General features: G+C 59.1%; 199 protein-coding genes, 8 tRNA genes, 7 pseudogenes and 1 riboswitch (2 of these 215 only partly in view). Of the genes and pseudogenes, 130 read left to right on the forward strand and 84 right to left on the reverse strand.

Annotated features, from left to right (window positions below; genetic code table 11):
* On the reverse strand, positions 1–329 hold the 5' portion of the coding sequence (locus tag QMK51_RS07010) for a MurR/RpiR family transcriptional regulator (protein WP_258622787.1). Its footprint begins 532 nt before the window's first position; 329 of the gene's 861 nt are visible here — the first part of the coding sequence; its start codon is at positions 327–329; its stop codon lies off the left edge, out of view.
* 227 nt (positions 330–556) lie between these two features.
* Between QMK51_RS07010 and zwf the strand changes: the two genes are divergently transcribed.
* From zwf to QMK51_RS07030, 4 genes are all read left to right on the forward strand, one after another.
* The gene (gene zwf, locus QMK51_RS07015) at positions 557–2,026 is read left to right on the forward strand and encodes a glucose-6-phosphate dehydrogenase (protein WP_258699431.1); all 1,470 of its coding nucleotides are present in this window, start codon (positions 557–559) and stop codon (positions 2,024–2,026) included.
* Entirely contained in the window at positions 2,013–2,726 is a 714-nt protein-coding gene (gene pgl / locus QMK51_RS07020) for a 6-phosphogluconolactonase (RefSeq protein ID WP_320393553.1), read from the forward strand. Before zwf ends, pgl begins: the two co-directional genes overlap by 14 nt.
* Positions 2,727–2,743: 17 nt before the next feature.
* Entirely contained in the window at positions 2,744–3,409 is a 666-nt protein-coding gene (locus tag QMK51_RS07025; RefSeq protein WP_258699433.1) for a bifunctional 4-hydroxy-2-oxoglutarate aldolase/2-dehydro-3-deoxy-phosphogluconate aldolase, read from the forward strand.
* Between the two features lie 266 nt (positions 3,410–3,675).
* Positions 3,676–4,401, forward strand: coding sequence for an intradiol ring-cleavage dioxygenase (locus tag QMK51_RS07030; protein ID WP_320393554.1), 726 nt, complete (start codon positions 3,676–3,678; stop codon positions 4,399–4,401).
* 2 nt (positions 4,402–4,403) lie between these two features.
* On the opposite strand, the pseudogene QMK51_RS28915 reads toward QMK51_RS07030, so the two are convergent.
* The 3 genes and pseudogenes from QMK51_RS28915 to QMK51_RS07040 form a co-directional block, all read right to left on the reverse strand.
* A pseudogene (locus QMK51_RS28915) lies at positions 4,404–4,625 on the reverse strand (class V aminotransferase); the annotation flags it as partial.
* A complete protein-coding gene (locus QMK51_RS28920) occupies positions 4,615–4,746 on the reverse strand; it encodes a hypothetical protein (protein WP_413817551.1) in 132 nt (43 codons plus the stop codon). The pseudogene QMK51_RS28915 and the gene QMK51_RS28920, both read right to left, overlap by 11 nt.
* A 63-nt stretch (positions 4,747–4,809) precedes the next feature.
* On the reverse strand, positions 4,810–5,046 hold the full coding sequence (locus QMK51_RS07040; protein ID WP_026346079.1) for a DUF3820 family protein: 237 nt from the start codon (positions 5,044–5,046) through the stop codon (positions 4,810–4,812).
* A gap of 203 nt (positions 5,047–5,249) precedes the next feature.
* On the opposite strand from QMK51_RS07040, the gene QMK51_RS07045 reads away from it, so the two are divergent.
* Positions 5,250–5,717 carry a PA2169 family four-helix-bundle protein gene (locus QMK51_RS07045; protein WP_320393555.1) on the forward strand — a complete coding sequence of 156 codons (468 nt, stop codon included), beginning with the start codon at positions 5,250–5,252 and terminating at the stop codon, positions 5,715–5,717.
* A 172-nt stretch (positions 5,718–5,889) separates the two neighbouring features.
* On the opposite strand, the gene QMK51_RS07050 is transcribed toward QMK51_RS07045, so the two are convergent.
* Entirely contained in the window at positions 5,890–6,360 is a 471-nt protein-coding gene (locus tag QMK51_RS07050) for a MaoC family dehydratase (protein ID WP_071553717.1), read from the reverse strand.
* Positions 6,361–6,403: 43 nt separating this feature from the next.
* Positions 6,404–7,348, reverse strand: coding sequence for an alpha/beta hydrolase (locus QMK51_RS07055; RefSeq protein WP_320393556.1), 945 nt, complete (start codon positions 7,346–7,348; stop codon positions 6,404–6,406).
* Between the two features lie 244 nt (positions 7,349–7,592).
* Here QMK51_RS07055 and fadD2 point away from each other — a divergent pair, with 244 nt between their 5' ends.
* Positions 7,593–9,281: a long-chain-fatty-acid--CoA ligase FadD2 gene (gene fadD2 / locus QMK51_RS07060; RefSeq protein ID WP_258699437.1), complete on the forward strand. Its 1,689-nt coding sequence runs from the start codon at positions 7,593–7,595 to the stop codon at positions 9,279–9,281.
* A gap of 356 nt (positions 9,282–9,637) precedes the next feature.
* A complete protein-coding gene (fadD1, locus tag QMK51_RS07065; protein WP_320393557.1) occupies positions 9,638–11,338 on the forward strand; it encodes a long-chain-fatty-acid--CoA ligase FadD1 in 1,701 nt (566 codons plus the stop codon).
* Positions 11,339–11,502: 164 nt separating this feature from the next.
* Here the strand turns inward: fadD1 and QMK51_RS07070 are convergent, their stop codons facing one another.
* The gene (locus QMK51_RS07070; protein WP_018926454.1) at positions 11,503–11,880 is read right to left on the reverse strand and encodes a hypothetical protein; all 378 of its coding nucleotides are present in this window, start codon (positions 11,878–11,880) and stop codon (positions 11,503–11,505) included.
* Positions 11,881–12,081: 201 nt separating this feature from the next.
* On the opposite strand from QMK51_RS07070, the gene QMK51_RS07075 reads away from it, so the two are divergent.
* From QMK51_RS07075 to def, 3 genes are all read left to right on the forward strand, one after another.
* On the forward strand, positions 12,082–12,273 hold the full coding sequence (locus QMK51_RS07075; protein ID WP_320393558.1) for a CsbD family protein: 192 nt from the start codon (positions 12,082–12,084) through the stop codon (positions 12,271–12,273).
* Positions 12,274–12,443: 170 nt separating this feature from the next.
* A complete protein-coding gene (locus tag QMK51_RS07080; protein ID WP_258699439.1) occupies positions 12,444–13,388 on the forward strand; it encodes a YihY/virulence factor BrkB family protein in 945 nt (314 codons plus the stop codon).
* The gene (gene def, locus QMK51_RS07085; protein WP_320393559.1) at positions 13,385–13,924 is read left to right on the forward strand and encodes a peptide deformylase; all 540 of its coding nucleotides are present in this window, start codon (positions 13,385–13,387) and stop codon (positions 13,922–13,924) included. Before QMK51_RS07080 ends, def begins: the two co-directional genes overlap by 4 nt.
* A gap of 138 nt (positions 13,925–14,062) precedes the next feature.
* On the opposite strand, the gene QMK51_RS07090 is transcribed toward def, so the two are convergent.
* Both QMK51_RS07090 and gstA read right to left on the reverse strand, forming a co-directional pair.
* On the reverse strand, positions 14,063–14,479 hold the full coding sequence (locus tag QMK51_RS07090; RefSeq protein ID WP_320393560.1) for a GNAT family N-acetyltransferase: 417 nt from the start codon (positions 14,477–14,479) through the stop codon (positions 14,063–14,065).
* 477 nt (positions 14,480–14,956) lie between these two features.
* A complete protein-coding gene (gene gstA / locus QMK51_RS07095) occupies positions 14,957–15,559 on the reverse strand; it encodes a glutathione transferase GstA (protein ID WP_320393561.1) in 603 nt (200 codons plus the stop codon).
* Between the two features lie 99 nt (positions 15,560–15,658).
* On the opposite strand from gstA, the gene QMK51_RS07100 reads away from it, so the two are divergent.
* A complete protein-coding gene (locus QMK51_RS07100; RefSeq protein WP_320393562.1) occupies positions 15,659–16,546 on the forward strand; it encodes a LysR family transcriptional regulator in 888 nt (295 codons plus the stop codon).
* 180 nt (positions 16,547–16,726) lie between these two features.
* Here QMK51_RS07100 and QMK51_RS07105 read toward each other — a convergent pair whose 3' ends face one another.
* The gene (locus QMK51_RS07105; RefSeq protein WP_320393563.1) at positions 16,727–17,359 is read right to left on the reverse strand and encodes a glutathione S-transferase; all 633 of its coding nucleotides are present in this window, start codon (positions 17,357–17,359) and stop codon (positions 16,727–16,729) included.
* A gap of 64 nt (positions 17,360–17,423) precedes the next feature.
* On the reverse strand, positions 17,424–18,455 hold the full coding sequence (locus QMK51_RS07110; protein WP_258699445.1) for a LacI family DNA-binding transcriptional regulator: 1,032 nt from the start codon (positions 18,453–18,455) through the stop codon (positions 17,424–17,426).
* Positions 18,456–18,670: 215 nt separating this feature from the next.
* Here QMK51_RS07110 and QMK51_RS07115 point away from each other — a divergent pair, with 215 nt between their 5' ends.
* Together QMK51_RS07115 and QMK51_RS07120 are read left to right on the forward strand one after the other, a co-directional pair.
* Positions 18,671–19,204, forward strand: a complete 534-nt coding sequence (locus QMK51_RS07115; protein WP_320393564.1) for a gluconokinase — start codon at positions 18,671–18,673, stop codon at positions 19,202–19,204.
* Positions 19,205–19,285: 81 nt separating this feature from the next.
* A complete protein-coding gene (locus QMK51_RS07120; RefSeq protein WP_320393565.1) occupies positions 19,286–20,638 on the forward strand; it encodes a GntP family permease in 1,353 nt (450 codons plus the stop codon).
* A gap of 118 nt (positions 20,639–20,756) precedes the next feature.
* Here the strand turns inward: QMK51_RS07120 and alaC are convergent, their stop codons facing one another.
* Positions 20,757–21,974, reverse strand: coding sequence for an alanine transaminase (gene alaC, locus QMK51_RS07125; RefSeq protein ID WP_320393566.1), 1,218 nt, complete (start codon positions 21,972–21,974; stop codon positions 20,757–20,759).
* Between the two features lie 138 nt (positions 21,975–22,112).
* On the opposite strand from alaC, the gene QMK51_RS07130 reads away from it, so the two are divergent.
* The 3 genes from QMK51_RS07130 (at position 22,113) to QMK51_RS07140 (ending at position 23,923) form a co-directional block, all read left to right on the forward strand.
* Positions 22,113–22,775, forward strand: a complete 663-nt coding sequence (locus QMK51_RS07130; RefSeq protein WP_320393567.1) for a LysE family translocator — start codon at positions 22,113–22,115, stop codon at positions 22,773–22,775.
* A gap of 69 nt (positions 22,776–22,844) precedes the next feature.
* On the forward strand, positions 22,845–23,333 hold the full coding sequence (locus tag QMK51_RS07135) for a GyrI-like domain-containing protein (protein WP_258699450.1): 489 nt from the start codon (positions 22,845–22,847) through the stop codon (positions 23,331–23,333).
* 101 nt (positions 23,334–23,434) lie between these two features.
* Complete coding sequence (locus tag QMK51_RS07140) at positions 23,435–23,923, forward strand: N-acetyltransferase (protein ID WP_320393568.1); 489 nt, start codon at positions 23,435–23,437, stop codon at positions 23,921–23,923.
* Between the two features lie 24 nt (positions 23,924–23,947).
* Here the strand turns inward: QMK51_RS07140 and QMK51_RS07145 are convergent, their stop codons facing one another.
* Positions 23,948–24,553 (reverse strand): pyridoxamine 5'-phosphate oxidase family protein, encoded by a 606-nt coding sequence (locus QMK51_RS07145; protein WP_320393569.1) that lies wholly within the window; start codon positions 24,551–24,553, stop codon positions 23,948–23,950.
* Between the two features lie 18 nt (positions 24,554–24,571).
* Entirely contained in the window at positions 24,572–25,057 is a 486-nt protein-coding gene (locus tag QMK51_RS07150; RefSeq protein ID WP_320393570.1) for a GNAT family N-acetyltransferase, read from the reverse strand.
* A 140-nt stretch (positions 25,058–25,197) separates the two neighbouring features.
* Between QMK51_RS07150 and QMK51_RS07155 the strand changes: the two genes are divergently transcribed.
* The 3 genes from QMK51_RS07155 (at position 25,198) to QMK51_RS07165 (ending at position 27,378) form a co-directional block, all read left to right on the forward strand.
* Positions 25,198–25,623 carry a YybH family protein gene (locus QMK51_RS07155; RefSeq protein ID WP_258699453.1) on the forward strand — a complete coding sequence of 142 codons (426 nt, stop codon included), beginning with the start codon at positions 25,198–25,200 and terminating at the stop codon, positions 25,621–25,623.
* A gap of 98 nt (positions 25,624–25,721) precedes the next feature.
* Entirely contained in the window at positions 25,722–26,066 is a 345-nt protein-coding gene (locus tag QMK51_RS07160; RefSeq protein ID WP_258699454.1) for a YciI family protein, read from the forward strand.
* Positions 26,067–26,142: 76 nt separating this feature from the next.
* Positions 26,143–27,378: an RNA polymerase sigma factor gene (locus QMK51_RS07165; RefSeq protein ID WP_320393571.1), complete on the forward strand. Its 1,236-nt coding sequence runs from the start codon at positions 26,143–26,145 to the stop codon at positions 27,376–27,378.
* A gap of 134 nt (positions 27,379–27,512) precedes the next feature.
* On the opposite strand, the gene QMK51_RS07170 is transcribed toward QMK51_RS07165, so the two are convergent.
* A complete protein-coding gene (locus tag QMK51_RS07170; RefSeq protein ID WP_320393572.1) occupies positions 27,513–28,367 on the reverse strand; it encodes a LysR family transcriptional regulator in 855 nt (284 codons plus the stop codon).
* Between the two features lie 89 nt (positions 28,368–28,456).
* Between QMK51_RS07170 and QMK51_RS07175 the strand changes: the two genes are divergently transcribed.
* Complete coding sequence (locus QMK51_RS07175; protein WP_320393573.1) at positions 28,457–28,894, forward strand: multidrug/biocide efflux PACE transporter; 438 nt, start codon at positions 28,457–28,459, stop codon at positions 28,892–28,894.
* 204 nt (positions 28,895–29,098) lie between these two features.
* Here QMK51_RS07175 and QMK51_RS07180 read toward each other — a convergent pair whose 3' ends face one another.
* The 3 genes from QMK51_RS07180 to QMK51_RS07190 all read right to left on the reverse strand — a co-directional run bounded on the left by QMK51_RS07180 (position 29,099) and on the right by QMK51_RS07190 (position 31,866).
* Positions 29,099–29,821 (reverse strand): TylF/MycF family methyltransferase, encoded by a 723-nt coding sequence (locus QMK51_RS07180; protein ID WP_258699458.1) that lies wholly within the window; start codon positions 29,819–29,821, stop codon positions 29,099–29,101.
* On the reverse strand, positions 29,818–30,684 hold the full coding sequence (locus tag QMK51_RS07185) for a hypothetical protein (protein WP_258699459.1): 867 nt from the start codon (positions 30,682–30,684) through the stop codon (positions 29,818–29,820). The genes QMK51_RS07180 and QMK51_RS07185 overlap by 4 nt, the downstream gene beginning before the upstream one ends.
* Positions 30,685–30,843: 159 nt before the next feature.
* Entirely contained in the window at positions 30,844–31,866 is a 1,023-nt protein-coding gene (locus QMK51_RS07190; RefSeq protein ID WP_320393574.1) for a transporter, read from the reverse strand.
* 853 nt (positions 31,867–32,719) lie between these two features.
* Between QMK51_RS07190 and QMK51_RS28925 the strand changes: the two are divergent.
* The 3 genes and pseudogenes from QMK51_RS28925 to QMK51_RS07200 form a co-directional block, all read left to right on the forward strand.
* Positions 32,720–32,878: pseudogene (locus tag QMK51_RS28925) on the forward strand (HAMP domain-containing protein); the annotation flags it as partial.
* Between the two features lie 171 nt (positions 32,879–33,049).
* Positions 33,050–33,763, forward strand: coding sequence for a methyl-accepting chemotaxis protein (locus QMK51_RS28930; protein WP_408980619.1), 714 nt, complete (start codon positions 33,050–33,052; stop codon positions 33,761–33,763).
* Positions 33,764–33,874: 111 nt separating this feature from the next.
* Complete coding sequence (locus QMK51_RS07200) at positions 33,875–34,318, forward strand: hypothetical protein (RefSeq protein WP_320393575.1); 444 nt, start codon at positions 33,875–33,877, stop codon at positions 34,316–34,318.
* 107 nt (positions 34,319–34,425) lie between these two features.
* Here the strand turns inward: QMK51_RS07200 and QMK51_RS07205 are convergent, their stop codons facing one another.
* Together QMK51_RS07205 and QMK51_RS07210 are read right to left on the reverse strand one after the other, a co-directional pair.
* Complete coding sequence (locus QMK51_RS07205; RefSeq protein WP_258699463.1) at positions 34,426–34,731, reverse strand: PepSY domain-containing protein; 306 nt, start codon at positions 34,729–34,731, stop codon at positions 34,426–34,428.
* Between the two features lie 100 nt (positions 34,732–34,831).
* On the reverse strand, positions 34,832–35,959 hold the full coding sequence (locus QMK51_RS07210; protein ID WP_320393576.1) for a glycerophosphodiester phosphodiesterase: 1,128 nt from the start codon (positions 35,957–35,959) through the stop codon (positions 34,832–34,834).
* A gap of 235 nt (positions 35,960–36,194) precedes the next feature.
* Here QMK51_RS07210 and QMK51_RS07215 point away from each other — a divergent pair, with 235 nt between their 5' ends.
* Positions 36,195–36,521, forward strand: coding sequence for a DUF2025 family protein (locus QMK51_RS07215; protein WP_320393577.1), 327 nt, complete (start codon positions 36,195–36,197; stop codon positions 36,519–36,521).
* A 153-nt stretch (positions 36,522–36,674) separates the two neighbouring features.
* On the opposite strand, the pseudogene QMK51_RS07220 reads toward QMK51_RS07215, so the two are convergent.
* Both QMK51_RS07220 and QMK51_RS07225 read right to left on the reverse strand, forming a co-directional pair.
* Positions 36,675–36,830 (reverse strand): annotated as a pseudogene (locus QMK51_RS07220) (antibiotic biosynthesis monooxygenase family protein); the annotation flags it as partial.
* Positions 36,827–37,534, reverse strand: a complete 708-nt coding sequence (locus tag QMK51_RS07225; RefSeq protein WP_320393578.1) for a CTP synthase — start codon at positions 37,532–37,534, stop codon at positions 36,827–36,829. The gene QMK51_RS07225 and the pseudogene QMK51_RS07220, both read right to left, overlap by 4 nt.
* A gap of 15 nt (positions 37,535–37,549) precedes the next feature.
* Here QMK51_RS07225 and QMK51_RS07230 point away from each other — a divergent pair, with 15 nt between their 5' ends.
* Positions 37,550–38,491, forward strand: coding sequence for a LysR family transcriptional regulator (locus tag QMK51_RS07230; RefSeq protein WP_320393579.1), 942 nt, complete (start codon positions 37,550–37,552; stop codon positions 38,489–38,491).
* Between the two features lie 6 nt (positions 38,492–38,497).
* Here the strand turns inward: QMK51_RS07230 and QMK51_RS07235 are convergent, their stop codons facing one another.
* Positions 38,498–39,043, reverse strand: coding sequence for a DUF1003 domain-containing protein (locus QMK51_RS07235; RefSeq protein ID WP_320393580.1), 546 nt, complete (start codon positions 39,041–39,043; stop codon positions 38,498–38,500).
* A 140-nt stretch (positions 39,044–39,183) separates the two neighbouring features.
* The gene (locus QMK51_RS07240) at positions 39,184–39,792 is read right to left on the reverse strand and encodes a TetR/AcrR family transcriptional regulator (protein ID WP_320393581.1); all 609 of its coding nucleotides are present in this window, start codon (positions 39,790–39,792) and stop codon (positions 39,184–39,186) included.
* 215 nt (positions 39,793–40,007) lie between these two features.
* Here QMK51_RS07240 and QMK51_RS07245 point away from each other — a divergent pair, with 215 nt between their 5' ends.
* Positions 40,008–41,066 carry an MBL fold metallo-hydrolase gene (locus QMK51_RS07245; protein WP_258699471.1) on the forward strand — a complete coding sequence of 353 codons (1,059 nt, stop codon included), beginning with the start codon at positions 40,008–40,010 and terminating at the stop codon, positions 41,064–41,066.
* A 44-nt stretch (positions 41,067–41,110) separates the two neighbouring features.
* Here QMK51_RS07245 and QMK51_RS07250 read toward each other — a convergent pair whose 3' ends face one another.
* On the reverse strand, positions 41,111–41,305 hold the full coding sequence (locus QMK51_RS07250; RefSeq protein ID WP_258699472.1) for an XRE family transcriptional regulator: 195 nt from the start codon (positions 41,303–41,305) through the stop codon (positions 41,111–41,113).
* Positions 41,306–41,316: 11 nt separating this feature from the next.
* The gene (locus tag QMK51_RS07255) at positions 41,317–41,634 is read right to left on the reverse strand and encodes a helix-turn-helix transcriptional regulator (RefSeq protein WP_320393582.1); all 318 of its coding nucleotides are present in this window, start codon (positions 41,632–41,634) and stop codon (positions 41,317–41,319) included.
* Positions 41,635–41,912: 278 nt separating this feature from the next.
* Here QMK51_RS07255 and bglX point away from each other — a divergent pair, with 278 nt between their 5' ends.
* A complete protein-coding gene (bglX, locus tag QMK51_RS07260) occupies positions 41,913–44,195 on the forward strand; it encodes a beta-glucosidase BglX (protein WP_320393583.1) in 2,283 nt (760 codons plus the stop codon).
* Positions 44,196–44,415: 220 nt separating this feature from the next.
* Here the strand turns inward: bglX and QMK51_RS07265 are convergent.
* Positions 44,416–44,829: pseudogene (locus tag QMK51_RS07265) on the reverse strand (helix-turn-helix domain-containing protein); the annotation flags it as partial.
* 5 nt (positions 44,830–44,834) lie between these two features.
* On the opposite strand from QMK51_RS07265, the pseudogene QMK51_RS07270 reads away from it, so the two are divergent.
* The 6 genes and pseudogenes from QMK51_RS07270 to QMK51_RS07295 form a co-directional block, all read left to right on the forward strand.
* Positions 44,835–44,957: pseudogene (locus QMK51_RS07270) on the forward strand (sulfite exporter TauE/SafE family protein); the annotation flags it as partial.
* A gap of 71 nt (positions 44,958–45,028) precedes the next feature.
* Positions 45,029–45,391, forward strand: a complete 363-nt coding sequence (locus tag QMK51_RS07275) for a hypothetical protein (protein WP_258699474.1) — start codon at positions 45,029–45,031, stop codon at positions 45,389–45,391.
* 32 nt (positions 45,392–45,423) lie between these two features.
* Positions 45,424–46,113 carry a DUF6933 domain-containing protein gene (locus QMK51_RS07280; protein ID WP_258699475.1) on the forward strand — a complete coding sequence of 230 codons (690 nt, stop codon included), beginning with the start codon at positions 45,424–45,426 and terminating at the stop codon, positions 46,111–46,113.
* A gap of 89 nt (positions 46,114–46,202) precedes the next feature.
* Positions 46,203–47,387 (forward strand): hypothetical protein, encoded by a 1,185-nt coding sequence (locus QMK51_RS07285; protein ID WP_320393584.1) that lies wholly within the window; start codon positions 46,203–46,205, stop codon positions 47,385–47,387.
* 99 nt (positions 47,388–47,486) lie between these two features.
* Complete coding sequence (locus QMK51_RS07290; RefSeq protein WP_320393585.1) at positions 47,487–48,647, forward strand: hypothetical protein; 1,161 nt, start codon at positions 47,487–47,489, stop codon at positions 48,645–48,647.
* Between the two features lie 78 nt (positions 48,648–48,725).
* Positions 48,726–49,907, forward strand: a complete 1,182-nt coding sequence (locus QMK51_RS07295) for a hypothetical protein (protein WP_320393586.1) — start codon at positions 48,726–48,728, stop codon at positions 49,905–49,907.
* A gap of 164 nt (positions 49,908–50,071) precedes the next feature.
* Here the strand turns inward: QMK51_RS07295 and QMK51_RS07300 are convergent, their stop codons facing one another.
* From QMK51_RS07300 to QMK51_RS07320, 5 genes are all read right to left on the reverse strand, one after another.
* Complete coding sequence (locus tag QMK51_RS07300; RefSeq protein WP_320393587.1) at positions 50,072–51,025, reverse strand: diguanylate cyclase; 954 nt, start codon at positions 51,023–51,025, stop codon at positions 50,072–50,074.
* A gap of 3 nt (positions 51,026–51,028) precedes the next feature.
* Entirely contained in the window at positions 51,029–52,042 is a 1,014-nt protein-coding gene (locus QMK51_RS07305) for a response regulator (RefSeq protein ID WP_320393588.1), read from the reverse strand.
* A 97-nt stretch (positions 52,043–52,139) separates the two neighbouring features.
* Entirely contained in the window at positions 52,140–53,129 is a 990-nt protein-coding gene (locus QMK51_RS07310) for a hypothetical protein (protein ID WP_320393589.1), read from the reverse strand.
* Between the two features lie 336 nt (positions 53,130–53,465).
* Positions 53,466–54,179, reverse strand: coding sequence for an HNH endonuclease signature motif containing protein (locus tag QMK51_RS07315; RefSeq protein WP_320393590.1), 714 nt, complete (start codon positions 54,177–54,179; stop codon positions 53,466–53,468).
* 120 nt (positions 54,180–54,299) lie between these two features.
* Positions 54,300–54,833, reverse strand: coding sequence for a Bro-N domain-containing protein (locus QMK51_RS07320; RefSeq protein WP_320393591.1), 534 nt, complete (start codon positions 54,831–54,833; stop codon positions 54,300–54,302).
* A 453-nt stretch (positions 54,834–55,286) separates the two neighbouring features.
* On the opposite strand from QMK51_RS07320, the gene QMK51_RS07325 reads away from it, so the two are divergent.
* Genes QMK51_RS07325 through QMK51_RS07335 form a run of 3 tightly spaced genes read left to right on the forward strand, consistent with a single transcriptional unit; the run spans position 55,287 to position 58,088 of the window.
* Positions 55,287–56,123, forward strand: a complete 837-nt coding sequence (locus QMK51_RS07325) for a sce7726 family protein (RefSeq protein WP_320393592.1) — start codon at positions 55,287–55,289, stop codon at positions 56,121–56,123.
* A gap of 11 nt (positions 56,124–56,134) precedes the next feature.
* A complete protein-coding gene (locus tag QMK51_RS07330) occupies positions 56,135–57,049 on the forward strand; it encodes a sce7725 family protein (RefSeq protein ID WP_320393593.1) in 915 nt (304 codons plus the stop codon).
* A 1-nt stretch (position 57,050) separates the two neighbouring features.
* A complete protein-coding gene (locus QMK51_RS07335; protein ID WP_320393594.1) occupies positions 57,051–58,088 on the forward strand; it encodes an RES family NAD+ phosphorylase in 1,038 nt (345 codons plus the stop codon).
* A gap of 165 nt (positions 58,089–58,253) precedes the next feature.
* Here the strand turns inward: QMK51_RS07335 and QMK51_RS07340 are convergent, their stop codons facing one another.
* From QMK51_RS07340 to QMK51_RS07350, 3 genes are all read right to left on the reverse strand, one after another.
* Positions 58,254–59,504 (reverse strand): ribonucleotide-diphosphate reductase subunit beta, encoded by a 1,251-nt coding sequence (locus QMK51_RS07340; protein WP_258616658.1) that lies wholly within the window; start codon positions 59,502–59,504, stop codon positions 58,254–58,256.
* A 657-nt stretch (positions 59,505–60,161) separates the two neighbouring features.
* Positions 60,162–60,434 (reverse strand): hypothetical protein, encoded by a 273-nt coding sequence (locus tag QMK51_RS07345; RefSeq protein WP_258699487.1) that lies wholly within the window; start codon positions 60,432–60,434, stop codon positions 60,162–60,164.
* Between the two features lie 185 nt (positions 60,435–60,619).
* Positions 60,620–60,883, reverse strand: coding sequence for a DUF2790 domain-containing protein (locus QMK51_RS07350; RefSeq protein WP_320393595.1), 264 nt, complete (start codon positions 60,881–60,883; stop codon positions 60,620–60,622).
* Positions 60,884–61,288: 405 nt separating this feature from the next.
* On the opposite strand from QMK51_RS07350, the gene acs reads away from it, so the two are divergent.
* Positions 61,289–63,244, forward strand: coding sequence for an acetate--CoA ligase (acs, locus tag QMK51_RS07355; protein WP_320393596.1), 1,956 nt, complete (start codon positions 61,289–61,291; stop codon positions 63,242–63,244).
* Between the two features lie 360 nt (positions 63,245–63,604).
* On the opposite strand, the gene QMK51_RS07360 is transcribed toward acs, so the two are convergent.
* On the reverse strand, positions 63,605–63,880 hold the full coding sequence (locus QMK51_RS07360) for a hypothetical protein (protein WP_320393597.1): 276 nt from the start codon (positions 63,878–63,880) through the stop codon (positions 63,605–63,607).
* Between the two features lie 36 nt (positions 63,881–63,916).
* Here QMK51_RS07360 and QMK51_RS07365 point away from each other — a divergent pair, with 36 nt between their 5' ends.
* The 6 genes from QMK51_RS07365 to QMK51_RS07390 all read left to right on the forward strand — a co-directional run bounded on the left by QMK51_RS07365 (position 63,917) and on the right by QMK51_RS07390 (position 69,210).
* The gene (locus QMK51_RS07365) at positions 63,917–64,690 is read left to right on the forward strand and encodes an ABC transporter substrate-binding protein (RefSeq protein WP_320393598.1); all 774 of its coding nucleotides are present in this window, start codon (positions 63,917–63,919) and stop codon (positions 64,688–64,690) included.
* 90 nt (positions 64,691–64,780) lie between these two features.
* Positions 64,781–65,470, forward strand: a complete 690-nt coding sequence (locus QMK51_RS07370) for an ABC transporter permease (RefSeq protein WP_320393599.1) — start codon at positions 64,781–64,783, stop codon at positions 65,468–65,470.
* Positions 65,467–66,165 carry an ABC transporter permease gene (locus QMK51_RS07375; RefSeq protein ID WP_258699492.1) on the forward strand — a complete coding sequence of 233 codons (699 nt, stop codon included), beginning with the start codon at positions 65,467–65,469 and terminating at the stop codon, positions 66,163–66,165. Before QMK51_RS07370 ends, QMK51_RS07375 begins: the two co-directional genes overlap by 4 nt.
* Position 66,166: 1 nt before the next feature.
* Positions 66,167–67,279, forward strand: coding sequence for a M14 family metallopeptidase (locus QMK51_RS07380; RefSeq protein WP_320393600.1), 1,113 nt, complete (start codon positions 66,167–66,169; stop codon positions 67,277–67,279).
* 27 nt (positions 67,280–67,306) lie between these two features.
* Complete coding sequence (locus tag QMK51_RS07385) at positions 67,307–68,071, forward strand: ABC transporter ATP-binding protein (RefSeq protein WP_046042317.1); 765 nt, start codon at positions 67,307–67,309, stop codon at positions 68,069–68,071.
* Between the two features lie 158 nt (positions 68,072–68,229).
* Positions 68,230–69,210, forward strand: a complete 981-nt coding sequence (locus QMK51_RS07390) for a GlxA family transcriptional regulator (RefSeq protein ID WP_258699494.1) — start codon at positions 68,230–68,232, stop codon at positions 69,208–69,210.
* Here the strand turns inward: QMK51_RS07390 and QMK51_RS07395 are convergent.
* Entirely contained in the window at positions 69,207–76,964 is a 7,758-nt protein-coding gene (locus QMK51_RS07395; RefSeq protein ID WP_320393601.1) for a dermonecrotic toxin domain-containing protein, read from the reverse strand. The two genes, QMK51_RS07390 and QMK51_RS07395, sit on opposite strands and share 4 nt — an antisense overlap.
* A gap of 306 nt (positions 76,965–77,270) precedes the next feature.
* Between QMK51_RS07395 and QMK51_RS07400 the strand changes: the two genes are divergently transcribed.
* From QMK51_RS07400 to astE, 7 genes are all read left to right on the forward strand, one after another.
* On the forward strand, positions 77,271–78,491 hold the full coding sequence (locus tag QMK51_RS07400) for an aspartate aminotransferase family protein (RefSeq protein WP_320393602.1): 1,221 nt from the start codon (positions 77,271–77,273) through the stop codon (positions 78,489–78,491).
* Positions 78,492–78,693: 202 nt separating this feature from the next.
* Positions 78,694–79,713 carry an arginine/ornithine succinyltransferase subunit alpha gene (aruF, locus tag QMK51_RS07405; protein WP_258699497.1) on the forward strand — a complete coding sequence of 340 codons (1,020 nt, stop codon included), beginning with the start codon at positions 78,694–78,696 and terminating at the stop codon, positions 79,711–79,713.
* Positions 79,714–79,794: 81 nt separating this feature from the next.
* Complete coding sequence (gene astA, locus QMK51_RS07410; protein ID WP_320393603.1) at positions 79,795–80,820, forward strand: arginine N-succinyltransferase; 1,026 nt, start codon at positions 79,795–79,797, stop codon at positions 80,818–80,820.
* The gene (gene astD, locus QMK51_RS07415) at positions 80,817–82,286 is read left to right on the forward strand and encodes a succinylglutamate-semialdehyde dehydrogenase (protein WP_320394488.1); all 1,470 of its coding nucleotides are present in this window, start codon (positions 80,817–80,819) and stop codon (positions 82,284–82,286) included. Before astA ends, astD begins: the two co-directional genes overlap by 4 nt.
* A gap of 139 nt (positions 82,287–82,425) precedes the next feature.
* On the forward strand, positions 82,426–83,772 hold the full coding sequence (gene astB / locus QMK51_RS07420) for an N-succinylarginine dihydrolase (RefSeq protein WP_258699499.1): 1,347 nt from the start codon (positions 82,426–82,428) through the stop codon (positions 83,770–83,772).
* 72 nt (positions 83,773–83,844) lie between these two features.
* A complete protein-coding gene (locus QMK51_RS07425; protein ID WP_258699500.1) occupies positions 83,845–84,135 on the forward strand; it encodes a topoisomerase II in 291 nt (96 codons plus the stop codon).
* Positions 84,136–84,147: 12 nt separating this feature from the next.
* Positions 84,148–85,158, forward strand: coding sequence for a succinylglutamate desuccinylase (gene astE / locus QMK51_RS07430; protein ID WP_320393604.1), 1,011 nt, complete (start codon positions 84,148–84,150; stop codon positions 85,156–85,158).
* Between the two features lie 128 nt (positions 85,159–85,286).
* Here astE and QMK51_RS07435 read toward each other — a convergent pair whose 3' ends face one another.
* Positions 85,287–85,796, reverse strand: coding sequence for a 6,7-dimethyl-8-ribityllumazine synthase (locus QMK51_RS07435; protein WP_320393605.1), 510 nt, complete (start codon positions 85,794–85,796; stop codon positions 85,287–85,289).
* A 115-nt stretch (positions 85,797–85,911) separates the two neighbouring features.
* Positions 85,912–86,082, reverse strand: a riboswitch (FMN riboswitch).
* 299 nt (positions 86,083–86,381) lie between these two features.
* On the opposite strand from QMK51_RS07435, the gene ltaE reads away from it, so the two are divergent.
* The 7 genes from ltaE (at position 86,382) to QMK51_RS07470 (ending at position 92,354) form a co-directional block, all read left to right on the forward strand.
* Positions 86,382–87,386: a low-specificity L-threonine aldolase gene (gene ltaE, locus QMK51_RS07440; RefSeq protein WP_320393606.1), complete on the forward strand. Its 1,005-nt coding sequence runs from the start codon at positions 86,382–86,384 to the stop codon at positions 87,384–87,386.
* 146 nt (positions 87,387–87,532) lie between these two features.
* Positions 87,533–90,163, forward strand: a complete 2,631-nt coding sequence (gene alaS / locus QMK51_RS07445) for an alanine--tRNA ligase (RefSeq protein ID WP_320393607.1) — start codon at positions 87,533–87,535, stop codon at positions 90,161–90,163.
* Positions 90,164–90,253: 90 nt separating this feature from the next.
* Positions 90,254–91,495, forward strand: coding sequence for an aspartate kinase (locus tag QMK51_RS07450; RefSeq protein WP_105346344.1), 1,242 nt, complete (start codon positions 90,254–90,256; stop codon positions 91,493–91,495).
* Positions 91,496–91,680: 185 nt separating this feature from the next.
* Positions 91,681–91,869 (forward strand): carbon storage regulator CsrA, encoded by a 189-nt coding sequence (gene csrA / locus QMK51_RS07455; RefSeq protein ID WP_002554426.1) that lies wholly within the window; start codon positions 91,681–91,683, stop codon positions 91,867–91,869.
* A gap of 62 nt (positions 91,870–91,931) precedes the next feature.
* A tRNA-Ser gene (locus QMK51_RS07460) sits at positions 91,932–92,022 on the forward strand.
* Between the two features lie 107 nt (positions 92,023–92,129).
* Positions 92,130–92,206: transfer RNA gene (locus QMK51_RS07465), tRNA-Arg, on the forward strand.
* A gap of 71 nt (positions 92,207–92,277) precedes the next feature.
* A tRNA-Arg gene (locus QMK51_RS07470) sits at positions 92,278–92,354 on the forward strand.
* A 19-nt stretch (positions 92,355–92,373) separates the two neighbouring features.
* Here the strand turns inward: QMK51_RS07470 and QMK51_RS07475 are convergent.
* Positions 92,374–92,892 carry a cell envelope protein SmpA gene (locus QMK51_RS07475; RefSeq protein ID WP_320393608.1) on the reverse strand — a complete coding sequence of 173 codons (519 nt, stop codon included), beginning with the start codon at positions 92,890–92,892 and terminating at the stop codon, positions 92,374–92,376.
* Positions 92,893–93,213: 321 nt separating this feature from the next.
* Here QMK51_RS07475 and mgtE point away from each other — a divergent pair, with 321 nt between their 5' ends.
* Entirely contained in the window at positions 93,214–94,656 is a 1,443-nt protein-coding gene (gene mgtE, locus QMK51_RS07480; protein ID WP_258699506.1) for a magnesium transporter, read from the forward strand.
* 172 nt (positions 94,657–94,828) lie between these two features.
* On the opposite strand, the gene QMK51_RS07485 is transcribed toward mgtE, so the two are convergent.
* Complete coding sequence (locus tag QMK51_RS07485; RefSeq protein ID WP_018926380.1) at positions 94,829–95,155, reverse strand: Arc family DNA-binding protein; 327 nt, start codon at positions 95,153–95,155, stop codon at positions 94,829–94,831.
* Between the two features lie 386 nt (positions 95,156–95,541).
* Here QMK51_RS07485 and phnN point away from each other — a divergent pair, with 386 nt between their 5' ends.
* On the forward strand, positions 95,542–96,114 hold the full coding sequence (gene phnN / locus QMK51_RS07490) for a phosphonate metabolism protein/1,5-bisphosphokinase (PRPP-forming) PhnN (protein WP_320393609.1): 573 nt from the start codon (positions 95,542–95,544) through the stop codon (positions 96,112–96,114).
* Here phnN and QMK51_RS07495 read toward each other — a convergent pair.
* Together QMK51_RS07495 and QMK51_RS07500 are read right to left on the reverse strand one after the other, a co-directional pair.
* Positions 96,089–96,268 (reverse strand): PA3371 family protein, encoded by a 180-nt coding sequence (locus tag QMK51_RS07495; RefSeq protein ID WP_258699507.1) that lies wholly within the window; start codon positions 96,266–96,268, stop codon positions 96,089–96,091. The two genes, phnN and QMK51_RS07495, sit on opposite strands and share 26 nt — an antisense overlap.
* Before the next feature lie 22 nt (positions 96,269–96,290).
* The gene (locus QMK51_RS07500; RefSeq protein WP_258699508.1) at positions 96,291–96,524 is read right to left on the reverse strand and encodes a hypothetical protein; all 234 of its coding nucleotides are present in this window, start codon (positions 96,522–96,524) and stop codon (positions 96,291–96,293) included.
* 277 nt (positions 96,525–96,801) lie between these two features.
* Between QMK51_RS07500 and QMK51_RS07505 the strand changes: the two genes are divergently transcribed.
* The 5 genes from QMK51_RS07505 to QMK51_RS07525 all read left to right on the forward strand — a co-directional run bounded on the left by QMK51_RS07505 (position 96,802) and on the right by QMK51_RS07525 (position 100,844).
* Positions 96,802–96,878 (forward strand) — tRNA-Arg (locus QMK51_RS07505).
* Positions 96,879–97,160: 282 nt separating this feature from the next.
* Positions 97,161–98,380, forward strand: a protein-coding gene (locus tag QMK51_RS07510) for an IS3 family transposase (protein WP_413817514.1) whose coding sequence is annotated in 2 segments (ribosomal slippage) — positions 97,161–97,500 and positions 97,500–98,380 — 1,221 coding nt in all. Because the reading frame shifts where the segments join, the coding sequence is not laid out codon by codon here.
* Positions 98,381–98,444: 64 nt separating this feature from the next.
* Positions 98,445–99,698, forward strand: coding sequence for an RHS repeat-associated core domain-containing protein (locus QMK51_RS07515; protein WP_320393611.1), 1,254 nt, complete (start codon positions 98,445–98,447; stop codon positions 99,696–99,698).
* A gap of 16 nt (positions 99,699–99,714) precedes the next feature.
* Positions 99,715–100,329 (forward strand): Imm43 family immunity protein, encoded by a 615-nt coding sequence (locus tag QMK51_RS07520; RefSeq protein WP_320393612.1) that lies wholly within the window; start codon positions 99,715–99,717, stop codon positions 100,327–100,329.
* 32 nt (positions 100,330–100,361) lie between these two features.
* Positions 100,362–100,844 (forward strand): DUF4265 domain-containing protein, encoded by a 483-nt coding sequence (locus QMK51_RS07525; protein ID WP_320393613.1) that lies wholly within the window; start codon positions 100,362–100,364, stop codon positions 100,842–100,844.
* A gap of 297 nt (positions 100,845–101,141) precedes the next feature.
* Here the strand turns inward: QMK51_RS07525 and QMK51_RS07530 are convergent, their stop codons facing one another.
* The gene (locus tag QMK51_RS07530) at positions 101,142–102,509 is read right to left on the reverse strand and encodes a lysozyme inhibitor LprI family protein (protein ID WP_320393614.1); all 1,368 of its coding nucleotides are present in this window, start codon (positions 102,507–102,509) and stop codon (positions 101,142–101,144) included.
* A 188-nt stretch (positions 102,510–102,697) separates the two neighbouring features.
* Entirely contained in the window at positions 102,698–120,550 is a 17,853-nt protein-coding gene (locus tag QMK51_RS07535; protein WP_320393615.1) for a VCBS domain-containing protein, read from the reverse strand.
* 940 nt (positions 120,551–121,490) lie between these two features.
* On the opposite strand from QMK51_RS07535, the gene QMK51_RS07540 reads away from it, so the two are divergent.
* The 4 genes from QMK51_RS07540 (at position 121,491) to QMK51_RS07555 (ending at position 126,838) form a co-directional block, all read left to right on the forward strand.
* Positions 121,491–123,095 carry a response regulator gene (locus QMK51_RS07540; protein ID WP_320393616.1) on the forward strand — a complete coding sequence of 535 codons (1,605 nt, stop codon included), beginning with the start codon at positions 121,491–121,493 and terminating at the stop codon, positions 123,093–123,095.
* A complete protein-coding gene (locus QMK51_RS07545; RefSeq protein ID WP_320393617.1) occupies positions 123,092–123,784 on the forward strand; it encodes a HAMP domain-containing sensor histidine kinase in 693 nt (230 codons plus the stop codon). The genes QMK51_RS07540 and QMK51_RS07545 overlap by 4 nt, the downstream gene beginning before the upstream one ends.
* A 361-nt stretch (positions 123,785–124,145) precedes the next feature.
* Entirely contained in the window at positions 124,146–125,387 is a 1,242-nt protein-coding gene (locus tag QMK51_RS07550; RefSeq protein ID WP_320394489.1) for a glutamine synthetase family protein, read from the forward strand.
* A 71-nt stretch (positions 125,388–125,458) separates the two neighbouring features.
* Positions 125,459–126,838, forward strand: a complete 1,380-nt coding sequence (locus tag QMK51_RS07555) for an MFS transporter (protein ID WP_320393618.1) — start codon at positions 125,459–125,461, stop codon at positions 126,836–126,838.
* Between the two features lie 207 nt (positions 126,839–127,045).
* Here the strand turns inward: QMK51_RS07555 and QMK51_RS07560 are convergent, their stop codons facing one another.
* The 4 genes from QMK51_RS07560 to flgA form a co-directional block, all read right to left on the reverse strand.
* The gene (locus QMK51_RS07560) at positions 127,046–127,792 is read right to left on the reverse strand and encodes a flagellar brake protein (protein WP_320393619.1); all 747 of its coding nucleotides are present in this window, start codon (positions 127,790–127,792) and stop codon (positions 127,046–127,048) included.
* A gap of 88 nt (positions 127,793–127,880) precedes the next feature.
* Positions 127,881–128,348, reverse strand: coding sequence for a flagellar protein FlgN (locus tag QMK51_RS07565; protein WP_320393620.1), 468 nt, complete (start codon positions 128,346–128,348; stop codon positions 127,881–127,883).
* Positions 128,349–128,396: 48 nt separating this feature from the next.
* Positions 128,397–128,723 (reverse strand): flagellar biosynthesis anti-sigma factor FlgM, encoded by a 327-nt coding sequence (flgM, locus tag QMK51_RS07570; RefSeq protein WP_258699515.1) that lies wholly within the window; start codon positions 128,721–128,723, stop codon positions 128,397–128,399.
* 178 nt (positions 128,724–128,901) lie between these two features.
* Complete coding sequence (gene flgA, locus QMK51_RS07575) at positions 128,902–129,663, reverse strand: flagellar basal body P-ring formation chaperone FlgA (RefSeq protein ID WP_320394490.1); 762 nt, start codon at positions 129,661–129,663, stop codon at positions 128,902–128,904.
* A gap of 81 nt (positions 129,664–129,744) precedes the next feature.
* On the opposite strand from flgA, the gene QMK51_RS07580 reads away from it, so the two are divergent.
* The 6 genes from QMK51_RS07580 to flgE all read left to right on the forward strand — a co-directional run bounded on the left by QMK51_RS07580 (position 129,745) and on the right by flgE (position 134,823).
* On the forward strand, positions 129,745–130,677 hold the full coding sequence (locus QMK51_RS07580) for a chemotaxis protein CheV (RefSeq protein WP_258699517.1): 933 nt from the start codon (positions 129,745–129,747) through the stop codon (positions 130,675–130,677).
* A gap of 46 nt (positions 130,678–130,723) precedes the next feature.
* Positions 130,724–131,551 (forward strand): protein-glutamate O-methyltransferase CheR, encoded by an 828-nt coding sequence (gene cheR / locus QMK51_RS07585; protein ID WP_320393621.1) that lies wholly within the window; start codon positions 130,724–130,726, stop codon positions 131,549–131,551.
* A gap of 367 nt (positions 131,552–131,918) precedes the next feature.
* On the forward strand, positions 131,919–132,326 hold the full coding sequence (gene flgB, locus QMK51_RS07590; RefSeq protein ID WP_007899124.1) for a flagellar basal body rod protein FlgB: 408 nt from the start codon (positions 131,919–131,921) through the stop codon (positions 132,324–132,326).
* Between the two features lie 3 nt (positions 132,327–132,329).
* On the forward strand, positions 132,330–132,773 hold the full coding sequence (flgC, locus tag QMK51_RS07595; protein WP_096509466.1) for a flagellar basal body rod protein FlgC: 444 nt from the start codon (positions 132,330–132,332) through the stop codon (positions 132,771–132,773).
* 15 nt (positions 132,774–132,788) lie between these two features.
* Positions 132,789–133,478: a flagellar hook assembly protein FlgD gene (gene flgD, locus QMK51_RS07600; RefSeq protein WP_320393622.1), complete on the forward strand. Its 690-nt coding sequence runs from the start codon at positions 132,789–132,791 to the stop codon at positions 133,476–133,478.
* Positions 133,479–133,509: 31 nt separating this feature from the next.
* Positions 133,510–134,823 (forward strand): flagellar hook protein FlgE, encoded by a 1,314-nt coding sequence (gene flgE, locus QMK51_RS07605; protein WP_320393623.1) that lies wholly within the window; start codon positions 133,510–133,512, stop codon positions 134,821–134,823.
* Positions 134,824–135,216: 393 nt separating this feature from the next.
* Here flgE and QMK51_RS07610 read toward each other — a convergent pair whose 3' ends face one another.
* Positions 135,217–138,111 carry a ribonucleoside-diphosphate reductase subunit alpha gene (locus QMK51_RS07610; protein ID WP_320393624.1) on the reverse strand — a complete coding sequence of 965 codons (2,895 nt, stop codon included), beginning with the start codon at positions 138,109–138,111 and terminating at the stop codon, positions 135,217–135,219.
* Between the two features lie 738 nt (positions 138,112–138,849).
* On the opposite strand from QMK51_RS07610, the gene QMK51_RS07615 reads away from it, so the two are divergent.
* Together QMK51_RS07615 and QMK51_RS07620 are read left to right on the forward strand one after the other, a co-directional pair.
* On the forward strand, positions 138,850–139,572 hold the full coding sequence (locus QMK51_RS07615) for a winged helix-turn-helix domain-containing protein (RefSeq protein ID WP_320393625.1): 723 nt from the start codon (positions 138,850–138,852) through the stop codon (positions 139,570–139,572).
* A complete protein-coding gene (locus QMK51_RS07620; RefSeq protein WP_320393626.1) occupies positions 139,569–141,179 on the forward strand; it encodes an ATP-binding protein in 1,611 nt (536 codons plus the stop codon). Before QMK51_RS07615 ends, QMK51_RS07620 begins: the two co-directional genes overlap by 4 nt.
* 145 nt (positions 141,180–141,324) lie before the next feature.
* Here QMK51_RS07620 and QMK51_RS07625 read toward each other — a convergent pair whose 3' ends face one another.
* Positions 141,325–142,050, reverse strand: a complete 726-nt coding sequence (locus QMK51_RS07625) for a 4'-phosphopantetheinyl transferase family protein (RefSeq protein ID WP_320393627.1) — start codon at positions 142,048–142,050, stop codon at positions 141,325–141,327.
* A 162-nt stretch (positions 142,051–142,212) separates the two neighbouring features.
* Complete coding sequence (locus tag QMK51_RS07630) at positions 142,213–143,004, reverse strand: dienelactone hydrolase family protein (RefSeq protein ID WP_320393628.1); 792 nt, start codon at positions 143,002–143,004, stop codon at positions 142,213–142,215.
* Positions 143,005–143,151: 147 nt separating this feature from the next.
* Between QMK51_RS07630 and QMK51_RS07635 the strand changes: the two genes are divergently transcribed.
* From QMK51_RS07635 to QMK51_RS07650, 4 genes are all read left to right on the forward strand, one after another.
* A complete protein-coding gene (locus tag QMK51_RS07635) occupies positions 143,152–143,754 on the forward strand; it encodes a hypothetical protein (RefSeq protein WP_320393629.1) in 603 nt (200 codons plus the stop codon).
* Positions 143,755–143,985: 231 nt separating this feature from the next.
* Entirely contained in the window at positions 143,986–144,663 is a 678-nt protein-coding gene (locus tag QMK51_RS07640; RefSeq protein WP_017340190.1) for a response regulator, read from the forward strand.
* Positions 144,660–146,006 (forward strand): ATP-binding protein, encoded by a 1,347-nt coding sequence (locus QMK51_RS07645; RefSeq protein WP_320393630.1) that lies wholly within the window; start codon positions 144,660–144,662, stop codon positions 146,004–146,006. Before QMK51_RS07640 ends, QMK51_RS07645 begins: the two co-directional genes overlap by 4 nt.
* Positions 146,007–146,492: 486 nt before the next feature.
* Positions 146,493–146,852, forward strand: coding sequence for a DUF6124 family protein (locus QMK51_RS07650; RefSeq protein ID WP_320393631.1), 360 nt, complete (start codon positions 146,493–146,495; stop codon positions 146,850–146,852).
* A 132-nt stretch (positions 146,853–146,984) separates the two neighbouring features.
* Here the strand turns inward: QMK51_RS07650 and QMK51_RS07655 are convergent, their stop codons facing one another.
* Entirely contained in the window at positions 146,985–147,998 is a 1,014-nt protein-coding gene (locus tag QMK51_RS07655) for an AraC family transcriptional regulator (protein ID WP_320393632.1), read from the reverse strand.
* 339 nt (positions 147,999–148,337) lie between these two features.
* Between QMK51_RS07655 and QMK51_RS07660 the strand changes: the two genes are divergently transcribed.
* Complete coding sequence (locus tag QMK51_RS07660) at positions 148,338–149,672, forward strand: dicarboxylate/amino acid:cation symporter (protein WP_320393633.1); 1,335 nt, start codon at positions 148,338–148,340, stop codon at positions 149,670–149,672.
* A gap of 143 nt (positions 149,673–149,815) precedes the next feature.
* Positions 149,816–150,997: a CaiB/BaiF CoA-transferase family protein gene (locus tag QMK51_RS07665; RefSeq protein ID WP_320393634.1), complete on the forward strand. Its 1,182-nt coding sequence runs from the start codon at positions 149,816–149,818 to the stop codon at positions 150,995–150,997.
* Positions 150,998–151,135: 138 nt separating this feature from the next.
* Here QMK51_RS07665 and QMK51_RS07670 read toward each other — a convergent pair whose 3' ends face one another.
* The gene (locus QMK51_RS07670; RefSeq protein WP_007937535.1) at positions 151,136–151,630 is read right to left on the reverse strand and encodes a SprT family zinc-dependent metalloprotease; all 495 of its coding nucleotides are present in this window, start codon (positions 151,628–151,630) and stop codon (positions 151,136–151,138) included.
* A gap of 158 nt (positions 151,631–151,788) precedes the next feature.
* A complete protein-coding gene (locus tag QMK51_RS07675; RefSeq protein WP_320393635.1) occupies positions 151,789–152,391 on the reverse strand; it encodes a Yip1 family protein in 603 nt (200 codons plus the stop codon).
* 329 nt (positions 152,392–152,720) lie between these two features.
* On the opposite strand from QMK51_RS07675, the gene ttcA reads away from it, so the two are divergent.
* Together ttcA and QMK51_RS07685 are read left to right on the forward strand one after the other, a co-directional pair.
* Positions 152,721–153,545, forward strand: a complete 825-nt coding sequence (gene ttcA, locus QMK51_RS07680) for a tRNA 2-thiocytidine(32) synthetase TtcA (RefSeq protein WP_258699532.1) — start codon at positions 152,721–152,723, stop codon at positions 153,543–153,545.
* Between the two features lie 131 nt (positions 153,546–153,676).
* A complete protein-coding gene (locus QMK51_RS07685; RefSeq protein ID WP_320393636.1) occupies positions 153,677–154,351 on the forward strand; it encodes a DNA-3-methyladenine glycosylase I in 675 nt (224 codons plus the stop codon).
* 99 nt (positions 154,352–154,450) lie between these two features.
* On the opposite strand, the gene QMK51_RS07690 is transcribed toward QMK51_RS07685, so the two are convergent.
* From QMK51_RS07690 to arsC, 3 genes are read right to left on the reverse strand one after another with little or no spacing between them, the layout of a single operon-like run.
* A complete protein-coding gene (locus tag QMK51_RS07690) occupies positions 154,451–154,876 on the reverse strand; it encodes a DUF2069 domain-containing protein (protein ID WP_320393637.1) in 426 nt (141 codons plus the stop codon).
* Positions 154,869–155,474, reverse strand: coding sequence for an NAD(P)H:quinone oxidoreductase (gene wrbA, locus QMK51_RS07695; RefSeq protein WP_258699535.1), 606 nt, complete (start codon positions 155,472–155,474; stop codon positions 154,869–154,871). The genes QMK51_RS07690 and wrbA overlap by 8 nt, the downstream gene beginning before the upstream one ends.
* Positions 155,471–155,824 (reverse strand): arsenate reductase (glutaredoxin), encoded by a 354-nt coding sequence (gene arsC / locus QMK51_RS07700; protein WP_320393638.1) that lies wholly within the window; start codon positions 155,822–155,824, stop codon positions 155,471–155,473. Before arsC ends, wrbA begins: the two co-directional genes overlap by 4 nt.
* A gap of 114 nt (positions 155,825–155,938) precedes the next feature.
* Here arsC and QMK51_RS07705 point away from each other — a divergent pair, with 114 nt between their 5' ends.
* The gene (locus QMK51_RS07705; RefSeq protein ID WP_320393639.1) at positions 155,939–156,406 is read left to right on the forward strand and encodes a TlpA disulfide reductase family protein; all 468 of its coding nucleotides are present in this window, start codon (positions 155,939–155,941) and stop codon (positions 156,404–156,406) included.
* A 174-nt stretch (positions 156,407–156,580) separates the two neighbouring features.
* Here QMK51_RS07705 and QMK51_RS07710 read toward each other — a convergent pair whose 3' ends face one another.
* Entirely contained in the window at positions 156,581–156,985 is a 405-nt protein-coding gene (locus tag QMK51_RS07710) for an META domain-containing protein (protein ID WP_258699538.1), read from the reverse strand.
* Positions 156,985–157,419, reverse strand: coding sequence for a hypothetical protein (locus tag QMK51_RS07715; protein ID WP_258699539.1), 435 nt, complete (start codon positions 157,417–157,419; stop codon positions 156,985–156,987). The genes QMK51_RS07710 and QMK51_RS07715 overlap by 1 nt, the downstream gene beginning before the upstream one ends.
* 134 nt (positions 157,420–157,553) lie before the next feature.
* Between QMK51_RS07715 and QMK51_RS07720 the strand changes: the two genes are divergently transcribed.
* Positions 157,554–157,949, forward strand: coding sequence for a hypothetical protein (locus QMK51_RS07720; protein WP_258699540.1), 396 nt, complete (start codon positions 157,554–157,556; stop codon positions 157,947–157,949).
* Between the two features lie 5 nt (positions 157,950–157,954).
* Here QMK51_RS07720 and QMK51_RS07725 read toward each other — a convergent pair whose 3' ends face one another.
* Together QMK51_RS07725 and QMK51_RS07730 are read right to left on the reverse strand one after the other, a co-directional pair.
* Positions 157,955–158,944, reverse strand: coding sequence for a 2-hydroxyacid dehydrogenase (locus QMK51_RS07725; protein ID WP_258699541.1), 990 nt, complete (start codon positions 158,942–158,944; stop codon positions 157,955–157,957).
* A gap of 97 nt (positions 158,945–159,041) precedes the next feature.
* Positions 159,042–161,792: a response regulator gene (locus QMK51_RS07730; protein ID WP_320393640.1), complete on the reverse strand. Its 2,751-nt coding sequence runs from the start codon at positions 161,790–161,792 to the stop codon at positions 159,042–159,044.
* Between the two features lie 217 nt (positions 161,793–162,009).
* Between QMK51_RS07730 and QMK51_RS07735 the strand changes: the two genes are divergently transcribed.
* The 7 genes from QMK51_RS07735 (at position 162,010) to QMK51_RS07765 (ending at position 170,461) form a co-directional block, all read left to right on the forward strand.
* Complete coding sequence (locus QMK51_RS07735) at positions 162,010–162,732, forward strand: response regulator transcription factor (protein WP_258699543.1); 723 nt, start codon at positions 162,010–162,012, stop codon at positions 162,730–162,732.
* On the forward strand, positions 162,719–164,260 hold the full coding sequence (locus tag QMK51_RS07740; RefSeq protein WP_320393641.1) for a sensor histidine kinase: 1,542 nt from the start codon (positions 162,719–162,721) through the stop codon (positions 164,258–164,260). The genes QMK51_RS07735 and QMK51_RS07740 overlap by 14 nt, the downstream gene beginning before the upstream one ends.
* 34 nt (positions 164,261–164,294) lie before the next feature.
* Positions 164,295–165,197 (forward strand): cysteine synthase CysM, encoded by a 903-nt coding sequence (cysM, locus tag QMK51_RS07745; protein ID WP_320393642.1) that lies wholly within the window; start codon positions 164,295–164,297, stop codon positions 165,195–165,197.
* Positions 165,197–166,549, forward strand: a complete 1,353-nt coding sequence (rlmD, locus tag QMK51_RS07750; protein ID WP_320393643.1) for a 23S rRNA (uracil(1939)-C(5))-methyltransferase RlmD — start codon at positions 165,197–165,199, stop codon at positions 166,547–166,549. The genes cysM and rlmD overlap by 1 nt, the downstream gene beginning before the upstream one ends.
* 128 nt (positions 166,550–166,677) lie before the next feature.
* Entirely contained in the window at positions 166,678–168,921 is a 2,244-nt protein-coding gene (gene relA / locus QMK51_RS07755; protein ID WP_258699547.1) for a GTP diphosphokinase, read from the forward strand.
* A 138-nt stretch (positions 168,922–169,059) separates the two neighbouring features.
* Positions 169,060–169,893: a nucleoside triphosphate pyrophosphohydrolase gene (gene mazG / locus QMK51_RS07760; protein ID WP_258699548.1), complete on the forward strand. Its 834-nt coding sequence runs from the start codon at positions 169,060–169,062 to the stop codon at positions 169,891–169,893.
* Positions 169,894–169,918: 25 nt separating this feature from the next.
* A complete protein-coding gene (locus QMK51_RS07765) occupies positions 169,919–170,461 on the forward strand; it encodes a DUF2058 domain-containing protein (RefSeq protein ID WP_258699549.1) in 543 nt (180 codons plus the stop codon).
* A gap of 66 nt (positions 170,462–170,527) precedes the next feature.
* Here the strand turns inward: QMK51_RS07765 and QMK51_RS07770 are convergent, their stop codons facing one another.
* From QMK51_RS07770 to QMK51_RS07795, 6 genes are all read right to left on the reverse strand, one after another.
* Positions 170,528–170,716: a hypothetical protein gene (locus QMK51_RS07770; RefSeq protein WP_320393644.1), complete on the reverse strand. Its 189-nt coding sequence runs from the start codon at positions 170,714–170,716 to the stop codon at positions 170,528–170,530.
* 341 nt (positions 170,717–171,057) lie between these two features.
* On the reverse strand, positions 171,058–172,278 hold the full coding sequence (gene fabB / locus QMK51_RS07775; RefSeq protein WP_320393645.1) for a beta-ketoacyl-ACP synthase I: 1,221 nt from the start codon (positions 172,276–172,278) through the stop codon (positions 171,058–171,060).
* An 11-nt stretch (positions 172,279–172,289) separates the two neighbouring features.
* The gene (fabA, locus tag QMK51_RS07780) at positions 172,290–172,805 is read right to left on the reverse strand and encodes a 3-hydroxyacyl-[acyl-carrier-protein] dehydratase FabA (RefSeq protein WP_003179264.1); all 516 of its coding nucleotides are present in this window, start codon (positions 172,803–172,805) and stop codon (positions 172,290–172,292) included.
* Between the two features lie 248 nt (positions 172,806–173,053).
* On the reverse strand, positions 173,054–174,955 hold the full coding sequence (locus tag QMK51_RS07785) for an ATP-binding protein (protein ID WP_258699551.1): 1,902 nt from the start codon (positions 174,953–174,955) through the stop codon (positions 173,054–173,056).
* Positions 174,952–175,884 carry an ABC transporter substrate-binding protein gene (locus QMK51_RS07790; RefSeq protein ID WP_320393646.1) on the reverse strand — a complete coding sequence of 311 codons (933 nt, stop codon included), beginning with the start codon at positions 175,882–175,884 and terminating at the stop codon, positions 174,952–174,954. The genes QMK51_RS07785 and QMK51_RS07790 overlap by 4 nt, the downstream gene beginning before the upstream one ends.
* Position 175,885: 1 nt before the next feature.
* Entirely contained in the window at positions 175,886–178,009 is a 2,124-nt protein-coding gene (locus QMK51_RS07795; protein WP_320393647.1) for a TonB-dependent receptor plug domain-containing protein, read from the reverse strand.
* A gap of 196 nt (positions 178,010–178,205) precedes the next feature.
* On the opposite strand from QMK51_RS07795, the gene QMK51_RS07800 reads away from it, so the two are divergent.
* From QMK51_RS07800 to QMK51_RS07820, 5 genes and pseudogenes are all read left to right on the forward strand, one after another.
* The gene (locus QMK51_RS07800; protein WP_258699554.1) at positions 178,206–179,231 is read left to right on the forward strand and encodes an NAD(P)H-dependent glycerol-3-phosphate dehydrogenase; all 1,026 of its coding nucleotides are present in this window, start codon (positions 178,206–178,208) and stop codon (positions 179,229–179,231) included.
* A 35-nt stretch (positions 179,232–179,266) separates the two neighbouring features.
* Complete coding sequence (locus QMK51_RS07805) at positions 179,267–179,614, forward strand: DUF4389 domain-containing protein (RefSeq protein ID WP_305422748.1); 348 nt, start codon at positions 179,267–179,269, stop codon at positions 179,612–179,614.
* The gene (sixA, locus tag QMK51_RS07810; RefSeq protein WP_320393648.1) at positions 179,611–180,063 is read left to right on the forward strand and encodes a phosphohistidine phosphatase SixA; all 453 of its coding nucleotides are present in this window, start codon (positions 179,611–179,613) and stop codon (positions 180,061–180,063) included. The genes QMK51_RS07805 and sixA overlap by 4 nt, the downstream gene beginning before the upstream one ends.
* A 45-nt stretch (positions 180,064–180,108) precedes the next feature.
* Positions 180,109–180,591, forward strand: a pseudogene (locus QMK51_RS07815) (AMP-binding protein); the annotation flags it as partial.
* A 32-nt stretch (positions 180,592–180,623) separates the two neighbouring features.
* A complete protein-coding gene (locus QMK51_RS07820) occupies positions 180,624–181,067 on the forward strand; it encodes a hotdog fold thioesterase (RefSeq protein ID WP_320393649.1) in 444 nt (147 codons plus the stop codon).
* Between the two features lie 20 nt (positions 181,068–181,087).
* Here the strand turns inward: QMK51_RS07820 and QMK51_RS07825 are convergent, their stop codons facing one another.
* On the reverse strand, positions 181,088–183,973 hold the full coding sequence (locus QMK51_RS07825; RefSeq protein WP_320393650.1) for an RHS repeat-associated core domain-containing protein: 2,886 nt from the start codon (positions 183,971–183,973) through the stop codon (positions 181,088–181,090).
* Between the two features lie 188 nt (positions 183,974–184,161).
* Here QMK51_RS07825 and QMK51_RS07830 point away from each other — a divergent pair, with 188 nt between their 5' ends.
* The 5 genes from QMK51_RS07830 (at position 184,162) to QMK51_RS07850 (ending at position 188,481) form a co-directional block, all read left to right on the forward strand.
* Positions 184,162–184,968: an alpha/beta fold hydrolase gene (locus QMK51_RS07830; RefSeq protein WP_258699559.1), complete on the forward strand. Its 807-nt coding sequence runs from the start codon at positions 184,162–184,164 to the stop codon at positions 184,966–184,968.
* Positions 184,965–185,819, forward strand: coding sequence for an alpha/beta hydrolase (locus tag QMK51_RS07835; RefSeq protein WP_320393651.1), 855 nt, complete (start codon positions 184,965–184,967; stop codon positions 185,817–185,819). The genes QMK51_RS07830 and QMK51_RS07835 overlap by 4 nt, the downstream gene beginning before the upstream one ends.
* A gap of 50 nt (positions 185,820–185,869) precedes the next feature.
* On the forward strand, positions 185,870–186,529 hold the full coding sequence (locus QMK51_RS07840) for a glutathione S-transferase family protein (protein ID WP_320393652.1): 660 nt from the start codon (positions 185,870–185,872) through the stop codon (positions 186,527–186,529).
* An 8-nt stretch (positions 186,530–186,537) separates the two neighbouring features.
* Positions 186,538–187,344, forward strand: coding sequence for a DUF4892 domain-containing protein (locus QMK51_RS07845; protein WP_320393653.1), 807 nt, complete (start codon positions 186,538–186,540; stop codon positions 187,342–187,344).
* Positions 187,345–187,425: 81 nt separating this feature from the next.
* A complete protein-coding gene (locus tag QMK51_RS07850; RefSeq protein ID WP_320393654.1) occupies positions 187,426–188,481 on the forward strand; it encodes an AI-2E family transporter in 1,056 nt (351 codons plus the stop codon).
* A 152-nt stretch (positions 188,482–188,633) separates the two neighbouring features.
* Here the strand turns inward: QMK51_RS07850 and xopAW are convergent, their stop codons facing one another.
* The 3 genes from xopAW to QMK51_RS07865 form a co-directional block, all read right to left on the reverse strand.
* Positions 188,634–189,485 (reverse strand): XopAW family type III secretion system calcium-binding effector, encoded by an 852-nt coding sequence (gene xopAW, locus QMK51_RS07855; RefSeq protein WP_320393655.1) that lies wholly within the window; start codon positions 189,483–189,485, stop codon positions 188,634–188,636.
* Between the two features lie 240 nt (positions 189,486–189,725).
* Positions 189,726–190,787 (reverse strand): HAMP domain-containing sensor histidine kinase, encoded by a 1,062-nt coding sequence (locus QMK51_RS07860; protein ID WP_320393656.1) that lies wholly within the window; start codon positions 190,785–190,787, stop codon positions 189,726–189,728.
* The gene (locus QMK51_RS07865; RefSeq protein WP_320393657.1) at positions 190,787–191,545 is read right to left on the reverse strand and encodes a response regulator transcription factor; all 759 of its coding nucleotides are present in this window, start codon (positions 191,543–191,545) and stop codon (positions 190,787–190,789) included. The genes QMK51_RS07860 and QMK51_RS07865 overlap by 1 nt, the downstream gene beginning before the upstream one ends.
* A 292-nt stretch (positions 191,546–191,837) precedes the next feature.
* On the opposite strand from QMK51_RS07865, the gene pyrF reads away from it, so the two are divergent.
* Positions 191,838–192,536, forward strand: a complete 699-nt coding sequence (pyrF, locus tag QMK51_RS07870; RefSeq protein WP_320393658.1) for an orotidine-5'-phosphate decarboxylase — start codon at positions 191,838–191,840, stop codon at positions 192,534–192,536.
* A gap of 137 nt (positions 192,537–192,673) precedes the next feature.
* Here the strand turns inward: pyrF and QMK51_RS07875 are convergent, their stop codons facing one another.
* Complete coding sequence (locus QMK51_RS07875; RefSeq protein WP_258699568.1) at positions 192,674–193,678, reverse strand: NADP-dependent oxidoreductase; 1,005 nt, start codon at positions 193,676–193,678, stop codon at positions 192,674–192,676.
* A gap of 236 nt (positions 193,679–193,914) precedes the next feature.
* Between QMK51_RS07875 and QMK51_RS07880 the strand changes: the two genes are divergently transcribed.
* The 4 genes and pseudogenes from QMK51_RS07880 (at position 193,915) to QMK51_RS28940 (ending at position 198,390) form a co-directional block, all read left to right on the forward strand.
* Entirely contained in the window at positions 193,915–194,676 is a 762-nt protein-coding gene (locus QMK51_RS07880; protein WP_320393659.1) for an SDR family oxidoreductase, read from the forward strand.
* Between the two features lie 249 nt (positions 194,677–194,925).
* Positions 194,926–196,317 (forward strand): PLP-dependent aminotransferase family protein, encoded by a 1,392-nt coding sequence (locus QMK51_RS07890; protein ID WP_320393660.1) that lies wholly within the window; start codon positions 194,926–194,928, stop codon positions 196,315–196,317.
* A gap of 264 nt (positions 196,318–196,581) precedes the next feature.
* Positions 196,582–197,481, forward strand: a pseudogene (locus QMK51_RS28935) (HAMP domain-containing protein); the annotation flags it as partial.
* A gap of 204 nt (positions 197,482–197,685) precedes the next feature.
* Positions 197,686–198,390 carry a methyl-accepting chemotaxis protein gene (locus QMK51_RS28940; protein ID WP_413817532.1) on the forward strand — a complete coding sequence of 235 codons (705 nt, stop codon included), beginning with the start codon at positions 197,686–197,688 and terminating at the stop codon, positions 198,388–198,390.
* A gap of 271 nt (positions 198,391–198,661) precedes the next feature.
* Here the strand turns inward: QMK51_RS28940 and QMK51_RS07900 are convergent, their stop codons facing one another.
* The gene (locus QMK51_RS07900; protein WP_258699570.1) at positions 198,662–199,420 is read right to left on the reverse strand and encodes a hypothetical protein; all 759 of its coding nucleotides are present in this window, start codon (positions 199,418–199,420) and stop codon (positions 198,662–198,664) included.
* Positions 199,421–199,813: 393 nt separating this feature from the next.
* Here QMK51_RS07900 and QMK51_RS07905 point away from each other — a divergent pair.
* From QMK51_RS07905 to QMK51_RS07920, 4 genes are all read left to right on the forward strand, one after another.
* Positions 199,814–199,889 (forward strand) — tRNA-Glu (locus QMK51_RS07905).
* Between the two features lie 2 nt (positions 199,890–199,891).
* Positions 199,892–199,967, forward strand: a tRNA-Gly gene (locus tag QMK51_RS07910).
* Between the two features lie 104 nt (positions 199,968–200,071).
* Positions 200,072–200,147, forward strand: a tRNA-Glu gene (locus tag QMK51_RS07915).
* Positions 200,148–200,150: 3 nt separating this feature from the next.
* Positions 200,151–200,226: transfer RNA gene (locus QMK51_RS07920), tRNA-Gly, on the forward strand.
* A 57-nt stretch (positions 200,227–200,283) separates the two neighbouring features.
* Here the strand turns inward: QMK51_RS07920 and QMK51_RS07925 are convergent.
* A complete protein-coding gene (locus QMK51_RS07925) occupies positions 200,284–201,150 on the reverse strand; it encodes a response regulator transcription factor (protein ID WP_320393662.1) in 867 nt (288 codons plus the stop codon).
* A gap of 411 nt (positions 201,151–201,561) precedes the next feature.
* Between QMK51_RS07925 and QMK51_RS07930 the strand changes: the two genes are divergently transcribed.
* The 12 genes from QMK51_RS07930 to QMK51_RS07985 all read left to right on the forward strand — a co-directional run bounded on the left by QMK51_RS07930 (position 201,562) and on the right by QMK51_RS07985 (position 211,865).
* Positions 201,562–201,756: a Flp family type IVb pilin gene (locus QMK51_RS07930; protein ID WP_320393663.1), complete on the forward strand. Its 195-nt coding sequence runs from the start codon at positions 201,562–201,564 to the stop codon at positions 201,754–201,756.
* A 157-nt stretch (positions 201,757–201,913) separates the two neighbouring features.
* Positions 201,914–202,108, forward strand: coding sequence for a Flp family type IVb pilin (locus QMK51_RS07935; RefSeq protein WP_320393664.1), 195 nt, complete (start codon positions 201,914–201,916; stop codon positions 202,106–202,108).
* A gap of 28 nt (positions 202,109–202,136) precedes the next feature.
* On the forward strand, positions 202,137–202,667 hold the full coding sequence (locus tag QMK51_RS07940) for a prepilin peptidase (RefSeq protein WP_320393665.1): 531 nt from the start codon (positions 202,137–202,139) through the stop codon (positions 202,665–202,667).
* A 2-nt stretch (positions 202,668–202,669) separates the two neighbouring features.
* The gene (locus QMK51_RS07945; RefSeq protein WP_320393666.1) at positions 202,670–204,004 is read left to right on the forward strand and encodes an AAA family ATPase; all 1,335 of its coding nucleotides are present in this window, start codon (positions 202,670–202,672) and stop codon (positions 204,002–204,004) included.
* Positions 204,005–204,019: 15 nt separating this feature from the next.
* Positions 204,020–204,826 carry a Flp pilus assembly protein CpaB gene (gene cpaB / locus QMK51_RS07950; protein WP_320393667.1) on the forward strand — a complete coding sequence of 269 codons (807 nt, stop codon included), beginning with the start codon at positions 204,020–204,022 and terminating at the stop codon, positions 204,824–204,826.
* Between the two features lie 75 nt (positions 204,827–204,901).
* On the forward strand, positions 204,902–206,248 hold the full coding sequence (locus QMK51_RS07955; protein WP_320393668.1) for a TadE/TadG family type IV pilus assembly protein: 1,347 nt from the start codon (positions 204,902–204,904) through the stop codon (positions 206,246–206,248).
* A gap of 8 nt (positions 206,249–206,256) precedes the next feature.
* Positions 206,257–206,739 (forward strand): TadE/TadG family type IV pilus assembly protein, encoded by a 483-nt coding sequence (locus QMK51_RS07960; RefSeq protein WP_320393669.1) that lies wholly within the window; start codon positions 206,257–206,259, stop codon positions 206,737–206,739.
* Positions 206,739–207,233, forward strand: a complete 495-nt coding sequence (locus tag QMK51_RS07965; RefSeq protein ID WP_320393670.1) for a TadE/TadG family type IV pilus assembly protein — start codon at positions 206,739–206,741, stop codon at positions 207,231–207,233. The genes QMK51_RS07960 and QMK51_RS07965 overlap by 1 nt, the downstream gene beginning before the upstream one ends.
* Positions 207,227–208,447: an AAA family ATPase gene (locus tag QMK51_RS07970; protein ID WP_320393671.1), complete on the forward strand. Its 1,221-nt coding sequence runs from the start codon at positions 207,227–207,229 to the stop codon at positions 208,445–208,447. Before QMK51_RS07965 ends, QMK51_RS07970 begins: the two co-directional genes overlap by 7 nt.
* Positions 208,448–208,450: 3 nt before the next feature.
* Positions 208,451–209,884: a CpaF family protein gene (locus QMK51_RS07975; protein WP_320393672.1), complete on the forward strand. Its 1,434-nt coding sequence runs from the start codon at positions 208,451–208,453 to the stop codon at positions 209,882–209,884.
* A complete protein-coding gene (locus QMK51_RS07980; protein WP_320393673.1) occupies positions 209,881–210,867 on the forward strand; it encodes a type II secretion system F family protein in 987 nt (328 codons plus the stop codon). Before QMK51_RS07975 ends, QMK51_RS07980 begins: the two co-directional genes overlap by 4 nt.
* A gap of 29 nt (positions 210,868–210,896) precedes the next feature.
* Positions 210,897–211,865, forward strand: a complete 969-nt coding sequence (locus tag QMK51_RS07985; protein ID WP_320393674.1) for a type II secretion system F family protein — start codon at positions 210,897–210,899, stop codon at positions 211,863–211,865.
* A 389-nt stretch (positions 211,866–212,254) separates the two neighbouring features.
* Here the strand turns inward: QMK51_RS07985 and QMK51_RS07990 are convergent, their stop codons facing one another.
* From QMK51_RS07990 to QMK51_RS08000, 3 genes are all read right to left on the reverse strand, one after another.
* Complete coding sequence (locus tag QMK51_RS07990; RefSeq protein ID WP_320393675.1) at positions 212,255–212,524, reverse strand: DUF3613 domain-containing protein; 270 nt, start codon at positions 212,522–212,524, stop codon at positions 212,255–212,257.
* An 18-nt stretch (positions 212,525–212,542) separates the two neighbouring features.
* Positions 212,543–213,259, reverse strand: coding sequence for a tetratricopeptide repeat protein (locus QMK51_RS07995; RefSeq protein ID WP_320393676.1), 717 nt, complete (start codon positions 213,257–213,259; stop codon positions 212,543–212,545).
* A gap of 122 nt (positions 213,260–213,381) precedes the next feature.
* Entirely contained in the window at positions 213,382–214,611 is a 1,230-nt protein-coding gene (locus QMK51_RS08000; protein WP_320393677.1) for a type II and III secretion system protein family protein, read from the reverse strand.
* Between the two features lie 792 nt (positions 214,612–215,403).
* On the opposite strand from QMK51_RS08000, the gene QMK51_RS08005 reads away from it, so the two are divergent.
* On the forward strand, positions 215,404–216,843 hold the full coding sequence (locus QMK51_RS08005) for an MATE family efflux transporter (protein ID WP_320393678.1): 1,440 nt from the start codon (positions 215,404–215,406) through the stop codon (positions 216,841–216,843).
* 75 nt (positions 216,844–216,918) lie between these two features.
* On the opposite strand, the gene QMK51_RS08010 is transcribed toward QMK51_RS08005, so the two are convergent.
* Both QMK51_RS08010 and QMK51_RS08015 read right to left on the reverse strand, forming a co-directional pair.
* Positions 216,919–217,722: a putative hydro-lyase gene (locus QMK51_RS08010; RefSeq protein ID WP_320393679.1), complete on the reverse strand. Its 804-nt coding sequence runs from the start codon at positions 217,720–217,722 to the stop codon at positions 216,919–216,921.
* Positions 217,723–217,813: 91 nt separating this feature from the next.
* Positions 217,814–218,761 (reverse strand): LysR family transcriptional regulator, encoded by a 948-nt coding sequence (locus QMK51_RS08015; protein ID WP_258699587.1) that lies wholly within the window; start codon positions 218,759–218,761, stop codon positions 217,814–217,816.
* 283 nt (positions 218,762–219,044) lie between these two features.
* Here QMK51_RS08015 and QMK51_RS08020 point away from each other — a divergent pair, with 283 nt between their 5' ends.
* The gene (locus QMK51_RS08020) at positions 219,045–220,328 is read left to right on the forward strand and encodes an MFS transporter (protein ID WP_320393680.1); all 1,284 of its coding nucleotides are present in this window, start codon (positions 219,045–219,047) and stop codon (positions 220,326–220,328) included.
* Positions 220,329–220,451: 123 nt separating this feature from the next.
* The gene (locus QMK51_RS08025; RefSeq protein WP_320393681.1) at positions 220,452–221,693 is read left to right on the forward strand and encodes an OprD family porin; all 1,242 of its coding nucleotides are present in this window, start codon (positions 220,452–220,454) and stop codon (positions 221,691–221,693) included.
* 67 nt (positions 221,694–221,760) lie between these two features.
* Here the strand turns inward: QMK51_RS08025 and QMK51_RS08030 are convergent, their stop codons facing one another.
* From QMK51_RS08030 to QMK51_RS08040, 3 genes are all read right to left on the reverse strand, one after another.
* Positions 221,761–222,399 carry a LysE family translocator gene (locus tag QMK51_RS08030; protein ID WP_258699590.1) on the reverse strand — a complete coding sequence of 213 codons (639 nt, stop codon included), beginning with the start codon at positions 222,397–222,399 and terminating at the stop codon, positions 221,761–221,763.
* Position 222,400: 1 nt separating this feature from the next.
* Positions 222,401–223,171 carry a 2OG-Fe(II) oxygenase gene (locus tag QMK51_RS08035; RefSeq protein ID WP_320393682.1) on the reverse strand — a complete coding sequence of 257 codons (771 nt, stop codon included), beginning with the start codon at positions 223,169–223,171 and terminating at the stop codon, positions 222,401–222,403.
* A 92-nt stretch (positions 223,172–223,263) separates the two neighbouring features.
* Positions 223,264–223,890 (reverse strand): alanyl-tRNA editing protein, encoded by a 627-nt coding sequence (locus QMK51_RS08040; protein WP_258699592.1) that lies wholly within the window; start codon positions 223,888–223,890, stop codon positions 223,264–223,266.
* 90 nt (positions 223,891–223,980) lie between these two features.
* Between QMK51_RS08040 and QMK51_RS08045 the strand changes: the two genes are divergently transcribed.
* The gene (locus tag QMK51_RS08045; protein WP_258699593.1) at positions 223,981–224,979 is read left to right on the forward strand and encodes a LysR family transcriptional regulator; all 999 of its coding nucleotides are present in this window, start codon (positions 223,981–223,983) and stop codon (positions 224,977–224,979) included.
* A 169-nt stretch (positions 224,980–225,148) separates the two neighbouring features.
* Here QMK51_RS08045 and QMK51_RS08050 read toward each other — a convergent pair whose 3' ends face one another.
* Positions 225,149–225,556, reverse strand: coding sequence for a PA2817 family protein (locus tag QMK51_RS08050; RefSeq protein ID WP_320393683.1), 408 nt, complete (start codon positions 225,554–225,556; stop codon positions 225,149–225,151).
* 100 nt (positions 225,557–225,656) lie between these two features.
* On the reverse strand, positions 225,657–228,113 hold the full coding sequence (locus QMK51_RS08055) for an acyl-CoA dehydrogenase (RefSeq protein WP_320393684.1): 2,457 nt from the start codon (positions 228,111–228,113) through the stop codon (positions 225,657–225,659).
* A gap of 248 nt (positions 228,114–228,361) precedes the next feature.
* Between QMK51_RS08055 and QMK51_RS08060 the strand changes: the two genes are divergently transcribed.
* Both QMK51_RS08060 and QMK51_RS08065 read left to right on the forward strand, forming a co-directional pair.
* Positions 228,362–229,021 (forward strand): transglutaminase family protein, encoded by a 660-nt coding sequence (locus tag QMK51_RS08060; RefSeq protein ID WP_320393685.1) that lies wholly within the window; start codon positions 228,362–228,364, stop codon positions 229,019–229,021.
* Between the two features lie 43 nt (positions 229,022–229,064).
* Positions 229,065–229,140 carry the beginning of a glutathione S-transferase gene (locus tag QMK51_RS08065; RefSeq protein ID WP_320393686.1) on the forward strand. It continues 548 nt past the right edge of the window, so only the first 76 of its 624 coding nucleotides appear in the window; its start codon is at positions 229,065–229,067; the stop codon falls past the right edge of the window.

The following is a 229,140-nucleotide window of genomic DNA, read 5'->3' on the forward strand; positions in this document are numbered from 1 at the left end:
GCGCTGTCCAGGGACGCGATTGCGCTGCCAAAGATTTTCTGGGTGTAGGCTTCCGGATTGTCGTCGGCTTCCACCGCACGGCTGACATACGCCGCGCCACTGGCCAGGCTCTGTGCCAGTTGCAGTTTCAGTTCCGGGTAGCCGCTGACACCGAACGAGCGGCAGAAACGGTTGACCGTCGGCTCGCTGACCTTTGAAGCCTGGGCGAGGGCGGCGATGCTGAACCGGGTGGCTTGCTGCGGGTTGAGCAGGATCACTTCGGCGACTTTGCGTTCTGCCTTGTTCAGGTCTTCAAGGCGATTCTGGATCTGTTCCAGTAAATTTCGCACGCGGTCCATATGGGGTTCCTAGATTCACCTGCGCAAACAAGCGCTCGGCTATGCAAATTGGGCCTTTGATACGGCCTGTAACGGTGGCCTATCCTACTGATGGCTCCGACCGACCACCACTCGGAATCTATATTTTGCGAAAATGTTGTGGTTATTACTACATTTTCCCTTGAGTGATGCCTTGAAAAAAGGTATTTGTAGCTTAACTTGATAAAAGAACAAACATCATGCCTTCGATTACGGTTGAACCGTGCACCTTTGCCTTGTTCGGCGCTCTCGGCGATCTTGCCCTGCGCAAGCTGTTTCCTGCCCTTTATCAACTCGATGGCGCCGGCCTGCTTCATGAGGATACGCGCATTATCGCGCTGGCCCGTGAACCCGGCAGCGAGCAACAGCATCTGGCATTCATTGCCACCGAGCTGCGCCGCTACGTAGGCGCCAAAGAGCTGGATGAAGCTGTACTCGAGCGCTTCCTGGCCCGTTTGAGCTACTTGCACGTCGACTTCCTCAAGGCTGACGATTACGTCGCCCTGGCCGAGCAGGCCGGCAGCGCCCAGCGGATGATTGCCTACTTCGCCACGCCGGCGGCGGTTTACGGCGCCATTTGCGAGAACCTGTCGAAGGTCGGCCTGACCGAAAACACCCGCGTGGTGCTGGAAAAGCCCATCGGCTCGGACCTGGAGTCCTCGCGCAAGGTCAACGACGCCGTGGCGCAGTTCTTCCCGGAGAACCGCACCTACCGCATCGACCACTACCTGGGCAAAGAGACCGTACAAAACCTGATCGCCCTGCGTTTCGCCAACAGCCTGTTCGAAACCCAGTGGAACCAGAATTACATCTCCCACGTGGAAATCACCGTGGCCGAGCAGGTCGGGATCGAAGGCCGCTGGGGTTACTTCGACAAGGCCGGCCAGCTGCGGGACATGATCCAGAATCACCTGCTGCAACTGCTCTGCCTGATCGCCATGGACCCGCCGGCCGACCTGTCCGCCGACAGCATCCGCGACGAGAAAGTCAAAGTGCTCAAGGCGCTGGCGCCGATCAGCCCGGAAGGCCTGACCACTCAGGTGGTGCGCGGCCAGTACATCGCCGGCCACAGCGAAGGAAAATCGGTGCCGGGGTATCTGGAGGAGCCTAATTCCAACACCCAGAGCGACACCGAGACCTTCGTCGCCCTGCGTGCCGACATTCGCAACTGGCGCTGGGCCGGCGTGCCGTTTTACCTGCGCACCGGCAAACGCATGCCGCAGAAGCTGTCGCAGATCGTCATCCACTTCAAGGAGCCGTCGCACTACATCTTCGCTCCCGAACAGCGCTTGCAGATCAGCAACAAACTGATCATCCGCCTGCAACCGGATGAAGGCATTTCCTTGCGCGTGATGACCAAAGAACAAGGCCTGGACAAGGGCATGCAGCTGCGCAGCGGTCCGTTGCAGCTGAATTTTTCCGACACCTGGCGTAGCGCGCGGATTCCCGATGCCTACGAGCGGTTGTTGCTGGAAGTGATGCGTGGCAATCAGAACCTGTTTGTCCGTAAAGATGAAATCGAAGCCGCGTGGAAGTGGTGTGACCAGTTGATCGCCGGGTGGAAAAAATCCGGTGATGCGCCCAAGCCGTACGCGGCCGGGTCCTGGGGGCCGATGAGCTCCATTGCACTGATCACGCGGGACGGGAGGTCGTGGTATGGCGATATCTGAATTGAAACTGCCTCAGGGCGTCAGCGCCCATGAGTTCAAAAGCCCGGTGCTGTTGGCCGAAGGCCTGGCATTGACGGTAGCCAGACAACTGAGCGACGCGATCGCTGCACAGGGCGCCGCGACGCTGGTGGTGTCCGGTGGACGCAGCCCGGTGGCGTTTTTCCAGCATCTGGCCAAGCAGGCGCTGGACTGGTCGAAGGTGGTGGTCAGCCTGGCTGACGAGCGCTGGGTGCCGGTAGAGCATGCCGACAGCAATGCCGGCCTGCTCAAGCGTTACCTGTTGCAAGGCCCGGCGGCCAAGGCCCAGTTCCTGAGCCTCTACAGTGCCACCGCCAACCTGGAGCAGGCCGCCGAGCAGGCTGATCGCTTGCTCGCCGAATTGCCGCCGATCGACGTGCTGGTGCTGGGCATGGGCGATGACGGTCACACCGCGTCGCTGTTCCCCAACAGCCCGAACCTGGCCGATGCCTTGAAAATCGACGGCAGCCGTCGCTGCTGGCCGATGCTGGCGCCGACCGTGCCGCATCAGCGCCTGACCATGAGTCGTGCGCTGCTGGCTTCGGCCAAGCACACCGTTCTATCGATTTCCGGTCAGTCCAAACTGATCACCCTGAGTGCCGCACTGGCCGGTGACGATGTCGCCGCCATGCCGATTCGGGCGTTTCTGCAACCTACGTTAGAGATTTACTGGTGCCCATGAACCAAGGATCAGCCGCTATGACAAACACATCCCCGACCGTTTCCATGGCGGACAAAGTTGCCCTGATCGACAGCCTCTGCGCCAGGGCGCGGATCCTGCCGGTGATCACCATCGCTCGTGAACAGGACGTGCTGCCGTTGGCCGACGCCCTGGCGGCCGGTGGCCTGACGGCGCTGGAAGTGACCCTGCGTTCGCAGTTCGGCCTCAAGGCGATCCAGATCCTGCGCGCGCAGCGTCCAGAGCTGGTGACCGGCGCCGGCACCGTGCTCGATCGCAGCATGTTGGTCGCTGCCGAAGCGGCCGGTTCGCAGTTCATCGTGACGCCGGGCATCACCCGTGATCTGCTCGAAGCCAGTGTCGACAGCCCGATCCCGCTGTTGCCGGGCATCAGCAATGCCTCCGGCATCATGGAAGGCTATAGCCTGGGTTATCGCCGCTTCAAGCTGTTCCCGGCGGAAGTCAGCGGCGGCGTCGCGGCTATCAAGGCCCTGGGCGGCCCGTTCGGCGAAGTTAAATTCTGCCCGACCGGCGGCGTCAGCCCGGCCAACATCAAGAGCTACATGGCGTTGAAAAACGTGATGTGCGTGGGCGGTAGCTGGATGCTTGACCCCGAGTGGATCAAGAACGGCGACTGGGCCCGCATCCAGGAGTGCACCGCCGAGGCGTTGGCTCTGCTGGACTGATTGAACGGATTTACCAAACACTTCGTTGTGTGTTCTACGGCTTTACGGTGCGCTTGGTCGGTGCACCGTTTTTTTTTGCCTGAAATAAAACCCCTGTGGGAGTGGGCTTGCTCGCGAAGGGGCCGTCACATTCAATGCAGATGTTGACTGTCAGACCGCTTTCGCGAGCAAACCCGCTTCCACAGGACATCATGCGATACATAGTTACCGCATCTCGCCGCACGTCCAGCGTTAACCTGCGTTCATCTTATGGAAGAGAGAACGTCATGGACGACAACACCGCGATTTCATCCCCTTCACCGGTTTATCAACTGTCACCCGAACAGGTCGCCGGTCCGTATTTTCGAAATCCAAAACTGATCAGACGAAACATCAGCGAAGGCATGGATGGCATTCCCTTGGTGTTGCGGCTGACGATCGTCGATGCCATGACCGGTCAACCGGTCACGGGGGCCGTGGTCGATATCTGGCATTGCAACGCACGCGGGGCGTATTCGGGCTGGAGCAAGGTCAACCCGGATAAGGAAGTCGATGTGGGTGATATCGGGTCGATCCCGCGCACCGACGACGATACCTATCTGCGCGGTGGGCAATTCTCGGACAAAAAGGGCATCGTGCGGTTTACCACGATTTATCCGGGGTTCTATGCCAGCCGCGCTCTGCACATTCACGTCGCGGTACGAATCACTGCCGGCAACAACTATCTGGAAGAGCGGCATGTCGCCTGGGTCGGCCAGCTGTACTTTCCCGAGGTGGTGTCGAGGTCGGTCCTCAATGCCAGAGAGTACAGCGGCCGCGTGGTATCACCGCTGAGCAACGATGAAGATTTTCACTATAGACACCATGGCGGCGAAGCCTCGACCCTGAATATTCACACCATAGGTCGAGACTCGAAGGAAGATGGCTTTTTCGGGCACATCACCATCGGTGTCGACACGTTTGCGCTGTCATCGCAGATCAAACCCGAGGACTTCGACAAGTACACCGTGTGACGTCAGCGCAATTCGCTCAGCGCCCGGGCCAGCACATCCATGTCGGCTGCTGTGGTGGTGAGCCCCGGTGTAATGCGAATGCACGGGCCACTCGCCGCGCCGCTGCGCGCCACGGTAAACAGGTTGTAGTCGTTGAACAGGCGCTCGACCATCGCCTGTTGGTCGGCATGCCGGGTAAAGCGCATCGAGGTGATGCCGCAATACAGGCGTGGGTCATCCGGGGTCCAGCTGCGTGCGAATCTCGACGCTTTCGCCCTGTTCGAAGCGCTGGCGCACATGCACCGAGTTGCCGCGGTTGATGAGTTCGATGTTGCGCTGATACTCCTTGACCACAGTGCGTGACATGCGCCCGAAGTAACCGTTCTCCAGGTTCAGGGGGCCGGGTTCGACAGCGTAGCGATCGGCGGGTCAGTGACGAGGGGCGGGTTTGCCGTGTTTGACACGCAGCGGTTCGAGCAGCTCCGACAAGCCGTTGTGGTCGATTTCCTGCATCAAGGCCAGCAAACCGCCCAGTTCACCGTGAGGGAAACCTTCGCGGGCGAACCAGTTCAGGTACTGGCCGGGCAGGTCAGCGATGATGCGACCCTTGTATTTGCCGAAGGGCATTTCACGGGTAATCAACAGTTCGAGCTTTTCGGGATTCATCATCAGTCGTCTTGATTCAAACAGTCTGGAAAATACAGGCATTCTGCATGCAGGCCAAATGACAGATCATGCAAAAGAAGCGGATACAGATTTCGCCTTTAAAGCTAATTTATTGAAATATAAGTAAAAAATAATCAATTCAAAGCTGGCATGGCGGGTGCAACACCTTATTGCATCTTTCATCAACCGTAAGGAATTGAAAAATGACCGACATCAACAAAGAAGCGATCTCTGTACTCAACGACCTGATTGAAACCAGCAAAGACGGTCAGGAAGGGTTCAAGACTTGCGCTGAAGATATCAAGCATCCAGAACTCAAAACCCTGTTCGTTCAGCGCTCTAGCGACTGCGCCACTGCCGCTGCCGAGTTACAGGCTATGGTGCGTTCCCTGGGCGGTGATCCGGAAACCTCCACCAGTGTCAGTGGCGATCTGCACCGTCGCTGGGTCGACGTGAAGGCGATGTTCACCGGCAAGGATGAAGAAGCAGTGCTGAACGAAGCCGAACGCGGTGAAGACCATGCGCTGAAGGCTTACAAAAAAGCGCTGGAGAAAATCAACAAGGACAACCTGGTGGGCATTCGTGACATCGTTGAACGCCAGTACCACGGCGTGCAACGCAACCACGATCAGGTGAAAGCCCTGCGCAACCAGGCTCGCGCACGCTCGTAAGTTCGACCTGTGGCGAGGGAGCTTGCTCCCGTTGGGGGGCGCAGCGCCCCCTAAATCAAACACCGCGTTGGATCTGATCAAGCGCGGTGACAGGTTTACGACTGCTGCGCAGCCGAACGGGAGCAAGCTCCCTCGCCACAGGCAAGGCCTCTCATCACAAGGGAGCGATGAATCAGCCGATGCTGATCGCCGGCAACGTCGGCAACGTCACGGTCTGTTGCTTGCGCGGCGCCAGAATCTCCGCCTCGCCATCCACCACCAACTCATCGCGCTGGTTGAACACCCGAGTGGCGATACGCACACGAAACTTCGGCAGTTTCTCGAGGATCTCCAGGCGTACGGTCAGCGTGTCGCCAATCTTTACCGGTTTCTGGAAGCTCATCTGCTGACCGATATAAATAGTCCCTGGCCCAGGCAACTCGCAAGCCACCGCCGCGCTGATCAACGCGCCGCTGAACATGCCGTGGGCGATACGCTCCTTGAACATGGAGGCAGCGGCGAATTCGGCGTCCAGGTGCACCGGGTTATGGTCACCGGACATCGCGGCGAACAACTGAATGTCGCGCTCTTCGACGGTTTTGCTGTAGCTGGCGGTCTGGCCGACTTCGAGGGCTTCGTAAGGGGTGTTGGTAACCTGGGTCATCTGTCTCGATTCCTGTGACGAATTAAATAAATCCACAAAAAAACTATTCGGCTCTGGGTGGCCGGCGGTTGCTCAAGGCTTGGGCGATCCAGTTCAGCACATCGGCAGTCACTTCGTCGCGGTTGCTCTCGTTGAACAGTTCATGCCGGGCCTGCGGGTAAATAGTCAGCTGCAGGCTCTGGCAGCCAGCGTCGCGCAGGGCGTGGGCCAGATCTATCAGACGTTTGCCTTCGCTCACCGGATCACATTCGCCACCGATCACCAGCAGCGGCAGGCCCGGATCGATCTGGGCGAGATTGGACGCTTTGCTGATTTGCTGCAAGCCGCCGAGCAAATCGATCCACAGTTGATTGGTGCAGCGAAAGCCGCAGAGCGGGTCGCTGGCGTACTTGTCGACTTCCGCCGGGTCGCGGCTCAGCCAGTCGAACGAGGTGCGCGCCGGTTTGAACTTCTTGTTGAACGAACCGAACGACAGCCATTCGATCAGCGCACTGCGACCCTTGGGGCCCTGACGCAGGCGTTCGAGGCGAGCAATCTGCCGCGCTGCACGATAGAGTGCCACGGGCTGGAAGTTCGAACCGCTGAGAATGGCCCCGTGCAGGCTGGCGCTGTGGTGCAGCAAGTAAGCCTGGGTGATGTAGCTGCCCATGCTGTGGCCCAACAGTACGATCGGAATGCCGGGATGCTGTTGGCCGATGTGTTGGTTAAGGCTGGCCAGGTCGCCGACCACTTTGCACCAGCCATCGTCGTCGTCGAAATGCCCCAGAGTGCCGTTTTCGGCGGTTTTGCCATGTCCACGCAAGTCCGGTGCGTAAACGCCGTAGTCCTGTTCGCAGAACTTTTCTGCCAGACGAGCGTAGCGACCGCTGTGTTCCGCCATGCCGTGGGCCAGCAGGATCACGGCCTTCAACGGTGCAGCCGGCAGCCACTGGTTGATGAAGAGGCGGCTGTGGTCACTCGCGGTCAGCCAGAAAGTGTCGTGGATCATGGCGATTCCTTTGCATTGGGCTGCATGGGGTTGCAGGGTGGGAAACAGCCTCGTTGCATTGTATAGCGCATCCGTCGCCTACCGTCTGATCAGGCCACGCCGGGGCAGCGAGATTCACGGGATCAATGACGACTGTGCGCATATTTGCCTGATTCACCATAGCTGCTAGTGTCCGGGAAGCTCCGTTTTTCAGCAGTGACGGAAAAGCGGCCCCGGATAGATTCAGGTAAAGAGGACAAGAACAATGCAACCTGATTTCTGGAATGACAAGCGCCCGGCCGGCGTGCCCCTGGATATCGACCTTGGGGCCTATAAGTCGGTAATCGAGGTGTTCGAGCGTTCCTGCAAGAAATTTGCTGACCGCCCGGCATTCAGCAACATGGGCGTGACCTTGACCTACGCCGAATTGGAACGCTACAGCGCAGCGTTTGCCGGTTACCTGCAAGCCCACACCGACCTCGCGCCGGGGGATCGCATCGCGGTGCAGATGCCCAACGTGTTGCATTATCCGATTGCCGTGTTCGGCGCCTTGCGCGCCGGGCTGATCGTGGTCAACACCAACCCGCTGTACACCGCGCGTGAGATGCGACATCAGTTCAAGGACTCCGGTGCCCGGGCGCTGGTTTACCTGAACGTGTTCGGACAGAAGGTCCAGGAAGTGCTGCCCGACACCGACATCCAGTACCTGATCGAAGCGAAAATGGGCGACCTGATGCCCACCGCCAAGGGCTGGCTGGTCAATACCGTGGTCGCCAAGGTCAAGAAAATGGTCCCGGACTATTCCTTGCCGCAGGCCATCTCCTTCAAGAGCGCGCTACGTCTGGGCCGGGGTCTGGGGATCAAACCGCTGAGCATCGGCCTCGACGACATCGCCGTGCTGCAATACACCGGCGGCACCACCGGGCTGGCCAAAGGCGCGATGCTGACCCACGGCAACCTGGTGGCGAACATGCAGCAGGCGCGGGCATGCCTCAGTCAGCTGGGTGCCGACGGTCAGCCGCTGCTGCGCGAAGGCCAGGAAGTGATGATCGCGCCGCTGCCGCTGTACCACATCTATGCATTCACGGCGAACTGCATGTGCATGATGGTGACTGGCAACCACAACGTGCTGATCACCAATCCACGGGACATCAAGGGCTTCATCAAGGAACTGAAGAACTGGCGGTTCTCGGCGCTGCTGGGGCTCAACACGCTGTTCGTCGCACTGATGGACCATCCCGACTTCAAGACCCTGGATTGCTCCAGTCTCAAAGTCACCAACTCCGGCGGCACGGCATTGGTCAAGGCCACCGCCGAGCGTTGGGAACAGCTCACCGGTTGCCGCATCACTGAAGGTTACGGCCTGACCGAGACCTCGCCAGTGGCCTGCACCAACCCTTACGGCGACAGATCGCGCATCGGCACGGTCGGCCTGCCAGTGCCGGGCACCACGCTCAAGGTCATCAACGATGAAGGCGTCGAGCAGCCGCTGGGCGAGCGCGGCGAACTGTGTATCAAGGGCCCGCAGATCATGAAGGGCTACTGGCAGAAACCCGAAGCCACCGCCGAAGTGCTGGATGCCGACGGCTGGTTCAAGTCGGGCGACATTGGGGTGATCGACCCGGACGGATTCGTGCGCATCGTCGATCGCAAGAAAGACATGATCATCGTCTCGGGCTTCAACGTGTACCCGAACGAGATCGAAGACGTGGTGATGGCCCACCCGAAAGTCGCCAGCTGCGCGGTGATCGGCGTGCCGGATGAGCGGTCGGGGGAGGCGGTGAAGTTGTTTGTGGTGGCCCGTGAAGCCGGGGTGAGCCTTGAGGAGTTGAAGGCGTACTGCAAGGAAAACTTCACGGCGTACAAAGTGCCCAAGCACATCGTGTTGCGTGAATCGTTACCGATGACGCCGGTGGGCAAGATTTTGCGGCGGGAGTTGCGGGATATCGCGTAAACGGTCGTAGACCGAGGTGGCGCCAAAAGATCGCAGCCTTCGGCAGCTCCTACGGGGATCGCATTCCTCTGTAGGCACTGCCGAAGGCTGCGATCTTTTGCTTTGAAGGCCCGTATTACGAGGCTTTTAAGGCTGTATAGGTTTTTTGCTCTAAAATGACTGCTTGTTTGTCTTGAGTCATTAAAGTGACTGTGGGGGCCGTTTTAGGCTCTAGTCGGCCCTTGGCAAAGCTGCTACTCTCGGCGCGCTTTGTGACTTCTCGGCCTATGTTAAAAGCCAGACTCACTAAAAACACACACCAATAATAATCGCATCAAATGCGGTGAAGAATTCGCGTTGCTGAGGAGTGGGCTTCCATGATCGAAGACTTTTGGAAGGATAAGTACCCAGCTGGAATTGCTGCCGAGATCAATCCAGACGAGTATCCGAATATTCAGGCAGTGTTGAAGCAATCCTGCCAACGCTTCGCTGACAAACCGGCATTCAGCAACCTGGGCAAGACAATCACCTACGGTGAACTGTACGAATTGTCCGGTGCCTTTGCTGCTTACCTGCAACAGCATACCGATTTGCAACCCGGCGATCGAATCGCCGTGCAACTGCCCAACGTATTGCAATACCCGGTCGCCGTCTTCGGTGCTATCCGCGCCGGGCTGATCGTGGTCAACACCAACCCGCTGTACACCGCGCGGGAAATGGAACACCAATTCAACGACTCCGGTGCCAAAGCCCTGGTCTGCCTGGCCAATATGGCGCACCTGGCACAGACCGTCGTGCCGAAGACTGGCGTCAAGCATGTGATCGTCACTGAAGTGGCCGACCTCTTGCCGCCGCTCAAGCGTCTGCTGGTCAATAGCGTCATCAAGTACGTGAAGAAGATGGTTCCGGCGTATCACTTGCCCAAGGCCATCAAATTCAACGACGTGCTGCGCAAGGGCCATGGCCAGCCAGTGGCTGAAGCCAACCCGGCCAGCAGCGACGTTGCCGTGCTGCAATACACCGGGGGCACCACCGGCGTGGCCAAGGGCGCGATGCTGACCCACCGCAACCTGGTGGCGAACATGCTGCAGTGCAAGGCGCTGATGGGCTCCAACCTCAATGAAGGTTGCGAGATCCTGATCACGCCGCTGCCGCTGTACCACATCTATGCCTTCACCTTTCATTGCATGTCGATGATGCTGATCGGCAACCACAACATCCTGATCAGCAACCCGCGCGACCTGACGGCGATGGTCAAGGAACTGTCGAAGTGGAAGTTCAGCGGTTTCGTCGGCCTGAACACGCTGTTCGTCGCGTTGTGCAACAACGAAGCGTTCCGCAAACTGGACTTCTCGAGCCTGAAAATCACCCTGTCCGGCGGCATGGCCTTGCAACTGGCCGCGGCCGAACGCTGGAAAGCGGTCACCGGTTGCCCGATCTGCGAAGGTTACGGCATGACAGAAACCAGCCCGGTGGCCACGGTGAACCCGAGCCAGAACATTCAGATCGGCACCATCGGTATTCCGGTGCCGTCGACTCTGTGCAAAGTCATCGACGATGCAGGCGTTGAACAGCCGTTGGGCGCCATCGGTGAATTGTGTGTGAAAGGTCCGCAAGTGATGAAGGGCTACTGGCAGCGTCAGGAAGCCACCGATGAAATACTCGACAGCGAAGGCTGGTTGAAGACCGGTGACATCGCACTGATCCAGCCGGACGGTTACATGCGCATTGTCGATCGCAAGAAAGACATGATCCTGGTCTCCGGTTTCAACGTGTATCCCAATGAGCTGGAAGACGTGCTGGCGACCCTGCCGGGCGTGTTGCAATGCGCGGCCATCGGCGTGCCGGACGAGAAGTCGGGGGAGGCGATCAAGATCTTCATCGTCGCCAAACCGGGCGTGACCCTGACCAAGGAACAGGTGATGGAGCACATGCGCGCCAATGTCACCGGCTACAAGGTGCCTAAAGCCGTGGAGTTCCGCGACGCACTGCCGACCACCAATGTCGGCAAGATCCTGCGCCGCGAACTGCGCGACGAAGAGCTGAAGAAACTGGGCGTGAAGAAAGTAGGCGCCTGATCAAACAAAAGCCCCGCAGATGCGGGGCTTCTTGTTTCTGGCCAGGGCATTTTCAGCGCCTGTCAGGCCGCCTTCGCGAGCAGGCTCGCTCCCACATGTGATCGCATTCTTTCTGAAGGAACTCGGTTAAATGTGGGAGCGAGCCTGCTCGCGATGCTTTTGGGTTACTGACGGAACTGCGCGAAATTGACGTTGGTGCCCGCCGGGCGCATGTCTTGCAGGTACGAGTCCTTGTCGGCACTCAGTTCCAGGCTCAGGGCCGCTTTGCGTTTGCCCTGGTTGCGCACCACCAGGCCTTCGAGCTTCTCGCGCAGGAACACCGTCGGCACTTTCAGGTGCAGCAGTTCGTCGGTATCCGGGGTGTGCATCAGCAAGTGAATCCATTCGTACTGACCAATGGCCAGCCGCGCGACCGGGATATCGAACCAGAAAATGTTGCGGTTACGGTTCAATTCGGTGAAATGGCAGTTGTTGACGCCAAGCACAGCACCGCCAAGTTCCTGGTTTCTGCGGGCAATGGCCTGCTTTTTATCGAGTTTCATAACGTTCCTACGGGATTGGATCTTCAGCGCCATGGCCTGAATACGTTGCGCATTCTCGGGGCAAAGCCTGCAAACATAAAGCCTAACCTGCCTGGAGCGATGAAATGTTCTGTTGGGAAATAAATGAAACTCCGTGCAAAGGCTTTCGGTCCACCGTTATGTAACGACTTTCCCCGTTGAAATGTTCACAGGAGAAATACCATGAGCAGCACTGGCGATAAAGTTAAAGGCATGGCAAACGAAGCGGCCGGCAACGTCAAGCAAGGCGTTGGCAAGGCCACCGGTAACGACAGGCTGCGCGCCGAAGGCGTCGTGCAGGAAAAGAAAGGCGAAGCCCAGCAAGCGATCGGCAAAGCCAAGGATGCTCTCAAAAAAAGTATCGACAAGGCATAATCCGACCTTTGACGAGTAACAGAAACGGCCATCCGCGGATGGCCGTTTTTGTGTCAGCTTGAACTTGAGCAATGAAATTGTTTCAAAGTCGCCAAGTAGGCTACTTTGTTGTAGAAAACGGCCCCTGAGTCGCCATGACTTCAACCTTTTTGCGGCGAAAGGAGACGCTAATGTTTTTTCCGACCATGAAAGGTTTGCCCTTGCATCGCGTGATGATGCGCACGGTCACCGAGTTCGTCGCCGACGAGATGTCGACCTATGCCTCGGCGCTGGCCTATCAAATGCTGTTCTCGCTGTTCCCTTTCATCCTGTTCCTGATCGCCCTGATCGGTTTTCTGCATTTGCCGGACTTCTTCTCCTGGCTGCGCCTGCAATCGGAACTGGTCCTGCCGCCCCAGGCGCTGGAGCAGGTGAACCCGGTGATCGACCAGCTCCAGCAATCCAAGGGCGGTTTGCTCTCGGTGGGTATCGTGATCGCCCTGTGGACCGCGTCCGCCGGTGTGCGGCTGATGATGAGCGCGATGAACGCCGCGTACGACGTGGTCGAAGGTCGCCCGGTCTGGAAGCGTTTTCCACTGTCGATTTTCTACACCATCGGCATCGCCGGCATGCTGCTGGCCGCCGCTGCGCTGATGGTGCTCGGGCCGCAGGTGATGGCCTGGATCGCTTCGCAAGTGGGCCTCGAAGATTTCATCGTGACCGTCTGGACCATTGTGCGCTGGCCGGTGATCGTGATTCTGTTGATGATGGCCGTGGCACTGATTTACTACGTCATGCCCGACGTCAAACAAGAGTTTCGCTTCATCACCCCGGGTTCGGTGCTGGCCGTGGTGGTGTGGATCGTCGCCTCGCTGGGCTTCGGTCTTTACGTCAAAACCTTCGCCAACTACAACGCCATGTATGGCAGTATCGGCGCGATCATCGTGTTGCTGCTGTACTTCTATATTTCCGCCGCGGTGCTGTTGCTCGGCGCGGAAATGAACGCGGTGATCGAGCACATGTCGTCCGAAGGCAAGAAGCCTGGCGAAATAGTGCCCGAAGAACCCAAACACCACGTTTCGGGACTGGGACGGGATCACTCGCTCAAGCCGACCACCGACGAAGTCATCAAATGATCCGTGAAATTCTGAAAATGGGTGATGAACGCCTGCTGCGCATTGCCCCGCCGGTGCCGGCGCAAATGTTCGACAGCCCCGAGTTGTGGCACCTGATCGACGACATGTTCCAGACCATGGAAAGTGTCGGCGGAGTCGGCCTGGCCGCGCCGCAGATCGGTGTCGACCTGCAACTGGTGATCTTCGGTTTCGAGCACAGCGAGCGCTATCCGGACGCCGAAGCAGTGCCGCAGACGATTCTGATCAATCCACTGATCACGCCCTTGAACCCGACCCTCGAAGAGGGATTCGAAGGGTGCCTGTCGGTGCCGGGCCTGCGCGGCGCGGTGGATCGTTATCAGCAGATTCGTTATGAAGGCTTCGATCCCAAGGGCGAGCCAATCGTGCGCATTGCCTCGGGGTTCCATGCGCGGGTGGTGCAGCATGAATGCGATCACCTGATCGGCCGGTTATACCCGTCGCGCATCAGTGATTTCAGCAAGTTCGGGTTCACCGAGGTGATGTTTCCGGACCTGGACCCAGCGGCGGACGACTGACCCCGTCCTTCGAATCCACCGCAAAACCAATGTGGGAGCGAGCCTGCTCGCGATGAGGCCCTGACAGTCAATATTGATGGTGACTGTCACACCGCTATCGCGAGCAGGCTCGCTCCCACATTTAATCTTCACAGGTCTCTAGTGCTTCGGTTCCAAACCCATCGCAATCATCGGTTTACTGCGCGCATATCGGCTCAACCGTTCGGCCATGGCGTAGGGCAGGGGCGGGTCGAAAGTAAAACCTCGACGCTCATAAAAATCACGCAAATCCGGATGGCAGAACAGCCAAACCGGCTCTTCGACGTGCTTGACCGCATGGGCGATCAACGCCGCGGCGACGCCTTGCTCGCGACAGCTGGGGGCGACGAACAACCCGGTCAGCCAATGCCCACCGGCCACCGGCCGCAAACATAACGCGGCAATGATCTCTTCGCGTTTTGCGACCCATAGCCGTGCGTCGCGGACCGCTTTCATCGACGATTGGTGGGCGCGGTAAAACTTGTTCATCAACGGCCATAACGGCTCGTCGAGCAAGGTGTACTGGGTGTTGGGCATGGGCTCGGACTGTCGGTACGCAAAGCGGGCTATTATAAAAGAACGCCAGCGCGGGGATAGGTGTATACCTGATCTCACATCCCGTATGAGTGGAGTACGTATCATGGCCAAAGGCATGGATTCAAAGAAAGCGGCGAAAAAGAAACCGGCGAAAACCGCCATTGAGAAACGTGCGGACAAGAAGGCCAAGAAGGTGGATGTGTTCGGCCACTGATCCCGCGTCAACGGAGCCCGAGTTCTCGGGCTCCTGTTTTTTACGTCTATCGAAATAACCAAACAATCCGCAAGAAATCCCTGCGCCATTGCACAGAGGGGGACTGGTTCCTGTTCTGAGCAAAGCCATGCCCCATTACTTCGATGCTGCCCACCGTGAAGAAATCGCAACTTTGCGCCAACGCCTGACAGCCCGCGGCATCCGTTTCATTGATTGCCAATGAACCCTGTGGGAGCGGGCTTGCTCGCGAATGATCTCAAGCCTTACACCAATTCCGCAGCCAACGCCGCTTTCACGCTTGGCCGCGAATCAACCCTGGCCTGAAACCGCGCTAACGCCGGCCACTGATTCAAGTCGATGCCAAACAGCTGCGTCCAGCGCAACACCGTAAACAGATACACATCGACAATGCTGAATCCGTTGGCCATCAAATAATCCTGCCCCTCCAGCGTCTGGCACAGCACGGCAAAACGCTTGAACAGCTTCTCTTTGATGAGCACTTTTACCTCATCCGGAAACTGTGAATTGAACAGCCAACCCAGCCCGCCATGAATCTCGGTCGAAACGAAATTCAGCCATTCCTGCAAACGCACCCGCTCGAACGTTCCATTCGCCGGTGCCAGGTTCGCCTCGGGCCGCAGATCCGCCAGGTATTGCAAGATCGCCGGGCCTTCGGTCAGCACATCACCGTTATCCAGTTGCAACGCCGCGACGTAGCCTTTGGGGTTAATGGCGAGGAAGTCATCACCGGTGACGGTTTTCTTGGTGCTGTTGTCGACGCGGACCAACTCGAACGGCAGCTCCAGTTCGCGCAGCACAATGTGCGGCGCCAATGAACAGGCTTGTGGGGCGTAATACAACTTCATGGGCAGGGCTCTGGTTGCGGATTTGCGCCAGTGTCATAGTGCGCGGCACACTCGGTAAAATTAATCTTTCAGAAAACTGCCATTAGGAAAGCTACTGCCATGATGAACCTGATGCACTGGCGAATGGTGGTGGCGGTGGCCGATACCGGCAACATTACCCGGGCCGCCGAGCGGGTTGGCATGACCCAGTCCGGTGCCAGTCAGGCGCTGGCACTGATCGAAGAAAACCTGGGTGTTCAGCTGTTCAGCCGGGAAAACCGCCAGACCTTGCCGACCGCCATCGGCTTGCCTGTGATCGAACAGGCGCGAACCATGCTTGGCGCCCTGGAAAACATTCGCAGCACCGTCGAGGCCGCTAGAGGCATCCAGCGCGGGACGATTCGTCTGGCCAGTTTCCCTATGGTGCTGGCGACCTTCCTGCCGCCGCTGTTGCGCCAGTTCAATCGGCTTTACCCCGGTGTACATGTGGTGGCGCTGGAGGTCAGCGACGATGAAGTGGAAACGTTGCTCGGTGCCGGGTTGGTGGATGTCGGCGTAGTGTTGAACCCGGCGCCAGCGCGCAATGCCGGTCGCTTGGGGCGTGATGCCTGGGTGGCGGTTCTGCCCGGTGGCCATCCCTTGGCGCGCCGCTCGAATGAAGAGGGCCTCTCGCTGGCGGAACTGGCGGAGCAACCGTTCGTGCTGGCCACGGGCGGGTGTTCGACCAATGCCCGCAGCCTGGCTGCCGATGCCGGGTTGCATCTGCTGGATGTGCGGGCCGAGGTGCGTGAGTGGAGCAGTGCGTTCACCCTGGTGCGGGAAAACATCGGCGTGACCCTGGTACCGGAAATGACCCTGCCGGCTAATCGCCAGGGCCTGCGGATAGTGCCGGTGACACCGCGCATCGATCGCGAGTTTGCCTTGGTGGTCGCGCCCGACAAAGCACCTTCGGCAGCGGTGCTGGCGCTGTTGGGGATGCTTGCGGAACATCCGCTATCGCCTGACTAGTCATGGGGGAGTACCGGTCAGTCAAGTGCGATCTATGTGGGAGCGGGCTTGCTCGCGAAGGGGCCACGTCAATCAACATTGATGTCGCCTGATACACCGCTTCCGCGAGCAAGCCCGCTCCCACAGGTTCTGTGCCTCACTTAATTGATTGGCATTACCGGGTAAATCGTTCAGGTGCAATCAAGGCACGCCATTACAGCCGTGTGCCATGAACCCCGGCCGCAGCGCCAGTCGTTGGCAATAGGCCTCGACGGCGGGATAGTCCGGGCGCTCCATCGGGGTCATCCGCCAGCGGTTGACCGACAAGCCGATAAGGATATCGGCCAGGGTGAAGCGTGGGCCGGCGACATACGCGCCGGTCGCCGCGAGTTGCTGTTCGAGGATGCCCATTTTCGCGTTCCAGCCGCGAACGCCATCCGCGATCCGCTGTGCGTCCTGAAAGTTCGGCAATTGCCGGACCAGCGCAAAAAAGGCGTAGCCCCAAGACGGATTGAGTTCGGTGGCTTGCCAGTCCATCCACTGCTCCACGCGAGCGCGCGCCGCCGGCTCGATGGGCAACAGGTCGGTGTTTTGGTATTTGCCGGCCAGATAGCGACAGATGGTATTGGATTCCCACAGCACGCCGGCTTCGTCGATGAGTACCGGCACCTGTGCGTTGGGGTTGAGCTGGAGAAATTCCGGACTCCGGGTCGATGCAAAACCGCTGCCCCAGTCCTCCCGTTCGTAGGAAACACCCAGCTCGTCGCACGCCCACAGGACTTTTCTGACGTTGATTGAAGAGGCCCTACCCAAAATCTTCAGCGTATGTCCCATTGAGCTTCTCCGTTTGCTGTTCCAGGTGCCGGGAATCTAGCACGAGCAACGGGACAATCGTGTATCAGGTGCTCTCGCGCACCTTCAACTCAAACCCCATGTCCTGCACCGGTTTGGCCACCGAATTGCCCGCTAATAAGGTCAGCATCAACTCCGCCGAGCGACGGCCAATGGCTTCTCTCGGAGTGCTGATGCTGCTCAGGCGCGGGACCATGTGGGCCGAGGCTGGCAGATCGTTGAAGCCGAGGATAGCCACTTGTTCGGGGATCTTGATGCCGCAGCGCAGGGCTTCGAGCAGTGCGCCGTGGGCCAGGTCGTCGTTGCCGAAGAAGATCGCGTCGACCTGCGGATGACTGGCCATCAATTGCAAAAACAGCTCGCCCCCCAAGCCGACGGAGGAGGGGCGTGGCGTCAGCACTTCCAGGGCCGGATCATACAAACCGGCCTTTTGCAGCGCGTGGCGGAAACCTTCACCCCGCAGCAGCGTGCGCTGGTCCAGCTGCGCACCGATGTAGGCCAGGCGTTTGCGACCGCGGGAAAGCAAATGTTCGGCCGCCGTTTCGCCGGCGGCGACTTGCGAAAAGCCGACGCAATTGAGCCCGGCCGCGCTGTCCAGTTCCATCATGTAGACGCAGGGAATGTTGCTGGCCTCGATCATCCGCCGCGAACTTTCGGTGCGATCGAAACCGGTCAGCAGCAAGCCGCGAGGCTGATAAGCCATGTAATTGCGCAGCAGGTTTTCTTCTTCGTCACGGGAGTAGTGGAAGTTACCGATCAGCACTTCGAAGCCCTTCGGTCGCAAAACCTGATGAATGGCTTCCAGCGTGTCGATGAACAGCAGGTTGGACAACGACGGCACCAAAACCACTACTGAATGGCTCTGGGCCGAGGCCAGGGCGCGGGCGGCGGGGTTGACCACGTAGTTCAGGTCGAGGGCGGCCTTCTGGACTTTTTCCACCAGTTCGGTGGCCACCGTACTGACGCCGCGCAGGGCGCGGGACGCGGTAATCGGGCTGACACCGGCCAGGCGCGCGACTTCGTTGAGGGTAGGGCGGCCAGTGGTGCGAGTATTTTTATCGTTTTTAGGGGTCATCATCGGACGGCTTGCCAAACAAAATTCAAGGTACTAAGGTAGCGCTGTCTCGACGCAGCTGCAAATGCGTGAGCGGGGTTTGCCTGATCCTCGCTTTTCGGCATCGAGAACGAACATGCTGCAACCCACAAAAATGACAAGAAGGCGTCGGCAACTTCTGCTTTTGCACTAGCGTTTTATGTAGCAAAGGTAGCGCTGTCTGCGCGCAGAGGTGTTACATGAATCATCCCATCACCGCCCTGGTCATCATGGGCGTTGCCGGTTGCGGCAAGACGTGCGTCAGCCAGGCCCTGTGCCAGCTCAGCGGCGCGACCGCCATTGAAGGCGACACTTTCCACCCTGCCGCCAATATCGAAAAGATGAGCGCGGGTATCCCCCTGAACGATGAAGACCGTGCCGGCTGGCTCGACAGCCTGTGCGATGAACTGCGCCGCGTCGACGCCCAAGGCGAGCGCCCGGTGCTGACGTGCTCGGCCCTCAAACACAGTTACCGCGAACGCTTGCGCAGTGCCTTGCCGGGCCTGGGCTTCGTTTTCCTTGAGCTGACCCCCGAAGTCGCCACTGATCGTGTGTCTCATCGGCCGGGCCACTTTATGCCGTCGACCTTGATCGACAGCCAGTTCGCCACACTTGAATCGCCCGTTGGTGAGCCCCTGACCCTGGCTCTGGATGCTTCGAGCCACAGCGTCGATGAGTTGGCGAAGCAGGCGCATGCCTGGTGGCTCGATCATGGCTTGAAACTCGCCAGTTGAGTTTTGCTCCAAGAGATAGCGCTGTCCTGACGGCTTCTGAATAACCGCTTTAATAACAACAACAACCAGGAGACACCCCTAATGTTTGGCATGTCCCACGAGACGTTTCTGCTGCTAGACGCAGTGGTCACGGTGATCGGACTTATCGTCCTGATCACCAAGTTCAAGTTGCACCCATTCCTCGCACTGATCATCGCCGCCGCTTTCCTCGGGCTGACGTCCGGCATGCCGATCGGCACCATCATCAAGGCGTTCCAGGACGGCTTCGGTGGCGTGCTTGGTTTCGTAGGCATCATCCTGGCGCTGGGCACCATGCTCGGCAAAATGATGGCCGAATCAGGCGGTGCGGATCAGATTGCGCAGACGCTGATTCGCGCCTTCGGCAAGGACAAGGTGCAGTGGGCGATGATGTTCGCCGCGTTCCTGGTCGGCATTCCGCTGTTCTTCGAAATCGGCTTCGTACTGCTGATTCCGCTGGTGTTCATCGTGGCCCGTCGCACTGGCGTGTCGATCATCAAGATCGGTATCCCGCTGCTGGCTGGTTTGTCCGCGGTACACGGCCTGGTGCCGCCGCACCCGGGTCCGCTGCTGGCCATCGGTGTGTTCGGTGCCGACATCGGTAAAACCATTCTGTACGGTCTGATCGTTGCGTTGCCGACCGCTATTATCGCCGGTCCGATCTACGGCACGTTCATTGCCAAGCACATTCCCGGTCATCCGAACCAGGAGCTGGTGGATCAACTGGCGCGCGATGAGGGTTCAGCCGATCTGCCGAGCTTCGGCATCACCCTGATCACTGTGCTGTCACCCGTGTTCCTGATGCTGCTCAAGACCTTTGCCGATGTAGTGCTGCCAGACGGCAACTTCTTCCGCACCTTCATGGACCTGATCGGTCACCCGATTTCGGCGTTGCTGCTGGCATTGCTGCTGTCGCTGTATACCTTCGGCTACAAGCAGGGCATCGGTTCCAGCCAAATGATGAAATGGCTGGATGCAAGCCTTGCACCGACCGCCGCGATCATTCTGATCATCGGTGCCGGTGGTGGCTTCAAGCAGATGCTGGTGACCAGCGGTGTGGGTGACGTAATCGGCCACATGGCGGTGAACGCACAGATCTCGCCGATCCTGCTGGCCTGGCTGGTGGCGGCGGTGATTCGTATCGCGACGGGTTCAGCGACCGTGGCGACCATTACTGGCGCGGGCATTGTGGTGCCGGTAGTGGGGATGATCCCGGGTGTGAACCGTGAGCTGCTGGTGCTGGCGACCGGTGCCGGTTCGTTGATCCTGTCCCACGTCAACGACGCAGGTTTCTGGCTGGTGAAGCAGTACTTCAACATGACCGTGGCGGAAACCTTCAAGACCTGGACCGCGATGGAAACCATTCTGTCCGTGGTGGGACTGGGCTTCATCCTGCTGTTGTCGCTGTTCGTCTAAACACACCGCAAAACCAAATGTGGGAGCGAGCCTGCTCGCGATGGCGGACTTACATTCAACATCTTCGTTGAATGTTAAGCCCTCATCGCGAGCAGGCTCGCTCCCACAGTGCTTTGTGTTAGCTGTTGGTTTTCTGAACCAACCCATCCGCCCGGAACATCCCGCGAATCCCGCGCACGGCCTGACGAATCCGATCCTGGTTTTCGATCAGCGCGAAGCGCACATGATCATCCCCATATTCGCCAAATCCCACACCCGGTGAGACACAGACCTTGGCCTCGGCCAGCAGCTTCTTGGCGAATTCCAGCGAGCCCATGTGTGCATAAGCCTCGGGAATCTTGGCCCAGACGTACATCGACGCTTTCGGGTTTTCGACCATCCAGCCCAGTTCATGCAGGCCTTTGACCAGCACGTTGCGACGCTGCCGATACTGCTCGGCGATGTCTTTGACGCACTGCTGATCGCCTTCCAGCGCCGCGATGGCCGCGACCTGCAGCGGGGTGAAGGTGCCATAGTCGTGGTAGCTCTTGATCCGCGCCAGGGCGCTGACCAGTTCCGGGTTGCCGACCATGAAACCGATGCGCCAGCCCGCCATGTTGTAGCTCTTGGACAGGGTGAAAAACTCCACCGCAATGTCCTTGGCGCCGGGCACCTGCATGATCGACGGGGCTTTCCAGCCGTCGTAGACGATGTCGGCGTAGGCCAGGTCGTGCACCACCAAAACGTCGTACTGTTTGGCGAGGGCGATCACCCGCTCGAAGAAGTCCAGCTCCACGCACTGGGCGGTGGGGTTGGACGGGAAGCCGAGGATCATCATTTTCGGTTTCGGGATCGAGCCGCGAATCGCCCGTTCCAGCTCGGCGAAAAAGTCCACGCCAGGGATCAGCGGCACCGACCGCACCTGGGCACCGGCAATCACCGCACCGTAGATGTGAATCGGGTAGCTCGGGTTTGGCACCAGCACGGTGTCGCCCTGATCGAGGGTGGCCAGCATCAAATGCGCCAGGCCTTCCTTGGAACCGATGGTGACGATGGCTTCGCTTTCCGGGTCGATGTCGACCTCGTAGCGATCCTTATACCAGTTGGAAATCGCGCGGCGCAGGCGCGGAATCCCTTTGGACGTGGAGTAGCCGTGGGTGTCTTCGCGCTGGGCGACGGTGACCAGTTTTTCGACAATGTGCGGCGGCGTGGCGCCGTCGGGGTTGCCCATGCTCAAGTCGATGATGTCTTCGCCACGACGACGGGCGGCCATCTTCAGCTCGGCAGTGATGTTGAAAACGTAAGGGGGGAGTCGATCGATGCGCGCAAAGCGGCGCGGGGAACCTTGTTCGGCCATTGTTGCCTCGGATAACGTAAGCGCCCGGAACCGTCCGAGCGACGCTGGCCACTGCGGTGGCCTGTGGCGGAATGTAAGGGCAGTCGTGGCAAACTGTCTAGCCTGCGCATCAATAAATTTTTCCCAAGGAAATGGTCGATGGAATTTACCAGTGGCTTCCTGCTGAGCCTTTCGCTGTGCCTGGACATCGGCGTGGCCAATATCGCGATGATCACGCTGGCGATGCAGCGCGGCTATTTTCAAGGCTTTGCCCTGGGGCTGGGGACTTGTGTCGGCGACCTGATTTACGCGGTGCTGGCACTGGCCGGCATGACCGTATTGCTGCAGTACGAAACCGTGCGTTGGGTGTTGTGGATCGGTGGGTCGGCGTTGCTACTGTACTTCGCGGCGAAAATGATTCATTCGGCGATCTATCACAATGCTGTGTTGGCCGAGACCGCCGAAGTTGGCCACAACTCCCATCGCAAGGAGTTCTTGCGGGGGATTTTCCTCGCCATGTCGTCGCCCAGTGCGATTCTCTGGTTCGCGGCGGTGGGTGGCACCCTGATTGCCCGTTCCGGTGGTGGGGGCACTCTCAGCTCGGTGTTGTTTCTAGGTGGATTTCTCTGTGCGGGGATTCTCTGGTGCGTCACGCTGTGCTTCGCGGCGAGCCATGGCGGCAAGTTGCTCGGTGACAAACTGTTGCGTTATTCCTATATGGCATCGGCCGCGATCTTCTGCTATTTCGCGGTCTACGTGATTCTATCGGGCTACAACGAGTTTTTCGGTGCGCCCGCCGCCGGGCAGCTTCCGGGGCTCTGACTGGGCGAATCGGGTTTGGCCTCTATACTCCCAGCCGAACCCACCTTTTTCGTTCCCAGGAGTCGAGTCATGGATGAGCAAACACGCGATGATCAGGCTGAGCCACGCTTCGAACACGGGCACTTCATGCTCATAGCGGGGCTTGGCGGACGACTTACCCAAGCGACGGCCAAAAAACAGATTCCCAAGCTGTGGGATCAATTCGTCCCCCACATTGGCAATGTACCCGGGCAAATTGACGAAGTGACCTACGGCGTTTGCTGCAACTCAGACGACAAGGGCGGTTTCGAATACATCGCCGGCGTCGAGATCAGCAAGCTCGACGACCTGCCCGAGAAATACCGTTGGGTCGAGATTCAGCCCCAGTATTACGCGGTGTTCAAGCACAAGGGCTCGCTGGATACGCTGCCGCAAACCTTTCAGTACATCCGGGAAACCTGGTTGCCGAAGTCCGGTCGCGAGGCGGCGGATGCCCCGGAGTTCGAACGTTACAGCGACGATTTCAACCCCAAGCTCAATACCGGCGTGCTGGAAATCTGGCTGCCGATCAAAGCGTAACGAAGGGGGCGAGGGGCGGATCGGCGGTCCGCCTTTCTGATCGATATGAACACCTTGTTAATTTATGATCCCAGCCTTTCTCCCGCCGATTCCGAGTTGCCATGAACACCGTCATCCGCCACGTCACCGCCGCTGACCTGGACCGCTGCTACGCCATCGAAACCGTTGCCTACGAAGGCGACGAAGCCGCCACCCGCGAGAAAATCGCCACCCGCATCGCCACCTGGCCCGAGGGCTTCATCGTGACTGAAGTGGATGGGGTGGTAGCCGGCTTCATCAATTCCGGTGCGGCGTTTGAGGTGGAGATGTCGGACGAGGCGTTCAAGGAACTGATCGGCCACGACCCGGCCGGCCCGCACGTGGTGATCATGTCGGTGGTGGTGCATCCGGACTACCAAGGGCAGGGCCTGGCGAAACGCTTGATGAGTGAGTTCATCCAGCACATGCGCGCACTGAACAAGGCCAGCATCCACCTGATGTGCAAAGAGCGGCACATTGCGCTGTATGCCGGTTTTGGTTTTGCCTACATCAAGCCTTCGGCGTCTGACCATGGCGGGATGGCGTGGCATGAGATGGTGTTGACGCTGTAGATCCAGTGTGGGAGCGGCGTTGTGTCAGTAGAGGCTATCGCGCACTCTGGTCGGCGCTTCCCGGTCATAGGTTTCGGCATCGAACTGTCCGTCGTTCAGCCGTTTGTGAAATGCGCCCGCCGTCGGCAGGGCAGAGCGGTCGAGGTAGCGCTCGGGGTTCCACAGATCCGAACGCACGATCGCTTTCGAGCAATGGAAGTACGCCGCTTCCACCGTCACCAGCATTACCGTGCGCGCCGGTTTGCCGTTGACTGCAAAACTCTCCAGCAACGCGGGTTCGGCGCTGATCTGCGCCGTGCCATTGACCCGCAATGTCTCGCCTATCCCCGGAATGATGAACAGCAGCGATACTCGCGAATCGAGCACGACATTGCGCAGGGTGTCGATGCGGTTGTTGCCCGGGCGATCCGGGATGGCCAGCGTGCGTTCATCGATGATCCGCACAAAACCCGGTGTATCGCCGCGCGGCGAGCCGTCCATGCCATCGGGGCCGACCGAGCTGATAATCACCAGCGGCGAGGCGCGGACCATCGCCTGATAATCCTCGTTCAGAAACGGGATCTGCTTGCGCACGGCGCGGTCATGGGGCAGGCCGTAGATCGCTTCCAGCGCTTCGATTGAATTCAACATCGTTCATCCCTCTACGAATCAGAAAACCAGCCCCATCCGCCGTTCGTAACCGATCCGGCCCTTGTACGCTTCGCCGCTGTCGACAAAGCCATATTTGGCATACAGCGCGATGGCCGACTCATTGTCCGCATCCACCGACAACTCCAGCCCTTTGATTTCCGGCCAGGCCTGGCGCGCAACCTCGGGCAAGGCTTGTAGGCAGGCTTTGCCATAACCTTTGCCCTGGGCGCGGCGATCGACTTGCAGGGCGTGCAGGGTGGCGCTGTGTTCATCGGCCCAGGCCGGCAGCACCGGCGGGCGCTTGAGCAGCAGGAAGGCCACTGGAATCTCTTCGACCAGCAGGGCAAAGCCTTTGACGCCAGGGCCCGGTTTGGACAGCAAGGTGTGCAATGCACCGTGGATGTCACCGGAGAATCTGATTTGTTCGGCGTGGATTTCGATGGCCTCGACCTGTTGGCGCTGCAGGGCGTTCAGGCTTTCGTAAGGCACGAGTCGGGCTGTCACTGGAGTGTCCTTTTTCCAACGGAAATGAGCCTCGGATTCTAGCGAGTTTGCCGCCATGGATTATTTTTATTTCGGTTGTCGATTTGGCTTTTCGCCAGTCGACTAAAGGTGTCTTCAACAAAAAAACACGGAGAACCCTCATGAATGCTCAGACACAAATCCATAACCTGATCGAGAACTATCGCCAGGCGGTCATCGCCAAGGACGTGGAAAAGGTCATGGCCCTGTACGCCGACGACATCGTCTCCTTCGATGCCGTCAAAGCCCTGCAATTCAAGGGCAAGGCGGCCTACCGTGCGCATTGGCAGGAATGCATGGAGATGTGCCCCGGCCCGCACATTTTCGAGTTCCACGAGATCGACATCGTGCCGTCGCAGGAGATCGCTTTCGCTCACTGGCTGGCGCATTGCGGCGGCACCAATGAAAAGGGTGAAACCCAAGCCTGCTGGATGCGCGTCACCGCGTGCTACCGGCAGGAAGCGGGGCTTTGGCAGATCGTCCACGAACACTGGTCGGCACCGTTCGACATGACGAATGGCGCGGCGCTGTTCAACCTGCAACCCTGATGGCCGGGCTGTTTATCGGAAAGCAGCGCCAAGGCGCCAATCGACAGCCATAGTTGATCAGTTCGGTCACGGCAGAGCCGCCTGAAATGGAGAGCCCCATGAAGTATTTATGCCTGGTCTACAGCAACGAGCACGAATTGCACTCACTGCCCGAAAGCCCCAACGACACCGAGTGCATGGCCTACGCCGAATCGATCCAGGGCAGCGGCCGGATGATCGCCGCCGAAGCGCTGGAGTCGGTGCAGACCGCGACCACCGTGCGCATGCGCAACGGCAAAATGTCGATCACCGACGGCCCGTTCGCTGAAACCAAGGAGCAGTTGGCCGGCTTCTACCTGATCGATGCCAAGGACCTCAACGAAGCCCTCCAGATCGCCGGCAACATTCCGGCGGCCCGGGTCGGTTGTGTCGAGGTGCGGCCCGTTCGCCAGTTGAATCCCTGAATAACCCTCACCACGGGAGTTCTTTTATGAGTGTGCAATCCGTCCAGCGAAAAATGGCCCCAGGCATGCCGGACTGATGCCGGGCGAATCGGTACGGGCGCAAGTCGAGCAGGTCTACCGCGACGAGTCGCGGCGGATTCTGGCGACGCTGATCCGTCTGCTCGGCGACTTCGACCTCGCCGAAGAGGCGCTGCACGAGGCGTTCTTCGTTGCGGTCGAACGCTGGCAGCGCGACGGTGTGCCGGACAATCCGCGCACCTGGCTGGTGTCCACCGGGCGCTTCAAGGCCATCGATGTATTGCGCCGGCGCGCGCGTTTTAATGCGTCCCGGCCGATGTTGATCGCTCAACTGGAGGCGCTGGAGCAGGCCGACTGGAGTGATGAAGACGTGGAAGACGATCGCCTGCGCCTGATCTTCACCTGTTGTCACCCGGCACTGGCGGCAGACGCTCAAGTGCCGTTGACCTTGCGCGAAGTCTGCGACCTGACCACCGAAGAAATCGCCCGGGCCTTTCTCTCGGCACCGGCCACCATCGCCCAGCGCATCGTGCGGGCCAAGGCCAAGATCCGTGACGCGAAAATTCCTTATCAAGTGCCCACCCTGACGGAACTGCCCGAGCGTCTCGACAGCGTACTGCGGGTGATTTACCTGGTGTTCAACGAAGGATACTCGGCGTCCATCGGCAGCGAACTGACCCGCGAAGACTTGACGCGTGAGGCGATTCGCCTCGGTCGGTTGTTGATGGACCTGTTGCCCGAACCGGAGGTGATGGGGCTTTTGGCGCTGATGCTGTTGCATGAGTCCCGGCGCCCGGCCAGGACCTCATCGAGCGGTGAACTGATTGTGCTGGATGAACAGGATCGCTCGCTGTGGGACGCCGAGCTGATTGCCGAAGGCTGCGCCCTGATTGAGCGGGCGCTGACGACGCGGCGCTTCGGGCCCTATTGCCTGCAAGCGGCGATTGCGGCAGTGCATGCCGAAGCGCCCACGGCGGCGGAGACGGACTGGCCGCAGATTGTCGGTCTGTATGACGTGCTGCTGCGGGCGGTGCCGTCACCGGTGATCGAATTGAACCGTGCGGCGGCGCTGGCCAAACGCGATGGACCACAGGCCGGGCTGACGTTGATCGAAGGGATTCTGGATCGTGGTGAGTTGCTGGATTACCACCTGGCGCACTCGGCGCGGGCAGAGTTTTACCGGCAGTTGGGGAGGGTGGAAGAGGCGCGTGCGGCGTATGAGCGGGCGCTGGAATTGACACAGCAGGTGCCGGAGCGGCGGTTTATCGAGGGACGGCTCCGGGCGTTGGGATGATCATGGGTGTGCGACGTGGCGGCTGGCCTCTTCGCGGGCAAGCCCGCTCCCACATTTGATCGTCGGTGTATAGAAAATAGGTGCCCGACATGGAACCCATGTGGAGGCGGGCTTGCTCGCGAATGGCAGCACCGCTATTCCAGCATCTTGCTCAATAACCAACTCCCCGCCGGCCCTGGTGGATGCAGTCGCGACCACAGCGCATCGACGTACACCGGTTTCGGCCAACCACGCACCTTCAGCTCTACCAACGAACCGGCCCCGAACCGCCCCACCAGCCACCGTGGCAACGGTGCCCAGCCAAACCCGCCCTGAGCCATTTCCAGCAGCATCAAGTAACTCGGCGCCGACCAGACACGCCCCTTCGCTCGGCTTTCATACGGATTGACGATCGTTGCCAGACGCAGTTCTCGGTGCTGCTGCAGCACGTCCTGATCGACTGCGCTCAGCTTCGCCAACGGGTGCGTAGGGGACACGAACAGGGCGATTTCCGTGCGCTCGTCCACCGTCGAACTGACCAGATCCGGTGGGTAGCTGTCCTGCATCTCGGCGAAGGCGACGTGCGCTCGACCGCGTTGCACCAGGGCCACCAGGTCATCGCATTCGGCGATCAGGCATTCAAGTTCCAGGTCTGGGTAACGCTGCTCGAAAGCACTGAGCGCCGCTTCGAAACGGTCGGACTGATAGGTGTCGGAAATCGCCACGGTCAGCTTCGGTTCGACCCCTTGGGACAGTTGGCTGGCTGTCATTTCCAGACGGCTGGTGGCGGCCAGAATCTCCTCGGCCCGTTGCAACATGACATGCCCGGCGGGGGTCAGGCTTGGCTTGCGGCTGCTGCGGTCGAAGAGGGCAAGGTTCAGGTCGATTTCAAGGCTCGCCACTGCGGCGCTGATGGTCGACTGACTGCGGCCGAGCTTGCGCGCCGCGGCGGAAAACGAGCCTTGAGTCGCGGCTTGGACAAACGCCAGCAGCACTTCGTGGGAGGCCATGAACTATCGCCTTGATCGATGGTTATTGGTTATGAAGTATCGGTTCGATGGTGGACCATGGCAACCACAGTCACTCAGGGAGTCTGGCCATGAACGCCAAAAAATCCATCACTGAACGCATTTTCCAGGCCATCGGTTTCGAACTGCTGGCTGTTTTGATCTGTACCCCGTTGCTGGCCTGGGTCATGGACAAACCCATGGTGGAAATGGGCGTGGCGACCGTGGCCATCGCAGCGCTTGCCCTGGCCTGGAACGTGGTCTTCAACGGTCTGTTCGACCGCTTGCTCAAGCGCTTTGCCATTGTGCGCAACGCTTGGGTGCGCGTGATGCATGCGCTGTTGTTCGAAGGCGGGCTGGTCGCGTTCGGCGTGCCGTTGATTGCCTGGTGGCTGAAGATCAGCCTGTGGCAAGCGTTCCTGCTGGACATCGGCGTACTGTTGTTCTTCCTGCCGTACACCTACGTGTACCACTGGGGCTATGACGTGGTGCGTGAGCGGCTGTTGGTGCGCAGGGCTTGCGAAGGGTAAAAGCAAAGATCGCAGCCTTCGGCAGCTCCAGGATCGGATACAACCATTATTTTGGATGTACCCGATCCTGCAGGAGCTGCCGAAGGCTGCGATCTTTTGATCTTTGTTTACTACCGCAGGTGATCCGATCAATGATCTGAACATGTGCGGGCTATTTTTCAGCTTCTAAACCTGCTCCAGCCATAGGAAGGTGCAGGTTTTTCATTAGACGTGGAAGTAGCCCACGCACGAATCGAACGGTAGGCGCTTGAGTTCGATCTTGTTCAGGTCGAGCACTTCGCGCAAGGCTTTGGTTTCGCCCGGGAAGTTGCGGTAAGCGACTTCGTCGAGCACCACGATCGCGCCTTTTGGCATGTACGGCAGGAAGGTTTCCAGAGCGACTTTGGTCGATTCATACAGGTCGGTGTCGAGGATCAGCATCGCCACCACCAAGTCCGGACGGGTCTGGACCCACTCCGGCACAGTCTTGACGATGTCGCCTTTGACCAGCTCGCAACGCGGGATACGGTTGACCGGGCGCAGCAGGTCGTTGGCGTCGATCATGTCCTGGATCAGCGACTGGTCGGTGTCGGAGAACATGGTTTCGTTGACGTCCGACGGGTCTTCTTTCTTGTCGATACTCTGGAAGCCTTCGAAGGTGTCGAAGCCGATGATCGAACGGTTGATCGCGTAGGGCTCCAGAATCATCGACAGGTGCATGTAGAGCATCAGCGAATTGCCCTTGTATACGCCGCACTCAATGATCGCGCCCGGGATTTCGGCGACTTTCTTGAACAGCTCCATGCGCGACAGGGCAGCGGTCACGCCGATACGGTTGGCGAAGACAAATGGCGCGTCGGCCACATACTCGGCGTCAACCCGTTTCAAGACATTGGCACGGGTTTCGTTGTACTGGGCCTCGGCGGGCGTGATGCGACGCTTGGTCATTGCTGGATTCCTTGGAAATTCGAAAAGTCGTGAGCGTGGAAATAATCTTTGAACCCTGCACCGACGTCCGGGCAGGCGCTGTCGACGTTGATCGCGCCGCGCTTGTGCTTGAGGTCGTCAAGGTGCATCAGGCGAAAGTCCACGCTGAAGCGGGTCTGTTGCGTGTAGTTGGGAACGGTACCGTGCAGGTGCGAACCGGAAAAAATCAGCATGTCGCCTGTGTTGCCGGCCACGCGGATTTCCGATGAAGTATTGATCTCCTCCAGTGGAACCGGGTGTACCCGTACTTCTTCCTTGAGGTTTTCCTTGGCCCGATGACGCTGGTTGCTGATCCAGTCGGACAGGCTCCAGTCCTTTGAAGTGTTCTTCACCGGCACATCGAAATAACCGCCATTGATCATCATGGTCTGGTCAGGGCTGATGGTATGCACCGGCATCCAGGTGTTGATCTGACAGTCGACGCTGCCGTACCAAGTGTCGCGATGGGGTTTGTAGGCATAGCTGACACCAGCGTGCAGGTAGTCGTAGTTGGGCACTACGCGGATCCGTGGCACGTCGAAAATATACTCGCGAGGGTCGACACCGATTTCATCGATGAAGCCCAGGATCAAGTCCTTGGCTCGCTGGCTGTTGGTGAACTGGCCCTTGAGGCGAGTCACCAGAACCACGAATTCTTCCACCGGCATCAACGTGTGCAGTGCCTGGTGGTTGGTCTCGCCGTCGAAGGCGGCGGTGATGCTTTCCTGGGCGAACGCACACAATTCTTTGGCAGTGCGCAGCTGAGTGTTCAGGAAGATGTCGCCTGCGTAGATGGCTTCTTTGAAGTCAGCTTTCTTCTGAAGCTGATTGATATACAGATTCACGGTTCCCCTCCTGAATACATCGAGTCTCTTAAGAGTCGGCAACACGGTAGCAAACTGAAGTGCTATTCGGCGGGAGGTGAATCAATAAACGATTAATCCCATGAATTTGCGACGAAATGCTTAAAGGCAGGAGCTGCCGCAGGCTGCGATCTTTCGATCTTAATAATCCCGTCGCTTGCGAAACGCCCAGCGCCCGGCAATCAGGGTAAACGTCGCGACCAGCGCCACCAGAATCCAGAACCCCTCCGGATCACCGGCAAGCGGCACGCCGCCGACGTTCATGCCGAAGAAACCGGCGATGATGTTGATCGGCAGCGCCAGCACCGTGACCACGGTCAGGGTGAACAGCGTGCGGTTGCTCTGTTCGTTGAGGTTGGCGGCGATTTCTTCCTGCAACAGCTTGATCCGCTCTCCGAGGGCTGTGAGGTCGTTGATGATCAGCGCGAACTCCTCGGTGGACTTGCGCAGCTCCTTGACGTCCTCCTTCTGCAACCATTGCGGCGGGCGATTGAGCAGGCGTAGCAGCGAGCCTGGCTCCAGCGCCAACAACCGTTGCAGGCGCACCAGCACCCGGCGGTTGGCGCCCAGTTCGGCGCGGTTGGTGGACAGGCGCGAAGACAGCAATTCATCTTCGATCTGATCGACACTGAGGCTGGTCTTGCGCACGATCTGGGTCAGCACTTCGCCCTGATCGCGCAGCAGGTGCACCAGCAACTCCAGCGGTGAGCGAAAGCATTCACCGGCCTTCACCGAAGAGCGCAGCTTGTCCACCGAGTGCAGCGGTTGCAGGCGCGCGCTGATGATCAGCCGACTGCGGGCGCAGACCCACAGCGTCGAAACATCCGAGGAGACCATGCTGCTGAGGTTGAACACCACGTCGTTGACCACCGCCAGCAACGCCGAATCGACATGCTCGATGCGCGTCGAACGGGAGCCTTCGTGCAAGGCTTCGAAAAACTCGTCGGGTAATTCCAGATGGCTTTTCATCCAGCGCTCGCACGCGGCATGGGCCAGGTTCAGGTGCAGCCAGAGAAACTCGTCATTGTCCCCTGGTTGTTGCAGGCAGCGCAGCGCCTTGGCCGAATCGATCTCTCGACCGCGCTCGCCAGGGCGAAAACTGAAACCGTAAAGCAGGCCGAACAGGTCGGAATCGCGATGGCGTTGGTCGATGCTGTGGTTCATGAGGTCTCGCTGTGAGGGGGCGCCTGTCACAGGTTTCACAGGTTCACTTGAGCCCCATCATCGCAACGTATTTTGAAGGTTTTGTGACAGTTCAATGGCGCCGGAAATCCGCCTCGTGCCGGTGGTCGGAAACATTAAAGAATGGGGCTGGCGCGCCGATGTTGCTGATGTCGATCTTGATTCTGGTCGTGAGCCAGCGTCGCTGACAGGGATGTCCGGACATCTTGCTCGCCACTTGAGCGTGCCTTATCCCTGCCATGAGATATCCCCGATGCTTTTGCAAAAATCCCTGAGAGCGCAAATCCTCGCCCTGTTGAGCGGCAGCCTGTTGGCGATGTTGCTGATCGCTTTGGCCTGCTTTCACTTCCTGTCCAATGGCGTTCAGAACTACGCGAATCTGATCGAAGGTCCGTTGCGCACCTCGCAATTGATCGATGAAGCCAACCTGCAATTCAAGGTGCAGGTGCAGGAGTGGAAAAACGTCCTGCTGCGCGGCAAGGACCCGGCGAACCTGGACAAATACTGGAAGCAATTCGAGGATGGCCAGCGCAACGTGCAGGGCATCCTGGGGGAATTGGCCGGGCAGAAAGGCATCGAGCCGCAACTCAAGACCCGTATCGAACGTTTGCGTGAAGAGCATCGTGTTTTAGGTGCGGCCTATCAGAAGGGCCGTGATGCCTACGTGGCGGCCGGTGCCGACCCAGCGGCCGGCGACAACGCGGTCAAGGGCGTGGACCGTGCCGCCAGCGAACAGATGAATGAACTGGTCGGCGAACTGCGCAAGCAGGGCACCGAGCAATCGAAGCTGATCAGTGCCAGCGCTGATCGCACCGTGTTGTTGGGGCTCGCGGTGATGTTGGTGTCGGGTCTGCTGATTGGCCTGTTGAGCCTGTGGCTGGTCAACCGCAACCTGGTGGAGCCGATTCGTAAACTGATCGACTACGTGGCACAACTCAGCCAGGGGCGGTTCGCCGAGCGCGTGGCCAGCACCCGTCAGGACGAGTTGGGCAACCTGGCCAAGGCCGCCAACACCTTGCGCGACTTCCTCGCTGAAACCTTCACTCGGTTGCAGCGCAGTGCGACGGATCTGAACAGCGCCAGCGGTGAGTTGAGCTCGATTGCCGGCCTTATGGCCAGCGGCACCAACGAGCAGTTCAATCGCACCGATCAGGTGGCCACGGCGATGAACGAAATGTCCGCCACTGCACAAGAAGTCGCGCGCCACGCAGGCGATGCGGCACGTGCGGCCGACGATGCCGACCAGTCTGCCCAACAGGGCGGAAAAGTCATGCAGGGCACCATTCGCACCATCACCCAAATGCGTGGCGAAATCGCCAACACCGCCACCGTCATCCGTCGTCTGGAAGAAGACAGCGGGCGCATCGGCAAGGTGCTGGAAGTGATTCGCGGCATCGCCGAGCAAACCAACCTGCTGGCGCTCAACGCGGCGATCGAAGCGGCCCGTGCCGGTGAAGCCGGGCGCGGTTTTGCGGTGGTCGCCGATGAAGTACGCAGCCTGGCCCAGCGCACGGCAGCGTCGATCATCGAGATCAACCAGATCATTCAAACCGTGCAAACCGGGGCGGTAGACGCGGCTCAGGCGATCGAAAGCGGCCAGTCGCGCAGTGAAGAAAGCGTCGAACAAGTGACCCAGGCCGGCGCCATGCTCGAGCGGATCACCCATGCCGTGGAAGCCATTCGTGACATGAACCGCCAGATCGCCACCGCTGCTGAAGAGCAGACTTCAGTGGCCGAAGACATCTCGCGCAACCTCACTGAAATCACCAGCATTGCCAGCACCAACCTGGACAACGTGCAGCGTACCGAAGCGGCCAGCCACAACCTGCACGGGTTGTCGGGGCAGTTGAATGAAGTGACGGCACGGTTGAGCGCCTAGTGCAATGGGCTGTGTACCGATTCGGTTACTGAATCGGTACACAGTCGCTCTCAAGTTCGTGCTGCGCCCGTCGATGACGGTGTTACCCAAACTCCACATTGGATAACTCCCATGGTCAGCATCAGTTCTGTTTCGATCAATCAGACCGTCTCGACGTCTTCAAGCCAAGTCTCGATCAGCGGCAGTACCGAAGACACCTCCGTCACCACAACCGCCACAACCGCCAGCGACTCCAGCGACTCCACGAAGGTTGCCGCTGGCGGTGCGCCTGCCTCAAGCGGCAGCAGTTCCAGCAGCACCGAATCCGATACAGTGAAAGAGCTGCGCAAGCAGATCGCCGAGTTGCAAAAGCAATTGCAGGAAGAACAGCAGCAACTGCAAGCAGCCCAGGCCAAGCAGGAAAGCGCCGAAGCCAAAGCTGCAACCGTTGCGGCGGCTCAGTCGCAGATTGCGGCCACTTCGGCTTCGTTGCAGACGGAGACGGCGGCGTTGCTGCAAGCGTTGCAGGATGAGGGGGGCAGTACGTCGGGTTCGTTGGTCAGCACCACTGCTTAAGTCCGTGGGGCAAGCTGAAGGTAAACGTCGTGACCTGTCGCTCGGTCGACTTGCCTGATGCAAAAAAGCCGCACGATCCGAAAATCGTGCGGCTTTTTGTTGTTGAATCACGTGTCTTGCTTGTTGCTCAGAACCTTGCCGGTAGTGGCGTCGAAGTCCACGTCCCACTCTGTGCCGTCGGCCAAACGCAGTTCGACTTCATATTCGTAACCGTTGAAGTGGTTATCCAGGTCGGTATCGGTAATCGTGGCGCCCGGGTGCAACTTCAGTGCGGCCTGGTTCATTTCTTCCAGTGGTTTGATCTTGCCACTCTTGACCAGCTCGGGGATCTGGTCGACACGAACGTCAGCCTGGGCCAGGCCAGCGGCGAGAGTCAGGGCAGCAGCGGTGAACAGGGCAGTTAAGGTTTTCATGAAGTTCTTTCCTTGGGTGAACTGTTTAAGTGGGATCAACTTAAACAGCGCAACTTAATTCACCCTTAATCCCCCGCGAAGCAGACGCCACGGTCTCGAATCAATAACCGTTGTTCTGCAACAACTGCGCAACGCTCGCCGCCGCCGGACGCTTATAGAACTTCAGCAGTTCGCTGGCGCGGTTGGTGAAGATGCCATCGACGCCGGCATCCGCCACTTTCTGATAATCCACGGCATCGTCGATGGTGTAGACGTGCACCAGCAAGCCCTGATCGTGGGTGTACTGGTTCATCCACGGTTTCACCAGGTCCGAATAGCTCTGATCGCCACCCTTGGTCAGCGCGGCCGAAGGACCGGTACCGATAGCGCCCTGGGCCTTGGCGTACTCGACCCATTGCTGGAATTCGGCTTTGTCTTTCGGTTCCTGTCTGGCGTAGTAAGTCGCTTTGTCCTTGTCACCGGACTCGGCGAACGTCACTTTGGATTTCGGCTCGATGCTGCCTTCGCCTACCCACAGCAGCAGGATTTTCGGCACTTTCGGCATTTCCTTCTCGAGCAGTTCGAGGCTGCTCTTCTCGAAGGTCTGCAGCACCACCTTGCCTTTACCCTGGCCAACCGCCAGATCGCTCTTCGCCAGTTTCGAACCGGTCGGGCTCAGCCAGCCGCGATCCTGGAGTTTGTCCTTGAGGTCGCGCTCGATGCCGGGAAACTGCTTCGGCTCTTTGGTTTCGATGTACAGGCCAGGCTTGTGCAGGGGATTGCCTTGGGCGATGTCGATGATTTCGTCCAGGGTCAGGATCTTCAGACCCGCGTAGCTCGGACGCGCGCGATCCGGGTAAGCGGCGTTGAACCAGCTGCCGGCATCCAGGGTTTTGAGTTCGGCGAGGGTGAATTCGTTGGCCGGGCTGTCCTTGCGTTCAGGGAACTTGGTGGCGACGTCGGTGGTGCGTTGCAGGTTGTTGTCGTGCAGGGCAAATAGCACGCCATCCTTGCTGCGTTGCAGGTCCATTTCCAGGTAATCGGCGCCCAGGTCGCGGGCCAGTTTGTAGGCCGCGGCAGTGGATTCCGGTGCATCGAAGGATGCGCCGCGGTGGGCGATCACCGCCGGGTGCGGAATGCCCTGGCGGGTCGCCAGTGCGGTGGGGCTTGGCTCGCTGGCGGCCTGTGCCTGGCCGAGGCCGAGCATCAGGCTCAGCAACAGGGCGCTTTGGGTGAAGGTAACAGGCATGGTCGAAGTCCTTTTGCGATAGGTTTTCAAAGACGTATCTTTTAGCAACTGAGCGCCGCTCGCGCTATCGTCAGACCGACATAAACGTGTTTAAAGGAGATGTTTTCAACGCTTTTGTGCGCTCCTTTGCAGTACTCTTGAGCGAGGCGTTTCCCCGGCAGAGGGAAGCCCGTTCGCTTGCCCTGCGTGTAAACCATCGAGCACCGGTCCTTTGTGGCCTTTTGTGAGGTTTACCATGCGCATCACTTCCGAACTCATCTGCCAGGCCGCCGACCAACTCAAAGGCTTTGTCGGCCTCAATCGCAAGACCGGCCGCTACATCGTGCGCTTCAGCGAAGACGCCTTCGGCATGGATGTGGCCGACGACGGCATCATCCCCGCCCGTGAGTTCGTCTGGGCCCCCGGCCCCGCGCAGACCATGACGCTCAAGCGCGAGCTGATCCAGCTGCTGCTGGACCAAAACATCGACGACCGGATCAACATCACTGAGCCGTTGCGGGTGTACATGAACCGGCGGGAAGTACCGGAAATCTCGGCGGTGAGGTGTCTGGTGCAGAGCTGAATATTGCGCTGACTTGGCTGGCCCTATCGCGAGCAGGCTCGCTCCCACATTAGTTATGGGTCGATCACAAGACCAATGTGGGAGCGAGCCTGCTCGCGATGGCGGTTTAAAGAACGCCGCAGTAATCACTGCTCGAACAGATACGCCCGCTCACGCACCCCGGGCCGATTCCACGCCAAGGAAGCCGGGTTGTTCGCGGGCCAGTTCCACCATGCGTTCGGCGGCCTGTTCATAACCGTGATCGCCGTCGGTGCGCAGCGAGGTGAAAATCACCGCGTAGTAAGGCGTTTCAGGTGTCTGGGCGATCAAGGTTTTTGCCTCGCACAGGCTTCAATCAACGCCCTGACCAACGGCGGCAGCAAGCCCTTGAGCGCGGCGCGTTCCGGCTGGAACAGTGTCGCGACAAAGAACGGATGATCTTTTAGCTCCACCGCCCGCAGGTCCCCCGCCGAATCGTGGCCAACCGCGTGTAGCTGTTGCTTCAATAGCTCCCGTTCAAACTCAGGATTCACACCATAACGGCAGCGATATCCCTCACGGATCTCAGTATTTTCGTACGCCTTGGCGATCAACGAACCTTCAACCAAATGAATGCTGTCGACGGCCTCCACCAGCGCGCAGGTCAGCGGCGTGAGTAACGCCCGCGTCGCCTCGGGCGATGTCTCGCCGTGTTCGGCATCTTTCCAGCCCAGAACGTTACGGGCGAATTCGAGTACCGCGTGCTGAAAACCGCCACACGTGCCGAGGAACGGTCGCCGCTGTTCCCGGGCAAAACGGATCGCCCGTAACGCGCCATCCATGTCGCGATAAGGGCTGGCGGGTACGCACCAGAAACCATCGAAGTCACTCAGAGGCGTCTCGGCGTTGATGCAGTCGGTGGCCACCCATTGGACCTGTATGTTCCTGCCTGAGTGTTCGGCGGCCATGCCGAGGGCGACGGGGATGGCTTGATGGGCGGTGACTTGAGGGTCGTGATCGCCGATCAGGGCGATGCGAATGGCGCTGGTTTCCATGAGTGATCTCGACGCTTGTTGATTCCTGGTGCCCACTATAGATTGGCGTTCACGCAATCAATATTGGCGTTATCCCAAGTGATCAATGCATCGATGCACTATCGGCTGGACTACCCGGATCTGTCCCTGATTCTCGCTTTGGTGCGCGGCGGCTCTCTGGCCCGGGCCTCGGCGTTGTTGAAGGTCGATGTCTCGACGGTGTTTCGCGCCGTCCGCCGACTGGAAGCCGCGCTGGGCCAGCAACTGTTCGACAAGAGCCGCGCCGGATACTTGCCCACCACGCTGGCGCAGACTTTGGCCGAGCAGGCTGAGCGTGCCGAACAAGCGCTGGAGGCGGCGCGCATTGGCGTGGAGCAGGGCGGTGAGGTCATCAGTGGCACCGTGCGCCTGACCTGCACCGATTCGGTCCTGCAAAGTCTGCTGTTGCCGGCGCTGGCGCGGTTCATGCCGTCTTACCCGGTGCTGACCCTTGAACTCTGCACCTCCAACGACTTTGCCAACCTCAGCCGCCGCGATGCCGACATCGCCTTGCGGCTGACCCGTACGCCGCCCGAGCATTTGGTTGGCCGGCGTCTGGCGGACATTTCCTACCGGGTTTGTGCCAGTTCGGCCTATCTGCAATCGGTCGATTCCCACGATCTGGCCTCATTGACCTGGATCGCCCCGGACGACTTTCTGCCCGATCACCCCACTGTTGCGTGGCGGCGTCAGCAATTGCCTGGCGTAACACCCGGTTACCGCTGCAACAGCATGTTGTCGGTGACCGAGTTGGTGCGGGCCGGGCTGGGCGTCGCGGCGTTACCGGACTTTCTGATCGGTGACGGACTGCAACCGTTGACCGAGCCTTTGCACGGTTATGACACCGCGCTGTGGTTGCTGACCCGCCCGGACTGCCGCGCGTTGCGCTCGGTGGTGACGTTGTTCGATGAATTGGGGCAGGCGCTGAAGTTGCCTTGAGTCGGATCACGCCTTCGGTGGCTCGTTGCCTACGAAGTGTTGATGTATTTGCGACGTCAGGCTTTCGACACGCTCGGTCAGGGTCTTGGTGATTTCGGTGAGCCGGGTGTTTTGTTCCAGCAACTCCATCAGTTGCGCAGTGGTTTGCGCAGCCTGGGCCTGACGTTCACTGTTGGCGATGGCCAGGGCTTCACGATGTCGCGCATCGGCATCTGACTGGGCTTTGTCCCGCGCCGCCTGACGCGTCTGGGCCAGCAAAATCAGTGGTGCGGCATAGGCCGCTTGCAGGCTGAACGCCAGGTTTAGCAGGATGAAGGGGTACATATCGAAATCGGTCACGCCGGACAGGTTCAGGCAAATCCAGACCACCACAATCAGGGTTTGAGCACCGAGAAAAGTCGGTGTGCCGAAGAACCGCGCGAACGCCTCGGCGCGCAGGGCAAAGCGGTCGGTACCGAAAGTAGGTGCCAGGTGAGCGTGAGGGCGATGGAAGCGCAGGTGATCGACGGGGCCGGTAGGTTCGATTTCGGTTTCGCGGGTCGGGGTGCTCATGATGCTCTCTGTATCGTGCTGGGACTGAGGCTCACTATAGTCGCCAGCGCCAGTTTCATTCTGAAACACATTGCGGTGTTCTATTCAGAGCGACCGATCAGCGATAACGCGGCGGACATTGTCATTTTTTACAGCTCGTTTCAGCGCTCATAACAGGCCAGGAACATGTCCAGCGCCGACTCCACCACGGTGTGCTGCATCTCGGGCGACAGGCCTGGCTGGCCCATGGAGATCTGTGGCCAGAACGCAAAGGACTTGAGCAATCCCTGGACCTGTTGCGCGGCGAACTCAGGCGCGGCCGGTTTCAATCGACCATCGGCCTGGGCGGCGCGAATCCACACGGTCAGGTTTTCTTCGCGCTCACCCATTCGGGCGACCATGTTTTGCGCACGCTCGGGAGAATGGATGGTGGCGGCGATCGCCACCCGCGCCAGGTCGAGAAAATTCTCATCGGCCAGCATCTGCAGTTTCGTCTGCAACATCAGACGCAACTGATCGCGCAAGGGCAGGTCAGGGCGGTAGGCCGTTTCCTGTACGGCCGTCACCCGCGCCCATAATTGATTGAGGATTTCGGCAAACAACTCTTCCTTGCTCGGGAAGTGGTTGTACACCGTGCGCTTCGACACGCCAGCGGTGGCGGCGATCTTGTCCATGCTGGTGATGTCGAAACCGTTGGCACGGAATTCGGCAATCGCCGCCTGGATGATGGCTTCGCGTTTACGGTCGGTGAGGCGCTGTGGAGCTGTCATAAATACGCTTCGGCAGGAAGAAGTGGAGAATTACACTTGGTAGTTTACTTGTGATCGGCTTTGATGCAACCTAGAAACTACACTGTGCAGTGTAATGTTTTGTTAATCCTGCACAGTGAAATATAGAATCTCCGGCTGATGCGTGCGTGCCTTGGCCATTAATCGTCCCAAGCGGAAAATCGCCAATCGTGCGGTTTTTCTGGAGTCATTCAGTCATGACCACCTCAACTTCCCCAACGGATAATGCCTCAACGCCTGAAGCGTCTCGACAGGCTCAAGGGCAGTACCGAAACCATGTGCCCGTGCAGCGCGAAGGCTTTCGCAAAACCTTGCGCATCCTGTGGAACTTCATCTTCCACAAACCGCATGACACCCGGCCGTCGGCCCCCGTCCCGGTGCAAACCCTGACCCAGGCAGCGTTGATCGCCGCGCCCAACCACAGCGTCTATCGTCTCGGCCACTCCACGGTACTGCTCAAGCTGCGGGACAAATTCTGGATCACCGATCCGGTCTTCGCCGAACGTGCCTCGCCAGTGCAATGGGCCGGCCCCAAGCGTTTCCACCAACCACCGATCAGCCTCGAAGACCTGCCGCCGATTGAAGCGGTGATCCTGTCCCACGATCACTACGACCACCTCGATTATCAGGCCGTACTCAAACTGGCGGACAAGACCCGTTACTTCCTCACACCGCTGGGCGTGGGCGACACCCTGATCAAGTGGGGCGTCGACGCCAGCAAAGTGCGACAGCTGGATTGGTGGCAGGGCACCGAGGTCGATGGCCTTCAATTCGTCGCCACACCTTCGCAACACTTTTCCGGGCGTGGCCTGTTTGACGGCAACAGCACCCTTTGGGCGTCGTGGGTGATGATCGACGGCGACACGCGAATCTTCTTCAGCGGCGACAGCGGCTACTTCGACGGCTTTAAACGCATCGGCGAACAGCATGGCCCGTTCGACCTGACGCTCATGGAAACCGGCGCCTACAACGTCGAGTGGCCACACGTGCACATGCAGCCCGAGCAAACCCTGCAAGCGCACATCGACCTTAAAGGGCGCTGGTTGCTGCCGATCCACAACGGCACCTTCGACCTGTCGATGCACGCCTGGTACGAACCCTTCGACCGTATTCTGGCGTTGGCCTGGGAGCGGAACGTGTCGATCACCACGCCGCGGATGGGCGAGGCGTTCAATGTGATGTACCCGCAACGTGGTCACACTTGGTGGCTGGGATTGGAAGGTGCAAGCGATCAGGCAACAGTGCAGAACGCTTGATGTTGTGCTGCCGGGGCGCCTGCCGTGCAAGCGCCCCGGTTTTTTTATCTGCGTTCGTCCAGTAACAGGTTTGTATATTCCGAGATTTTTGCCACGGTCAGATCGCAACATTCTCCACGGAGTATTTCGTTCAGTTCCTCCTCAGACAATCCGAGCCGATGGGCAGCCTCAGCCTGACTCAACCGACCGGTTTCGAGGAGCATGCCTATCTTCATAACGTATTCGGCTTTGGCCCGCATCTGCTGAAACCTCACTCAACCATCGCATAATCCGCCCGCCCCACCGGGGCCGGTGTCGACCCTTTCACGTTCATCCCTCTCCCCGGTGCAAACCCCGGGAAAAACGCCAAACCTTGCGATTCAAACCGATACGCCAACGCCAGCCGGGTGACATCCAGCACATCACGCTCCGCCTCGAATCGCTGAATGGCATCAATGGAAACCCCGGATTCCTCAGACAACTCTTCCACACTCCAGCCCAGCATCGCTCGGGCCTGGGCGCAGTGGGCGGGGGTGAACTGGAAGAGGGCGATACGTTCCAGGGTGATTTTCATCGCAAGAGAGGCCATGGTGTTCTCCGGGTTCGAAAGTGGCGATTCGATAAGGTACTGTGTTTTTGTACAGTTGTTTTGAGTCCGGATCAAACTCATTTTTTTGATCGATTCTCTTTTTATGCTCAGGCAGGGGCGCTGGAGCGACTACGCTACTTCTATGCGGGCTCCTGAACGCCCAGTGGGTTTTCAATACCGTCAGCAGCAATGATTGAACGTCAGCCTTCTGATCTTCAATGCAGGAAAGGTGGCGTTTCAAAAGCAGTGCGCCACAGCGTTATGCGGGGAAGGGAATCATGAAAAGACTACGTCTGCTATGTGCCCTGATCAGTTTTACAAGTCTGCCCGTCCTGGCCGATATGGCATCGCCAAACAAAGATGCCTTTGTCACCAACCTCATCAATCAGATGACCCTCGACGAAAAAATCGGCCAGCTGCGGCTGATCGCTATCGATGAAAAAATGACCCCCGAAAAGATTTGCCAGGAGATCACAGCCGGGCGAATCGGGGGGACGTATGGCTCTGTAAGCCGTTACATCAACCGCCCCATGCAGGACGCGGCTCAACAAAGCCGTTTGAAAATACCGATGTTTTTCGGCTGGGACGTGATACACGGTCATCGAACCATTTTTCCCATCGGCCTGGCCCTGGCCTCCAGCTGGGATATGGACGCCATCGAGTTGAGCGGTCGAACGGCGGCGAAAGAAGCCAGCGCTGACGGTATCGATCTGACCTTTGCACCGATGATAGATGTCGCCCGTGATCCTCGCTGGGGACGTACATCCGAAGGCTTCGGTGAAGACACCTATCTGGTTTCGCGCATTGCCAAAGTGATGGTTCAGGCCTACCAGGGCCAAAGCCTGAATGCACCCGACAGCATCATGGCCAGCGCCAAACACTTCGCGTTGTATGGTGCTGTCGAGGGTGGACGCGACTACAACAGCGTCGACATGGGCCTGGCCAGGATGTACCAGGACTACCTGCCACCTTATCGCTCAGCGATCGAGGGTGGCGCGGGAGCGGTGATGGCGGCGCTTAACTCTATAAATGGTGTGCCGGCAGCGGCCAATGCATGGTTGATGCAAGACCTGCTTCGCAAAGCATGGGGCTTCAAGGGGCTGGTCATCAGCGACCATAACGGGGTCACCGATCTGGTTCAGCATGGTGTTGCGAGGGATCATCGCGAAGCGGCCAGGCTCGCCATCAGGGCCGGCATTGATATGAGCATGAACGACTCCTCCTATGGTCCGGAGCTACCCGGGCTGCTTGAGTCTGGCGCTGTTTCCCAGAGCAATATCGATGACGCGGTGCGGGAAGTCCTGGGTGCCAAGTACGACATGGGGCTGTTCGAAGACCCTTATCGGCGCATCGGCATTGCCAGTGAAGACCCCGCGGATACCAACGACGAAAACCGTCTGCACAGAGCGCAGGCCCGTGAAGTGGCACGCAAGACGTTGGTGCTGCTGAAGAATGAAAACGGGCTCTTGCCGCTAAAAAAAGAGGCGGCGATTGCGCTCATCGGCCCGTTGGCAAAAAGTGCCGTCGACATCATGGGCAGTTGGTCTGCAAGCGGCGTGGCCTCGCAATCGGTGACGATCTACGACGGGCTGAAAAACGCTATGGATAAGGGCTCGCTGATCTATGCCCGAGGCGCCAATCTCACGGAGGATCCTGAGGTTGTTGATTATCTGGGAGTGTTCGAAGTCAAGAACGACGCTCGCCCGGCAGCAGAAATGATTGACGAAGCGGTCAAGGCCGCAGAACAAGCCGATGTTGTGATTGCAGTGGTGGGCGAGCCCCGCAGCATGTCCCATGAAGCAGCCAGTCGAACCAGCCTCGATCTGCCAGGGCGGCAGAGTGAATTGATCACCGCCCTGAAAGCCACCGGCAAGCCGCTGGTCCTGGTATTGATGAACGGTCGGCCACTGTCCATCGGCAAGGAACAGAAACAGGCCGACGCGATTCTGGAAACCTGGTACAGCGGCTCCGAGGGGGGCAACGCCGTTGCCGATGTCTTGTTCGGCGACTACAACCCGTCGGGCAAGTTACCCATCACCTTTCCACGCTCCGTGGGGCAGATCCCGAGTTACTACAGCCACTTGAACACCGGTCGCCCCTACCTGCCAGGTGCGCCTCGCAACTACACGTCTCAATATTTCGATCAATCCTATGGTCCGCTGTATCCCTTCGGCTATGGGCTGAGTTATACAGATTTCAGCCTGACCGACATGGCCCTGTCTTCGACCACACTGAACAAGACCGAGAACCTCGTCGCCAGCGTCATGGTGAAAAATACCGGCCAGCGCGACGGCGAAACAGTGGTTCAGCTGTATATCCGCGATGTCGTCGGCTCCGTCAGCCGCCCGGTCAAAGAACTGAAGAACTTTCAAAAAATCATGCTCAAGGCCGGAGAGGAGAAAGCGGTCCATTTCAGCATTGATGAGAACGACTTGAAGTTCTTCAACGCCCAGCTGGAATACACCGCCGAGCCGGGCGAGTTCCGGGTGCAAATCGGTCTGGATTCCCAGGATGTGAAGGAGCAGAGTTTTGAGTTGCTGTCAGAACAAGGCAGTGGCTAAGGCCGCTCAGTCAAGACAATGAAGTGCCAAGCGCAGAACCTGTGGCGAGGGGGCAAGCCCAAATGCCTATCAGCTAAGGTGCACAACTTGTGGGAGCGAGCCTGCTCGCGATGACGGCGGTACATTCAGCATCCATGTTGGCTGACCCGCCGCTATCGCAAGCAGGCTCGCTCCCACATGGATTGCGTTTAACTGACTGGCATCAGCAGCCGCGACCTCTCTATTTCGCCCCCTCCAACCAAACGGACGGTGCCTGCCCCAGCACACGACGAAACATCGTCGAGAACGCCGCCGGGCTGTCGTAGCCAAAATCCAAAGCAATCCGCGTCACCGGCGTACCCACCGCCAGCCGTGCCAACACCAGCACCACACAAGCCCGCTGCCGCCATTGGCTGAAACTCAGGCCGGTCTGTTGACGGAACAGACGATTGAACGTACGCAGGCTGATATGCAACCGATCAACCCATTGTTGCGGCGATTGATGAGTGTTCGGTTGCTGGAGAAACGCCTGACACAACCCGAGCAGTCGCGAATCCATGGGCAACGGAATGTACAACGGCAAGTGAGCGCTGCGGGCCAGTTCATGCAGCAGCAAGTCGATCAACGCACCGTCGCGCCCGGCCTCGTCGTATTCCTGCGCTTGGGTCGCTGGTGGGGATTCGGCTGGCTACGCCGTGGATCGGGCGGATACCGGATCGGGTGCATGCGTGGGTTTATATTGGTTTGCTGGTGGTGGTGATGCTGAGTATGTGCGCCAAGTAAGGTTGGAATCTGTGGGCTTATTCGCAAGAATAGGCCTTTGCATTATTCAACATTTCACGCAGGAGAACGTCATGCCGATCCTCGAAAGCGACTGGAAGAAATTCAAGGAATTGCGCGAGATTGCGCTCGATCGTTTCTGCCTGGGTGTGCTCGCCGATGCCGAAACCATCGCCCAGCACAGTGCGCTGTCGCCTCACGCCCGGTACAGAATGCTCTACCGTCTCACCCGTGATCGGGACAAAGATATCGTTCATACCTTCGACCTCTGTAGCCGTTCCAGTGCGCTCATGGCTTTGAGAATGATGGTCATGCATGATCTGTTGACCGACGCGGAATTATCTATCCTCAGCGAAGAAACGCGTGAAAAAATTTCCGGTGTTATTCGTCAGCCTTACGAGCTTGAGTGGGTTGAAGAGATCGTGCGACCAGACTGAGCGACATAACCCTATTAATCAAAGGATCAGGGATGTTGATCTTCAACTGCACCGAAGCAGCCAGCACCTTCTTCAGCCGCGTCCACAAGGGCAAGAAAATGACTCCCGTGGAGAAACCGCCATCGTTCGTTATCGAGGACGATGAGCAGGGTGACTCAGCCGAACAGTGGCTGGTCCACGCCATCACCGTTCAACGCAAGCACGTGTTGTTCGTCATCCATGTGGAAACCCGTTATTGCATGATTTTCGCGGACGCGAAAAAGGCTGACGTGGAAGGTTTTGTTCAACGGTTTGCCGAGCGATGGATCAATGGCCTGATACGCCATGCGGGGCAGAACGATATCCTGCAGTGGGTTAACGATGAGCCGATGATGGAGCGTTTCCAGGAAAACTGCGGCCAGTACACGTTTTACAAACGCGGTCATCGCGGTGCGCAAAAACACATCAACGAGATCGCCTGGATTTTTGAGGATTGCGCCGCCGAATGGGGATCTCTGCCTTCGGACGAATACTCGGCTGGCCGTTTCGATGGTGATATGAACTACACCCTGAGAGGCGGTAAAGGGCACAAGGACTATTACTTTCCGGATGAGGAAATGATGGTCCATTGGTTACGCCAGTACTGCGGCCTCGACGAGTCAGGCATACAGGCTGCGCGTGATCGGCGCAAAGAAGTGAGACGGGAAACTCGAGAACTGATGCATCAGTTTGATCAGGGTTGATTGGACCATATCGATTCTTGGACGCTGCTTCGCCATAATCCGTGCCACGATTTCACGAGTAGACGCTCGCTTCTTTCAAGGATGTTTTGATGTTCAAAGGATTGTTACGCCTGGCGCCAGTCGCCACGCTGTTACTCATGCTGTGTTCCACTGCTCATGCCGAGGACGGGAGACGAGTGTTCACCGGCACCCTGGGCAAGATGCCGATCGTGCTGGAACTCAACACCAACCAGCCGGACGAAGTCACCGGCCGCTACTTCTATGAGAAATACCATCGCGACCTGGAGCTGAGCGGCTCGCTGCAAGAAAAGACCCTGACGCTAACCGAAGGCAACAATCGCTACAGCGAAGACAAACCCCAGCCAACCCTGAAGTTGCAAGAAACGGCCAACGGCTGGCAAGGCGAATGGAAAGGCCCCAAGGGCAAAGTTCTGCAAATGCAATTGACCGAGGCCAAGATCCCGGCACCGGCTGCAGACGTCTTGCCCTTCATCGCCGCGCTGCCGAAAAGCGACCCTTACGAATATCTGCGCTTGCGAGGCTTGAAACTCAAACCGGGCAAGAAAGAGTCTTTCATGGGCTACGACCTGCAATGGTGGACGGAGCCCGCGTCCGGTCTCTCCATGTTCAGCATCGAGTCCGGCTACCCGAAAGCTGACCAGCAGCGGATCAATCAGCAATTGTTGGAGCGGCTCTGGAGCGAAGTCATCAACTACCACGGCTGCTTGCTGGGAGGTGGGGAGTTTGCCGAGTTCGACCAAGGTGTCGCCCCCCAATTCCTATCGCCCGATGTGGTCAGCCTGAACATCTCCACCGGCTACAGCTGCGGCGGCGCTCACCCGGATTTTGGCAATTCGCCGATTAACCTCGACGTTCACACCGGTCATAGCCTGTCGCTGGAAGACGTGCTGTGGATTGGCCAAGGCAAGCCGCTGCTGCATGCCGACCGCTACGGCGCTGGCGATACATCCTTGACCGAGGAAGAGAGCAACGCACGATTCACCTATCAGCGCGAAGTGTTCGTACCATGGCTGATCAAGCAATTCAGCGCGCTGTACCCCGATGAAATGCAGAAGCCGGCGGACGAGGAAGGCTGCGACTACACCGACGAAAGCGTTTGGGGTTATTCCAACTGGCACTTCACCGTAAAAGGCCTGTACCTGGGACCGTACTTCGCCCGCATACAACGCAATTGCGATGATCCGGGCTGGTCAGTGCTGCCGTACGCCGTGGTCAAGCAACATCCCGGCGGCGTGGCTGTGCAACTTCCCTGAGGTTGGGTTACATAAGTATTGCGGACTTGGTGCGTATGGCTTCAAGCAGCACCTGGTCATCCCCCACGAGCATGTGCTCGTTTATACAAGGATGATGTTATGTTCAAAGGACTGTTTCGTCTGAGCGGCGTTATCGCGCTGGCGTGCACAACTTTTTCTACCGCGCTGTGGGCTGAAAACGGTACTCAGGTCTACACCGGAACCGTGGGCAAATCGCCGATTGTGCTGGAGGTGAACGCCAACGGCGGTGAGGGGCGGTACTTTTATCAGAAGTACCGCAAGGACTTGGTGCTCACCGGCAAAAAAGAAGGCGAAATCCTGGTCCTTGACGAAGGAAACCAGAAGTATGGTGAGGATACAGCCCTCCCGCAAATTCGCTTGCAACCCAAGCCCAACGGCTGGTCCGGCGAATGGACCAGCCCTCAGGGCAAAGTCCTCAAGGTCGAGTTGCAGCAAGCCACTCTCCCGCCAGTGTCCGCCGACACCTTGCCCTATCTCGCAGCACTCCATGAAAACTCGCCTTACGAATATTTGCGGCTTCAAGGCATGAAGCTCAAACCAGGAAAGACTGAAACGTTCAACGGCTACTCACTGCAATGGTGGAGCGAGCCGCAAACAAAGACGACGCTGTTTGAAGTCGTTTCGGGCTACGCCACTGAAGAGCGTCAGCGCATCAATCAACAGTTGATGGGGCGCTTGTGGCAGGAAGTGGTGGGTTATTACGGATGTCTCGCTGGCGGTGGCGTGAACTTCTACTACCAAACGATCAAACCGGTGTTGATGACGCCTTCGGTCATCAGCGTGAACATTGGTACTGAGTACAACTGTGGCGGCGCTTACCCGGATCAGAACGATGTACCGCTTAACCTCGATGCCAAGACCGGCAAGCCCTTGGTGCTTGAGGATATTCTTTGGATAGGGGAGGGCAACCCCCTGCATTACGAAGAACTCTATGGAGAAAGCGACCAATCACCTGACACGTTCACCGCGTTTTCTGCGTACCGTTCCAACGAGCTCGCGCCATGGCTGGTGGCGCAGCTCAGTAAGCTTTATCCAGATCAAATGACCAGTGATGAGGATTGTGCCTACAGTGACGAAGACCGGTGGCGTTACCTGTCTTGGTACTTCACTGAAAACGGTATCAAGCTAGAGCCATCATTTGCTCATGTAGACGCTTCATGTGGGCATGTTGAATGGAGCGTCCTGCCTTACAACCTCATCAAACAACACCCCGGCGGCGTAGCGCTGCAACTGCCTTGAGGCTGGGTTACGTATGGCTTTCAAGCCGCACCTGGCTATCTCCCGCGAGCACGCGTTCATTTATACAAGGATGATTTGATGTTCAAGGGGCTGTGGCGTTTGATCGGCATTGTTGTGCTGGTGTGCTCAACCTTTTCTACTGCGCAGGGGGCCGACGGTGGCAAGCAGGTTTACATCGGAACATTAGGCCAATCGCCGATAGTGTTGGAGATGAACACCCATAACCCTGATGGCGTGAGTGGGCGTTACTTCTACCAAAAATACCGCAAGGACTTAATGCTCAGTGGCAGTAAGGACGGCGAGACGCTGGTAGTCGATGAGGGTAACGATAGCGATCATGAGGACACGCCGCGCCCGAAAATTCGTCTTCGGCCCACGCCCAATGGCTTGTCTGGGGAATGGACCAGCCCCCAAGGCAAAGCCCTGAAGATAGAATTACTGCAAGCAAAACTACCACCGGTTCCTGCTGGTACTTTGCCTTATCTCGCTATGCTTCATGACGTGACGCCTTATGAGTACTTGCGCCTGCAAGGTATGAAACTCAAACAAGGCAAGACCGAAACCTTCATGGGCTACACACTGCAATGGTGGAGCGAGCCGCAATCCAGGATGTCGATGTTTGAAGTGGTCTCGGGTTACACCGCCGAAGAGCAGCAACGCATCAATCAGCAGTTGATGGGGCGTTTGTGGCAGCAAGTCGTCATCTTCCATGATTGCCTCACCCAGGTCGGCATGAACACCTATAGCCAAACGGCCGATCCGTTGTGGATGTCACCCTCGGTGATCAGCGTGAACATCAGGGCCGAGTCCAACTGTGGCGGGTCTTATTCCGATGAGGACGACATGCCATTCAATCTCGAAACCAAGACCGGCAAGACCCTGGCGCTGGAAGATGTGCTTTGGATAGGACGGGGCGAGCCGAAGCATTACGAACTAAGCGAGCTCGACGACAAGGCGTCCTATGATGCTTATCTCGCCTATTCCGAATACCGCACCAAAGAATTGGCACCGTGGCTGGTGGGTCAATTGCGTACGCTCTATCCCGAGCAAGTCACCAGCTCGACTGATCGAAATGATGATTGCGTCTACGGTGAAGAGCAGTCGTGGATCTTCCCTTCCTGGTATTTCACCGACAAAGGCATCAAGTTGCTGCCTGCATTTGCCCACAACCAAGCCATGTGCCGAAACGTGGAATGGAGCATCCTGCCGTACAACCTGATCAAACAACACGCTGGGCATGTGGCATTGAAGTTGCCCTGACGCTGAATTACTTATCCGCCAACCCCGGCGCTTCCCGAATAATGAAGTGATCCAGGTTCTCAATATTGGCACTGAACACCCCGAACGTCTGTTCGGGGTTTTTCATGCTCGGCACCTGCTTCAACGCTCTTGTCCGCCGCCACCGTTGGGTTGGGCTGCTTTATTTACTCATACACCGTCACCCGATTGCGCCCGACCTTCTTCGACGCATACAGCGCGTGGTCCGCCCAGGTGATCAGGTCGGTGTAGTTGGTCGAGGGCTGACTCAGATCGGCCACCCCCAGGCTGATGGTGAAACGGATGCTCTGGCCGTTGTGCAGCACTTCCAGCCCTTCGATTGCCTTACGCAGACGCTCGGCGATATCCCGTGCACCGCTCTTGTCGGTGTCTGAAAGCACCACGGCGAACTCTTCACCGCCATAACGCCCGGCCACATCGGTGTCGCGCACATGCTCACGGACCAGCCTGGCGACTTGCTCGATGACCTTGTCGCCCGCCTGGTGACCATAGGTGTCGTTGACCCGCTTGAAGTGGTCGATATCGAACATCACCAGGCTGATGGCATTGCCATAGCGCTGGTGCCGGGCATAGGCGACTTTCAGGTTTTCTTCCCAATGACCACGGTTGTACAGCCCCGTCAGCCGATCGGTACTGGAGAGTTGTTGCAGTTGCGCATTGGCGGCCTGGAGCTGATGCCGGTTGGCGGCGACGTCGGTGACGTCATAGATCACCAGGCAGATATGGTTAATTTTGCTGTCGGTGGAGCGCAGCGGGAACAACGTGGTGTTCTGGTACATGAACGCTTCCTGGCCGGTGATCGGCTGGTAGTTCTTGAACCGCACCAAATACGGGCGCTGCTCCCAGACAGTGAACGCTGGTGTGCCCAGGGTCACGACGCTTTCCACCTTGCGGCGGAACCATTGGCGGTCGATTTCGGGAAACAGACTGAAGAAATACTGATTGTGAGCATCCTTGGGCTGTACCCCGGAGCGGTTCTCCATGAAGGCGTTCCAGACCTGCACGCAGTAGTCGCGGTCGAGCACCACCACACCGACGTCGATGCTCTGGACGATCGCCAGCAACCAGTGAAACTCGTTCAGATCGATAGGATCGTTCATGGCTCAATTCATCAAGTAGGCGAGTTTGTGGGTCAACCGCTCGATTGAGTCTTCCGTGAACAGCAACAATAGGTCGAAACGAATGTCTTGCCCTTCCAGGCTGTAGCTGATTTCCACCGCCAGGGTCTTTTTCCAGCGCTTGTGATTGACCCGGATCAGCTCATCGATGGCCGCGTGCTGGCCGAGGACCTGCGGGTGACCTTGGGAAAACGCCACATCGATCTGTTCGGCAATGCTGCTCAGGCAAGCACCGATCAGAACGCTGGAGAGGTCCAGCAGCATTTCCAGGTCTGAATAGTCGGCGCTCTGGCGTTGCATCAATTGCGCGATGTCAGCGATTTCCGAGTCGTGAAACATCAGCAGGGCTTCGCCGGCAATGCCACTGCCGATAAAACCCTGGCAGATGGCCGTGAGTTGCTTGCGACTGCTGGCATCGGTCAGCGCCATGTGCAACTCGCCGACCTCGAGGATGTTCACGTTCGGTACCGGCAACTGCACAAAGACGCCCAACACCTTGGCGATCAGGGCGGCCGCCCGGCCGATGGCAACGTTGACCGTTTCGCGGAACACATCGTGAAAACTGATGACGGTGTTCGCCGCCGGACGACTCCCCAGCAACGCCTGGCCGGGCTCCATCAGTAGCCCTAGCTGACTGAGTGTCTGGCGCAGCTCGTGTTCGTCGAAAGGCTTTTTAAGGAACGCCAGCGCACCCAGCTCACGCACGCGACGCACCGCTTCTTCCTGAACGTCACCAGAGATCACGATGACGTGCGCCTTCAATCCTTCGGCGCGCAAGGCGCTCAACACCTGATAACCATCCATCTTCGGCATGGTCAGGTCGAGCAGCACCACCTGCCCCAACCCCCGGCGTATGGCCTCCATTGCCTGGTGACCATTACCGGCCTCGGTGACCGACACCGGCCAATCCGCCGGCAGTGCCCGTAATACTTGCTTACGAGCCATGCTGGAGTCGTCACAGACCAGTAGGGGAATCACTGACACAGATAAGCCACTCATCAGGGAAAATACTAGCGGCATCATGTCACAAGCTTACAAAGGCCACCTAACAAACGAGGTCTTACTAAGGACGACGTCCGGCAGGGTGAGCGAATGACTATTTACTCGCCAACCCCGGCGCTTCACGAATGATGAAGTGGTCCAGGTTCTCGATATTGGCACTGAACACGCCGAACGTCTCTTCGGGGTTTTTCTTGCTCGGCACCTGCTTCAACTCCGGCGTCACGCCATAAAAGAAGCAGTACAACTCGGCATCACTGTCGACGGCGTGCTTGATCTCGTCCAGAAACGCCTTGCGCTTGCGGTAGTTGTCGATCAGCTTCTTGCTCAAGTAAACGTTGACCGAATAGGGCTTCTTCTTCGCCTCGCCCGGTTGCTTGACCCAGACCTTTTGTTCGAAATCGATGCGAAAGCTCTGGGTGTAATCCTTGATCTCCTTGATTTTGCCCCAGTAAATCAGCCCCTTGTTGTCCTGCAGGTATTCGATCTTCTTGAAGAACGATCCATAAGGCGCCGTGTGCTCGCCAATCTTCAGCGGCATACGCTTGAGCAGATCCTTGTCCTCGAAGTTCGACACAAAACACTCCACCGGATGGGCGAAGACACTGGTCTTGTCCGGCGCCGACTCCCGGCTCGGATGCTCGACGTTACTGGCCGCTGAAGTGGGTGTTGGGTCATCCCGCATGACATCCGCCGCCACCGCTGGGTTGGACGGCTTGCGCACATACTCACGCCGAGTCAGCAACAACTCCGACGGGAAATGCTCCTCCCGACTGTCATCCGATTCCGCCCCGTCCGCCTCCAGGCCCGACGCCGGCGTCTTCAGGCTGACATAAGGACAACCCTCGACATGCCGGGTGCTGGGGATGTTCTTGAAGTGCGGCGTGCGTACGTAGTTCACATTCTTGGCGTTGAACGTTCCCAACACGTTGGCGGCATCGAATGCCAAACGGCAGGCATTGTTGGGGCACTGGAAGTGCTCCTTGGCGGAATCGAAGTTCATCGTCTCGTCGAAATTCAAATCGCGCACGTCATAGATCGACAGCTTTTCGTCGAGGCTGAGGCAGTAGGCGAGGTCGAATTTCATGGTGGGCTCGGGTCCTTGAGTGGGGAAGGGTATTAATAGCGGGAGGCGGGGCGGGTTGCACTGACTGTTTTCAACACACCGCAAATTCTGTGACAACAAACCAAACCTGTGGGAGCGAGCCTGCTCGCGAATTTCGGCAGCAACTGGGCCGATCTATCGAGCGCTAACTCTGCAGCAACGCAACACACTGTGGCGAGGAAGCTTGCTTCCGCTGGGCTGCGCAGCAGACCCAAATCGGTAAACGCGGTGCATCAGGCAGATCGAGTTGTCTGCATAGCGACTGCTTCGCAGCCGAACGGGAGCAAGCTCCCTCGCCACGAATTGCATTCAGCTCAATTACTCACGTCTCAGCCGTGCGACGTTGTCATAAAGCCAAGCAGTAAACTCATCCCTATCGCTTGAGTAGTGACAACGTCTATGACAATTAGGGCATAACGCCACGGCGTTCTTCGGACGATCCGAGCCTTTCTTGGCCAAATGCTTAACATGATGGACTTCAAGGTAAGGCAATCCGTCAGAGCGCAGAAAAGGAGCTTTTTGCTTGCATCCTTCGCAGCGGCCTTCGGATTGTTTCAATATCCAATCGGAGATCTTCTTCGCCCGTGCATACCTAATCGTTGCGGTGCTGATATGTATGGGATTCAGAATTCCTTCCGGCACGTCGTCAGCATGGGGTGGGGCAGCCTCTAACAGCCTATAAGTAACCTGCTGGTTCGCTGGCTCGGGTGTAAGACGGAAGCGGTCGATATTTTTCTCGGCAAGTATTTTTCGAACCCGGCTGCTGATTCCGGTGCCGACGTTCTTTGCAGGTACATAGCCAACAATGTGTCTCAGACCCATTTGCGCCATTACGGCCGAAATGTTTTGCATGCGGTACTCAACCGATGAAGCACTGCGCTTGCTCAACGGTCCTTCGCGCAAAAGACGATTCTCGTCAGCCTTTTTTATCGGTTGATTGCTCAATTCGAGACTCAGCATCTTTAGGTAAGCATCAACCGAAGCCTCAAGCTCCTGATCATCCCAGCCAGTTCTTTCTTTTGGAGTGCCCATACAATCGCCGAGGGTTGGAAACCCTCGGACGATACTGAGTGGCCATTACACCTGTCTACGAAAATTCCTACAGAAAAGACCGACGTATCGCTCAAGCGATCCTACAGAGACATCACCGCACTAACCCACCGAATGCTTCGACGATTGAAACACCTCCACCACCTTCCGCCACCAAGGCTTAACCACCGGCACCCGCCGCCGCGTGCGATTGAGCAACAGATAAGGCATGTCCCGCAGCCGAATCCAGCCTTCATCCTGCCAATGCAACAGACTCAATGACATCTCCGGCCAATCCAACAAACTCAACATCGGCCGATCCGTGTTCTTCGACTGCCCCGCATCACGCAGAGCTGGCACCACTTGATGAGTCAACCACTCACGCAATAACCGATTCCCTGGCGCGTAGTGATAGACCAGCAATGCATAAACACCGGACTCGCTGAGCATCAACCGCTTCTCCGGTTGGCCGTGATACTCAATCAACAGCGTATGCCGCTGATCCTCGTCGAGCTTGCTGACGACACGATCATTCAGATGGAAGCCCATCAAGCGACCCAAATCGCGGGCGCAGAACCATGGCTGGTTTTCCAGAAGGAGGGCGTGAAGATGGAGGTTTTGGCGGGTGAAGACTGTGGGGATGTAAGGATCAGACATGGCGAGCCTCCAGGAATGGAAGCGCGTGGGCAATGAAGCAGCTAAAGCAGATTACCTTCGGAGAGAAGGAGAGATTTTTAGGCATATCCTTTACCTCTGTGTGATGTCAGCTTTCTTAGGGCTGGGTGCCGGGAGTTAAGAAACCCCACACAGAGGGCCGGACATATTCCCCTTTCGGGTCTTGTATTCGCCCACTCCCGGCATAACAGAGATTTTCTGATGCCCACGGGGAAACCGTAGGCACAAAAAAGCCGCTTCTGTCGGGTGCGGTCAGTCCGCTGTGTGAGGTGTTTCTTAGGCACCGGCTTGAGAGGGTATGGTTTGAACGGGAGATGGTCAAGGCAGACTTCTTTGATTATTGTGTTTCTAAATCGAGCTTGGTGCGAGGCTCTCTGCTAGCATGACTTCTGAATGCTAGCGTTAGCAGTAGAAAAGTAGGTAGTAGATATAGCAATGAGAAATTACCGGGAATTGAGTAGGATTTTTTCCACTAATTGTGTGGAAGGTCTTGCGGGCGGAAACGTTGAGCATGTTCTTGATGTTTCGCGCTCTTATATGGATTCCTTACCTCGGATTTTTACTCCTGCCGATGTTTATGAAGTCTGTTACAAAGATCTCAGCAGGAACTATAGATTTGAGTATTTTTTTAAGAATGTTGTTGCGAATAAAATTGCTCTTGGGCGGCATAAGCTTTCAACCGCCACTCTAATATCTGAGTTTAGAGTAGGGAATAATAAAGCTGATTGTGTGGTTTTGAATGGTAATAGCACCTGTTATGAGATAAAAACCGATCTTGATAATTTTTCAAGATTGAATGATCAATTGAATGCATATGAGAAAATCTTTGATAAGACGTTTGTGGTAGTGGCAGAAACTCATAGAGAGTATGCGCTAAAAAATATCAATGATAGCGTTGGATTGATTGTTCTTACTGGCAGAGACACTTTGTCAGAGGTCCGGAGTGCGAGGCTCGTTAGGAGCAAAATAGACCCAAAGGTTTTAATTCGCTCCTTACGCCAACCTGAATACTTTTCAATGGCTTGTCAGATTGAAGAAGCACCGCGAGGGCTTTCAAATACTGAAATTTTCAGTTGGTGTGAATCGGTTTTTTTGAAAGCCGATGCGGATTTGTTGCGAACAATTTTTTGTAAGACTCTAAAGGATACACGGCGATCAAGTCGGGAGTTTTCGCTTGCGTTACCACGAACGTTGCTAATGGCCAGCCTTAGCGTAAAGCTTTCAAATGCTAAGAAAAACAATCTAATGAGGGTGCTTAACTCTCCAATTTAAAGGGATGTTTGATGTATTTTCCTATATTAAAGGGTAAGCAAAATGAATTGATAGCATTGCGTGAGCTGTCAGAGATCATCGATGCTCAATATATAAAGCCAGTCGTTGAGCCTGTAAGGGAAAATATATCTCCCTTAAAAAGAACTATAAAGCAGCTGGCGGATAATGGGATAATACCACTTGTGGTAATAAATCCGTCTCTAGGTGATTATGCCGGTGGCGAGGACTTAATAAGTCAATTTTTACAGGAGGAAGAGGGGGCTTATTTACCTTGTGTCAAGATCAAGAGTCCTCAGGATTCTGCCGCGATAGGGCTTTTTCAATCTTTTCGTGGTCGGGCGGCAGCCTATATTGAAAGTAGCGTCGATAGAGCAATGGTAGATGTAATCAATGAGTCGGTGTACACGCTGGTAAATCCAGTTAGAGTCAGTTCGGCGGCGTTTGCACAGCTCAGAAATAAGGTTGTGTATGGAGATTTCTTTAAAAAGGAAGTTAAGAACTCTGATTATGCTGAAGACTCTTTGTTTTCAGGGCTGCACACCGAGTACCGAGAGTTTGATAATGTTGTCGGATTTGGTGATTTCACTATCTTAAGTGAGGATTACTCTGAGTCAGGCGGGCCTGCATATGTAGTGGCTGTGCATCTGTCATACATAAATCGAGAAGAATACGACGCTATGCATGTTCGGCATTTTTCTTCTTATGATGACCGTACCCCTACAAACCCAGGCGGCAAGTTTATGGATGCTCTGAATAAGCTTGTTCAGTATGTTACTGTCAATCCTAATAAGTTTACTCGGACAACCGGTCTGGGTGAGTTTTTTACTCTTCATGCTTCAAGGCACTATCCTGGTCTTGGGCATGTGAAAAAAATCTCGATAAAACATCATATTGAAACAACGTGTCACTACATTCAGGGGCATTGAAATGGCTAAGTGCTGTATTCATTGCTTTACTGATTCGGTTTTGATTGAGGCGGCATCAAAAGGGGTTGTTGGAAATTGTTCATACTGTGGTGCGACTAGGGTCCCTACAATTAGCTCTGATACATTGTTTTCTACGGTTGAGCTAATATTGTACAGTCTAGAGGTTTCGGCTGTAGGTGAGGATTTAGTTACGCTGCTGCATAAGCAGTTTGGTTTGCTTAGTCCTGCGGTAGTAAGGGATGCTGGAAGGTTGGCGCGTGAGATATTTGGTGATGATATTGCTGGTTTAAGATATGCGTTTAAGTTTGATGTGTCCTTATATTCTAGCCAGTGGTTGAGTTTCAAGGAAGAGTTAAAACATAAGAATAGATTTTTTCCGCGTAGTGCATTGATTTCTCAAGTTCTGAGTCCTTCTGCAAGTAACTCAAGTTTTGAAGTTTTTTTGGCTCTTTTGGAGCAGCTGAAGGCGCCTTTTGATGGTGGCGGAGTCTTGTTCAGGGCCCGAATATCTGAAAGTCCTTTAACTGCTGCGCAGATGGGGACACCGCCTCCGATGATAGCTTCTGGAGGACGTGCTAACCCGATAGGAATACCATACTTATATCTTGCGGAGAATGTAGAGACTTGTGTTGCTGAAGTTAGACCGAGTAATGCAAGTGCAATTTATGTGTCGGAATTTGTGGCGATTGCCGATTTGAATTTGCTAAGTTTGACTGATCCTAGGTGTGACTCTTCAGTGCTGAAGTTCGAAGAGCAGCAAATGCAAGATGTTCTTTGCTTTCTAGATCTGCTAGAGCGCTTTTCACTTGAGCTGTCTAAGCCAGTTTTGCCTGACAAATCTCATATTGAATATATACCTACGCAGTATATGTGTGAGTTTGTCAAGTCGGTGGCTAATTATGATGGGATTGTTTTTAATAGCTCTTTTGGACAAGGTCGGAATTACGTTATATTTAATAGTGAGGTGTTTCAGGCTAGAGAGCCATATCGCGGTCAAGTAGTGAGGACTCGACATGATTTTTTGGCTGATCCGGTTTGATAGCTAAGTTTTGAGTTTTGATGATTTTTTGCTTAGCGATAAATGCGTTTTTTTGTTGTTTTATGGTCCCGCACATAAGCTATTTTCTATCCCATTTAATGGGAATAAAAAGCCCCGAACAAGTTCGGGGCTTTTCCATATGGGAAGTTGTAGTCAACGATTAAATCAATCCCAGCTCAACGCCCCACCAGTCTGATACTCAATAACTCTCGTCTCAAAGAAATTCTTCTCTTTCTTCAAGTCCATAATTTCACTCATCCAAGGGAACGGGTTAGTCGTCCCTGGATACTCTTCTTTCAAACCAATCTGCGACAAACGACGGTTAGCAATAAACTTGAGGTAATCCTCCATCATCGCCGCATTCATGCCCAACACCCCACGAGGCATGGTGTCACGAGCGTATTCAATCTCCAGCTGAGTCCCCTGCAGAATCATCTGCGAAGCCTCTTCCTTCATCTCGGCATCCCACAAATGCGGGTTTTCGATTTTGATCTGGTTGATCACGTCGATGCCGAAGTTCAGGTGCATGGATTCGTCGCGCAGGATGTACTGGAACTGCTCGGCGACGCCGGTCATTTTGTTGCGGCGGCCCATGGAGAGGATTTGGGTGAAGCCGCAGTAGAAGAAGATGCCTTCCAGAACGCAGTAGTAGGCGATCAGGTTGCGGAGCAGTTCTTTGTCGGTTTCGACGGTGCCGGTTTCGAACTTCGGATCGGAGATCGAACGGGTGTATTTCAGGCCCCAGGTGGCTTTTTTCGCGACCGATGGGATCTCGTGGTACATGTTGAAGATTTCGCCTTCATCCATGGCCAACGATTCGATGCAGTACTGGTAGGCGTGGGTGTGGATCGCCTCTTCGAAGGCCTGGCGCAGGATGTACTGGCGGCATTCCGGGTTGGTGATCAGGCGGTACACGGCCAGGACCAGGTTGTTGGCAACCAGGGAGTCGGCGGTGGAGAAGAAGCCGAGGTTGCGCATCACGATGCGGCGCTCGTCGTCGGTCAGGCCTTCCGGGTCTTTCCAGAGGGCGATGTCGGCGGTCATGTTGACTTCTTGCGGCATCCAGTGGTTTGCGCAACCGTCCAGGTACTTCTGCCAGGCCCAGTCGTATTTGAATGGCACGAGCTGGTTGAGGTCGGCGCGGCAGTTGATCATGCGCTTTTCATCGACAGCTACACGGGCAGAGGCGCCTTCCAGTTCGGCGAGGCCTTCGGCGACGTCGAGGGAGTCCAGGGCAGCCTTGGCGCGGGCGATCGCGGCGGAGTCCGTCGCGGTCACGGCGCGGGCCTCTTGAGCGGCGGCACCACCGGCGCTGTCGAGGCGGTCCATGTTGGCTTCAGAAGCGTGGCCGGCATTGGCGCCTTTTACAGCGACTTCGCCGTCATCTTCTTTGTCGAATTCGTCCCAGCTCAGCATGACGTGTCGTCTCCTGCGTGAGGGCCAGATTGCCCGTGTGAAAACTGATAGGTTGGTTTTTCACACAGCCTTTTCTGGCCGCGTTGGATCTAAAGGAAATCGTTTGTTGCAGCAGTACAACGCAGGCAATAAACAGAATTTTGTACGGGTGTTCCGAAGCCACTGATGGGCGCAGAGAACGTGAGCCGCTCTGCGTGGGCTTCAGACTGGCTTTTCACCCCTGTAAGGGAATATTGCAGGCCCGTTTAAGTGCGCATTATAAGGAAATTTTCAGCCCCGTGGTGCGGCGAAATGGCACCTGGAGCGGTTGGCGAGGGGCGTTTTCAGGTTGGAGCGAGGGTTTACAGGGCTTTGGCGGAGGAAGTTTTTTTTTCGCCTGTTTTGGCTGGTTTTTGACGGTGAGGCCGGGGTGTTCGCGCCGTTACGGGCAGCTGTTGCGGCGCAAGCCAGGTGGGGCGGGGCTTGCAGGGCAATAGGCGGGGTTTTGTGGATGATATTGTGTGCAATTCTGAGCTGCAAAGGGTCTTGAAAAGCGTTGCTCAAAAAACAACCAGAAAACCATGTTTTTCACTACATGTTGTGGTTTTGGTCGATTTTTAACCACTCCAGACACAACTAAGCCCGACCGAAGTCGGGCTGTGAGGTCGCGCTGGGTGTTCAGCTGAAACGAGCGGCCCCCACGCGGTCGGAACCATCGGCAGCAACCTTGGCGGCGCCGGTGTGATCGGAGCCGTCAGCAGCGACTTTGGCAGCGCCGGTACGATCGAAACCGTCAGCCGCGAAAGAGGCAGAGCCGGTGTGGTCGTAACCGTCAGAAGCGACAGCCGCGTCGTTGAAAGCAGCCGAGCCTGTGCGGTCGTAGCCATCGGCGGCGAAGGTGTTGGCGGCCAGGACGGAAAGGGTCAGGGCGAGGATCAGTTTGGTTTTCATGGTAGTGGCTCCAGGTTCGTTGGCGTGGTGTGCCTTGGGTGTGGAATTCATACTACGCCAGATAATTAGATTAAAAATCGCAAATAAATGCTTAAAACAATCGCCTTTATCGATACAAGGCTCGGCGCTTCATCTGTCTCAAAAAACGGATGGGTCGAGCCTCGGGAGATAAAAGTGGGGGCGGATCAGCCGTTGGAGCAGCCGGTACCCATGACGCTGTAGCGCAGAATGTGCCGCTGGCCTTTGGAGTCGTCGTATTCCATTTTGGCCGGAACCACTTCGCAGACATTCGGGATTTCGCTCATCGAGATCACTTTGGCGATGTCCAGGTGGGTGGAGTAGGTGTATTCCTCGACGACGGGTTGTTGCTGTGCGACATCAGTCGGGACCTCGTCCGCCATGGCGGTTGCGCACAGACTGCTGAGGGCCAGAACTAACAAAGCTTTCATTTCAAATTTACCTTTCTGAGGTCGAATGGGGTCACGCAATCTTTTTGGGATTGCGTGTGGAGCTTTAATAAAGAGTCTTGGATTAACGGCCTTCGTGGGGGCTGCAACTGGGTTAATCACGTTGCCTTGTTGGCGAGGCTGATTTTAGGCCTGAGGGTGGCGGGCATATAGCCGTGCTTTTGATAAACACTTTTGGCAGATTTGGTAACAATCCTCCGTAAAGATCAAAAGATCGCAGGCTTCGCTAGCGCCTACGGGGACCCGGAATAGCCGGGTTTGAGCGCCTTGTCGCGATATAGCTACATTCTGTAGGGGCTTGTTACTACCATCGTCGAATGGTTCTATAGGCGCCGCCCGGCTACAACTGGGCCATACAAAAACAACTATTCCACCGAGGTAAGAAAGATGAGTGCGGCTTCTTTGTATCCCGTTCGTCCCGAGGTAGCAGCCAATACGCTGACTGACGAGGCCACTTACAAGGCCATGTACCAGCAGTCGGTCGTCAACCCGGACGGCTTCTGGCGTGAACAAGCCAAGCGACTCGACTGGATCAAGCCTTTCACCACGGTGAAGCAGACGTCCTTCGACGATCACCATGTCGACATCAAGTGGTTCGCCGACGGCACGCTGAACGTTTCCTACAACTGCCTCGACCGTCATCTGGCCGAGCGCGGCGATCAAATCGCGATCATTTGGGAAGGGGATGACCCCGCCGAAAGCCGCAACATCACCTACCGCGAGTTGCATGAAGAAGTCTGCAAGTTCGCCAACGCCTTGCGCGGCCAGGATGTACACCGCGGCGATGTGGTGACGATCTATATGCCGATGATCCCCGAAGCCGTGGTCGCCATGCTGGCCTGCACCCGGATCGGCGCGATTCACTCGGTGGTGTTCGGTGGTTTCTCGCCGGAAGCTTTGGCTGGCCGCATCATCGACTGCAAATCCAAAGTGGTGATCACTGCCGACGAAGGTGTTCGTGCCGGCAAGAAGATCCCGCTCAAGTCCAACGTCGACGACGCGCTGACCAACCCGGAAACCAGCAGCATTCAGAAAGTCATCGTGTGCAAGCGCACCGGTGGCAACATCAAGTGGAACCAGCATCGCGACATCTGGTACGAAGACCTGATGAAAGTGGCGGGCAGCGTGTGCGCGCCGAAAGAAATGGGCGCCGAAGAAGCGCTGTTCATCCTTTATACCTCCGGCTCCACCGGCAAGCCGAAGGGTGTGCAGCACACCACCGGCGGTTACTTGCTGTATGCGGCGATGACCCACGAGCGCGTGTTCGACTACCGCCCGGGCGAGATCTACTGGTGCACCGCCGACGTCGGTTGGGTCACCGGCCACACCTACATCGTCTACGGCCCGCTGGCCAATGGCGCGACCACGCTGCTGTTCGAAGGCGTGCCGAACTACCCGGACATCACCCGGGTGGCGAAGATCGTCGACAAGCACAAGGTCAACATCCTCTACACCGCGCCGACCGCGATCCGCGCGATGATGGCGTCGGGCACGGCCGCTGTCGAAGGCGCCGATGGCAGCAGTCTGCGTCTGTTGGGCTCGGTCGGTGAGCCGATTAACCCGGAAGCGTGGGACTGGTACTACAAGAATGTCGGCCATTCCCGTTGCCCGATCGTGGATACCTGGTGGCAGACCGAAACAGGCGGCAACATGATGAGCCCGCTGCCGGGCGCTCACGGTCTGAAGCCTGGCTCTGCGGCACGGCCGTTTTTCGGCGTGGTGCCGGCGCTGGTGGACAACCTGGGCAACATCATCGAAGGCGTTGCCGAGGGCAATCTGGTGATTCTCGACTCGTGGCCAGGCCAGGCGCGCACGCTGTATGGCGACCATGACCGCTTCGTCGACACCTACTTCAAGACCTTCCGTGGCATGTATTTCACCGGTGACGGTGCGCGTCGTGACGCAGACGGTTACTACTGGATCACCGGTCGCGTGGATGACGTGCTCAACGTTTCCGGGCATCGCATGGGCACCGCCGAGATCGAAAGCGCGATGGTCGCTCACCCGAAAGTCGCTGAGGCGGCGGTGGTGGGTGTGCCGCACGACATTAAAGGGCAGGGCATTTATGTCTACGTCACGTTGATCGCTGGCGAAGAGCCGAGCGAGCAACTGCGCCTGGAGCTGAAGAACTGGGTGCGTAAAGAGATCGGCCCGATTGCCTCGCCGGATGTCATCCAGTGGGCGCCGGGCCTGCCGAAAACCCGTTCGGGCAAAATCATGCGCCGCATTCTGCGCAAGATTGCCACGGCGGAATACGACGGGTTGGGGGATATTTCGACCCTGGCGGATCCGGGTGTGGTGCAGCATTTGATTGATACGCACAAGACCATGAACGTCGCGTAAGCGCCGATTCCTGAGTCATCGAAGCCCCACCAGGTGTTGAGCCTGGTGGGGTTTTTTATGCTTTGGGTTTTTGTGTTGGCCGTTCTGGCCTCATCGCGAGCAAGCTCGCTCCCACATTTGGAATGCGTTCCCCTGTGGGAGCGAGCCTGCTCGCGAAGGCGATCTGACAGGCAACACATAAACAACTACCAATAATTATCGGCTTCCCCCGTCGGCGCTTTCCCAATGTTACCCATCACCCTTCAAGTAACTGAATGTGTAACCGCGCGCCCGACAACGAGGCATTGAGAAACGCTAAGCCCTGTTTCAGGGCCTCTCAACCCTGCCTGAAAAATAAGACACCACGCTGCGCTTGCTGGATTAGAAGGGTTTGCCAATAATGGGCCCGCAATTTGCAATATAGATCGGTTCAAAATCTTTTGCTCTTGCATGAAATTGCAAGACTGTCAACGCGCTCAAGCGGCTTTCTCGGTGCATCTGTAATTTGTTGTCGCATTGAAGAAATATCGGCTTCGGGCCTGTCGTTAGAATGCCGATCACTCGCTCGTCGTTGTCTGCGTTGAAATCCATCGCAGTCATCCCAGGACGCAGCACCGCTTTCTGTTTAACCCATTCGCATATTGGGCTGTCGCTCACTCTGCCGTTTTTGCCCTTTACCGATGGAGTCCCAAGATGAAGAAACTCGTGCTGCTTGGCGCCCTGGCACTGTCCGTGCTGTCCCTGCCGACATTCGCCGATGAAAAACCTCTGAAAATCGGTATCGAGGCGGCTTACCCTCCGTTCGCCTCCAAAGCACCGGACGGCAGCATCGTGGGTTTCGACTACGACATCGGCAACGCCCTGTGTGAAGAGATGAAGGTCAAGTGCCAGTGGGTCGAGCAAGAGTTCGACGGCCTGATCCCGGCACTCAAGGTGCGCAAGATCGACGCGATTCTGTCGTCCATGTCGATCACTGAAGACCGCAAGAAGTCCGTGGACTTCACCAACAAGTACTACAACACCCCGGCGCGGCTGGTCATGAAGGCCGGCACTCAGGTCAGCGAAAGCCTGGCTGAGCTGAAGGGCAAGAACATCGGCGTGCAACGTGGTTCGATCCACGAGCGCTTCGCCCGCGAAGTCCTGGCCCCACTGGGTGCCGAGATCAAGCCTTACGGTTCGCAGAACGAAATCTACCTCGACGTGGCCGCCGGTCGCCTCGACGGCACCGTGGCAGACGCGACCCTGCTGGATGATGGCTTCCTGAAAACCGACGCCGGCAAAGGCTTCGCCTTCGTTGGCCCGGCGTTCACCGACGAGAAGTACTTCGGCGACGGCATCGGTATCGCCGTACGCAAAGGCGACGCCTTGAAAGACAAGATCAACACCGCGATCACTGCCATTCGCGCGAACGGCAAGTACAAGCAAATCCAGGACAAGTACTTCGCCTTCGATATCTACGGCAAGTAACCGTCCCCGCAACAAGTCCGAAATGGCGCAAGCAACAGGATCTCTGAGGTTTGCGCCATTTTTTCATCCCAACTTTCGAGGACCTGAATCATGTTGAAAGGCTACGGGGCTGTCATCCTCGATGGCGCATGGCTGACGCTTCAGCTCGCCTTGTCGTCCATGGCCCTGGCCATCGTTCTGGGGCTGATCGGCGTTGCGCTACGTCTGTCGCCGGCGCGCTGGCTGGCCTGGCTGGGCGATCTGTATTCCACGGTGATCCGCGGTATTCCCGATCTGGTGCTGATCCTGCTGATTTTCTATGGCGGCCAGGACCTGCTCAACCGCGTCGCGCCGATGCTCGGTTATGACGACTACATCGACCTGAACCCGCTGGCCGCCGGTATCGGCACCCTGGGCTTCATCTTCGGTGCGTACCTGTCCGAAACCTTTCGTGGTGCGTTCATGGCGATTCCCAAAGGCCAGGCAGAAGCCGGCATGGCGTACGGCATGAGCAGTTTCCAGGTGTTTTTCCGGGTGTTGGTACCGCAGATGATTCGCCTGGCAATTCCGGGCTTCACCAACAACTGGCTGGTATTGACCAAGGCGACCGCGCTGATTTCGGTGGTCGGTCTGCAAGACATGATGTTCAAGGCCAAGCAGGCGGCAGACGCTACCCGCGAGCCTTTCACCTTCTTCCTCGCAGTGGCGGCGATGTACCTGGTGATCACCAGTGTCTCGTTGCTGGCATTGCGTCACCTTGAGAAGCGCTACTCGGTAGGCGTAAGGGCGGCTGATCTATGATCTTCGACTACAACGTCATTTGGGAGGCCTTGCCGCTGTACTTCGGCGGCCTGGTGACCACCCTCAAACTGCTCGCACTGTCGCTGTTTTTCGGTCTGCTGGCGGCGTTGCCGCTGGGGCTGATGCGCGTCTCCAAGCAGCCGATCGTCAACATGAGTGCCTGGCTGTTCACCTACGTGATCCGCGGCACGCCGATGCTGGTGCAGCTGTTTTTGATCTACTACGGTCTGGCGCAATTCGAAGCTGTGCGGGAGAGCTTCCTCTGGCCGTGGCTGTCCAGCGCCACGTTCTGTGCGTGCCTGGCCTTCGCGATCAACACCAGCGCCTACACCGCCGAAATCATCGCCGGCAGCCTGCGCGCCACGCCGAACGGCGAGATCGAAGCAGCCAAGGCCATGGGCATGTCGCGCATCAAGATGTATAAGCGGATCCTGCTGCCATCGGCCCTGCGCCGGGCACTGCCGCAGTACAGCAACGAAGTGATCATGATGCTGCAGACCACCAGTCTGGCGTCCATCGTGACCCTGATCGACATCACCGGTGCCGCGCGCACGGTCAACGCTCAGTTCTACTTGCCGTTCGAGGCCTACATCACCGCCGGCGTGTTCTACCTGTGCCTGACGTTCATTCTGGTGCGCCTGTTCAAAATGGCCGAACACCGTTGGCTGGGCTATCTGGCCCCGCGGAAGCACTGACATGGAACGCATCGATCATGCATTGCCGTGGAGCCACCTGGGCAGCGAACGCCGGATTTCGGTGTTCCGCTTCGGTGCTGGCGAGCGCAAGGCCTACATTCAGGCCAGCCTGCACGCCGATGAACTGCCGGGGATGCGCACGGCTTGGGAGCTGAAAAAGCGCCTGACCGAACTCGAAGCCCAAGGCTTGCTGAACGGTGTGATCGAATTGGTGCCAGTAGCCAATCCACTGGGCCTCGGCCAACTGCTTCAAGGGAACCATCAGGGTCGTTTCGAGGCCGGCAGCGGCAAGAACTTCAACCGGGATTTCGTCGAGTTGAGCGAGCCCGTGGCCGCCGAACTCGATGGGCATCTGGGTGATGATCCGCATGCCAATATTCGACTCATCCGTCAGGCTATGAGCGATCACCTGGCGGCTTTGCCAGAGGCGAGCAGCCAGTTGCAAGGCATGCAGCGCATCTTGCTCAGCCATGCCTGCACCGCCGATGTGGTGCTGGATTTGCACTGCGATTGCGAAGCGGCGCTGCACATGTATGCCTTGCCGCAACACTGGCCGCATTGGCGTTCGTTAGCCGCCCACTTGAACGTCAAGGTCGGGCTGCTGGCGGAAGATTCCGGCGGCAGCTCCTTTGACGAAGCGTGTTCGCTGCCATGGCTGCGTCTGTCGCGGCTGTTCCCGGATGCCCAGATTCCATTGGCATGCCTGGCGACTACCATTGAATTGGGTGGTCAGTCGGATACCGGTCGCCCAGAGGCGGTGGCTCACGCCGAAGGCATTCTGGCGTTCCTTGCCGAGCAGGGTTTGATCGGCGGCGAATGGCCAAAGCCTGTGCAAGAGGCTTGCGAAGGCATGCCGTTCGAAGGCACCGAATTGCTGTTCGCGCCGCATCCTGGTGTGGTGAGTTTTCTGCGTAAACCCGGTGAATGGATCGAAACCGGCGACGAAATTTTTGAAGTGATCGATCCGTTATCGGATCGGGTCAGCACGGTGTGTGCTGGTACGTCCGGGGTGCTGTTTGCCATTGAACGGCTGCGTTATGCCCAACCCGGTTTCTGGCTGGCCAAGGTGGCGGGGCGCGAAGCGCTGCGTCACGGGCGCTTGCTCAACGACTGACTGACTGTTTTTGTGAGAACCGACCGCATGTACAAACTTGAAGTCCAAGACCTGCATAAACGCTATGGCAGTCACGAAGTGCTCAAGGGCGTGTCCCTGAAGGCGGCGGCTGGCGATGTGATCAGCATCATCGGCTCCAGTGGCTCCGGCAAAAGTACCTTCCTGCGCTGCATCAACCTGCTCGAGCAGCCGCACGCGGGCAAGATTCTGCTCAACAACGAAGAGCTGAAACTGGTTGCCAACAAGGACGGCGCGCTCAAGGCCGCCGACCCGAAGCAGCTGCAACGCATGCGTTCGCGCCTGTCGATGGTGTTCCAGCATTTCAACCTGTGGTCGCACATGACTGCGCTGGAAAACATCATGGAAGCGCCGGTCCACGTGCTCGGCATGTCCAAGGCCGAAGCCCGCGAGAAGGCCGAGCACTACCTGAACAAGGTCGGTGTTGCTCATCGTAAAGACGCCTACCCTGGACACATGTCCGGTGGCGAGCAACAGCGTGTGGCGATTGCCCGTGCGCTGGCGATGGAGCCTGAGGTGATGCTGTTCGACGAACCGACCTCGGCCCTCGATCCGGAGCTGGTCGGTGACGTGCTGAAAGTCATGCAGGCCCTGGCGCAGGAAGGCCGGACCATGGTGGTGGTAACGCACGAAATGGGCTTTGCCCGTGAAGTGTCGAACCAACTGGTTTTTCTGCACAAAGGCGTCGTCGAAGAAAGCGGCAACCCGCGTGAAGTGCTGGTGAACCCGCAATCCGAACGTTTGCAACAATTCCTCTCCGGCAGCTTGAAGTAATCAGGACTGCCGTTGTGCACAGGGATAGTGCATGCTTCGCCATTTAGAGGCTGGCTCCGATCCCACATTTGATCTCTGCCGGTGTCGAGATTTGCGTTCATTTACGGGCTAGCATTGGCCCATGCCTTCATCACTGTTTTCGTTTCGGATTGCCCGCCATGACTGCCCATCGAATTGGTTTCCTGATTTGGCCCAGCACTAAAGCTCTGACGCTTGCGCTGGCCGAGGAGGCCTTGCGTGTTGCCCAGCGTGTGCACCCGGACGTTGTTTACGAACTGTCGTTTTTGCAGGCCGAACCGCCAACCGACGGCGCCTGGCAATTGCCGGGTGAGCCCTGGGCCGGCAAGCTCGAAAACTTCCAGAAACTGTTCCTGCTCGCCGATGAGCCGCCGACCTCACTCGCACCGGCGCTCAGCAGTGCACTGAAACAACTGGTGCGAGCCGGTTGTGTGATCGGCGGTTTGTCGGCCGGTGTTTACCCGTTGGCGCAACTCGGTTTGCTCGACGGTTATCGCGCTGCCGTGCATTGGCGCTGGCAGGACGATTTCGCCGAGCGTTTCCCGAAAGTCATCGCCACCAGCCATCTGTTCGACTGGGATCGCGATCGCTTGAGCGCCTGTGGTGGCTTGTCGGTACTGGACTTGTTGCTGGCGGTGCTGGCCCGTGATCACGGCGCCGAACTGGCCGGTGCGGTGTCGGAAGAACTGGTGGTCGAACGCATTCGTGAAGGCGGCGAACGCCAGCGGATTCCGTTGCAGAACCGCTTGGGCTCCAGCCATCCGAAGCTCACCCAGGCGGTGTTGCTGATGGAAGCCAACATCGAAGAGCCGCTGACCACCGACGAAATCGCCCAGCATGTGTGCGTATCGCGTCGGCAGCTGGAGCGGATCTTCAAGCAGTACCTCAACCGCGTGCCGAGCCAGTATTACCTGGAGCTGCGCCTGAACAAGGCCCGGCAGATGTTGATGCAAACCAGCAAGTCGATCATCCAGATCGGCCTGTCCTGTGGCTTCTCTTCGGGGCCGCATTTCTCCAGCGCCTACCGCAACTTCTTCGGTGCCACGCCGCGGGAAGATCGCAACCAGCGGCGCAGCAGCAGTCCGTTCGAATTGTCGTCGGTGCCGCCCGAGCGCGGCTAGACGTATTGCGACCTTGGCGGTGGCGACGGCTCATTGCCTATGGAAATGGATGAGACTTCGGATTCCTCTTGCAGCCTTCGCTGTTCGCTCTGTGCGTTTTCCCTGGCAAGACGTTGACTCGTCACGCGCTGTTCGGCGGTGTCGGAGAGTGAGTTGTCACTGAAGTCGAATTCGGTTGTGCCGGTGCCCAGCAGCTCGATCGGCACCTCGACAATGGCGTTCCCGGAGAGGTCAACGGTTTCAAGCTGGCGGCAGTCGAACAAACCCGTCGGTACTTCACTGATGCCCGTGTGGCTCAAGTCCAGCCAGGACAATGCGGCCATCTGACCCACATCGGGTGTGCGGCTCAGCGGGTTGCTCCGCAGAACCAGTCTGTTGAGGTTCTTCAGGGCGGCCAGTCCCTCCACCGTTTGTTGAGTCAGGCTGATATGGCAGTTGGGCAGGCTGAGTCTCTTGAGTTTGTCCATGGCCAGCACTGCTTGGGGGATGTCGTCCAGACGATAGCCCTGGATGGCAAGCACCTGCAGATTGGCAAAACGCTCGAGAAATTGACCGACACGCGGGGGCGTGGCGTTGCTGCTGGTCAGGTTCAGTGTCTGTATATGGCCGAAGTCAGCCGATAACGTCGGCAATGCACCCGTGATGGGCAGATCGCAAGTGAACTCGAATTCGCTCTGACCCTCTACGGCTATCCGGCGCCAGCAATATTCCAGAAGTTCTTTGAATTGTTCCCTGCGCTCTTGCTCCAGATGCAGGGAATCGGCGTCCAGTGGTGCGGGGGCGTTGCTGTTGATCGGAGCTTCTTTTGTCCATGCTTCGAGATCACGAATCAAGGTCGCGAGCTCAGTCTGTCGACGCACGAGTTCAACTCGACCATCGGCCAGTGTCCCGGGCAAGCCATAGACAATATCGTTGATGTGCGTGTCGCTTGATTGCGGATAAAGCGTACGGGCCAGTTGACTGTCTTCGGGGCTGACCGAAACACCGAAATCTACGCCGCTCGCCTGGCGGTGGGTTTTGATCCGCTCCCGTGTGGTTGATGTCAGCGGGTTGTGGTCGAGGTCAACGCCGGTGCTGAGATCGGGGGGAAGTTGGAAAAGTTCTTCCGGCAGTACGCTGATACGGTTTTCACTGAACAGTGCAATTTTCAGATCGGGCAGTTCGTGCAAACCGGCTGGAAGATGATCGATCCCCGTTCTGGACAGGTCGATGAAGTCCAGTGCTTTCAGCGCTGTAATGTCCGGGACGCTGCCCAACGGGTTGTTGTACATATCCAGCCCGCTCAGTCGGGGCAGAGAGGACAGGGCAGCTTGTCCCGCTTCATCGAACAGGATGCCGCAGCTGCTGAGCACCAGTGTTTTGAGTCTGGTCATTCGGGAAACGGACGGAGGAAATTTGCCGAGGGCAAAGCGGCGCATTTCCAAGGCCTCCAGTCCGGTAAAACAATTCAGGAAGCCCTCGACGCTCGTGAGGAAATCGTTACCCTGCAGCGCCAACCGGGTGACATGACTGAAGTCAGCGGTCAGCGTTGGCAGCTCACCGATGATGGTCAGATCAATGCCTAGAGAATTGACTCTGAGTTCTGTCTTGCCGGTTTGTCTGCTGCGCCAGAACTGTTTCAGAGTGCGGCTGAAGGCTCTGCGGTTGAACCGCTGCGCAGCCCGGTCAACCGCATTCATGTTCAGTCCTGTCGTGCCGGTCGGCACGCGCTCTGACCAGGCGGCGAGGTCGCTGACCATTTGTGTGATTTCTGTTTCCCAGCGCGCCAACTGAGCGCTGCCGTCTGCCAGCGTTCCTGGCAATCGATAGATCACATGGGTGGCATCTTCGATGTTCAGCTCCGGAAACAGTGTCTGCGCTTTGGTGATGTCGGCCCTGTCGGGCAGTACGCCGAAATCATTTCCAATGCTGGCGTAGTGCACCTTGATGCGATCACGAGCACTCGGGGACAAAGGGTTGTTCGCCAGATCAATGCCATCGGCCAGATCGATATCCACTGCAAAGAAATCTTCTGGCAGATCAGTGATGGCGTTGCCAGTGAGCTGTGCGCTTCTGAGGTTGGGATGCGTGGCAAGGCCATTGGGCAGGCTGGCGATGCCGGTGTTGTACAGGCGGATATCGTTCAGCGTTGGCATGGGTGTCAGATCGGGAATCAGCCCCAGTGGGTTGTTGCTCAGGTCCAGATGCTCAAGATCAGGGAGTGAATGCAGCAGGGTCTGGCCCTCGGCGGTGAGGGTGATGGCGCATCTACCCAGTGTCAGTTCCTTGAGTTCGGTCAGGCGCGCAAGGTTGGCGGGCACTTGGCCCAAGGCGAAGTCATGCATCTCCAGGACATGTAGCCGGGAAAACAATTCGATGAACGGGGCGATGTCACCAATCGCTGAGTTGCCGATGAGGTGCAGCCTTGAAACATGGCTGAAGTCCGCCGTCAGCCGTGGCATGTCCCCCACAAAGTTCAGGTTTGCAATGAAGTGATCATCGCGCATGCCGGACGTGCTCGATCGGCGTTGCCAGAAGCTCTGTAATTGCCGGGCAAATTCAGATCGGTCCTTGTTGTACATCGTGACGGCATCGCTCGCCTCGCCGGTCAGCGGGTCTTGATGCGGTACCTGAACTGCCCAGGTCTGCAGATCTTGCTTGAGTCTGTCGAGTTCCACTTTCCAGGCCTCAAGCTGTACCCGACCGTCCGCCAGGGTGCCGGGCAAGTCGTAAATGAGTTCGCTGGCCTCGACGGTATCCAGGCTAGGGAACAGTTCTCTGGCCAGGGCGATGTCCGCAGGGTCTGCCAGCACGTCGAAATCCTGCCCGGTTCTGCGGTAGTAGCTTTTAATCCGGTTGCGAGCGTCAGCTGAGAGACCCTGGTTGTCAGCCAGATCAATGCCGTCACTGCGCTCGGCCGGCAGATCAAAAAGCGCATCGGGCAGCTCGACGATGTTGTTTTCACTCAACAGCGCGGTTCCCGGATCGGGGCTCTCGGTGATTCCGGGGGGCAGTTCGCGAAGGCCAGTGGCAGACAGATCGAGGTATTTGAGCGAGGGCAGCAGATTCAGATCAAAAAATGATCCGAGAGGGTTGCCGCGCAATTCGAGTGTTTGCAGCTGCGGCATGGCGCAGAGCGCGGCCTGGTTTTCCGGGGTCATCATGACTCCGCAGTTCTTGAGTCGCAGTGTGAGCAGTTTCGTCGTGTTTATCGATGACAGCGTTGCAGGTTCCAGATCAAAAAAACTCAGCTCCAACAGGGTCAGGTCCTGAAACTGCTGCAGGAAGGGCAAGAGCGCCGAAACATGACGGTTGCCATCAAGGGCGATTTCTCGAACATGGCTGAAATCTGCACGCAGCAACGGCATGTCGCCGATGAACCCCACGGAGGCTTGCAGGCGGTTGCTTTGCAGTGTTGGGGGTAACGGCGGTCTTTGACGCCACAACTGTTCCACTTTGTTGCTGAAGGCTTGCCGGACAAGGCGTTCGTTCTCCTGCTCGTTGACAGTCAACAGCTCACCCGTCTCCGGGGAGCGCTCGGGGATGTTGTCGCTCCATTGTGCAAGGTCGTCATGGAGCCGACGGACTTCGGCTTCCCAAGCGGCGAGTTGGGCGCGGCCTTCGACCAGTGTTCCGGGCAGTTGATAAAGCAGATCAGTGGCTTGCTCGCTGTTGAGGCCTGGAAAGAGCTTGCTCGCCCGATTCATGTCCGCCGCTTCCGGCAGAACGCCAAAGTGCTTTCCGCTTCGCTTGTAGTAGACCTTCACCCGCTCCCGGCTGGTTGAGGAAAGGGGATTGTCGGCAAAACTGAAACCGTCACTGAGCGCAGGAGCCAGATCGAAAAACACCTCGGGAATGTCAATGATCTGATTGCCGGAGAATCGGCTCATGACCAGTTGTGGATGATCCAGCAGACCACCTGGCAGCATCGAGATGCCCGTATTGTCGAGATTGATGTAGCGCAACGAGGGCATTGCGTGAACATCGGGCGCCACCTCGAGGCGGTTGCCTTGCAGGTCCAGGAGCATGAGTTCGGACAAGGGCGCAAACATCGACCGGTTGTTGGCAGGCAGAACGAGACCGCAGTCGCGCATGACCAGATTTTGCAGCAGGGGCATTGAGGTAATGGCTGGCGGCAGGCTCGACAAGTTGAGGTTTTGCACGTCCAGGGATCGCAGTTGCGGGAACTGCTGCAAGAATCCATCGATGGCACCGGTATGAGGGCCGCCGTTGATGCCAAGTGAGGCGACGTGACTGAAGTCGGCATCCGGCACGGGCAGGTCACCGATGATCGGCTGTCTTACCTGAAGGGTGTAACCGGCGGAGCTGCGTATTTCCCTGCGCCAGCAGCGTTCGAGGTTTTTTCTGAGTGTTGCGCGGCTTTGCTTTGCCGCGCGAAGTTCAATGGCCGTCAAGGGCAATCCGCTAGCGGGATCGTTTGTGGGAACCTGGGTTTCCCAGAGACGCAGGTTATCCGTGAGGCGGGTGAGTTCGCTCCTCAGGCGCGCCAGTTCGTTTCTCATCGCCGCCGGGTCATTGCCAAATCTCACCGTAAAATCCCGGGCTTCCTGGGCGTTGTAGCCTCGATAGATCAATCGAACAGCATCCAGCGGCGCAGGAAGGGCAGTGGCAGGCGCATTTGTCTCGGGCAAACCGCTGGCCGGCCGGCCTCTGTGCGCCACCAGACGCAGGGTGTCTATCTGTGGGGCCGGAGTGGAGGGCAGCGCAATCACCACACGTAGCTCATCTCGAGCCAGCGGTCGGGCGCGGATCGCGGTTTTCAGTTGTTCTGCCTGACCGATCTGCAGATTCAAGGCCTGGCGTTCGGCATCCGGCAGGGCGTACAGAATGCTGGAGTAAAAATCAGTAGCCGAATGCAGTTCCTGACCGCGCTCATCAAACGGCCGGTAGCGACCATCGCTCTGCCTGACCAGAACCTTTTGCGCTGGCGCATCGGCGCGACCCGTGCTGTCGAGCATTCTGCCTTCGTAACGCCCGTCGCGAATTTCCAGGTGCACGTCGCCAGTCCAGCCTGGCACGTACCTGAGGCTGTGCAGGGCCAGTGTGTCGGTGTCCGGATTGTTCACCGAGTCCAGTTCCAGTCCTTCAAAAGCACGCGTGACCCGCACTTCTTCCCTGGCGAACTGAACGAGGGCCTGCTGACGCACCGGTAACTGCCCTTCGCTGATTTGCAGCAGCTCATCGCCGGTGGCGTTGTTGAGCAGTTCTTGAGTGACAGGTGTGGGCAATGACGGTTCGTGCTGTGCAATGCGGGTGATCAACGGGTCGCTGGCGCGGGGAATGGCCCGGTAGTGTGATTCAAACAGCGTGCCGCGCTGATTCTTGGCGTGTTGCAGCAGTTGCTGGCGCAAGTTGCGGGAGCGCACGTCCAATGGCAGGTCCGGACCCGCGAATGCTTCGCCCAGCAGCGCTTTGGCGTCCTGTTCGTTGAGTGCCTGCAGCAGCGTCTTGAGGAGGTCGACTTCGAGCAAATTGTCCAAATGAATATCGGTGACAGGCAGGGTTTCGCTGGCTGAAGACTGCCAGCTGACTTCGCCTCGTTGATCCTGCAGGCGTAGCCGTTTGCCGGCCGGCCAGCGCCCTTGCTCGGTAAGCAATTGCAACTGAATCATCGGGTCGGCGGCGCAATACTGTTCGGGCGACTCGCTGCCCAGTTGTTCGATGAACAGCTGCAAATCCTGGTCGATTTTGAAGCGCACGATACTGTCGGCCAGCAATGGCGGCAGCGGTTCCTGGTCGGCATGCATCTGGCGTAAGGCATTGTCGTCGTAGCCGCTGATTTGAAGGAGGCGCTCGCGCTGTGCCGGCGTGAACGATTCGACCGAGTGGCCAATCCGTCGCAGCGTCGTGGGTGTATCCCATTCCAGCGGCTGTTCGAGTTCGCTGTGCCAGGCGCCATCGCCGTTGTGTCGCAGCACCGGTGTGTAGGCGTCCGGTCGGGTTGGGTGATCAATGGTGTACTGGCCCGGAGTCCGGCTTTCGCTCACCGCGAAATGCGCGTCATCGAGGCGCAGCAGTTTTTTCCCCTGATGCTGGTGCAAGCCCAGTTCGTTCGGTTTGGACTGTGCGTCAGGTACACTGTTCTGCTCGTATCGGGTCAGATCCGCTTGCCAATAGCGGGTCTGGCCGTCGGGCATGCGCACGGGATTGAAGCGTTCGATAAAGGCGACGATTTCCTTGGGCAGGACTTTGCGGAACTCACCGACGACGATGGCGCCGCCAACGGCAAACCCTCCCAGTTGAATCAGTGAGTCGACGGTGCCGATCAGGTGTTGTATCGCCTCAGCGGTCTGCCCCAATGTCCAGTCGACGATGCCTTCGAACACTTCGTCGAGAAACTGATAGGCCATGTATGCCATTACCATTTCGCCGAGAACCGGGACGAAGGGCGCAATGACGAAGGCGGCGGTCTGTACGATCGTCGAGGCGATACCGACAAAGGAATCCCACAACGCCCAGCGCACCCTCGAATCGACTGTGGCGGTCGCGACGGCGATAACCCGGGCGTCATTCAGGATTTTGTTCAGCTTGCCCTGATAGAGGTGTTCCCACAGTTCACTGCGGATCGGTGTCGAGGCCAGTTGCAGGTCTGGCCGCTCGAATGGCTCTTCTCGCCATGGCGGTTGCGCGCTGCCTGTCACAGGCGCGTGCCAAGCCACGCGACTCAGGCGACTGTTCAGGCTGGAGAAGAAAAACCCGCGCTGCTCGTGATTGATGAAACGGCTGAAGAATTTCTGGTATTCGCCGGAACGCAATTGGCGGGTCAGTTCGACTTCCAGTTCGGTGGACGAGGCGTATTCCTTGATCGGATGCAGCGGGTCGTCCGGTACATAGGCCACCACCCGGGCGGCGGTTCGCGGTTCATCCGCAGGCGGGGCGAAGACAATGATGTCGGTGAGGGGCGCGGACATCATCGTCAGGCTGTGGCACAGCAGTGGCTGGCCGTTGATCCGTAAATGCTGCATGCCTACGGCCAGTGCGGAGATCGTGCGGAAATAACCCTCACTGATATCGCCGCTCATGCGGGCAAGCTGCAGGGCGGCTTTCAGCGCAGCCTGCTGGCCTTTGTCGATCTTTTGCCGCAACTGCGCAGCCTTCGCCGGATCGGTAAAGCCGAGATGGTCTTTCAGATACGTCGTGTACTGCGCGCCGATATCCAGCTCTCGGCACAGCTGGGCAAATGCCGCGATGCTCAGCTTTTCCTTGATCGGCGGCAGTGTGTCGAACTGCCCGTTTGCCGAAGGTTGGGTGATGAAAGTCGAAGCGGCATCATAGGCATCGTCTTCGGTTTCCTTTTGCTCGAAGTTATGCAGCGCCGCCTCCAGCAAAGACACCGTCCAGGTGCGGGCGCCAGTCTTGATCGCAAACAGTGGGGTAGTGGTGGGCAGGTACAGGCGCAGGAACGTGGTCCTGACGTCCAGATCCAGATCGAAGCGGGTTTTCAGCGCGGCCTTCAGCAGGGGCTCGGCAAAGGCGCTGGCATCCTTGAAGTGCTCGAGTTGCCGGTCGACATCGTTTTGGGCATTCCAATGTGCGACGTTGAGGGTTTTCAGCAACTGATGCTGGCCCGCCGGCACGGACTGGAGCGTCAGCGGCAGCAAGGGCTGAGTGGCCTTCAACGCCTGGCGTCTGGCTGATGTGGCGTTGCCCAGCCACTGGGGCAGACTGGCTTGCAGATGCAAGTAGTGATCGTCGGGGCGCTGGCTGAGCGCGTCGGCAGTGATGGCAGGTTGCTGTTCTTCGTTGGGGTGCATCGGGCCAATCCTTGGGCGTCTGGAAAGTGCCCAGCAAATCAGAACGATGGGATGCAGGTGCGGTACATATTTATACCAGTGACGCCGACTTGAATTGATATCCTCTTGGGCCTGCCGCAAATCGGCGGCGGCAGTTTAAACTGCGCCTTTGCGACCCTATTTGTCGCATTGCCGTAAACCCGGGCAAAACCTGTGTTTGCGCTATAAGAAGTTGTCGCTTGGCGGCAAGGCCGGGCTGAAAACTGTCCTTACAATCCCCTCATCGCTCGCCAGTTTCAGGCGAGTGTTCCTCATCAGGAGACTCCGATGTCCGTTGAGCACGCTGCGGTAGAACGCGCCGATTTTGACCAGGTAATGGTTCCCAACTACGCGCCAGCCGCCTTCATTCCTGTGCGTGGCGCCGGTTCCCGTGTCTGGGACCAGTCTGGCCGCGAGCTGATCGACTTCGCCGGCGGGATTGCCGTTAACGTATTGGGCCATGCGCACCCGGCGTTGGTTGCTGCATTGACCGAGCAGGCGAACAAGCTGTGGCACGTATCCAACGTGTTCACCAATGAGCCGGCCTTGCGCCTGGCCCATAAGCTGGTCGACGCCACGTTTGCCGAGCGTGTGTTCTTCTGCAACTCCGGCGCCGAAGCCAACGAGGCCGCCTTCAAGCTGGCCCGTCGCGTGGCCCATGACCGTTTCGGTACCGAGAAGTACGAAATCGTCGCTGCGCTCAACAGCTTCCACGGCCGTACCCTGTTCACCGTGAACGTCGGTGGCCAGTCGAAGTACTCCGACGGCTTCGGTCCGAAAATCACCGGCATCACCCACGTGCCTTACAACGATCTGGCCGCGCTGAAAGCCGCTGTTTCCGACAAGACCTGCGCGGTGGTGCTGGAGCCGATCCAGGGTGAAGGCGGCGTACTGCCGGCCGAGCTGTCCTACCTGCAAGGTGCTCGTGAGCTGTGCGACGCGCACAATGCATTGCTGGTCTTCGACGAAGTCCAGACCGGTATGGGCCGTAGCGGCGAGCTGTTCGCCTACATGCATTACGGCGTGACCCCGGACATCCTGACCAGCGCCAAGAGCCTGGGCGGCGGTTTCCCGATCGCAGCGATGCTGACCACCGAAGACCTGGCCAAACACCTGGTCGTTGGCACCCACGGCACCACGTACGGTGGCAACCCGCTGGCGTGTGCTGTCGCTGAGGCAGTAATCGACGTGATCAACACGCCTGAAGTGCTGAACGGCGTCAAAGCCAAGCACGACAAGTTCAAGACCCGTCTTGAGCAGATCGGCGAGAAATACGGCCTCTTCACTCAGGTCCGTGGCCTGGGCCTGTTGCTCGGTTGCGTGCTGAGCGATGCCTGGAAGGGCAAGGCCAAGGACATCTTCAACGCCGCCGAGCGTGAAGGCCTGATGATTCTGCAAGCAGGCCCGGACGTGATTCGTTTCGCCCCAAGCCTGGTGGTTGAAGACGTCGATATCGATGCCGGTCTGGACCGTTTCGAACGCGCCGCGGCCAAGCTGACGCAAGCCTGATAGTCCCTTCGACGCCTGGACTGTTCAGGCGTCGAATCAATTTTTTTGTGCTGGGCACAATACGTGTGGGAGCGGGCTTGCCCGCGATGAGGGCCTGACAGCCGACTTCATTGTTATCTGACAGGACGCTATCGCGGGCAAGCCCGCTCCCACATGAGCCGGGCATTTTTCTGATGAATTTTTTCGAGAAAGGAGTGACACCATGCTGGTGATGCGCCCCGCGCAAATGGCTGATCTGGGCGAGGTACAGCGTCTGGCTGCGGACAGCCCGATTGGTGTCACTTCCTTGCCGGATGACGTTGAACGCCTGAGCGACAAGATCGCAGCAAGCGAAGCCTCGTTCGCCGCCGAAGTGAGCTTCAACGGTGAAGAGAGCTATTTCTTCGTGCTCGAAGATACCGCCACCGGCAAGCTGGTCGGTTGTTCGGCCATCGTTGCCTCGGCCGGTTATTCCGAGCCGTTCTACAGCTTCCGTAATGAAACCTTCGTGCACGCTTCCCGCGAGCTGAAGATTCACAACAAGATTCACGTGCTCTCCCAGTGCCACGACCTGACCGGCAACAGCTTGCTGACCAGCTTCTACGTGCAGCGCGAGTTGGTGGGATCGCCTTGGGCTGAACTCAATTCCCGTGGCCGTCTGCTGTTCGTGGCCAGCCACCCGGAGCGCTTTGCCGATTCCGTGGTGACCGAGATCGTCGGCTACAGCGACGAAAATGGCGACTCGCCGTTCTGGGACGCCATCGGTCGCAACTTCTTCGACCTCAACTATGCCGCTGCCGAGCGTCTGTGCGGTCTGAAGAGCCGGACCTTCCTGGCCGAGCTGATGCCGCATTACCCGATCTACGTGCCGCTGCTGCCGGACTCCGCTCAAGAGGCGATGGGCCAGGTGCACCCACGGGCGCAAATCACGTTCGACATCCTGATGCGCGAAGGCTTCGAGACCGATCACTACATCGACATTTTCGACGGTGGCCCGACCCTGCATGCCCGTGTCTCGGGGATCCGTTCGATCGCCCAGAGCCGTGTGGTCCCGGTGAAGATCGGTGAGCCGGTCAAAGGCGCCGGTCGTCAGTACCTGGTGGCCAACGCCCAGTTGCAGGATTACCGCGCCGTTTTGCTCGAGCTCGATTACGCGCCGGGCAAACCCGTGACCCTGGATCTGGAAGCAGCCGAAGCCCTGGGCGTCGGTGAAGGTGCCAGCGTGCGCCTGGTGGCGGTTTAACGCCTGCTTTAATCCTGGAGAGCATCCTGGAAAGCAGCGAAGTTTCACGGGTGGCGTCTGCGGCCCGTTTGAGGAGATAGCATGATCGTTCGTCCCGTACGCAGCAGCGACTTACCCGCTCTGATCGACCTGGCCCGCAGCACCGGCACCGGCCTGACTACCTTGCCGGCCAACGAAGAACGTCTGGCCCATCGGGTCGGCTGGGCCGAGAAAACCTTCCGCGGCGACGCCGGGCGGGGCGATGCGGACTACCTGTTCGTGCTCGAAGATGACAATGGCCGAGTGGTGGGCATTTCCGCCATTGCTGGCGCCGTCGGTCTGCGTGAGCCCTGGTACAACTTCCGGGTGGGCCTGACAGTCAGCGCCTCGCAAGAGCTGAACATCTACCGCGAAATTCCGACGCTGTTCCTGGCCAATGACCTGACCGGCAACTCTGAATTGTGCTCGTTGTTCCTGCACGCCGATTACCGCAGTGGCCTCAATGGCCGCATGCTGGCCAAGGCGCGTCTGCTGTTCATCGCCGAATTCCCGCAACTGTTCGGCAACAAGATCATCGCCGAGATGCGCGGCATGTCCGACGCAGCAGGGCGTTCGCCGTTCTGGGAAAGCCTGGGCCGGCACTTCTTCAAGATGGAATTCAGCCAGGCCGATTACCTCACTGGCGTAGGCAACAAGGCATTCATCGCCGAACTGATGCCGAAATTCCCGTTGTACACCTGCTTCCTGTCGGAAGATGCGCGCAACGTGATCGGCCAGGTTCATCCGGACACCGAGCCGGCCCTGGCGATGCTCAAGAGCGAAGGCTTCAGTTACCAAGGCTACGTCGACATTTTCGACGCAGGTCCCGCGGTGGAGTGCGAAACCACCAAGATCCGCGCGGTGCGCGACAGCCAGGCGCTGGTGCTGGCCATCGGCACTCCGGGTGATGACGCCACGCCGTTCCTGATTCATAACCGCAAGCGAGAAGACTGCCGGATCACTGCCGCGCCAGCACGCTTCGCTGCCGGTACTTTGGTGGTTGATCCGCTGACCGCCAAACGTCTTCAACTCAACGCTGGCGATCAAGTGCGCGCCGTTCCGTTGTCTGTAGCTCGGGAGTCGAAATAATGAATTCGCTATACATCGCCGGTGAATGGCTGGCCGGCCAGGGTGAAAACTTTCAATCGGTAAACCCGGTAACCCAGCAAGTGCTGTGGGCCGGCGAGGGCGCCACTACCGCTCAGGTCGAGTCGGCTGTGCAAGCCGCGCGTCAGGCGTTCCCGGGCTGGGCCCGTCGTACCCTGGAAGAGCGCATCAGCGTGCTGGAAGCCTTTGCCGCCGCACTGAAGAATCACGCTGACGAACTGGCTCGTACCATCGGTGAAGAAACCGGCAAACCCCTGTGGGAAGCGGCGACCGAAGTCACCAGCATGATCAACAAGATCGCGATCTCGGTGCAGAGCTACCGCGAACGGACTGGCGAGAAGAGCGGCCCGCTGGGCGACGCCACCGCTGTATTGCGTCACAAACCGCACGGCGTGGTGGCGGTGTTCGGTCCTTACAACTTCCCCGGTCACTTGCCGAACGGTCACATTGTGCCGGCGCTGCTGGCTGGCAACAGTGTGCTGTTCAAGCCAAGCGAACTGACCCCGAAAGTCGCCGAGCTGACGGTCAAGTGCTGGATCGAAGCCGGTCTGCCGGCTGGCGTGCTGAACCTGCTGCAAGGCGCTCGCGAAACCGGTATCGCCCTGGCGGCGAACCCGGGCATTGACGGTCTGTTCTTCACCGGTTCCAGCCGTACCGGCAATCACCTGCACAAGCAGTTTTCCGGCCGTCCAGACAAGATTCTCGCGCTGGAAATGGGTGGTAACAACCCGCTGGTGGTGGATCAGGTTGCGGATATCGATGCTGCCGTTTACACCATCATTCAGTCGGCATTCATTTCTGCCGGCCAGCGTTGCACCTGCGCTCGTCGCTTGCTGGTACCGCAAGGCGCCTGGGGCGATACGCTGCTGGCGCGTCTGGTGGCGGTCAGCTCGACCCTTTCAGTCGGTGCGTTCGACCAGCAACCGGCGCCGTTCATGGGCTCGGTGATTTCCCTCGGCGCCGCGAAAGCCCTGATGGAAGCGCAAGAACATCTGCTGGCCAACGGCGCAGTGGCGCTGTTGGAAATGACTCAGCCTCAGGCTCAGGCTGCCTTGCTGACCCCTGGCATTCTGGACGTGACAGCGGTTGCCGATCGTCCCGACGAAGAGCTGTTCGGTCCGCTGCTGCAAGTGATCCGCTACGCTGATTTTGAAGCGGCGATCGCTGAAGCCAACGACACCGCCTATGGCCTGGCGGCCGGTCTGCTGTCGGATTCCGAAGCGCGTTATCAGCAGTTCTGGCTGGAAAGCCGGGCCGGTATCGTCAACTGGAACAAGCAGTTGACTGGTGCGGCGAGCAGCGCGCCATTCGGCGGCGTCGGCGCCTCGGGCAACCACCGCGCCAGCGCCTACTACGCCGCAGATTACTGCGCGTACCCGGTGGCCTCGCTGGAAACCCCGAACCTGACCTTGCCGACGGCGCTGACCCCAGGCGTGCGGATGTCGTAAGGCCCAATCGCGAGCAGGCTCGCTCCCACAAAGATTGCGCAAAACCTGTGGGAGCGAGCCTGCTCGCGATGGCCGCGACTCGGTCTAAAAGAACAGTTACCAGAAGCCTAAAAAAACAGATTCTCGTGGAGCCTCGCTGATGAAATCCTATGAAGTCAATTTTGACGGTCTAGTGGGGCCGACCCATAACTACGGCGGCCTGTCCTACGGCAACGTCGCGTCCCAGAGCAACAGCCAGCAATCTTCCAATCCGAAGGAAGCCGCGTTGCAAGGCCTGGCGAAGATGAAAGCGCTGATGGAAATGGGCTTTCAGCAAGGCGTGCTGGCACCACAGGAACGTCCGGATGTCGGGGCGCTGCGCCGCCTGGGTTTCAGCGGCACCGATGCGCAAGTCATCGAGCAAGCCGCCAAAGATGCGATGCCACTGCTGGTCGCCAGTTGCTCGGCGTCGAGCATGTGGGTGGCCAACGCCGCCACTGTCAGCCCGAGCGCCGACACCGCGGATGGCCGTGTGCATTTCACCGCCGCCAACCTCAACTGCAAATACCACCGCAGCATCGAACACCCGACCACCAGTCGCGTGCTGGGCGCGATGTTCGCTGACCAGAAACACTTCGCTCACCACGCCGCGTTGCCGGCCGTGGCGCAGTTCGGCGACGAAGGCGCTGCCAACCACACCCGTTTCTGCCGTGACTACGGTGAGGCCGGCGTCGAGTTTTTCGTGTTCGGTCGCAGCGCGTTCGACACCCGTTATCCGGCACCGCAGAAGTACCCGGCGCGCCAGACCCTCGAAGCGTCCCAGGCTGTCGCGCGTCTGCACGGCCTGAGTGATGACGGCGTGGTCTACGCCCAGCAGAATCCTTCGGTGATCGATCAGGGCGTGTTTCACAACGACGTGATCGCAGTGGGCAACGGCGAGGTGCTGTTCTATCACGAGGACGCCTTCCTCGACACCGACCAGATGCTCGCTGAGCTACAAGGCAAACTCGCAAAAGTCGGTGGGAAATTTCAGTCGATCTGCGTACCGCGTTCCGCGGTCACCGTGGAAGACGCCGTTCGTTCCTACCTGTTCAATAGCCAGCTGCTGTCGCGTCCTGACGGCTCCATGTTGTTGATCGTGCCGGAAGAATGCCGTGGCAACGAACGTGTCTGGCAGTACCTGCAAGGCCTGACCAGCTCTGGCGGTCTGATCCGTGAAGTGAAAGTTTTCGATCTCAAGCAGAGCATGCAGAACGGCGGCGGCCCGGCTTGCCTGCGGCTGCGCGTCGCACTCAACGAAACCGAACTGGCGGCCGTCAACCAAGGGGTTATCATGACGGCACCGTTGTACGGCACGTTGACCGAATGGGTCGACAAGCACTACCGCGACCGCATGACCGAAAACGATCTGGCGGACCCGCAATTGCTGCTTGAGTGCCGGACGGCACTGGATGAACTGACGCAAATCCTTAAACTGGGCGCGGTTTATCCATTCCAGATCAATTGATAGCCGGCGCGCTTTAGCTTTTTATATGAACGGCAAGCGCGCCGCTTAATCTCCAGACGAGAGCGTAAATACATGAGCGATACCCTGCAGCTGATCCTTGAAGACACCGACGGCACGCAACTGGAAACGTCCTGCACCCGCGTCGCGGTCATGTGGCAAGGCAAAGAGCTGTGGATTCAGCAGGACGGCCGCGGCCAGTTGCTGATCGGCGTGGACGTCGAAGAAGGTGATGCTGAATACGCCAACCTGCTGTTGCGCCCGTTGGCGACTAATCTGGTAAGTCTGCAACTGGAGATGGAACCGGCCGACCTCAGTGATGATGAGGACCACGTGCACGGCCCGGATTGCAATCACGACCACTAAGGAAACCGCTCTATGCTCGCCCTCGGCAAACTGCTTGAACTGACCCTCGCCGGCCGCGAACCGGCGGAGAAGACTCAACTGACTGTCGAAGGCGTGCGGATGCGCTGGTTGAGCGAAGGTGCGCTGGAAGTCCGGCCACCTGAAGCTCGCGACAACGGCCTGGACCTGCTGCTTTCGGCCGGCATCCATGGCAACGAAACAGCGCCGATCGAGCTGCTCGATCGCCTGTTGCATGACATCGCCCGCGGTGACTTGAAGCCGCGCGCACGTATTCTGTTCCTGTTCGGCAACCCCGAGGCCATCCGCCGCGGTGAGCGTTTCATCGAGCAGGACGTCAATCGGCTGTTCAACGGCCGTCACGAACAAAGCAGCGGTTCCGAGGCATTGCGCGCTTGTGAGCTAGAGCGGCTGGCGGCGACTTTCTTCAGCCTGCCGGACCGCAGTCGACTGCACTACGACCTGCACACGGCGATTCGCGGCTCGAAGATTGAGCAATTCGCGTTGTACCCCTGGAAAGAAGATCGACAGCATTCCCGTCAGGAACTGGCTCGCCTGCGCGCCGCGGGCATGGAAGCGGTGCTGCTGCAAAACAAGCCGTCCATCGTGTTCAGCTCGTATACCTATGACAAGCTCGGTGCCGAGTCCTTCACCCTCGAACTGGGCAAGGCAAGACCGTTCGGACAGAACGATGGGGTCAACGTCAGCCTGCTTGAAGCCCGCCTGAAGCAGATCATCGAAGGCACCGAGCCGCCAATGACCGATGAAGGGCTGGAAGGTTTGCAGCTGTTCAGCGTCGCGCGGGAAGTCATCAAGCACAGCGATAGCTTTCGCCTGAACCTGCCGGCGGATATCGAAAACTTTTCGGAGTTGAAGGTGGGGTATGTGCTGGCCGAGGACATCGCCAACACCCGCTGGGTCATCGAAGAGAAGGGCGCCCGGATCATCTTCCCGAACCCCAAGGTCAAGAACGGCCTGCGCGCCGGCATCCTGATCGTGCCGACCACCGACGAAAACCTGGCCTGACCCAATCTCGGGCTGAACATAAAACCCATGTGGGAGCGAGCCTGCTCGCGATAGCGGTGTATCAGTCAATACAGTCGTCGACTGACGGTCCGCCATCGCGAGCAGGCTCGCTCCCACAGGTTCAGTGTTTAGACGGCTACTGCGCGGGGCTCACTGCGACGCAAAGCACGCATCTTGTGCAGCGTATCGGAACACGTCCTCGCCGCTTCCTGACCTTTATGCACGAAATGCTCGAAGAAGAACTTCTGATGCTCTTCGCCGGCATGGAAGTGGTGCGGGGTCAAAACCACCGAGAACACCGGCACTTCGGTTTCCAGCTGAACCTGCATCAGGCCACTGATCACCGACTGGGCGACGAACTCATGACGGTAGATGCCGCCGTCGACCACCAGGCCCGCCGCGACGATGCCGGCATAACGACCGGACTTGGCCAGCAGTTTGGCGTGCAGCGGAATTTCAAAGGCGCCGCCGACTTCGAAGAAATCGATCTCCGACTCCTGATAACCCTGGGCAATCATTTCGGTGACGAAGCCTTTACGGCTCTGGTCGACGATTTCCTTGTGCCAGCAGGCCTGGATGAACGCGACGCGCTCGCCCTGATGGTTTTTGCTTTTGCTATCGATTGCGGTGGCTTGCATGTTCTGACTCCTGTTTGTGTGAAAAACAGGGCGTTATGAATCGAATGGGATTTAAGGGTACGCAGGCACAGGTGCCTGCGGACGGCGCTTTGGTATAGAGCCCAGGCGGCGTCAATCCCGTTCTCTCTTCATCCGGACTATGACCGTCGGCCCCGGGATCACACCGGGTCTGCTGACCTTGCCGCCATCACAGCCATTGCCGTGCCTGACGCCAAGCGCTCGCGGGCTATGCGCATTGCGCGCAATTACCGCCGGTGGGGAATTACACCCCGCCCTGAGAACGTTTTGCCGCCCGTTTGTTTGGCGGCGAAGCGTTTTTAACACATATTTACGGGGCGTGCATGCCAATACCCGTCAATCAAAATGCAGAACCTGTGGGAGCGGGCTTGCCCGCGATAGCGAACTGTCAGTCGATAACCAAGGTGACTGACACAACGCTATCGCGGGCAAGCCCACTCCCACATGGATTGCGCTTTTTCGAAGACGTAAAGCGTCTTTTCCTCGCTCAAGGCTTGATTATTTGTCGGCATGACCGCAGTAATTCCATCCTGAAAGGGATTTTCCCTGCTAACCGAGGCCAGATTCATGAGCGTTATCGATCTTCGCAGCGACACCGTCACCCAACCGACCGCAGGGATGCTCGACGCGATGGCCAATGCGGTCACCGGTGACGACGTTTATGGCGAAGATCCGACGGTCAACCATCTGGAAGCCGAACTGGCAAGACGATTGGGTTTTGCCGCGGCGTTGTTTGTCCCGACGGGCACCATGAGCAACCTTCTGGGCTTGATGGCTCATTGCGAGCGAGGCGACGAGTACATTGTCGGCCAGCAGGCCCATACCTATAAGTACGAAGGTGGCGGCGCGGCAGTGCTCGGTTCGATCCAGCCGCAGCCACTGGAAGTACAAGCCGACGGTTCGCTGGACCTGGCGCAGGTCGCCGCCGCGATCAAACCGGATGATTTCCACTTCGCCCGCACCCGCTTGCTGGCACTGGAAAACACTATGCAGGGCAAGGTGCTGCCGTTGGAGTATCTGGCCCAGGCTCGCCGCTTCACTCGTGAGCATGGCCTGGCGCTGCATCTGGATGGCGCGCGGCTCTACAACGCGGCGGTCAAGCTGGGTGTCGATGCCCGGGAGATCACTCAGCATTTCGATTCGGTGTCGGTTTGTCTGTCCAAGGGCCTGGGTGCGCCGGTAGGTTCGGTGCTATGCGGCTCGGTCGAGTTGATCGCCAAGGCGCGACGTCTGCGCAAGATGGTCGGCGGCGGCATGCGTCAGGCCGGGATTCTCGCGGCGGCGGGGCTGTATGCGCTGGATAATAATGTTCAGCGCCTGGCGGATGACCATGCCAATGCGCAGTATCTGGCCGAGGGACTACGGGCGGCGGGCTATGAAGTCGAGCCGGTGCAGACCAACATGGTTTACGTGACAATGGGCGACAAGGCCGAAGCGATCAAGGCCTTCGCCGCGACACGCGGGATCAAACTCAGAGCTGCCGGTCGTCTGCGAATGGTCACGCACATGGACGTCAGCCGTGCGCAAATCGAGCAGGTCGTCGCTACATTCGTCGACTTTTCCCGCAACTGATCGCGTTAGCGGTCCAATTGACTGTTTCTATCGTATAAACACGCTGTACCCCGCGCGCAGGGCCGATATAATGCGGCCCTTTGCCGTCGCTTCGTCTGTTGACGTTTCGCACAGGCCTTTGGCCGCAGCCTCCGTGGAAGAACCTAATGAAAAGCGCAGAAATCCGTGAAGCCTTCCTTCGCTTCTTCGAAGAGCAAGGCCACACCCGTGTAGCCTCCAGCTCTTTGATTCCGGGCAACGACCCAACCCTGCTGTTCACTAACGCGGGGATGAACCAGTTCAAGGACTGCTTCCTGGGCCAGGAAAAGCGCGCGTACACCCGCGCCGTCAGCAGTCAGAAATGCGTGCGCGCCGGCGGCAAGCACAACGACCTGGAAAACGTCGGCTATACCGCCCGTCACCACACCTTCTTCGAAATGCTGGGTAACTTCAGCTTCGGTGATTATTTCAAGCGTGACGCCATCACCTACGCCTGGAACTTCCTGACCTGCGAGAAGTGGCTGAACCTGCCGAAAGAAAAGCTCTGGGTCACCGTCTACGCCAGCGATGACGAGGCGTACGACATCTGGACCAAGGAGATCGGCGTTCCGGCCGAGCGCATGGTTCGCATCGGCGACAACAAGGGGGCGCCGTACGCTTCCGACAACTTCTGGACCATGGGCGATACCGGCCCGTGCGGTCCTTGCACCGAGATTTTCTACGATCACGGCGCCGACATCTGGGGTGGCCCGCCGGGCTCGCCGGAAGAAGACGGCGACCGTTACATCGAGATCTGGAACAACGTGTTCATGCAGTTCAACCGCACCGCCGATGGCGTGTTGCACCCGTTGCCTGCGCCGTCGGTGGACACCGGCATGGGCCTGGAGCGGATCAGTGCCGTGTTGCAGCACGTTCACTCGAACTATGAAATCGACCTGTTCCAGAGCCTGCTGAGTGCATCGGCCAAGGCCATCGGTTGCACCAACGACGCTCAGGCATCCCTGAAAGTCGTGGCCGACCACATCCGCTCCTGCGGCTTCCTGATTGCCGACGGCGTGCTGCCGTCCAACGAAGGCCGCGGTTATGTGCTGCGCCGGATCATTCGCCGCGCTTGTCGTCACGGCAACAAACTGGGTGCCAAGGGCAGCTTCTTCTACCAGATCGTTGCGGCGTTGGTCGCCGAGATGGGCGAAGCGTTCCCTGAGCTGAAATCCCAGCAGGCGCACATCGAACGCGTGCTGAAAGCCGAAGAAGAGCAGTTCGCCAAAACCCTGGAACAGGGCCTGAAGATCCTCGAGCAGGATCTGGCCGAACTCAAAGGCGACGTGGTACCGGGCGACGTGGTGTTCAAGCTTTACGACACTTACGGCTTCCCGATGGACCTGACCGGCGACATCGCGCGTGAGCGCAGCCTGACCATCGACGAAGCAGGCTTTGAGCGCGAAATGGAAGCCCAGCGCGTCCGTGCCCGCTCCGCCAGCTCCTTTGGCATGGACTACAACAGCCTGGTCAAGGTTGATGTGGCCACCGAGTTCACCGGTTACACCGCTCACAGTGGTTCTGCCAAAATCGTTGCTCTCTATAAAGACGGGCAATCGGTTGACGTATTGAGCGAAGGCGAAGAGGGTGTGGTCGTTCTCGATCAGACGCCGTTCTATGCGGAATCCGGTGGTCAGATTGGTGATTGCGGCTTCCTGCAGGCTGGCGCTGCGCGTTTCGACGTGCGCGACACCACCAAGACCGGCGGTGCGTTCCTGCACCACGGTGTGCTGGATTCGGGCAGCCTGATCGTGGGCACTCCGGTCGAGACTCATGTGGATGCCGAAGTGCGTCACGCGACTTCGCTGAACCACTCGGCGACTCACTTGCTGCACGCCGCATTGCGCCAGGTGCTGGGCGAGCATGTTCAGCAGAAAGGTTCGTTGGTCGACAGTCAGCGTCTACGCTTTGACTTCAGCCACTTTGAAGCGATCAAGCCTGAACAACTGAAAGCGCTGGAAGAAATCGTCAACGCCGAGATTCGCAAGAACTCCGAAGTTGAAACCGAAGAAACCGATATCGATACCGCCAAGCAAAAAGGCGCCATGGCGCTGTTCGGCGAGAAGTACGGCGATAGCGTGCGCGTACTGAGCATGGGTGACTTCTCTGTCGAGCTGTGCGGTGGTATCCATGCCAATCGCACCGGCGACATCGGCTTGCTGAAAATCATCAGCGAAGGCGGTGTGGCCTCCGGTGTGCGTCGTATCGAGGCAGTTACGGGGCAAGAAGCTCTGCGTTACGTAAATGACCTGGAAGCATCCAGAGACATGCTGGCTGATATCGTTGGAGCCAAAGGCCGTGACCAGACCACTCTACGTAAAATCGTAGAGGGGCTGATGGCTGAAACCCGAGATCTCAAAAAAGAGCTTGAGGTTTACAAGGCTAAGGATGCCTCGTCAAAGGCGGGCGATCTGGCCAACCATTTTGTTCTTATCAAGAACGTGAAAGTGCTGGCCGTGCGTCTGGACGGTCAGGACGGCAAGGCGCTGCTGGCGCTGGTCGATCAACTGAAAAACAAACTCGGCCGCGCAGTGATCCTGCTCGGCAGTGTCCATGAGGAAAAGGTCGTACTGGTTGCAGGCGTGACCAAAGACCTGACTGGCCAACTCAAAGCCGGTGATTTGATGAAGCAGGCTGCTGCGGCAGTGGGCGGGAAGGGCGGCGGTCGTCCAGATATGGCGCAGGGCGGTGGTACTGACGCTGGCGCACTGGATGCTGCATTGGCCCTGACTGTTCCATTTGTAGAGCAGGGTTTATAAGGCAGTGTGTATGGCCCGCGGTCTAGTGGCGGGCCAGAACGCTGTTTGAGTGATTATTGGGCGCCCTTCATGGGCAGAGGCGGCTTTGAAATGGCTTTGATCGTACAGAAATTTGGAGGCACCTCAGTCGGCACTGTCGAGAGAATCGAGCAGGTCGCCGACAAGGTTAAGAAATTCCGCGATGCGGGCGATGACCTGGTGGTTGTGCTGTCTGCAATGAGCGGCGAAACCAACCGTCTGATCGATCTGGCCAAGCAAATCAGTGGCGACGGTCAGCCGGTTCCTCGCGAACTGGATGTGATCGTTTCCACCGGTGAGCAGGTGACGATTGCACTGTTGGCCATGGCGCTGATCAAGCGCGGCGTGCCAGCGGTGTCGTACACCGGTAATCAGGTACGGATTCTGACGGATAGCGCGCACAATAAAGCGCGTATCTTGCAGATTGATGACCAGAAGATTCGCGGTGACCTGAAGGCCGGTCGTGTGGTGGTTGTCGCCGGATTCCAGGGCGTCGACGAGCACGGCAATATCACCACGCTCGGTCGTGGCGGTTCCGACACCACTGGCGTGGCGCTGGCGGCGGCACTGAAGGCTGACGAGTGCCAGATCTACACTGACGTCGACGGCGTCTACACCACCGACCCGCGTGTGGTGTCCGTGGCTCAGCGTCTGGACAAGATCACCTTTGAAGAGATGCTGGAAATGGCCAGCCTCGGTTCCAAGGTATTGCAGATCCGTGCGGTCGAGTTCGCCGGCAAGTACAACGTTCCGCTGCGCGTACTGCACAGCTTCAAGGAGGGTCCGGGCACCCTCATTACTATTGATGAAGAGGAAACCATGGAACAGCCGATCATTTCCGGCATCGCTTTCAACCGCGATGAAGCCAAGCTGACCATCCGTGGCGTGCCAGACACCCCGGGCGTGGCGTTCAAGATTCTCGGCCCGATCAGTGCCGCGAACATCGAAGTCGACATGATCGTGCAGAACGTCGCGCACGATAACACCACCGACTTCACCTTCACCGTGCACCGTAACGACTACCAGGCGGCGCAAACCGTACTGGAAAACACCGCTCGCGAGATCGGTGCCCGTGAAGTCGTGGGCGACACCAAGATTGCCAAGGTCTCGATCGTCGGCGTCGGCATGCGCTCCCACGCGGGCGTGGCTAGCCGTATGTTCGAATCCCTGGCGAAAGAAAGCATCAACATCCAGATGATCTCGACCTCGGAAATCAAGGTGTCCGTGGTGATCGAAGAGAAGTACCTGGAACTGGCTGTGCGCGCGCTGCACACAGCTTTCGAACTGGACGCGCCGGCCCGACAGGGCGAGTGATGCGTTCCCCGAAGGGCGCGGTCTGACCGCGCCCTTCGTTTTTTGAATGGTGCGTACCAAAGCTGTTCTTTTGCTCGCGCTAGTCAATACTCAGGCATGTAGGGCTACGATCGTTCCGGTTGTAGGTCGAATGCCTTTTTTTTGCAGACTGTTGTCCCTGAAATGAAATGCGTGAGGAGAAAGGTATGCTGATTCTGACTCGTCGGTGCGCAGAAAGCCTGATTATTGGTGATGGCGAAATCACCGTGACCGTGCTCGGCGTTAAAGGAAATCAAGTGCGTATTGGTGTCAATGCCCCGAAAGAGGTTGCTGTGCACCGTGAAGAAATTTACCTGCGTATAAAGAAAGAGAAGGACGAAGAACCAAGCCATTAATTTTTATCGTTTTTTATGTTTGCAAACGGGGAAAAGGTTGGTTAAGATACGCCCCGTGTTGCGGAGAGCTGGCCGAGTGGCCGAAGGCGCTCCCCTGCTAAGGGAGTACACCTCAAAAGGGTGTCGGGGGTTCGAATCCCCCGTTCTCCGCCATTATTTGCTTAGTACGTTGTAATCTGGCTTTTTCGGTAAGTTGTTGAAAATACTAGAAAAAGTGCTTTACAAAAAGATTTAACGGCCTATAATGCGCGGCAACAAATGCACTCGTAGCTCAGCTGGATAGAGTACTCGGCTACGAACCGAGCGGTCACAGGTTCGAATCCTGTCGAGTGCACCACTTAAGAGTTGTTTGCAGTAATGTGAATAACTTGGCTCCAACCAGTTGTGATCTGGTATAAAAACACAAATGCACTCGTAGCTCAGCTGGATAGAGTACTCGGCTACGAACCGAGCGGTCACAGGTTCGAATCCTGTCGAGTGCACCAAACACCAAAAAGCCCGCGTTTAACGCGGGCTTTTTGCCGTCTGCGATTTGGCTTTTCCTTTGGTACAACCCTTCTCATCGAACTCGACGTGAGCACTGCGTCCTCGCTTGTTGTCGTAGCGGTAGCTCATGGTGGAATTGCGGGTGCTGATCTTGTCTGGCTTGCCGAGAGCGCTTTCGACGTCCTGCTGGCTCATGCCGGCGACGACCCGCTGATTGATGATCGCTATGCGGCGCTCCTTCGCGCTGAGCAGATTTCCACATTTGCCCTCGGGCTGACCAACGACAGTCGGCGCTCTTCTTTGGATTTTCATACCTGATGTTTCGCGAAACTCGGCTTCTGGCATCAGGGCTGTCGTGCTCCCGGGTATGAAGGTGTGAACGTCCTGAAGTGAAAGGTTTTCTCCGGCCGTACAGCTCAAGGTCGTGAAGGTGATGCGCCCATCAGGGGCTTCACACCGGTGAACGGTCGTAGCAAGCGCCCGGGGCGGCAGGCAGAGCAGGGCGGCAAGCAAAAAATAATGTGCATTCCATGGCATTCGGCGTCCTCCTTGACGGTCCTTATCAAGGGTAGCCGTTACATTTTTCGATGATGGTGTGTTTTCTTTTCAGGATAAGTCGTCGCAGTTCCATGGATCAGCACCGCGCTCAGGTTTGTCTCGCAAGCGCTTGTTTCAGCCGCGATTTTTTAACGTTTAAAACCATCAGGCGGTGTTATCATTGCGCCCGTCAGCCCCGCCGGGGCTTGTGGAATACCTCCATGGACTTACCCAGTAGTTACTCAGTACCCCGTTTTTACAATCATGAATTGACTGATTGATCCTTCCGGCGTGCCCCGCTGCTGGGAGTGGAGTTCGCCTATGTCTGAAGCTGAAGTAAAGAAAACGCAGGAAAGCTTGCAGGACCGTCTCGCTCAAGTCGTTGAGCTGCTGCAACGCCAGCGGGTGGTCGAAGACCTGACTCATCGCCAGGAAGGTCCGCATCACGACCGGGTCGAGAACCTGGTTCACCGGCAAAACCTCGTCGAGTTGCAACGCAAGCTCGATGATCTGCACTCCGCCGACGTTGCCTACATCCTTGAAGCCTTGCCGCTGGACGATCGTCTGACCGTCTGGCAATTGGTCAAGGCCGATCGCGACGGCGACATTCTGCTTGAAGTATCCGATTCGGTTCGTGAAACCCTGATCGCCGACATGGACGATCACGAGCTCCTGGCTGCGGCCAAGGACATGGATGCCGACGAACTGGCTGACCTGGCCTCCGAGCTGCCGCGAGACGTCGTCCACGAGCTGATGGAAACCCTCGATGGCCAACAGCGTGAGCGCGTCCGCTCCGCGTTGTCCTATGACGAGGAGCAGGTCGGTGCGCTGATGGACTTCGAGATGGTGACCATCCGTGAGGATGTCAGTCTCGAAGTGGTTTTGCGTTACCTGCGTCGCCTCAAGGAGCTACCGGGTCACACCGACAAACTGTTCGTGGTCGATTACGACGGCGTGCTCAAGGGCGTGTTGCCGATCAAGCGTCTGCTGGTCAACGACCCGGAAAAACAGGTGTCGGAAGTCATGGCCAGCGACCCGGTGAGTTTTCATCCGGACGAAGACGCCTACGAGGCCGCTCAGGCGTTCGAGCGTTACGACTTGATCTCGGCGCCGGTGGTCGATAAGAACGGCAAGCTGATCGGTCGTCTGACCATCGATGAAATGGTCGACCTGATTCGTGAAGAGAGCGAAAACGAAGTTCTCAACATGGCGGGTCTGCGCGAAGAGGAAGATATTTTCGCGTCAGTCTGGAAATCCCTGCGCAACCGTTGGGCCTGGCTGGCGGTGAACCTGATTACCGCGTTCGTTGCATCCCGGGTGATCGGTCTGTTCGAAGGCTCCATTGAAAAACTGGTAGCACTCGCGGCATTGATGCCGATCGTGGCGGGTATCGGCGGCAACTCGGGTAACCAGACGATCACCATGATCGTTCGCGCCATGGCGCTGGATCAGGTCAGCACCGGCAATACGTCGCGGCTGATGCGCAAGGAGTTGGCGGTCGGCTTGATCAATGGCCTGGTCTGGGGTGGGGTGATTGGTGTGGTGTCCTATCTGCTTTATGGCAGTTGGTCCCTGGGCGTGGTAATGACTGCCGCCATGACGCTTAACCTGTTGCTTGCGGCATTAATGGGGGTTTTGATTCCGATGACCCTGGCGCGGCTTGGGCGCGACCCGGCAATGGGCGCCAGCGTGATGATCACTGCCATGACTGACAGTGGTGGCTTTTTCATCTTCCTCGGGTTGGCGACAATTTTCCTGCTCTGACGTCCTGCTTTAAAGGAACCCGCTCAATTGGCAAATGCCAGTCAGTCTAAGTCCTGCGCAAGACACAAGCGGGCTTAACTGACAGGCATTAGCCCAATCGGCGGGTTTTTTTTGCCCGAATTTCAGGCAAAAAAAAGCCAGCAATTATGCTGGCTTGAGCTTTCGGGATGAATCAGGAAACGTCTGCGGCCATTTCGGCGTCATGGGCGATCAGCGAAACCAAAGCGTTTTGCTGGCGATGGGAGAGTTGGCGGAAGCGTTGCAGCAGTTCACGTTCGTGCAATGACAGCTCGGGGCTGTCCAGGCGCATGCTCAATTCTTCGCCCAACGCGCCTTCCTGAATAAGACTCTGTTCAAGGCGCGCGATGATTTCGGAATTCATGCTGCGATGATGATTGCGAGCCACCTCGGCAATGCGTTCACGCATTCCGTCTGGCAGACGTACGACGAACTTGTCAGCCGTACGGCTGGAATAAATTGCCTGTTTCAATGGGCGCATAAATTTAACCGGTTAGTTCAGGGGAGCGGTTCTCGGGATTGGCCGCAGGATGTCAGATAGGACAAGCGCTCCGACCAAATGTTCAACCTGAATTGATAGAGGCGCGCATCATGCCTCAAATTAGCCAGATCATTGGCGTCAATTCTGTGACAAATATTGATCCGGGTAAAGGCTTAATGCCAGCACCTATTATCAGAAATGCAGACTGGTTTGAAAACAATCCATGAGTCCGTATCGCTGACCGCGTCCTCTTGCCCGACAGATGATGCCCGAAGACCCCTGAAGGTGCATGCTATGCGGATTCGATCCTTGTTCCTTGCCTTATACAGGATAGTGGCAAATGGCCGATTTACTAGGGCAGACGGATGGTATGGAATGATTTCAGGATGGATGGCAGGCTGATTTACTTGATGGGGCCTTCCGGATCCGGCAAGGACAGCCTTATCGAAACCGCTCGTGAGCCCTTGCGGGCCTGCAATTGCGAGGTGGTGCGCCGGGTTATTACGCGCTCGGCTGAGTCCGTGGGTGAAGACGCCATCGAGGTATCCCGCAAAGAGTTCGAACGACTCAGAAGCCAAGGGGATTTTGCGCTGTCGTGGCAAGCCAATGGGCTGGATTACGGTATTCCTGTGCGCATAGACCAATGGCTCAAGGACGGGCGAGATGTGTTGATCAACGGTTCGCGCGGACACCTTGCAGATGCGCAGCAGCGCTATCCCACGCTATTTCCGGTGCTGTTGACGGTCAAGGATGAAGTCCTGCGAGAGCGCCTGCTACGGCGGGGGCGTGAGAGCCCGGCAGAAATTGAAGCAAGACTGCGCCGCAATGCGCTGTTCACGGCTGGCGATTCAATCGGTGATACGCGGATACATCGACTGGATAACTCCGGCGACCTTGCTGTCACCGTCGCCAATCTTCTGAAGCTGCTGAGCCTCAGCGCAAAACCGGATCGAACTTGATCTTGCGCCCGGCGATCAGCGCCAGCACGAACAGCGTACCAAACATGCCGCAGGCAATCAGGGGCAGGGTGACGACCGTGTCCTGGAACAATGACAGATGAAGAATGCCACTCAGTAAAGCGAGGACGAAAAATCCTGCGGCTGATTTGGACATGCTGTGCTCCTGATGGGGTGATTCAAAATACCAAGCGTTCGAAAGACTGTGTGCGCAGCTGAATACGCTCCTGGCTCACCTCTTGGCTGACAACATCGGGCTGATCGCTCATGACCGCCAATTGAGGCGCTTTTTGCAGCTGCAGGTAATGGGGTATGCGTTGGGCAACCGTCGCCGCATCGTTTTCGGGGAAGAATTGAAAACCCAACAGAACCACCAGGGCGACTGCATTCGCGACTAAAAGAGCGCTGTTCATGGGGCTGATCTTCCTCGTTCATTGAGAACAGTCGAAGCAGCCCGCATGCCAAAAGTTTAGCGGCTATTAAATCCTTTAAAAACAAAGAATTAAGATATTTTCACAAAATACCGTCGTTGCATTTTTACGGCGATGCAATTTGCACGGTAAACAAAGCCACGCTACCGTGAGGCGTCTGCCTACACTTAAAAAGCCCTACGGATGACATGACAAACGCGGGCCTGCCCGTTAACATGCACGCCGTCCATCGCTGCGCATTCCTTTGCCGGCGACGTGTGTCTCAGTAGCTCAATTGGATAGAGCATCCCCCTCCTAAGGGGAAGGTTGGCAGTTCGAACCTGCCCTGGGACACCAATATAATCAGGGAGTTAGCGTAATTTTTCGCTGGCTTTCTCGATCCTACCTCTTTGCTAGTCCCCACTTTGGTCCCCACTTTTCCAGGTGTTCAAGCCTTTAACTGTCAGCTTTCAATGGGGCGGTCTAGCTTTTACCCATTTTCAGAACCTGTCTATATAGCGATGCAGGTAGAAAGCTAAGTGCGCAAAAAGTTGCGCAGTACTGCGCAATGAACGAGCCCCATGAAAGACAGGACACCGTTTCCCCCTTACGATAAGGGATAGGCAAACGGTTATGTTTATGACTAACAGCAACGATAAGAGTGGGGAGCTTTTGGGCCAGGAGCGGCGGCGCCGCTGGAGCCCAGAGCAAAAACTGGCCATGGTTCGCGAGAGTCTTGAGCCAGGGCAAAGCGTTTCGGTGGTGGCTCGGCGTAACGGCATCAATGCCAACCAGTTGTTCCTGTGGCGCAAGCTTTACCAGGACGGCAGCCTGTCGGCGGTCAGTGCTGGCGAAGCCGTGGTGCCTGCTTCCGAGCTGAGCGATGCGCTCAAGCAAATCCGTGAGCTGCAACGGATGCTGGGCAAGAAAACGATGGAAGCAGAAATCCTCAAAGAGGCCGTGGAGATCGCCCGGTCGCGAAAGTGGATTGCGCACTCACCCTTGTTGCCGGGGGACGACCAGTGAAGCTGGTCAGCGAATGTCTCGGTGTGGCGCGCTCGCAATTAACGGTTCGAATCAAGCAATCGGTATCGCCCAAAGTACGGCGAAGCAGGACTGTGGACGATGCTGCGCTGGTGGTCGAAATCCAGCAGCAGGTTAGCGAGCTGCCCAGCTATGGCTACCGTCGGGTCTGGGGATTATTGCGTCGCGCCCGTGAAACCCAGTTGCTGCCGGCGATCAACGTGAAGCGGGTTTACCGGGTCATGCGTGATCACAACTTACTGCTGGAGCGGCGCATCAAACAGCCCGGCGTGCCGCGTCGGCACGAAGGCCGTATTGCGGTGCAAACCAGTGATACACGTTGGTGCTCGGACGGCTTTGAGTTCCGCTGCGAGGACGGCGCCAAACTGAGCGTGACCTTCGCCCTGGATTGCTGTGATCGCGAAGCCATCGGCTGGGTCGCGAGCCCGACCGGGTACAGCGGCGATGACATCCGCGACTTGATGCTGGAAAGCGTGGAGAAGCGTTTTGGTGACCAACTGCCGACCACGCCGGTGCAATGGCTCAGCGACAACGGCTCGGCGTACACGGCCGAACAGACACGCCTGTTTGCTCGACAGATCGGCTTGCAACCGGTGCCCCCCCCAGTACGCAGCCCGCAGAGCAACGGCATGGCCGAGAGCTTCGTGAAGACGATCAAGCGTGATTACGTGGCGCACATGCCCAAGCCGGATCGAGAAACGGCGTTGCGTAACCTGGCCATTGCCTTCGAGCATTACAACGAGCAGCATCCGCACAGCGCCTTGAACTATCGTTCACCGAGGGAGTTCAGGCGCTTGGCGGCAGCATCAATTTAACGGGGAGTTGGTGTCCGGTTTGGTAGGGGCAAGTCCAATCCGCAGGCCCCTGGATCAGGAACCCGTGCGCAGCAAACTTCTCGATAACTTGTTGCGTAAGTACGCAGGCACGCACTATGACTACGACAAGCGCGGAAATCAGGTCAAGCGTTGGAGTAATGGCAGTGTGTGCGAGATGCGATGGGATCTGTTCGATCGCCTGGTGCATTTCGAAGATGACCGTCTGGCAGTGGATTATGCCTACGACCCACTCGGTCGCCGCCTGCACAAAAACTCCCGAGCGCACTATAAGCATCGTCCAGAGGCCGGATCTCTGTGGAATCGCAATGAACATGCACGCAAACAACGTGAGTATGGTTGCGGCTTCACGATGTTCGGTTGGGACGGTGACAATCTGGCGTGGGAGAGCAGTCCCGCTCAGCTGGATGGTGATACCGGACGCACTGTTCATTACGTATTTGAGCCCGGTACATTCAATCCAGTGGTACAGGCGCTAAGTCACCAGCCCATTCGTTTAGTACCTCAACCCATTTATGGTGATGTTTACACACCGGACGAGGATCCGCTGTGGAATCACGCGCCTGTTCCTCAACCGTTTGATGCGATTGCGTGGTATCAGTGCGATCACCTCGGCACGCCACAAGAACTTACCGACCAGCAGGGTGAAATGGCATGGAGCGCGCAGTACAGGGTGTGGGGACAAGCGATTGAACAACGCTCATCCTCGGCCCAGCGACAAGGGTTGAATAACCCGATCCGCTTCCAGGGCCAGTATCACGATCATGAGACTGGACTGCATTACAACCGCCATCGGTACTACGACCCTGGCGTCGGTCGCTTTGTGTCTCGCGATCCAATCGGATACGCCGGCGGTATCAACTTCTATCAGTATGTGATCAGCCCGACCCAGTGGATCGATCCGAATGGGCTGTGCAGTAGCACGCTCAATCGGGCATTGGGTGGCAAAGCTCATGACAAAATGCAGGCGCATCACCTCATCCCTGAGGAAGTGTGGGGACGGCAAGCCAGTTTCTTCTCGGATATCGGGATGGGCGGAGAACGGGATAAAAAGGAAAACGGCCTGTTGATGCCTGACAGTGCGGATCAGGCGAAGAAAACCAAGCGCGTTTTTTACCACTGTGGATCGCATGGTAAGGTCTATAGCCCGATGGTTAACAACATGGTAACGACCGTCAGGAGCAAATATGAGGCTGGTGTCATCGACGAAGCGCAGGCGCGAGCTCAGATATCCGCGATACAGACAAGATTAAGAACAAGTCTTTCGGTACCCGGCACAACACAACGCCGACTTAGATAAGCAGGGAGAAGTGTTTATGGAATATTACGTACTTTCTCAAAAGGAAGAACCTGGTTGCCCGGCTGGCTTCTTGCAGGCAGATCTTTACGATAAATTTTACTCAGATACCAAAGGTGTAGAGTATGGATTTTTTCCGTGGTATGCGGAGAAGATCCATTACAAAACGCACACGCCCTACCCTGAAGGGATGGTGCTTATCTCTAAAGATAAGCTCTATGACTTTGATATAAGAAGTGTCGCTCGATTTTACATAGTCAGTGATGATTTCATGTCTATTTGCAGCGATCTTGACGTAAGTGTTACTGACGCTGTGCCCATTCAGGTGGTTTCCAAAGGTGGGGAAACTATTTCATCCAAAAGCTACAATGCCGTACTTTTTGAAGAGCTGGATGCGCGCTCGGAGACCGACCCTGCTTCTACTTTCATAGAAGAGGATGGGTTGATTTTTAGGTTCAAGAAATTGGTATTACCTCCCGAATTCAAGCGTGACTTGTTCAAATTCAAGGGGTTGATTTCAGGAAGTAATACGCTTATTTGCTCAGGCGCATTCAAAGAGCTTGCGAAAGGGATCAAAGGGGTGGAATTTACTCCTTTGGAAAGCGTGCTCTGGTCGGCTATCAGGCCAATTTGACGAATTTGAAAGGCACGAACCTGGAGTTCCGAATGGACGAGAAGGTCATCCCTGTTCTGATTCAGGTATTTGCAGGCGACAGCGATGGTTCTGTATTCGAGGAACTTCCGGCTCGTCAGGTGGGGGCGGTAACCTATGAACTGCTGTCCTCACCTGGCCTGGCGCTGAATATGGCCCGTGGAGATGTCATCTCTATCGAAAACAGAAACACCCATGCGGTGGTTATTGAGCGAGGTGGCAACTTCTGCATCCATATCTATGCCGACTATATCCCTGCTGAGGATATCGCCGGGCTTGAGAGCTATGTCGGTTGTGAGTTGGGTGGAACGCTGGATGGTGTGTTCAAGGGCAATCTCTCGCTCGCCGTTCCTGCGAGTAATGGGATGGACAAGATCAACGCGTTTTTTAATCGGTTCTGCGATAGAACCGGGATTCAATGGTACTACGCGAACATCTATCAAAATCTGGATGACGATGATGACGAGGCGCTTTTGAATTGGTGGCTCGAAGACTGAAGCAACTGAACCATCAATCGAATTGGTATCCAGGGAGCTGTTCTGAACGAAGGTGATTTGGTTTTTCCGGATGCGATGGAAAAGATCATCTGTGAAAAATATGGGATGCCTGTGCTTCCCCCAGAGAAAATAGGCGCCATTGCGGTACAGACGCTTGGTCAAGCTCCAATCTACGGCAGCAGAGTCGAGCTGCCGGAAGGGGGAAATGTCAGCTGGTTCAGACACCACATATTTGAAAGCCCCACACAGAGTGATCTGGTGGGGCTTTTTTGTGGCTGTCCATCGGTGGATAACTGACTAAAAGTTTTCAGCCCCACCTTCGGCCTTGCCAATCGATGTGCTCACTTGTGCGATATGTCGACGTCCGTTGACCGAATAACTGCGTTCCTGGTCTTCAGATCCCGGTTTGCGCAACGTCAGTAGTGCAAACAGTCCGTCCTTGTCGCCGTAGCTCCCGTACCAATTGATCAGTCTTGCGATGAAGCACTCATTCCCGATGACCACCGGCATATCGGCGACGGGTTCGACCGCGTAGTAACTCGCCCCGAAGCTGTAATAGTCATCACTGTCTTGTACTGAAGAGGGGATGGGGCAGATCGGGGTTTTCTGCCGGGCAGTCTCCAAAGCTTCACCTGCATTCACTTTGATCAAGGCTTTCGCGAGTACCTTTTGCAGGGCAGGCTCCAGTTCGAAAGCGGTGGTGCCGTCCTCCAGATATTGAGTGTGGGGCACTGTCAGTTGATAGCCGTAGCGAACGGTCAGTGTAGGCACTTTGTTATTGATCTTCAGGGGATTGAGAAGAAAGACCTGGTCAACGCCGTAGCTACCGTTTCGGTAGGCGACGTACATTTTTCCGCGAGCCTTGATCCAGTTCACGGATTGGTTGGCGCCGCGTTCATTGGTATAGAAAAGTGGGCCGGATTCATGGGCAGGCCCCGATGTCCTGCTGATGAACCGGCCTTCACTGCGACGGTAGGTTTGCGTGTAACTGAACATCCCGGTGCCGCCGGAATAGGTTTCAACGATGAGGTCACGCTGTCCGTCGCCATCCATATCCATCAGCGTGTATGAGGTGTGCCCGGATTCAGCGGCGTCGTCGATGCCGGACGCTTTCAGCGCCTTCCACTCGTCCTCCGTAACATCTTGGGGAATACTCTTGGGAAAGAGGGATTGCTCATCTTCACCCGGGTCGCCAGGGAATGACGTTGTGCTGCTGTCGAACGCCATAGAGTTGAGTGCCCGCTCCAGCGCAAACTCCGGATTATCCTTGCTCAGGTCCTGGATGCGTTGTTGCAAATCCTCCATCACCTGTTTGTCGACGTCGTCGGGTTGATAGGCAACGAAGTCGACCCATTGCACGTGCAATGCCTGTAAGCGTTCGCGATAGTGTTGGTCCAGGCAGGCGACGTCTTCGACGCATTCATTGCGCACTTTCAACCACTGGCGCTGAGATCTCTTCAGTTCAACCTGCGCCTGCGAAGCGGCGCTCATCAGCGTTCGATAGGTCGAACCCATTTGCGTATCCAGCTCATACAGCCCTTTGTTTGCGCAAATTGTATTTTCGACAGCGTTTGCCGCTTTTGTGCAGTCCATTCCGGTCGCCAGTGCGTGCTGGAAAAACAGCAGTGCGCAGGCAGATACGATGTAGCGTCCTTTGATGTACACGATGAAATCCTTTTCCAGGGTAGTGCACATTAAACTACGCAGCCCAGAGGTTCATCTAACGCGTTGCTTCCGCCGGTGAATCAACCAGTCAGGGAGCATGCAGCGTGAGCGAAGGAGTTGAGTAGCCAGATAATGGTTCGACCTGCCCTGGTCTCCACAATCATCAACTGCTCAACTCCAGCCCAATATCACGCCGTCAGCGTATGGTCGGCATCCCCGAACCAGGTGCGCACCAGATCGGGCCCAGGCGTACCTGTGTGGTCAAGCACCGCCACATCGACGAAGTTCTTGCCATTGTTTGCACCATCGGTATCCACCTTCACGGTGAGGTCGCTGCCGGTCTGCACCACTTGGACAAAGTCCGACACCTGACTGGTGCCACTGACAAAGTTGGCCTTGAGCAGTGCGGAGAGGTCGATTGTGTCCCCTTCGGCGAAGTTGTAGTCGAGGATATGGTCGCCGCCTTCATTCACGTTGAGGTAGGCGAACACATCGGCTCCCGCGCCACCGCTGAGGGTGTCTTCGCCGCCACGACCCACGATGATGTCGTTGCCGTCGCCGCCACTGATCGTGTCCGCGAGCATGCTGCCCACCAGCGTGCCGCTGGATTCACCGTGGTAACTGACCTGGGTGCCGGCCTGGCCGTCGTCGGTGACCTGGAAGTCTTCCACCGTGTAGTGCCCCAGCAGGTTAACCTCGGCTCGATGCGCACCGTCGTCCACTGTCAGCAGGCCGCCGGCGCCAGAGGCGTTGGCGTTGTAGCTGAGTTGGGTGTTGGCGCCGAAAGCGAGATCGCCGAACATCAGCAAGTCATTGCTTTCCAGACCGAGGATGCCGACCAGCGAGCCCGCCGTTTCGGCCTGTGCGATCACCAGCGTGCCCGCGCCTTCGCCGTGGAAGGCAACAGACCCGTGTGCGGCACCGGAGAAGGTCAGGGTCGCGTCGCCGTCGATGGTGGCGCTGCCGTCACCGGTCACGTCTGCCAGCAGGCGCAGGTCGCCACCGTTGGCCCACAGGTGGCCGGTGTTTTCGACCGTACTGGCAACCGTCATGCCGCCTGGGCCTGTGGACTCCAGCACACCGCTGTTGGTGATGGTGTGGGTGCCGGTGTCGAGCACCAGGCTGTTCAGCCCGCTGGCCATGATCAGCCCCGCATTGATCAGCACCATCTGCCCGGCGCCCAACTGGCCGGCGCCGGAAATGCGGTTGTCGATGTTGGTCAGCACGGTGTCGGCACTGCCGCCGAAAATCACGTTTTGTGAGTTGTCGGATAGCAGCACCTGGCCGCCACCGCTCAAGGTCGCGCCACGGAACAGAATCTCAAGGCTGGTCGTGCTGCCGGCGGAGCCGAGCTCGATGGTGCCGCTGTTATGGATGCTGCCACCGAACGGCATGATCGCGCCGTCGGCAATGGTGAGGGTGCCGGCGTTGTTGGTGAGCGGGTCCACATCGAACTGGAAGTTCGCTTCGCTCAAGTCCGCCGCATCGACACCTTTGAGGGTGACCGTCTGGCCGGAGCTTATGCTGACCAGTGCATTGCCATTGGCGTCGTTAGTGATACTCAAGTCAGCAAAACCGGTGACGCCGGTGAAGCCGATCAGGTCGATCTTGTCCGCTGCGGCATCGAAGTTATAGATCTGGTTGTTACCGATCGGCTGGGCGAAGACGAAGGTGTCGGCACCGGACGAGCCGGTCAGGTTGTCGTTGAGGGACAAGGCGAAGATTGGTGAGCCTGGGGCGTAGGCCTCTACGTTGTTCGAGACGATGGCGCTTCCTGTCGTCCCGTCTGTATTGGTCCAGGTCTCCGTTACGAGCAACACCATGGCGCCGACGTAGCTTGCCGTCGTAGTGACGGTGAGTACCGAGGGATCGATAGTGGTGACCGACCAGCTGCCGTCGCCGAGATGCGTGGCGCCGTTCACTATCCAGTCCGCTGGAACTCCGGTGATCGTTACCGTGACAGGAAGACTGTGATCCGCCAACGGGTTGGCCAGAGCCAAGTTGATCGGCTCGCCGGCGATGCCTGCCGGGTGGGTGACCGACCATATAACGTTGGTCGTGCTGAACGCGCTGGTACCCCCGCCTGAGCCAGGGTCGACCTTCGTCGCAAACGTGCCCGACGTCTGATCCCACGCCTTGTAGGTTAGATCACCCGCGTTTCCGTTACCGGTCATGCGTACTAAGTCGCCGCTACGCAGCAGCAGCGCCGAGCTCGTACTCACCGTGCCGACATCTGTCCACGTCGATCCACTGTCTGTTGAGTACTGCCACTTGCCATTAGAGCCATTTGTGCGGGTCGCAGCGGTGATCGCGATGCCCTTCAGTGCGCCACTGTCCACATCCGTGGAACTCAGGAACGAACTCACCAACACCCCGCTGCTGACGTTGACCGACGTCGGAACTGTCCCGGACAGTACCGGCGCGTCATTGACCGCGGTGATGTTGATGTTGATCGTGTCGCTGTCGCTCAGCGCACCACCAGTGCCCGTGTTGCCACCGTCATTGGTCAGCATGGTCAGGGTGACCGTACCGTTGGCATTGGCAACCGGGGTGTAGGTCGGCTGGTTGGCGACCGTGGCCAGGTAAGTGTTGATGTTGGCAAGGGTACCCGTGAGCACGATGCTGCCGGTGCCCGAGCCGCTGACCGTGACACTCCCTGCTGTCGCGGCCGTTAAGGCGCCGCTGCCGACCGTGAGCGTGACCGAGATGCTGCCAGTGCCTGCGTCGACGTCGGCCACCGACAGACCGCTGAGCTTGAATGCGGTGTCTTCATTCGTCGTGTAGCTTGCCGGCAGCGTGTTCACCGGTGTGTCGTTGAGCGCGGTGATGTTGATGTTGATCGTGTCGCTGTCGCTCAGTGCTCCACCAGTGCCCGTGTTGCCACCGTCATTGGTCAACATGGTCAGGGTGACCGTACCGTTGGCATTGGCAACCGGGGTGTAGGTCGGCTGGTTGGCGACCGTGGCCAGGTAAGTGTTGATGTTGGCGAGGGTACCCGTGAGCACGATGCTGCCGGTGCCCGAGCCGCTGACCGTGACACTGCCTGCTGTCGCGGCTGTTAAGGAGCCGCTGCCGACCGTGAGCGTGACCGAGATGCTGCCAGCGCCTGCGTCGACGTCAGCCACCGACAGACCGCTGAGCTTGAATGCGGTGTCTTCATTCGTCGTGTAGCTTGCCGGCAGCGTGTTCACCGGTGTGTCGTTGAGCGCGGTAATGTTGATGTTGATCGTGTCGCTGTCGCTCAGCGCACCACCAGTGCCCGTGTTGCCACCGTCATTGGTCAGCATGGTCAGGGTGACCGTACCGTTGGCATTGGCAACCGGGGTGTAGGTCGGCTGGTTGGCGACCGTGGCCAGGTAAGTGTTGATGTTGGCAAGGGTACCCGTGAGCACGATGCTGTTGGTGCCCGAGCCGCTGACCGTGACACTGCCCGCTGTCGCGGCCGTTAAGGCGCCGCTGCCGACCGTGAGCGTGACCGAGATGCTGCCAGTGCCTGCGTCGACGTCAGCCACCGACAGACCGCTGAGCTTGAATGCGGTGTCTTCATTCGTCGTGTAGCTTGCCGGCAGCGCGTTCACCGGTGTGTCGTTGAGCGCGGTGATGTTGATGTTGATCGTGTCGCTGTCGCTCAGTGCTCCACCAGTGCCCGTGTTGCCACCGTCATTGGTCAGCATGGTCAGGGTGACCGTACCGTTGGCATTGGTAGCCGGGGTGTAGGTCGGCTGGTTGGCGACCGTGGCCAGGTAAGTGTTGATGTTGGCGAGGGTACCCGTGAGCACGATGCTGCCGGTGCCCGAGCCGCTGACCGTGACACTGCCTGCTGTAGCGGCCGTTAAGGCGCCGCTGCCGACCGTGAGCGTGACCGAGATGCTGCCAGTGCCTGCGTCGACGTCAGCCACCGACAGACCGCTGAGCTTGAATGCGGTGTCTTCATTCGTCGTGTAGCTTGCCGGCAACGTGTTCACCGGTGTGTCGTTGAGCGCGGTGATGCCGATGGTGACGCTGTGCGAGATACTGCTGTCGATGCCGTCGCTGACCAGAACGTTCACCGTCCGATCAGAAGTGGTCGGCGTATCGCTGGAGTTGTTGTAGAGGATACCGTCCAGAATCGTCTGGTAGGTGGCCTTGGTGGCCGAACCGGTGATCGACAGTACGCCGGTGCCGGTGGTGTAGCTGACTGTCAGGCCGGCCGCTGCCGTAGTGGCGCTCGCGTTAAGCGATAGCGACTCGGTGGCGTTGCCGTCGGGGCGCACCGTCAGCGTCGCTGTCATCGAGGTCAGGTTGGCCGAGTCGATGTCGGTGATGGTCGCCGACGGGGCGATCAGCACGGAGGTCTGTTCGGTGAAGGCCGCGGTTGCGTCGTTGCCGGCGCCTCCACCGTTCAGGTCGGTTACCGGTGCATCATTAGTGCCGTTGATGGTGACGCTGACCGAGGTCTCGGTGCCATCAGCACTGAGCACCGCGAAGGTGTCGGTCAGGCTGTCACCGACATTGAGTGCGTCGAAGGCTGAATTGGCGGTATAGCTCCAGTTACCCGTGGTATCGATGGCGAAGATCCCGTTTGCGTTGGTGGTGCCAGACTGCGCCTGGAAGCTTTCCGGGCTGTCGATATCGCTGACGGTCAGGCTGCCACCGGTGGTCAGCGGAGCATTGGTTTCGGTCAGCGTGACGCTGGCCGAGGATAGCACTGCGGCGTCGTTGCTGCCGGTGACGGTGACGGTGACCAGTTGGGTGTCGACGCCGCCCAAGCCATCGCTGACCTGCACGCTGAACACCTCGTCATGACTCTCGCCGGCCTTCAGCGACTGCACCGCACTGGCGATGCCATCGGTGCCGTTGGCCAGGGTGTAGGTCCACTGGCCGCTGCCGTCCACGGCGATTGAGCCGTAGCTGCCGGTTGGCGAACCATTGATGGACCAGCTGGCGGTGGCATCGTGATCGATGTCGGCCGAACTGAACTGGCCACTGACGCTGAGGGTGGTGTCTTCCTGCACCGCGCCGACATCATTGCCCGACACGAAGCTGAGCACCGGTGCATCGTTGCTGCCGCTGACGGTGACAGTCACCAGTTGGGTATCGACGCCACCGAGGCCATCGCTGACCTGCACGCTGAACACCTCGTCGTGACTCTCGCCGGCCTTCAGCGACTGCACCGCACTGGCGATACCATCGCTGCCGTTAGCCAGGGTGTAGGTCCACTGGCCGCTGCTGTCGACGGTGATCGAGCCGTAGGTTCCAGTTGGCGAGCCATTGATGGTCCAGGTCGCAGTGGCATCGTGATCGATATCGGCCGAGCTGAACTGGCCGCTGACGCTGAGCGTGCTGTCTTCCTGCACCGCACCGGCATCGTTGCCCGCTGCGAAGCTGAGCACCGGCGCGTCGTTGCTGCCGCTGACGGTGACGGTCACCAGTTGGGTATCCACGCCGCCGAGGCCATCGCTGACCTGCACGCTGAACACCTCGTCATGACTCTCGCCGGCCTTCAGCGACTGCACCGCACTGGCGATGCCATCGCTGCCGTTGGCCAAGGTGTAGGTCCATTGGCCGCTGCTGTCGACGGCGATCGAGCCGTAGGTTCCAGTTGGCGAGCCATTGATGGACCAGCTGGCGGTGGCATCGTGATCGATGTCGGCCGAACTGAACTGGCCACTGACGCTGAGGCTGGTGTCTTCCTGCACCGCGCCCACATCATTGCCACTCGTGAAACTGAGCACCGGTGCGTCGTTGCTGCCGCTGACGGTGACGGTCACCAGTTGGGTATCCACGCCGCCGAGGCCATCGCTGACCTGCACGCTGAACACCTCGTCATGACTCTCGCCGGCCTTCAGTGACTGCACCGCACTGGCGATGCCATCGCTGCCGTTGGCCAAGGTGTAGGTCCATTGGCCGCTGCTGTCGACGGCGATCGAGCCATAGCTGCCGGTATTGGACCCGGCAATGCTCCAGCTGGCGGTGGCCGCATGATCGATATCGGCCGAGCTGAACTGGCCGCTGACGCTGAGCGTGCTGTCTTCCTGCACCGCGCCGACATCATTACCCGACGCGAAACTGAGCACCGGCGCGTCGTTGCTGCCGGTGACGGTGACGGTGACCAGTTGGGTGTCGACGCCGCCCAAGCCATCGCTGACCTGCACGCTGAACACCTCGTCATGACTCTCGCCGGCCTTCAGCGACTGCACGGCACTGGCGATGCCATCGGTGCCGTTGGCCAGGGTGTAGGTCCATTGGCCGCTGCTGTCCACGGCGATCGAGCCGTAGGTTCCAGTTGGCGAGCCATTGATGGACCAGCTGGCGGTGGCATCGTGATCGATGTCGGCCGAACTGAACTGACCGCTGACGCTGAGCGTGCTGTCTTCCTGCACCGCGCCCACATCATTGCCGGTGGCGAAGCTGAGCACCGGCGCGTCGTTGCTGCCGGTGACGGTGATGGTCACGAGTTGGGTGTCCATGCCGCCGAGGCCATCGCTGACCTGCACGCTGAACACCTCATCGTGACTTTCGCCCGCCTTCAGCGACTGCACGGCACTGGCAATACCATCGCTGCCGTTGGCCAAGGTGTAGGTCCATTGGCCGCTGCTGTCGACGGCGATCGAGCCGTAACTGCCGGTATTGGACCCGGCAATGCTCCAGGTGGCGGTGGCATCGTGGTCGATATCGGTCGAACTGAACTGGCCGCTGACGCTGAGGCTGGTGTCTTCCTGCACCGCGCCGACATCATTGCCGGTCGCGAAGCTGAGCACCGGTGCATCGTTGCTGCCGGTGACGGTGACGGTCACCAGTTGGGTGTCGACGCCGCCGAGGCCATCGCTGACCTGCACGCTGAATACTTCATCATGACTTTCGCCGGCCTTCAGTGATTGCACGGCACTGGCGATGCCATCGCTGCCGTTGGCCAAGGTGTAGGTCCACTGGCCAGTGCTGTCGACGGTGATCGAGCCGTAACTGCCGGTATTGGACCCGGCAATGCTCCAAGTGGCGGTGGCATCGTGGTCGATATCGGTCGAACTGAACTGGCCGCTGACGCTGAGCGTGCTGTCTTCCTGCACCGCGCCGACATCATTACCCGACACGAAGCTGAGCACCGGTGCATCGTTGCTGCCGGTGACGGTGACGGTCACCAGTTGGGTGTCGACGCCGCCGAGGCCATCGCTGACCTGCACGCTGAATACTTCATCATGACTTTCGCCGGCCTTCAGTGATTGCACGGCACTGGCGATGCCATCGCTGCCGTTGGCCAAGGTGTAGGTCCACTGGCCAGTGCTGTCGACGGTGATCGAGCCGTAACTGCCGGTATTGGACCCGGCAATGCTCCAAGTGGCGGTGGCATCGTGGTCGATATCGGTCGAACTGAACTGGCCGCTGACGCTGAGCGTGCTGTCTTCCTGCACCGCGCCGACATCATTACCCGACACGAAGCTGAGCACCGGTGCATCGTTGCTGCCGGTGACGGTGACGGTCACCAGTTGGGTGTCGACGCCGCCGAGGCCATCGCTGACCTGCACGCTGAATACTTCATCATGACTTTCGCCGGCCTTCAGTGATTGCACGGCACTGGCAACGCCATCGGTGCCATTGGCCAAGGTGTAGGTCCACTGGCCAGCGCTGTCGACGGCGATCGAGCCGTAGGTTCCAGTTGGCGAACCATTGATGGACCAGCTGGCGGTGGCAGCATGATCGATGTCGGCTGAACTGAACTGGCCACTGACGCTGAGCGTGGTGTCTTCCTGCACGTTGCCAGCATCGTTGCCGGTGGCGAAGCTGAGCACCGGCGCGTCGTTGCTACCAGTTATGGTGATGGTGACAGTCTGCGTCGCCGAAGCAGCGTTAGCCGCGCCACTGTCGTCAGTAGCAACCACCGTGTACGAGAAGGTGATGGTTTCGCCCGCACCGAGGAAGTCGAGGTTCTGGCTGCTGCTGTAGTCCCAGCTGTCTTGATCGACCGAGAAGCCGGCGGCCAGTGCCGAAGCCACACCCGCATTGAGCGTGCCGCCACTCCAGGTGATGTCACCGTTGGCGGTGTGCGACACGGTCACCACGTCGGTGCTGTCCAGATCGGCAAAGCTCAGGACGCCGCTGTCGCTCAGCATCACCGCGCCATCGCCCTCGTTCATCGCCCCGGTAGAGTCGGCGATCGTCAGCGTTGGTTGGTCGTTGGTGCCGGTGAGGGTGATGGTCACGGTCTGAGTCGCCGAAGCAGCATTAGCCGCGCCGCTGTCGTCGGTGGCGACCACCGTGTACGAGAAAGTGATGGTTTCACCGGCGCCGAGGAAGTCGAGGTTCTGGCTGGTGCTGTAATTCCAGCTGTCCTGATCAACCGAGAAGCCGGCCACCAGTGCTGAAGCCACGCCCAAATTGAGCGTACCGCCGCTCCAGGCGATGTCGTTGTTGGCGGTCTGCGACACGGTCACCGCGTTGGTGTTGTCCACATCGGCAAAGCTCAGGGCGCCGCTGTCGCTCAATGTGGCGGTGCCATCGCCTTCATTCATCGCGCCGGTGGTGTCGGCAATGGTCAGGGTTGGCTGGTCGTTGCTGCCGGTGACGGTGACGGTGACCAGTTGGGTATCGACGCCGCCGAGGCCATCGCTGACCTGGATTGTGAACACTTCGTCATGACTCTCGCCGGCCTTCAGTGATTGCACGGCACTGGCAACGCCATCGGTGCCATTGGCCAGGGTGTAGGTCCACTGGCCGCTGATGTCGACGGCGATCGAGCCATAGGTTCCAGTTGGCGAACCATTGATGGTCCAGCTGGCGGTGGCATCGTGATCGATGTCGGCCGAGCTGAACTGGCCGCTGACGCTGAGGGTGGTGTCTTCCTGCACCGCGCCGACATCATTGCCGGTGGCGAAACTGAGCACCGGTGCGTCGTTGCTGCCGCTGACGGTGACGGTCACCAGTTGGGTGTCGACGCCGCCGAGGCCATCGCTGACCTGCACGCTGAATACTTCATCATGACTTTCGCCGGCCTTCAGTGATTGCACGGCACTGGCAACGCCATCGCTGCCATTGGCCAAGGTGTAGGTCCATTGGCCGCTGCTGTCCACGGCGATTGAGCCGTAGCTGCCAGTTGCCGAGCCATTGATGGACCAGGTGGCCGTGGCATCATGATCGATATCGGCTGAACTGAACTGGCCACTGACGCTGAGCGTGGTGTCTTCCTGCACGTTGCCGGCCTCGTTGCCCGACACGAAGCTGAGCATCGGTGCATCGTTGCTGCCGCTGACGGTGACCGTCACCAGTTGGGTGTCGACGCCGCCGAGGCCGTCGCTGACCTGCACGCTGAACACTTCGTCGTGACTTTCGCCGGCCTTCAGTGATTGCACGGCACTGGCGACGCCATCGCTGCCGTTGGCCAAGGTGTAGGTCCATTGGCCGCTACTGTCGACGGCGATCGAGCCATAAGTGCCGGTATTGGACCCGGCAATGCTCCAGCTGGCGGTGGCATCGTGATCGATGTCGGCCGAACTGAACTGGCCGCTGACGCTGAGCGTGCTGTCTTCCTGCACCGCACCGGCATCGTTGCCCGCTGCGAAGCTGAGCACCGGCGCATCGTTGCTGCCGGTGACGGTGACGGTCACCAGTTGAGTGTCGACGCCGCCGAGGCCATCGCTGACCTGCACGCTGAACACCTCGTTGTGACTTTCGCCGGCCTTCAGTGATTGCACGGCACTGGCGACGCCATCGCTGCCGTTGGCCAGGGTGTAGGTCCATTGGCCGCTACTGTCGACGGTGATCGAGCCATAGCTGCCGGTATTGGACCCGGCAATGCTCCAAGTGGCGGTGGCATCGTGGTCGATATCGGTCGAACTGAACTGGCCGCTGACGCTGAGCGTGCTGTCTTCCTGCACCGCGCCGACATCATTGCCGGTGGCGAAACTGAGCACCGGTGCGTCGTTGCTGCCGCTGACGGTGACGGTCACCAGTTGGGTGTCGACGCCGCCGAGGCCATCGCTGACCTGCACGCTGAATACTTCATCATGACTTTCGCCGGCCTTCAGTGATTGCACGGCACTGGCAACGCCATCGCTGCCATTGGCCAAGGTGTAGGTCCATTGGCCGCTGCTGTCCACGGCGATTGAGCCGTAGCTGCCAGTTGCCGAGCCATTGATGGACCAGGTGGCCGTGGCATCATGATCGATATCGGCTGAACTGAACTGGCCACTGACGCTGAGCGTGGTGTCTTCCTGCACGTTGCCGGCCTCGTTGCCCGACACGAAGCTGAGCATCGGTGCATCGTTGCTGCCGCTGACGGTGACCGTCACCAGTTGGGTGTCGACGCCGCCGAGGCCGTCGCTGACCTGCACGCTGAACACTTCGTCGTGACTTTCGCCGGCCTTCAGTGATTGCACGGCACTGGCGACGCCATCGCTGCCGTTGGCCAAGGTGTAGGTCCATTGGCCGCTACTGTCGACGGCGATCGAGCCATAAGTGCCGGTATTGGACCCGGCAATGCTCCAGCTGGCGGTGGCATCGTGATCGATGTCGGCCGAGTTGAACTGGCCGCTGATGCTGAGGCTGGTGTCTTCCTGCACGTTGCCGGCATCGTTGCCGGTGGCGAAACTGAGCACCGGTGCGTCGTTGCTGCCGGTGACGGTGACGGTTACCAGCTGGGTATCCACACCGCCGAGACCATCGCTGACCTGCACGCTGAACACTTCGTCGTGACTTTCGCCGGCCTTCAGTGACTGCACGGCACTGGCGATGCCATCGCTGCCATTGGCCAAGGTGTAGGTCCATTGGCCGCTGCTGTCGACGGCGATCGAACCGTAGCTGCCGGTTGGCGAGCCATTGATGGACCAGGTGGCCGTGGCATCATGATCGATATCGGCTGAACTGAACTGGCCACTGACGCTGAGGGTGGTGTCTTCCTGCACGTTGCCGGCCTCGTTGCCCGACACGAAGCTGAGCATCGGTGCATCGTTGCTGCCGCTGACGGTGACCGTCACCAGCTGGGTATCCACACCGCCGAGACCATCGCTGACCTGCACGCTGAACACTTCGTCGTGACTTTCGCCGGCCTTCAGTGATTGCACGGCACTGGCGACGCCATCGCTGCCGTTGGCCAGGGTGTAGGTCCATTGGCCGCTACTGTCGACGGTGATCGAGCCATAGCTGCCGGTACTGGTTCCGGCAATGCTCCAGGTGGCGGTGGCATCGTGATCGATGTCGGCCGAACTGAACTGGCCGCTGACGCTGAGCGTGCTGTCTTCCTGCACCGCGCCGGCCTCGTTGCCCGACACGAAGCTGAGCACCGGCGCGTCGTTGCTGCCGGTGACGGTGACCGTCACCAGCTGGGTGTCGACGCCGCCGAGGCCATCGCTGACCTGCACGCTGAACACTTCATCATGACTTTCGCCCGCCTTCAGTGATTGCACGGCACTGGCGATGCCATCGCTGCCATTGGCCAAGGTGTAGGTCCATTGGCCGCTGCTGTCGACGGCGATCGAACCGTAGCTGCCGGTTGGCGAGCCATTGATGCTCCAGGTGGCGGTGGCATCGTGGTCGATGTCGGCCGAGCTGAACTGGCCACTGACGCTGAGCGTGCTGTCTTCCTGCACCGCGCCCACATCATTACCCGACGCGAAGCTGAGCACCGGGGCGTCGTTGCTGCCGCTGACGGTGACGGTCACCAGCTGGGTATCCACACCGCCGAGACCATCGCTGACCTGGACGCTGAACACCTCGTCGTGACTCTCGCCGGCCTTCAGCGACTGCACGACACTGGCGATGCCATCGCTGCCGTTGGCCAGGGTGTAGGTCCACTGGCCAGTGCTGTCCACGGCGATCGAACCGTAGCTGCCGGTATTTGACCCGGCAATGCTCCAGGTCGCCGTGGCATCGTGATCGATATCGGCCGAACTGAACTGGCCGCTGACGCTGAAGGTGGTGTCTTCCTGCACCGCGCCGCCATCATTGCCCGGCGCAAAACTGAGCACCGGTGCATCGTTGCTGCCGCTGACGGTGACGGTCACCAGTTGGGTATCCACACCGCCGAGGCCATCGCTGACCTGCACGCTGAACACTTCATCATGACTTTCGCCCGCCTTCAGTGATTGCACGGCACTGGCGATGCCATCGCTGCCATTGGCCAGGGTGTAGGTCCATTGACCGCTGCTGTCCACGGCGATCGAGCCGTAGGTTCCAGTTGGCGAGCCATTGATGGTCCAGGTCGCAGTGGCATCGTGATCGACATCGGCCGAGCTGAACTGGCCGCTGACGCTGAGGGTGCTGTCTTCCTGCACCGCGCCGGCATCGTTGCCGGTGGCGAAGCTGAGCACGGGCGCATCATTGCTGCCGGTAATGGTAATGCTGACAGTCTGCGTCGCCGAAGCAGCGTTAGCCGCGCCGCTGTCGTCGGTGGCAACCACCGTGTACGAGAAGGTGATGGTTTCACCCGTGCCGAGGAAGTCGAGGTTCTGGCTGGTGCTGTAATCCCAGCTGTCCTGATCGACCGAAAAACCGGCGGCCAGTGCCGAAGCCACGCCCGCATTGAGCGTGCCACCGCTCCAGGTGATGTCGTTGTTGGCGGTGTGCGACACGGTCACCACGTCGGTGCTGTCCAGATCGGTAAAGCTCAGAGCACCGCTGTCGCTCAGAGTGGCCGCGCCGTTGCCTTCGCTCATCGTCCCGGTGGTGTCGGCAATTGTTAGCGTCGGCCGGTCGTTGGTGCCAGTGAGGGTGATGGTGATGGTCTGCGCCGCCGAAGCAGCGTTTTCCGCGCCACTGTCGTCAGTGGCGACCACTGCGTACGAGAAGGTGATGGTTTCACCCGCGCCGAGGAAGTCGAGGTTTTGGCTGCTGCTGTAGTCCCAGCTGTCCTGATCGACCGAGAAGCCGGCGACCAGTGTCGAAGCCACGGCGGCATTGAGCGTGCCACCGCTCCAGGCGATGTCACCGTTGGCGGTCTGCGATACGGTCACCGTGTCGGTGTTGTCCACATCGGCGAAGCTCAGAGCACCGCTGTCGCTCAGTGCGGCCGCGCCATCACCTTCGTTCATCGCCCCGGTGGTGTCGGCAATCGCCAACGTTGGCTGATCGTTGCTGCCGGTGACGGTGACGATCACCAGTTGGGTGTCGACACTGCCCAGGCCGTCGCTGACCTGTACGCTGAACACTTCGTCATGACTCTCGCCGGCCTTCAGTGATTGCACGGCACTGGCGATACCATCGCTGCCGTTGGCCAGGGTGTAGGTCCACTGGCCAGTGCTGTCGACGGCGATTGAGCCGTAGCTGCCAGTTGCCGAGCCATTGATGCTCCAGGTCGCGGTGGCATCGTGATCGATGTCGGCCGAGCTGAATTGGCCGCTGACGCTGAGGGTGATGTCTTCCTGCACCGCGCCCACATCATTGCCGGTGGCGAAACTGAGCACCGGCGCGTCGTTGCTGCCGGTAACGGTAACGGTCACCAGCTGGGTGTCGACGCCGCCCAGGCCATCGCTGACCTGGACGCTGAACACCTCGTCGTGACTCTCGCCGGCCTTCAGCGACTGCACGGCACTGGCGACGCCATCGCTGCCGTTGGCCAAGGTGTAGGTCCATTGACCGCTGCTGTCCACGGCGATCGAACCATAGCTGCCGGTATTGGTTCCGGCGATGCTCCAGGTGGCCGTGGCATCGTGATCGATGTCGGCCGAACTGAACTGGCCACTGACGCTGAGGCTGAGGCTGCTGTCTTCCTGCACTGCACCGGTATCGTTGCCGGTGGCGAAGCTGAGCACGGGGGCGTCGTTGCTGCCGCTGACGGTGATGGTGACCAGCTGGGTATCCACGCCGCCGAGGCCATCGCTGACCTGCACGCTGAACACTTCGTCATGACTCTCGCCGGCCTTCAGTGATTGCACTGCACTGGCGACACCATCGCTGCCATTGGCCAGGGTGTAGGTCCACTGACCTGTGCCGTCCACGGCGATCGAACCATAGGTGCCGGTATTGGTTCCGGCAATGCTCCAGCTGGCCGTGGCATCGTGATCGATGTCGGCCGAGCTGAACTGGCCACTGACGCTGAGGCTGCTGTCTTCCTGCACTGCACCGGTATCGTTGCCGGTGGCGAAGCTGAGCACGGGGGCGTCGTTGCTGCCGCTGACGGTGATGGTGACCAGCTGGGTATCCACGCCGCCGAGGCCATCGCTGACCTGCACGCTGAACACTTCGTCATGACTCTCGCCGGCCTTCAGTGATTGCACTGCACTGGCGATACCATCGCTGCCGTTGGCCAAGGTGTAGGTCCATTGGCCGCTGCTGTCGACGGCGATCGAGCCATAGCTGCCGGTATTGGACCCGGCAATGCTCCAGGTCGCCGTGGCCGCGTGATCGATATCGGCCGAACTGAACTGGCCGCTGACGCTGAGCGTGGTGTCTTCTTGCACCGCGCCGGCCTCGTTGCCCGACACGAAGCTGAGCACCGGTGCATCGTTGCTGCCGCTGACGGTGACGGTGACCAGCTGGGTATCCACACCGCCGAGGCCATCGCTGACCTGCACGCTGAACACCTCGTCGTGACTTTCGCCGGCCTTCAGTGATTGCACGGCACTGGCGACACCATCGCTGCCGTTGGCCAGGGTGTAGGTCCATTGGCCGCTGCTGTCGACGGCGATCGAGCCGTAGGTTCCAGTTGGCGAGCCATTGATGCTCCAGGTCGCGGTGGCATCGTGATCGATGTCGGCCGAACTGAACTGGCCGCTGACGCTGAGCGTGGTGTCTTCTTGCACCGCGCCGGCCTCGTTGCCCGACACGAAGCTGAGCACCGGCGCGTCGTTGCTACCGGTGACGGTGACGGTGACCAGCTGGGTATCCACACCTCCGAGGCCATCGCTGACCTGCACGCTGAACACCTCGTCGTGACTCTCGCCAGCTTTCAGCGATTGCACGGCACTGGCGACACCATCGCTGCCATTGGCCAGGGTGTAAGTCCACTGGCCGCTGCTGTCCACGGCGATCGAACCGTAGCTGCCGGTATTGGACCCGGCAATACTCCAGCTGGCCGTGGCCGCGTGATCGATGTCGGCCGAACTGAACTGGCCACTGACGCTGAGCGTGCTGTCCTCCTGCACCGCACCCACATCATTGCCGGTCACAAAACTGAGCACCGGCGCGTCGTTGCTGCCGGTGACGGTAACGGTGACCTGCTGGGTGTCGACGCCGCCGAGGCCATCGCTGACCTGCACGCTGAACACTTCATTGTGACTCTCGCCGGCCTTCAGCGATTGCACCGCACTGGCGACGCCATCGCTGCCATTGGCCAGGGTGTAGGTCCACTGGCCGCTGCTGTCGACGGCGATCGAGCCATAGGTTCCAGTTGGCGAACCATTGATGGTCCAGCTGGTGGTGGCCGCGTGATCGATGTCGGCCGAACTGAACTGGCCACTGACGCTGAGGCCGGTGTCTTCCTGCACGTTGCCGGCATCGTTGCCGGTGGCGAAGCTGAGCACCGGCGCGTCGTTGCTGCCGATAATGGTGATGCTGACAGTCTGAGTCGCCGAGGCGGCGTTAGCCGCGCCGCTGTCGTCGGTGGCGACTACGGCGTAGGAGAAGGTGATGGTTTCACCCGCGCCGAGGAAATCGAGGTTCTGGCTGCTGCTGTAGTCCCAGCTGTCCTGATCGACCGAGAAACCGGCCACCAGTGCCGAGGCCATGCCCGCATTGAGCGTGCCGCCGCTCCAGGCGATGTCGTTGTTGGCGGTCTGCGACACGGTCACCGTGTCGGTGCTGTCCAGATCGGTAAAACTCAGGGCGCCGCTGTCGCTCAGCGTGGCCGTGCCGTTGCCTTCGTTCATCGCCCCGGTGCTGTCGGCAATCGTCAGCGTCGGCCGGTCGTTGGTACCGGTAATGGTGATGGTCACGGTCTGCACCGCGCCGTCGCCGATCGCCACGTTATAGGTCTGGATGCGGGTCTGGCCTTCGCCGAGGAACTGCAGGGCGGTGTTGTTTACCGCGAAGTTCCAGCCCAGTGAGCCGCTGCCCGTGCCGGTGCTGTCGCTCAGCGGGTTGGTGGTGAAGCTGCCCAGGTAGCCGGAAGCGCCCGGCGTGACGCTGACGCTGTGGGTGTCAATCAGGTCGACATCGGTGAAGGTGATGCTGCCGCTGGCCGCGTAGTCGCCGCTGTCTTCCTTGGCATCGCCGGCCTGTACGCCGCTGGTGATCTGCACCTGGTCGTTGGTACCGGTAATGGTGATGGTCACGGTCTGCACCGTGCCGTCGCCGATCGCCACGTTATAGGTCTGGATGCGGGTCTGGCCTTCGCCGAGGAACTGCAGTGCGGTGTTGTTTACCGCGAAGTTCCAGCCCAGTGAACCGCTGCCCGTGCCGGTGCTGTCGCTCAGTGGGTTGGTGGTGAAGCTGCCCAGGTAGCCGGAAGCGCCCGGCGTGACGGTGACGCTGTGAGTGTCGATCAGGTCGGCGTCGGTGAAGGTGATGCTGCCATTGGCCGCGTAGTCGCCGCTGTCTTCCTTGGCATCGCCGGCCTGTACGCCGCTGGTGATCTGCACCTGGTCGTTGGTGCCGGTAATGGTGATGGTCACGGTCTGCACCGTGCCGTCGCCGATCGCCACGTTATAGGTCTGGATGCGGGTCTGGCCTTCGCCGAGGAACTGCAGGGCGGTGTTGTTTACCGCGAAGTTCCAGCCCAGTGAGCCGCTGCCCGTGCCGGTGCTGTCGCTCAGTGGGTTGGTGGTGAAGCTGCCCAGGTAGCCGGAAGCGCCCGGTGTGACGCTGACGCTGTGGGTGTCAATCAGGTCGACATCGGTGAAGGTGATGCTGCCGCTGGCCGCGTAGTGGCCGCTGTCTTCCTCGACATTGCCGGCCTGTACGCCGCTGGTGATCTGTACCTGGTCGTTGGTACCGGTGATAGTAATGGTCACGGTCTGTACCGTGCCGTCGCCGATCGCCACGTTATAGGTCTGGGTGAGGGTCTGGCCTTCGCCCAGGAACTGCAGGGCGGCGTTATCTACCGCGAAGTGCCAGCCCAGCGAACCGCTGCCGGTTCCGGTGCTGTCGTGCAGTGGATCTGTAGTGAAGCTGCCCAGGTAGCCGGAAGCGCCCGGCGTGACGGTGACGCTGTGGGTGTCGATCAGGTCGGCGTCGGTGAAGGTGATGCTGCCATTGGCAGCGTAGTCGCCACTGTCTTCCTTGGCATCGCCGGCTTGCACGCCGCTGGTGATGTGCACCTGGTCGTTGGTACCGGTGATGGTGATGGTCACACTCTTCGTTGTCGACGAGCCATGCCCATCATTGACGGTGACCACATAGGTTTCGGTAGCCGTCTGGCCCTGGGCCAGGTACTGGGCTGCCGCATTATTCACGGTGTAAGTCCAGTTAACGGTGCCGTTGGCCGCATTGGCCGCTTGGGCCACAGCGGCAAGGGCGAAGTTGCCCAGCGCTGTGGTATTGCCTCCCGCCGCCACGAATGAGGCGGTATGCGTGTCGCTCAGATCGACATCGCTAAACGCAATCGTGCCCGTCGTGCTCAGCGAGTCGGTTGTGCTCGGCGTCGTGGTCGCATCTTCGGTTACGGTGCCGGCCTGTGCGCCGAGACTCATTGTCACGCTGTCATTCACACCTGCGAATTGCACCTGCGCAGTGGCCCAGCTGAGGGTGCCATTGCCGAGACGAATCGCATACGTAAAGCTGTCCGTCAGGGACCCTCCAGCCGCAAGCGCCTGAAGTTGGGCCTTGAAAGTCGTCGACAACGTAGCGGCGTCGTAGCCGACCTTGCCATCCGACGTAATCCAGATTTTTGCCCCATTGAGGCTGGTGTCGGTACTCGTCGCCTCAATTCTGCTCGTGTCCTGGACCAGCAGATCGGCCGGAGCATAAACCTTGGTGGCGGTAGAAAGACTGGTCGCATTATCGAGTGACCAGAGTGTCTTTGCGTTGCCACCGAGGTCATTGGACATGACGTCCAGGTACACCACCCCCAGCAGGTCTTCAGTGATGGTCGCGGTGCCCGTGCCAATGACACCGGTAGTGAAAATGTCGTCCTGCGCCTGCGGTGTGTTGGAAAACGAAGTAACGGTGCCGCCGCTGGTCGTTGTGGTGGTAGCCATGTCTTTCTCCCGAGAACGTTTTTTATTTTTAGAGTCCAGGTACTGCTAACGGGACGAAGTCCCCTGCTTGTGCCGCTCAGATTGTTCAGGAGCGGTGCGAGGCGGGGGGTGGACATCGTCGGCCGGCTGGGCCGGACGGAATAGGCGCTGCCGGCAGAGGGGCGCTGGTATCGCGCGGGTGAAAAAGTTCGCCGCACTTGAGGAGCGAATCGCAGGAGCTGTTGGGCGACCGTGGGCCCAAGCCTGGGGTTGCCTTGCGCATGGCGCGCAATAATCTGAGAGTACCCATATGGCAGGGACCCCTGAAGTGATAGCTGGGTGAGGCCGTGTTTTGGTGCAGCACTGACTCAGGGATACGGCCTTATCTGATATCAGTTTGATGTGTGTTTAGTTGTGGGGTCAGGCTTTGTAAAGGTGTTAACTGAAGGTAACAGGACGAAGTGCCAATATTCCGACAGGTGGGTGTTTTGGTGTCAATATTATGTCGATTTGTTTTTGGCGAAGGGGGCATGGGCACTCAGCACTGGCGGGGCTTGAATGAGCTGAAACCCAAGCGGGGCATGGGTTGGCCGAGTTGCGGGGCTCTTGGAAATCATCAGATTTCAGCGCTCAGCTGTTAAAAGACTTCGCCAGAGCGTTCTTTCTGGTGGGTTTTTTTCATGCCCGAACCACCCGACGACTGCATGGGAAGCCTGTGATGACAGCCAAATACGCGATTACACGCCCGCCGCTTCAAGGGAACGCGACTACTGGCCGATAACCCGAGCGGTCGTTGTGATTTTCGTCACTGGCGGCTGGCAATCGTCATCACGGGTTTGTGCGAAATTGCTTGATAGCCGATGGCCTCCCGCTATCATCTGCGCGCCAAAAGGACCGCGAAGCTGAGCTCGCCCGTGTCGTGCCTTTGGATTGTTCTTCTTAATTTGTCTGGAAATCTTCGATGCTGTCGTATCACCAAAAAAGCTTTCTGATCGTCGATGATTTCTCGGATTTCCGCAGTTCCGTCAGGTCCATGCTGCGGGAGCTGGGCGTCAAGGACGTCGACACCGCCGATACCGGCGAACAGGCGCTGCGCATGTGCTCGCAGAAGTCCTATGACTTCATCCTGCAGGATTTCCACCTGGGCGATGGCAAGAAGAACGGTCAGCAGGTGCTCGAAGACCTGATGATCGAGAAGCTGATCAGCCATGAAAGTGTGTTTGTCATGGTCACGGCAGAAACCAGCCAGGCCATGGTGCTCAGCGCGTTGGAGCACGAACCCGACGCATACCTGACCAAGCCGTTCAACCGTTCGGGCCTGGCCCAGCGCCTGGAACGACTGGAACAGCGCAAGACCTTGCTCAAACCGATCCTGCAAGCCCTTGACCGGGGCAAGCCGGTTGAAGTGCTCAATGCCTGTATTGCCCTGTGCAAACAGGACATTCGTTATTCGCCGTTGTGCCTGCGTTACCGCGCCGATGCGTTGCGCGACTTGAACCAGAACGAAGCGCTGGAGCGCTTGTACGACAGCATTCTGGCGGATCGTCCTTTGCCGTGGGCGTTTGCCGGGCTGGGCCAGTTGCTGTTCAAGCGCGGCCAGGTCAGCCAGGCCAAAGGCATCTACGAAAAAGCCTTGAAAGTCTTCCCGATGATGCCGGCCCTCTACGACGGCATGGCCGACGTGCTGGTCGCCGAAGGCGACACCAAAGCGGCGCAGAAAGTGTTGGAGGAGGCTATTCGCCTGTCGCCGCTGGCGGTGCGCCGGCAAGCGTTGCTGGGCAAACTGGCAATGACCAACGAAGATTTCGACACCGCCTCCAAAGCCTATCGCCAAGCCGTGAACCAAGGGGCGCAGTCACGTTTCAAGGACGCGGAAAGCAACCTCGGCCTGGCCCATGCCTTGATCAGCAAGGGCGCGGAAAAGGGCCTGGACACCCGGACCCGCCTTGAAATCAATACGACGCTGAGTGCGGTGGCGAAGGAGAACCCCTCCGACCCCGGCTTGCAGATTCGTGCGCGCCTGATGAAGGCCACCAGCCTGCTGCTCAACGATGCCGAAACCGCCGAGAAGCTCACCGAGCAAGCGATGATGCGCCTCGATGGCATGGAGCAATTCATGAGTGCCGAAGCGGCGCTGCTGGTGGCCAAGCAGCTGCAAATGCTGGGGCAGGCGAGTGCCGGCGCCTCGATGCTGAAAAACTGCGCGGAAATCTACGGCGACGATCCGACTGTGATGAAGGGCATCGCCAAGCTGACCGACGACCCGACCATCCTCAATTCCGGTAATGCGGCTGCCGACCTCAACCGCCAGGGCGTGCGGGTGTACAAGACCGGCAACCTGGTGGAAGCCCGGGATGTGTTCCGCAAAGCCCTGGCGTTGCAGCCGAAGAACATCAGTATTGCCCTGAACATGGCGCAGTCGCTGCTGCATGGCACCGACACCAGCGTGCCGTCGGCGGAGCTGGAAGAATGCCGGGCATGCCTGAAAACGGTCGGCCTGATGCCCGATACCGACGCGCGTTATCCGCGCTACGAGAAACTGAAAATCAAGGCGTTCGGCGAATGATCGACAGCGAACCGTCACTCGACTTCTCCACGGTGATTGCCTCCACCGTGCATGATATGAAGAACTCTCTGGCCATGCTGATGCAGGCTCACAGCCAATGGCTGGCGCGTTTGCCCGACCCTGAGCGGCATACGCCGGAGCAGGGCGTCATCGAGTTCGAGTTCGCCCACCTCAATGACATGTTGGTGCAGTTGCTGGGGCTGTACAAACTCGGCGTCAACCAGATGCCGTTGCAGCCGGCCTACCATGAGCTGGATGATTTCATCGAGGCGCAACTGGCGGCTCATCAAGAAGTGTTCGCCAGCCGCGGCATTATCGCGACCTATGAAGTAGACCCGTTGAGCCCGCTGGGTTTCTTCGATCGGGAGCTGATTGCCTCGGTGCTCGCCAACAGCATCAACAACGCCATTCGTTACGCCCGGCATGCCTTGTTGATCACCGTCAGCGATGAGGCGGGGCAACTGGTGCTGACCATCAACGACGATGGCGAGGGTTATCCACCCGAGATGATCGAGCGTCAGGCCGATTATGTGCAGGGCATCAACCACAGCAGTGGCAGCACAGGCCTGGGCCTGTACTTTGCCGGGCGGATTGCCGCCCTGCACCAGCGCAATGGCGTGGGCGGACGCACCGAAATCAGCAACGGTGGCCCATTGGGCGGCGGTGTGTTCAGCCTCTATCTCCCCTGAATCCCTGCGTACGCCGTCCCTGACTAGGAATACGCCCCGTAGGAGCTGCCGAAGGCTGCGATCTTTTGACTTTGCTTTTTAAAGGCAAGATCAAAAGATCGCAGCCTTCGGCAGCTCCTACGGGGGCCGTGTTGTCAGAGCAGATCGAGTTCCCACGGGAGCGCGGTTTTTTGTTGGATGCTGCTTGATATTCCGAACAGCCGGAGCCTATTTTGTACGGGTCGCCGTTCGCGGCTCGTACAACAACAAGGATTGCGTCATGACAACCGATGGCCATCGTTCACTCGCGCAGCGATTGACGGGCATTGATGAGATTGAATGTGTCACGCCGGACCTGAACGGCGTACCACGCGGCAAGGTAATGACCGCCGAAGGTTTCCTCGAAGGGCGGCGTTTGCAGATGGCGCGGGGAGTGCTGTTGCAATGCATCATGGGTGGCTATCCGCCGGCGCGCTTTTACGGCAGTGATGATGGCGACCTGGCGCTGGTGCCTGATCCCTCACAGATCCACCGCTTGCCCTGGAGCCAGCAACCTCGGGCGCTGGCCATTTGCGATGCGCAGGAGCTGACCGGCGAGAGTTCGCGCCTGTCGACCCGCGGCCAACTCAAGGCTGTGATCGCTCGCTACGCTGCCCTGGGGCTGGCGCCGGTGGTGGCGACCGAGCTGGAATTCTTCGTCTTCGCGCCCAATCCCGATCCGACGCAACCCTTTCAGCCGCCGGTAGGCCTGGACGGTCGTCGCGAGGACGGTCATTCGGCGTTCAGCATCAGCTCCAATAACGGCTTGCGGCCATTCTTCACAGAAGTCTACGCAGGCATGGCGGCGCTGGGATTGCCGCGTGATACCTTCATGCACGAGATGGGCGTCAGCCAGTTCGAGATCAACCTGCTGCACGGCGATCCGTTGCTGCTGGCCGACCAGACGTTGCTGTTCAAGCATCTGCTCAAAGAAGTGGCGCTCAAGCATGGCCTGACCGTGGTCTGCATGGCCAAGCCGTTGGCGCACACGCCGGGCAGTTCGATGCATATCCATCAGAGCATCGTTGAGATCGGCACCGGGCGTAACGTGTTCAGTGACAAGGCTGGCGAGCCGACCGCGACCTTCCGTCATTTCATCGGTGGCCAGCAGGCCGGCCTGGCGGATTTCACCGCGCTGTTTGCGCCGAACGTGAACTCTTATCAGCGCCTGTGCCATCCTTTTGCATCGCCGAATAATGCTTGCTGGTCCCACGACAATCGCGCCGCCGGACTGCGCATTCCGGCCAGCTCACCGGTCGCTCGTCGGGTCGAGAATCGCTTGCCGGGGGCCGATGCCAATCCGTATCTGGCGATCGCCGCGAGCCTGGCGTCGGGGCTGTATGGCATCGAGAACAAACTGGAGCCGGGCGAGGCAGTTCAGGGCGAATTCGTGGTGCCGGATAATCTTTCGCTGCCGTGTACCTTGCATGCCGCTCTTGAACGTCTGAAGCGTAGCCAATTGGCAAAGGAACTGTTCGGCAAGGAGTTCATCGAAGGCTACATCGCTTCGAAGACCATGGAATTGACCAGCTTCCTTGATGAAATTACTCCCTGGGAACGGCGTGTTCTAGCAGCCCAGGCCTGACGATCTGTCGCCATCGGGCTATCGTTTGTCGATAGCCCGATACTCACTGCAAGGAGCCGCTCGGAACGCCGATGCGCCAAATCCTGAAATCCTTTCGAGGGCTTTATTTCGCTTCGCTGATGATGTTGATCGGCTCGGGCCTGTTGAGTACTTACCTTGCACTGCGCCTGGCGGCCGATAAAGTCGACAGCCTGTGGGTCGGCGCGTTGATGGCGGCCAACTATTTCGGCCTGGTGCTGGGCGGCAAGATCGGCCATCGGCTGATTGCCCGGGTCGGGCATATTCGGGCCTATTCGGCCTGCGCCGGGATTGTCGGCGCGGCAGTGCTGGGCCATGGCCTGGTGGACTGGTTGCCTGCGTGGCTGTTTCTGCGGGTGATCGTTGGCCTGGGCATGATGTGCCAGTACATGGTGATCGAAAGCTGGCTCAATGAGCAGGCAGAAGCCAATAAACGTGGAGTGGTGTTCAGCGGTTACATGATCGCCTCGTATCTGGGGCTGGTGTTGGGTCAGTTGATTCTGGTCATGCACCCGGGGCTGGGCCTGGAACTGCTGATGCTGGTCGCACTGTGTTTCGCCCTGTGCCTGGTGCCGGTGGCCCTGACGCGGCGGATCCACCCGGCGCCTTTGCACCCGGCGCCGATGGAACCACGGTTCTTCATCAAGCGCGTGCCGCAGTCGCTGAGCACGGTGTTGGGGTCGGGACTGATCGTCGGTTCGTTCTACGGCCTGGCACCGCTGTATGCCTCGCAACAAGGATTGTCCACCGAGCAGGTCGGTCTGTTCATGGGTAGCTGCATTTTTGCGGGCCTGGTGGTGCAGTGGCCGTTGGGTTGGCTGTCGGACCGCTATGACCGGGCGCTGTTGATTCGCAGTTTTGCGTTCACCCTGGCACTGGCTGCATTGCCGCTGGCGATCATGCAGCAGGTGCCGCTGGAGGTGCTGTTTGTCGCCGGGTTCCTCTGTTCGTTGGTGCAGTTCTGCCTGTACCCGTTGGCGGTGGCGTTCTCCAACGACCATGTCGAGGGTGATCGTCGGGTGTCGCTGACGGCGATGCTGCTGGTGACCTACGGTGTCGGCGCGAGTATCGGGCCGCTGGTGGCCGGGGTGCTGATGAAGTTGTTTGGCAGTCACATGCTCTATGCCTTCTTCAGCTTCTTCGCGTTGGTGCTGGTGTGGCGAATCCGTCCGAAAGCGGTCACCAACCTGCATCAGGTGGACGATGCGCCGCTGCATCACGTGGCCATGCCGGACAGCATGTCGAGTTCGCCACTGGTGGCGTGCCTTGACCCACGAGTCGATGAACAGGTGGTGCAGGATCAGATGCAAAACCCGGTCAACCCTGAACCTGATTTCGAACCGGATGCCGAGCCCTCAGAAGCTGAAACCGATACGGAATCAGAAGACCCTGACACCGGGCGCGAGCAAAGCTTTACCGAAGCGAGGCCTTGATCAGGGCATAAAAATGCCCCTGATCTCACGAGCGAAGGCGCTTTTTTATGGCCGGACACTGATCTCCCTGTAGGCGCTGCCGCAGGCTGCGATCTTTTAAGATCAAAAGATCGCAGGCTTCGCCAGCTCCTACAAAAGCAGTTTGCAGTACCCAAAAAAAACGGGCAGTCACCGCAAGGGACTGCCCGTTTTTTTGGGAATGGCGTATCAGAAGTCGTCTTTGTCGAAGCGTCGCGCTTCGCGCTGAAGCTGATAGACGAACCGCTCGACTTGCCGCTGCACCAGGCCGCTCATGTTGTGAAAACGCACGCCGGCAAAGGTGGTGTTGATCTTTTCTTCGAAGTGCAGGTAACGCAACTCGACCGGTGCCGTCATGCTGCCGAAGGGCAGGGCGGCGATGAAGCGGTCGTAGACCTGGCCCAGTTGCAGCCTGGCGGTGATGTCGCCTTCGAAGCGCAATTTGCAGCCAGTGGCTGAAATGTCCAGCAGCTTGCCGCCGATGGGCGACTTGAGTTTGTCACCCCCCAGTTCGACATTCACCAGTTGTGCCAGCTTCAATGCGGCGCGGAAAGCATTGCGGCGCTGGTGGTAAACCACCTCATCGGGCAGTGCGCCACGGTAGCAGCGGCCATCGCCAGATTCGTCGATCGTCAGCGGGCCATTGCTTTCCCAAGCGATGCGCACACCTTCGTGGAAGCCTTCGACCTTGAACGGTTCGCCGGCCAGCAGAAAGCGTTCGCCGTCGCGGGGGATCATTTCGTCCAGGGCGATCATGTTGCTGTCACGGTCAACGTCCACCAGATAGCTCTGGAAGCGCTGGCTGCGCTCGTGGAACGTGATGATCAGCGGGTCATGGCTGTCTTGCAGCTGGCGCAGGTTGCCGGAGATTTCCAGGGGCGTAGTGAGCACCTTGGGTGGCTGCGGAGCATCTTCCGCGCTTAAGGCATTGGACACGGGGTATCAATCTCCAGGCAAATATGACTACTAGCTGGCATTCTGCCAGCATGTTTCGCGTCTTGATAGGGCGTGCTCACTGAAAGGCTCAAGCCTGACTGAGCGGGCGTGGCTTGGCGAGCTTGGAGGTTGATCCGCGGGCATCGTAGAGCGCTGGCGGCTCGCCGCCGGTGAGGATTTTCAACTGGTTGGCCGTGGCGGCCTGCTGCACCAGAATCGACTGGCCATTGTTGGCATTGGCGGCCTGGCACTGGGCCAGGAGGTCGGTCAGCACGTCGCTCTGTCCCAGCAACCGTTCGCCAATGCTCGACTGGCTGGCGAGTTGCTCCAGGCCCTGGCGGTTGGTTGGCAAGTTGAGGCTGGCGAGGATTTCACTGCGCTTGCGGCCATGCTGTTCGAGCAGAATGATCAATGCCTGTTTATGCGCCAGAATGTCTTCGAGCAGTGGCATGTCGCGACCGTGCAAGGCGAGGGACTCGGTTTGCAGGAGCTCCAGCAGTTGTTGTGCCGGGGCAAAGTCGTCGATGATCAATTGCAGTAAATGAGTGTCGTGCATGGCTGGCCTTGGGTTTTAAGCGTCCAAAAGCCTGGCGCGGGCCGTGGCCTAGCGCTGGGCTTCGAAGTTGAGCAGTTTGCTGGCTACACGGTTGCTGTCGACTTTATAGCTGCCATCGGCAATCGCTGCTTTCAACTCGGCCACGCGGGCGTTGTCGACGGCAGGCTGATCGCGCAGCTTGTCAGTGACCTTCTGCAACTGTTGAGCCTCATCACTGAGGTGTACCGATTCCCCGCTTTTGGTGGTACTGGCCTGTTCGGCCGGGGTATTCAGCGGCGTGGATTGGCCGGCTTCGACGGTTTCCTTCGCGGTGCTGGTACGCGTACTGCCCGTAAGTGACGAGGAGCTGTTTAAACGACTGAAATCGATGACCATGATAAAAAACCTCTGGGAATTTGGACGCTTGCCATGTTTTCGGCGATTCCCCGAAAAACTTTAGGCCCATTTATCAATGAGCTTGCATGCGCCAGCGCGCGTCCTGCATGCGGCACAGTTTAGGCAACAGCTATGGTCAGCGCCACATCTTCACGAACAGAGAGCCCTGCATGGTCGCTCACATAGAAACCTCTACCTGACCGGGCGCGGTGACTTGCGCCTTGATGACCCGCTGGGAGTTAAGGTTCTTCACGCGAATCTGTTCGCGCAGACCGCCGTTGGACAGCGCTTCACCCGGCATGCGCACACTGAGCGTACCACTGCGGGCAGTAATCACCACCTGGTCGCCCTTGCGAATCACTTCCGCCTGTTCGAGGTGCACCAGGGTAATGATCTGATCGGCGACCATTGGTCGGGTAAGTCTTTGTCCGATCGCCTCATCGACAGAGGTCAGAAAACCCTGGTTTATCAGGCTGATATCGCGCTCGCGCAGGGTCACGTCCTGAGGTTCGATAATCCCTGTGCGCTTGAGCGGACGAGTGGTGGTCACGATGTCGCGAAACAGCTTTACTTGAGCGGGCACGAAGACTGTCCAGGGCGAGGCGCCCTCGCAGCGAACCTTGACCGTGACCCGGCCCAGAGGCCTTGCCGGGCTCTCGAGGGTGGCTGTCAATTCCCTGTCGCACATGGGCATGCGCAGGCGCGGATCGAGCTGGTTGACCTGGATTTCGTAGCGGCCTTGCGTTTGACTGGTAGCCAGATAGTCCTCTACGGTGAATTCAAGAAAGCCCTGAGTGACGCCGATAAGCATGTCAGGCAAGGTAACCGTATCAGCAAGGGCAGGGCTGCCAGCGTTGAACAGGCAGACGGCCGACATCGCACAGAGCAATCTGCGGCAGGTTGATGTCAGGCGTCGGAAAAATGTCGGTTCTGTGTTCATAAAAGTTAAAAAGCAAGCGCCGTGCCGTTTAGTGATGAATGTGCGTCGCAACACACTTAGCGTTGGTGTAGGAGTCTGGGCATGGCTGGTGTAATGGATTCGGTGAACCAGCGCACGCAACTGGTAGGGCAGAATCGCCTTGAGCTGTTGTTGTTCCGTCTCGACGGCCAGCAGCTGTATGGGATCAACGTATTCAAGGTTCGTGAGGTGCTGCAATGCCCCAAGCTGACCCTGATGCCCAAGTCCAGTCCTGTCGTGTGCGGTGTGGCGAATATTCGGGGGGCGACCATTCCGATTCTGGATCTGGCGATGGCGACCGGTTCCGGTCGGTTGCTGGATCAAAGCAATCCCTTCGTGATCATCACGGAGTACAACACCAAGACCCAGGGTTTCCTGGTTCGATCGGTGGAGCGCATCGTCAACATGAACTGGGAGGAGATTCATCCGCCACCCAAGGGTACGGGACGCGATCACTACCTGACCGCTGTGACTCGGGTCGACAATCAGTTAGTCGAAATCATCGACGTCGAGAAGGTGCTGGCGGAAGTGGCGCCGACACCGGAATCGATTTCGATGGGCGTGGTGGATGTCGAGACTCAGCACAAGGCATTGTCCTTGCGGGTGTTGACGGTCGATGACTCGTCGGTGGCGCGCAAGCAGGTATCCCGTTGCCTGCAAACGATCGGCGTCGAAGTGGTGGCGTTGAACGACGGTCGGCAAGCGCTGGATTACCTGCGCAAACTGGCTGACGAGGGCAAGAAGCCGGAAGACGAGTTCCTGATGATGATTTCCGACATCGAGATGCCGGAAATGGACGGGTACACCCTGACAGCCGAGATCCGCGCCGACCCGCGCATGCAGAAGCTTCATATCATCCTGCACACTTCGTTGTCGGGTGTGTTCAATCAGGCGATGGTCAAGAAAGTCGGTGCCGATGACTTCCTGGCCAAGTTCCGTCCTGATGACTTGGCATCCCGGGTGGTCGACCGGATCAAAGCAGCAGATATCAGCTAGGGGCGCTTTGCCCCTGGCGGTCAACACGATTTAAGAGGCCGCATCATTGTCTACGGGTAATTTGGATTTCGAACAGTTCCGGGTCTTCCTGGAAAAAGCCTGTGGCATTTTGCTTGGTGAAAACAAGCAATACCTGGTCTCGAGCCGTCTCAACAAACTGATGGAACAGCAGGGCATCAAATCGCTGAGTGAGCTGGTTCAGCGCATCCAGACCCAACCGCGCAGCGGTTTGCGCGAGATGGTGGTGGATGCCATGACCACCAACGAAACCCTGTGGTTTCGTGACACCTATCCGTTTGAAGTCTTGAAGAACAAGGTATTGCCTGAAGCGATCAAGGCAAGCCCCGGTCAACGCCTGAGGATCTGGTCGGCGGCGTGTTCGTCGGGTCAGGAACCGTATTCGCTGTCGATGTCCATCGATGAGTTCGAGCGAGTCAACATGGGCCAGTTGAAGATGGGCGTGCAGATCGTTGCCACGGATCTGTCCGGCACCATGCTGACCAACTGCAAGACCGGCGAGTACGACAGCCTGGCCATCGGCCGCGGCCTGTCGCCCGAGCGCCTTCAGCGTTACTTCGACCCCAAAGGGCCGGGGCGCTGGGTTATCAAGGCGCCGATAAAGAGTCGGGTGGAGTTTCGCTCGTTCAACCTGCTGGACAGCTACGCGAGCCTGGGCAAGTTCGACATCGTGTTCTGCCGCAACGTGCTGATCTACTTCTCCGCCGAGGTGAAGAAAGACATCCTGTTGCGCATTCACAGCACGCTCAAGCCCGGCGGTTATCTGTTCCTTGGCGCGTCCGAAGCGCTGAACGGTTTGCCGGATCATTACCAGATGGTCCAGTGCAGCCCGGGGATCATTTACAAGGCGAAGTGATTCGTTGACGGCATAAAGAAACGGGAGTCCTCAGGGGCTCCCGTTTTTTTATGCCTGATGATTTTCCAAGTCCACCATCATCCCCCTGTGGGAGCGAGCCTGCTCGCGATAGCGGAGTGACAGGCAACAAAGATGTTGACTGACATTACGCTATCGCGAGCAGGCTCGCTCCCACAGGGTCAGGTGGTGTTCTTTCGATCGTGAGAAGCGGCAGAAAAGCGGCAGGCGGCGGAAATCGGTTGCCGCTTTTCTGGCATTGCCGCCTTGCCTTTACCCGCAAAGCCCCGGTTTACGGGGATATTTGAATTGGCACGCCGCTTGCTATGTCCATCGTACGAAAAATCAGGTCACCCGAAGGTTTCCCGACATGAGCATCAGCTTCGATAAAGCGCTCGGTATCCACGAACAAGCCCTGGGCTTTCGCGCTCAGCGCGCCGAAGTCCTGGCCAACAACATCGCCAACGCCGACACCCCGAACTACAAGGCTCGGGATCTGGACTTCTCGAAAGTGCTCGCCGAGCAAAATGAGAAAACCAAAAACGGCAAGTTCGCCTTGAACATGACCAACAGCCGTCATATCGAAGCTGAAGGTCTGGGCAATGGCGACGAGTCGCTGATGTATCGCACGCCGATGCAGCCGTCGATCGACCAGAACACCGTGGACGCTCAACTGGAACAATCGAACTACGCGGAAAACGCGGTCAACTTCCAGGCCAGCTTCACCCTGCTCAACAGTAAATTCAAAGGGCTGGTGTCAGCCCTGCGCGGAGAGTAATCCATGTCTCTATCCAGTGTTTTCAACATTGCCGGTAGCGGCATGAGTGCCCAGACCACTCGCTTGAACACCGTCGCCAGTAACATCGCCAACGCCGAGACCGTTTCGTCGAGCATCGACCAGACCTACCGCGCCCGTCACCCGGTGTTCGCCACCATGTTCCAGGGCGGTCAGAGCGGCGGCAGTGATTCGCTGTTCCAGAACCAGGAGGCGGCCGGTCAAGGCGTGCAAGTGCTGGGCGTGGTCGAAGACCAGAGCAACCTTGAAGCGCGCTATGAGCCGAACCATCCGGCCGCTGATGCCAAGGGCTACGTCTACTACCCGAACGTCAACGTCGTCGAAGAAATGGCCGACATGATTTCCGCGAGCCGTTCGTTCCAGACCAACGCCGAAATGATGAACACCGCCAAAACCATGATGCAGAAGGTCCTGACCCTCGGTCAGTGATAAGGGGCGATTCACATGAGCGTTATCAGCGATGTTCTGGCCAACTCTTCGGTCACGACCACGACCACCAAAGACAGCCTGACCTCGGCCGCTACCGGCGGGCAGAAACTGGGCAAAGACGCGTTCCTGCAACTGCTGGTTACCCAGCTGAAAAACCAGAACCCGCTCGATCCTCAGGACAACAGCGAGTTCGTGGCACAGCTGGCGCAGTTCAGTAGCCTGGAAGGTATTACCACGCTGAACGACACGGTTACCGGCCTTGCCAGCAGCTATAACTCGTCGCAAGCCTTGCAGGCTTCTTCGCTGGTGGGCCGTTCGGTTATCGCGCAGACCGACAAAACGATGGTTGACACCTCCAAGAGCCTCAACGGTACCGTCGTGATGCCGACATCGGTTGCTGCTGCCACCGTCAAGATCAGCAACTCGGAAGGCAAAACCATCCGCACCCTCGACCTGGGCAGTCAAAGTGCCGGCAACGCCAGTTTCATCTGGGACGGAAAGGACGAGGCGGGCGCGGTGGCACCGGCGGGTACTTACACCTTCGGCGCGACGACCACTATCGACGGCACGAATACCTCACTGATTACTTACCTGCCGGCAACGGTCAACAGCGTGACCATCAGCCAGACCGGCGGTGAGTTGATGCTGAACCTGGCAGGCATGGGCAGCGTTGCCCTGTCCAAAGTACAAACCATTGGTATATAGAGCCGACTAACACGGCACAAAGGAGTGGAATATGTCTTTCAATATCGGCCTTAGCGGTCTCTATGCAGCCAACAAACAACTGGACGTGACCGGCAACAACATCGCCAACGTCGCGACCACCGGTTTTAAATCGTCCCGTGCAGAATTCGAAGACGTGTACTCGGCCACTCGCCTGGGTACCGGCAGCAAGACCGTCGGCAACGGCGTGCGTCTGGCCAACGTTTCCCAGCAGTTCAGCCAGGGTGATGTGAACAACACCGGCAACGTGCTGGACATGGGCATCCAGGGCAACGGCTTCTTCATCCTCAGCGACAACGGTTCCCTGAGCTACACCCGTGCCGGTGCGTTCAAGACCGATGCTGAAAACTATGTGGTTGATAACAACGGCAACCGTCTGCAGGGTTATGGCGTCGATGCCAACGGCAAGATTATTAATGGCGTGTTGACTGACTTGAAGATTGATACCTCGAGTCTGAAACCGAACCCGACGACCAAGGTCGATCAGACAATGAACCTGAACTCGGCTGAAACAACACCGACTGTAGCCACGTTCAGCCCGACCGATACCAACAGCTATAACAAGACCATTTCCACCAAGGTCTATGATAGCCAGGGTAACGAGCACACCATGGATCAGTACTACGTGAAAACGGGTACCAACGCTTGGCGCATTTACACTTACATGGATGGCCGTACCCCATCGGACCCGGCCAACAACACCCTGACTCCGGCGGTGGCGGATATCACCTTCAACTCTGACGGCAGTATCAACACGCTGGCCGCAGTTTCCGGTTGGACCATAAGTGGCAAAACCTTGACCATGAGTAACTGGGTTCCAGGTGCTGTGACCAACGCCGCAACGACTCCTGTGACCTGGGGGCCGAACGGTTCCGTCGATGCCACTAGCGGTATAGCGTTCAACATGGCGTTGACCACCTCTTACAACTCGCCAACCGCTCGTACCGCCCAATTCCAGGACGGCTACGCCACCGGCCAGATCTCCAGCCTGACCATCGACGCCAGCGGCGTCATGACCGCCAACTTCAGCAACCAGCAAACCAAGGCCATCGGCCAGGTGGCGGTCGCCAGCTTCGCCAACGAGCAAGGCCTGCAGCCAATTGGCGGCACACGCTGGAAAGAAACCTTCGCTTCCGGCGTGGCCGGTGTCGATGCGCCAAAGACCGGTACCCTGGGTTCGGTCGTGTCCAACTCCCTGGAAGAGTCCAACGTCAACCTGACCAACGAACTGGTTGATTTGATCAAGGCGCAGAGCAACTACCAGGCGAACGCCAAGACCATCTCCACCCAGAGCACCATCATGCAGACCATCATTCAGATGACTTGATGCGGGTCAGTGGGTAGCGCTTAACAAGGAGCCCCTCGCGAGAGGGGCTTTTTTGTGGGTGCGCCAGGCATGGCGCGTTGCGCGCAAGCGCAACCAGCTTGGCTGTGGTGGCCACGCTGTATGTGAGAGGGCGGCGGATGTGAATCCGCCTCCTGCTCGAGCCGGGATTTGTCTCAGGCACTGACATCGTGGTTGTCTATATTGGCCTCATCGCGAGCAGGCTCGCTCCCACATTGGATCTATGCAACACCACAAATCCCTGTGGGAGCGAGCCTGCTCGCGATGGCGTCAGCCGGGCCACCACGTTCCTCAAGGCAAAAGAAAACCCCCGATCAGTCCAGAGAACTCATCGGGGGTTTCGAACAGGCGCCTTTCAGCGCCTGCCAGCTCAGCTTATTGGCAAGCTTCGCAATCCGGCTCGTCGATGGCGCACGCCTTCGGCACTGGAGCAGGGCCGGCAGGCGCTGCCAGGACCGAGTCGTCACCGTGGTTGCCGCCGCTGGAAACAGCGTTCAGCTTACCGGTGTTGATGGTCGACTTCTCGGTGCTGGTCGCGGCCAGGGCACGGAGGTAGTAAGTGGTTTTCAGGCCACGGTACCAAGCCATGCGGTAGGTCACGTCCAGCTTCTTGCCCGAAGCGCCGGCGATGTACAGGTTCAGGGACTGAGCCTGGTCGATCCACTTCTGACGACGGCTGGCGGCGTCGACGATCCACTTGGTGTCCACTTCGAACGCAGTCGCGTAGAGCTCTTTGAGTTCTTGCGGGATGCGCTCGATCTGCTGCACCGAACCGTCGTAGTACTTCAGGTCGTTGATCATGACCGCGTCCCACAGACCGCGAGCCTTCAGGTCGCGAACCAGGTACGGGTTGATCACGGTGAACTCGCCCGACAGGTTCGATTTCACATAGAGGTTCTGGTAGGTCGGTTCGATCGACTGCGAGACGCCCGTGATGTTGGCGATGGTCGCGGTCGGTGCGATGGCCATGATGTTGGAGTTACGAATGCCTTTCTGCACACGGGCACGAACCGGTGCCCAGTCCAGGGTTTCGTTCAGGTCAACATCGATGTACTTCTGGCCACGCTGTTCGATCAGGATCTGTTGCGAATCCAGCGGCAGGATGCCTTTGGACCACAGCGAACCCTGGAACGTCTCGTAGGCGCCGCGCTCGTCGGCCAGGTCGCAAGAAGCCTGGATCGCGTAGTAGCTGACCGCTTCCATGGACTTGTCGGCGAACTCGACGGCAGCATCGGAACCGTAAGGGATGTGCTGCAGGTACAAAGCGTCCTGGAAGCCCATGATGCCCAGACCGACCGGACGGTGCTTGAAGTTGGAGTTCTTCGCTTGCGGCACCGAGTAGTAGTTGATGTCGATCACGTTATCGAGCATGCGCACGGCGGTGTTCACGGTGCGTTGCAGCTTGGCGGTGTCCAGCTTGCCGTTGGTGATGTGGTTCGGCAGGTTGATCGAGCCCAGGTTGCAAACGGCGATCTCGTCCTTGTTGGTGTTCAAGGTGATCTCGGTGCACAGGTTCGAGCTGTGAACCACGCCCACGTGCTGCTGCGGGCTGCGCAGGTTGCACGGGTCTTTGAAGGTCAGCCATGGGTGGCCGGTTTCAAACAGCATGGACAGCATTTTGCGCCACAGGTCTTTGGCCTGGATGGTCTTGAACAGCTTGATCTTGCCTGGGTACTCGGACAGGGCTTCGTAGTACTCGTAACGCTCTTCGAAGGCCTTGCCGGTCAGGTCGTGCAGGTCCGGCACTTCGGACGGCGAGAACAGGGTCCACTTGCCGTCATCGAAGACGCGCTTCATGAACAGGTCAGGGATCCAGTTGGCGGTGTTCATGTCGTGGGTACGACGGCGATCATCACCGGTGTTCTTGCGCAGTTCGATGAACTCTTCGATGTCCATGTGCCAGGTTTCCAGGTAGGCACAGACAGCGCCTTTGCGCTTGCCACCCTGGTTAACGGCGACGGCGGTGTCGTTCACTACTTTCAGGAACGGCACAACGCCCTGGGATTTGCCGTTGGTGCCCTTGATGTACGAGCCCAGCGCACGAACCGGCGTCCAGTCGTTGCCCAGGCCGCCCGCGAATTTGGACAGCATGGCGTTGTCGTGGATCGCGTGGTAGATGCCCGAAAGGTCATCCGGCACGGTGGTCAGGTAGCAGCTCGACAGCTGTGGACGCAGGGTGCCGGCGTTGAACAGGGTCGGAGTCGAAGACATGTAGTCGAAGGACGACAACAGGTTGTAGAACTCGATCGCACGATCTTCTTTGTTCTTCTCTTCGATCGCCAGGCCCATGGCCACGCGCATGAAGAAAATCTGTGGCAGTTCGAAGCGGATACCGTCCTTGTGGATGAAGTAACGGTCGTACAGGGTTTGCAGGCCCAGGTAGGTGAATTGCTGATCGCGCTCGTGGTTGATCGCCTTGCCGAGTTTTTCCAGGTCGAAGGACGCCAGAATCGGGTTCAGCAATTCGAATTCGATACCTTTGGCGATGTACGCCGGCAGCGCCTTGGCGTACAGGTCGACCATTTCGTGGTGGGTCGCGCTCTCGGCGACGCCCAGGAAGTTCAGGCCTTCGGCACGCAGGGTGTCCATCAAAAGGCGGGCGGTCACGAACGAGTAGTTCGGCTCACGCTCGACCAGCGTACGGGCGGTCATCACCAGGGCGGTGTTGACGTCGGTCAGGGCCACGCCGTCGTACAGGTTTTTCAGGGTTTCGCGCTGGATCAGGTCGCCGTCGACTTCTTCCAGGCCTTCGCACGCTTCGGTGACGATGGTGTTCAGGCGGCCCATGTCCAGAGGCGCCAGGCTGCCATCGGCGCGGGTGATGCGGATCGACGGGTGCGCTTGTACCGGCTCTTCGGTGGTGCTGCGTACGGCGCGTTCCTTGGAACGGGCGTCACGATAGATCACATAGTCGCGGGCTACTTTTTGCTCGCCGGCACGCATCAGGGCCAGTTCGACCTGGTCCTGGATTTCTTCGATGTGGATGGTGCCGCCCGATGGCATGCGACGCTTGAAGGTCGCGGTGACCTGTTCGGTCAGGCGGGCAACGGTGTCGTGGATGCGCGACGAAGCGGCAGCGGTGCCGCCCTCAACTGCAAGAAACGCTTTGGTGATGGCGACGGTGATTTTGTCATCGGTGTAAGGAACGACAGTGCCGTTACGCTTGATCACGCGCAGCTGGCCAGGCGCGGTGGCGGACAGATCCGAATTCGAATCGGCGGCCTGCGGCAAGGTGCCCTGCGGGTTCTCGCGAGTTGTGTCGGTTTGCATGGGGGGTTGTCTCCACATTCTCTATGTTTGTTTGGGCACCATCACGGTGCCCACCGTTCTGTCCTGAAGCACTACAACCGGCGGGGGCCGGGCATACCAACTTCGGGACAGATCAGGAAGGGGCTATTGGGCGCCGCTTCCATGCCGAAGTCTTTGGTGTCACGCCTTGGGCCTGAAACCGAATTCCGTTTTGGGCGGCAGTAAATGACTGCAACACCCGTACCGTTATCGCCGTTTCGGGCTTAAAAACAGTAGCCATCCGCACGCGCGGTTTGGTCTTTCGAAAATACGTTTGGTTCAACCGGAAAGAGGCAATAAAAGCGCTTGAAATCGGTGTCCGGTTTGTGTTTGGTTTTTGGCATAAAACCCTACATGTAGGGTTTTTTTGGCGCCGAGGTACAAGATAATGCGTTTTGGAGGGTGTTGCAATGTACTACCTGTGGATAAACCTGTGCGTAAATTGTGTGTGAAAGAGGGAACAGGCGTGTAGGCCGCGACCTGGCTGGAGCCGACTGTTTTTCACTGATTTTCAGCGACAGAAAACAGTCATCCGGATTTTTAAGGGCGCGAACCCTATCACAAAAAACCGTTGTGTCCGAACGTATTTACCGGCTTGTGTTCCCGCCGTGCGACGTTTATACAATCGGCCAATGCAGATGCATTCTTATCCTCCCCAATCATTACAAAAAGACGGGTGGATCCTTCCCTTTAAAGTGGTGTTGGCAAGCAGAGGTCATCGTGGAGCAAGAAGCCTGGCAGGTATTGATTGTCGAGGACGACCAGCGTCTGGCCGAACTGACCCGCGATTACCTGGAAGCCAACGGCCTGCACATATTGATCGAGGGCAATGGTGCCCTGGCTGCGGCACGCATTATCAAGGAGAAACCGGACCTGGTGATCCTCGACCTGATGCTGCCGGGCGAAGATGGCCTGAGTATTTGCCGCAAGGTTCGCGACAAGTATGACGGCCCGATCCTGATGCTCACCGCCCGCACCGACGACACCGATCAAATCCTCGGCCTCGACCTGGGCGCCGACGACTACGTGTGTAAACCCGTTCGCCCACGCCTGCTGCTGGCGCGCATTCAGGCCCTGCTGCGACGCAGTGAAACCCCTGAAACCGCTCCGGAAAAACAACGGCGTCTACAGTTCGGCCCGTTGGTGGTGGACAACGCGCTGCGCGAGGCCTGGCTGCATGACAAAGGCATCGAGTTGACCAGCGCCGAATTCGATCTGCTCTGGCTGCTGGTGGCCAATGCCGGACGTATTCTGTCTCGCGAAGAAATTTTCACCGCGTTGCGCGGAATCGGTTATGACGGCCAGGACCGTTCCATCGACGTGCGCATTTCGCGCATCCGCCCCAAGATCGGCGATGACCCGGAGCATCCGCGGCTGATCAAAACCATCCGCAGTAAAGGTTATCTGTTCGTTCCCGAAGCCTGCGCAGACCTGTCGCTGTGAACTCGATCTTCCTGCGCATTTATGGCGGCATGTGCGCGGCGCTGATTCTGGTAGCCGTGCTCGGTGTGCTGGCCTTGCACCTGCTTAACCAGGTGCGCAGCGAGCAGTACCGCGAGCGCCTGGCCCACGGCACGTTCTCGCTGATGGCTGACAATCTGCAACCGATGAACGACACCGAGCGCCACCGGGCCTTGCTGGTGTGGGGGCGCTTGCTCGGGATTCCGCTGGCGCTGAAGACGTTCCCCCAGACCGACCTCGACCTGACCCAGCGCACCCGCGTGCTACGCGGCCAGGCACTGGTGGAGCAGACCGGCCCGCATGCGGCGAAGGTTTATCGCCTGGTCAGCGACAAGGAACAACTGGTGCTCACGGGGGAAGTCCAGCAGATCAGCGAACAACTGGCGAGGGCGACCATTTACCTGTTGGCCGATGAACTGGTGCGCTACCCGGTGGCCGAGCAACCCAAGCGCCTGGCGCAGTTAAAGGAAGAGAAGGGGTTCGGCTTTGATCTGCGGCTGGTCACGGTCGATCAGGCTGACATGGACGAAGACCAGAGCCGCCGCGTGTCCGAAGGCGACACGGTGATGGCGCTGGGCAAGGGCGGCGATTCGATCCGGGTGTTTGCCGGCATGGTCGGTACGCCGTGGGTGCTGGAAATCGGCCCGCTGTATCAGATGAATCCTTACCCGCCCGAGTGGCTGGTGCTGATCGCGGCCCTGGGCCTGAGCCTGATCGGTTTGATTGTCTATCTGTTGGTACGGCAACTGGAGCGCCGTTTGCGCGGGCTGGAAGCCGCCGCCACACGCATCGCCAAGGGCAGCCTGGAAACCCGCGTACCGGCACGCGGCGCCGACTCGGTAGGGCGCCTGGCTTCGGCGTTCAACGGCATGGCCGAGCACTTGCAGCAATTGTTGGCGATTCAGCGAGAACTGGTGCGTGCCGTGTCCCATGAATTGCGCACACCGGTGGCGCGGCTGCGCTTTGGCCTGGAGATGATCGGCTCGGCCAGCACGCCTGAGGCGCTGGAGAAGTACCGCGAAGGCATGGACCACGACATCGAGGACCTCGATCGGCTGGTCGATGAGATGCTCACTTATGCGCGGCTGGAGCAAGGCTCGCCGGCGCTGAATTTCCAGCGGATCGATCTGGATGCCTTGGTCAACCAGGTGATCGAGGAATTGGCGCCACTGCGCGCCGAGGTCACGGTGCAGCGCGGCTTGTGCCTGTCGGCCGCCGATTGCGACGGCGCCTGGGTCGAAGCCGAGCCGCGTTACCTGCACCGGGCGTTGCAGAACCTGGTGAGCAACGCGATGCGCCACGCCCAGTCACGGGTGACCGTCAGTTATCAGGTGGGGCAGCAGCGCTGTCGGGTGGATGTCGAGGATGACGGGCCGGGCGTGCCGGAAACGGCGTGGGAGAAAATCTTCACCCCGTTCCTGCGCCTCGATGACAGCCGCACCCGCGCCTCGGGTGGGCATGGGTTGGGGTTGTCGATCGTGCGGCGAATCATCCATTGGCATGACGGGCGAGCATTGATCGGCAAGAGCAAAAGCCTGGGCGGGGCCTGTTTCAGTTTGAGCTGGCCGAGGAATCAGGAGCGGCGTTGAGATCATTTATTGCTTTTGAGGGCCTCATCGCGAGCAGGCTCGCTCCCACATTGGATCTCCTGTGAACACGCAATTTGTGAACAGCAGAGATCAACTGTGGGAGCGAGCCTGCTCGCGATGAGGCCCATGTGGCCACTACAAACCCTCAGGCCTTGATACTGACCAGACTCAACAAATGCCCATCCATCACTGCAAATTGCGCGTCCAGCTCAGTGCCGCTACGCCATTCACTGGACAGGTCAGTCAGTAACCGCAATCGCACGTCACCACCCTCGCTCCACTCCAGCACTTCGGCATGTTCGAAGTAGAAGCGCTTTTGGACGATCGGGTAGAGCGCCTTGAACAGGCTTTCCTTCACCGAAAACGTCAGCGTCACCCACATTGCCAGTTGATCGCGAGCCCCGACAGCCATGCGCTGCAACTCAGGCCCGGTGAGAATTTCCCCGGCCAGGCGTTCGGCCCGTTCCGCGTCGAGCAGGTTTTCCAGATCCATCCCCAAACCGCGCCAATGGGCCTTGTTCGCGACAATCGCCGCGGCCCGGCCGGTGCTGTGGGTGATCGAACCGGCGATATGCGCTGGCCACACCGGTGCACGGTCCTCACCAATGGCCGGAATGAAACTCAGCCCTTCCAGTTGTTGCAACGCGGCCCGAGCGCAAACCCGTCCGGCGAGAAACTCGGCCTGGCGCTTGGCCACCGAACGCTGGATGCTCGCGGGCGGCTCGATGGCACTGCGCTGAAAATCATCGCTGGCCAGTTGCTTGGGATCGAAGTGAGTCCCCAACAGGACTGTATCGGGCAGCACAAACGGCAGCGGCCAAAGGGCGTCGAGCGGGGTGCAGCAGGCGGGTAGGGCGGGGACGGGATTCATGACGGGCATTTTGCCGGGTTGCCTTGAGGCTGGGTAGTCCCAAGGTTCGGATCGGCGGTGCGGCCATCGCGAGCAGGCTCGCTCCCACACTGGATTTATGCAACTTCACAAATCCCTGTGGGAGCGAGCCTGCTCGCGATGGCCCCGACACGGTCTACCGGCTTAACCAAAGATTTTCTTGAAAAACGCCTGCATGTCCGCCCACGACTGCTCATCCGCGGCTTTGTTGTAACCAATGTCCGGCCCGCCGTGGTCGCCATGGCTCAGGCGATCCGCATCGGGATTGCTGAACCCATGCTTGGCGCCTTCGAGGCTGACAAATTTATAGTCGGCACCGGCCTTGTCCATTTCCGCCTTGAACGCCGCCACGTTATCCGCCGTGACCATGCTGTCCAGCGCGCCATGCTCCACCAGGATTTTCGCCTTCACACTGCCAGGCACAGCCGGCGTATTGGTTGCCAGTGCACCGTGGAAACTCACCACGCCCGCCAGCGGCAAGCCCTGACGTGCCGCATCCAGCACCACCTTGCCGCCGAAGCAATAACCGATGCCCGCCAGTTTGGCCGGATCGGTCTGTGGCTGTTTCTTCAGCAAATCGAGCCCGGCCTGAAACCGCGCGCTGGCCGCTGCGCTGTCTTTCGACGCTGCTTGCATGAAGGCCATGGCGTCCTTGGGGTGTTCGGTGTTCTTGCCGTCGCCATACATGTCGATCGCCAGCGCGCTATAACCCAGGCCAGCCAGATCACGGGCGCGACGCTTGGCGTAGTCGTTGAGGCCCCACCACTCATGCACCACCACCACACCCGGGCGTGGGCCTTTAATGGCGTCGTCGTAGGCGTAATAGCCGATCAGCTTCGTACCGTCGGCACTTTGATAGGGAATTTCCTGGGTCTTGATGGCGGCCTGGCTGAGACCGCTCAAGGCCAGCAACACGAGGGCGAGGAATGCGCGCATGGTTGAATCTCCTTATTAAAAAACGTCAAAACAGCGTAGTCGATTTGATTCAGCTCAGGTTCAGAGTGCGTTCAGGGGCCGTACAGGGTGGGGTCAGTAACCTTGCCCCGTACCCAAAAAGCACATAGCGCATGAGGAAATTCCCCAATGACTACTTTGAAAAAACTGCTGCTGGCTTTCACCGTGATGGGCGCCAGTGTTGCCGCCCACGCCGACACCACCAATTTCGCCGGCCTGACCTTTGGCCAGACCAGCGACAAGGTTAAAAAATCCAACGCCCTGAACGACAACCTCAACCATCCGAACACCGATGGTGTGATCGGCAAGGACAACACCTGGGGCTTGCGTGTGGGTCAGCAAGACAGCCAGGGCCGCTACTACGCCACTTACGACAACGTGTCGGGTTCGCATAATGGCATTAAACTGCGCCAGGAAAACCTGCTGGGCAGCTACGATTTGTTCTACCCAGTGGCTGGCAGCACCCAATTGTTTGGCGGTGCCACGGCCGGTTTGACCAAAATGACCCAGGATTCGCCAGGCTTCAGCCGCGACAGCGACATCGGTTACGCCATTGGTGGCCAGGTGGGTGTATTGCAGCAAGTTTCACAAAACACCTCGGTCGAGCTGGGTTACCGTTACCTGCGCAGCAATGCCAGCACCGAGATGAGCGAGCGCGGCGGCAGCAAACAGGGTTCGCTGGATTTGACCAGCAGCGCCCAGACTTACCTGTCCGCCAACTACGCTTTCTAAACAGCGTTTGGTTGCCAGATCAGTCAAGCCGCGCAAACTCGTGGGAGCGAGCCTGCTCGCGATAGCGGCGGATCAGCCAACATTGATGCTGAATGTACCGCCGTCATCGCGAGCAGGCTCGCTCCCACAGGTTTCGCGGCTTGACTGACTATTGCCATGTGAGCCATCGAGGTGCGTGTGCCTTTGTATACGTCGTGCCTCTGGAGATTTTGATTTGCCCGGGAGAGCGTTATGAAATTGCTGGTCGTCGAAGATGAAGCGCTGTTGCGCCATCACCTGCAAACCCGACTGACGGATAGCGGCCACGTGGTCGAGTCCGTGGCCAACGCCGAGGAGGCGTTGTATCAGACCGAGCAGTTCAACCATGACCTGGCGGTGATCGACCTCGGTCTGCCGGGCATGGGCGGGCTCGACCTGATTCGTCAGTTGCGCTCCCGGGGCAAGGCGTTTCCGATTCTGATCCTCACCGCGCGCGGCAACTGGCAGGACAAGGTCGAAGGCCTCGCCGCCGGCGCCGACGACTACGTGGTCAAGCCGTTTCAGTTCGAAGAGCTGGACGCCCGGCTCAATGCCTTGCTGCGCCGCTCCAGCGGCTTCACCCAGTCGACCATCGTCGCCGGTCCCTTGCTGCTGGACCTCAACCGCAAACAGGCGTCCCTCGATGAACAACCGCTGGCACTGACCGCCTACGAATACCGGATCCTCGAGTACCTGATGCGGCATCACCAGCAAGTGGTGGCCAAGGACCGTTTGATGGAGCAGCTCTACCCGGATGACGACGAGCGCGATCCGAATGTGATCGAAGTGCTGGTCGGCCGCCTGCGCCGCAAACTCGAAGGCCCGGCTGGCTTCAAACCAATCGATACCGTGCGTGGTCTCGGCTACCTGTTCAATGAGCGCTGCACTTGATTCGTTCCCTCCGTGTCCGTTTGATGCTCGCCGCCACGACCCTGGCGGTGTTGTTCATGCTGGCGTTGCTGCCGGCGATGCAGGGCGCGTTCAGCCTGGCGTTGCAGGATTCCATCGAACAGCGCCTGGCGTCGGACGTCACCACGCTGATCTCCGCTGCCCGGGTGGACAACAACAGCTTGCAGATGCCGGCGCAGTTGCCCGATGAGCGCTTCAACCTCACCGACAGCCGTTTGCTTGGCTACATCTATAACCGCGAAGGTCATCTGGTGTGGCGTTCGAAGGCCACCCAGGAAGAGAACATCAACTACAAGCCGCGTTACGACGGGCGCGGTAACGAGTTCGCGAGGATTCGCGAGGCCAATGGTGAAGAGTTCTTCGTTTATGACGTCGAGGTCAAACTGCTGGGCGGCAAAAGCGCGGCGTTCAGCATCGTCGCGCTGCAACCGGTGCGCGAATACGAAATCACCCTCGAAGGCCTGCGGGAAAACCTCTACCTTGGCTTCGGCGCGGCGTTACTGGTGTTGCTCGCCTTGCTGTGGATCGGCCTGACCTGGGGTTTGCAGGCGTTGCGCCGGCTGAGCCAGGAGTTGGACCAGATCGAGGGCGGTACGCGTGAAAGCCTGAGTGAAGAGCACCCTCGGGAACTGCTGCGCCTGACCGGCTCGCTCAACCGCTTGCTGCACAGCGAGCGTGAACAGCGCAGCCGTTATCGCGATTCCCTCGACGACCTGGCCCACAGCCTGAAAACCCCGCTGACGGTATTGCAGGGCGTCAGCGAAGACATGGCGCAAAAGCCGCAAGAGCGCAATCAGGCCAGGGTGCTGCAAACCCAGATCGAACGCATGAGCCAGCAGATCGGCTATCAACTGCAACGCGCCAGCCTGCGCAAAAGTGGCCTGGTGCGCCATCAGGTGCGCCTGCGCCCGGTGCTGAAAAGCCTCTGCGACACTCTGGACAAGGTCTACCGCGACAAACGCGTGCGCGTCGCTTTCGACCTGCCGGACCCGTGTTACGTGCCAATCGAGCAAGGCGCCTTGCTGGAAATGATGGGCAACCTGCTGGAAAACGCCTATCGCCTGTGCCTGAGCGAAGTACGTATCAGCGTGCGCGAAACCCTCAGTGGCATTGAACTCTGCGTCGAAGATGACGGGCCGGGCGTGCCACCGGATCAGCGTGCACGGATTCTGCAGCGGGGCGAGCGGCTGGATCGCCAGCATCCGGGGCAGGGGATCGGGTTGGCGGTGGTCAAGGACATCATCGAAAGCTACAGCGCGAAGCTGACACTGGGGGATTCGCCAATGGGCGGGGCGGCGTTCCGGATTCATTTTCCGGTGGTTTGACCCCTGTCACCGATCGTTCCCACGCTCCGCGTGGGAATGCAGCCCGGGACGCTCCGCGTCCCTTTCCAGAACTGGAACGCGGAGCGTCCCTTGAGGCATTCCCACGCAGAGCGTGGGAACGATCTTTAACAGCGGTGTTTAAAACACATCTCCAGACACTCACTCAGGCTACACATCCTTGCGCCGCTGCCTACGACTACGCCAGAATCCGCCGGCTTGTGCGCCTGGGGTGTGGGCTCTATCGTTTGCCGGTCGCTGACGAATCAGCGATCGGGTTTAGCGATCCGATCCCATACACAGACGCAAAAGCGCCCAAGTTTTGCTTGCAGTTCTTATTGCCTGCAATTCGCGTAATGGTGGCTGTGCGTGGGAGACCTTCGAGTCTACCCGGGGTTTCTGTGACCCGGATCGCTAACCTGCGTACAGCCGCCACCTTTACTTGTTTAGCGATAGGTCGTGGCGGCTCAATCAACCACGGAGCTTCACATGTTCAAGATCACGCCCAACCCACCGGAAACCGACGACGTTTCTCCGTACGAAACCCCCGACTCCAAAAAACTCAACGAAGCCGCCGACCGCGCCCTCGATTACTACCTCAAACCGGTCATTCCCAAAAACACTCCGCGCAAACCCAGCACCATCTACCATGTCGGCGCCGAGGTCGATAACGAAACCCTGCTGGTCAACGCCTGCGAATCCCTGGCGTCACCGAGCGTGATGCCCAGTGAGTTCGCCGGGTTGATGGACATGCCCCATCGCAACATGATGTTGGGGATTCAATCGGTGGTCATGCTCGGCGAGCTTGCGGTGAATCGGGTGCTGGATAACCTCGACCCACAAGGCTAGCGAAGATCTGATCGTTCCCACGCGCAGCAAAGGAATGCCTCAACGGACGCTCCGCGTTCGGCTCTAGATGGGACGCGGAGCGTCCCGGGCTGCATTCCCACGCCGAGCGTGGGAACGATCAAGCGCTAGAACTCAATTCTCCTGAGCCCGATAGGCTCCCGGCGTCAACCCGGTCCACTTCTTGAACGCCCGGTGAAACGCCGACGGCTCGGAAAACCCCAGCTGCTCGGCGATCTGTTGCAACGACAGGTCCGCACGCCCCAGGTGATAAATCGCAATGTCCCGACGCAGCTGATCCTTCAGCTCCTGAAAACTCGTGCCTTCTTCGCGCAAGTGTCGACGCAAGGTTTGCGGGCTGATGTGCAGGTGCGCCGCCACCGTTTCCAGGTCCGGCCAGCGCGCACTGTCGCGGCTGAGCAAGCGCCGCAACTGGCTGCTCAGGCTGTCGCCTTCATCGGGGCGCGATAACAGGTCGGCGGGGGAACGCTCGAGAAAGTGCTTGAGGGTTCGTTCGTCCTGCAACAACGGCATGTTCAAGTAGCGACTGTGAAACAGCAGGCTACTCTGAGTAGTAGTGTTCTTTGCTGTGGAAAAGCCCAGCGGACAGGAAAACAGCAAGTCGTATTCGGCGCCGTGCTCGGGCCTCGGGTAGCTGAAGGTGGCTTGCTCCAGGCGAATGCGCTGGCCGATCAGCCAGCTGCCGAACCGATGCCAGATCACCAGCAGGCTTTCGCTGAGGAAGTGGTCCGGGTCCCACAACGGCGAATCGTCGAGGCTCAGGCGAATCATGTCGTCTTCGCGGCTCAGGGTCAGACGCGGCGCGCCGGGGAACAGGCTATAAAACAACAGGCCGCGATTGAGTGCCTTCTCCAGATTGCGGCAGTGGATCACCGCGTGGCACATCATGGCGAAGCTGCCGGGTTTGCTTGGGGCCTGCCCGAAGCCCAGGTATTCGTCGTCCAGGGCCAGCCACAGCCCCTGGATCAACCGGGTGAACTGCTCAGGTGCGATTCGCGCCCGTGGCTCTTCCAGCAACTCGGGGGAGATTCCCAGTTGCTGCAACAGGCTCGAATAGTCGTAGCCACGTCGGCGCGCGCCACCGAGGGCGGCACGGGCGAAATGGCTGGCGATGGTGCGTTCGCGCATGGAGGGCAGGTCCGTCTACTGAGGGAGGGATGGTAGCGGTGCCGATCGACAATGAACAAGGCGGATATCCGCCAAATTGCAGGACGAGGTTTGGCTGGTGGGCGGAAATCCGCCACATTGCTGTAACTGGTTGGTGACCAGGAAAAACCTGTAACCCTTGATGTCACAAGGCTGGCAGGTTTTTCACCAAAGGTGGCACGGGCTTTGCGATACAACCAGCAGATGTCTGCCGTTACGCAGCTCGACAAAACAAATCCCTCCAGTGCAGGAGGGTTCGCAATTGAAGTGTCTTGGGCAACAGATGGATGTTGTCATCGGGCACTCTTGAGGAACTTTGCAATGACGACTCGTCAGCCACTGTATAAATCCCTGTACTTCCAGGTGATCGTTGCCATCGCCATCGGTATCCTGCTCGGTCACTTCTACCCGCAGACCGGTGTAGCCCTCAAGCCGCTGGGTGACGGGTTCATCAAACTGATCAAAATGATCATCGCTCCCATCATTTTCTGCACCGTCGTCAGCGGTATCGCGGGCATGCAGGACATGAAGTCGGTCGGCAAGACCGGCGGTTACGCGCTGCTGTATTTCGAAATCGTTTCGACCATCGCCTTGCTGGTCGGTCTGGTCGTGGTCAACATCGTGCAGCCGGGTAGCGGCATGCACATTGACGTCACCACGCTGGATGCCTCCAAAATCGCTACCTACGTGGCTGCCGGCGCGGATCAAAGCGTCATTGGCTTCCTGCTGAATGTCATCCCGTCCACCATCATCGGCGCGTTCGCCACGGGCGATATTCTGCAAGTGCTGATGTTCTCGGTGATCTTCGGTTTCGCCCTGCATCGCCTGGGTGCCTATGGCAAACCGATCCTGGACTTCATCGATCGTTTTGCCCACGTGATGTTCAACATCATCAACATGATCATGAAGCTCGCGCCACTCGGTGCCCTCGGCGCCATGGCGTTCACCATCGGTGCCTACGGTGTCGGTTCGCTGGTACAACTGGGTCAGTTGATGGCGTGCTTCTACATCACTTGCCTCGTGTTCGTACTGGTCGTACTGGGCGGTATCGCTCGCGCTCACGGCTTCAGCGTACTGAAAATGATCCGCTACATCCGTGAAGAACTGCTGATCGTGCTGGGTACTTCCTCTTCGGAGTCGGTGCTGCCACGCATGCTGATCAAAATGGAGCGTCTGGGCGCGCAGAAATCCGTGGTAGGTCTGGTGATCCCGACCGGTTACTCGTTCAACCTTGACGGTACCGCGATCTACCTGACCATGGCGGCGGTGTTCATTGCTCAGGCAACCGACACCCACATGGACATCACTCACCAGATCACTCTGCTGGTGGTGTTACTGCTGTCCTCCAAAGGCGCTGCTGGCGTGACGGGTAGTGGCTTCATCGTACTGGCCGCTACCTTGTCCGCTGTTGGCCATCTGCCGGTTGCCGGCCTGGCACTGATCCTCGGTATCGACCGCTTCATGTCCGAAGCCCGCGCGCTGACCAACCTGATCGGTAACGCGGTTGCCACCATTGTTGTGGCCAAATGGGTCAAGGAACTGGACACCGACGTGCTGCAAGCGGAGCTGGCCTCGGGCGGTCGCGGCATTGCCGACGAGCCTAAAGACGATGTTCTGGGCCACGTCGAAGGGGCAACCCCGACGAACGCCAAGTAAGCCTTGTTGTAATGAAAAACCCGCTTCGGCGGGTTTTTTCATACCTGCGATTTGAGCGTAACGGTCAGCGTAACTGGCACATAAGGTGATTGCTGCAATGTCCCGGGCTGCCTAGGCTTGAGGGATTGCACTGGAGAACGCTCATGCTCGGTCCGCTGGCATCACTCAAGGTTCTGGATTTCTCGACATTGTTGCCGGGGCCGTTTGCCTCGTTGCTGCTGGCGGACATGGGCGCCGAGGTGCTGCGCATCGAATCGCCGACCCGCATGGACCTGCTGCGGGTGCTGCCACCCCATGATCAGGGGGTGTCGGCCAGCCACGCGTACCTCAATCGCAACAAGCGCAGCCTGGCCCTGGACCTCAAGCAGCCCGAGGCGCTGGAGGTGATCAAGTCGTTGCTTGCGGACTACGACATCGTGCTGGAGCAGTTCCGTCCCGGCGTGATGGACCGGCTGGGCCTGGGGTATGAAGCCTTGAGGGCGATCAACCCACGGCTGATTTATGTGTCGATCACCGGTTACGGCCAGACCGGCCCCTACAAGGACCGCGCCGGCCACGACATCAACTACCTGGCGCTGGCCGGGCTGGCAAGCTACACCGGCCGGGCCGACAGCGGCCCGTTACCGTTGGGCATGCAGGTGGCGGATGTCGCGGGCGGCTCGTTGCACGGGGTGGTCGGGCTGCTGGCGGCGGTGATCGCGCGGCAGCAGACCGGGCAGGGGCAGCATCTGGATGTGAGCATGACCGACTGCGCCTTCAGCCTGAACGCCATGGCCGGCGCCGGGTACCTGGCCTGCGGCGTGGAGCCGGGCAGGGAGGATCAGATGCTCAACGGCGGCAGCTTCTACGACTATTACCGGTCGCGTGATGGGCGCTGGTTATCGGTGGGCAGTCTGGAACCGGGGTTCATGCAGCAACTGTGCACGGCGCTGGGTCGGCCGGAACTGGCGGCCGAGGGGCTGTCGCCCGAACCCGCCCGGCAACAGGCGCTCAAGGAGGCGTTGAACATTGAATTCGAAAAACACGACTTTGCCTGGTTGTGTGAGCTGTTTGCCGGGGTCGATGCCTGTGTCGAGCCGGTGTTGAGCCTGGGCGAAGCGGTCGGGCACCCGCAGTTGACGGCGCGGGAAATGGTGACTGAGGTGCCGCGGGGCGATGGGAGCACTCAGGCGCAGATGGCTTGTCCGTTGAAGTTTTCAGCGGGGTTGCCTGAGCCGCGGCACATTGGCGCCCGCCTGGGGCAGCATACGGATGAGGTGTTGAGGGAACTGGGGTTTAGTGTTGAGCGGATCGAGGAGCTGCGGCGTGCCAGGGTGGCTGTGTAGTGCCTGATCAGACGCCATCGCGAGCAGGCTCGCTCCCACAGGGGATCGGTTGTGAACACATTATTTGCGAACGCCGCAGATCAAATGTGGGAGCGAGCCTGCTCGCGATGGCGTCGGCACGCCAACCACAAAATCTTGCTACTCGACCCGCATCTCCCCACTGAACACCAACGTACTGCGACAACGCCGGCACAAATACCGCCGCCCCTGGCGCACCAGGCTATGGCGCTGGGCTGAAAACGGAAAGTCACTGTCCGCGCACGGGCATTTGTAGATGTAGCGGGTCACGCTGCGGCGTTTGACGTCATAGGTATGGCAGCGGTTGGGCGGCAGTTCGTAGACGCCGCGCATGATCAGTTGCCACTCTTCGCCGTGAGGCTGGATGCGGTCGCCGAACAGTTGATGGGCGATCAGGTGTGCGACTTCATGCGCCACGGTCTGTTTGAGGAAGTCTTCGGTGTTTTCCCGGTACAGCTGCGGGTTGAAGCGCAGCAGGTTCTCGTGCAGATGCGCGACACCGGCTTTTTGCCCGCGCAGCTTGAGGCTTACCACGGGGCGTTTGAAAGGTCGTTTGAAAAAGGATTCGGCTTGCAGGAAACAGTCTTCGACGCGGGTATTGAGTTGCTCGGGCATGCTTGATGGATCTCCAGAGGCGTCGAGTATGCCGCAACCCTGAGGACTTGCGAATCGCCGAGGGGCCGAATGGTCGTCGCCACGCTCTATTCTCAAGCGCTAGAAGGCCGCCTTGCGGCGGCCTGTATTGGCAAGTCCTGTTTTTGGCCGGTGTGTTGCTAATTCGTATAGACCGGTCCCACGCCCAAGCCCCAGACAATCACGGTGAACGCCATGATGGCCACCAGCACCACCAGTCCGACGGCGAGTATCGAACTTGAAAACAGAAATCCCTCGTCCGACGGAATGTTCATGAAGGTCGGCAAGCCTACATACAGCAGGTACACCGTGTAACAGACGGCCGCGGTGCCGACGATCATCCCCAGCCACAGGTGCGGGTACAGCGCCGCCAGGCCGCCGACAAACAGTGGGGTCGCGGTGTACGTGGCGAACGCGACACAGCGTGCCAGGCTTGGGTTGGCGTCATAGGTGCGCGCCATCCAGTGAATGAAGGCGCCCATCACCGCGACGCCGCCGAGCATCGCCACGTACGACATGATGGTCATCCACAGCGCGCTTTCCATGGTCAGCATCACCGGCGCTCGACTACCAATGACCCAGCCGACCTGCGTGGTGCCGATAAACGCGGAGACGGCGGGGATCGCCGCCAGAATCAGGGTGTGCGTCAGGTACATGTGGCTGATGCTTTCCTCCTGGTCGCCACGGATTTCCTTCCATTCCTGGTCAGGGTGGGTGAAAAGCCCCACTACGTGATGGATCATGCCAGTCACTCCTCTTGTTGTTGCCATCGCCCCCCAGCGGAGCGCTTACGGGCCAAAGTGGCCAGGTAAGTACAGGTCTGAATACGTGCGCGACCTTATGTCGCAGTATAGAAAGGAGTTACTGGCAATAGTGCGAGGGCTTTAGAGCAAATCGCGCTGTAAACGATCTTGTTAATCGCCGCCGGGTCTGTGCCGAATGAATCCTGTGGCGAGGGAGCAAGCTCCCTCGCCACAGGGGTATGCTCAAGTCATATAAAGCGCAGGCTTCGCCCCGCCAGGGTTTTTGCGTAAAATGCCGGCCTTTCGTCACACCTCACGGATTTCGCGTCATGGGCACTCTTACGGTCAACCAGAACAAACTGCAAAAGCGCCTTCGCCGCCAGGCCGGTGAGGCTGTCGCCGATTTCAACATGATTGAAGACGGCGACAAGGTCATGGTCTGCCTGTCCGGTGGCAAGGACAGCTACACCATGCTCGACGTGCTGATGCATTTGCAGAAGGTCGCCCCGATCAAGTTCGAGATCGTCGCCGTGAACATGGACCAGAAGCAGCCAGGTTTCCCCGAGCACGTGCTGCCGGCCTATCTCAAAGAACTCGGTATCGAGTACCACATCGTCGAGAAAGACACCTATTCGGTGGTCAAGGAGCTGATCCCGGAAGGCAAGACCACCTGCTCGCTGTGCTCTCGCCTGCGTCGCGGCACGCTCTATACCTTCGCCGATGAAATCGGCGCGACCAAAATGGCCCTCGGTCACCACCGCGACGACATCGTCGAGACGTTCTTCCTGAACATGTTCTTCAACGGTTCGCTCAAGGCCATGCCGCCGAAGCTGCGCGCCGACGACGGGCGCAACGTGGTGATCCGTCCGCTGGCGTACTGCAACGAAAAAGATATCCAGGCCTACTCGGACCTCAAGCAATTCCCGATCATCCCGTGCAACCTCTGCGGCTCCCAGGAAAACCTGCAACGCCAGGTGGTCAAGGAGATGTTGCAGGAGTGGGAACGCAAGACCCCGGGCCGTACCGAAAGCATTTTCCGCAGCTTGCAGAACGTGATCCCGTCGCAACTGGCGGACCGCAACCTGTTCGACTTCACCAGCCTCAAGATCGACGAAACGGCGGCTTCGCGCTTCGTCAACGTGGTCAATCTCTGACACAAATAGTGTGGGAGCGAGCCTGCTCGCGATAGCGTTCTGTCAGACACATCAGTGTTGACTGATACGGCGCCATCGCGAGCAGGCTCGCTCCCACAGTTGGTTTTTCGCTTCAATCCTCAGGAGAGGGCATGCGCGACTACAAGTGGCTGAACGAGTACTGCTTGAACCGCTTCGGTTCGGCGGCTGAACTGGAAGCCCATCTGCCCGTCCCCAAGACCCCGGCGCAATTGCGCAAGATCAGCGACGACCGCTACCTCTCGACCATGGCGTTGCGGGTATTTCGTGCCGGGCTCAAGCACAGCCTGGTGGATGCCAAGTGGCCGGCGTTCGAAGAAGTGTTCTTCAAATTCGACCCGGAAAAAGTCGTGTTGATGAGCGCCGAACATCTGGAGCGCTTGATGCAGGACGCGCGGATCATCCGCCACCTGGGCAAGCTCAAGAGCGTGCCGCGCAATGCGCAGTTCATTCTGGATGTCGCCCATGAGAAGGGCAGTTTTGGTGCCTTGATCGCCGAGTGGCCGGTGACCGATATCGTCGGTTTATGGACCTGCCTGAAAAAACACGGCCATCAATTGGGCGGTTTGTCGGCTCCGCGATTCTTGCGAATGGTCGGCAAGGACACCTTCGTGCCGAGCTACGACGTGGTCGCGGCGCTGAGTGCGCAGCAGATCGTCGACAAGGTGCCGAGCAGTTTGCGGGATCTGGCCACAGTGCAGAATGCGTTCAACCAGTGGCATGAAGAGAGCGGTGGACGGCCGATGAGCCAGATTTCGATGATGCTGGCGTATACCGTCAATCATTAAGACCGAGTCGCCCGCATCGCGAGCAGGCTCGCTCCCACATTGGATTGGTGTCGTTCACAAATCCCCTGTGGTAGCGGGCTTGCCCGCGATAGCGTCCTGTCAGGCGACGCTGGTCTCGCCTTCCCCCGCCAACTTGCGGTTCAACTGAAACCGCCACCGCACATACAGCAACGCCGAGCAGAACACCGCGAGGCTCGCGCCCATCTCCAGTAACCCGAACAGCTGCCGGTTCGGGTCATACGCGGCCAGTGCGCCCTTGATGAAATACAGGTTCACCACAAAACACATCCACGAATGCCCACGAGCGCTGCCGACGATCATCCCCGGCGCCAGTAACAGCAACGGCACCAGTTCGATCAGCAGAATCACCCACGGCCGCGCGCCATGCAGGTCGGCGAACACCAGGTAGTAGGCGCAAAGCAGCCCCGCCAGCCCGAAAAAGCACAGCAGGCTGATGACGCGCATCGCTCTGACTCGCGGTTCGAGCCATTCGATGGAAGGCAGAATCTTAGGCTTCTTAGCCACTGTGGCTCTCCAGTTTCTGCGCGGTTTTCGCCAGCCGCAGACCCAAAGCCCGGCATAGCGCGACTTCATGTTCATTCAAACCGCTTTTGCCATCGGCCCCGGCGTGATGGCTGGCGCCATACGGCGTGCCGCCGCCGCGGGTTTCCAGCAGCGCGGATTCGCTGTAGGGCAGGCCGGTGATCAGCATGCCGTGGTGCAGCAACGGCAGCATCATCGACAGCAGGGTGGTTTCCTGGCCGCCGTGCAGGCTCGCGGTCGAGGTGAAGACCCCGGCCGGTTTGCCCACCAGGGCGCCGGTCAGCCACAGGTTGCTGGTGCCGTCGAGGAAGTATTTGAGCGGAGCGGCCATGTTGCCGAAGCGGGTCGGGCTGCCCAGGGCCAGGCCGGCGCAGTTCTTCAAATCGTCGAGGCTGGCGTACAGCGCGCCTTCATCGGGAATGTCCGGAGCCACGGCTTCGCATTCAGTGGAGATCGCCGGCACCGTGCGCAACCGGGCTTCAAGGCCGGCCTGCTCGACGCCACGGGCAATCTGCCGGGCCATTTCATTGGTCGAGCCGCTGCGGCTGTAATACAGCACCAGAATGTACGGCGCGCTCACGGCAGCAACTCCAGCACATTCTCTGGCGGACGGCCGATGATGGCTTTGTCGCCGACTTCGAGAATCGGGCGCTCCATGAGTTTGGGGTGCGCGGCGATGGCGGCGATCAATTGCGCCTCGCTCAAACTGCTGTCGGCCAGGTTGAGGGTTTTGTACTCCTCCTCGCCGGTGCGCAGCAGTTGTCGGGCGCTGATGCCGAGCTTGCTCAGCAGGCTCTGGATTTGCGCGGCGTCCAGCGGCGTTTCCAGGTAGCGGACCACCGTTGGGGCCAGGCCACGGGCTTCGAGCAGTTCGAGCGCACCGCGGGATTTCGAGCAGCGCGGGTTGTGATAAAGCGTCAGATCGGTCATGTGCGGGTCGCATCTTGCGTAAGGTGGCGGCTATTCTAACTGTGCGGCGCGTAATCCAGAACCTTGGGAGGCGATGGGTCGCAGATGCATTCCATTTTCGACAAGGATTGAGACATGACAAGGCGACTGGCAGCGGCATTGGCGATCATGGGGGCGTTATTGCTGGGGGGCTGTGGCAACGACTATGGCATCGACCAGAACGGCCACAAAATCGCCGCCGAGCGTCTGGACAAACAATGGCTGGTGCTCAATTACTGGGCCGAATGGTGCGGCCCGTGCCGGACCGAAATCCCGGAGCTGAACGTGCTGGCCGAGCAACTCAAAGGCAAGAAGATCGGCGTGTTCGGGGTCAACTTCGACAATGTGCAGGGCGAAGAGCTGAAAAGCGCCAGCGAGAAACTGGGAATCAAGTTCACCGTGTTGGCCCAGGACCCGGCCGACCTTTTCGAGTTACCGCGCAGTGAAGCGCTGCCGGTGACTTACATCATCGATGACAAGGGCAAGGTGCGGGAACAGTTGATGGGCGAGCAGACGGCGGCGGGGGTGATGGCGAAGCTTGAGGCGTTGCAGGCGACCAACTGATCGAGCACCGACCTGTGGCGAGGGAGCTTGCTCCCGCTGGGCTGCGAAGCAGCCCTAAAACACGTTACCTCGGTTCTTCAGACAGACCGTATGGACCGGTTTACGACTGCTACGCAGCCGAGCGGGAGCAAGCGCCCTCGCCACAGTCATTCACTTGGCTACAACCGAGAGTAATCAACCCTCTTCAAGCCACCAACGCAACGGCTTGCCTTCTGCTGGCCAAAAGCGCATCTGATCGATCGGCGAGACGTCCCAGCGCTGGACGTTTTCCAACACCTGCAGGAAGCGTTTTTCCTGCTCCATCAGCGCCGGCGCACAGAGTTTACGGGTGCTGCCGATCTTGCCGAAGCTCAGCTTTTCGCCTTCCAGGGAATACGGCGCGAACCAGTGGTTGCAGCCACCATTGCCATAAGCCCGACCGTCTTCATCGAGGGTGATGGTCAGGTGGCTGTAGTCCATCAGCGGACGTTCGCCGATCCATTCCAGAATGTAACTGCGGTTCTGTTGCAACTTTACCGGCTCGGCGGCGCAGCCCAGCAGGCTGGCACCGACCATCGTGGTCAGAGCAAGGCGTTTCATCACGCAGGCTCCTGGCATTTCGGGCACAGGTGCTTCTCGGAGGCAGTGGTCCAGCCCAATTCGGCAATTCGCGCGGTGGCAGCCGGTTTTTCGGCCTTGTTGCCCAGCTTGGCGTCGACCGCGAACTCAAAGCTCAGTTCTTTGGCGCAGCTGTCGCAGTTGACTTGCCAGGTGTGAATCGCCAATTCGCCGAACACCGGACCACTGGCCACCGCGACCCATTGGCCGGGCGGGTTGATCAGGTGGCGAACCGTTTCGACGGTCAGGCGCATGGACAAGTCCTTGCTGCCTTTGAGGGTCACTACCAGCACGTCGTTATTACGAATCGAGCCGCCGTTGCCGGTGACTTGATAACGCCCCGGCACGAGGGCGCGGCATTCGGTGAGGGTGTGTTGCGGGTTCATCAGGCTGTAGCGGAAATCGTGTTCGACCATGGGTCCTCCAAATATGCGCGATATGCTAGCACGGGCTTGAACGCAGCATGGCGCGGGCATGTGACCTTCGATCTGGTTCAAATGACTCGCCAACTCATGGCACACTGCCGCTTTTGCATCTCTAAGGAACGGAAATGGCCTTAATCGAATGTTATGAATGCAAGCAGCGCATCAGCTCCACGGCGCCTGCTTGCATTCATTGCGGTGCACCTGCGGCAACGGTGCAAGCGGCCACTTCGACGGCAGCGCCTGTGGAAGCACCGCTTTCTTTCGGGCATTTACCGAGCAATGAGAGTGTGCCTCGGGTAACCCCGGCCGCGTTCGGGCGTAAACGAAAGACTGAAGTTCAGGCCGAGGTTCCGGCACCGGTGCTCAATGGGCCGCGTCCCGTGGAACTCTGGCTGAAACTCATGATTTTCTTTCTGCCGCCGTTTTTTGTCTGGTTCCTGCTGCGTCGCGGACACTCCCTTGGGCAGCGCTTGATCGGCTTCGGCTGGTTGGCGCTGATGATTATTTTGTCCAAGGCCTGAGCCGATCAGCTCTCGACCTGGTTCTGTGGCAAACCTGCTGCCCAGGCCGCGATGTTTTGCAGGGTGATCGCGGCAATCGCGCCCAGGGCTTCGCGGGTCAGGAAGGCCTGGTGCGCGGTGACGATCACGTTCGGAAAGGTCAGCAGGCGCGCCAGCACATCGTCTTGCAGCGGCAGGTCGGAGCGATCCTCGAAGAACAATTGCGCCTCCTCTTCATACACGTCCAGCCCCAGATAACCCAACTGGCCGTTTTTCAACGCGTCGATCAGCGCCGGCGTGTCGACCAGACCGCCGCGCCCGGTGTTGATCAGCATTGCGCCGGGCTGCATGTGCGCCAGTGACTCGCGGTTGATCAAGTGTTTGCTCTGCTCGTTGAGCGGGCAGTGCAGGCTGATGATCTGCGACTCGGCCAGCAGTTGCGGCAGGCTCAGGTAGCGCGCGCCGAGGGCTTCGACCTGCGGGTTCGGATAAGGGTCATGGGCCAGCAACCGACAGCCGAAGCCGTGCATGATGTTCGCGAAGGTCGCGCCGATCTGCCCGGTGCCGACCACGCCGACGGTCTTGCCCACCAGGTCGAAACCGGTCAACCCGTGCAGGCTGAAATCGCCTTCTCGCGTGCGGTTGTAGGCACGGTGCAGACGACGGTTGAGCGCCAGGATCAACGCCACCGCATGTTCGGCCACGGCATGAGGCGAGTAGGCCGGGACCCGCACGATCAGCAATCCCAGGCGCTTCGCCGCTGTCAGGTCGACATGGTTGTAACCGGCCGAGCGCAGGGCGATCAGGCGCGTGCCGCCTGCTGCCAGGCGTTCGAGCACCGGGGCGCTGAGGTCATCATTGATGAAGGCGCAGACCACTTCGTGATGTTCGGCCAGTGCCGCCGTGTCGAGACTCAGCCGGGCCGACTGGAACTGCAACTCGATGCCGGCGGGCAGGTCGGCGGCAAGAAAACTGTCGCGGTCGTAGGTCTGGCTGCTGAAAAGAATCGTGCGCATGCTGTCCTCCTGGAAGTCTCAAACCCCGTAGCAGCCTTCGGCAGCTGCTACAGGCGTTGAGTTTAGCGTTCAGGGCGCTCGGCGTTATTGCGCTGCATCAGGCATTGATGCGCGCGTGGGCCGCGAGGCGATTGATGGCTCGTTCGAGTTCTTCCAGCGCGCCGGGGGCTTTCGGGTCTTGTTGCTTGAGCAGGGTTTCACTGCGCTGGCAGGCGGCGCGCAGTTGCGGTACGCCGCAATAACGGGTTGCCCCATGCAGGCGATGGACCCGCTCGATCAGGGCATTCTGGTCGTTGGCTTCACGGGCGACGCGGATGGCCTCGCGGTCGCCTTCCAGGGAGGCCAGCAACATTGCCAGCATGTCCGCCGCCAGATCGGCCTTGCCGGCCGCCAGGCGCAGGCCTTCTTCGTGATCGAGCACCTGCAACTCATTTCCGTTATGGCGGTCGCTGGAGCGCTCCGGCCCCAGATTACGCAATGCCAGGCCGGTCCATTTCAACACCACTTGCGCCAGTTGCCGTTCGCTGATGGGTTTGGTCAGGTAGTCATCCATGCCGCTTTGCAGCAACGCGCGTTTTTCGTTGGCCATCGCATGGGCGGTGAGGGCAACGATCGGCAGTGGCGTGCAATGCCGTTCGCTTTCCCACTGGCGGATGGCTTCGGTGCTTTGACGCCCATCCATGCCGGGCATCTGCACGTCCATCAGTACCAGGTCGAAGGTCTCGTTCTGCACGGCCTTGACCGCGGCGTAACCGCTTTCCACCGCGAGCACCTTGGCGCCCATGTCCTCGAGCAGGGTTTGCACCAACAGCAGGTTGGCCGGGTTGTCGTCCACGCAAAGGACCTTCGGCGCGCGACTGGAGACCGGCTCGCCGGGGTCGCTGCGTTGCTGGCGCGGGTTGACCAGATCGGACAGGGCCCGGCGCAATTTGCGGGTGCAGGCCGGTTTGGACTGGAGCTGGCTGTGGGGGTTGGGCACCGAGAGGTGGAACAGCGTCAGTTCGGTGGTCGGGCACAGCACCAACACTTTGCAACCCAGGTGTTCGAGGTCCCAGATATGCTGGTTGAGGCGCTCCGGTGGCATGTCGTTGCTGGTGATGCCGAGCACCGCCAGGCCGATCGCCTGATCAGTCTGATGGGCGCCGGTCACGCCATTGGCCAGGCTTTCCAGGGTGTTGAACGGCGTGACGGCCAAGCCGCAGTCTTCCAGTTGATGCTGCAATGCCTGACGGGCCAGTTCATGGTTTTCCAGGACCGCCACCCGATGCCCCAGCAGCGGTGGGCCGGGCAGGTCTTCGGCGTCGTCGCGGGTTTTGGGCAGGCTCAGGCTGATCCAGAATTCCGAGCCTTCGCCCGGTGTACTGTCGACGCCGATCTCGCCGCCCATCTGCTCGATCAAGCGTTTGGAAATCACCAGCCCCAGGCCGGTGCCGCCAGGTTGCCGGGACAGCGAGTTATCAGCCTGACTGAAGGCCTGGAATAAAGCGCGCACGTCCTGATTGGACAGACCGATGCCGGTGTCCTGAATACTGATGCGCAGTTGCACGCTGTCTTCATGCTCTTCTTCGAGCATCGCCCGGGCGACGATGGTGCCTTCGCGGGTGAACTTGATCGCATTGCTCACAAGGTTGGTGAGGATCTGCTTGAGTCGCAGCGGATCGCCCACCAGCGACAGTGGCGTATCGCGATAAACCAGGCTCACCAGTTCAAGCTCTTTGGCGTGGGCGGCCGGGGCGAGGATGGTCAAGGTGTCTTGCAGCAGGTCGCGCAGGTTGAACGGAATATGGTCGAGCACCAGTTTGCCGGCCTCGATTTTCGAGAAGTCGAGAATCTCGTTGATGATCCCCAGCAGGCTGTCGGCGGATTTTTCGATGGTGCCTAGGTAATCGAGCTGACGCGGGGTCAACTCGCTTTTTTGCAGCAAATGCGTGAAGCCGAGAATGCCGTTGAGCGGCGTGCGGATTTCATGGCTCATGTTGGCCAGGAACTCGGATTTGATCCGGCTCGCCTCCAGGGCTTCCTTGCGCGCCAGGTCCAGCTCGATGTTCTGGATTTCGATGGTTTCCAGGTTCTGACGCACGTCTTCGGTGGCCTGGTCGACGCTGTTCTGCAATTCTTCCTGAGCGTTCTGCAGGGTGCCGGCCATGCGGTTGATGCCGGACGCCAGTTCATCCAGCTCCTGGCTGCCGAGGGGCGGCAGACGGGTTTCCAGGTGACCGTCCTTGAGCTGCGCCACGGCTTGTTTGATCTGGCTCAACGGCCGGTTGATGGTCCGGCCCATGCGCAACGCCAATAGCGCCGCACCGGCCAGGCCCCCTCCGATCAACAGCAGGCTGGCGAACAGGCTGCGGTAACCGCGCAGCAACATGCCGCTGTGGGACAGTTCGAGTTCGACCCAGCCCAGCAGGCGGTCGGCTTCACCGGGGATCAGGTCGCCAGCCAGGTTGCGGTGCTTGCCGAACACCGGCAGCAGGTAACGCGTGGCGTCATTGCCACTGCGGCGCAGCAGCTGTGAACCGTTGCCCAAGGGCGCCTGATTGAGCATGGTCGGGCCGGCATGGGCCAGCGGCGTGCGGTCGGGGGCGAGGAAGGTCACCGCGCGCACATCGGTTTGCTCCAGGGACTGGGTGGCGATGCGTTCCAGCAGCTCGTTGTCTTTGCGGCCCATGGCGGGGGCCACCAATGGCGCCAGCTGTTCGGCGATCATTTCGCCGCGCTGCATGAGTTGGGCTTGCAAGTCCGATAGCTGCATCCAGGTGAAATAGCCGCCCAGGACCAGCGCCATCAGGGTGGTCGGCAACAGGGTCAGCAACAGCACGCGGCCTTTAATTCCCAGTTTCTTGAGCACGCAACTCTCCTGCATCCAGCTGTTTATTGACCTGCACATGCGTCCGGCACGCGCCACCTGCGCAGTGTAGCGATTTGCATGCGGGCAATCTTCGTAAAATTGATGTCGTCATTCGTCGGCCACTTCAGCGCTCTGGTCGCGGGGGGGGCAAACCTTGAGTTGCCCCTGGCGAGGCAATCTTGAATAATCGGCAACTGAGAATTATTTGCAGATACTTATGACTCCCATCTCTGTTGGCCATCCCCGAATTCTCTCCATCGAAGACGATCTGGTGCTCGGTGCTTATGTTCATGAGCATCTGGGGCGCTGCGGTTTTCAGGTGACCTGGTGCCAGAACGGGCGGGAAGGTCTGGCCATTGCGCGCCAACAAGCCTTCGATGTGGTGCTGATGGATATCCTGCTGCCGGGGCTCGATGGCCTGGCGGTGCTGACCCAATTGCGCCAGAGCCACTCCACGCCGGTGGTGCTGATGTCGGCGCTGGGGGCCGAGGCGGATCGCATCAGTGGCTTTCGCCTCGGGGCCGACGATTACTTGCCCAAACCCTTCAGCATCGCCGAGTTGCGGGTGCGCATCGAAGCGATCCTGCGGCGTGTGGCGCTCGATCGCCGACCGGTGCCCGCACCGGTTGCGCCTTCGGTGGGCAGCCTGCGTTTCGACGACGAACTCTGCGAGGTGTCCTTCGGCGAACACGCCGCCGGCCTGACCCGCAGCGAGTACCGATTGCTGGAAACGCTCAATCGCAACGGCGATGAAGTGCTGAGCAAAGCCTTCCTTTATCAGCAGGTCCTGCAACGCGGTTACGCCGCCCATGATCGCAGCCTCGACATGCACATCAGCCAGATCCGCCGCAAACTCAAGGCCATCGGCTACACCGAGCGCGAAGTGCGTACCGTCTGGGGCAAGGGGTATGTATTGAGTGCGGCCGATGAAATGGTCTGACGTACCGGGCAGGCATTCACTGTTCTGGAAGCTGGCTTGTTTGTTGGTGGCGTTCTGTCTGCTGATGATCTGGTTGAGCTGGTCCTGGGGCCGCTACATGGAAAAGCAGAACCTGTTCCTGTCCGACGAGGCCCGGGGCAGCCTGATGCGCTACGCCGCCGAGGCGGAGCAAGCGTGGAGTGAACGGCAGAGTATGGGCGTCGATGCCTGGTTGCGTCGTGTCGGCCATCACGAGACGACGTGGGTCGGTGTCATCGGCGGCGACTTGCAATCCCTGAGCAGTTATCCGCTGACGGAAAAGGAAGTTCAGCGACTGACCTTTTTGCGCGGCCTGGACTGGCCGGTGAGTCGTCGTAACAACGGCCTGCCCTGGCTGAAAATCCCATTCCCCAACGACCCGGCCGCCGGCAGTCTGGTGATCGAACTGCCTCAGCGTTTCATGCCCGGGCGCTACCGGGTGTTCTGGCGGGTGATCACCAATGGGGTGATTCCCGGGTTGCTCACACTGCTGGTGTGCGTGGGGCTGTATCGATTGCTGGTGGTCCCGCTGAACAGCCTGCGCGAACAGGCCAATACCTGGCGCGCTGACCAGCTGACTGTGCGCTTGTCGAGCCGCACCACCAATCGCCCGGATGAGTTGGGCGAACTGGGCAGGGCCTTCGATCACATGGCTGAGCGCCTGCAAAGCACGGTTGTGCTGCAACAGCAATTGCTGCGCGACCTGTCCCACGAAATGCGCACGCCGCTGAGCCGGCTGCGGGTGGCCAGCGAAAGCGAGCAGGAGCTGGGTCAATTGCGCGAACGCATTGGCCGCGAAGTCGACGGCATGCAGCGTCTGGTCGAGGACACCCTGCAACTGGCGTGGCTCGACACCGAGCGCGCGCCGTTGCCTGACGAAGCGATCCAGGTCCAGGCGTTGTGGGACATGCTCACGGAAAACGCCTGCTATGAAAGTGGCTGGCCGGCGAGTCAATTGCACTGTGCGGTGGATGAGTCCTGCTGGGTGCGGGGTCATCTCAATACCCTGGCTCAGGCGCTGGAAAACATTCTGCGCAATGCCATTCGTCATTCACCGAAGGACAGTGTTGTGACGCTCGGCGGTCGGCGCGATGGCGACTTCTGGCACCTTTGGCTGGAGGACGAGGGCGGTGGGGTGGCTGACGAGGCGCTTGAGCGGATCTTCTCGCCGTTCATCCGGCTCGACGGTTCGCGGCCGGGGGACGGTGGATTCGGGCTGGGTTTGAGCATCGCGAGGAATGCGGTGCAGCGCCAGGGCGGGCGTCTGTGGGCTGAGAACAGCGGGGCAGGGTTGCGGCTGAATATGCGTCTAGTGGCTGATGAGGGTGGAGCCTGTCAGACCGCTTTGGCGAGCAAGCCCGCTCTCACCCTCAGTCTAATTCCTGCGCAAGACACAAGCGGGCCTGCTCGCGAAGAGGCCCTCCCATCCACCACAAATCCCACCCTTATTCCTATAAGCAATAAGCCCCTTACTTTGCGTGATATGGCCTGCGCACGTTTGCCGGTATGATAGGCGCCCCCGCAGTCTGGATTGCGAATACGCCATGACCTTGCAGTACCCAACCATCGCCGATTGCGTCGGCAACACTCCGCTGGTCCGTTTGCAGCGCCTGCCTGGCGTCACCAGCAACACCCTTTTGCTCAAGCTCGAAGGGAACAACCCGGCGGGTTCGGTCAAGGACCGTCCGGCGCTGTCGATGATCACCCGTGCCGAGCTGCGCGGGCAGATCCACGCCGGCGATACGCTGATCGAAGCGACCTCGGGCAACACCGGGATCGCCCTGGCCATGGCCGCCGCGATCAAGGGTTACAAGATGATCCTGATCATGCCGGACAACTCCAGCGCCGAGCGCAAAGCCGCGATGACAGCCTATGGCGCCGAGCTGATTCTGGTCAGCCAGGAAGAAGGCATGGAAGGCGCTCGCGACCTCGCCCAGCGAATGGAAGCAGAAGGCCGTGGCAAGGTGCTGGATCAGTTCGCCAACGGTGACAACCCCGAGGCGCACTACACCACCACCGGTCCGGAAATCTGGCGTCAGACCCAAGGCACCATCACGCATTTCGTCAGCTCGATGGGCACCACCGGCACCATCATGGGTGTCTCGCGTTACCTGAAAGAACAGAACGACAACGTGCAGATCATCGGGCTGCAGCCGATGGAAGGCTCGGCGATTCCGGGCATCCGTCGCTGGCCGCAGGAATACCTGCCGAAGATTTATCAGGCCGATCGCGTGGACCGGATCGTCGACATGGCGCAGAGCGAAGCCGAAGACGTGACCCGTCGTCTGGCGCGCGAAGAAGGTATCTTCTGTGGCGTGTCTTCGGGCGGTGCCGTGGCGGCGATGCTGCGTCTGTCCAAAGAAGTTGAAAACGCGGTGATCGTCGCGATCATCTGCGACCGTGGCGACCGTTACCTGTCGACCGGTATTTTCGACGCGCCCAACTGATGGCCAGGCAAGAGAGAGGCCTGCGCTTCCAGCCCACGGGCGGCAGCAAGGCCCCGCAAGTCCCGACCGGCAAAAAGCAGCGCTTGACCATCGAGCGCCTGGCCAATGACGGTCGCGGTATCGCGTTTTTCGAAGGTCGCACCTGGTTCGTCATCGGCGCATTGGCCGGTGAAGACGTCGAGGCGCGGGTCTTGGGTGCCCATGGCAAAGTGGTCGAGGCGCGCACCGAGCGCGTGTTCCAGGCCAGTGAATTGCGCCGCCCGGCACCGTGCGCTCATGCTGCTCGCTGCGGCGGTTGCAGCGTGCAGCATTTGCCCCACAACGAACAGCTCGCCCTGAAACAGCGCATGCTCGCCGAGCAATTGTCGCGGGTTGCCGGTGTCGAACCTGATGAGTGGGCAGCGCCGTTGAGCGGTCCGGAATTCGGCTACCGTCGTCGCGCCCGAGTGGCGGTGCGTTGGGACATGAAAGCGAAAAAACTGGAAGTCGGCTTCCGCGCCGCCGGCAGTCAGGACATTGTCGCCATCAACGAATGCCCGGTGCTGGTACAGCCCTTGCAACCGATCATGACCCGCTTGCCGGAGATGCTCCGGCGCTTGAGCAAACCTCAGGCACTGGGGCATGTGGAGTTGTTCAGCGGTTCGTCATTGGCGGTATTGCTGCGGCACATGGCGCCGTTGTCCGAAGCCGACATGACGATCCTCAAGGATTTCTGCGCCTTCCATGAAGCCCAATTGTGGCTGCATGGGGAAGGCGAGCCGCAACCGGTCGAGGCCGATCAGTCGCTGGGCTACCGCCTTGAACAGTGGGATCTGAACCTGGCGTATCGGCCGGGAGATTTCATTCAGGTCAACGCCGGGGTCAACGAAGCGATGGTGGCCCAGGCGCTGGAGTGGTTGGCGCCGAAATCCGATGAGCGGGTTCTGGACCTGTTCTGCGGGCTGGGCAACTTTGCCTTGCCGCTGGCCAAAGCCGTGCGCGAAGTGGTGGCGGTCGAGGGTGTGCAGGCCATGGTCGAGCGGGCGGCCGCGAACGCTGCCAACAACAATTTGCATAATGCGAAGTTTTTTCAGGCCGATTTATCCCAGCCTTTGGCTGATGCCAAATGGGCCAGCGAAGGCTTTTGTGCGGTACTCTTGGACCCACCGCGTGACGGTGCTTTCGAGGTGGTGCGCAAGCTTGCATCCCTGGGTGCCGAACGATTGGTGTATGTGTCGTGCAACCCTGCAACGCTGGCGCGCGACACGGTCGAATTGATCAAGCAGGGCTACCGGTTAAAACGTGCCGGGATTCTCGATATGTTTCCTCAGACGGCACATGTCGAGGCCATGGCGTTATTTGAAGCGAGCTAGGATGGCTCGTCTGGTCCGACTGACCCGCTCGTGCAAAGCGCATTCGTCTTAGCCCCGCGAGTGCACACGGGCAGCGAAGGTCAGCGATTTGACGCATTGAATCTGCGTCGTAGGGAAGGTAAAGCAAGATGGTACAGGTGAGAGCACACCAGCCGATCAACACTGACGGCAGTATCAATCTCGAGGCTTGGCTCGATCACGCGGTCAGTGTCGATGCGGCACTGGATCGCGAAGCCTTGAAAGAAGCCTGCGAGTTCGCTCGCGAGGCCGAACAACAAGCCAATGCGGCGAAGAATCTGTGGTCCGAAGGGACCTCGAGTTTCCGCACGGGCCTTGAGATCGCCGAGATTCTCGCCGACCTCAAACTCGATCAGGATTCGTTGGTCGCGGCGGTCTTGTACCGTGGCGTGCGTGAAGGCCAGATCCAATTGCCGGCAGTCAGCCAGCGCTTCGGTCCGGTGGTGGCCAAACTCATCGACGGCGTGCAACGCATGGCGGCGATCAGCGACAGCCTGAGCCCGCGTAAATCCATGGTGATGGGCACTCAGGGTCAGGTCGAAAACCTGCGCAAAATGCTCGTGGCCATGGTCGACGACGTGCGCGTCGCGCTGATCAAACTGGCCGAACGCACCTGCGCGATCCGCGCAGTGAAAACCGCTGACGACGAGAAGCGCAACCGCGTCGCCCGTGAAGTCTTCGACATTTACGCGCCGCTGGCCCACCGCCTCGGTATCGGTCATATCAAGTGGGAGCTGGAGGACTTGTCCTTCCGTTACCTCGAGCCCGACCAGTACAAGCAGATCGCCAAGTTGCTCCACGAGCGGCGGCTGGATCGCGAGCGCTTCATTGCCGACGTGATGAGCCAACTCAAGAACGAGTTGCAGGCCACCGGCGTCGATGCCGACATCAGTGGTCGGGCCAAACACATCTATTCGATCTGGCGCAAGATGCAGCGCAAGGGTCTGGAGTTCAGCCAGATCTACGACGTGCGCGCTGTTCGGGTGCTGGTGCCGGAAATGCGCGACTGCTACACCGCGCTCGGCATCGTCCACACCCTGTGGCGGCACATCCCGAAAGAGTTCGACGACTACATCGCCAACCCGAAAGAGAACGGCTACCGCTCGCTGCACACCGCGGTGATCGGCCCTGAAGGCAAGGTGCTGGAAGTGCAGATCCGCACCCACGCCATGCACGAAGAAGCCGAGTTGGGGGTTTGCGCGCACTGGAAATACAAGGGCACCGACGTCAAGTCCGGCTCGAACCACTACGAAGAGAAAATCTCCTGGCTGCGTCAGGTCCTCGAGTGGCACGAAGAGCTGGGCGATATCGGCGGCCTTGCCGAACAGCTGCGGGTCGATATCGAGCCGGACCGGGTTTATATCTTCACTCCCGACGGTCACGCCATCGACTTGCCGAAGGGTGCGACACCGCTGGACTTCGCCTATCGCGTGCACACCGAAATCGGTCACAACTGCCGCGGCGCCAAGATCAACGGGCGGATCGTGCCGCTCAACTACAGCCTGCAAACCGGTGAACAGGTCGAGATCATCACCAGCAAGCACGGCACCCCGAGCCGCGACTGGCTGAACCCGAACCTGGGTTACGTCACCACCTCGCGGGCGCGGGCGAAGATCGTTCACTGGTTCAAGTTGCAGGCCCGTGATCAGAACGTCGCGGCCGGTAAAACCTTGCTCGAGCGCGAACTCAATCGCCTCGGCCTGCCGCAGGTGGATTTCGACAAGCTGGCCGAAAAGGCCAACATGAAGACCGCCGAGGACATGTTTGCCGCGTTGGGTGCCGGCGATTTGCGTCTGGCACAACTGGTGAACCTGGCGCAGCAACTGGTCGAGCCGGAACGCGGCAACGAACAGCTGGAGCTGATCCCGCGCAAAGCCACCGGCTACAAACCGGGCAAGCGCGGCGATATCCAGATCCAGGGTGTCGGCAACCTGATGACCCAAATGGCCGGCTGCTGCCAGCCGTTGCCAGGGGACGCCATCGTCGGTTACATCACCCAGGGCCGTGGCGTGAGCATTCACCGTCAGGACTGCGCCTCGGTGCTGCAACTGGCCGGGCGCGAGCCGGAGCGGATCATCCAGGTCAGCTGGGGCCCGGTGCCGGTGCTCACCTATCCGGTGGACATCATCATCCGTGCCTACGACCGTTCCGGCCTGCTGCGCGACGTGTCGCAAGTGCTGCTCAACGAGCGGATCAACGTGCTGGCGGTCAACACCCGCTCGAACAAAGAGGACAACACGGCGCTGATGTCCCTGACCATCGAGATTCCGGGGCTGGATGCATTGGGGCGGTTGCTGGGGCGGATTTCCCAGTTGCCGAACATCATCGAAACTCGCCGTAACCGCACGCCTTGATCGCATGTTCAGCGCCGATCCACTGTGGGAGCGAGCCTGCTCGCGATTGCGATTCTTCAGTCGGCCTATGTGTTGCCTGGAAGTCCGCTATCGCGAGCAGGCTCGCTCCCACTAGGGATTTTGCCGTGAGAGAGATTGATGTATTCACTTGAAGACCTGCTGCACCTGATGAACCGCCTGCGCGACCCGCAATACGGTTGCCCGTGGGACATCAAGCAAACCTACGCCACCATCGTTCCACATACCCTGGAAGAAGCCTACGAAGTCGCCGACGCCATCGAGCGCGGCGATTTCGATCACTTGCAGGGTGAATTGGGCGACTTGTTGTTCCAGGTGGTTTATTACAGCCAACTGGCCCGGGAAGAAGGGCGCTTCGAGTTCGCTGGCGTGGTCGACAGCATCACGCGCAAGTTGATCCGCCGTCATCCTCACGTGTTCCCCACCGGTGATCTGTACGCGCCGCTGGACGTCCCGCGTCTGAATGAAGAGCAGGTCAAGCAACGTTGGGAAGAGATCAAGGCTGAAGAGCGCGCCGAGAAGTCTTCGGCGCCGCAGCAGTTGTCCTTGCTCGATGACGTACCCGCGGCGCTGCCGGCACTGTCCCGTTCGGCAAAACTGCAAAAGCGCGCGGGGCAGGTCGGTTTCGACTGGCCGGACGCCTTGCCGGTGCTCGACAAGGTTCGCGAAGAGCTCGATGAAGTGCTCGAAGCCATGGCCGACAATGACTCGGCAGCGATTGCCGATGAAGTCGGCGACCTGCTGTTTTCCGTGGTCAATCTGGCGCGACACCTCAAGGTCGATCCGGAAACCGCGCTGCGCGGCGCGAACTCAAAATTTGAAAGGCGCTTCCGATTTATCGAACAGGCATTGCGCGACACCCACCGTCCCATAGAAGATTGCACCCTCGAAGAGTTGGACGCCTTATGGGGCGAAGCCAAACGTCAGGAAAAGAATTTGCCCAGCTGCGGCTGAGCTGTTGCCTAAGTGAGTAAGCACCATGAGCCTTTCCCTTCGCGACCAGTTGCTCAAAGCAGGGCTGGTCAACCAAAAGCAGGCCAAACAGGTCGGCAAAGAAAAACAGAAACAACAACGTTTGGCCCACAAAGGCCAGATCGAACTCGATGACTCCCAGCAGCGTGCGGCTCAGGAAGCCATGGCCGAGAAGGTTAAGCGTGACCAGGAACTCAACCGTCAGCAGCAGGAGAAGGCCGAGCAGAAGGCTCGTGCCGCCCAGGTCAAGCAATTGATCGAAGTAACGCGCCTGCCGAAGCTGACCACCGAGGACTACTACAACTTCGTCGACGACAAGAAGGTCAAACGCATCTCCGTCAACACCCTGATGCGCAACAAGCTCAGCAACGGTTCGCTGGCGATCGTGCATCACGCCGGCGGTTACGAAGTAATCCCTCGTGAGGCGGCCCTGAAGATTCAGGAGCGCGATCCACAGCGCATCGTGCAGCTGAATGTGAAGACAGAAGAAGTCAGCGTCGAAGACGATCCGTATGCGGCCTATCAGATCCCTGATGATCTGATGTGGTAAGCCGTTAGAGACTGCAACAACGACAAACCCCGCTCATGGCGGGGTTTGTCGTTTTCAATGCGGTCATTATGCAGAACGCGCTTCGCGCTGCTCCTCCAGTGTTTCCAGTTCGGCCTTGTATTGGTGGGCTTCGGTCTCGGAGTGGAACATCCCGACCAGCAGGTCTTGTTGATGTACATCCCAGATGCGGATACCGGCGGCGATGCCTTCGTGGGACATGTGTGAATCGTCGCGTTCAGTTACTTTTACAGTCATCTGCTAGCTCCAATCTCTGTTATCTGCAGCAAGGCGTGTGCAGGGCTTTGTTATAAGTTTGGTTAGCGGGCTAAGTAAACGACTGAATTCGGTAACGGACTTTTGCAAAATCGGAGAAAGTCCTGGAGGCCGCGAAATGCGCGACATTCGATCGCAGGCCGTTGAGTTCCATGACAAATGTTTCATGTTCGCGAGGAAGAAAACTGCGGTTCGAGCCTGATGGATTGAACACCACAATCCTTATGGGCGCGGGCTTGCGCCTTAACTGGCTGCTTTATTCAGGCAAAAAAAACGCCCCGAACCAGTCGGGGCGTTTTTGTGTGCAGCGAAACGGCGAGGTATTACTTACCTGTCCAACGCTTCAGCACCAGCGTGGCGTTGGTGCCACCGAAGCCGAAGCTGTTGCTCATCACGGTGTCGATGGTGGCGTTTTCGCGAGTCTTGGTCAGGATTGGCATGTCTGCCACTTCCGGGTCCAGTTCGTCGATGTTGGCGGAACCGGCCATGAAGTTGCCTTCCATCATCAGCAGGCAGTAGATCGCTTCGTGAACACCAGCGGCGCCGAGGGAGTGACCCGACAGGCTCTTGGTGGAGCTGATGGCCGGGGCCTTGTCGCCGAACACTTCACGCACACCTTTCATTTCCATCACGTCGCCGACCGGAGTCGAAGTGCCGTGGGTGTTCAGGTAGTCGATCGGGGTATCAACGGTGGCCATGGCCATCTGCATGCAACGGATGGCGCCTTCACCGCTTGGGGCGACCATGTCGTAGCCGTCGGAGGTCGCGCCGTAGCCAACGATTTCCGCGTAGATCTTCGCGCCGCGGGCCAGAGCGTGTTCCAGCTCTTCGACCACGACCATGCCGCCACCGCCGGCGATGACGAAACCGTCACGCTTGGCGTCGTAGGCACGGGAAGCTTTTTCCGGGGTTTCGTTGTACTGGCTGGACAGGGCGCCCATGGCGTCGAACAGGAACGACTGGCTCCAGTGTTCTTCTTCACCGCCGCCGGCGAAGACGATGTCCTGTTTGCCCAACTGGATCTGCTCCACAGCGTTACCGATGCAGTGAGCACTGGTAGCGCACGCGGAGGAGATCGAGTAGTTCACGCCCTTGATCTTGAATGGCGTGGCCAGGCAGGCCGAAACGGTGCTGCCCATGGTCCGCGTGACGCGGTACGGGCCTACGCGTTTGACGCCTTTCTCGCGCAGGATGTCCAGCGCTTCCATCTGGTTCAAGGTCGACGCGCCACCGGAGCCGGCGATCAGGCCGGTACGCACGTTGGAAACCTGCTCTTCGGTCAGACCGGAGTCTGCGATGGCATCTTTCATGGCCAGGTAGGCGTAAGCCGCCGCGTGGCCGACGAAGCGATAAATCTTGCGATCGATCAGTTCTTCGAGGGGAAGGTCAATGGAGCCGGAAACCTGGCTACGCAGACCCATTTCGGCATATTCCGGGTTGAACCGGATGCCAGGGCGGCTTGCACGCAGGTTAGCGGAGACGGTCTCTTTGTCATTGCCCAGGCACGAAACGATGCCCAGACCAGTGATAACGACGCGGCGCATGCGGATAACCCTTAGAAGTTGTCAGTGGAGGTGAAAACGCCGACCCGAAGGCCTTCGGCGGTATAGATTTCGCGGCCGTCGACGGTCACGGAACCATCGGCGATGGCCAGGTTCAGCTTGCCTTTGAGGACGCGCTTGATATGAATGTTATAGGTGACTTTCTTGGCGGTCGGCAGTACCTGGCCAAAGAATTTCACTTCGCCCGAACCCAGGGCGCGACCACGGCCCGGCAGACCTTGCCAGCCGAGGAAGAAACCGACCAGTTGCCACATGGCGTCGAGGCCCAGGCAGCCCGGCATCACCGGATCACCTTCGAAATGGCAGGCGAAGAACCACAGGTCCGGAGTGATATCCAGCTCGGCGACCAATTCACCTTTGCCGTACTTGCCACCTTCTTCGCTGATCAGGGTGATGCGATCGACCATCAGCATGTTGGGGGCGGGCAGTTGCGCGTTACCTGGGCCGAACAGCTCACCGCGACTGCAGCGCAGCAGGTCTTCCCGAGTAAAGGCGTTTTGTTTGGTCATGCGAGCTCCTCAATAGTCCCATGCGGCAGGGTGGGGCGAATCTTCCCGGCCGATCGAAGCGTTCATGCCTCGAGTCAGCAGCCTACTCATAGACTATTGCGTTGTGGTGAAAGTCACAGCACCAAGGACATGAATGTACACTTGTGCACTGAAATTATTATTCAAGCCCCTTTTCGGGCCTGTTCGGGTGCCTAAGACTGCCGCACTTTCGTCGTTCACGCCAGTCGCAGATAGCCGAAAGGCCTGCACTACTGCACCCATCGCTGCAGAATTTGCTGCAGATCAGTGCGTTTAAAGGGCTTGGCCAGGTAATCGTTCATTCCCGCCGACAGACAGGCTTCGCGGTCGCCCTGCAAGGCGTTGGCCGTCAGGGCGATGATCGGCAAGTCAGCGCAGCCGGGCAGTTGACGGATCTGTCGGGTAGCCTCATAGCCATCGACGACCGGCAGTCGGCAGTCCATCAGAATCGCTTCGAAAATCAGGCTCTCGGCACTGCGCACCGCTTGTGCACCGTCGGTGGCGACGCTGACAGTAAAGCCCAGACTGCGCAACATTGCTTCGACGACGGTGCGGTTGACCGGATTGTCCTCCACCAGCAGCACATTGCGACCTTCGCCGTGACCATTGCCGGTGTGTACTCGCGGCGTCAGCACTGGCAACGACTGTTCGTAGATCGCCAGGGGGATTTCCAGGGTGAACACCGAGCCAACGCCTTCTTCGCTCTGAGCGCGCAAGGTGCCGCCCATTCGTTCTGCCAGGGTGCGGGCAATCGGCAGCCCCAGCCCGGTGCCACCGTAACGTCTTGAAATGGAGCTGTCGGCCTGCTGGAACGCGTTGAACATCAATTCCAGGCTGTCGGCCGGGATGCCGATCCCGCTGTCGCGCACGGTGCAGGTGAACCACAGCAGTTCGTGGTCCAGGGATTGCCACTGCGGTTCGATCGTGACGCGACCCCGTTCGGTGAACTTCAGCGCATTGCCGACCAGATTGACCAGGATCTGCCGGATCCGCGTCGGATCGCCCTGAACCTGCAGCGCACGCATGTCTTCGGGGATCCGCAGTTGCAGGTCAAGCCCGCGTTGCACCGCGCTGTGCTGGAACGACTGAGCGCAACTGCCGATCAGGTCCGCGAGGTTGAACGCAATGTGCTCCAGCTCCAGTTCCGAGCGCTCGATGCGCGAGAAATCCAGAATGTCGTTGATGACTTTGAGCAGGTGTTCAGTGGATTCCGAGGCCAGCGCGGCGTACTCGATCTGCTCCTCGGTCATTTCGGTGGTTTCCAACAGTTGCAGCATCCCCAGCACGCCATTCATCGGCGTGCGCAGTTCATGGCTCATCATCGCCAGGAAATCGGATTTGGCGTTGTTGGCCTTTTCCGCTTCCTCGCGGGTCTGGATCAGTTGCGCCATGGCCTGATGCTGTTCGCGGCTGGCTTGTTCAAGGCCTTGGGCAAGGTTGTTGATGTGTTGCGACAGGGCGCCCAGTTCGGTGTCGTCGACAATCGGCAGGGGCGTTTTGTAGTCGCCTTCCTGGATCGCCTTGACCGCATTGCCGATGTCGTGGATCGGTTGCGACAGGCTGCCGGCCAGGCGCCGAGCCAGCAGAAAGGTAAACAACAGGGCAAACAAGGCCAGGATCCCGGCCTTGAACAGGATTTCTTGTTGGCGCTGATTGAAGGCGTCGTTGGACAGACCGACGATCACCCGGCCCAGATAATCCTCACCTGGCGCTGTGGGGACGGTACGGCTGTTCTGGAAAAAATCGTTGTTGAGCGCGATGCGTTGCAGCCGCACCGGTGCCTGGAACACTTCGACCTGGTGCGCGCGGTTGTGGGTTTGCGACGGTTGTTCGACGTACACCAGAATCCGGTTGGCGCTGTCCTGTACTTCCAGAAAGCGCACATTGGGCGTGGCCAGAGTGGCTTTGAGCAAGCTTTCGAGCACCTCGTTGTTGCCCGAAATCACTCCGTATTCAGTGGCTGGCGCCAGTTGGTTGGCGATCAGCTGACCGGTGTGGTTGAGCTCCTGGCGCAGGTCCTGGATTCGCACGAAGGTGAAGAAGCTGATCAGCAGCAACGTCAGCAGCAGCGCCGGGCCGAGGCTGATGATCTGGGTGCGGGTATTGATGTCCCAACCGCGACGGAAGGTCATGGGCGGTGTTCTCCTTCGGCCAGCCTTGTTGCGACAGAGGCTTCGTCCATCGGTTCAATACTTAATGAACGAGCCACTTGCGGGTTGCTCAAGACCTTGAAGTGCTGCGGATAAAGGGTGCGCGGCCAGGTGTTTGAGGGGCGGTCGAGCAGTTCGTCGAGAATCTTCAGCCAATCGCTCTGGTCGCTGTAGGTGCTGGCGAGGCTGCCGGCCCTGACGAAGGCGGCGTTGGGACCGATCAGCGCCAGTTGCCGGGCATAGCTGCTGAGCAGCAGGTTTTTCACGGTTTTCGGGTTATACAGATCAGGGTCGTCCAGGCCCAGCAGCACGTCACTGTTTTTCAGCAACGCCTGCAAGGGGCGGCTGTCATTGGTGTTGTCCCAACGCTCGGTGACCACTTCAAGGCCCAGGGGCAGGGCGGCCTGATGCAGTTCCTTCAACAGGAACTCACTGTGGCCGTCGAAAAGCACACCGACCCGTCGGACCTCAGGCAGAAGGAGTCGGGTCAGGCGCAATTGTCGATCCAGTGGCGGATCACTCCAGAGCAGGCTCAGATGCGGGGGCAGGTCATTGCCCAGGCGTTGTCGGGCTTGCAGGCGGCTGATGCGCAGCACCAGCGTCGCCGGCCCCTGGGCGTCTTGCAGGCGCCACTCGAGGCTTGGCAGGTCGAGCAGAATCAAACGGGTGCCAGCGGGCAGTTGGCCGGGCGCCGGAAGGCTGGCGACAGGCTGGAAACGCACGCTGTCGGTGGGGCGCAACTCGCTCAGGGCCTGGACGAAAGATTGCACGCCGGGGCTGTCTTCGGCGCCGGTCAGCAAAATATCGGCGGCCCGTGCCGGCAGGCAGCACAGCAGTCCGGCAAACACCAGGCACAACCCGGCCAGCAGGCGGCCAAGGATTGGCGTCTTCCGTGACCGGCGATGCTGCATCTTAAAACTCCAGCTCCGCGCTGAAGTAGAGCACCCGGCGCTCGTCGTAGTTGTTGTCGACGAAAGTGGTGGGCTGATTGTCGAGGCGTTGCTGGAGGATCCCGGCCAGCTCCAGATTGGCCTTGCCCAGGCCAATGCGTTTGGCGATGCGGGTATCGACCCGTTCGAAGCGGTAACCGTTGAGGGCGTCGGCGCCATAGTAGAAGAGCGCGCTGTTCCAGCCGTGGCCCCAGTTACGCAGCCAACCGGCGGAGCCGCTGTTGCGCGCCGTCTGTTGTGCATCCAACGGATTGCTCGCCTCGGCATCGACGTAGGCATAGGTCAGGCGCAGACGGTCAGCGCTGCTGACGCGCCAGTCCAGCTGGGTTTCAGTCCCGGAGTATCTGGAGCTGTTCGAGTTGCTGGCAATGTACTGATTGTTGCGCAGCGGTTCGCTGATCATGCCGTTGATTTCGTCGTAGAACAGCTTTACATCGACCGTCAGCCCCCACTCTGCGAAGTAGCCGTTGTAGCCCAGCTCCCGGGAGCGCATGCGTTCCTGTTCGAGGTCGCCCGGGCCACGGGTCCTGACGAAATAGCGGGCGCTGGTCTGGCCGTAGGCACTTGGCTGCAGGTTGGTCACCTGGTAGCTCCAGTTGACGTTGTTCTCGAACATGTCTGGTGAGCGGATGGCTTCCGAATACACCGCGCGCAAACCGTGACGCGGGTTGATCAGGTAATTGACCGCCACCCGTGGGGTCAGCGAGCTACCGGTCAACTGCGTGTCTTCGAACATCGCACCGCCTTGCAGCAACCAGTGCTCGGTGGCGCGCCACTCGAGTTGGCCGAACGCTCGCCAGGTGGTGTCGTCGAGCGTGCCATTGAAGTAGGTCTCGGAATCTGCCCGGTCGTAACGATAGTTCATGCCGCTGACCAGCCGCAGACTGTCGGACAGGCTGAGCGTGTCTTGCAGTTCGAGGTCGTAGCGTGATTCCCGGGCGCTCTGGTCAATGTCGCCGCAGAGGGTTTGCCGGGCGCCGTTTTGCCATTGCCTCAGTACCTGATTGCCCAGCGCACGTTCAGCCGCAGTCCCTGCCGGTGCGCCGGAACCGGTGTAGCGCTCCATGTTGCGCGCCAGGCGTTCGGCGTAGTTCGGATTGAGTTGCCAGAGTTCGGTCAGTTCCGGGCTGAACGAGACCTCGGCATCGCAGGCACGCCAGGTCTGCTGACGATCCCAGTGCTGCGCCGAGCCTTGAATATAAAGGCTGTGATCGGGATTGATGTCCAGGTTCCAGCGCAGCGAGCCGGCGTAGTCCTTGGCGATGACGTCGGAATTATTCCCGGCGGCGGTAATCCCTGAGAATACCGGGCGGTAGGTATACGGCCGCTGGTTGGTCCCGTCCTTGGCATTCAGTTGCCAATCGACGCTCTGGTTTTCGTTGAGCGTCTGGCTGACGGCAAGGCTGAAGCGGTTCAAGCGGCGGCTGTCGCGGTAATCGGCGCCGGTGCGGTTCGAGTCGAAGCCATCATCTTGCTGGCCGGACAGCGACAGACGCAAGTCGCCGCTGCCCCAGCCCTTGCCCTGGCTGGCGTAGAAGTCGTTGATACCGCGCTGGCCACGGGTGACTTTCAGCCGCGTGCCGTGGCTGTCGGCCGGCTTGCGGGTGATGATATTGACCACTGCCATCAGCGCGTTGGCGCCGTAGCTGACGGTGTTCGGGCCACGAAAAACCTCGATGCGCTCGATGTCTTCCATGGCCACCGGAATATCGCTCCAGTCCACCGTGGCCAGGCCTGCGCGGTACACCGAGCGGCCGTCGATCAGCACTTGCATGCGCCGGGCTTCACTGGCGTTGGTGCCGTGGTAGTTCACCGCCGCCTGATTGCCGCTGATATTGCCGACCATCATCCCCGGCACCAGCCGCAGCAACTCGCTGATGTCCCGCGCGCCACTGGCGGTGATCAGTTCGCTGTCGATCACCGTCATGCTGCCCGGCACCGCGGCCGGCGACTGTTTCAAGCGCGTTGCCGTCAGCACTTGCGGCAACGGATCGTTGTCGAGGAACAGGTCGTCGGCCAGCAATGGCGAGCTGAACATCAGCGCCAGAACCAGCGGCGAGCGAGAGGAGGGAGAGCCAAAAGACACGGCACAGCCTTGATAGCGATTAGTTGGCGCGCATGTTAACCGAGCACAACGACTTTTCCAGTCACGTTGCGGGCATTTTCCTCGGTTTTGTTGGTCTTCTTCCTACAAGTGCCGGTATTTGATGCAGGGGCTGGCCGCCACTGGGCCGCTCCGTATAATGCCGGCATCGCCACTGGTATGGATTAACGGATTGCATATGACTGAACAGCGCCCAATTGCGGTCCTGGGAGGCGGAAGTTTTGGTACCGCCGTGGCTAATCTGCTGGCCGAGAACGGGCATCAGGTCCGACTGTGGATGCGTGACCCCGAGCAGGCGGAGGCCATTCGGGTCGATCGCGAGAACCCGCGTTACCTCAAAGGCATCAAGATTCTTGCGGCGGTGGAGGCGGTCACGGACCTGCAAGCCACCCTGGAGGCCTGTGACCTGTGCTTCGTCGCGCTGCCGTCCAGCGCGCTGCGTTCGGTGCTGGCACCCCACGCCCAGCTTTTGAGCGGAAAGCTGCTGGTGAGCCTGACCAAAGGCATCGAAGCCCACACGTTCAAGCTGATGAGCCAAATCCTTGAAGACATCGCCCCGCAAGCGCGCATTGGCGTGCTGTCCGGGCCGAACCTGGCCCGTGAAGTGGCCGAACACGCGCTGACCGCCACGGTGGTCGCCAGCGAAGACGAAGAGCTTTGCCAGCGGGTCCAGGCTGCGTTGCATGGCCGCACCTTTCGCGTGTACGCCAGCGCCGACCGCTTTGGCGTGGAGCTGGGCGGGGCGCTGAAAAACGTCTACGCAATCATCGCCGGCATGGCGGTGGCATTGGGGATGGGTGAAAACACCAAGAGCATGCTGATCACCCGGGCACTGGCGGAAATGACCCGGTTCGCGGTGAACCAGGGCGCGAATCCGATGACTTTCCTGGGCCTGGCGGGCGTCGGCGATTTGATCGTCACCTGCTCGTCGCCGAAAAGCCGCAATTATCAGGTCGGGTTTGCCCTCGGCCAGGGCTTGAGCCTGGAGGACGCGGTGACGCGTCTGGGCGAAGTCGCCGAAGGCGTGAACACCCTCAAGGTGCTCAAGGCCAAGGCGCAGGAAGTAGGTGTGTATATGCCGCTGGTCGCCGGATTGCACGCGATTCTGTTCGAAGGGCGCACGCTTGATCAGGTGATTGGGTTGTTGATGCGTGGTGAACCGAAAACCGACGTGGACTTTATTTCCACCAGTGGTTTCAACTGAGCACTTAACCGAGACGAGCAGGGAGCGAGACAGACATGAACGATCCAAAAGTAGAAGCCAAGTACGAATCCATCCTGCTGCGGGTGCTGTGGATGATTGTCTATGTGCTGGTCTGGCAAGTGGCGCAATTGATCCTCGGCGCAGTGGTGCTGGTGCAGCTGATCTATCGTTTGATATATGGCGCGCCGAGCGCCAGCCTGATGAATTTCGGCGACAGCCTGAGCCAGTTTCTGGCACAGATCGGTCGTTTCGGCAGCTTTCACAGCGACCAGAAGCCCTGGCCGTTCGCCGACTGGCCAGCGCCGCGTACACCGGAAGGTGAAGCCCCGCACGTTGTGGCGCCGGCGCCGCATCCGGCCCGAGATGAGGAACCGAAATTATGAAACTCTGGGTATTGCGTCATGGTGAAGCCGAACCTCACGGTACTCGCCCGGACTCCGAGCGGGCACTGACCGCCCACGGTCGTGAAGAGGTGTTGCGTGCCGCAGCCGAATTGATCGGCCAGCCGCTCACTGCCATTTATGCCAGCCCTTATCATCGAGCGCAGGAGACGGCAGAAATTGTGCGTACGGCGCTGAATTTCGCGCCGGAGATTCGCACGGTCGACTGGCTCAAGCCCGACAATTATCCGCAAGCGGTGGCGGAGCAGTTGGTGTCCGTGGATCACGCGCTGCTGGTCAGCCATAACCCGCTGGTCGGCAATCTGCTGGGCTATTTGCAGCATGGTCATGTGCAGGACCCGGAGAAAGTCGGCACAGCCGGGCTGGCGGAGCTCGAGGGCGACGAACTGCTGGTCGGGGCGATGAAGCTCAACGGCATCAAACACCCGTAGACCCTGAAGAAACCGGGCTAATGTGGGAGCGGCTGTGGCTAGGGGCTCACCGAAGATGGCTTCCTGCGCACCGGTGACCAGGGCGAGGAAGATGCCGAAGGCAACCTGCGCCTGACCGGGCGCCTGAAGGAAATCTTCAAAACCAGCAAAGGCAAGTACGTCGCCCCGGTACCGATCGAGAATCGTCTGGCGGTGCACTCGCGGATCGAACAAGTGTGTGTGGTCGGCGATGGCCTGAGCGCACCGCTGGGGTTGTGCGTGTTGTCGACGGTCGGTCAGCGGGACGCCAGCGCAGCGACGAGGGCGGGCCTGCATTCAAGCCTGGAAAAGCTGTTGGAGGAGGTTAACGGCGCCCTTGATAAGCATGAGCGCTTGCACCGACTGGTGGTAGTCAAGGACAGTTGGGTGGTGGAGAACGGCTTCCTGACGCCGACCCTGAAGATCAAGCGCAACATGATCGAAGCCGCTTACGGCGCGCGGTTCGAAGAATGGAGCGAGCGTAGCGAAGCGGTGCTGTGGCAGGATTGAGCGACGAACAACACCCACAAAGGAACGCAACGATGAGTCTGTGGCGCACCATTCCCAACGTCGAGCGGTTGAACGCAATTCAGAAAAATACCATCGGCGAAGTGCTGGATATTCGCTTCGAAGCCTTCGATGACGAGTCCCTGACCGCGAGCATGGTCATCGACCATCGCACTCACCAGCCTTATGGCTTGTTGCATGGTGGTGCTTCGGTGGTGCTGGCCGAAACCGTCGGCTCGATGGCCAGTTATCTGTGCATCGACGCCAGCAAGTTTTATTGCGTAGGCCTGGAAATCAACGCCAACCATTTGCGCGGGCTGCGCAGTGGGCGAGTGACGGCAGTGGCCAAGGCGATTCACATTGGTCGCACCACCCATGTCTGGGATATCCGTTTGAGCAGCGATGAGGGCAAGGCCAGTTGCGTATCGCGGCTGACCATGGCGGTTGTTCCGTTGGGGGAACAACCGCCGTCTCGTTGATAGCGATACAGCCGCTGCGTTCACATGTGTGTCATCTGATGGGGCAGATTGGATCGTGAATAGCTGCGCTGCCTGCGCGTCGTCTCGCTGGTGACGTAGAAAATTTCGGTGGCTGCCGGGTCATCGGCCGCATTGCTTGAGACCGGCACGTTCTCTCGGGTGATACCGGCGCCGACCGTGTTCATTTCCAGATCCCAGGACGTTTGCCCCAGTTCTGCACTCAAGCCGGGTGTCGCGGTGGTCACGAAGGTCGATCGCAAGTCGCCGATGGCATTGCCGACCGCCCGCGTCATCGCAGCTTGAGTGTTTGCGTCCAATGCGCTGTATCCAGGAATCTGTGCGACGGCCAGATTGGCTAACTGTCCCAGGGAGGAAAAGAAATGCCGGCTGCTGAATCCGACGATGGCTTTGTTCGGGTCGAATGTCGGCCCACTGCCTTTGGACGGCTTGGTTGGCGTTCCACGCAATCCCCTCACGGCAGAGGCACCGGCCGCACCGACTGCCGTCGCAGTAGCACCGACCAGGGTCGACTGTAGGGCTTTACCCACGCTTTCATTCCCGAACAGCGTCGCGCCACCATACCCCACTGTTGCTCCGGCGGTGCCCACGGCGCCCATACTGGCCAGTCCGGTTACGAAGTCTGCACGGCCGACAGAGGGATTGCTCGGGCCGGCATTTGCAAAGTATTGGGATGACAGTTCGCGAAACACCGTCCCGAAAGCTCCGCCGATCTGAGCGGCAGCAGCTGTATTGCCTTTTGGATTGAGGGTTCCGAGCAAGGAAGGCGCAGCCCCCAGAGCTGCACCAAGGGCAGCGCCGCCGACTTTCGCCATGAGAGGCCCCCAGCTGGAGGGGTCGTCGACGGAAACTCCGGATTGAGCCCAGTTAGCGCTCGCATACCCGCTGATGCCGCCTGAAATCGCGCCCGCTGTGGCGCCGGCAGCAGTCACTGCCACGTTCATGGGCGACATAAGCGTGGTCATTGCATATTGCACGGTGGCGGCGATCAAGGCGCTTGTAAGTTCTCGGGCCGCCGTCGCACCGGCCGCCATGGCGGTGTCGAGCCCAGCCAGGCCCTGAACATCGACAAACCTGACCGGATTGCCGTGCACCATGGCAAACAGATTCCAGCCATCGGCAGTGCATGCCGGGTCGGGGTTGAGCCAGCGCCCCCACCAGTGGGCGTAGTAACGTTGTCCGTAGTAATACAGTCCGGTGGCATCACGTTCCTGGCCTGAGTATCGCCGGGTCTTATAGCTGGCCTGTACTTTGTCCGGGCCGGCCCACCATGAAGTGCCACCGTAGGGGTAGTACATTTCCTCGCTGATCAGTTCGGCGTGTTGACCGAGTTCCAATGTACTGGAGCCCAAATGATTGCTCAGGCTGTAACGATACTGATCGGCGTTGCCACTGCCTGGCTCCCAATGCAGAACCTGTACCGCGCAGCGTCCGGCCTGGGCCGAAATGACATGTAGAACTTCTTCGGGAGATGTACGGATTTCCAGCCCTGGCAAATAGCGCACTTCATGCGTTCGCGTTGATGAACCGCCTTGAGTGACGCGAATTTTGCGCTTGCGCTGACCAGACTCGTCGTAAAGGTAGATTTCGCTGTCATTGGGTGCGTTCTCGCGCACCACTTGATCGACCTGCCGCAGACGGTTGTTCAGGCTCCAGGTCAGATCCTGGCCCGCCATCAACTCCCTTTTGTTGCCGTTGGCATCGAATCCGGCGGTGATTTCACTCTCGTCGGGCAGCCCGCCGTCAGCCTTTTGCGCCAGTCCCCGATTGCTGTATTTCGAAATCGCCGTCTGCTGTGTCCAGTTGTGGCTGGCAGCGTTGTGAGCCAGTGTCGTGAGGTTGCCGGCACAATCGTAGGTATAGGTCTGGCGGTAATTTTCCAGCTGCCCCGGGTCGGGAGGGGAAACAAAGACCGGCTCCTGAGGGCCGTTCTGGCTATTGACCCGCTGCCAGCCGTTTGCCTCTATCAGTTGATACAAACTGTTGTAGGTGAAAGTGTTGGTCGGTTCGATCTTCTGGTTGCGAAAAAACGGGTGCGCTGAGCCGCATCTTTGATGCTGAGGATATTGCCGGAGCGATTTGTCTTGCGATTGCCCGGCGAGCTTCAAGCGAACCTGACCGAGTTGGCCGGCGATGTTCAGATCTGAATACTGGACGTTGCCTTGTGCATCTTCCTGGCTGACCATGAGCCCCAGAGCATTGTAGAGGGTGCGGGTGGTCGCGCCGCTGCCGGGCTCGCTCAACCGGTTTCTTTCGGCTTCATCAATGGGCCAGTCCGGTTCGCCCAGCTCTTTGAGAAAATGTCGAGTCTGCGAGCTGACTCCGCCCGTCAGCGCGAAGTCAGTGAAGTGCACAGTGCCGGCGCTGTCGTCATGGCGGATCAATTGGCCGCATTGATTGCGCGAGGCAGATTCCGGAGTGTTGCCCCCATAGGTGTAAACCGAGCGGTTTCTTGCGGATGTGCCGTGAGCCTGTTCGACGGTTTTGACCGGGCGCAGCAACAGGTCGTATTCGGTTCGAACCTGAGTGAGCAGACTGTCCCAGCCGATGAGGTTTTGACCGGCCACACCGGTCAGGGTCAGCCGGCTTCCCGCATCCACGCTGTCGCTGTAGAGGGGTGTACCCGTGAGGCTGAAAATTGTCGTCAGGTTTGGCCGGGCGTCTGGTTCGGCCTCAAGCAGCTTGAACAGACGAGGGTCGCGGCTGATCGTCGGGCGACCTGCGGCATTATAGGATTGACGGTAAATCCGAGGCTCTGCTGTCTTGCCGGGCGTGTCACGGTAGTAGGACACAGTGGCGACGTTGAGCCCTCGAGGATCTTTCACGGAGACTGTCGGGTTTTTTGTGTGCATGGGAGCAGTCTCCTGAAAGAGCTTCGAATCGGGCATAGTTATTCGTAGTTGCTCCTGAAGTATCAACTGTCAGAAATGACAGGTAAGTGAGGTGTTCGACGAATGCCAGGATTGTTTTTCATCGACGAAACGACGCTGTCATCATTCCTGTCAGTTACGGTCATTGCTGTAGGGCACGGTCTTACGGACAATCACCCTCTGTTTTTTGCACATGGATCGCCGGTATGTCGCAACAGGTGTTTTTCGCTCACGCCAACGGTTTCCCTTCGGCCACGTACGGCAAGTTGTTTGCCGCGCTGGCGCCGGAGTACCAAGTGGCGCATTTGGAGCAGCACGCCCATGACCCGCGTTTTCCGGCGGACGACAACTGGAACAATCTGGTGGATGAGCTGATTCATCACCTCAAGCAGCAACCCGGGCCGGTCTGGGGCGTTGGCCACTCCTTCGGCGGCGTGCTGCACCTGCATGCCGCGTTGCGTTGCCCAGAGCTGTATCGCGGCGTGGTCATGCTCGATTCGCCGGTGCTGACCCGCGCCGATCAATGGGTGATCCGTGCCGCCAAACGCTTCGGTTTCATCGATCGCCTGACCCCGGCCGGTCGTACCCTGGGACGGCGGGAAGAGTTCGCCGATCTGGAGGCGGCCCGCCTGTATTTCGCTGGTAAAACCCTGTTTCGCGGCTTCGATCCGGAATGCTTCGAGGCCTATCTTCAACATGGTTTGCAAAAGGTCGGCGACAAGCTGCGTCTGCGGTTCGACCCGGCCACGGAAATCAGCATCTACCGCGGCGTGCCCCATACCAGCCCCGGCAGTGCGCGGCAGCTGAAAGTGCCTCTGGCGGTGGTTCGCGGGCACAAGAGCCGCGTGGTGATGCGCCATCACGCCCGTTCTGTCGGGCGCATGCCTCTGGGCGAGTCCTTGACCCTGCCCGGCGGCCACATGTTTCCTCTCGAACGTCCACAGGACACGGCCATGCTGCTGAAGAATCTGTTCAGTCGCTGGGAAGGTCGCCGCCAACAGGAGTGCGCATGAGCAGCGTCGTTGAAGAAGTTCGCCTGAGCCTGCCGCATATCGAGTTGGCGGCGCACCTGTTCGGGCCCGAGGACGGCTTGCCGGTGATCGCCTTGCACGGCTGGCTGGACAACGCCAACAGCTTTGCCCGGCTGGCGCCGAAGCTCAAGGGCTTGCGCATCGTCGCGCTGGACATGGCCGGGCACGGTCATTCGGGGCATCGGCCGAACGGCGCCGGTTATGCGCTGTGGGACTACGCCCACGACGTGTTGCAAGTGGCCGAGCAGTTGGGATGGCCGCGTTTTGCGCTGCTGGGGCATTCCCTGGGGGCGATCGTCTCGCTGGTGCTGGCCGGGTCGTTGCCGGAGCGGGTGACTCACTTGGCGTTGATCGACGGCATCATTCCTCCTACAGACAAAGGCGAAAATGCCGCCGAGCGCATGGGCATGGCCCTGCAAGCGCAGCTGGATCTGCGGGAAAAGCGCAAACCGGTCTACAACACCCTCGACCGGGCCATCGAAGCGCGCATGAAAGGCTTGGTGGCGGTCAGTCGCGAAGCCGCCGAATTGCTGGCTCAGCGCGGCTTGATGCCGGTGCCGGGCGGTTACACCTGGCGCACCGACAACCGCCTGACCCTTCCATCGCCGTTACGTCTGACCACTGAACAGGCGATGGCTTTCGTCCAGCGCGTCAGTTGTCCTGCACAGCTGGTGGTCGCGGCTGACGGCATGCTCGCCAAACATCCCGAGTTGCTGGAGCGTCTACCCTTTAGCCGTGAACAGTTGCCTGGCGGCCATCATTTGCACCTGAATGACGAACCCGGTGCCGACCTTGTCGCAGACTGTTTCAATCGGTTCTTCGCCGTTCCTTGACTTGCGCCGGGCAACTGTCGAGGCTGGGCGGGTTGAAATGGGAGACAACCATGATAGATCTGTACACCGCAGCGACCCCGAATGGCCACAAGGTCTCTATCGTGCTCGAGGAACTCGGCCTGCCCTACACGGTGCATGCCTTGAGTTTCGACAAAAAGGAACAGAAGTCCGAGGACTTCCTCAAGATCAATCCCAATGGCCGGATTCCGGCGATTGTCGACCGCGCCCATGGCGATTTCGCTGTGTTCGAATCCGGCGCAATTCTGATTTACCTCGCCGAGATGACCGGCAAACTGCTGCCCCAGGACCCGAAAGGGCGCTCGGTAGTGTTGCAGTGGCTGATGTTCCAGATGGGCGGCATCGGCCCGATGCAGGGCCAGGCCAACGTGTTTTTCCGCTATTTCCCGGAAAAACTCCAGGGTGCCATCGACCGTTATCAACATGAAACCCGGCGCTTGTATGAAGTGCTCGACACGCGTCTGCAAGCCGTGGAGTTTCTGGCGGGAGAGTACAGCATTGCCGACATCGCGACCTTTCCGTGGGTCCGTGGCCACGACTGGTCCGGTGTCTCGGTGGACGGCTTGCCGGCCTTGCAACGCTGGATAGCCACCCTGGAGGCGCGCCCTGCGGTGCAGCGTGGTTTGCTGGTGCCCGAGCGCATCGATGATGCCAGCATCATCAAAGGTGCCCAGGCCATGTTGATCCGATGAGCCTATCCATGCGTTCACTCACTCTGCTGGCACTATGCACTTTCAGTCCCTGGTTATTGGCCGCTGATATCCCGGGCAGTCAGGATCTGCCGATCGTGCCGCGCATGACCGATGCACAGATCGTCGACTATCGCCCGACGGTTGAGCTCGAGCGGATTTACCCGCTGGGTTCGATCCGCAAGATCAGCGGTCAGTTGCGCTTCGACGGCCAGGTCACCGCTCGGGGGCAAACCACCTCGGTCACCTACGAATTGCCACCGGAGCATGCCTCCACCGAGGCCTTCACCGCCGCCCGCGAAGCCTTGCAGAAGCAGGGCGCCGAACTGTTGTTCTGGTGCCAGGCCCGGGATTGTGGCGAAAGCAGCCTGTGGGCCAATGAAGTCTTCGGCAACGCCAAGCTGTATGGCGCCGATAATGAACAGGCTTATTTGCTGCTGCGTCTGGCGGCCCCTCAAGACAACACACTGGTGGCGCTTTACAGCATCACTCGCGGTAATCGCAGGGCCTATCTGCACGTCGAGCAGTTCGACGCCGCCGCGCCGCTGGGTAATTTGTTGCCGACGTCCGCCACGTTGCTGCGCCAGCTCAAAAGCACCGGGAAACTCGATTTCCCCAAACTCGGCGGTGACCCTGACGACACCTGGCTGCGTTTGATTTCCCGGGGCCTGAACCTGGACGCCACGTTGCGGGTCGGCGTTTCGGGGCCCAATGCCGAAGCCTGGCGCCAGGCGCTGATCGGCCAGGGCGTGCGCACGGCGCGGATGGAAACCGGCAGCGTCGAAGGCTCTGGCCTGCACTTCGAATTGTTGCGATAAGCTCATTCGGCGAACGCGTTCTGCGTGTTCGCCTACGCTTTGCTGACTGACTTTTTCGGCTGACTTTTTTCAGGATCTTACATGCTCAATAATGATCGGCTGTTGGTGCAGATCCTGCTCCTGGTGCTGTTTGGCGCGAGTTTATGGGTGATGGCGCCATTCTGGTCGGCGCTGTTCTGGGGCGCGGTGCTGGCGTTTGCCAGTTGGCCGCTGATGCGTCTGTTGACCCGTTGGCTCAATGGTCGTGAATCCCTGGCGGCGCTATTGCTGACGCTCGGCTGGATGATATTGGTGGCGGCACCGCTGGTATGGCTGGGGTTCAATCTGGCGGATCACGTGCGCGATGCCACGGCGTTCATCAAGGATGTGCAAGTCGATGGTCTGCCTGAAGCACCGGTCTGGCTGGGCGGTATTCCCTTGGTCGGCGAGCGGTTGGTGGGGATCTGGAACAGCATCGATCAGCAAGGCGCGGCGATGATGCTGGCGATCAAGCCTTATCTGGGGCAGGTCGGTAACTGGTTGCTGGCGCGCAGTGCGCAGATTGGCGGCGGGATTCTAGAGCTGACGCTGAGTATTGTTTTCGTGTTCTTTTTCTACCGGGACGGGCCGCGTCTGGCGGTGTTTGTCCATGGGTTGCTGGAGCGGCTGATTGGTGAGCGCGCCGGGTATTACATCGACCTGGTGGCGGGCACGGTGCAGCGGGTGGTCAATGGGGTGATCGGTACAGCGGCGGCTCAGGCGGTGCTGGCGTTGATCGGCTTCCTGATTGCCGGCGTGCCTGGGGCGTTGGTGCTGGGGATTGTGACGTTTTTGCTGAGCCTGATTCCGATGGGACCGCCGCTGGTGTGGATTCCGGCCACGGCCTGGTTGGCCTGGAAGGGCGAGTACGGCATGGCGGTGTTCCTCGGGATTTGGGGGACATTCATTATCAGCGGGGTCGACAACGTGCTTAAGCCGTACCTGATCAGTCGGGGCGGGAATTTGCCGTTGGTGATTGTGTTGCTCGGGGTGTTTGGCGGGTTGATTGCGTTTGGGTTTATCGGGTTGTTCATTGGTCCGACGTTGCTGGCCGTGGCTTACAGCCTGCTGACCGATTGGAGCAAGAGCCAGGCTCGGGTTGAAGATCGCCGGCCCTGAGGTTTTTTGTTGGGGCTTGCGGCCTCTTCGCGGGCAAGCCCGCACACACTGGTTTTGTGTTGATCACTAACAGTGTGATCAACGTCGATCAACCGTGGGAGCGAGCCTGCTCGCGAAACGGACGACACGGTCTGTCAGACTGAACGCCTGACTCAGGTCGCGACGTTCAGGTGTTTGCCCACGGTCGCCACGTTGTCGAGCGAGTACTGCTTGCTCAGGTTGGCGATCATTTTGTTCAGGGCTTCGGTCACGTTGAACGGGTCGGTGGAACTGTCGGTGCTTTGCTCACGGCCGGCTTGCAAGGCGGCTTTCAGTTCATCGCTGCTGACGCCACCGCTGCTGTCGCTATCGAGCGCTTTGAGCAGCGCGGCGCTGGTGTCGGTGCTGGTCGATGAGGTGCTGTCGCTGGCCAGGGCGCTACTCAGTTCCGTGGCCGTGACACTGCCATCGCTGTCGGCATCGAGTTGGCTGAACAGTTCTTCGCTGGACACCTGTTGAGGTGGCGGCGGAGGAGGGGTCAGACTGGCGGCGAGTTCGTCCTGGCTGACGGTACCGTCTTCGTTCTTGTCCAGGGCCGAGAAGATTTCCGCGCTGTCGGCTGTACTGCCGGCGTTGGTCAGACCGCTGCTCAGTTCATCGCTGCTGATGGCGCCGTCACCGTCTGAGTCCAGGGCGCTGATCAGCGCATCGGCCAGTTCGGTGTTCGGTGCCTGATCGCCCGACGGCGGTGGTGGAGGGGCCATCGCGGCCATTTCCTCGCTGCTCAGGCTGCCGCTTTCGTCGCTGTCCAGGTCACTGAAGTTCTTGCTCAGGGTGACCAGCAGACCGTCGTCGGATTTCTGTGACAGGGCGCTCTTGAGCTCGTCCTGGTCCACCGCGCCGTTACTGTTGCTGTCGAGTTTGGCGAGCAGTTCTTTCTGAAATTGCTGGCTGCGGGCGCTGTTGGTGGAGGTGGTGCTGCTGGTACTGGTATAGCTCGTGTAGTTGCTGACACTACCGATCATTGTGCTCACTCCTTGGAATGGGAAACCGGTGGGTGCACCGGCCTATGCAGCCTCAAGGGGCAAGTTATCGTGGGTATGTGGGATTTGTACCGATTGGTACACACACACACAAATATCGGGCCGGCATCAAATCCTGTGGGAGCGGGCTTGCCGGCGATGAGGCCAGCACATTCAACATCGATGTTGTCTGTCAGACCGCTATCGCGGGCAAACCCGCTCCCACAGGGGAGTCGTTGTGGCTCAGAGGCGCGGCAGGCGGATGACCGCCGTGAGACCACCGCCGGGGGTTTCTTCCAGGCTCAATTGCCCTCCCAGACGCTCCGCTGCTTCCCTGGCGATGGTCATGCCCAGACCGACGCCGCCGGAGTTGCGATTGCGCGAGCCTTCCAGACGAAAAAACGGTTCGAACACCGCCTCACGTTTATCCGCCGCGATACCCGGGCCATGGTCGATGACCCGGATCACCAGCTCCTCGCGGCTGTCCTCAAGCGTAATCAGCGCGTCCCCGGCATAACGCAGAGCGTTATCCAGCAGGTTGTTGACGCACGAGCGCAAGGCCATCGGCTGAACCTGCAACGGGGCGCAATGACCGCTGCTCTGGACGTCGGCGCCCTGGTCCTGAGCGTTTTCGCTCAGGGATTCGACCAGCGCTTGCACGTCCATCCATTGTGGCGCTTCGCTGGTGCGCTGTTCGTGCAGGTAAGTGAGGGTGGAATCGAGCATGCCGATCATGTCGTCCAGGTCCTGACGCATCTGGCCTTGCAGCTTGTCGTCGTCGATCTGTTCCAGCCGCAGTTTGAGCCGCGACAGCGGCGTGCGCAGGTCATGGGACACTGCGCCGAGCATTCGCGAGCGCTGCTGCATCTGTTCCAGAATGCGTTTCTGCATCAGGTTGAAGGTGTGCGCCGCTTGGCGCGCTTCCCGTGGACCGGACTCATCCAGGGGCGGACTGTCGAGATTTTCACTCAGGCGTTCGGCGGCGTCGCTCAGGCGCTGAATCGGGCGGGTCAACAGCTTGGCGCCGTACCAGGCCGCGATGATCAGCGAGACAAGCTGAAAGGTCAGCGGCACGAGTGGTCCGCCGAACCATGGCCGTGGTGGCCGGTTGTCGAAGCGTGGGGCCATTGGCGGGCGTTGTCCGTCGAAGCGCTCGGAAAACTCCGACGGCGGAGGGGGAGGGGGAGGCGGAGGGGGCGGCCCATAATGTTTGAACCATAAAAACGCTAACAAATGCGCCAGTACGATCGCCAGCAGCAGCACGCCAAACAGGCGGCCGAACAGCGTATCGAAGCGCGCACGCATCAGCCGATGTCTCGTGCGTCGAACAGATAACCCTCGCCGCGAATGGTCTTGATCAGCTGTGGGGCTTTCGGGTCGTCACCCAGTTTCTGGCGCAGGCGCGAGACCAGCAAATCGATGCTGCGATCAAACGCTTCGATCGAGCGTCCACGGGCGGCGTCCAGCAGTTGTTCGCGGCTGAGCACCCGGCGCGGGCGTTCGATGAACACCCAGAGCAAGCGGAATTCGGCGTTGGACAGCGGCACCACCAGGCCATCAGCTGCAATCAACTGGCGCAGTACGCTGTTCAGGCGCCAGTTGTCGAAGCGAATGTTCGCACGCTGTTCGGTGCGGTCGTCGCGCACCCGACGCAGAATGGTCTGAATCCGCGCGACCAGTTCCCGCGGTTCGAATGGCTTGGCCATGTAGTCGTCGGCACCCAGTTCCAGGCCGATGATCCGGTCGGTGGGTTCGCAGCGGGCGGTGAGCATCAGGATCGGGATGTCCGATTCGGCGCGCAGCCAGCGGCACAGCGACAAACCGTCTTCGCCGGGCAGCATCAAGTCGAGCACCACCACGTCGTAATGCTCGGCTTGCAGCGCCTGACGCATGGCGGCGCCATCGGTGACGCCGCTGGCGTGGATATTGAACCGGGCCAGGTAATCGATCATCAGTTCGCGGATCGGGACGTCATCGTCGACGATCAGGGCGCGAATGCTCCAGCGTTTATCATCGGCCGGCGCTTTTTGATCGTCGTTCAGAGGTGCTGGGGAGTTGTGCATGCGTGCGTTCATCTGCCAGGTAGGCTGCCAACCACAAAGATAGGCTGCGAGGTTGTGGCTTCAGCATAGGCGTCCGGCCGTGAGGCGGGAAGTGCTGTAGGACCTGTTGCGGCTGCCGAGGGTAGCGTTGAAGGGTGTTGTGGGCGTGTCGTGTATGTATCGGGCTCGACACAATTGGTGAAAGGACTAGTCTTGGCTGAGCCGACTCGACGATTTACCGATCATCGGGTCCCGCAGCGTCGCTGGTTCCGCTACAATGCGCGCCGATTTCGACTTGCCTGAGAGCCCACTCATGTCCGCCTGCCAGACGCCTATTATCGTCGCCCTGGATTTCCCCTCCCGTGACGCCGCACTGAAGCTGGCCGATCAACTGGACCCGAAGCTGTGCCGGGTCAAAGTCGGTAAAGAACTGTTCACCAGTTGCGCTTCGGAAATCGTCGGCACCTTGCGCGACAAGGGTTTCGAAGTGTTCCTGGACCTCAAGTTCCACGACATCCCGAACACCACCGCCATGGCCGTCAAGGCCGCCGCGGAAATGGGCGTGTGGATGGTCAACGTGCACTGCTCCGGCGGCCTGCGCATGATGGCTGCGTGCCGCGAGGTGCTCGATCAGCGCACCGGCCCGAAACCGCTGTTGATCGGCGTGACCGTGCTGACCAGCATGGAACGTGAGGATCTGGCGGGTATCGGCCTGGACATCGAGCCGCAGGAGCAGGTGCTGCGCCTGGCCGCGCTGGCAGAAAAAGCCGGGATGGACGGTCTGGTCTGCTCGGCCCTCGAAGCCCAGGCCTTGAAAGCCGCTCACCCGTCGCTGCAACTGGTGACCCCGGGGATTCGCCCGGCGGGCAGTGCCCAGGACGATCAGCGCCGCATCCTGACCCCGCGTCAGGCGCTGGATGCCGGTTCCGACTACCTGGTGATCGGTCGTCCGATCAGCCAGGCGGCGGATCCGGCGAAGGCGTTGGCCGCCGTCGTCGCAGAACTCGCTTAACCAAACGCCGCAGATCCAAATGTGGGAGCGAGCCTGCTCGCGATTGCGGAGTGTCAGTCGACATAAATGTTGTCTGATTCCCCGCTATCGCGAGCAGGCTCGCTCCCACATGGGTTAGTGTTGTTTGCGGGTATGGGTTAAACCTTCAACACCAACTTCCCGAAATTCTCGCCGCTGAACAACTTCATCAGCGTCTCCGGGAAGGTTTCCAGCCCTTCGACGATGTCTTCCTTGCTCTTGAGCTGCCCCTTGGCCATCCAGCCGGCCATTTCCTGCCCGGCAGCGGCGAACTGCGCGGCGTAATCCATCACCACGAAACCTTCCATCCGCGCGCGGTTGACCAGCAACGCCAGGTAGTTGGCCGGGCCTTTGACCGCTTCCTTGTTGTTGTACTGGCTGATGGCGCCGCAAATCACCACCCGCGCCTTCAGGTTCAGACGGCTCAGCACGGCATCGAGAATATCGCCGCCGACGTTATCGAAATACACGTCGACGCCTTTCGGGCACTCACGCTTGAGGCCGGCGTGTACGTCTTCGTTTTTGTAGTCGATGGCACCGTCAAAACCCAGCTCATCGATCAGGAACTTGCATTTGTCCGCGCCGCCGGCAATGCCGACCACCCGACAGCCTTTGATCTTGGCGATCTGCCCGGCGATGCTGCCCACCGCACCGGCCGCGCCCGACAGCACGACGGTGTCGCCGGCCTTTGGCGCACCGACATCGAGCAGGGCGAAGTAGGCGGTCATCCCGGTCATGCCGAGCGCGGATAAATAGCGCGGCAGCGGTGCCAGTTTCGGATCGACCTTGTAGAAACCTCGTGGCTCGCCGAGGAAGTAATCCTGCACACCCAAGGCACCGTTGACGTAGTCACCCACTGCAAAGCCCGGATTGTTCGAGGCGATGACTTTGCCGACACCCAATGCACGCATGACTTCGCCAATGCCGACTGGCGGGATGTAGGACTTGCCCTCGTTCATCCAGCCACGCATGGCCGGGTCGAGGGACAGGTATTCGTTCTTGACCAGGATCTGACCCGCCGCCGGTTCGCCGACCGGTACTTCTTGATAGGTGAATGTCTCACGGGTAGCCGCTCCCACGGGACGTTTGGCGAGCAGGAACTGGCGATTGGTCTGGGTAGTCATGACAGGCACTCAAGATGAATGAAGTCTTGTTGATAGACCTTCATGGGCGATGTCGCAAGGTTGGCTGACGCTGCGAATGCACATCGATCCAGTGCAGTGATAGTCAGGTCGCCCGTTCTATCACTGCGACTCATGGGGGCCCAACCGGCCTTTTGATAGTGCTGCCGTGCGACACGCCCCTGTGACTAGACTGGGCACACGCGATCCCCCACATTCTTGCCTTCGAGGACATAACAATGAGCATGACGTTTTCCGGCCAGGTCGCCGTTGTGACGGGCGCGGCCAATGGTATTGGCCGCGCGACCGCTTTGGCGTTTGCCGCCGAAGGTTTGAACGTGGTGGTGGCCGATCTGGACGCAGCCGGAGGTGAAGGCACTGTGGCGCTGATTCGCACCGCTGGCGGTGAAGCGACCTTCGTGCGCTGCAACGTCACTGTGGAAAGCGATGTAAAAAATCTGATGGACGAGGTGGTGAATACCTACGGCCGTCTCGATTATGCCTTCAACAATGCCGGCATCGAAATCGAGAAAGGCAAACTGGCCGAGGGTACGGTCGATGAGTTCGACGCGATCATGGGCGTCAACGTCAAAGGCGTCTGGCTGTGCATGAAGTATCAGTTGCCGTTGCTGCTGGCCCAGGGCGGCGGCGCGATCGTCAACACCGCTTCGGTCGCCGGCCTGGGGGCTGCGCCAAAGATGAGCATCTACGCCGCCTCGAAACACGCGGTGATCGGCCTGACCAAGTCGGCGGCCATTGAATACGCCAAGAAAAAGATTCGTGTGAATGCGGTGTGCCCGGCGGTGATCGACACCGACATGTTCCGTCGTGCCTATGAGGCGGACCCGAAGAAAGGCGAATTCGCCAATGCCATGCACCCGGTCGGGCGCATCGGCAAGGTCGAAGAAATTGCCAGCGCGGTGCTGTACCTGTGCAGCGACGGCGCGGCGTTCACCACCGGTCATTCGCTGGCGGTGGATGGTGGCGTCACGGCGTTTTAACGCTGCAGGCTGTGATGGTACGGAACCTGTGGGAGCGGGCTTGCTCGCGAAAGCGGTGTGTCAGGCGACTTCAACGTTGACTGTGCCGCCGTCTTCGCGAGCAAGCCCGCTCCCACAGGGACTGTGAAGGCACCGGGCAATGTGTTTCAAATGGTTAGAACCGACGGTTTTGGCGGTTTTGTCGCACATCCCCTCGAGCACTCCTGTGATTAACTGTTTCCCGCAAAACAGACAGGAGTTTGCTTGCTCATGGAGTTGAGAATCGATCGACAGGCATTGGTGCCGGTCGTGCAGCAAATCGTCGACGCGTTGGCCAACTGGCTCCGTTGTGACGAGGTGCCGCCGGGGACGCGTTTGCCGTCCGTGCGGCAAATCGCGCGGATCAATCTGCTTAGCCAATCCAGTGTCATCGAGGCTTGCGAACGGCTGGTGGCGCAAGGGGTGCTGGCGACGCGCAATGGGGCGGGTTTCTTTGTCGCGACAACGGCGCTGGCTGATCAGGGGCAACGGGATTTTCCCTGGTTCGAGGGGGCTGAGGAGAATCAGAGCGGCCACGTGGGCGAACTGAAGCTGGGCTGCGGCGGCTTACCCGAAAGCTGGCGCGAAACTGACGACCTGAGCTATGCCATGCGCCAGGTCAGCCGCACCGACATGGCCGGACTGTTCAACTACAGCACGCCACTGGGCCTGCTTGCCCTGCGTCAGCAGATCCTCAAACGGTTGAAACAGCTGAATATCGCGGTGGACGAAAGTCGAATCCTGACCACGGCGGGAGCCACTCATGGGCTCGACCTGATCGTGCGCACTTTGTTTAACCCGGGCGATTGTGTGGTGGTAGAGAGCCCCGGTTATTCGATGCTGTTCGATCTGCTCAGGCTGCACGGGGTCAGCATGATCGAGGTGCCACGAACGCCTCACGGACCCGACACCGAAGCACTCCAGACACTGTTGTTGAAGTACAAACCCAGTGGCTTGTTCATCAACAGCTTTTATCACAACCCCACCGGCAGCTGTTTGACCTTGGGCGTGGCTCAGCAGGTTCTGCAACTGGCCAGAAAACATGGCGTGCTGGTGATCGAAGACGATGTCTATGCCGATTTGCACAGCGGCCCCGGTACGCGTCTCGCGGCATTGGGCATCGATGACAACGTGATCTATGTCGGCAGCTACTCCAAAACCCTCAGCAGTTCGTTGCGGGTCGGCTTTGTCGTGGCGGGTGCCGATGTCATATCGCGTCTGGCCAAGGTCAAGATGATCAGCAGCATGGGCGCTTCACGGTTTTGCGAATCGGTGCTGGCGCGTCTGTTGGCCAGCGGCGCCTATCGCAAACTGGTGCAGCGCCAGCGCCAGCGTTTGAGTACCGACAGAGAGGCGGCCTTGCAAGTGCTCGAGGACGCGGGATGGGAGGTCTTCGGCAAACCTGTGGGTGGCCTGTTCATCTGGGCGCGATCGCGCAAGTCCGATCACACTCAGGTGCGGACACAGGCGCGGCGTTTCGGTGTCCTGCTGTCTTGCCCGACGGCATTCAGCCCCACCGGTGAAACCCATGACTGGCAGCGCATCAACGTTGCCTATGCTTGTGATCCTCGCGCCCGGGCATTTTTTCAGGCCACCGCTCGGGATCGACCTCAAACATTCTGAAAACGACGCGGGCGTAGCTTTTTGCCATTATTCCGACGCCAGAGACTTGTGTTGGCACAAGCCCATTGCGAATCTGCATCCACAGACAATGGCAGGGGACTAAGCGCAATGATTTCGGCCGTGCAAGGACGTTTTGCCAACCTCGGTATGGCAAAAAAAATGGGTGTCGGGTTTGTACTGGTGCTGCTGTTGACAGCCCTGGTGGCGGCCATCGGCGTATGGTCCCTGCAAACCATCAGTCATCGCTTTGACGGGCTCAAGCAGATGTCGTCGCTCAACAGCGGTTTGCTCAAGGTGCGCTTGCTGGAGCAGGACTACGCCTTGCGCGGTGACCCGAAAACCGCGGATGCCCTGCACGCGGGGGTGGACGCGCTGATCGCTCTGGCGACCGAGCTCCAGGCTCAGTCCTCCGCCAACGTGCCGGTCATGAATGACGTCGAACAGTCTCTGGGAGCCTATCGCAAGGCTTTTGACGAGTTCGTCTCGCTGAGTCAGGCCAAGGACCTGGCGCTGGAAATGGCCAGTTGGTCGGTGTCCAGCGTGGCCAATAATCTGGATGTGCTGCAGGCCGGTCTTGCCGACGATGGCGCCTATGCCTTGAAGGAGTCCGAGGGCAAGGACGGCGGGCAATTCATCGAACAGGCGAATCAGGTCAGCCAGGTCTCGCGGCTGATGTTGCAGGCCATGAACGAAGCGCGGGTACGCCTGGACCAGAGCCGCAAGGGCGACGACAGCGCCGGGCAGGGCAAGATCGAGCAGGCCGACCAGGCGTTGACCCAGGCCGAGCAGCTGAAAACCACGGTCAAGGATGAGGGTTACCAGACAGTCCTCAATGAAGTGTCCGGTCACATTGCCAGTTTCAGTGAAAAACTCGCCGAGTACACCGGCCTGTTGGCGCAGGAAAAGACCGTCTCCGAACAACTCCACCAGCGCGCCGCCCAAGTGGTGGAGCGGGTGGATCAGGCCTACGTTGCCGAAGACCGGTCGATGCAGGCAGAGCTGAAAAAGAACTCGCTGTTGATCATTGGCTCTTCGGCACTGGCCTTGCTGGTCGGGCTGATTGCCGCGTGGGTGATTACCCGGTTGATCGTCGCACCGCTGCGCAGTGTGATCCGGGTCGCTCAGCAGATCGCCGCGGGCGATTTGAGCGCGACGATTGAAGTGACCCGTCGGGACGAGATCGGCCAGTTGATGCAAGCCATGCAGCAAATGGGCGCGGGCCTGAGCAGCATCGTCAGTGGTTTGCAGGCGGGTATCGAACAGCTGGCAAGCTCTGCTCAATCGCTGTCGGCGGTCACCGAGCAGACCAACCTTGAAGTCAGCAGCCAGAAGGAAGAAACCGAGCAGGTCGCCACCGCGATGAACCAGATGACGGCCACGGTGCACGACGTTGCACGCAACGCGGAGGAGGCCGCCCAGGCGGCACAGACCGCCGACGGCAAGGTGGAAAGCGGTCAGCAGGTGGTGCGTCAGAGCATGGCGCGGATCGAACAGCTGGCGGATTCGGCGACGTCGGCCAGCTCCAGCATCGAAAGCCTCAGTGCGGAAATCCAGAACATCGGCACGGTGCTCAGCGTGATCAAAAGCGTGGCCGAGCAGACCAACCTGTTGGCGCTCAATGCGGCCATCGAGGCGGCGCGGGCCGGTGAGCAGGGCAGGGGCTTTGCGGTGGTGGCGGATGAGGTCAGGGCACTGGCCAAGCGAACTCAGCAATCGACAGAGGAAATCGAACGGCTGGTCGGCGCCTTGCGCTCGGCGGCGCAGTCGTCGGTGCAGCAGATTCAGAGCAGTGGCGAGTTGGTGAAGATGGCGGTGAGCGATGCGTTGCAGACCGAGAGTGCGTTGGGGAGCATTGCGGCGGCGGTGTCGTTGATTCAGCAGATGAACCAGCAGATTGCGGCGGCGGCCGAGGAGCAGAGTTCGGTGGCCGAGGAGATCAATCGCAGTGTCACCAGTATTCGGGCCAGCGCGGATCAGTCTTCGTTGGCGATGCAGGGGAATGCGGCTTCCAGTAATGAGCTGGCGCAGTTGGGGGTTGAGTTGAAGGGGATGGTGGGGCATTTCAGGCTGTAGAAACTGCCGAAGGCTGTGATCTTATGATCCTGGCGGCTGGATGTACTCGCCCGTCCATCAATCCCAACGCAAAAAAAAGCCACCTGATCCGGTTGATGCCAGTCAGTTAAACGCAATCCATGTGGGAGCGGGCTTGCTCGCGAAGGCGTCGGGTCAGCCAACATCAATGTTGAATGACACACCGCTTTCGTGAGCAAGCCCGCTCCCACAGGTTTCGTTCCTTAACTGACAGACATAAACCTGACCCGGTGGCTTTTCAGCATTTGCATGATCAGTCGTAGATCACTTTCTTCTTCCAGTCGGCATCAGCTTCAACGTCTTTGAGGCCTTCAGTCAGTTGGTTCACCTCGCCTTCAACCGGCGCGATCTTGTCCATGACCTGGGCGTTGGCGCGGGCCAGGAGTTTTTCCAGGTATTCGAGTTGTTCGCTGTAAACCTGAGGCTCCGGTTGTTTGCGCAGGTATTGCGCGCCGCGTTCGAAGGCCAGGCGGGCCTGGCCTGGCTGATTCTGTTGCAGGGCATGCTGGCCGAGGTTGTTGAAGAATTCGATGTGCAGCAGGACCAGGATGTGGCGCACTTCGCGGATCCAGCGCTTGGCTTCGTTGGGCGGCAGGAAACCGTCCTGTGCGGCGCGGGTGATCTGGCCATGCAGGGCTTCGAGCAGGAAGCGCACGTCTTTGGCTTTGGCTTCGGTCTGGATCGGTGCCGGCGGGTTGTTGACCGGGATCGATTCGCCCTGGGCGGCCAAGGTACTCAGTTCGGCAATCCGTGCCTTTAGCGTGGCGCTGGACTTTTCCAGGTTGAACAGGCGCTGGCAGACGTTCAGTTCCAGGCGGGTCAATAGCAGCTTGAGCGCGGGTGTCATGAACTGACCGGGGAAGGTCTCGGTGATTTCGCCGCAGCGACGCAAGCGGTCGTTGAGTTCAACCTTGGTGCGGGCCTTTTCCAGCTTGTTGTTTTCCACCACATGGTTCATGTAGCCAATGGCGATCAATAGTGCGATCCCGGCTACGACTAGCAGGGTGATCATGAGTGGTGTCACCGGTAAGACCTCTTTATAGGGTTCGCGTGCGAGTCGAGTGTAGTGGCTTGGCATTTGGGCGCATAGGGCCGCTCGACGAGTGAAACGGCTACAGCTCTGCTTATATCGGCCGCAATGCCGCATCTATAAGTAAATAGCGTGCGATGTGCACATTGCCATCATCTCGGCATGGACTATAGCGTCTCGGCGGATGCCAGAATATAGGCGCCAAAGGTCAGGCGACGGAAAAGCCTGAATCTCTGCCGAAAGCAGGGCGAAGTCATTGATTTAAATAAATTTATATCTGGGGGTTGACGACCCCTCAATCCATCCATAGAATGCGCGCCACTTACAGCGTAAAGCACACAGCGAAACGCGGTAGGGAGTGAATGTTGTACGTGTGTCCCCTTCGTCTAGTGGCCTAGGACACCGCCCTTTCACGGCGGTAACAGGGGTTCGAGTCCCCTAGGGGACGCCAATGCGGGAATAGCTCAGTTGGTAGAGCACGACCTTGCCAAGGTCGGGGTCGCGAGTTCGAGTCTCGTTTCCCGCTCCAATTTTAAACAGCGTTGCTTTCGGGCAAAGCTGAGTGAAACCAGAACCAAATCTTCGGATGCGGATCTGGGCACCGAAACACACACCATGTGTTCCGGGCAGCGTGTCCCCTTCGTCTAGTGGCCTAGGACACCGCCCTTTCACGGCGGTAACAGGGGTTCGAGTCCCCTAGGGGACGCCATTTGCGGGAATAGCTCAGTTGGTAGAGCACGACCTTGCCAAGGTCGGGGTCGCGAGTTCGAGTCTCGTTTCCCGCTCCAAATTCAAAAAACGCCGCTCATTTGAGCGGCGTTTTTTTATGCGCGTAAAAAATTGCCTCAATTCCCAAGGCTCTGCACCAGGCTCTCGAGCACTTCAATGGTTGTATCCTCCAGCGCCGGTTGCGCTGCTACCGCTCTAAGTTGGCGTGCCAAGCGGTACTCGCTGGGTGTGCAGTTGACGAACTGCTTGAAGGCGCGAGCGAAGTAGGAAGGGTCCTTGAAGCCGGCTTCATAGCCGATACTGGTAATAGGCATCTGGCTGTTGTCGAGCAGTTGCTTGGCGAAACTCATGCGCTTGTCCAGGACGTAATCGGTGAAGCCAACGCCATTGGCTTCCTTGAACAGGCGGCTGAAACGAAATGTCGTCATGCCGCAGCGCTTGGCCAAATCCCTCTGATCGATGCTGTCCCGAAAGTGCTGGTCGATGTACAGCATGACGTTGCTTAGCGCCTGGTGTTTTTGGTGCCCGGAGGTCAGCCGGATGCTGTCCGGCAGGGTCGGGGAGTGGTCGATCAGCGATGTCTGGCCCTGGCCGTTGATATTTCGACGCAACTCGCACAACTGCACCACCGCCGTCAGGTAGCGTTTTCTCTCGGTGCCTGAGAACGGGAGCACCATGTATTCCCAGACACTGGAACGCATGGCCCAGACGGCCAGTTCTTCCGAGTGCTGCACGGTGAACATGGTGATTGGAATCGTGGGTGAGGTGCGTTTGATTTCCAGCAACAGCCTCAAGCCCGGTGTGTCGGGGCGGTCGAAGTGGATGCAGATCATGTCTGCCTGTTCCCCGTGGGGCAACACGGAGTTTTTCGCCAGTTTGCAGTCGCAAGTGTCCTCGAACTGCGCGATGAGTTCCTTTGTGGAACGATCGTGAGTCAGATCGAACCACAGTAGCGATGGCCTTCTGGTCAAATTGGACGTCATGTCTCTACTCTGTGGTTCTTAGTGCCCCTCTTCGCTGAGTAGTATTGCTAACGTGCTATCACTTTGCAGATTAAATCCTGATAAGAAAGACGAATCTTAGTTCTATCTGCTCTATGCGTTGCCTGGAAATCAGTCCCGGGCAACTGCCTGTTGGTGTGTTGTCGAGGCACCAGGCATCAGCCACTCGTCGCTTGTGAATCGAAGTCAGCGGTATTCGCGAGCCATCCCTTGTTTTACCCCTCTTTTTACTTCTGAAACGGCCAATCAGCGTATTTGGCCGCGTCCGCAAAAAAGTCCTAGTGATGTGCAAAATCTTCCTAACGCCCATGCCTTGCACCTGACTAGGGTTGCATCAGGCAGTGCAGCACGTACTGCCTTCCGGAAAAACAACATTCGAGTGAGGTGGGCAAAATGAATCTGCAAACAATCAAGACTTCGGTAGTGAAGTTCGCCAAAGACGAAGATGGCCTGACCATTGTGGAATACGCCGTGGCCGGTGGGCTGATTACGGTATTGGTTGCTGCTGCGTTCGTTCTTTTGGGCGGTGCCGTGAATACCAAAATCAGAGCACTGTGCCAGGCCGTCAACGGCAACGTTGCGTGCTGATAACAAAAAACTTACGGCGGCGGGACGCGGCGACGTTCATGGAATAACCGGTTGTTACTGTTTTGCTGTTAGAGCGACCGGATAACTCAATGGACTTCGCGCTGTCCCCGCCAATGTACTTTCCGAGCCGTATGACCGCTGAAGTGAGGTACACAAAATGACTCTGCAAACAATCAGAACTTCGATAAGCAAGTTCGCCAAAGATGAAGATGGCCTGACCATTGTGGAATACGCGGTGGCAGGTGGGTTGGTTACGGTAGCTGTTGCTGCAGCCTTCGTTCTTCTGGGCGGCGCCGTGGATACCAAGATCAGAGCGCTGTGCCAGGCGGTCAACGGCAACGTTGCCTGCTAACGATAATCCCGGTAGGGGGAGACGCGCCATGTCCATGGAATTGCTGGTCTCAACTGTTGTGCTGCTAGGACTGCTGGGCGTCGCGGTGGTGAGCGATCTGCTTCGCCACCGTATCCCCAACATGCTGGTCCTGCTGGGCCTTGCCCTGGGATTGGTTGCTCAGACTTATTCAGGTGGTGTCAGCGGACTGGGTGACAGCCTGCTGGGTATCCTGATTTGTTTTGCGCTGTTTCTGCCCATGTATGCCTTGGGTGGCATGGCCGCCGGCGACGTCAAGTTGATGGCCATGGTCGGCAGTTTTCTACCGTTTCATTTCGCGTTGTGGGCTGCCTTGTTCAGCCTGATAGCCGGTGGCGTGTGCGGTTTCCTGATCGTGCTGGTTCGCGGGCAATTGTTTCAGACCCTGGGGCGTTATTGGTTGATTCTCAGGGCGCAAGCCTATCTGGCGCCGACTTCGGATGAAGTGGCCGGCAAGCCTTTTCCTTATTCGATTGCAATCTTGATCGGCACTTTGAACAGCGTCTACTGGCAACTCGTTGCCGGTGGATTGGGAGGTTAGTCATGCACGTCATCGTCGATAGTGATGCCTACCCCAGCGATCGGGAGGCGGTGCAACGACTGGCTCCTCAGCCGTGCACAATCCGCGAAACCGGTCTGACTGACAGTTTTCTCGGTGAGTTGGTGTGCAAGCATTTGTACGATGCCGGCGTGCTGGATATGTCGCGTCTGGTGGAGCGCCTGGCGCTGACCGGCGCCGTACTTGAAGAGGTCCTGGCGTTTCTGCGCAAGGATGGCCGTATCGAAGTGCTTGGCCAGATGGGGCCGCAAACGACCAGTGGGCAGATACTGCGTTACGGCCTGACCGAGCGCGGTCGCAGTGCCGCCCGCGATGCCCTGTCGCGCAGCGGCTATATCGGCGCGGCACCGTTCCCGGTGAGTACCTACCGCTCCCTGATCAAAATCCAGACCATTCACCATGGTCGCATCAGCGCGAGCGATATGCACAAGGCCCTTGCCGGTGTAGTGCTCACGGAGGGGATGCTCGATAAGCTGGGTGTGGCCCTGAATTCCGGGCGTGCGATCATGATTTATGGCCCAGCGGGTACCGGCAAGACCTATGTCAGCAGCCGGCTGATTCGTCTGTTCGCCGAGGCCATCTGGGTGCCGCATGCCATCGTGATCAACGAGTCGGTGATCGAGATCTATGACCCGCAGGTGCATCAGCGTCTGGATGACAACGGTCAACAGAATAACCTGATGCTCAACGAAGGGATCGACCGTCGACTGGTGTGCTGCAAACGCCCGATTGTCATTACGGGCGGTGAATTGAGCATGGAACAGCTGGACGTTCGCTATGACCCCTTCACCCGTCAGTACCAGGCCGCCTTGCAGCTCAAGGCCAGCAATGGCCTGTTCATCATCGATGACATGGGACGCCAGCGCATGGCACCCGCCGAGCTATTCAATCGCTGGATCGTCCCGATGGAAGAGAAACGCGACTTCCTCAACCTGGGCGGCGGTCGGCATTGTGAGTTGCCGTTCGATCTGATTCTGGTGTTCTCCACCAACCTCAATCCTTTGGAACTGGCCGATGAAGCCTTCCTCCGCCGGATTGGCTACAAGCTGCAGTTCGGTTACCTGAAGCCTGAGGAGTACGAAAAGATCTGGCGTCAGGAAAGCGAGCGTCTGGGCATTCCTTACGACCCGCTGTTGGTGCGTTATGTACTGCAAAGGCTTTATGCAAGTGAAGGCATGCCCCTGGTGCCTTGCCATCCCCGCGATCTCCTGAACATGGCCCTCGATCGTCAGCGTTATCTGGGCGGTTCCGGGGCCTTGTCGCCACAAGAGTTGGAATGGGCCTGGCACAACTACTTCGTCCAGCTCGACTTTCTTTGATACGGAGATACTGACATGAGCTCTCGTACTGTTTCCCTGATAGGCGTTTCCCTGGTCATGGGCCTTGGTGCTGCATGGATGGCCGACTCCTGGCTGAGCGCCCGGCTCAATGCCACCCCGGATGACCACCTTCGAAGCGTGGTGGTTGCCACGGTAGAGATTCCATTCGGGCAGATGGTCGAGGCCCAACAGGTCACGACCATGCGCATGCCCATGGACACGATCCCGGACGATGCCTTCGACTCCAGCGACAAAGCAGTGGGCAAGATCGCAACGTTCGACATTCTGAAGGGCGACATCGTGCGCGGCGCGCGATTGAGCGAGCACTTGGGTGGCAGCACGCTGGCCTCGCTGATTGCGACAGACAAACGTGCCATATCGGTGCGCGTGGACGATGTGGTCGGTGTCGGCGGATTCCTCCTTCCAGGTAACCGGGTCGATGTACTGGCGACCAAAACCACCAGTGCCGGCAGTAACAGCGCCGTGTCCAGGACCATCCTCGAGAACTTGCGAGTGCTGGCGGTGGACCAGACGGCGGGTACCGACAAGACCCAACCGGTGGTGGTGCGTGCAGTGACGCTGGAGATGTCGGCCGCCGAGGCGGAAACCCTGGTCACGGCGCAGACAGAAGGCAAGCTGCAACTGGCGCTGCGCAACCCGCTGAACTCCGAGAAAAAAATCGTGACCGCCGCGCCTGTTGCGCAGGCCCCCATGGTTGTGGCCGCCGCCCCGGTGCAAAAACGCGTGGTGCAACGTGGCGAGGGTGGCGGGGCTCTCACCATCATTCGCGGGATCCAGACCAGTGTAGTGAAAGTTCGTTGATAGAGCGGTAGGGGTGCCTGTGCACCAAGGTATTGGCGGAGCCGATCCGGATCAGTATCGGCAATCGAGGGCTTGATGATGAATCTTCGTATTCAGCGGCCGTTCACTGCGACGCCAAGGCGCCAGGGAGGAGCGGTGAGCGTACTGATGGTGATCGCCTTGGCGGCGATTTCCATGATGGCGGCGTTGGCCCTGGACGGCGGGCACATGATGTTGAACAAGACGCGCCTGCAAAACGCTGTGGATGCCGCCGCCCTGAGTGGCGCCAAAACCCTGCTTGAGGTGGCAGGTGCTGCCACCATGGCCAGCTCGACACGCACCGCAGCGCTCAATACGCTGACGCAAAATGCCAATGCCACGGGCAACACCGAATTGGCAACGGCGGTCGCCGGCAACCCAGGCGCATTTGCAACGGTGGAACTTTCCAGCAGTGTCTACGGCCCGTTCTCCTATCCCGGGCCGGCAAATGCCAAATACGTTCGGGTATCGGTACCGAGCTATCGCCTGACAGGTTTTTTCTGGAGCTTCGTCCAGACATTAGGCACTGCGGGTCTTGGGAACAAGGCCGTGGCGGCGATCGCCACCGCCGGCCCCAGCCCCACCAGTCCCTGTGATCTTGCACCTTTGATGGTCTGTGGCGACTCGACTAAATACAACCCGGCCGCTGGCATGTTCTGGGGCTTCCAGTTTGGTGATTTGCAGGTATTGAAGACGGCTGCCGGCAATTCGTCCCCCATTGGCCCAGGCAACTTTCAGTTGCTCGACTTTGGCTCGGGCGGCAGTACGGTCAGGGATGACCTGGCCGGAGGTGGCTCGGTTTGCCGCAACGTGGGGCAAAACGTCCAGACTGCCCCTGGCAACAAGGTCGGCCCTACTTCTCAAGGGTTGAATACGCGCTTCGGTATCTACAACGGTCCGGTCAGCGCCTCGGACTATCCGCCAGACCTGGTGACGACGTCCAGCACCCCCGCGATCACTTACGACGACTCAGTCAACCCGCCAGTAGAGAAGTACAAGGGGCAAACCGTCACATCGAGCGGCGGTAATCTCACGGCGGGCAGCAACGCGATACTGGACTACAACGACTGGCGTGCGAGCGCTGCCGCGTGTGTGGCAGGGTCCGGAAGTGGCTGTGAGAGCAACGGGGTGTTCGAGCGCCGGATGCTGAAAATCGTGGTGGGCGACTGCACCGGCAAACAGGGCGGTTCAACTTCGGTCCCCGTCTTGGGTTTTGGCTGCTATTTCGTGGTGCAGCCAATGAGTAACGGCGGCACGGAGGCGCAGATCTTCGGCCAGTTTGTGAAGGAGTGCGAAGGCGACAACGTGCCCGGTCCTAATCCGACGAGCGATGTCGGCCCGCAGATCATTCAGCTCTACAAAACCTATCTCAACGGCAGCGGCACTCCGAGCACAGACTCGTAGGAGGCGTCATGAGACTTCACTCTTTTAAACAACGGCAGGCCCAGCAAGGCGTGGCACTGGTGGAATTCACCCTCGTCCTGCCGCTGTTGCTCCTGTTGTTGCTGAGCCTGGGCGAATTCGGTCGCATGCTCTACCAGTACAACGTCCTGCTACAGGCCAGCCGTGATGCCGACCGTTTCGTCGCCAGCCAGGCCTGGAACTCGACGAAGGGCGCTATCGATCTGACCAACGCAACATTGGTGAGCCAGACGAAAAACGTGGCGGTCTATGGTGTACCTGCAAATACCGGGACCGCGGTGGTGTCGGGGTTGACGACCGCGAACGTAGCGGTCGCCGCGGTGGGCACCGACCATGTGCGGGTCACCATTACCTATAACTTCTGCCCGGTGATTGGCAGTGGCAATTGCGCTGGTATGTTTCCGGGCTTTTTCGGTGGACAGTTTGCGCTGGCCATTCCGCTGATTGCCACTACCGTCATGAGGGCACTGTGATGAACAAAAAACGCATGCACGGCACCTATGTCGTGGAGTTCGCCTTCGTTGGCATGCTGGTGTTCATTCTGTTGTTCGGCGTGGTGGAAATGGGCCGCCTGTACTTCACGGTCAATGCGCTGGATGAAGCCACGCGCCGTGGTGCGCGGCTGGCAGCGGTGTGCAATATCAGCGATCCGGTGGTCTTGCGGCGGGCGATCTTCAATGCCTCGACCGACGCCGGTACGAGCCAGCTGATCACGAGTCTGGCCACCACCCATCTGACGCTGACCTATCTGGACGTCAACGGCGCTGTGGTGGCCAATCCCGGCGACCTGGTCAGCGCCACCGGTTTTCGTGCCATCCGTTATGTCCAGTTGAGTCTGCAAGGCTTCGTTTTCAATCTGTTTATTCCCGGGTTTGGCGTGCCCATTACCTTGCCTGCATTCAGGGCAACCTTGCCACGCGAAAGCCTTGGACGTCATTCCGATTCCGGGGAGATCACACCATGCTGAATACCAAGGACACTCCGCTCTCAAGCTCGACCGGCAAGGCCGGGCTCCGGTTGCTGATCAGCAGCCGTGACGCCACCTCTTTGCGCGATCTGCAGAGTGTTTGCCAACGTATGCCTTGCCTTGAGGTGAGTACTCGCCTGGTGAGTAATGGGCATGTCGACCCGCTCTACGGCCTGGACCGGATGCCCGATCTGTTGCTGTTACGCGTCAGCCATCTGTGGCGTGAGGAGCTGGCGGCGCTGTTGCTGCACCCGGCCCATGAGCGTCCACCGATGTTGGTCTGCGGTCTGCTGAGCGAACAGGAAGGCATGCGCATGGCAATGCAGGCCGGCGCCCGTGACGTGCTGCCCGAGCCCATCGCCGAGACAGAATTGGTCGCCGCCCTGAATCGTCTGGTCATGGAGGTTCGGACCGGTAGTGGGGTAGAAGGGAAATTGATCGCCGTGATGAGCGCCAAGGGCGGCTCTGGCGGAACCCTGGTGGCCTGCAACCTGGCTCAGCAGCTCAGCGCCAGGGGCGGCAGTACCTTGCTGCTGGATATGGACCTGCAATTTGGCAGCGTGACGCATTATCTGGATGTGGCGCAGTCGCACAGCCATCTTGAGGTGTTGCATCAGATCGACGGCATGGACAGCGTTGCGTTACGCGGTTTTTGCAGTCACTTCAGCCCCACCTTGCATGTGCTGGGTGGTCGGGCCGGTGAGCTGTGTCTGCCGCAGGATGCCCAGCCCGAGCAACTTGACACCTTGTTGCAATTGGCCCGCGCCAGCTATGACTGGGTGGTGATCGACCTGCCGCGGCAAATCGACCACCTCACCGGTTCTGTCCTGGAGCAGGTGGATCGGGTGTACGTGGTCGTGCAGCAAAGCGTCAGTCATCTGCGCGATGCGAGCTCCCTGGTGCGGATTCTTCGTGATGACCTGGGCGTGCGCGGAGATCAATTGCAGATAGTGGTCAACCGCTTTGACAAGGCGGCGGCGATCAGCCTCAAAGATATCGGCGAGGCGTTGCGCTGCACCAATCTGTCGAAATTACCCAACGACTTCAACCTGGTCAGCCAGAGTCAGAACACTGGCGTGCCGTTGGGGCTGCATGCGCCGAGGGCCGCGATTACTGCTGCCTTGCGCGACATGACCGAGGACCTGGTCGGTCAACACGTGGCCGGGAACAAAGGCTTACTCAAACGCGCCTTCAACCGTTTTTTCGGGGGATGACCCATGATCAGCGACTTTCGTAACCGCTTGCGCAAACAGTCCGGTAAACCCGCCGCTGCCCAGCTGGGCGACGACCTGCTGGACCCGGCAGAAGAAATAATGGCGTGGGAGCGTGCAACACCGGACGTTCTTTACGAAACCAGAAGCCAGGTCACCCCGGTGGAAGCCGAATGGCGGGAAAAGATCTACCAGCAGTTGCTCAAGGTCATGGACCTGTCCTTGCTGGACTCCCTGGAACAGGCCGAGGCCACGCGGCAGATTCGCGATATTTGCCTGCGCCTGCTCGATGAGCATTCGGCGCCGGTGAGTACCGCCAGCCGCCAGTTGATCATCAAGCAGATCACCGATGAGGTGCTCGGTCTGGGGCCTCTGGAACCATTACTGGCCGACCACAGCGTGTCCGACATCCTGGTCAACGGCTATGCCTCGGTCTATGTCGAACGCTTCGGCAAACTGCAAAGGACCGATGTGCGTTTTCGCGATGATCAGCATTTGCTGAACATCATCGACCGCATCGTGTCCAGCCTGGGTCGGCGTATCGACGAGTCTTCACCGTTGGTGGACGCCCGGCTCAAGGACGGTTCGCGGGTCAACGCGATTATCCCGCCGCTGGCCATTGACGGCCCGAGCATGTCGATTCGCCGCTTTGCGGTGGACCTGCTCAATACCGACAGCCTGATCCAGGTGGGGACGTTGACCCCGGCCATTGCCCTGCTGCTCAAGGCGATTGTCCGCGGGCGTTTGAACGTGCTGATTTCCGGCGGTACCGGCAGCGGCAAGACCACCATGCTCAATGTGCTGTCCAGTTTCATCCCGCACAACGAGCGGATCGTCACCATCGAAGACTCGGCCGAGCTGCAACTGCAGCAGCCTCATGTAGTGCGTCTGGAAACCCGGCCTTCGAATATCGAGGGACGTGGCGAGGTGAGCCAGCGGGAGTTGGTGCGCAACAGCCTGCGGATGCGCCCGGACCGTATTGTGATCGGCGAAGTGCGCGGCGCCGAGGCGCTGGACATGCTGACCGCCATGAACACCGGCCACGATGGCTCGTTGACCACCATCCACGCCAACACCGCGCGCGATGCGTTGGGGCGAATCGAGAACATGGTGTCGATGACCGGGGCGACCTTCCCGATCAAGGCCATGCGTCAGCAGATCGCCTCGGCCATTGATGTGGTGATCCAGCTGGAACGTCAGGAAGACGGCAAGCGTCGACTGGTCAGCGTGCAGGAGATCAACGGCATGGAGGGCGAGATCATCACCATGACCGAAATCTTCTCCTTCGCGCGCCAAGGCATGGGCGAAAACGGTGAAGTGCTCGGCGACTATCGCCCCAGCGGCATGATCCCGGCTTTCCGTGATGTGCTGGCCAAGCGCGGCATCGAGTTGCCGCTGACGATGTTCAGGCCTGAGTGGATGGAGGGACGGCAGCCATGAGTCATATTCCTGCTGAATTCATTCTGATGTTCCTCGGCATGGTGTTTATCGCCGTGTTCCTCCTGTCCCAGGGCGTGGTAGTGCCGGTGTTCGGCGAGGCCGGCAAGATGCGCAAGCGCATCCGCGGCCGTTTGCATGTACTGGAGAAAGCCAACAATCTGCCCAACATGCAGACGGTGTTGCGGCAGAAGTACCTGACGCGTTTGTCGCCTCTGGAGGCCATGCTCGAACAGTTGCCCTTTATGGCGAACCTGACACAGATGATCGAGCAGGCTGGCCACGAATACCGTGCTTACCGGGTGATGTTGCTCGGGCTGTTCCTGGGCGTCTGTGCGGGCATCTCGGTCGGGATGATCTCGACCGTCTGGTGGATGGCGCTGCTGGCGGGCTTCGGGGCGTTCTGGTTACCACTGCTGAAGGTTTCTCGTGACCGTAACAAACGTTTCGCTCAGTTTGAAGAAGGCCTGCCGGATGCGCTGGATGCCATGTGCCGGGCCCTGCGCGCCGGGCACCCGTTCAACGAAACCCTGCGCCTGGTCGCCGAGGAGCACAAGGGGCCGGTCGCTCATGAGTTCGGTCTGACCTTCGCCGATATCAACTATGGCAACGATGTACGCCGGGCCATGCTCGGTCTGCTGGAGCGCATGCCCAGCATGACGGTGATGATGCTGGTGACCTCGATCCTCATCCATCGCGAGACCGGCGGCAATCTGACCGAAGTGCTGGAGCGTCTGAGTCGGCTGATCCGTGGGCGCTTCCGCTTTCAGCGCAAGATCAAAACCCTGTCGGCGGAAGGGCGCATGTCGGCCTGGGTGCTGGTGGCGATCCCCTTCGTGCTGGCCATTGCGATCGTGCTCACAAGCCCCAGCTACATGCCTGTGCTGCTCAATGATCCCATAGGACACAAGCTGATCATCGGGGCTTTCTGCGCCATGTTGATCGGAATTTTCTGGATACGGAAAATCATCCGGATTCAGGTTTAAGCGATATTCGCTACCGGGAGGTACAGGTCATGGACTTTTTGCTCGGGTTGTTCAGTCGGGTCACGGGGAACGAGGAGATTGCGCGCCTGTTGTTCCTCGGCGCGATCGGTTTGAGTACGGTGCTTGCAGTCGTCGCTTTGATGTTGCTGATGCTGGGTCTTCAGGACCCGGTGCAGCGTCGTCTGGCACTGATCAAGCGTGGTCATTTAGGCAACACTGCGGGGCAGGACGCGCCGAGTAACCTGCAACTGTTGCTGGAGCGGGTAGGCCAGCGCTTTGGCTCGGCCGAATCGGCCCAGGCATCCGTAACCCAGACCCTGTTGATGCATGCGGGGTATCGCTCCTCTTCGGCGGTGCAGATGTACTGGGCGGTGCGCTTGATGCTACCGCTGTTGTTGGTAGGCCTTGCGTTGCTGCTGTTGCCGATGATCCCCAAGGTTTCCCTGGCGATAGGGCTGCTGTTGGTGGTCATGATGGCCGGTATCGGATGGCTGCTGCCAGGGCTGTATGTCGCCAAGCGCAAGCAGATGCGACAAAACCGGTTGCGTGTCGCGTTTCCGGATGCACTGGATTTGATGGTGGTGTGCGTGGAGTCGGGCCTGGCCCTGCCTACGACCATCGAGCGAGTGGCTGAGGAGATGTCGGTCAGTCAGATTGAGCTGGCTGAAGAATTGGCCCTGGTCAATGCGCAAATCCGTGCGGGCGTTTCCAGTACCGAGGCGCTCAAGCAACTGGCTGTGCGCACCGGTCTGGATGACGTACAAGGGTTGGTCAGCCTGTTGGCGCAGAGTATTCGCTTTGGTACCAGCGTGGCCGACACCCTGCGCATCTATGCCGATGAGTTCCGTGACCGGCGTACACAAGCCGCCGAGGAAATGGGGGCGAAAATTGGCACAAAGCTGATATTCCCGCTGATCTTCTGCCTGTGGCCGAGCTTCTTTCTGGTCGCCATCGGCCCGGCCATGATCGGTGTGTTCAGAGCATTCGGAAATATGTGAGCCAAACCGGTGGAGGCCGTCGAGCACGATGGCCTCGCCACCCGCGCCTGATCTGTACTTTCCCTCCATCGATCCACACCTCTCCCGTAGGAGCTGCCGAAGGCTGCGATCTTTTGCTTCTTCTGGCAGGCAACTCGGTTGCCTGGACAGGCGTTAAAAGCCAAAGACCGCAGCCTTCGCCAGCTCCTGCATGGTTACCCCCGCCTCATCCTGTGAACGCCCGCTAAGCTTTCACAGGGTGAGGCGGGGGTAACCCATTTCATTAGGGGAGTCCGGTCAGAATCGGGAAATGTGTAGAGACCCATACTTTTCTGCAGACGTCATCAAGCCCGGCTTTTCAGCCAGGCCATTCTGGACGACGCCAGAGGCTGATCACCCACTGATGTGCCTCAGTTGCTGCTGGGGATCTCGCCCGCTCCTTTTTGTTCAAAGAATGCTGGAATCGGGTAGGTGAAGCTGTTCAGCCAGCGCTGCATGGCCAGGTCACGTTCGGTGGCCGAAGCGGTTTGCAGTATAGGGGAGGCAACCACACCACGAATCTGTAGCTGCATCCACTGTTCGGTGCCTTTTTGCGGCGCCGAGGAGGGCCCCGGCTCAATAGCCCAGGCACTGGTGGACAGGCAAGCCATGCACACAATCAACAGCCTTTTGGTATTCATCTCGACTCCTCGTACGTTCTACTTGATCGCAGCGCCGGCTGAGGCATCGACGACTGCCTCAGTCTTGCGATTCCCCTCCGAAGCCACCGCTTTTTTGGCAGAGGTCTTGAGTTTTTCCGCGCGGTTTTGAGCCTCTGCGACTTGTTGGGGGCTCAAGCTGGCGCGGTTCGCGAGTTCGGCAGCCGCCTTCCAGTTATCCTGATAGATCAGCAGCGTCACCATATTGAGTGCTGCCAGTGAATCCGCCTGCTTGAGCTCCATGGCCGTCATGAACTCGAAGCGTGCCTCAGGGATCCGTCGCTGATTGAGGTAGACGACCCCCAGGTCATTGCGCATCTTGTCGTCGGTGGGGGACATCTTCACCGCTCGCTCAAGGTGAGTGGCCGCGGTGGCGTTATCATTTTTGGCCGCAGCCAACTGGCCCAGGCCATGTTCCCCTTCAGCGGCCAGACAGGTGCCGAGCAAGCTTTGATACAACGGCCCCGCATCGTTACGCCCCATCAAACGCAGCACCCGAGCCTTGCGCAGGCGAACCTGGACCAGGTCATCGGGCAACCCTTCCAGATTCGCCAGGCTGGCATACAAACGGCCCTCGTTGGCCATGTTGTCGGCCAGATTCAGGGCCAACTCTTGCTCCGAAGCGGGCTTGGCACAGCTAACCGGTCGCGAAGACAGGCCATTGGTGGCACAACCTGCGAGCATCAATGTTGTTGCTATTGCAATGACTGCTTTCATCGCGTGTCCTCTGGCTACAACACCTTGAACTCCTGGCCAATGGCAATACAGCTGGCCCGCCAAGCGCTCAAGGTCTCCGTTAAGAGTGAGGGCGAAAGCCCGGTTCAGAGTCTGGCTCCGGCTCATTGCGAGAGCCCGGTGCGACTGTCGAAATCACCATTTTCGAGGAAAAACATGCGGTAGAAGTTCGGGTCGTAATTGCGCAGCTGTTCGCCAGGCAATGACGGCAGTTGTGCGTTGGCAGCCAGGGGCTGGACCAGATGCGGGGTGACGATCATCAGCAGTTCGCGCTCTTCACGGTTGATGGAGTTGTCGCGGAAGAACGCACCCAGAATCGGGATATCGCCCAGCCCCGGAAACTTGTTCACCTGGGAATTGTTGCGGGTGCTGATCAGGCCGCTGATGACGAAGCTTTCGCCGTCGGCCAGGGAGATGCTGGTGTCGGTACGGCGTATGGTCAGCGCCGGGACTATTGTGCCGGCGATGCTCACCGCGTTGGTGAAGTCCAGTTCACTGACTTCTGGCGCCACCTTCAGGGCGATACGGTTTTTCCCGACAATGGTCGGCGTCAGGGTCAGGCGGATACCGAACTCCTTGTACTCGATGGAGATGTTATCGCTGCCGGCACTGGGTACCGGAATCGGCACTTCACCGCCGGCCAGGAAGCTCGCACTCTGCCCGCTGAGCGCCACCAGGCTTGGCCGCGCCAGGGTATAGGCGAAACCGCTGCCTTCCAGCGCGTTGATCGCCACCAGGGTATTGCCGGTCGCAAAATTGAGGTTGAACATGCCGTTGTCCACCGGCACCGACGGCGTGACAATGCCGCCGATGGTGGGCAAGGTTCTCGGCGAGCCGAACAGGAAGTTGCCGCGAGTGCCGAAAATAGACGCTGAGGCTTCCTTGAGTTTGGTCCGGCTGACTTCAACGAAGCGGATATCGGTCTGCACCTGGCTTGGCAGCAGCGGGTCTTCGGAAGGCCCCGTCGACACGCTGGTCAGCGCCGCAGTGGCCCGGCCCTTGACGAACACCATGCTTTGGCGCGGCGTTTTCGAACAGGCGGTCCAGACCATCAGGCTGGTGGCTCCCGGTGTCAGACCGGTGAGTATGAAGGCGTTGGTGTTGTTGCCGCTGGGTTGCACGTCGGCAATTTTCGGGTCGCCCACCGCCAGCTGCGTCACTGGAACAGGGGTGCGCAGTTCATTCTGAAGCCCCTGACCGACCTCGAACGTTGTCGGCAAACTGTCCATTTGCGAACAATTTGCCGGCGCGGCCTGAGCCGCATCCACGCTGAGGCCTATCCAGAACAGGCCATGGATAACTCGCTTGAAAGCGGGCACGGTACGATAGCTCATTAAGTGCATCCTCGCTGAATAGGCCATCTTTGAGGCTAACTGAGTTGCCTCGGATCACTACACGGGGCCTGGGTCGGCCCTCTACCCCGCCAGAGCAATGGATTCATGGCCCCGGCAACATTCTTTGGTTCTACGCACAAGCGGGTCCAATACGCTGGCCTGACTGCACAGCGAGCGACCTTCGCTAAAACGGTTTTTAGTGATCCAGATGCCTGGGTTGCCGAGCAGAGCGACAGGCCCCGACTCGACAGCAATAGCAGCTAAGGACGGCACTGTTCGCCGACCTGACTCCCCTAAAAAGCAACCGGTAATCTGGGTACAGAGCCGGAAAACGCTTGTCAGGACCATAGTGAGGTAACTCCTTTTGCCAATCCGCTATCTGATCGCTGAACCTAATGTGGAAATTCAAACCGTTATGACTTCTTCTTGCTTGAAAGGTAGTTCAACCGAAGCAAAGCGCCATGCTTCAAACAAAACTTTCAGTCAACTACGGGGTTGTTTCTGAAAAAAACGGGGGGAGGCGACGTAAACATTGGCATGACGCCCGGACGCTGTATGAAACAGTGGGCTATGTGTAGTGCTGCGAGTAATTCTGTGCAATTCATGCTGCATATCTCATCAACATGGCCGGTCATTGAGCGGCGTTCCTGCCTGTATGCCGGTTCGTACGTTTCCAAGGCTGCCCGTCTTGTGACACTTCGGGAATAGCTGCAATCGATACAAATTTCCTACAGCGAAATAGTAAAAAACAGAAATGTCTGACTGCCAGGGAGCAGATTTTTTGGGATAAAGATGGGCTTGCCGATCTGCACTCTGGCAGTCGCCGGATCTGCAGAAAATCTTTCTAATCCCAAGGATATCCCTCCGATGTCTCACGATTTGCCGCCACGTTCGTTCGTTCAGGAAACCCGCTCCACCGCTGTTCTGGTTCTGCCGTTGGTGATGGGGCATGTGTCGACCGGATTGATTGCCTTCGTGGATAACATCATTGCCGGCCAACATGGAACCGATACGCTGGCAGCGGTCACCGTCGGTACTGCGTTGTTGTGGTTGCCGATGCTGGTGCCGATTGGCACGTTGATCGCCTTGACTGCTTACGTGGCCCGTTTGCACGGGGCCGGTCAATACGAGCAGGTCGGCCCCGTATTTCGCCAGGCAATCTGGCTGGCGCTTGGACTTGGCTTGATCATGTTCGTATTCCTCAGCGTAGTACCGACGTTGCTTGGCGTTGCGGGCATTGCAGAGGAGATCATTCCGGGGGCACAGGCATTTTTGCATGCGGTCCGCTGGGGCAGCCCGGCGCTGACAGTGTTCTTTTGCATGCGTTATCTATGCGAGGGCATGCACTGGATGCGGCCTACCATGCTCTTCGGGTTTGGTGGCCTGCTGGTGCTGGCTCCGTTGGGCTATGTCTTGACCAACGGCAAGCTGGGCTTTCCCGAACTCGGTGCACAGGGGCTGGGTATCGCTTCGGCGATTATGATGTGGCTGCAGGCGCTGGTTTTTGCGCTCTATCTTTGGCGAACGCCCCGCATGGCACATTTGCAATTGTTCGCTTGCTTCGAGCTGCCGAATCGGGTCGCTATCGGCGATTTGCTGAGAGTTGGGCTGCCGATCGGAATCTCGATTCTGATGCAGGGCAGCCTGTTCATTGTCACCTCCTTGCTTATCGGGCGCCTGGGCGCGGCTTCCCTGGCTGCACATCAGATAGCGATCAATGTGGCGCAGTTGTGTTTCATGATCCCGGTTGCCGTAGCGGAAGCAACCACCGTGCGTGTCGGTCATGCCTTGGGTCGTGGTGATCGGCATGGAGTAAGGCGAGCTGCATGGGCGGGGTATGTTCTGGTCGCATTCACTCAAACGTTGTCGACCTTGGCGCTACTGTTGGGACACGAAGCGATAGCCGGTCTTTACAGTCGGGACCTGGCCGTGACGGCGTTGGCCTCGACACTGCTTTTGTACGCCGCCGCACTGCAATTTCCCGATGGTTTGCAGATGCTTTCGGCAGGGGCGTTACGCGGTTTGCAAGATACCCGCGTGCCCATGATGCTGGCGATATTTTCCTACTGGGGGATCGGGCTGCCGCTGGGTGTCAGTTTGGGGTTTGGCCTGGGCTGGGGGCCACAGGGTGTATGGCTGGGGTTGATCACGGCGTTGACGGTTGCCACTCTGTTGATGGGTTGGCGCTTTATTCACAGGAGCAAAACCAACCTGGATCAAGGCGTTCCTTGAAAGGAGACGCGTGCAAAGGTCGAAGCTGTAGTTGAACGGGACGCTGTTGGCCGCTCAACTTGAGCCTGCGCGCATTTACAAAGCGCTATTCCACAAATCTGTTACCAGCATGCAGCCCGGAGCATGAGTGATGCACAAGGGCGGGCGCGAGGCTTGTACTACCGATTGAGGCGTCACGCCACAGGCCCAGAACACCGGAATTTCGTCGGCTTCGACTGGCACGGCATCACCGTAATCCGGTGCGTCCAGCGAGTGGATGCCGATCAGCGATGGGTCACCGATGTGCACGGGGGCGCCGTGGACGTTGGGCATGCGTGCGGTGATCTGAATCGCCTGAATCGCGGCGGCGGCTTTCATCGGCCGCATGCTCACCACCAGTTTGCCGCTCATGCGAGCGGTAGGGCGGGTGTCTATGTTCGTCTGGTACATGGCGACATTACGCCCCAGATCGATGTGCTTGAGGGCAATGCCGGCATCCAGCAGGGGTTGTTCGAAGGAAAACGAGCAGCCGATGGCGAAGGCCACCAGGTCGTCCTGCCAAAGATGCTCGATATCCAGCGGTTCTTCGCTCAGTTCCCCATGGCGATAGACCCTGTATCGGGGCACATCATGGCGAATATCGATGGCGGTGCCGAGGTTGCGAAAAAACGGATCCCCAGGCTCGGTAACGTCGAGCAACGGGCAGGCCTGCCGATTGAGGGTGCAATACCGGAGGAACTCATTCGCCCAATCGTTGGGCAGAATCACGATGTTGGCTTGCACCCGGCCCTGGGCCAGGCCGCTGGTGTGGCCCTGATAGTGTCCGGCGGCGATGTGTTGGCGCAGGGCCTGAGGGGCGCGCTGCTGTAATTGTTCAAAGGACAGGGCTGACTGATTCATCACGGCATCTCCACAGGTTCGTGGGTTCTTTTTAAGAAACCGAGACGCTGGCGTCCAACAAGGAATGTTGTTACCCCCGGACAACTAAAAGTTATTCAAGAGACCGTCGGCCGTTGAGACCGGGTGCCGGAACCATTCGAAGCGGGCCGACATCCGCCGCATATTGGGAGACCACTTGGCGGCTCATGTCGACGATGCTCTCGATCAATTCCAGACCGACTCCGGTGCGCCACGAAGCCACGACATCCAGTTGCGGCAAGCGGGTGCCCGGTTCCAGCTGAATCAGCTCGCCGCTGGCCAAGGGCTTGGCCACCAGCGCGGCCGGCAAGGCACCAATACCGAAGCCGTCACGAATCAGCCGGGTCATGGCCGACACCGAGTTGACGCAACTGACCCGTGGCGTACTGATGCCATGGGCGTGCAGCAGGTTGAGTACGTCCTGATGCGGCCGGGAGTTTTTAACGAAGGTGATGATGCGCTCACTGGCCATGTCGGCCAGTGAGGCATAGGGGCGGGCATAGATCGAATTGCTGGCGGCAATCCAGTGCATGGGATAGTGCGCCAGTTCGAGGTTGCGCACACTTTCGTGGCGGATCAGGTCCGTCTGGAAAACGATGTCCAGATAGCCCTTTTGCAGCTGCTCGCACAGATTGCGTGCGGCGTCGGCCGTGATCTCGATTTCCACGGCGGGGAAGGTCTGCATCAAGGTCGACATCAACGGGCTGAGCCAGGTGTGGATCACCGTATCCATCACGCCGATGCGCACCAGGCCCTGTTGCGGATTGGTGTTGTCCAGCGAGTGTTTCAACGCTCTCTGGACCTCGAGCATCTGCTCGGCGTAGTCGAGCACCTTGAGACCTTCGAGCGTCAGCGACACCCCGCGCGAATCGCGCACGAACAAACGCAGGCCCAACTCTTCTTCCAGCGAGGCAATCCGGCTGGAGATAGCGGCCTGAGTGCTGAACATTTTCTCGGCGGTGAGGCTGAAGCTTTGCAGGCGGGCGACCCAGACGAAGGTTTCGAGGAATTTGAGGTTCATGGCGGTTCTCGTGGCGCTCGTGGAGAGGGGGGCACGGTTTTCCACAGAAAACCATGGTCGGCGCACTGCAATTGTTACTCCAGAGTTCGTCGCCGGGGGTATCAAATTTTCTTATGTATAACCTCGTTTTTTTCCCGTTTGACGCCGTTTGGCCTTGGCGCGAAGAATCCACTCCACGACGCAGCCACTGCGTCTGCCCCCCACGACAACGCCTTCACAAAAAAATAATGAGGCGTGTCCGTCATCTTCGCTTGCTGCCGCAGGAACCCCCATGGAAAAGACCATGACTGACCACGTGCTTTCAGGTTCGGGCCGCACCGGCCCGTTCAGTTGGTACGGCCCCCTGTCGAAAAATGAAAAGCGTACCTTCTGGAGTTGCAAGATCGGCTATGCCCTGGATGGCATGGACACCCAGATGCTGAGTTTCGTCATTCCTACCCTCATCGCCACCTGGGGCATCTCAAAGGGCGATGCCGGGATGATCGGCACCTGCACGCTGCTGGCCTCGGCGGCGGGTGGCTGGATCGCCGGAATACTGTCCGACCGCATCGGCCGGGTGCGCACCTTGCAACTGACGGTGCTGTGGTTCGCCTTCTTCACCTTCCTCTGCGGACTGGCACAGAACTACGAGCAACTGCTGGTGGCCCGGACCTTGATGGGGTTTGGATTCGGAGGTGAATGGACAGCGGGTGCGGTGCTGATCGGCGAGGTGATTCGCTCCCAGGATCGCGGCAAGGCAGTGGGCATGGTGCAGGCCGGATGGGCGCTGGGGTGGGGGCTTACGGCATTGCTCTATGCCGGGTTATTCAGTTTTCTGCCACCGGAAGAGGCCTGGCGGGCGTTGTTCATGATCGGGTTGGTGCCAGCGCTGTTTGTATTGGTGGTTCGCCGACTGGTCAAGGAGTCGGACACCTTCGAGCAGGCCTGCATTGAGCGCAAGGCCAAGCCGGAGAAGGATTCGCGTTGGGCCTTCTTCGAAATCTTCGCGCCTCGGATGCTCAGTACCACCTTGCGCGCTTCGTTGCTGACCACGGGCGCGCTGGGTGGTTATTACGCGATCACCACGTGGTTGCCGACTTACCTGAAAACCGAGCGCGGCCTGAGCGTGCTCGGCACTGGCGGCTATCTGGCGATGGTGATCATCGGCTCCTACATCGGCTATGTGACCAGTGCATTGCTGACCGATGCCATCGGCCGCAAGAAGAACTTCATCCTGTTTGCCGTCGGCTCCATGGCGATCGTTCTGGCCTACACCCAACTGCCCATCGACAACACCTGGATGCTCTGGCTGGGCTTTCCGTTGGGTTTTTTCGCCTCGGGCATTTTTGCCGGTATGGGCGCTTTTCTGACCGAGTTGTTTCCGACCCGCATGCGCGGTTCGGGTCAGGGCTTTTGCTATAACGCCGGGCGCTCCATCGCGGCGCTGTTCCCGTTGTTCATTGGATTGTTAAGCGACAGGCTGCCGATGGGTACGGGGATCGGCATCTTCGCTGCCGGTGCCTACGGCGTGGTGATTCTGGCCGCGTTAAGCCTGCCGGAAACCCGTGGTCGACAACTCGAGTCCTGAGCCCCGACACGTCTGGGCAATTGTGCTCAGACGTCGCTGATCCATTGCTAATCGACAACAAACATCGGTCGCGATCGCAACGCCCCCGAGAGGGCTCGCTCGCGTCCGAAACAGGAGCATGGCATGAACTTTTTGTTTTCCACCCAACGGTTATACATCCCGATCGGCACATTGCTCGGCTTGAGCTTGCTCGGCGCACCGGCCGCTCAGGCGGATTTCATTGCTGACAGTAAGGGCAGCCTGGAGGCTCGCAACTTTTACTTCAATCGCGATTTTCGCCAGGAAGGGGCGCGAGACAAAGCCGAGGAATGGGCGCAGGGTTTCCTGTTGCGAATGGAGTCCGGGTATACCGCTGGCACGCTGGGGTTTGGTCTGGATGCACTGGGCATGGCCGGTTTTAAACTGGACTCCGGGGGCGGCACGGCGGGCACCAATCTGTTGCCGCCGGATTTGTCGGGCGGCTCTCAGGATCGCTATGGCGAGTTGGGCCTGACGGCCAAAGTGCGTTTGTCCAACAGCACCCTGAAGCTCGGCACTTTGCAGATCAAGGATCCGGTGGTGAACGCCAACGACACGCGCCTGTTGCCTGGAACGTTCAAGGGGGCACTGGTCAATGTTCAGGAAGTTGACCGATTGAAGCTGACGGCCGGGCAACTCACGCAGATCAACTTCGTCGATTCCACCGACTACCAGGACATGACCGCCAACCGAATCGGCGGGAAAAGCGACAAGTTCCAGTTCGCCGGGGCTGACTATCAGTTCCTGCCGAACCTGACAGCGCAGTACCGCTACGGCAAGCTGGAAAATATTTACCAGCAAAACTACCTGGGTTTGGTGCACCTGCTGGATCTGGGTTCTGGCCAGTCATTCAAGAGCGATGTGCGCTATGCGCGCAGCACCGAAGATGGCAACTTTCGTGCGCTCGATAACCAGGCTTTCGGTGCGTTATTTACCTACAGCCTCGGCGGTCATGCGCTAGGCTTCGGCTACCAGCGCATGAGCGGCGACGATCCGTTTCCGTACATCGGCCGCAGCGATCCGTACCTGGTCAACTTCGTGCAGATCGGGGACTTCGCCAACGTTGACGAACGCTCCTGGCAAACGCGCTATGACTATAACTTCGCTGCATTGGGTGTGCCGGGGTTGAGCTTTATGACCCGCTACATCTCGGGCGATAACGTGCAACGCAGTGCTCCGGGTGAAGGCAAGGAGTGGGAGCGCGACACCGATATCGCTTACGTGGTGCAGGACGGTACCTTGAAAGGCCTGGGCTTCAAATGGCGCAATGCGTCGGTGCGTTCGAACTTTGGCAATGATCTGGATGAGAATCGCTTGATCGTCAGCTATACCCTGGCGCTTTGGTAAAGGTCTGGGCTATCGAGCAATAAATGACACCGACGGCCCGCCAGTCAGACTGTGTGGGCCGTTTGTATTACATCGACAGAATCAACCGACCGGCGAACAGGATCAGAATCACCCCCATGGTTCGTTCGAACCAGTGCCCCATGCGCATGAACAGCAATCGCACCCGCGCGCTGGAAAAGAACAGCGCCACGATCACGAACCACAAGGCGTTCACGAAACACATCCATAGCCCGTACAGCGCCTGAATCTGCAGCGGTGTCGAGGCGCTGATGATGGTCGTGAAAATGGCCAGAAAAAACAGCGTGGCCTTGGGGTTGGTGGCGTTGGTCAGAAAGCCTGTGCTGAAGGCCTTGAACAGGGACTGCTGTTCAGTTGACGCTTCTGCATCCTTATCGCCTTCAATCGCCGATTTGGGTTTGCTGCGCAACAGGCTTACGCCGAGGTACAAGATGTAGGCACCCCCCACGACCTTGGCCGCCGTCAACAACCAGGGCGTGGTGTGCATCAACGCGCCGACGCCGAGCAAGGTGTAAAGCACATGCACGGAAATACCCGCGCCGATGCCCAGAGCCGTGCAGATACCCACCAACCGGCCGAAACGCACGCTTTGGCGGATGGTCACGGCGAAGTCCGGTCCAGGTGCGACTACGGCCAGGAAGTGGATGGTTGCCAGCGCCAGAAACTCGCCCAGATAATTCGAAAACATCTCAACTCCAGAAAGTAAGGGGTGAAGCATTGCCGCGATAGCCGACAAAGAAGGAAAGGCTCAATCGCGGATCGTCCACACCCGGCGTCACCGAGTGCATGCGGCGTGAGTTGAACATGATGAAATCACCCGGCTCAGGGCGAATCTCCAGGGTCGGAGGGCCGAGCAGGGACGGATCGATGCCGTAACTGTCGCCGCGCATTTCGTCGAACTGGTCCGGGGTAATGTCGTGGTCCCACATCTGCAACGCGCCGCCCTCGGTTGGCATGTTCAGGTAAACATTGCAGGCGAATTGCGCTTCCAGGCTTTTGGCCTGGAAGCTGTCCGGGGCGTCCTTGGCGAAAATGTCGTGATGGGCGAGGAAGCACACCCCGGGTTTGACGACCCGGGACAGCCCCACATACATCTTGCGGCCATAGAGGTTTTCCAGGTGCGCGCCTGCCGGCCAGGACTCGTCGAGCATGCAGCGCAGGGTGTCGACAGGAGAGGAGTAGGGCGCGCAACGGCTGCGCAATTCGGCGATGTTGCCGGTGGCGCGCTCGAAATAGTCCTCGATCAGCAGCGGCTGGTTTTCCGCTTCATAAAACGCCATGCCGATGCGACCGATGCTCGGTGCATTGATGTAGCCTTCGAAGCCCGGGGCGAGAATCTTGTCGCCGATCTGGATCGCCAGCGGCTGAGGCAACAAGCCTTTGACGCGGATGGCGAGGACTTCTTCGTTGGCCAGTTTTTGTATGCACGTCTCATCGAGACGATTGACGTCAAGCATCATGTCTTAGGTCCATCTATCAGATAGTCAACAGAGCCCGCGAACGCAGGCTCCCCCGGCGTCAGGCGATGACGGGGTCGACATCGCCCAAATGCTCAATCCACGTGGTAGTGGACTGACAGCGTTCCCTTTTTCTGCGAAAGGGAAGCAATCGTGACGGTGCCCAAATCCTTCAGGCTCCGTACATGGGTGCCGCCACAGCCGTAGGCGGGCAATTCACCGAAACCGATTTCCCGGGCACCTTCGCGCAACGACGTCAGGCGCGGCAGGTCATGGGCGATCCATTGCTTGATGCCGTACTGAATCGTCTGGGCATCAACGTCCTGCGCACTTTCGCCCGGCTTGAACTGCACACGTCCTTCATCCGGCCAGTGATGGGCCTTGGTCGGCATCCAGCCCAGGGCCTGGACGAAGTGACCAATCAGGTGCCCCGCCGAATGCATGCGCGTATTGAACTGACGGCGTTGCTGATCGACCCGAATCTGGGTCATGCCGAGTCTTACCGGGTGATCGACGAAATGGATGATCCGGTCCGGATCCTGAACCACGCGCAGCACCTGGCTTTCGCCGATCCAGCCGGTATCACAGGGTTGCCCTCCGCCTTGGGGGTGAAACAGTGTGGCGCGCAGCACCACGGCGAACTCGTTCTCGTGGGGGGTGCAATCCAGAACTTCCACATTGGCCTTGAGGTCATCACTATGGAAAAAGAGGCGAAGCGTCATATTCCATGTCCTCATTAAAGTTTCTATTTTTATTATATGAATCGTGGAATTGCGTGATAATCCGTTCAATCATCAAAGGACTGTTGCGCTGTGAGCATAAATCTTCCCCTGCCGCTGCTCGGTGAAATGGCGATTTTCGTCAAGGTTGTCGAGACCGGCAGTTTCTCCGAAGCCGCTCGCCAGTCAGGCTCTTCGCCCTCGGCGGTCAGTCGCAGCATTTCACGCCTGGAGAAGGCGCTCGCCATGCGTCTGTTGCAACGAACCACGCGCAAGCTGCGTCTGAGCGACGGTGGCGAAGAGGTGTTCAAGCGTTGCCAGGAGATGGTCAGCGCGGCGAAGTCGGTGATGGAAATCAGCGGTCAGTTCACCCAGGAAGCGGAAGGGCTGGTGCGCGTCAGCGTGCCCAAGGCTGTCGGACGGTTCGTGATTCATCCGCATATGCCGGAATTTCTGCGGCGTTATCCCAACGTGGATGTGGAGTTGTTACTCGAGGACCGCCAGGTGGATTTGATCGACGACAACGTCGACCTGGCGATCCGCATTACCGATCGCCCGCCCGCGGGGCTGGTGGGGCGGCAGTTGCTGACCATCGATCATCTGCTCTGCGCAACGCCGCAGTACCTGGCCGAGCACGGCACACCGACTCATCCCCACGACTTGCTCAACCATAGCTGCATCTATCTGGGGGAAACCCCGAGCGATGCGCGCTGGAAATTCAAGAAAGGCACCAAAGCCGTGACCGTCGGTGTGCGCGGACGTTATGCCGCCAATCACACGGGTGTACGACTGGGCGCGGTATTGCAACACATCGGGATCGGCAGCCTGCCGTACTTCACCGCCCGTTATGCTCTGGAACAAGGGCTGATCGTGCAGGTACTGCCGGACTGGACCTTTCTGGCCTCCTATCACGGAGGCGCCTGGTTGCTGCATTCGCCAACCCGCTATCTACCACCCAAGTTGCGGGTGTTCATCGACTATCTGGTGGAATGCCTGGAGAAGGAGCCGACCTTGAGCAAGCCGGGCAAGCCAAGTGATTCGGGCAAGGTCGCGGCGGAGTATGAGTTGCCCGAGAGTGATGGGTTGCTCTGAAGAGCCCTTTCGCGAGCAAGCCCGCTCTCACCCTCAGTCTAATTCCTGCGCAAGACACAAGCGGGCTTGCTCGCGAAGACGGTGGCCCAAACACCCCATCACTCGGCAATTACCACAAAAAAGGCCCGCATGATTAACCATGCGGGCCTTTTGCGTTACTGACCGGGGATCAGTGCTTGCTGTCCTGGTTCGACATCGCCAGCAGCTGTTTTTCCTGATTCCAGTCGAACGGTTCATCGTTCTGTTCGGCTTCGAAGCGACGTTCTTCCAGGGCCTGGTACAGGTCGATTTCATCATCGGGCATGTAATGCAGGCAGTCACCGGCGAAGTACCACATCAGGTCGCGCGGAACCAGATGAGCGATTTGCGGATAGCGGGTGATGACCTGGCACAGAATGTCCTGGCCCAGGTATTGGCTTTCGATCGGGTCGACCGGCAGCAATGCACGCAGTTCGTCGAAGCGCTCCAGGAACAAGGCATGGCTTTCTTCGGGAACCTGTTCGGCCTCACCTACGGCGACCAGGATGCTGCGCAGGTGGTCGAGCAAGACGAGGTGATCGGCAACGACATTGGACACGAGATAAGTCCTCAAGAGCAAAACGGGCGCAGGAGTATAAAGCTCCTGCGTCCCTTTTACACATGGTAAAGAGCCCCCTGGAAGACCAGGGTACGCTGGATCAGCGGACCTTGCCTTTGCCCAACATCAACACCTGTTTGTCGAAATCATCGACATCGATCACTTTGCGCCGCGCCACTTCTGCCTCGCGCAAGGTCTGGGCCTCAACCGGTTGCAAGACGCCAGCCTCCAGTGCGGCATCGATGACCGACTCCCCGACAGTGGGTTTGACCTGGCGACTTCTCAGTGCCGTATTGAGTTTTTTCTGTAGCGGCTTGGCGGCGTTCAGCAAGTCGCAGGCGTGCTGCAGCGCGCCGACCGGATCCTCTGTCGATTGCGGGCGATAGCAGCCCGCCAATAACTCCTCAAGGGTTGGATCGCCCTTGGCGCGGCCGAGGACTGCGGCGACTTTGGCCGCCAGTCTGTCCGATGGGCCTCTGTGCCAGCGACCGAACGGGAACACCATCACCCGCAGCAGGCAGCCGAGTACCTTGTTCGGGAAGTTGGTCAGCAGTTCGTCCAGCGCACGTTCGGACTGGCCGAGGCTCTCTTCCATGGCCCAGGCGAACAGCGGACGCATATGCTCCGGCGAATCGAGATCGTGATAACGCTTGAGCGCCGCGGAGGCCAGATACAGGTAGCTGAGCACATCGCCCAGACGTGCGGACAAGCGTTCGCGGCGTTTCAGTTCGCCGCCCAGCAGCATCATGCACTGGTCTGCAAGCATGGCAAAAGCCGCGGCCTGCCGGTTGAGGGCACGTACGTAGCGTTGGCTGAGCTTGTCCCCGGGCACGTGTTCGAAATGCCCAAGGCCAAGGTTCAGCACCAGGGTGCTGGCGGCGTTGCTCACGGCAAAACCAATGTGTTTGAGCAGCAGGGCGTCGAATTCGATCAGCGCCTGTTGTTTGTCTTCGCGGTGGACAAGGGCCATTTCCTTGAGCACGAACGGATGGCAGCGAATAGCGCCCTGGCCGAAGATCATCAGGTTGCGTGTCAGGATGTTCGCACCTTCGACCGTGACGGAAATGGGCGCACCTTGCCAGCTACGCGCCAGGTAGTTGTTCGGGCCCATGATGATGGCCTTGCCACCGTGAACATCCATGGCGTGGCTGATGCACTCGCGACCGCGTTCGGAGAGGTGGTATTTGATGATGGCCGAGGGCACCGACGGCTTTTCGCCGAGGTCGACCGCGTTGGCGGTGAGCATCCGTGCGCTGTCCATCAGCCAGGTACTGCCGCCGATCCGCGCCAGTGCTTCCTGAATCCCTTCGAAGGCTGACAGCGGTGCGTTGAATTGCTCGCGAACCTGCGCATATTGGCCCGTCACCAGGCTGCTGAACTTGCCCGCGGCGGTACCGATGGCAGGCAGCGAAATGGAACGCCCGACCGACAGGCAGTTCATCAGCATCATCCAGCCTTCGCCGAGCATCTCCTGACCGCCGATGATGAACTCCAGCGGTATGAACACATCCTTGCCAGCGTTCGGGCCGTTCATGAAGGCGGCGCCCAGCGGCAGGTGACGGCGGCCGATTTCCACACCGGGGGTCTGGGTTGGAATCAGTGCGAGACTGATCCCCAGGTCGACTTTGTCACCCAATAGATGATCCGGGTCATAGGCCTTGAAGGCCAGGCCGATCAAGGTCGCCACCGGACCGAGGGTGATGTAGCGTTTTTCCCAGTTCAGGCGCAGGCCGAGGGTTTCCTTGCCTTCCCATTCACCTTTGCAGATCACTCCGGTGTCGGTCATCCCCCCGACGTTGGAACCCGCCATCGGGCCGGTAAGGGCAAAGCAGGGGATATCGTCGCCACGGGCCAGCCGTGGCAGGTAATGATTGCGTTGTTCGTCGGTGCCGTAATGCAGTAGCAGTTCCGCGGGGCCGAGGGAGTTGGGCACCATGACGGTGGAAGCCAGGTCGCCGCTGCGGGTCGCCAGTTTCATCGCTATCTGGGAGTGCGCATAAGCCGAGAAGCCCTTGCCGCCGTATTCCTTGGGAATGATCAGGGCAAAAAAGCCATGCCGTTTAATGTGATCCCAGGCCTGGGGCGGCAGGTCCATCAACTGGCTGATCTGCCAATCGGTGACCATCGCGCAGAGCTCTTCGGTCGGACCATCGATGAACGCCTGTTCCTCTTCGCTCAGTTGCGCTTTTGGATAGGCCAGCAGCTTGTTCCAGTCCGGACGGCCGGTGAACAGCTCTCCATCCCACCAGACCGTGCCGGCTTCAATGGCTTCACGCTCGGTTTGCGACATGGGCGGCAGGTTTTTTTGAAACCAGTTGAATATGGGCGCCGTGAAGAGTTTTCGGCGCAGGTCCGGCAGTAACAGGAAGGCGGCCACAGCCGCAAGCATCACCCAGAAAATCAGCAGCAGCCAGACGGGGGCATGGCTCGCATGTCTGAAGATGCCCATCGCCAGCAGATAGACAGCGATGATGCCCAAAGCGGGCAGAGGCGCGGTGCGGCGATGTGCCAGATAGGCAATCCCGACCAGCAGAACCAGTATCCACAACAGCAGCATATTCAATTCTCCGTCAAGCCAAGGGCCAAACCACTTTCAGAGCTTAGACGGCATCTATAAAAGTGGGTGGTCAGAGCGATCGGTTTGAGCTTGTAGGAAGCAACGGCTGAAATTCGTCAGTTATTTCGATGCGGACGGTTGAACGCTTCCGTCAACAGGGCGGCAAACGCTGATATTTGGCCGAAACGTCGTTATCTCTGTGCTGAAGGCATCGCTAGACTCGTGGCTTCCCCCAGGAGGTTGTTCTCATGCACGCATGTGTGAGCCCCGGCCGCTTCATCGACAGTGACCATCCCTCGGTGGTGGCGTTCGCCGAAAAACACCGGGGCGCCCGGCGCGATCCGCTTGAACAGGCGATCAATCTCTATTACGCGGTGCGCGAGGCCGTGCGCTACAACCCCTACACCTTCAGCCGTGATCCAGAGACCTTGCGCGGCAGCTATGCGCTGGCGGCAGGGGAGAGTTATTGCGTGCCCAAAGCCACGCTGCTGGCAGGTTGCGCCCGGCATTGCGCGATCCCGGCGCGTATCGGTCTGGCGGACGTGCGTAATCACCTGTCGACGCCGCGCCTGCTCGAACTGCTCAAGAGCGATGTGTTCGCCATGCACGGTTACACCGAGTTGTATCTGAACGATCGCTGGATCAAAGCCACGCCGGCCTTCAATCAACAACTCTGCGAACTGTTCAATGTCGCGCCGCTGGAGTTCGACGGGATCAACGACAGCGTGTTCCATCCCTACAACCGTGATGGCGAGCAATTGATGGAATACCTGGTCGATCATGGTCAGTTCACTGATGTGCCTGAAGCGTTCTTTTTTGAACACCTGGAAAAGTGCTATCCGCATCTGTTCGGCGAGCAATTGCCGCTGCAACTGGGTGACATGCAGAGCGATTTGAGTCGCGCCTGATCCGGCGTATGCTGCCTGCGCATTTATTCAAAAAGAGGCGGTCATGCTGAAAATCTGGGGTCGGAAAAACTCGTCGAATGTCAGAAAGCCGTTGTGGGCCGCCGAAGAACTGGGCCTGG

Source organism: Pseudomonas sp. P9_31, from assembly GCF_034008235.1.
Taxonomy (GTDB): Bacteria; Pseudomonadota; Gammaproteobacteria; order Pseudomonadales; family Pseudomonadaceae; genus Aquipseudomonas.

Excerpts from the sequence above, each read along its gene's own strand:
- pgl (WP_320393553.1), top strand. The coding sequence starts at position 2,013 with ATGGCGATATCTGAATTGAAACTGCCTCAGGGCGTCAGCGCCCATGAG.
- fabA (WP_003179264.1), bottom strand. The coding sequence starts at position 172,805 with ATGACCAAACAAAACGCCTTTACTCGGGAAGACCTGCTGCGCTGCAGT.
- QMK51_RS28940 (WP_413817532.1), top strand. The coding sequence starts at position 197,686 with ATGACGGCCACGGTGCACGACGTTGCACGCAACGCGGAGGAGGCCGCC.
- QMK51_RS07225 (WP_320393578.1), bottom strand. The coding sequence starts at position 37,534 with ATGGAAACCAGCGCCATTCGCATCGCCCTGATCGGCGATCACGACCCT.
- ltaE (WP_320393606.1), top strand. The coding sequence starts at position 86,382 with ATGAGCGTTATCGATCTTCGCAGCGACACCGTCACCCAACCGACCGCA.
- QMK51_RS07030 (WP_320393554.1), top strand. The coding sequence starts at position 3,676 with ATGGACGACAACACCGCGATTTCATCCCCTTCACCGGTTTATCAACTG.
- QMK51_RS07025 (WP_258699433.1), top strand. The coding sequence starts at position 2,744 with ATGACAAACACATCCCCGACCGTTTCCATGGCGGACAAAGTTGCCCTG.
- QMK51_RS07875 (WP_258699568.1), bottom strand. The coding sequence starts at position 193,678 with ATGACTACCCAGACCAATCGCCAGTTCCTGCTCGCCAAACGTCCCGTG.
- mazG (WP_258699548.1), top strand. The coding sequence starts at position 169,060 with ATGTATTCACTTGAAGACCTGCTGCACCTGATGAACCGCCTGCGCGAC.
- QMK51_RS07400 (WP_320393602.1), top strand. The coding sequence starts at position 77,271 with ATGTCCGTTGAGCACGCTGCGGTAGAACGCGCCGATTTTGACCAGGTA.
- QMK51_RS07520 (WP_320393612.1), top strand. The coding sequence starts at position 99,715 with ATGGAATATTACGTACTTTCTCAAAAGGAAGAACCTGGTTGCCCGGCT.
- QMK51_RS07190 (WP_320393574.1), bottom strand. The coding sequence starts at position 31,866 with ATGAACCACAGCATCGACCAACGCCATCGCGATTCCGACCTGTTCGGC.
- QMK51_RS07965 (WP_320393670.1), top strand. The coding sequence starts at position 206,739 with ATGAACAAAAAACGCATGCACGGCACCTATGTCGTGGAGTTCGCCTTC.
- QMK51_RS07830 (WP_258699559.1), top strand. The coding sequence starts at position 184,162 with ATGTCGCAACAGGTGTTTTTCGCTCACGCCAACGGTTTCCCTTCGGCC.
- QMK51_RS08055 (WP_320393684.1), bottom strand. The coding sequence starts at position 228,113 with ATGCTGCTGTTGTGGATACTGGTTCTGCTGGTCGGGATTGCCTATCTG.
- QMK51_RS07210 (WP_320393576.1), bottom strand. The coding sequence starts at position 35,959 with ATGCCTGTTACCTTCACCCAAAGCGCCCTGTTGCTGAGCCTGATGCTC.
- QMK51_RS07485 (WP_018926380.1), bottom strand. The coding sequence starts at position 95,155 with ATGCGCCCATTGAAACAGGCAATTTATTCCAGCCGTACGGCTGACAAG.
- def (WP_320393559.1), top strand. The coding sequence starts at position 13,385 with ATGATCCGTGAAATTCTGAAAATGGGTGATGAACGCCTGCTGCGCATT.
- QMK51_RS07070 (WP_018926454.1), bottom strand. The coding sequence starts at position 11,880 with ATGAAACTCGATAAAAAGCAGGCCATTGCCCGCAGAAACCAGGAACTT.
- QMK51_RS08025 (WP_320393681.1), top strand. The coding sequence starts at position 220,452 with ATGAACTTTTTGTTTTCCACCCAACGGTTATACATCCCGATCGGCACA.
- QMK51_RS07935 (WP_320393664.1), top strand. The coding sequence starts at position 201,914 with ATGACTCTGCAAACAATCAGAACTTCGATAAGCAAGTTCGCCAAAGAT.
- pyrF (WP_320393658.1), top strand. The coding sequence starts at position 191,838 with ATGTCCGCCTGCCAGACGCCTATTATCGTCGCCCTGGATTTCCCCTCC.
- QMK51_RS07865 (WP_320393657.1), bottom strand. The coding sequence starts at position 191,545 with ATGCACAACTCCCCAGCACCTCTGAACGACGATCAAAAAGCGCCGGCC.
- QMK51_RS07550 (WP_320394489.1), top strand. The coding sequence starts at position 124,146 with ATGACCGCCGAAGGTTTCCTCGAAGGGCGGCGTTTGCAGATGGCGCGG.
- flgB (WP_007899124.1), top strand. The coding sequence starts at position 131,919 with ATGAGCATCAGCTTCGATAAAGCGCTCGGTATCCACGAACAAGCCCTG.
- QMK51_RS07115 (WP_320393564.1), top strand. The coding sequence starts at position 18,671 with ATGAATCATCCCATCACCGCCCTGGTCATCATGGGCGTTGCCGGTTGC.
- QMK51_RS07295 (WP_320393586.1), top strand. The coding sequence starts at position 48,726 with ATGTTCAAGGGGCTGTGGCGTTTGATCGGCATTGTTGTGCTGGTGTGC.
- alaS (WP_320393607.1), top strand. The coding sequence starts at position 87,533 with ATGAAAAGCGCAGAAATCCGTGAAGCCTTCCTTCGCTTCTTCGAAGAG.
- bglX (WP_320393583.1), top strand. The coding sequence starts at position 41,913 with ATGAAAAGACTACGTCTGCTATGTGCCCTGATCAGTTTTACAAGTCTG.
- QMK51_RS07160 (WP_258699454.1), top strand. The coding sequence starts at position 25,722 with ATGAAGTATTTATGCCTGGTCTACAGCAACGAGCACGAATTGCACTCA.
- QMK51_RS07840 (WP_320393652.1), top strand. The coding sequence starts at position 185,870 with ATGATAGATCTGTACACCGCAGCGACCCCGAATGGCCACAAGGTCTCT.
- QMK51_RS07635 (WP_320393629.1), top strand. The coding sequence starts at position 143,152 with ATGACTACTTTGAAAAAACTGCTGCTGGCTTTCACCGTGATGGGCGCC.
- flgM (WP_258699515.1), bottom strand. The coding sequence starts at position 128,723 with ATGGTCATCGATTTCAGTCGTTTAAACAGCTCCTCGTCACTTACGGGC.
- QMK51_RS07990 (WP_320393675.1), bottom strand. The coding sequence starts at position 212,524 with ATGAATACCAAAAGGCTGTTGATTGTGTGCATGGCTTGCCTGTCCACC.
- QMK51_RS07890 (WP_320393660.1), top strand. The coding sequence starts at position 194,926 with ATGGAGTTGAGAATCGATCGACAGGCATTGGTGCCGGTCGTGCAGCAA.
- QMK51_RS07625 (WP_320393627.1), bottom strand. The coding sequence starts at position 142,050 with ATGAATCCCGTCCCCGCCCTACCCGCCTGCTGCACCCCGCTCGACGCC.
- QMK51_RS07835 (WP_320393651.1), top strand. The coding sequence starts at position 184,965 with ATGAGCAGCGTCGTTGAAGAAGTTCGCCTGAGCCTGCCGCATATCGAG.
- QMK51_RS08020 (WP_320393680.1), top strand. The coding sequence starts at position 219,045 with ATGACTGACCACGTGCTTTCAGGTTCGGGCCGCACCGGCCCGTTCAGT.
- QMK51_RS07790 (WP_320393646.1), bottom strand. The coding sequence starts at position 175,884 with ATGCAGCATCGCCGGTCACGGAAGACGCCAATCCTTGGCCGCCTGCTG.
- QMK51_RS07945 (WP_320393666.1), top strand. The coding sequence starts at position 202,670 with ATGCACGTCATCGTCGATAGTGATGCCTACCCCAGCGATCGGGAGGCG.
- QMK51_RS08040 (WP_258699592.1), bottom strand. The coding sequence starts at position 223,890 with ATGACGCTTCGCCTCTTTTTCCATAGTGATGACCTCAAGGCCAATGTG.
- QMK51_RS07535 (WP_320393615.1), bottom strand. The coding sequence starts at position 120,550 with ATGGCTACCACCACAACGACCAGCGGCGGCACCGTTACTTCGTTTTCC.
- QMK51_RS07500 (WP_258699508.1), bottom strand. The coding sequence starts at position 96,524 with ATGAACAGCGCTCTTTTAGTCGCGAATGCAGTCGCCCTGGTGGTTCTG.
- QMK51_RS07290 (WP_320393585.1), top strand. The coding sequence starts at position 47,487 with ATGTTCAAAGGACTGTTTCGTCTGAGCGGCGTTATCGCGCTGGCGTGC.
- rlmD (WP_320393643.1), top strand. The coding sequence starts at position 165,197 with ATGGCCAGGCAAGAGAGAGGCCTGCGCTTCCAGCCCACGGGCGGCAGC.
- QMK51_RS07880 (WP_320393659.1), top strand. The coding sequence starts at position 193,915 with ATGAGCATGACGTTTTCCGGCCAGGTCGCCGTTGTGACGGGCGCGGCC.
- QMK51_RS07110 (WP_258699445.1), bottom strand. The coding sequence starts at position 18,455 with ATGATGACCCCTAAAAACGATAAAAATACTCGCACCACTGGCCGCCCT.
- QMK51_RS07155 (WP_258699453.1), top strand. The coding sequence starts at position 25,198 with ATGAATGCTCAGACACAAATCCATAACCTGATCGAGAACTATCGCCAG.
- astE (WP_320393604.1), top strand. The coding sequence starts at position 84,148 with ATGCTCGCCCTCGGCAAACTGCTTGAACTGACCCTCGCCGGCCGCGAA.
- relA (WP_258699547.1), top strand. The coding sequence starts at position 166,678 with ATGGTACAGGTGAGAGCACACCAGCCGATCAACACTGACGGCAGTATC.
- QMK51_RS07930 (WP_320393663.1), top strand. The coding sequence starts at position 201,562 with ATGAATCTGCAAACAATCAAGACTTCGGTAGTGAAGTTCGCCAAAGAC.
- QMK51_RS07740 (WP_320393641.1), top strand. The coding sequence starts at position 162,719 with ATGAAATGGTCTGACGTACCGGGCAGGCATTCACTGTTCTGGAAGCTG.
- QMK51_RS07980 (WP_320393673.1), top strand. The coding sequence starts at position 209,881 with ATGAGTCATATTCCTGCTGAATTCATTCTGATGTTCCTCGGCATGGTG.
- csrA (WP_002554426.1), top strand. The coding sequence starts at position 91,681 with ATGCTGATTCTGACTCGTCGGTGCGCAGAAAGCCTGATTATTGGTGAT.
- gstA (WP_320393561.1), bottom strand. The coding sequence starts at position 15,559 with ATGAAGTTGTATTACGCCCCACAAGCCTGTTCATTGGCGCCGCACATT.
- fabB (WP_320393645.1), bottom strand. The coding sequence starts at position 172,278 with ATGCGCCGCGTCGTTATCACTGGTCTGGGCATCGTTTCGTGCCTGGGC.
- xopAW (WP_320393655.1), bottom strand. The coding sequence starts at position 189,485 with ATGATCGGTAGTGTCAGCAACTACACGAGCTATACCAGTACCAGCAGC.
- QMK51_RS07170 (WP_320393572.1), bottom strand. The coding sequence starts at position 28,367 with ATGGCCTCCCACGAAGTGCTGCTGGCGTTTGTCCAAGCCGCGACTCAA.
- QMK51_RS07235 (WP_320393580.1), bottom strand. The coding sequence starts at position 39,043 with ATGAGCACCCCGACCCGCGAAACCGAAATCGAACCTACCGGCCCCGTC.
- QMK51_RS07970 (WP_320393671.1), top strand. The coding sequence starts at position 207,227 with ATGCTGAATACCAAGGACACTCCGCTCTCAAGCTCGACCGGCAAGGCC.
- sixA (WP_320393648.1), top strand. The coding sequence starts at position 179,611 with ATGAAACTCTGGGTATTGCGTCATGGTGAAGCCGAACCTCACGGTACT.
- QMK51_RS07055 (WP_320393556.1), bottom strand. The coding sequence starts at position 7,348 with ATGATCCACGACACTTTCTGGCTGACCGCGAGTGACCACAGCCGCCTC.
- QMK51_RS07705 (WP_320393639.1), top strand. The coding sequence starts at position 155,939 with ATGACAAGGCGACTGGCAGCGGCATTGGCGATCATGGGGGCGTTATTG.
- flgA (WP_320394490.1), bottom strand. The coding sequence starts at position 129,663 with ATGAACACAGAACCGACATTTTTCCGACGCCTGACATCAACCTGCCGC.
- QMK51_RS07770 (WP_320393644.1), bottom strand. The coding sequence starts at position 170,716 with ATGACTGTAAAAGTAACTGAACGCGACGATTCACACATGTCCCACGAA.
- QMK51_RS07960 (WP_320393669.1), top strand. The coding sequence starts at position 206,257 with ATGAGACTTCACTCTTTTAAACAACGGCAGGCCCAGCAAGGCGTGGCA.
- QMK51_RS07280 (WP_258699475.1), top strand. The coding sequence starts at position 45,424 with ATGTTGATCTTCAACTGCACCGAAGCAGCCAGCACCTTCTTCAGCCGC.
- QMK51_RS07040 (WP_026346079.1), bottom strand. The coding sequence starts at position 5,046 with ATGAATCCCGAAAAGCTCGAACTGTTGATTACCCGTGAAATGCCCTTC.
- cpaB (WP_320393667.1), top strand. The coding sequence starts at position 204,020 with ATGAGCTCTCGTACTGTTTCCCTGATAGGCGTTTCCCTGGTCATGGGC.
- QMK51_RS07565 (WP_320393620.1), bottom strand. The coding sequence starts at position 128,348 with ATGCACGACACTCATTTACTGCAATTGATCATCGACGACTTTGCCCCG.
- QMK51_RS07735 (WP_258699543.1), top strand. The coding sequence starts at position 162,010 with ATGACTCCCATCTCTGTTGGCCATCCCCGAATTCTCTCCATCGAAGAC.
- flgE (WP_320393623.1), top strand. The coding sequence starts at position 133,510 with ATGTCTTTCAATATCGGCCTTAGCGGTCTCTATGCAGCCAACAAACAA.
- QMK51_RS07610 (WP_320393624.1), bottom strand. The coding sequence starts at position 138,111 with ATGCAAACCGACACAACTCGCGAGAACCCGCAGGGCACCTTGCCGCAG.
- QMK51_RS08015 (WP_258699587.1), bottom strand. The coding sequence starts at position 218,761 with ATGAACCTCAAATTCCTCGAAACCTTCGTCTGGGTCGCCCGCCTGCAA.
- phnN (WP_320393609.1), top strand. The coding sequence starts at position 95,542 with ATGGATGGCAGGCTGATTTACTTGATGGGGCCTTCCGGATCCGGCAAG.
- QMK51_RS07985 (WP_320393674.1), top strand. The coding sequence starts at position 210,897 with ATGGACTTTTTGCTCGGGTTGTTCAGTCGGGTCACGGGGAACGAGGAG.
- mgtE (WP_258699506.1), top strand. The coding sequence starts at position 93,214 with ATGTCTGAAGCTGAAGTAAAGAAAACGCAGGAAAGCTTGCAGGACCGT.
- QMK51_RS07330 (WP_320393593.1), top strand. The coding sequence starts at position 56,135 with ATGTATTTTCCTATATTAAAGGGTAAGCAAAATGAATTGATAGCATTG.
- aruF (WP_258699497.1), top strand. The coding sequence starts at position 78,694 with ATGCTGGTGATGCGCCCCGCGCAAATGGCTGATCTGGGCGAGGTACAG.
- QMK51_RS07245 (WP_258699471.1), top strand. The coding sequence starts at position 40,008 with ATGACCACCTCAACTTCCCCAACGGATAATGCCTCAACGCCTGAAGCG.
- QMK51_RS07345 (WP_258699487.1), bottom strand. The coding sequence starts at position 60,434 with ATGAAAACCAAACTGATCCTCGCCCTGACCCTTTCCGTCCTGGCCGCC.
- QMK51_RS07825 (WP_320393650.1), bottom strand. The coding sequence starts at position 183,973 with ATGCCCGATTCGAAGCTCTTTCAGGAGACTGCTCCCATGCACACAAAA.
- QMK51_RS07300 (WP_320393587.1), bottom strand. The coding sequence starts at position 51,025 with ATGAACGATCCTATCGATCTGAACGAGTTTCACTGGTTGCTGGCGATC.
- flgD (WP_320393622.1), top strand. The coding sequence starts at position 132,789 with ATGAGCGTTATCAGCGATGTTCTGGCCAACTCTTCGGTCACGACCACG.
- QMK51_RS08005 (WP_320393678.1), top strand. The coding sequence starts at position 215,404 with ATGGGCTTGCCGATCTGCACTCTGGCAGTCGCCGGATCTGCAGAAAAT.
- QMK51_RS07175 (WP_320393573.1), top strand. The coding sequence starts at position 28,457 with ATGAACGCCAAAAAATCCATCACTGAACGCATTTTCCAGGCCATCGGT.
- QMK51_RS28930 (WP_408980619.1), top strand. The coding sequence starts at position 33,050 with ATGAACGAAATGTCCGCCACTGCACAAGAAGTCGCGCGCCACGCAGGC.
- QMK51_RS07165 (WP_320393571.1), top strand. The coding sequence starts at position 26,143 with ATGCCGGGCGAATCGGTACGGGCGCAAGTCGAGCAGGTCTACCGCGAC.
- QMK51_RS07080 (WP_258699439.1), top strand. The coding sequence starts at position 12,444 with ATGTTTTTTCCGACCATGAAAGGTTTGCCCTTGCATCGCGTGATGATG.
- QMK51_RS08060 (WP_320393685.1), top strand. The coding sequence starts at position 228,362 with ATGCACGCATGTGTGAGCCCCGGCCGCTTCATCGACAGTGACCATCCC.
- QMK51_RS07710 (WP_258699538.1), bottom strand. The coding sequence starts at position 156,985 with ATGAAACGCCTTGCTCTGACCACGATGGTCGGTGCCAGCCTGCTGGGC.
- QMK51_RS07425 (WP_258699500.1), top strand. The coding sequence starts at position 83,845 with ATGAGCGATACCCTGCAGCTGATCCTTGAAGACACCGACGGCACGCAA.
- QMK51_RS07255 (WP_320393582.1), bottom strand. The coding sequence starts at position 41,634 with ATGGCCTCTCTTGCGATGAAAATCACCCTGGAACGTATCGCCCTCTTC.
- flgC (WP_096509466.1), top strand. The coding sequence starts at position 132,330 with ATGTCTCTATCCAGTGTTTTCAACATTGCCGGTAGCGGCATGAGTGCC.
- QMK51_RS07050 (WP_071553717.1), bottom strand. The coding sequence starts at position 6,360 with ATGACCCAGGTTACCAACACCCCTTACGAAGCCCTCGAAGTCGGCCAG.
- QMK51_RS07350 (WP_320393595.1), bottom strand. The coding sequence starts at position 60,883 with ATGAAAGCTTTGTTAGTTCTGGCCCTCAGCAGTCTGTGCGCAACCGCC.
- QMK51_RS07075 (WP_320393558.1), top strand. The coding sequence starts at position 12,082 with ATGAGCAGCACTGGCGATAAAGTTAAAGGCATGGCAAACGAAGCGGCC.
- QMK51_RS08035 (WP_320393682.1), bottom strand. The coding sequence starts at position 223,171 with ATGATGCTTGACGTCAATCGTCTCGATGAGACGTGCATACAAAAACTG.
- QMK51_RS07925 (WP_320393662.1), bottom strand. The coding sequence starts at position 201,150 with ATGACGTCCAATTTGACCAGAAGGCCATCGCTACTGTGGTTCGATCTG.
- alaC (WP_320393566.1), bottom strand. The coding sequence starts at position 21,974 with ATGGCCGAACAAGGTTCCCCGCGCCGCTTTGCGCGCATCGATCGACTC.
- cysM (WP_320393642.1), top strand. The coding sequence starts at position 164,295 with ATGACCTTGCAGTACCCAACCATCGCCGATTGCGTCGGCAACACTCCG.
- QMK51_RS07900 (WP_258699570.1), bottom strand. The coding sequence starts at position 199,420 with ATGATCACCCTGCTAGTCGTAGCCGGGATCGCACTATTGATCGCCATT.
- QMK51_RS07215 (WP_320393577.1), top strand. The coding sequence starts at position 36,195 with ATGCGCATCACTTCCGAACTCATCTGCCAGGCCGCCGACCAACTCAAA.
- QMK51_RS07850 (WP_320393654.1), top strand. The coding sequence starts at position 187,426 with ATGCTCAATAATGATCGGCTGTTGGTGCAGATCCTGCTCCTGGTGCTG.
- QMK51_RS07675 (WP_320393635.1), bottom strand. The coding sequence starts at position 152,391 with ATGATCCATCACGTAGTGGGGCTTTTCACCCACCCTGACCAGGAATGG.
- QMK51_RS07380 (WP_320393600.1), top strand. The coding sequence starts at position 66,167 with ATGGAACGCATCGATCATGCATTGCCGTGGAGCCACCTGGGCAGCGAA.
- QMK51_RS07655 (WP_320393632.1), bottom strand. The coding sequence starts at position 147,998 with ATGCGCGAACGCACCATCGCCAGCCATTTCGCCCGTGCCGCCCTCGGT.
- QMK51_RS07665 (WP_320393634.1), top strand. The coding sequence starts at position 149,816 with ATGCTCGGTCCGCTGGCATCACTCAAGGTTCTGGATTTCTCGACATTG.
- QMK51_RS07395 (WP_320393601.1), bottom strand. The coding sequence starts at position 76,964 with ATGCACCCCAACGAAGAACAGCAACCTGCCATCACTGCCGACGCGCTC.
- QMK51_RS07975 (WP_320393672.1), top strand. The coding sequence starts at position 208,451 with ATGATCAGCGACTTTCGTAACCGCTTGCGCAAACAGTCCGGTAAACCC.
- QMK51_RS07940 (WP_320393665.1), top strand. The coding sequence starts at position 202,137 with ATGTCCATGGAATTGCTGGTCTCAACTGTTGTGCTGCTAGGACTGCTG.
- QMK51_RS08000 (WP_320393677.1), bottom strand. The coding sequence starts at position 214,611 with ATGAGCTATCGTACCGTGCCCGCTTTCAAGCGAGTTATCCATGGCCTG.
- QMK51_RS07660 (WP_320393633.1), top strand. The coding sequence starts at position 148,338 with ATGACGACTCGTCAGCCACTGTATAAATCCCTGTACTTCCAGGTGATC.
- QMK51_RS07845 (WP_320393653.1), top strand. The coding sequence starts at position 186,538 with ATGCGTTCACTCACTCTGCTGGCACTATGCACTTTCAGTCCCTGGTTA.
- QMK51_RS07105 (WP_320393563.1), bottom strand. The coding sequence starts at position 17,359 with ATGGGACATACGCTGAAGATTTTGGGTAGGGCCTCTTCAATCAACGTC.
- QMK51_RS07580 (WP_258699517.1), top strand. The coding sequence starts at position 129,745 with ATGGCTGGTGTAATGGATTCGGTGAACCAGCGCACGCAACTGGTAGGG.
- astA (WP_320393603.1), top strand. The coding sequence starts at position 79,795 with ATGATCGTTCGTCCCGTACGCAGCAGCGACTTACCCGCTCTGATCGAC.
- QMK51_RS07805 (WP_305422748.1), top strand. The coding sequence starts at position 179,267 with ATGAACGATCCAAAAGTAGAAGCCAAGTACGAATCCATCCTGCTGCGG.
- QMK51_RS07100 (WP_320393562.1), top strand. The coding sequence starts at position 15,659 with ATGATGAACCTGATGCACTGGCGAATGGTGGTGGCGGTGGCCGATACC.
- QMK51_RS07045 (WP_320393555.1), top strand. The coding sequence starts at position 5,250 with ATGACCGACATCAACAAAGAAGCGATCTCTGTACTCAACGACCTGATT.
- QMK51_RS07495 (WP_258699507.1), bottom strand. The coding sequence starts at position 96,268 with ATGTCCAAATCAGCCGCAGGATTTTTCGTCCTCGCTTTACTGAGTGGC.
- QMK51_RS07305 (WP_320393588.1), bottom strand. The coding sequence starts at position 52,042 with ATGAGTGGCTTATCTGTGTCAGTGATTCCCCTACTGGTCTGTGACGAC.
- QMK51_RS07785 (WP_258699551.1), bottom strand. The coding sequence starts at position 174,955 with ATGACCTTCCGTCGCGGTTGGGACATCAATACCCGCACCCAGATCATC.
- QMK51_RS07820 (WP_320393649.1), top strand. The coding sequence starts at position 180,624 with ATGAGTCTGTGGCGCACCATTCCCAACGTCGAGCGGTTGAACGCAATT.
- arsC (WP_320393638.1), bottom strand. The coding sequence starts at position 155,824 with ATGACCGATCTGACGCTTTATCACAACCCGCGCTGCTCGAAATCCCGC.
- QMK51_RS07955 (WP_320393668.1), top strand. The coding sequence starts at position 204,902 with ATGATGAATCTTCGTATTCAGCGGCCGTTCACTGCGACGCCAAGGCGC.
- QMK51_RS07310 (WP_320393589.1), bottom strand. The coding sequence starts at position 53,129 with ATGAAATTCGACCTCGCCTACTGCCTCAGCCTCGACGAAAAGCTGTCG.
- QMK51_RS07685 (WP_320393636.1), top strand. The coding sequence starts at position 153,677 with ATGCGCGACTACAAGTGGCTGAACGAGTACTGCTTGAACCGCTTCGGT.
- QMK51_RS07320 (WP_320393591.1), bottom strand. The coding sequence starts at position 54,833 with ATGTCTGATCCTTACATCCCCACAGTCTTCACCCGCCAAAACCTCCAT.
- QMK51_RS07315 (WP_320393590.1), bottom strand. The coding sequence starts at position 54,179 with ATGGGCACTCCAAAAGAAAGAACTGGCTGGGATGATCAGGAGCTTGAG.
- acs (WP_320393596.1), top strand. The coding sequence starts at position 61,289 with ATGAGTGCGGCTTCTTTGTATCCCGTTCGTCCCGAGGTAGCAGCCAAT.
- QMK51_RS07375 (WP_258699492.1), top strand. The coding sequence starts at position 65,467 with ATGATCTTCGACTACAACGTCATTTGGGAGGCCTTGCCGCTGTACTTC.
- QMK51_RS07640 (WP_017340190.1), top strand. The coding sequence starts at position 143,986 with ATGAAATTGCTGGTCGTCGAAGATGAAGCGCTGTTGCGCCATCACCTG.
- QMK51_RS07275 (WP_258699474.1), top strand. The coding sequence starts at position 45,029 with ATGCCGATCCTCGAAAGCGACTGGAAGAAATTCAAGGAATTGCGCGAG.
- QMK51_RS07365 (WP_320393598.1), top strand. The coding sequence starts at position 63,917 with ATGAAGAAACTCGTGCTGCTTGGCGCCCTGGCACTGTCCGTGCTGTCC.
- QMK51_RS07090 (WP_320393560.1), bottom strand. The coding sequence starts at position 14,479 with ATGCCCAACACCCAGTACACCTTGCTCGACGAGCCGTTATGGCCGTTG.
- QMK51_RS07435 (WP_320393605.1), bottom strand. The coding sequence starts at position 85,796 with ATGCAAGCCACCGCAATCGATAGCAAAAGCAAAAACCATCAGGGCGAG.
- QMK51_RS07545 (WP_320393617.1), top strand. The coding sequence starts at position 123,092 with ATGATCGACAGCGAACCGTCACTCGACTTCTCCACGGTGATTGCCTCC.
- fadD1 (WP_320393557.1), top strand. The coding sequence starts at position 9,638 with ATGATCGAAGACTTTTGGAAGGATAAGTACCCAGCTGGAATTGCTGCC.
- QMK51_RS07555 (WP_320393618.1), top strand. The coding sequence starts at position 125,459 with ATGCGCCAAATCCTGAAATCCTTTCGAGGGCTTTATTTCGCTTCGCTG.
- QMK51_RS07140 (WP_320393568.1), top strand. The coding sequence starts at position 23,435 with ATGAACACCGTCATCCGCCACGTCACCGCCGCTGACCTGGACCGCTGC.
- QMK51_RS28920 (WP_413817551.1), bottom strand. The coding sequence starts at position 4,746 with ATGTCACGCACTGTGGTCAAGGAGTATCAGCGCAACATCGAACTCATC.
- QMK51_RS07180 (WP_258699458.1), bottom strand. The coding sequence starts at position 29,821 with ATGACCAAGCGTCGCATCACGCCCGCCGAGGCCCAGTACAACGAAACC.
- fadD2 (WP_258699437.1), top strand. The coding sequence starts at position 7,593 with ATGCAACCTGATTTCTGGAATGACAAGCGCCCGGCCGGCGTGCCCCTG.
- QMK51_RS07385 (WP_046042317.1), top strand. The coding sequence starts at position 67,307 with ATGTACAAACTTGAAGTCCAAGACCTGCATAAACGCTATGGCAGTCAC.
- QMK51_RS07135 (WP_258699450.1), top strand. The coding sequence starts at position 22,845 with ATGGATGAGCAAACACGCGATGATCAGGCTGAGCCACGCTTCGAACAC.
- QMK51_RS08010 (WP_320393679.1), bottom strand. The coding sequence starts at position 217,722 with ATGAATCAGTCAGCCCTGTCCTTTGAACAATTACAGCAGCGCGCCCCT.
- QMK51_RS07995 (WP_320393676.1), bottom strand. The coding sequence starts at position 213,259 with ATGAAAGCAGTCATTGCAATAGCAACAACATTGATGCTCGCAGGTTGT.
- astB (WP_258699499.1), top strand. The coding sequence starts at position 82,426 with ATGAAATCCTATGAAGTCAATTTTGACGGTCTAGTGGGGCCGACCCAT.
- QMK51_RS07765 (WP_258699549.1), top strand. The coding sequence starts at position 169,919 with ATGAGCCTTTCCCTTCGCGACCAGTTGCTCAAAGCAGGGCTGGTCAAC.
- QMK51_RS07340 (WP_258616658.1), bottom strand. The coding sequence starts at position 59,504 with ATGCTGAGCTGGGACGAATTCGACAAAGAAGATGACGGCGAAGTCGCT.
- QMK51_RS07250 (WP_258699472.1), bottom strand. The coding sequence starts at position 41,305 with ATGCGGGCCAAAGCCGAATACGTTATGAAGATAGGCATGCTCCTCGAA.
- QMK51_RS07800 (WP_258699554.1), top strand. The coding sequence starts at position 178,206 with ATGACTGAACAGCGCCCAATTGCGGTCCTGGGAGGCGGAAGTTTTGGT.
- QMK51_RS07325 (WP_320393592.1), top strand. The coding sequence starts at position 55,287 with ATGAGAAATTACCGGGAATTGAGTAGGATTTTTTCCACTAATTGTGTG.
- QMK51_RS07335 (WP_320393594.1), top strand. The coding sequence starts at position 57,051 with ATGGCTAAGTGCTGTATTCATTGCTTTACTGATTCGGTTTTGATTGAG.
- QMK51_RS07200 (WP_320393575.1), top strand. The coding sequence starts at position 33,875 with ATGGTCAGCATCAGTTCTGTTTCGATCAATCAGACCGTCTCGACGTCT.
- QMK51_RS07130 (WP_320393567.1), top strand. The coding sequence starts at position 22,113 with ATGGAATTTACCAGTGGCTTCCTGCTGAGCCTTTCGCTGTGCCTGGAC.
- zwf (WP_258699431.1), top strand. The coding sequence starts at position 557 with ATGCCTTCGATTACGGTTGAACCGTGCACCTTTGCCTTGTTCGGCGCT.
- QMK51_RS07120 (WP_320393565.1), top strand. The coding sequence starts at position 19,286 with ATGTTTGGCATGTCCCACGAGACGTTTCTGCTGCTAGACGCAGTGGTC.
- QMK51_RS07145 (WP_320393569.1), bottom strand. The coding sequence starts at position 24,553 with ATGTTGAATTCAATCGAAGCGCTGGAAGCGATCTACGGCCTGCCCCAT.
- ttcA (WP_258699532.1), top strand. The coding sequence starts at position 152,721 with ATGGGCACTCTTACGGTCAACCAGAACAAACTGCAAAAGCGCCTTCGC.
- QMK51_RS07715 (WP_258699539.1), bottom strand. The coding sequence starts at position 157,419 with ATGGTCGAACACGATTTCCGCTACAGCCTGATGAACCCGCAACACACC.
- QMK51_RS07525 (WP_320393613.1), top strand. The coding sequence starts at position 100,362 with ATGGACGAGAAGGTCATCCCTGTTCTGATTCAGGTATTTGCAGGCGAC.
- QMK51_RS08030 (WP_258699590.1), bottom strand. The coding sequence starts at position 222,399 with ATGTTTTCGAATTATCTGGGCGAGTTTCTGGCGCTGGCAACCATCCAC.
- QMK51_RS07450 (WP_105346344.1), top strand. The coding sequence starts at position 90,254 with ATGGCTTTGATCGTACAGAAATTTGGAGGCACCTCAGTCGGCACTGTC.
- QMK51_RS07370 (WP_320393599.1), top strand. The coding sequence starts at position 64,781 with ATGTTGAAAGGCTACGGGGCTGTCATCCTCGATGGCGCATGGCTGACG.
- QMK51_RS07650 (WP_320393631.1), top strand. The coding sequence starts at position 146,493 with ATGTTCAAGATCACGCCCAACCCACCGGAAACCGACGACGTTTCTCCG.
- QMK51_RS07240 (WP_320393581.1), bottom strand. The coding sequence starts at position 39,792 with ATGACAGCTCCACAGCGCCTCACCGACCGTAAACGCGAAGCCATCATC.
- QMK51_RS07540 (WP_320393616.1), top strand. The coding sequence starts at position 121,491 with ATGCTGTCGTATCACCAAAAAAGCTTTCTGATCGTCGATGATTTCTCG.
- QMK51_RS07860 (WP_320393656.1), bottom strand. The coding sequence starts at position 190,787 with ATGCGTGCGCGCTTCGATACGCTGTTCGGCCGCCTGTTTGGCGTGCTG.
- QMK51_RS07725 (WP_258699541.1), bottom strand. The coding sequence starts at position 158,944 with ATGCGCACGATTCTTTTCAGCAGCCAGACCTACGACCGCGACAGTTTT.
- QMK51_RS07475 (WP_320393608.1), bottom strand. The coding sequence starts at position 92,892 with ATGCCATGGAATGCACATTATTTTTTGCTTGCCGCCCTGCTCTGCCTG.
- QMK51_RS07720 (WP_258699540.1), top strand. The coding sequence starts at position 157,554 with ATGGCCTTAATCGAATGTTATGAATGCAAGCAGCGCATCAGCTCCACG.
- QMK51_RS07630 (WP_320393628.1), bottom strand. The coding sequence starts at position 143,004 with ATGCGCGCATTCCTCGCCCTCGTGTTGCTGGCCTTGAGCGGTCTCAGC.
- QMK51_RS07205 (WP_258699463.1), bottom strand. The coding sequence starts at position 34,731 with ATGAAAACCTTAACTGCCCTGTTCACCGCTGCTGCCCTGACTCTCGCC.
- QMK51_RS07670 (WP_007937535.1), bottom strand. The coding sequence starts at position 151,630 with ATGCCCGAGCAACTCAATACCCGCGTCGAAGACTGTTTCCTGCAAGCC.
- QMK51_RS07390 (WP_258699494.1), top strand. The coding sequence starts at position 68,230 with ATGACTGCCCATCGAATTGGTTTCCTGATTTGGCCCAGCACTAAAGCT.
- QMK51_RS07285 (WP_320393584.1), top strand. The coding sequence starts at position 46,203 with ATGTTCAAAGGATTGTTACGCCTGGCGCCAGTCGCCACGCTGTTACTC.